We start from the raw sequence: 208,835 nt of genomic DNA on the forward strand, positions 1-208,835 counted from the left end.
GGGCATGTCGTTGCCAGGATCACCGTTTGCCACATTGCCGCCGATTGTGCCCATGTAGCGCACTTGCGGATCCGCGATCTGCAGTGAGGCTTCCCGGATAATGGGGGCTGCCGCATGGAGAGCGGTATCGGCAATCAGTTCATGCTGGGTCGTCATCGCCCCGATGGTGATCTGACCGCCCGCGATCTTGATGCCCTTCAGCGCTTCGATGTCCTGCAGGTCGATCAGATGAGGCACGTCGGCCATTCGCAGTTTCATCATCGGTATCAGACTGTGCCCGCCTGCAAGAACGCGCGCATCGTCGCCATGTTCGGCCAGCACCGCCAAGGCCCCTGCCATGTCTGCTGGACGATGATATTCGAATTGAGATGGTATCATGTGAGGCCCTCCCTGACGCTGACATGTGCGGAAAGATGACCAAAATGTCGCAGGTCGCTCTAGGCAAGAAGCCTGAAATGCGGGGCTTTGCGCACGAAATGCGAATAAGCTGCACGAGTTGCGCAGCGCCTTTTCAGACACCGAGCCGTTCGCGGACGGCTTTCAGGTAGGATCGGCTCACCGGTGCCTTTTCAATCTGGGAGGTGTCTTCAAAGTAGCAAACCCCATTGTCTTTCTTGCGTTCGAAACCTGAGACGAATTTGGGATTGATGAGGTAGCTGCGGTGACACCGTATGAAACCGGCCTCTGCCAGCTTTGTGTCCATCTCTGAAATCGACCATGGCGAAAACAAACGGCCTGCGGCATTATAGATAAAAGTGTAGCGCCCTTCGGCCCGTACGGCAGTGACCTCCTGAGACGAGGCGAAATGAATACGGCCGTTTTGCTCGAACGGGATTTTTACATCCGCCTGCGGCGCGAGGGTGCTTTCGGTCGCCGGGAGATCTTCGGCGGCATCGGTTTGCGCTGGAAGTGGCTCCTGTTGGGGGTGCCCTGCGAAAGACACGCTGACAAGCAGAAAGGCACCCGAGATCACAAAAGACGACACCGTGACCCCAAAGGCCAGAATACTGTTGTCGAGCCAGAAGCCCGCATGTTCGTTCATGCCCTCGACAAGCTCGAAATGCGTCCCGGCCATCGCCACGAAATGAACTGAGACAACGGCGACCCCAAACCCAAGAGTGCCGATGAGGATATTGCGGTTTTCGCGGCCCCCGTAGCTGATCCAGAAGGAGGCAATACATAGGACAAAAGCAGCAAGGATGGCAATGCCGAGCCCTGCCGCGGAGTAGATCGGCCGGACACCCTGAATGCCGGACATGCCGATGTAGTGCATCGCCAGGATACCGGCAGCAAGGCAGATACCGGCCAGGGTGATCCGCAGCCCCGTGCGGGTCCCGAAGTGGACCAGCAACAAAGCGATGCCAGTCAACAGAATGGCCACGAAAGCCGAGATCAGCGTGATCAGGGCATCGTAGTAGAACTGCACGGGCAGGGTCATGCCGAGCATTGCCACGAAGTGCATCGACCAGATGCCGCTGCCCAGGGCAATGGCGGACATGCTGACCACCAGCTTTCGGCGCGCGATGCTCATGCGCGACGCCCCTTGCGTCAGCGACAGCCCGGTGAACCCCGACATCAGCGCAATCGCCAGCGAGGCAACTACGAGGTAATGGTCGTGCCCGTGTTGCAGCATGTTACTGTTCTATACCCACCTTCAAATTTTGCAATCTGCGGGGCCGGGCGGCAAGAGGGCTTCCTGGTGCTTCAAAACCCCATCGCGGCGCCGTCTTTGCGCGGATCTGACCCTGCGACATATCCCCTGTCTCCCAGCCGTTGGATCAGTTGCGCGCCCCCAAACCCAAAGGCATTGTCCGGGGCCTCAAGGGCAATCTGATGCCCCATCTCGCGCAGCCGCGCGAGCGTTTGTGTCGGCAGGCTTGTCTCGCAGGCGACGCCCAAGCCGTCGGTCACCCGCCAGCGGGGTGCGTCCGCCGCCATCTGCGGGTCCTGTCCAAAAAGCTGTGTGCGCAGAACCATTTGCACATGGCCCTGTGCCTGCATGGGGCCGCCCATCACGCCAAAGCTCATCAAGGGGGCGCTGTCTTTCATAAGAAACCCCGGAATGATCGTATGAAAGGGCCGTTTTCCAGCTGCCACATAGTTCTGATGTCCGGGCTTGAGCGAAAATCCGGCACCGCGGTTTTGCAAAGCGACGCCCGTGCCCGGAACCACCACACCCGACCCGAAGCCTGCGTAGTTTGACTGGATGAAGGAGACCATCATGCCCGATGCATCCGCAGCGGTCAGATAGACAGTGCCGCCCCGCTTCGGTGCGCCTGATCCGAAGTCGGAGGCATGATTGACGTCAATTTCACGGGCCCGGTCCGCAAGATACCCGTCGTCCAGCAGATCCTCGACCGTAATCTCCGTCATGTGATCGGGATCGGCCACATAGCTTTCGGCATCCCTGAGCGCGAGTTTCATCGCCTCGATCTGCAGATGCAGGGCTTGAGGGTCATCCACGTGCAGATCGCGGATGCCGGTGTTCGCAAGAATACCCAGGCCCATCAGGGCCGCAATCCCCTGGCCATTTGGGGGGATCTCATGCAAATCGACGGCGTCAAAGGATTTGGAAATCGTGCCACACCACTCAGCCTGGTGGGTCGCGAGGTCCTCGACCGTGAGCGCCGCGTCATGCGCCTTGGCGTGATGCGCAATCTTCTCGGCGATTTCACCGCGGTAGAAGGCCCCTCCCTCGGTTTCCGCGATCAGCTTCAGGGTGCGTGCATGGCCGGGACTTTTGAAGTAAGCGCCGGCCAGTGGCGCGCGCCCGTCAGGCAGGAATGTCTCTGCAAAGCCCGGCTGCGCGTGCAACTCCGCTGCCGCCCGGTCCCAGAGCGTTGCGATGACGGGGGTGACGGGAAAGCCACCTTCAGCGTAGCCCATTGCAGGCTCGAAAAGAGTCTCGAACGGCAGCTTGCCAAAGCGTTCAGAGAGCGCGACCCAGGCAGACACCGCACCTGGCACCGTGACGCTTTCCCACCCTCGAAACGGCATTGCAGCGTGGCCAGCAAAGCGATCCGCCGTCCATGCGGCCGGAGCCCGGCCAGAGGCGTTCAGCCCGTGCAGGCGCTGCCCATCCCAAAGGATCGCAAAAGCGTCCGATCCGATGCCATTGCCGGTCGGTTCGACCACCGTCAGCGTGATGGCCATGGCGAGTGCGGCATCCACCGCATTGCCGCCGCGTGCCATCATCGACAATCCCGCCTGTGCGGCGAGCGGATGGGAGGTGGCCACCAGATTGTCTGCGGCGACAGGCGACCGACGGGATGGGTAGTCATGTGTTGCGCGAAGCTGCATGCGGCTGTCTTCCTTCTTGCATCCGGTTGCGGGCGCGGCACATGTCAAAGCCGGCCTCACTGGGCCATACATCTCCCAAGCCCGGGCCGTATGCAATGACCAGCTGCGTTGGAAAACAGCTTCCGGACAGGAGCGTTTCTGATCTCGACCGCAAGGCCCGGAATCATCAGGGCCGTTTTGGTGCTTGAAGATATCGGCCTCCTCAATGGCCTTTGTGGGCTTGGTGGGCGATATCCCAACGCCGACAGGGCCGCCAAAGAGCCCCCGCGATACCGATGCAAACAAGACCTGGCCGGCAAACGCGCACAGGTCGGGAGCGTTGCCGGGGCATCCGGCGCGCGTCTGTCAGGTGTTCAGGCGCACCCATTGCCGGGTGCTGCCGAAGCTTTCATCGCGAGGCCCCCGCGCGCGCGGCCACAGGCCGGCTTTGCGCGGCCTTCTGACTTGCGCGGTCGACCGGCAAGCGCGATAAAAGGCAGATAACCGCTTTGCAGGAGGTGTCTTGATGCGCAAAAGACTGATGGTTTCCGTTCTGACGGCCATGCTGGCCAGTGGTGTCGCGGCGGCACAAAGCTGTCACGAGGGCAAAACCCTGACCGCCGGAAAGCTGACCATCGCGACAGGCAACCCGGCCTTTTACCCTTGGGTTATCGACGACGCACCTGAGAGCGGGGAGGGTTTTGAAGCTGCCGTGGCTTACGCGCTGGCCGCCGAGATGGGCATTGCCCGTGACGATGTGGTCTGGACCCGCACCTCCTTCGATCAGGCGATCCAGCCGGGTGCAAAGGATTTTGACCTGAACATGCAGCAATTCTCCATCACCGAGCAGCGCGATCAGGTGGTGGATTTTTCGATCCCTTACTACACGGCGCCGATGGCCGTGCTGGTCCGCGGGATCGATGGGCTGGTGCCTGAAATGGAAACGCTGAAAGGCTTGAAATGGGGGGTGGTGGCCTCGACCACGGCGCTGCCGGTCGTGTTGCAGACAATCGCACCGGAAGAGAGCCCGCTTGTCTATGACGACAACATCAACACGGTTGAGGCGATGAAGGCGGGCCAGATCGACGCGGCCCTCTTTGATCTTCCCACGGCGCTCTATCTGGCGGCTGTTGTGTTGGAGGGCGGGCAGGTTCTGGGCCAGTTCGCCCCGGAGCAAAGCGACAATCCCGACCATTTCGGCGCGTTGATGACCGAGGGCAACCCGCTCAAGGAATGTGTCGATACAGCTCTCGCAACGCTCAAGGAAAACGGCACACTGGCTGCGATCGAGGCCGAATGGTTGCAGGAAGCGACCGGTGTGCCCCTGATCCGATAGGCCCCGCGTGAACCGCAGACAGGCATATGAAGCAGCCCAGCGCAGGCGGTCCCTGACCGTTGCCGCGCTAAGCACAGGGGGCGTGCTGGCGGGTCTCATCCTGCTGGTGCCGCTGGCCCCGGGGTGGCCCGCTGTCAAGGCCAGCTTCTTTGATGCCACCGTCTTTGCCGAGACGTTTCCCACACTGCTGCAGGCCTTTCTGATCGACGTGATGATCTTTGCCTGGTCCGTGCCGCTCATCCTGGCGCTGGGGCTGGCCATTGCCCTTGCCCGCGGGGCCCGTGCGCCCGCGCTCTTTCCGCTGCGGATTTTCGGCGCGGTCTATGTGGATGTGTTTCGGGGCGTGCCGGTGGTGCTGACGATCTACCTCATCGGCTTTGGCGTGCCGGGGCTTGGCCTGTCGCGCCCGTGGAATTCACCCTATATCTGGGGCACGGTCGCGCTGGTGCTGACCTACTCGGCCTATGTCGCCGAGGTCTTGCGCTCCGGCATTGAAAGCGTGCACGCCAGCCAGCGCAATGCCGCCATCTGTCTGGGGCTGAGCGAGGGGGACACCCTGCGTTACGTGATCCTGCCACAGGCGATCCGACGCGTCGTGCCCGCTAATATGAACATGCTGGTCGCTCTGCAAAAGGACGTGGCCCTGCTGAGTTTTATCGGCCCGGTGGAGATTTTGCGTCAAGCCGGCATTTACAAAAGCCTGCTGGCCAATTTCACGCCCTATGTCGTGGCCGCGGTGATCTTCTTGTTGGTGACCGTGCCTGCGACACGCTACGCGGATTATCTGCTGAACCGGGACCGCAATGCCAGAAGCTAAGCTCGTCCTGCAGGGGGTGAAAAAATCCTTTGGCGAGAACCCTGTGCTCTGCGGGATCGACCTCAGCATCGCGCGCGGCGATATGATCTGCCTGATCGGTGCGTCGGGGTCTGGTAAATCAACGCTGCTGCGCTGCATCAACCAGTTGGAGCCCATAGATGAAGGCACCATCCTGCTCGACGGGCAGGATATCTCCGAGCCGGGGATCGACCTTGCGCCGGTGCGCCGGCGCATCGGGATCGTCTTTCAGTCCTACAACCTCTTTCCGCATATGTCGGCGCTGGACAACGTGGTGCTGGCCCCGCGACGGGTCCTGCACGAGGCCTCCGAGGCGCTGCATGCAAGGGCTGCGGCGCTTTTCGACCGCTTTGGTCTGGCGCCCCATATGGCGAAATACCCCGATCAGCTGTCGGGCGGTCAGCAGCAGCGGGTCGCGGTCATCCGCGCATTGGCGATGCAGCCGGAGATCATGCTTTTTGACGAAATCACCGCTGCCCTCGACCCGGAGCTTGTGGGCGAGGTCTTGAACCTTCTGCGGCAGCTGCGCGGGGAGGGGATGACGATGCTGTTGGCCACCCACGAGATGGGGTTCGCGCGCGAAGTGGCGGACCGGGTGTGTTTCATGGATGGTGGTGTCATTGTGGAAGAGGGCCCGCCGAAAGAGATCTTTGCCGCCCCGAAGCACGTCCGCACGCAAGCCTTCCTCGGGGCGGTGCTGCGGTAGCCTCAGAGGTCCTTGACTAGTCGCAGCGCGTCGTAGATCGCGGCATGGGTATTGCGCGCCGAGACCGCGTCCCCGATCCTGAAGAGCTGAAACTGCCCCTCGGCATTGCGGGTCACGCTTTGCGGCGCGCCCGCGATCAACGCATCGTAGTTGAGCGCACCTTCATTCACGCTCAGCGGTTTGAGCGCGTGGTAGAGATCATCCAGCGGCAGCGTGCCATAATTCACCACGACCTGATCATATTCCGCCTGATAGCTGTGGCGGCTGTAATCCGTGCCGATGGTGGCGATCAGTTTGTTGCCGCGTCGCTCAACGCCCAGCAAGCGGCGCGTTACGGTAAAGGTGACGTCCCTTTCCTGTAGCGTGCGCATATAGGGTGTCAGGTTCATGGCCATGATGTCGGGCGCAAAGACCCGGTCGGGTGTCATGACCTCGACCCTGGCGCCCGCAAGCGCCGCAATCTCGGCCGCCTGAAGTCCCGGATGATCGCCGCTTTCGTCATAGATCAGCACCGTCTCCGCCGGTTTCACATCGCCGGAGATGATATCCCAGGTCGTCACCACATGGGCGGCTTCCGTGCCGGTCTCAAACAGCCGGGTGTTCGGCAGGCCGCCGGTCGCAATGATCACTGCATCGGGGGATTGATTATTAATATCAGAAAGTTCAGCCATTATGTTAAAGTGAAACATCACATCCCGCGCCGCGCATTGTGCCATCCGCCAGTCGATGATCGACATCATCTCGCGCCGTCGCGGGGTCTGCGCGGTCAGGCGGATTTGCCCGCCGGGATGAGGTTGGGCCTCGAAGACGGTCACGCGGTGGCCCCGCTCCGCCGCGACCCGCGCCGCTTCAAGCCCGGCGGGACCAGCGCCCACGATGACCACGGTCTTTGAGGCCTTCGCCGGAGCGATCTGGTGCGGCATGGTCAACTCGCGCCCGGTGGCGGCGTTGTGAATGCACAGGGCCTCGCCGCCCTGATAGATGCGATCCAGGCAGAAGGTCGCGCCCACACAGGGCCGGATATCCTCCTCTCGGCCCTGCATGATCTTCTGCACGATATGTGGGTCCGCCATATGCGCCCGCGTCATGCCCACCATATCCAGTAGCCCGGCGGCGACCGCATGGCGCGCCGTTGCCACGTCGGGAATCCGCGCGGCGTGAAAGGTGGGCAGCCCGCTGGCGCGGCGGACTTCACCGGCGAAATCGAGGTGCGGGGCGCTTTTCATGCCCTGCACCGGGATCACATCCACCATCGCGGGGTCCGTGTGGATGCGCCCCCGGATGACGTTCAGAAAGTCGAGCTGTCCTGTGGCCGCGAGCCGTTGGGAGATTTCGATCCCTTCTTGGGCCGTGATGCCGCCCTTTTGCACCTCATCGGCGGTGAAGCGAAACCCCACGATGAAATCGGCCCCAACACGGGCGCGGATCGCTTGCAGCACGTCGAGCGGAAAGCGCAGGCGGTTCTCCAGCGTATCGGCCCCGTAGGGGCCTTGCAGCTCGTTGGTCAGGGGCGACCAGAATTGGTCCAGCAGATGGCCGTAGACCTGCAGCTCGATCCCGTCCATCCCGCCTGCCTGCATCCGTTCCGCCGCATCGGCAAAGTCACCGATGATCCGCGCGATGTCCCAATCCTCGATCAGCTTGGGAAAGGCCCGGTGCGCGGGCTCGCGATCACGGGTGGAGGACACCGACGGCAGCCAATCGCCCTTGTTCCACGTGGTGCGGCGACCCAGATGGGTGAGCTGGATCATCACCGCGCAGCCGTGTTCGTGGCAGGCGTCTGTCAGCTCGCGGGTCCAGGGCACCACCTCGTCCTTGTAGGCCAGCACATTGTTGAAAGCGGGCGGGCTGTCGCGCGACACGGTGGCCGACCCCGCCGTCATCGCAAGGGCCACGCCCGCGCGGGCCCGCTCGGCATGGTAGGCGCGGTAGCGGGCCTTTGGCATCCCGTCCTCGGGGTAGGCCGGTTCGTGACTGGTGGTCATGACCCGGTTCTTCAGGGTCAGATGCTTGAGCTGAAAGGGCTGGAGCAGTGGATCGGTGGACATGGGGCGCAGGCTCGCGTGTGGGTGACATCACCACACGCCGCCAGTGCCGGCCTGTCAAGCCACTGCGGCTTACCGATTGTGCGGGATCGACATTTGCGGATCGTAGAGCGCCTGTTCCGTCACCTGGGCTGCAACCCGCAGGCCGATCACATCGACTTCCAGCGCGGTGCCCTTTGCCGCATGGGCGGGGTCGATGAACGCATAGGCGATGTTCTTGCCCACCCGGTGGCCCCAGGCCCCCGATGTGACGGTACCCACGACCGCGTCGCCCAGCATCACCGATGCGCCGCCATGCGCCGGTGCAGTGTCCGTGTCGAGCACCAGGGTAGCCAGTTTGCGCCGCAGCCCTTCGGCCTGGCGTTTCTCAAGGGCTGCCTTGCCCACGAAATCCGCCTTGTTCATCCGCACAAACCGGTCGAGGCCTGTCTCGAAGGGATCGAACTCGGTCAGGATATCCGCCTTCCAATGCAGGAACCCCTTTTCCATGCGCATGGAGTCCACCGCATGAGAGCCAAAGGGCACCATGCCATGCGCTGCGCCTGCCTCCCGAAGCGCCAGATAGGCGGCGTAGAGCTGCGCGTCGGGCACGTGGATTTCATAAGCTTTTTCGCCCGAAAAGCTGACCGCCAGCACGGTGGCCGGGGCAATGCCGATGAAACATTCCCGGACCGAGAGCCAGGGAAAGGCCGCGTCCGACCAATCCGCGCGGCTCACGGCCTGCAGGACGGCCTGCGCCTTGGGACCGGCCAGCACCAGGATTGTCTGATCCTTGGTCAGCGAGGTGATCTTGACGTCCTGATCCGGGCTGATGTGCTGCTGCAGCCAGTCCATGTCGTGCACCTCGGAGGCTGCGGCAGAGCCATACCAGATCCGATCAGGCCCGCGGTCCGAGGCGGGGATATTGGCGACCGTCGCCTCGCCCTTGACCATGCCGTGATCGTTGAGCAGATAGGTCAGTCCCACACGGCCCGGCTTGCGCGTCAGGTGGCCGCAGACCATGTAATCGAGAAAGTCAGCCGCATCGGCCCCCGTGATCTCGAACCGGTTGAAGCCGTTGACCTCGCAGAGGCCCACGGTCGTCTGAACCGCGTTGACCTCCTTTGCCACCAGATCGAAGCTTTCGTCAAAGCGGAATGTATGCGTGACCTCGAAATCGGGCGAGGGCTTGAAAAACTCGACGCGCTCCCAGCCATTGACCACGGCAAACGCCGCGCCCTCGGCGGCCAGCACCGGGGTGAGCGGGGTTGTCCGGGCCATGCGGCCCGCCGGGCGATGTTCATTGGGGAAGTGAAACCGGAACTCGTTTTGATAATCCTCGATGGCCTTCAGGGCGGTCAGCTCAGTGGTGCAGTGATCGGCAAAGCGGCGCGGGTCGATGACCCAGGTGTCATAGCAAGCTTCGCCGTGCACGATCTGTTGCGCCAGCAGCCAGCCGTGGCCGCCGCCTTCGCCCAGACCGGCGCGCAGCCCGATGATGCAAAAGGCGTTGCGCTTGCCGGGGATCGGACCCACCAGCGGTGCCCCGTCGATGGTATAGGTGATCGGCCCGTTGACCACCGTGTGGATGCCCACTTCCGTCAACGCCGGCATGCGCGCGAAGGCGCCTTCGAGCACATCGGTGATGCGCTCCAGATCGTCGGGGCAGAGCGCGTTGACGAAATTGGGGTCGATCCCGTCCATGCCCCAGGTTTTGCAATCCTGCTCATAAAACCCGACCAGCAGGCCGTTTCTCTCCTGACGGCAGTAGTAATCGCTGATCGGGCAGCGCAGCAGGGGCATGCGGTGACCGGCGTCCTTGATCGCGGGGATATCCTCGGTCAGGAAATACTGGTGCTCCATCGAGGTGACGGGATGCCGCACACCCATCATCGCGGCCACCTCGTTGACCCGGTAGCCGCAGGCATTCACGATGATGTCGCAGTCGATATCGCCCTTTTCGGTATGCACGGTCCAGGTGTCATCCTTGTGCTGCGTCAGATCGGTCACCGGGGTGTTGCGATAAACCTCTGCGCCGGCCTTGCGGGCGCGCCGCGCCAGAGCCTGACAGAGCTGCGCGGGGTCGATGTCGCCGTCGCTGGCGTCCCAGAGCCCGCCCAGCAGGTTGTCGGTGGAAATCAGCGGGTGACGCCGGGCGCATTCCGCTGCGTCGATCACTTCGAACTCCACCCCCATGCCGCGCGCCATGGAGGCGAAATGGCGGTAGCCCTCCATCCGGGCCTCGGTATTGGCCAGCCGGATGCCGCCATCGCCGTGGTGGTAGTTGATTGGGTAGTCGGGATCCTCTGCCAGTTCCTGATAGAGCGCGATCGAGTGCGACTTCAGCCCCACCATCGTCTGGGTCATGCCAAAGTTGGTGACCTGCGCCGCCGAATGCCAGGTGGTGCCGGAGGTCAGCTCATTGCGTTCGACCAGGACAACATCCGTCCAGCCTTCTTGCGTGAGGTGATAGAGGGTCGCGCAGCCTGCGATCCCGCCGCCGATCACCACAACCTTTGTGTGTGTCTTCATCCCAAGTCCCCGATGTTTTTCAGGGCAGAAAGGTCCAATCAGCACACCCGCGTCAACGGGAAGGCGTGCGTTTTCGGGTTTATTGCATCCTTGTTTCGATATATCGGGCTTTGTGCCGCATCCCCGTCCGTCAGCGATCCAGAATGCAAAACCGGCTCTCCAGCCACGGAAATTCCTCAACAGTGGGGGCGACCACGCGAGCTGCCAGCAGGCGGCGCAGTCCGGTTGCCAGCCGCTCTGCGGCAGCTTGTGCCTGCGGCTCCGCCACAAAGAGCGACAATGTGCGGGCAAAGGATTTGCGCGGGAAGGGCAGCAGTTTGATCTGCGGCTGAAACCGCTTGCCGTGGGCGTAGTTCGTGGGCGTGGTAATTGCCCAGCCGTGCCCTTCGGCAATCAGCGCCAGGATCGACACTGTACTGTCAAAGGTGCAGGCCGGGTCACCTGGCAGTTTCAGGCGTGTCAACTGCGCCTCGATCATCCGACCCATGATCTGGCTGCGGTTGTAACTCAGGAACGGCAAGCCGGTTTGGCGCGTGACGAAAGCGTCGGCGGCGGCATCGGAACCGGCGGGAACGGCGAGCACGAAGGGGTCCCTGAGAATGGGGGTTTCCTCAAGCATGGCAATCGGGTGGTCCGGTTGGGTGGCAACGCCGATATCGACCGCGCGATCTTTGAGCAACTCCAGGATCTCGTGGCTCGGGCGGGTGTAGCTGGTGAGCCTGCAGGCCGGAAAGGCGGCCGTCAGCAGGCGTGTCAGTTCCGGTCCGATGTCGTTTTCAAAGTCGTCGATCAACGCCAGCCGCAGGTCTTGCAGGCTGTCGGGCGTATTGGCCAGGACCGCTGTCTGGCCTTGCTCCACAAGGGCAAGGATATCCTCGGCATAGCGCAGATAAAGACGCCCCTGCGCGGTCAGGGCCATCGGGCGGCGGCTGTGATCGAGCAGGGGCGCGCGCAGATGCGCCTCCAGACAGCTGATCTGGTGTGACACGGTGCTGACGGAAAGCCCCATCTTTTCCGCGGCGCGCCGGACCGACCCGCTGTCTGCAACAAGGCGAAAGGCCGCAAGCCAGCTGAGCGAAAGATGGGTCCGACGCGGTGCCTCCGGGGGTGTCATCCGGAGGCACCGAGGCAGGAAAGGTCAGTCCCCATCGGCAACGCCTGCAGCCCGCAGACGGGCCCGACGAGCGCGGTAACTTGGCAGGGCGATCAACAGCACAGCGATCACCAGCAGACCCAGTGTCATCGGGCGTTCCCAGATGAAGGACACGCCATCATAGAGCTGCATGGATCTGGAAAAGTTATCTTCGAGCATGCCGCCAAGGATAAAGCCGATCAACAGCGGGGCCAGCGGATAGTCTGCAAACCTCAGGATCGTGGCGCAGATGCCAAAGCCCACGAGCAACAAAAGCTCGGTCGCGTTGTTTTGCCCGATATAGGCCCCCATCAGCGTGAAAAAGAGGATGAAGGGGATCAGGAAATTGCGCGGGATGCTGAGCACCTTGGCGATGTAAGGGATCAGGGGCAGGTTCAGCACCAGCAGCACCAGATTGCCGATGAACATCGACATGATGACGGCCCAGAAAATCTGCGGATCATCAACCATCAGGCGCGGCCCCGGTGTCACATTGAGTGCTATCAGCGCCCCCAGCAGAATGGCCGTGGTGCCGGAGCCCGGAATGCCCAGCGTAAGCAGCGGCACGAACGAACCGGTACAGGCCGCGTTGTTTGCGGTTTCTGGCGCGGCCAGCCCCTTGATGGAGCCTTTGCCAAACTCCTCCTGTTCCTTTTTGGTCGCAATGTTGCGTTCAACCGCGTAGCCGAGGAAGGAGGCAATCGTGGCCCCCGCGCCGGGCAGGACACCGATAAAGAAGCCCTGAATCGACTGCCGTCCGATCACGGGTGCGATGGATCTCGCCTCCGCAGCCGTGATGCGCAGGTCCTTGATGTCGCCGTCATTCTCCTTCGTGGAGCGTGGTTTCAAAACCAGAAACAGCGCCTCGGGCAGGGCGAACATCGCCATGGCCAGCGTGATGAAACCAAAGCCGGATTGCAGATCCATCAGCCCCATGGTGAACCTGGGCGCGTTGAATAACGCTCCTTCACCCACGGTGGCCATGATAAGGCCCAGAACCGTCATCATCAGCGCCTTGGCCACCTGTCCGGTGCCCGCAAAGGCCGCAATGGCCGACAGCCCCACAACCATCAGCGCAAAATATTCTGCCGAATGAAACAGCAGCGCCACTGAGGACAGCATCGGGGCGAAGATCATCAGCAGAACACCCCCGAGAGTGCCGCCACAAAAGCTTGCGATGGCCGCGATGGTCAGCGCCTTGCCGGCCTTGCCTTGCCGGGCCATTGGAAAGCCGTCGAAGCTGCTGGCGACGGTACCTGCGACCCCCGGCGCATTCAGCAGGATGGAAGAGGTTGAGCCGCCGAAAATCGCGCCGTAATAGACCCCCGCCAACAGGATCAGCGCGGCTGATGGGTCGCCCAACGAGATGGCAACAGGGATCATGATGGCGATGATCGACATCGGCCCGAGGCCCGGCAGCATGCCGATAAATGTGCCGATCAGACATCCGCCGATGACCATCAGCAGGTTTTGGAGAGAAAATGCCGTTTGCAGGCCGATGAGAAGTCCTTCGAGCATATCAGCCTCCGATGAAAAGCGGCAGCGGGCGCAGGAAAATGCCCAGCACGACCTGAACCAGATACCAGACGATCCCGGTAGCGACACCTGCGATCATGAGGGTTAGAAAGATCCTGCGCTCGCCCAGGATCAATGAGCCTGCAATCAGAAACCCGGAGGTTGACAGCAAGAACCCGGCAGGGCGCAGCAAGAGTGCGTAGGCGACCATCAGGCCCAGCAGCAGCAGCGCTTGTCCCAGGTTGTACTCCCAAAGCTTGCGGTAATCGATGTCGCCAATCTTGGCGTCCCCCTTTTCCAAGCCAAGCACGATCACCAGCGAGGCCAGAATGCCTAGGATCGAAAGCACCTTGGGAAAGGTCGAGGGCCAGATCGGGTTGCGCCGCATAAACGGAGCAAGCGCGTCGTCCATCGTGAACCAGGCGGTATAGCCATAAATCAGGCAGATACCCAGCAAGACAAGTCCGATCCAGCGATCCAACGCCATAAGACCCTCCCAAAAGTCGTATTTGAAAAAAGGCGGGGCGCGCGCGATGTGTTTGCGCGCGCGCCCCGCAGAAAGGTCTTAGAGGAAGCCGAGCTTCTTCATCAGATCACCGATCACCTGCTCTTGCTCTTCAAGAAAGGCTCTGAAGTCGTCACCGGAGTTGTGAATATTCACCCAACCATTGCGTGCGCGCACTTCTTCCCACTCGGGGGTGTCATACATTTTGGCAATCGCCTCCTGATAGACAGCGGCCGTTTCCGCGGGCAATCCGGGAGGGCCGAAGAACCCACGCCAGTTGACGAAGGTGGTGTCGATCCCTTGCTCTTTCATGGTCATGGCATCGGGGGCTGCTTCGACCCGCTGCTCCGCCGTGATCCCGATGATTTTCACCTCGCCCGCCGCGGCCAGATCAACGGCTTCGGAAAAGCCCGTGGACAGCGCCGCGATCTCCCCCGAGAGCAGGGCCGCCATGGCTTTGCCGCCCGCGTCATAGGGGATGTATTTTACGCTCAGCGCGTCTTTGCCCGCGGCTTCCATCACCATTGCAGCGACAAGGTGATCCATCCCGCCGGGGACAGAACCACCGCCGATGGCCGTACCGTTTGGATCGGCGTCAAAGGCCGCGAGCAGTTCTTCCATGTTGTTGATCGGGCTGTCCTTGCCCACCACGATGGCGGCATAGTCGCCGATTGTACCTGCCACAAGCGTCAGGTCGCGGAAGTTATGCGGGAAAACACCCGTCAGCGACCGGATCACGATCGGGGTGGAGTTCACCATCAGCGTGCCGTGGTTGCTCTCGGCGTTCTCGATCAGGTAGCCGATGGCCTTGCCACCGCCGCCACCCGACATGTTCTCGTAGGATGCCGTGCCGACGAGGCCCGCTTTGGTCAGCGCCTCACCGGTGCCCCGTGCGGTGCCGTCCCAGCCGCCACCTGCGCCGCCGGGGATCAGAAAGTGGATGCTGTCTGCGACTTGCTCACCTTCCGCGAAAGCCGGTGCGCCAAAGCTCATAGCGGCCAAAGCCGCTCCCATCAGGGCCCTGCGGCCCAGTTTCAATGTCGTCATTAGTTCCTCCCATTTGACAACCGTCCGCGTTGCGGCTCAGTTGCCTTCAGTCAAACATGGTAACCTGACATTAACCTGTCACGCCGCCAGTGATGCGAAATGCAAACATGAAATTTCTTTTGGTAGAAGACAATATGGAATTGGCGCAAGCGATCTTGTCGCGTTTGCGGCTTGATGGTCATGTGATTGATCATGCGGCAAAAATCCAAGATGCCATCGCTTTTTCAGAGCTGGGTGAATACGATCTGATCCTGCTGGATATCATGTTGCCGGACGGGGATGGGCGCGATTTTCTGCAGCGCCATCGTCAAGGGCGCAAGGATACCCCGGTCATTGTTCTGACCGCCCGCTCTCAGGTGTCGGACAGAATCACCCTGCTGGATCTTGGGGCGGATGACTATGTCACCAAGCCCTTCGATCATGCCGAACTGGAGGCCCGCTGCCGCGCCGTGTTGCGGCGCCGGGCCGGGTCCGCCCGCAATGTCACGCAGGTGGGCGATGTCACCTTTGATCCGGTTGCAGGGGTGGTGCAGGTGGCAGGTACCGCCATCAAGCTGCGCAATCGCGAGCTGCGGCTGCTGGAGCTGTTCATGAATGCGCCGGGGCAGATTTTTTCCAAGCAAAAGCTGGTGGACCGGCTTTTCTCTTATGACGAAGACGTCTCGGACAACGCCATCGAGGTCTACGTGGGTCGGTTGCGCAAGCATCTGGAGACGTCCTCCCTGCGCATCAGAACCTCCCGCGGTCTTGGCTACAGCCTCGAACATGACTGATACGGTGCGCGCCTCAGCCTCGCTGCGCAGGCGATTGACACTGGTGCTGATTGGCGGGGCGGCGGTGCTCGCTCTGCTGATCTACTTCTTCGTGCGCCACTATGCGACGCAGATTGCCCAGCAGGGGCAGGATGAGGTTCTGGGGGCATCGGTGACGTCGATCCTCGATGCTGCCGTCATCCGCAATGGCACGCTGGAGATCGATTTTCCCTATGCCTCGCTGTCAATGCTGAACACCGCTTCGGATGACCGCGTGTTCTATGCCATTTACCGCGATGGCGAAGTGCTCTCGGGCTATCCGTCTTTGCCCAGACGCGCCGTTGAGCCCGGTGGCCCGATGTCCTGGACGGCCGTGTTCGACGGAACGCCCGTGCGGATCACAACCGCCGCGCGCCGGTTGATTGCCGCCGAAGGTCAAACGGTCATTTCGGTCTCGGTTGCACAAACGCAGGATGCGCTGGCAGGCACATTGCGCAACATCTCGCAGACGGTGGCGCTTTTCGGGGCTGGGTTCTTTTTGATGGCGACGGCGCTGTCGTTCTGGGCGACCTCCGCCACCATTGGGCCGCTGAAACGGCTGACCACGTCGATTACCCGGCGCGGCCCGCAAGACCTCAGCCCGGTGGCCAAGCCTGTCCCCGCCGAGATGATCCCGCTTGTCTCCTCGCTCAACAACCTGATGGGGCGGTTGGATCACTCTCTCCGGCAGTCGGAGGATTTTATCGCAGAAGCGGCACACCGCGTCCGCACTCCCCTGGCGACAGTGCGCTCGCACGCAGAGGCGACACTACAGCGGGTCGAAAAGGAGGAAAACCGCAAGGCCCTCCGCTCGATGGTGCGGGCCATCGACGAAAGCTCGCGGGCGGCGGGCCAACTGCTCGACCACGCGATGATCACCTTTCGCGCGGACCATCTGGAGCGGCAGACCCTGAACCTGACGGAACTGGTGACGGATATCGTCAGCCGGCTGGAACCGGTGGCGGAAATGAAGGACATCGCGTTTCGGGTGGAGGCCGCGCCGGTTGTCCCGGTTTCCGGCGATCCGATTTTGTTGCAGAATGCCATTCGCAACCTGATTGACAACGCATTGAAGTATTCACCGGGAGAAAGCGTGATCGACATAACCGTCTGCATGGACGAGACCGCGAGGCTGACGATCTGCGATTCCGGTCCCGGATTTCCGCCCGAACAGATGGCAGGATTGGTGGACCGTTTTGCGCGGGGGGCCAATGCCGAAGGGATCACCGGCTCCGGTCTGGGCCTGACCATCGCGCAGGATGTGGCGGTCGCACATAACGGTCATCTGGTTCTGTCCAACAGGTCAAGCGGGGGCGCATGCGTTACCTTTTCGCTTTGATACTTTGTCTGCTCGCTTCGGTCAGCGGGGCGCAGGACTGGGAAGACCGCCAACGCTTTGGCCCGGCAGATGCGTCGCGTGTTCTGCGGGTGCTCTCCAGCACGGATACGGCGCTCTTTGAGCCCTTGTTGCGCAGCTTTGTGGCGGTGAATGCGGACACGGCCATCGACTATCTCGTCGCGAGCACGTCGGAGCTCGATCAGATATTCCGCCAGACGCCAGAGGCATATGACGTTGTGATTTCCAGCGCGATGGATCTGCAGTTCAAGCTGGCCAATGACGGGTTTGCGCGCCCGCTTGAGGATTTTCCCTATCCCGGCTGGGCGCAGTGGCGGCGCAGCCTTTTTGCCTTTACCTCGGAGCCTGCGGCAATCGTTATCAACCGCGATGCCTTTGCCGGCCTCGACATTCCGCATACACGGCAGGATTTGATCCGCGTACTGCGGGATCGCCCGACGCTCTTTCAGGGGCGTGTGGGTACCTATGATGTGCGTCAATCGGGCGTAGGGTATTTGTTTGCGACACAGGATGCGCGGACATCGGAAACCTACTGGCGCCTGATGGAGGTGATGGGCGGGCTGCAGACGCAGCTTTACTGCTGCTCCGGCGAGATGATCGAAGATGTGGCCAGTGGCCGGATCGCCGTGGCCTACAACGTGCTGGCCAGCTATGCGGTGGCGCGGGCAGATTTGGCAGATCAGATCGAGGTCATTGTGCCCTCTGATTTCCAGACGATCATGATGCGCACGGCGCTGGTGTCCGCGCGGACGCCGCGCCCGGCGCACGCGCAGGTCTTTGTGGCGCATCTGCTCCGCCAGAAGGCTGCGGCAGGAGGCGGGTCCGCCACCTCCCTGCCGGGGCTGGATCTGACGCGTGACGCGGCGGGGCAATCCACAATCCCGTTGCAGCCCGCCTTGCTGACCTATCTCGATACCCTTAAAAGCGCGGGTTTTTTCAAGGACTGGACCGACGCGGTCATTCAGTGAAGACGCGGCGCAATACGGCCAGGGTTCAGCCCATCTGGTAGCCGGGGGTAGAGGTCGATATCGCGCGCTCTTCGTCGTTCATATCCTCCGGGATGCCCTCGAACAGCGGGGTAGAGAGATAACGTTCCCCGGTATCCGGCAACATGCACAAGATAACAGAACCGGGCGGGGCGGTTTCGGCAACTTTCAGCGAAATTGCAAAGGTCGATCCGCCAGAGATACCGGTAAAGATCCCCTCTTTCCGGGCGAGTTGCTTGGCGCAGTCGATGCCGTCAGCCCCTGCCACCGGGATCAGATCATCGTAAAACGCGTGATCCACCGCCTCTTGCAGGACGGCGGGAATGAAATCCGGCGTCCAGCCCTGGATCGGATGTGGTTCGAAAGCGGGGTGGCTGCTGGCGGGGGCGTTGTGGGCATCGCGCGGTTGCGGTGTGCCGCTGCCCAGAAGCTGGGCGTTGGCGGGTTCGGTCAGGATGATCTTGGTCTCGGGCCGCTCTTTGCGCATTACCCGGCCCAGGCCGGTGACCGTGCCGCCCGTGCCATAGCCCGACACGATATAGTCGAGCCGCTCGCCTTTGAAATCAGACAATATTTCACGTGCGGTCGTCGCCTCATGGATGTCGGCATTGGCCTCGGTTTCAAATTGTCGGGCCAGAAACCAGCCGTTTTTTTCGGCCAGTTCCACCGCCTTTCGGTACATGCCAAAACCTTTCTCGGCCTTCGGGGTCAGAACGACTTTGGCCCCCAGCATGCGCATCAGACGCCGCCGCTCGACCGAAAAGCTTTCGGCCATCGTCACCACCAGCGGATAGCCCTTTTGCGCGCAGACCATGGCCAGACCGATCCCGGTGTTGCCGCTTGTCGCCTCCACCACCGTTTGTCCGGGTTTCAGCGCACCAGCACGTTCGGCGGCCTCGATGATATTGACCGCAAGCCGGTCCTTGACGGAGGCTGCGGGATTGAAGAACTCGGCTTTCACGTAGATCGTCACATGATCGGGGCCCAGATGATTGACCCGGATCGCAGGGGTGTCGCCGATGGTATCAAGCACGCTGTCATAGAGCCTGCCGCGGCCTTCGGTGGTGCGAATGGTATCGGATGGCATGTGTTTCTCCCTTTCAAGGATGCGCCGGGGGCGGTCGGGCAAAGCCCGTGATCGCCAGATTATGCGCCCGGCGCATTGCGTTTCGGGCTCACTATGGCACAGTCTGGCGCGGTTTACAGGTGCAAGCGGCCTGAGGCTGCAGGTGCCTGCATCTTTCACCCGACCCGCCGCGAGAGGCTCACCGGAAAGGCGCAACAATGCAGACGCGAGGACCGCAGGCCCATTCGATCTGGCTGTGCCCCGAGGCCCGCTTTGCGGCGCTTTTGCAAGATGAAATTATGCGTCTCACGGCCATCAGCGGAACGGATGTTTTCGCGCCGCATGTCACGCTGCTGGGCGATCTTGCCGCAGATCCGCGCGCGACGTCTGACCACTGCGGGCGCTTGGCGGGCGCACAGGAGCCGATCAGCGTGATGGTGAAAGGTCTTTGTCAGACGGACCAATACTACATGTCCCTGTTCCTCGATCTGGATATCCCAGCGCATCTGGGAGACATGCGCGCCAAACTGGCGATGTCACTACTGGGCGGCGCGCCAGGCCGCTTTCGGCCACATATCAGCCTCGCGTATGGAATAAGGACTGAAGGGCTGCAGACCGAAGACCTGCGTCGTCTGGAACGCGCATTCCTGGACCAGGTGTTCTGTCTGGACAGAATCTGCGTGGTTGCCGCCGCCAAGAAGGTGCCGATCTCGGCCTGGCGTGTTCTCGATACGATGCCGTTTGGAAAGCCGCCGCGCAGTGACGCCTGATGCTGCAGGGCGGTCGCAGACAGGCGCTTGCAGTTGACAGGGCCAGCAAATGACTGAATTCTAAGCAGACATAAAAGATCTCTGGGTCGGGGGGGCATGCGTCATGGAAACGTCATCCAGCGGTCATACAAGCCAAAACTGTCAGATAATGACAGTCTCAATCAGGGGAGAAACCAATGAGAACGTTAACCTTGCTTACAGCAGGTATTGCCACCTTTGCGACCGGGGCCTGGGCGCAGACAGAAATCCAGTTCTGGCATGCGATGGGCGGTCGTTTGGGAGAAGTTGTTGAAGAAGTTGCGGAAAAATACAACGCAAGCCAAAGCGATTACGTATTGGTTCCGACCTACAAGGGCGGGTATGAGGACACGATGACGGCCGGGATCGCGGCCTTCCGCGCCAGCCAGCAACCGCACCTGATACAGATTTTCGATGCAGGCGCTGCCACGATCATCAACGCCCCCGGCGCAACGATTCCGGTCGCCGATCTGCTGGAGCAATACGAGGGCGGCTTTGACGCCAGCGACTACATCGAAGGCGTGCGGAATTTCTATGCCGACAGCGAGGGCAAGATGATCGGCATGCCGTTCAACTCTTCAACCCCGCTGCTCTATTACAACAAAGAGATCCTGGCCGAAGCCGGTATCGATGCGCCGCCTTCCACATGGGAAGAGTTCGAAGCGATGGCCCCCGCCATCAAGGAAGCCGGATATCAGGCGCTGGCCCAAAGCCACAGCCCGTGGATCTTTTCCGAGAATTTCCACAGCCGTCACAACCTGCAACTGGCCACCGGCAACAACGGATTTGACAGCACGGACGTGGAAATCCTGTATAACAACGACGCAATGAAACAGCACTGGACCAAGGTCAAGGAATGGCTCGATGCGGGCTATTATGGCTTTTACGGTCGCGGCTGGGGCGACAATCAGGACGCTTTCGTGCAAAAGAAAGTGGCGATGTGGCTGGGCTCCTCGGGCTCTTTCGGCGGCCTGAAAGCCAGCACGGATTTTGAATTCGGCACCACCTATCTGCCCTACTGGGAAGCCATCATCGACGAGCCAAAGGCCACCTTTATCGGGGGGGCCGCGCTCTTTGCGATGGCGGGCAAAAGCGACGAAGAGAATGCGGCAACCGCTGACTTCCTGAACTATCTTGCCAGCCCCGAAGTGCAGTACTTCTGGCACAGGGAAACCGGCTATGTGCCGATCACCAATGCGGCCTACGAGCTGGCAAAGTCCGACGGCTACTACGAGTCCACCCCGGATGCGGAGATTGGCGTTCTGCAACTGAACCAGCCTGCCGGCGAATGGACCAAGGGCTACCGTCTGGGTTTCTACGTGCAGATCCGCGAAGTGATGTACAACGCCTATGAGGACATCTTTTCGGGGACAGCAACCGTGGATGAGGCTTTCGCCACGATGGAAGAAGAAGCCAACGCGCTGCTTGACCGGTTCAACGCAACCGTCAACTGATCCGAAAACACCAATGGTCAGCAGGGGATACCCCTTGCTGGCCCAATCATAAAATCCTTGGGGGACAGGGTGTATGAAGCGCGTTCAATTCGAGCACAGCGCCATTCCTTATCTGTTTATCGCGCCGCAGATCATTATTATCTCGATCTTCTTCCTGTGGCCCTCTGCGCAGGCCATCTACCAGTCTTTCCTGCTGGAGGACGCCTTTGGGCTGTCGTCGCAGTTTGTCTGGTTCAAGAATTACACGGATACGATTTTCAGCAATGCCTGGCTGCAGGCGGCGGGCTTTACGCTGATCTTCTCGTCTCTGGTGACCTTCCTGTCGCTGGCGCTGGCGCTTTTGCTGGCGGTCAAGGCCAACGAGGTGATCCACGGGGCCAGCACCTACAAGACCCTGCTGATGTGGGCCTATGCCATCGCGCCCCCGGTCGCGGGGTTGATGGGCAACCTGATGTTCAACCCGATCATCGGGGATCTCTATAACTTCATGAACCTTTTTGGCTTTGATTTCGACCACAAGCTGGATCCGGTCGATGCGGGCTTTGTCGTGGTCCTGATCTCGGTCTGGAAGCAGGTCAGCATCAACTTCATTTTTTTCCTCGCCGGTCTGCAGGGCATTCCCAAATCCGTGCAGGAAGCCGCCAAGATGGATTGCAACAGCTCCACCCGCCGGTTCTGGACGATCACCTTTCCGCTGCTGGCCCCGACCACGTTCTTCCTGATGGTCATCAACATCACCTATGCCTTCTTCGAGACTTTCGGCATCATTGATACCACCACGCAAGGGGCCCCCGGCGGTGCCACCAACACGCTGGTCTACAAGGTCTATCAGGATGGGTTTAGGGGCGCGGACATCGGCGGGTCGTCGGCGCAATCGGTGGTGCTGATGATCCTGGTGCTGGCGCTGACGGTGATCCAGTTCCGCTACATCGAGAAAAAGGTGCATTACTGATGGAGCGTCCCAGCTATTCCACCCATCTGATCCTGATCATCGGCGCGCTCTTTATGACGCTGCCGGTTTGGGTGGCCTTTGCCACCTCGACCCATGCGCCCGAGACGATCCTGCGCGAAGGCTTGCAGTTCTGGCCTGGCCCGCATCTGCTCGAGACTTATAACGAGGTGCTCTTTGTCGAAGGCGGGGTGATGAAACAGGTCACCGGCATGACGATGCTCAAGAATTCCATGATCCTCGGGATCGGCTTTGCTCTCGGCAAGGTCGTGATCTCGATGCTGGCGGCCTATGCGATTGTGTATTTTCGTTTCCGGCTGGGCGTGCCGCTCTTCTGGGTGATCTTCACCACTCTGTTGTTGCCGCTCGAAGTGCGGATCATCCCTTCCTACGAAGTTGTCGCCAACATGGGGCTGCTGGATACCCATACGGGGCTGATCGTGCCGCTCATTGCGTCTGCCACGGGGACCTTCTTTTTCCGGCAGTTTTTCAAATCCGTGCCGGATGAGCTGCTGGAGGCCGCACGGCTCGATGGGGCCACCGCCTGGGGGTTCTTCCAGGACATCCTTGTGCCGCTCAGCCGGACCATGATCGCGGCAATCCTCATCATCATGTTCGTGGTGGGGTGGAACCAGTACCTCTGGCCGCTCATCATGACCACCAAGGAAGAAAACTACACGCTGGTGATCGGCATCAAGCAGATCTACCAGGTGCTCAACGAAGGCGGCGAGCTGCCGCAATTCCAGAAAGCTTTTGCCCTGACCATTCTGGCGACGCTGCCGCCGGTGCTGGTCGTGCTGATATTCCAAAGATGGTTCGTGAAGGGCCTTGTCGAGAGTGAGAAATAATGGCTCAGGTTGAACTGAAACAAGTCCGCAAAACATACCCCAACGGAGCCGAGGCGATCTTTGGCGTCGACATGCACATCGACAGCGGCGAGTTGATCGTCTTTGTCGGCCCCTCGGGCTGCGGCAAGTCCACGCTTCTGCGCATGGTGGCCGGGCTGGAGAGCGTCACCTCCGGCGAGATTCTGATCGGCGACAAGGTGATCAACAACGTCTCGCCCTCGGAACGGGACGTGGCGATGGTGTTCCAGAACTACGCGCTTTATCCGCATATGTCGGTGCGCGGGAACATGTCCTACGGGCTCAAGAACCGCAAGATGCCCGCAGATGAAATCGAGCGGCGCATTACCGATGCGGCCCGGATGCTCAAGATCGACCAGTTCCTCGACCGTCAGCCCAACCAGCTTTCGGGCGGCCAGCGGCAACGGGTCGCCATGGGGCGCGCGATTGTGCGCAACCCGCAGGTGTTTCTCTTTGACGAGCCGCTCTCGAACCTGGATGCCAAGCTGCGCGTCCAGATGCGCATCGAGATCAAGAAGCTGCAACGGCGCATGAACGTGACCTCGATCTATGTCACCCACGACCAGACAGAAGCCATGACCCTCGCCGACCGGCTTGCCGTCATCAACGAGGGCCGCGTGGAGCAGATGGGCGTGCCGATGGAGCTCTACGCCAACCCGCGCACGCTGTTTGTGGCCTCCTTTATCGGCGCGCCGCAGATCAACCTGATCCCGGTGCGGTTTGACGGCACATCGCTGACCAACGGGACCCTCAAGCTGGCCGGTTTTTCGGATCTGCCCACGGGTGTTGATCTGATGCTGGGCATCCGCCCGGATGTGCTCTCCATCGCGCCGGAAGGGCAACTGGAGCTGAACGTGGATCTGGTGGAGCAGCATGGCGGCGAAAACCTGATTTACGGTGCGCTTTTGGGCACAAAGAATGCTGCGGGCGACGCGCAGGAGATCTGCCTGAAAGGGCCGCAATCGCTGCTGCCCGCGACGGATGACAAGCTGAGACTGGCCTTTGATCCTGCCGCCGCATTTGTCTTTCGAACCGACACGGGCGAGCGTTTGAAGTGAGGCGCTGGTGACCGGGGTGAGGCGCCTTTGGCCTGCGCTGCGCGACCATCTGATCCTCAGCGTGGGCACGTTGTTTCTGATTGCGCCTGTGCTTGTGATGCTCGGCTCTTCGACACAGTCTACCGGGGCGCTGGGGCTGGATGGGCCAGGGTTTGCCCTGGGCGATCACGCGGTGCAGAACTATGCGGAGGTGATGACGCTCAAGGCAGGCTTCACCGATCAGATCAGTGCGCTGGCCATGCTCAGGAACTCCTTGATCGTGGCGACAGGGCTCGCAACCCTGACAACGCTTCTGTCCCTCTGTGCGGCTTATGCGCTTGTCTATTTTCGGGTCCGCTGGGCAGCGGCCGCCTTCTGGCTGACCATGGCGACGCTGCTCTTGCCGCTGGAGAGCCGCTTTGTGACCACCTTCGAGGTAGCCGCGACACTGGGGCTGGTTAACACCCATCTGGGGATGATCCTGCCGGCGCTTGCCCTGGCGCTGGGCACCTTGTTTTTCCGACAGCTCTTTTTATCCTTTCCCGACGAATATCTGGAAGCGGCCAAGCTCGATGGGGCAGGGCCAGTCCGGTTCTTTCGCGACTTCATCCTGCCGCTGGCGTGGCGCCGGGCCGGGGCGATCTTTGTGGTCTCTTTCATGATCGGCTGGCATCAGTACCTGTGGCCCCTCATGCTCAGCACCGACGAAAGCCGCTACACGATGGTGCGCGGCATGCACCTTGTGGGGCTGGAAAGCGGGCCGGGCATGGCGCTAGCCGTTCTGACGGCCTTGCCGCCTTTCCTGTTGGTGCTGATCTTTCAGCGTTATTTCTTTCAGGCACTTGCAGACACCAAGGACGCCTTCTGAGGCTTTCGAACCCGCGCGTTCTGTCCTATCACTGCGGGGCGGTGAAGGAGGATTGACCTGACATGAGCCTGACTGACCCGGATCGTCTGTTTCCAGCGGAGGCCAGATCGCGCGAGGTGGCGCGCGCGCTGTATGAAAGCGTGGCGGAGCTGCCGATCATCAGCCCGCATGGCCATTGTGATCCGCGCTGGTTTGCGCAGAACACGGCCTTCAAGGATCCCGCAGACCTCTTTGTCGTGCCCGATCACTATGTCTTTCGCATGCTCATCAGCCAGGGCGTGCGGCCTGAAACGCTGGGCATTCCGCGTCTCGATGGCGGTGCGGTCGAGCGCGATCCGAGAGCCATCTGGCGCAGGTTCGCCCGGCACTTCCATCTCTTTCGCGGCACCCCTTCCGCGCTGTGGCTCAACCATGCGTTTCAGTATGTTTTTGCGCTGGAGGAGCCGCTCTCTGAAGCAATAGCAGACAGCTATTATGACCGCATTGATGCGGCGCTGAAACGGGATGACTTCCGTCCCCGCGCGCTGTTTGAGCGGTTCAACATAGAGGTTTTATCAACAACCGAGAGCGCGCTGGATGATCTGCGTTGGCACAGTCAGATCCGCGACAGCGGCTGGGCCGGGCGGGTGATCACGACCTACCGTCCGGACGCTGTGGTTGATCCCGATTTCGAAGGCTTTGCCGCCAACCTTGCGCGGTTGGGAGAGATCACCGGCGAGGACACCACGACATGGCAGGGGTATCTCGCCGCGCATCGGGTCCGTCGGGCTTTTTTCAAGTCCCTCGGGGCGACGGCCTCCGACCACGGGCACCCCACGGCGCGTACGGCTGATCTGTCCCCGGCCGATGCCGAGGCGCTGTTTCACAAGGTGCGGCAGCAGCGCTGCTCTGGTGAAGAGGCCGATGTCTTTCGCGGCCAGATGCTGACTGAAATGGCGCGGATGAGCCTTGAAGACGGTCTGGTGATGCAGCTCCATGCCGGGTCGCGGCGCAATCACAGTGCCGCGATCTTCACCGGTTTCGGCCGCGACAAGGGGTTCGATATTCCAGGCCCGACGGATTATGTCACCGCGCTGAAGCCCCTGCTCGATGCGGTTGGACATGAACCCGGCCTGAGTGTCATTCTCTTTACGCTGGATGAGACCGCCTACAGCCGCGAACTTGCGCCGCTGGCCGGGGCCTACCCGGTGCTCAAGCTTGGTCCGCCCTGGTGGTTTTTTGACAGTTTCGAGGGGATCAAACGCTTTCGCGAAGCCACGACGGAGACCTGCGGGTTCTACAACACCGTAGGCTTCAACGATGACACCCGTGCGTTCTGCTCAATCCCCGCGCGCCATGACGTGGCCCGCCGGTCCGATTGTGCCTATCTGGCGCAGCTTGTGACCACCGGCAGGCTGAATGAGCCTGACGCCTTTGAGCTGGCGCACGATTTGTCTTACCGCCTGGCGAAGGAGGCGTACCGCCTGTGACCGATCTGCCCCGACTGACCCGCAAAGGCCCGGCCCCCGCGCCCGGTCTTGTCCATCTCGGGCCAGGGGCGTTTTTCCGCGCGTTCAACGCGGTCTACACGGATGATGTGATGGCCGCCGAGGGCGGGCCCTGGGGGATCATTGCCGTGAGCCTGCAAAGTGCGCGGGCGGCTGAGGCGCTGGGGCCGCAGGGCGGCGTTTATACTTCCGTCACCTTGGGGCCGGACGCGACGGATGTGCGGGTGATCGAGGCGATCTCAAGGGTTATCACAGCGCCGGAAGATCCGGTCGCGGTCGTGCAGGCGATGGCCGACCCGCAGATCAGGATTGTCTCGCTGACGGTGACGGAAAAGGGCTATTGTCATCACCCCAGCACAGGTGCGCTGCGGCGGGATGCCCCCGAAATCCGGCATGATCTGGCCCATCCTGACCACCCGAAAACGGCTCCCGGTTTTATCGTTGCGGCGCTTGCGAAAAGGCGTGCCGAGGGTCTGCGCCCCTTTACGGTGCTGAGTTGTGACAATCTGCCGGACAACGGTGCGATGCTGCGCCGGATCATACTGGAGTTTGCGCGGCTTCGAGACCCGGCACTGGCCGGTTGGATTGAACGGGAGGGGCGGTTCCCTGCCACCATGGTGGACCGCATCACCCCGGCAACCACGCCGCAGGATGTTGACCGTCTGGCGGCGCAGACAGGGTATGTCGATCTGGCCTGCGTGCAGCATGAAGCCTTCCGGCAGTGGGTGATCGAGGATGACTTCGTTGACGGCGTCCGCCCCGCCTGGGACCGCGCGGGGGCGCAGTTTGTCACTTCGGTCGCGGCCCATGAGATGATGAAGCTGCGCTGTCTCAACGGCACCCATTCAGCCCTGGCCTATCTGGGATACCTTGCGGGTCATGAGACCATCTCCGAGACGGTCGCCGAGCAGTGTTTTGCGACCCTTTGCGAAAAGCTCTGGTCTGAAGAAATCATACCCACGGTCCCGCAGCCCGAAGGGGAAGACCTGCCCGCCTATGTGCAAGCCTTGCTGGCGCGGTACCGCAACCCGGCGATCCGGCACCGGACATGGCAGATTGCGATGGATGGCTCGCAAAAGCTGCCGCAGCGCATTCTGGGGACGATCATGGATCGGCGCGATGCGGGGCAGGGGGCCCCGGGGCTGTGCCTCGTGGTGGCGGCGTGGATGCGCTATGTCGGGGGCACTGATGAAGAGGGCGCGCGCATTGATGTCCGCGATCCGCTGGCAGAGCGGCTAAAGGCCGCGTCAGACGCCGCCTCCGACCCGGCTGAAAAGGTGGCCGCGCTTTTGGCCTTTGCCGAGGTGTTCCCGACCGAGCTGACAGATGATGCGCGGTTCTTCTCCGCCGTGACAGCGGCCTATGCCGATCTGGTGAAAAACGGGGCGCGCGCCTCGGTCAAAGCCTACACCGGATCGGGCTGATCTGCCGAACGGGACAGGCGGGGCACAAGCGCTTTGACCAGATCTTTCATATCCAGAAGGCCAATCGGCTGACCCTCTGACATCACGCGGTAGGTGCAGGTCGTGTCGCCGCCTGACAGGGCGATCAGACGTTCTAGGGTATCATCCGCCTCCACCTCCCCGGCGAAAGACGCCTCGGCGAGGGGTTGCATGACAGAGCGGACCCGGAGCACGCGGGCGCGGTTGATGTCGCTGACAAAATCCTCGATGTAAGGGTCGGCCGGGTTCAGCAGGATGCCTTGCGGCTCACCCTGCTGCACGACCGCGCCATCCTTGAGGATCACCAGATGGTCTGCCAGTTTGAGCGCTTCATCCAGATCGTGGGTGATAAAGACGATGGTCTTTTTCAACTCCACCTGAAGCTCCAGCAGCAGATCCTGCATGTCCGTGCGAATGAGCGGATCAAGGGCTGAAAACGCCTCGTCCATCAGCATGATATCGGTGCCTGCGGTCAGGGCGCGGGCAATGCCGACCCGCTGTTGCATGCCACCCGAGAGCTGCGAGGGAAAGCGGTGCTCATAGCCGCCCAGGCCCACCCGGTCGAGCCATTTGCGCGCTTCGCGGTCTTGCGTCGTACCATCTGCACCTTGAACCGCAAGGGCCGTTGCGGCGTTCTGCAGCACGGTGCGATGCGGCAGCAGGGCGAATTTCTGAAACACCATTGCCATTTTCTGCTGGCGCAGTTTCCGCAGGTCCCTTTCGGAGAGTTTGGTGACGTCTTCGCCATCCACGAGGATTTCACCGGCTGTCGGGTCGATCAGACGGTTCAGGTGCCGGATCAGGGTGCTTTTGCCGGACCCGGACAACCCCATCACAACCGTGATCTCACCGGCCTGCATATCGACGTTGATGTCCTGCAGGCCCAGCACATGGGCATGATCCGCCAACAACGCGTCCTTGCCGAGGCCGGCCCGAACATGGGTCATCATCTGGGTGTGGCGGGGCCCGAAAATCTTGTAGACTCCGCGCAGCTGCACCTTTGGCTTTGTATTCATAGGAGCCGCCTCAATGTGCTTTCTTGTTCTTGTCGATCCGGCTGAGCGCGGCCTTGGAGGCACGATCCAGGATCACCGCGAGCAACACGATGCCAAAGCCCGCGACGATGCCCACGCCAAGTTCCAGATTGCGGATGCCGCGCAGCACCAGCACGCCCAGACCGGGGGCCGAGACCAACGAGGCGATCACCACCATTGCAAGGCTCATCATGATGGTCTGGTTGACGCCTGCCATGATGTTGGGCAGCGCCAGCGGCAGTTGCACGCCCCAGAGTTTTTGCCGCTTGGTCATGCCAAAGGCGTCCGCCGCCTCGATCACATCCGGGTCCACCAGTCGAATGCCGAGATCGGTCAGCCGGATCACCGGCACGATCGCGTAGAGAATAATCGCAATGCCGTAAAGCTTGGATTCGGTGACGGAGAAGAGAAAGATCAGCGGGATCAGATAGACGAAGGTGGGCAGCGTTTGCAACAGGTCCAGCACTGGCACCAGCATGCGTTGCAGCGTGTTGGACCGCGACATTGCAATCCCGATGGGGACCCCCAGCAGGACCGACAGCCCGGTACAGACAAAGATGATCGACAGCGTCTCCAGCGCCACATCGAGATGATCGATGAAGCCGAGAAACAAGAAGGACGCAGCCACAAAGAGCGTGACACCCAGCGACCGCGCCACATACCACGTCAGCGCCACCAAAAGCGGCACGATGATGAACCAAGGTGTTGCGGTAAAGAGCCACAAGGCCCCGTCCAGCATCCATGACAGCGGCTGGGTGATCGGATCCAGCACCAGCTTCAGGCTCACACGGGCGGCCAGAAACGCCTCTTCGACCCCGGCGGTCATGTCACGGGTCTGGGGGATCTGGGCGCAGGATTCGTGCAGCGCATCGAGGGAGGGAAAGGGCGGGCTGCCACGGGCTCCGGCGTCCGTGTCTCCGCCAAGCTGGCCCAGCAGCGCCTGCATGGAGGTTGGCGCGGCCTCAACACTCTGATCGCACCACTCCCGCAGTCCCAGCGCGTCGAAAAAGCCGTCGTAATAGGCCATGAGCTGCCCCCTTGGTTGGCAGATGGCACCGCCCGGCGCGGGGCGATGCCTGTGCAGTCAAATATGCGGTACCGTTATTGCAGCAACGCGCTGAGCTTGGATTTTGCGTCGTCGCTGAGCCAGTTCGACCAGGTGTCCTGGTAGCTGGTCAGGAAATAGACCGCAGCCTCTTCGTTGGAGGCGTTATTGGTTTCCTGCCAGGCCAGAACCTCGCCCATCTGGGCGTTGGTAAAGCTCATCTTGCCCAGCATCTCGGCCACCTCCGGTTCGCGTTCGGAGAAGGTCGTGGTGACGGCGGTCACCACATTGGAGGTCGGATAGGCGGACAGGCCGGGGGTGGCGCAATCCTCAAGCCCGTTGCAGGTGTGTGTGGCCGCGTCATAGGCAGGCATTTCAACCTGCACCATCGGGTATTTGCCCAGAACGGAGGTGGGGGCCCAGTAATATCCAAACCAGGGTTCCCGTGCCTCATAGGCGGCCGCAATTGCGGTGGCGAGCGTCTCGCCAGAGCCGTGCTGGAAGCGTTCAACGCCTGCTTCGGCCAGACCGGCGGCCTTGAAGTTGTTGTGGTTGGTGACATCGCATCCCCAGCCCGATGGGCAATCATGAAAAAGGCCGCCCACGAGCTCCGGGTTGGCCTTGATCCCCTCCAGCGTCTTCAGTTCAGGATGCGCTTCTGCAAGATACTGCGGGATCCACCACGCCTCGACCCCGCCGTCAGACAGCACTTTGGACAACTCCACCAGTTTGCCTTCGGCCACAAGGTCGTCGTAGACCTCTGTATAGCTTGTCCAGAGCTCGGTGAGGATGTCGGGCTGCCCGGTCTCTGCAACGGAGGTCATGGCAGGCACCGTGGTGGTTGGTACAACGGTGACGTCACAGCCATAGCCCTGCGTCATCAAAAAATTTGCAACCGAGGTGACCACGGCGGCCGAGGCCCAGTCCATCTCGGTGATGGATACCTCACCACAGTCGGCCTGTGCCGCTCCTGCCGTCATCCCCGCAGAAAGCAGGACGCCTGCGCTCAAACATCTGAATTTCATGGATATCTCCCTTGTTTTTTGTTGGTATCGCCTTGTGGGTGCCAAAAGACGTTGACATGGCCCCGGGTCGATCACGGCAGTATGATGCGCAAGTCCGGCCGTCTCAGGTCCGCAGGCGATACAAAAATGGTTTTCTGACCACAGGAGTATTTTGCTCGCGCAGCATGGTCAAGCATTCCGGGGCCATGCATTTTCCGAACCGGTGACCCTATGGCCTTAAATTCACGTCATAATGCGCCTTTAAGCTTCAGACAATCGGCTGCGCGGACTTGACAGGGTTAACCTCTTCGCGGAACCATTCACACTTACTTAAAAGGGAATTTTCAAATGGCTGTAGGACTGGTTTTAGGGGGCGGTGCCCCCAATTTGCCGCTGATGTCGGGCGCCTTGCTTGCGCTGGATGATGCGGGTGTCGAATTTGAGGTGGTGTCGACCACAGGAGCAGGCATGTTAATTGGCCTGATGTACGCAGCCCCAAAGCATGGCACCCGCAAAGAAACCTTGCAGGCGACCCGCGAGATGGGGGTGCATGACGCGATCTACAATGTCTTTCCGGTCAACTATAAAATCTTCCACAAGGCCGGGCCCATGGCCGAGGCCTACACCAAGTTTCACCAGACCTGGCTGGCGGCCTTGCCGCGTAACAACGAAGCGCAGCGTTTCATATCCGACATGACGCAGTTCTGGATGGCCAGCATGTGCCCAAGCGATTTTTCACCGCACCAGAACGGCCTGTGCCAGCCGCCACCCTGGATTGATCTGGTGGTCGATTTCGACAAGCTGCAGGAATTTGAGGGTGAATTCCTGATGTCGGCCTACTGCATTGAAGAGGAAAAGGAAGTATCTTTCCCCAAGCATGAGATTACGTCCGATCACTTCAAGGCCGCGTTGGCGATGCCGCTGATCTACGCGCCCTACAAGATGGACGGCAAGACCTATCTGGAAGGATCGGCTTTCGATACGCTGGCGTTTAGTCCGGGCGAGGTCATGAGTCGCAACCTCATCGATACGGTGGTTTATTTTGATATTCTGGGGCAGCGAAAACTCATTGCTGAACCCACCAACCTTTATGACGCCTGGGTGCATTCGATCATCAATCCGCTGACCCGGATTGCCGAGATGGATTCGGCAAATTACGAAAATGTCGAATCCAAGCTGGAGAACGTGGACGTACTGCGCATGCCGTTCCGGGATAACATCTCTGAAGAGCAGTGGCCCAAGGTTCTGGATTGGTCCTACTCCAACATGTCCACTCTTTTTGATATTGGCTATAAGACCGGTCAGGCGTTTGCCGAAAAGCACCAGACCGCGCTGAACAGCAGCAAGGCGAAGTCACCCAAGCGCGTGATGCAAACGATCAACGGTGCCGGTCTGGAAAGACAGGTGATGGATATCGTCAAAAAGGCCGAGCGAAAGGCGGCTCCGGCAAAGGGAAATGAGTTGCAGCAGCAATTCAAGAAGCTGGTCAAGGAAGAGAACAAGACGTTGCAAGAAGCCTTTGCCAGCGCAGCGCAGATGTTTGAGCAATCCTACTGAGGCGCACAGCCGCTCTGTGAAGCCAGCCCTCTCTTGACGACAACGCCCGGCGCAGGTTTCTCTGCCGGGCGTTTGAGTTGAACTCGATATGGTGTATGTCAACGCCACAACCGGAGTGTGACCCTCGATATGGAATGCCTGAATTGTGCAACGGTCAATCGGCAAGGACGTCGCTTTTGCGGCAGTTGCGGATCGGTCTTGCCGGTCGGCTGCCCGAAATGCGGGTTTGCGAATGAGCCTGAAGACGCCTTTTGCGGCGGCTGCGGTGCGGCGGTGGACAAGGCCGCAGCGCTGGCGGCCCAGCCCGTGCTCGAAGCTGCCCGGCCCTATTCGTTTGAGGGGGACCGCCGCCAACTGACCGTGATGTTCTGCGATCTGGTCGGCTCAACGGTCATCTCAGAGCAGCTCGATCCGGAGGAGATGACCGGACTGCTGACCGCCTACCGCATCGCCTGCGCCGAAGTGGTGGAGCAATACGGCGGGTTCATCGGGAACTTCATGGGGGATGGTTTGCTGATCTATTTCGGCTACCCGCAAGCCCATGAAGACGACCCGCAACGTGCGATCCGTGCAGGTCTGAGCATCATTGCAGCGGTTGACGAGCTCAACCAGGAATTCTCCGCGCCGGATGTCTTGCTGAATGTGCGCATCGGGATCAACACGGGCCTTGTGGTTGCCGCCGACATTGGCGCGGGGGAACAGCGCGAAAAAATGGCCATCGTGGGGGACACGCCGAATATCGCCGCGCGGCTGCAGTCGCTTGCAGATCCGGGCACGGTGGTGATCGGGCGGCGTACCCACCGACTGATCGAAGGGTTGTTTGTCTGCGAACCCCTCGGTGCGCAAACCCTCAAGGGCATCACCGAACCCGTTGAGGTCTATCGGGTCTGCGAAACGACCGAGGCCCGAAGCAGCTTCGAGGCCAAGCTGCAACGGGGGCTGACCCCGATGGCTGGCCGCAAGGAAGAGGTCGGCCTGCTGGTCAACCGCTGGGATCAGGCCAAGGAGGGGGATGGTCAGGTGGTCCTGATCTCGGGGGAGGCAGGGGTCGGCAAATCCCGTGTTCTGCAGAACTTTCAGTCCATCGTGACAGGGCAGAATTGTCCGGCCATCAGTTTTGTCTGCTCGAACTACCGTCAGGATACCCCCTTTCATCCCGTCATCGACTTCTTTGAACGGACGCTTCAGACAGATGCCAATAATGCGCCGGGCGCGATGCTGGATCGTCTCGATGCCTATCTGGCGGCGCTGGGACTGGATGTGGCGGAATACGGGTCGCTCCTTGCCGCGATGCTGAACCTGCCCGCCTCCGGCCGGTATGATGTGCCGGTGCTGACGCTGGAAGACCAGAAGAACAAGACGCTGAAAGCGCTTGTGACCGTGGCCGAGGCCCTGTCGGCGACCTCGCCGCTTCTGATCGTGGTCGAGGATCTGCAATGGGCGGATCATTCCACGCGCGAGTTTCTGGGCCTTCTGGTTGAACATGTGCGCACCTCCCGGATTCTTGTGGTGCTCGCCTTCCGTACGGATTTTGAACCTGACTGGACCAGACAACCCCATCTGACGGTCATGCGTCTGCGCCATCTCAGCCGGCCCGAAAGCATCGAGCTCGTCGAGGGCGTGACAGGTGGGCGACCATTGCCCGACGAGGTGCTGGAGCATATCCTTTCCAAGACCGATGGTGTGCCGCTTTTCATAGAAGAGCTGACCAAGCTCGTGCTCGAGATGGATTTGCTGGAGCTGAAAGACGGACGCTACATCTTGACCGGACCGTTGGGCGCGACCGAGATCCCGGATTCATTGCAGGATTCGCTGATGGCGCGGCTGGATCACCTTGGGTCTGCCAAGGAGGCAGCCCAGCTCGCCTCCGTGCTGGGGCGTACGTTTGGGCATGCCCTGTTGCTGGCGGTGACGCAGAAAAGCGAGGAAGCTCTGGACCATGCGCTGACGCGGCTGGTGGATTCGGAGCTGTTGTACCGACGCGGGCTGGCGCCCGAAATCGTCTATGAATTCAAGCATGCGCTGGTCAAGGATGCGGCCTATCAGGGGTTGCTGCACAGCAAAAGACGTCAGCTTCATCTGGAGATTGCGGAAATCCTTGAGGTCCGCTTCCCCCAGATGACCGAGCGCAGCCCGGAGCTGCTCTCCTATCATTACAAAGAGGCCGGAGACGTCGAAAAGGCGATCCCCTACAGCTTTAAGGCAGGGGATGCCGCCGCGGAGCGTTATGCCTCGACCGAGGCCTCCGCGCATTATCAGTCGGCTCTGGAGATGGCAAAGTCGGTCCCGTCGACCAATGCTTCCGCACGCCATCAGATCAGGGCGATCCTGAAGCTTGCGAATGTGGCTGCGACGCGGGACCAATTTGAACGCAACCTCGGCAATCTCGGGACGGCCCGCGCGCTGGCGGAAAACATCGATCATCAGATAAGGCTGTGCCAGATTCAGTATTGGACGGGCCGGACCTATTATGTGCTGGGTCGGTTTGGGCTCGCGGCTGATCTTGCGCGGCAGGCTTTGGAGCTGGCCGACCGCCTCGGGGATGACGACCGGATGAAAACCGGCCCGGTGAACCTGCTGGCAAGGGTGCACTGCCTTTTGGGCGAACCGGTGGCGGCGATCAATTATGCCACGCAGAGCGTTCGCCAGATGCACGATACGGGCGATCATGTCGAGGAGGCCGCGGTCTCTGGCGTGCTGGCTTTCGCGCTGGCGCAGCACGGTCAGTACGAGCAGGCGATGGATGCGGCCAACCATGGCGTCACCTTGGCGCAGGAGGTCGATCATCTGCCAACGGTTGCCGCCTGTCTGATGTTTCGGGGGGTGGTCAACGGCTGGTTTGGCCGGTTGACGGAGGCCACACCGGATTTTGAGCAAGGTCTCTACGTCTGTGAAAAATCAGGTGACGTCTTTCGCAAATACCTCACGCTCGGCTGGCGCGGAGAGGCCTGTCTGGTGGCCGGCGAGCTTGTGTCCGCGCGCAACAACCTTGAACAATGTCTGGAGCTTGGGACAACGCTGGGGACCTCGTTTCATCGCGGGGCTTTTGAGGCTTTTCTGGCCAAGGCGTTGCTGTCCCAGGGCGAATCTGACAAGGCGATGCGGCTGAGCGAGGCGGCAATCATCACGGCCACCGAGAGTGGCGAGACCTGGCCGCGGTCTATTGCTTTGCGCGTCGCAACCGAGGTCCAGATTGGCTGCGCCACACCCGATATCGCTGCGGCGGAGGCGTCAATCAACTCTGCCATCGCGATCCAGACCGAGCGACAGTGCAAATGCGATCTGGCGTGGTCCCACCTGGTGCTGGGCCATGTGCTGGCGGCCAAAGGCGATCACGACCAGGCCGCCAAGGCCTATGCGGTGACCCGCAGCATGTTTGAGGATCTGAGGATCGAGCGCGGCATCGAATTGACAAAGACCGCTCTGGTGTCGCTAAAGGGCATCGGAGCGGAGGCGGGCTGAGCCGGGCCGCTGGCGACCCCATCCGCCGGGTCATCGGGTCGCGGTTTCACTTGCCAGAACAGAGCAGTGCGCGACGTGCAGGAATCCACCGCGCCTGCGGCGTTCAGGCTGCCTGTTTTGCACTGATTTTACATGGACATCCCGCTGGATTTCAAGCACCGTCCCGGCGTGCCGCGCGGAGCTGCCGGCTGCTCTGAGGATCGAGACAAAATGGATCGCGCGACGATCGTTCATGAAAACTTCTTACGCCGTGTCACAGATCGTGACCTGCCAAAAGGTGCGCCTGCACGGGACGATATTGCAGCGCCTAAAATGGTCGAACTGTTTCGCGCGCAGTGCCTGTCCCGACACCTCGACCGCACCAGCCGCGAGATGCAGAAAGAGGGACAGGGCTATTACACCATCGGCTCCAGCGGTCATGAGGGTATGGCCGCTGTGGCAGAGGCCCTGCGCCCGAGCGACATGGCTTTTCTGCACTACCGGGATGCGGCGTTCCAGATCCAGCGCGCCCATCAGGTGCCGGGCCAGACGCCGGCCTGGGACATCCTGCTGAGCTTTGCGGCCACCAGCGAGGACCCGATTTCGGGCGGGCGCCACAAGGTGCTGGGGTCAAGAGTACTCAACATCCCACCGCAGACCTCGACTATTGCCAGCCACCTGCCAAAGGCGGTCGGGGCGGCCTATTCGCTCGGACTGGCGCGGCGCTTGCGGCCCGAAACCGCGCTGCTGCCTGAGGATGCGATCATCATGTGTTCGTTCGGCGATGCCTCGGCCAATCACTCTACCGCGCAGGGGGCGATCAATACCGCCTGCTGGACGAGTTATCAGTCGGCGCCGATGCCATTGCTGTTGGTGTGTGAAGACAACGGCATCGGCATCTCGACGCCCACGCCAGATGGCTGGATTGCCGCCAGTTTTGCGCAGCGTCCCGGCTTGCGCTATTTCCCCTGTGACGGGCTCGACATGACCGAAACGCTGGCTGTGACGCGTGCGGCGGCGGCCTACGTACGCCGTCACCGCAAACCTGCGTTTCTGCACCTACGGACGGTTCGGCTCTATGGCCACGCCGGATCGGATGTGGAGGCGACCTATCGGGCTCAACGGGCGATTGTGGCGGATGAAAGCAACGACCCGCTCTTGCACAGCGTCCGGCTGCTGGAGGAGCGGGGGGCCTGCCCGGCCAATGATGCGTTGGCAATCTATGCGGAGGTGGGCGCACAGTGTCGCCGCATTGCAGCCGAAGCGGTCACGCGCCCGAGGTTGAAGACCCACGCCGAGGTCTCGGCAAGCCTGATCCCGCCCGCCCGCCGCTGCCTGCGCGTCAACGGCCCGTCGGAGCAGGCGCGCGCTGCGGCCTTTGGCAGTGATCTGCGCGCGCAGGCGGAACCGCAGCCCATGAGCCGCCTCATCGGCTGGGCTCTGACCGATCTGATGCTGACCCACCCGGAGATCATCCTCGCCGGTGAGGATGTGGGCAAAAAGGGCGGTGTCTACGGTGCGACCCAAAAACTCCAGTCCCGTTTCGGACCGGACCGGGTGATCGATACCTTGCTGGACGAGCAGTCGATACTGGGGCTGGCGATCGGTTTGGCCCACAACGGATTTATCCCGGTGCCCGAGATCCAGTTTCTGGCGTATCTGCACAACGCCGAAGACCAACTGCGGGGCGAGGCTGCGACGCTCAGTTTCTTTTCCAATGGCCAGTATACCAATCCGATGGTTCTGCGGATTGCGGGGCTTGGATATCAAAAGGGTTTTGGGGGTCATTTTCACAACGACAACAGCCTTGCGGTGCTGCGCGATATCCCCGGCATTGTGATTGCCTGCCCGTCAAACGGGGCTGACGCGGCGATGATGCTGCGCGAAGCGGTCAGACTGGCGCGCGAAGAACAGCGTGTCGTGGTGTTCATAGAGCCGATTGCGCTTTACCCCATGCGCGATCTGCATGCCGAAGGCGACAAGGGCTGGATGCATGTCTATCCGGCCCCTGATCGTCGTCTTGCGGTGGGTGAGGTTGCGGTACACGGGGCGGGCACGGATCTTGCCATCGTGTCTTACGGCAATGGGTGCTACCTTTCCCGTCAGGCGGCAGAGAAACTGCACGCACAGGGCATTGACGCGCGGGTGATCGACATGCGCTGGCTTGCACCGCAGCCGGATGACGCCCTGCTGGCAGCCAGTCAGGACTGCGCAGCGGTGCTGATTGTCGATGAATGCCGGCGCACAGGCAGCCAGTCGGAGGCGTTGATGAGCCTCTTTCTCGAAGCGGGCCGCATCCGGATTGCCCGCGTGACGGGTGAAGACTGCTTTATCGCCACGGGACCAGCCTATGCGGCGAGCTTGCCATCGGCGCAAAGCATCGTGGCCGCGGCGCGGCGCCTGGTGGAGGGGGCACCATGAACCGGACTGCTGTGCTGATCTGCCCTGGTCGCGGCACCTACAACACGACCGAGCTGGGGTACATTCACCGCCATCATGCAGATGAGATGGCCCTGATCCGCGCGCTTGATGCCAGGCGCCGCAGCGCCAGGCAGACGCCCTTGCAAGACCTCGATGGCGCCACGCGTTTTACGGCCTCCCGACACACGCGCGGTGACAATGCCGCGCCGCTGATTTTTGCGGCGTCCCTTCTGGATGCCCGCCGCGTAGGGGGTGGTTTTGACATTGTCGGGGTGACCGGTAATTCAATGGGATGGTACACGGCGCTGACGGTCGGGGGCGCTACGGAGGACACGGCTGGCTTTGACATTGTAAACACCATGGGCCGGTTGATGCATGAAAGCCTGATTGGTGGACAGATGCTCTATCCTTTCGTCGACGATAACTGGCAGCCGGTGCCGGGTCTGCGTCATCAGTTGCTGGACCGGATTGCAGAGATCGACAGCCAGCCGGGCAACGATCTTGCCGTGTCGATCCATCTGGGCGGCATGCTGGTCGTGGCGGGAAACGCGGCGGGGCTGCGTGCTTTTGAAAAGGACCTGCCGGTTTTGCAGGGCAGATACCCGATGCGGCTGCCCAATCATGCGGCGTTTCACACGGCTCTACAGGCCCCCGTGGCCGTTGCGGGTCGCGCGGCACTGGGCCTGGATCTCTTTGGCACTCCGCGCGTGCCCTTGGTCGATGGGCGCGGCGTTGTCTGGTATCCAAAGGCCTGCACCGCAAGGGATTTGCGAGACTACACGCTGGGCACACAAGTCACCGAACCCTATGATTTCACCGCTGCCGTGCAAGTGGCCGCCCGCAGCTTCGCACCGGATGTTTTCATCATCACGGGGCCCGGTGACACGCTGGGAGGTGCCGTCGCTCAGGCCCTGATCGAGATCAACTGGAAGGGTCTCGACAGCAAGGCCGGCTTTCAAGCCAAACAACGCAAAGAGCCGCTGATCCTGTCCATGGGGCGTGCGCAGGATCGGGCGATTGCGACAGCAGAACGGGTTTAGGATGCGTCATGCCTGCGGCAGGTGTCGCGTGCCGCCAGCATGATCTCGCAACTGGTTCTGTGAAGGCTGCGGTCATCCGCGATGATGGATCGGGCCAGCCGGTCGCCGGCGATCTGCCCGATGGCACGCGCGGGCAACCGGATGGTGGTCAGTGCGGGCTCCATCTCCTTTGACCCTTTGAAATCGCCGATGCCGATGATCGACAACGCATCCGGCACCGCGATCCCGAGACGGCGTGCGGCATGGATCGCGCCCACCGCTAGCACGTCATTGCCACAGAGCAGGGCCGTGGGCCGCCGGTCCGCGTTCAGCAAATCAATCACCGCTTCCTTGCCATCGGCAACACTGTAGCGGGCCTCCGTCGTCCAGGCCTCGGGCAGCGCCGGGCAGGCGCGGGCAAGCTCGGCAAGGGCGCCGCTGCGCCGGGCGCGGGCGCGGTCATTGCCGTCAACGGGCGGAAAGACAACGGCAATCTCCCGGTGACCGAGCTCCAGCAGATGCCGGGCCGCCATCCGGCCGGCCCGCCTGTTGTCGGCGCCGACGCAAGACAGGCGCGAGTCGGCATCGTAATTCCAGATCGTGATCGCGGGAATGTTCTGGCTCTGAAGGAGGCCATAGGTTTCTTCGCTGTGATCCAGCCCGATCAACGCCACCCCATCGACCCTGTGTTCCAGAAACTTGCGCAAGACGGCATATTCCCGTTCCAGATCGTAGCCGTGCGAGGCCACAAGGATGGTGAAGCCCTGCGCCCCCACCGTGTCCGAGAAAGTCTGGATGACTTCGGCAAAGATGGCGTTGTCGATCGTGGGCACCACAAGACCGATGGTGCCACTGCGTATGCCATGCATCGTCTGGGCCGCGCGGTTGCGGATGTAGCCCAGCTTGCGCACTGCCCGGTCAATCTTTTTGCGAGTCGCGGGTTTGACCAGCTCAGGGTGGTTAAAGCTGCGCGATACCGTGGAGATAGAGACACGCGCGGCATTTGCAACAGCAACGATATCCGCGTTTTTATGAACCTTGTCAGCCATATATGCGACGTTTTTCCGACAAAATGAAAACATTTGCAAAACTATTTTCATGACCTAGCCTGAGAGATCAAGAAAATTCTGACGGGGTGGGAGGCCTGAATGGAATTTATCTTTTACTTTGGCGACGTCTTTACGCCGGTCAATTTTGCCCTGCTGCTGGTGGGCACAATCGGCGGGCTGATCCTCGGGGCGACGCCGGGGTTGTCGCCAACCATGGCGGTTGCGTTGCTGATCCCCTTCACCTTTCAGCTTGAGGCAACGCAAGGCCTCATCCTGCTGGGGGCGGCTTATACCTCTACGGTAGCGGGCGGCGCGGTTTCGGCGATTTTGCTCAAGATCCCTGGCGCGCCCGCCAATATCGCCACGACTCTCGATGGCCATACCATGGCGCAAAACGGGCAGGGGACAAAGGCGCTGCAGCTCAGCTTTCTGTCCTCGGCGGTGGGCGGTATTTTCGGGGTGATGCTGCTGATCTTTCTCACCCCGGTTCTGGCCCAATGGGCGCTGGCCTTCGGGCCGTCGCATCTGTTCTGGCTGGCCATTCTGGGGGTCACCGTGATCGGCACGCTGGACAGCAAATCGGTGGTCAAGGGGCTGCTGTCCGGCTGCATCGGGCTGTGGCTCGCGACCATCGGCTTTGACGACATCATGGGGGCGCAGCGCTTTATCTTTCACGACGCCCTTGGCGGCGGCATCAACATCATCGCGGCCCTGATTGGCCTGTTTGCGATCCCGCAGGTGATCTCCATGTTCGCCAAGGGGCGGCGCGGCGACGGGGCCGAAGTGATGCAGGTGCAAAAGCACTCCGTTTTCGAAGCAATCCGGGTGCTTTTCCGATTCCCGCGGGCCTTGGGCATCGGCATGTCCACGGGGGCGATTATCGGCCTGATCCCCGGTGTCGGCGGCCAGATCGCGGGTCTGGTGGCCTATGACCAGACCAAGAAATTCTCGCCCGAGCGCGAGAAATTCGGCAAGGGTCATCCCGAAGGTGTGGTGGCCGCGGAGGCCGCAAACAACGCCATGGTCGGGCCGTCCCTGGTGCCCTTGCTCACGCTGTCCATTCCCGGCTCGCCCACGGCGGCGGTACTGCTGGGCGGGCTGCTCATTCACGGGATTTTTCCGGGCTCGGATCTTTTTGACAATCATCCGGATGTGGCCTGGACGTTTATCAACTCGATGTTGATCGGGCAGGTGCTGATGTGCCTTTTCGGGCTTTATGTGGCGGGGGTTGCCGCCCGTGTGGCCCAGGTGCCGCAATCGGTCATGGCGGCGGTTGTGCTGGGGCTCGCGGTCTTTGGCAGCTATTCGGTCCAGTCGAGCATGGGCGATGTCTATGTCATGGCGGCCCTCGGTATCATGATGTATTTTCTGGAGCGGTTCGGGTTTTCCGCAGCCCCGCTGGTGCTGGGCCTGATCCTCGGCCCGATCGCAGAGGCCAACTTCATCCAGGGGTCCATGATCGCCAATGCCACCGACGGCCTGGGGCCGTACTTTCTGGGCGGTGCGCTGAACCTCTTCCTGATCGCGGTGGTGATTGCCTCGGTCGCCTATTCCGCCTGGATGGAGGTCCGCAACCGACGCTACCTGTCAAAAGAGGAGATCCTCGTATGAGCGTCATGAGCTTGCCACGCCTGCAGCATATCGTGGCCTCTGGCTGCGTGGCCCTTGTGGGGATCTGGGTGGCTTACCTGAGCTATACCCAGCAACCGTCCGAGGCCTTCCTGTTCCCGCGCCTGATTTCATCGGTGTTTGTGGTGCTGGCGCTCTGGACCTTTGCCAAGGCCTGCCTGGGCTGGACCAAGGTCGGCGCGGGCGTCTCGGTGCATGCTTTCGTGAACATGCTGCCCGGATTGCTCATCGCGATTGTCTATATCTTCTGGGGGGCGAAAGCTCTGGGCTTTTACACCGCGACCGCTATCGCCTTCTTCGTGCTGCTCAGCCTCTATGATCCGGCCCCGCACGGGCAGATCAAATCCTGGGGCAAGCGGGTCCTCATCACCACCGGGTTCATGGGGGTGATGTACGGTCTCTTTGCCCTGCTCTTGAAAGTCTACACACCGCGCGAAGTCCTGTTCTGAAGCAAAGACGCGGATCAACAACCACTAGGGAGGAACTGACAATGAAAAAGCTACTTGCGGGTGCCGCAATCGCACTGATGGGCCTGACCGCCCCGGTTTTGGCGGACGATGCCTATCCGGAACGGCCTGTGATGATGATGGTCAGCTACGGCGCGGGCGGGGCCACGGATTTTCAGGCCCGGATCGTCACGATGACCTCGGGCAATGAAGACGCACTCGGCATGCCGATTGCGATACTGAACAAACCGGGCGCGGGGGGGCGTGTCGGCTGGAACTGGCTGGCCACGCAGGCAGAGGCTGACGGCTATACGCTGGGGGCCTACAATGTGCCCCATTTTATCGCCCAATCCATCAAGGGTGGCGTCTCCTATGACATCGACAGCTTTGAGCCCATTGCCAACTGGGGGGCGGATCCTGCGGTGCTGGTCGTGGGGGCCGACAGTGCGTTCAACTCCTTGCAAGACGTGGTGGATTTCGCCAAGGCCAATCCGGGCAAGCTGACGACCTCTGGCGCGGGCCTGTTCGTGGGCCATCACATTGCCGCCTTGCAGATGGAAAAGGCCGGTGACATGAAGATCGCCTACATCCCGACCAAGGGCGGTGGCGCGGCTGCGATGAAGGCGGTGATCGCCGGCGAGGTCATGGCCGGTATCAACAACCTGTCGGATGCCTTTCGGGCGCGCGAGGCGGGGAATGTGAAGATCCTCGCCGTGGCCGATCTGGAGCGCAATGCGTTCCTGCCGGATGTGCCGACGATGATGGAAAGCGGTCTTGACGTGGACAATGCCTCGGTGAACTTCCGCGGCGTCATGGTGCCAAAGGGCACGCCGCAGCCTATCATCGACAAGCTGGCGGAAACCGTGCCCGCGATGTTCGAAAACAGCCGCGTGCAGGGCAAGATGAAATCGGGTGGCTCGCCCATGCATGTCATGACCCGCGAAGAGGTGCAGGCCATGTGGGCGCAACGGCAGGAAACCCTGACCGCGCTGCTCGCCGGTCTTTGAGGAAACAAGGGGCCGCCGTGCGATCCTGCCCGGCGGCCCCTCAAGGTAAAGAACAGGACCTATGCGATGAACGCGCATGAAGAGATTGGTGAAGTCGATGTGATCGTGGCCCGCGCCCGCGCGGCGCAAAAGCTTTTTGAGGCGGAAGGATCGCAAGAGCGCTACGACCGCGCAGCCCTGGCGGCGGCCTGGGCCATTATGGAGCCTGCCCGCAACCGGCATCTGGCAGAGCTGTCGGTCGCGACCACGGGCCTTGGCAATGTGGCTGACAAGATCACCAAGAACCACCGCAAGACTTTGGGGCTGATGCGCGATATCGCGGGCGTCAGGACCTATGGCACCGTGTCAGACGATGCGCAAACCGGCATTACCGAGATCGCCCGTCCCATGGGGGTCATCGGGGCGGTCGTGCCCTCCACCAACCCGGCCGCGACCCCGGCCAACAACATCATCAATGCGCTGAAATGCGGCAATGCGATTGTGCTTTCGCCCTCGCCCAAGGGGGTGGCGGCCTGCGAGGTCCTGCTGGGCTATGTGCATGCAGAGTTTGCCAAGATCGGCGAAGACCCGGACCTGGTGCAGATGATCGGCGCGCCGGGCTCCAAGGACAAGACCCAGAGGCTGCTGGAGATCAGCGATCTCATTGTGGTGACAGGCTCTCAGAACAACGTCAAACGCGCCTATACCAGCGGCACCCCGGCGCTGGCCGTCGGCGCGGGCAATGTGACGGTGATCGTGGACGAGACCGCCGATCTGGCCGCGGCGGCGCAGAAGATCGCGGCCTCCAAGACCTTTGACAATGCCACCTCCTGTAGCTCCGAAAATGCGCTGGTGGTGGTGGATGCGGTCTATGACGCCTTTCTGGCTGAATTGGCCAAGGTGGGGGGCGCGCGGGTCACGGATGAGGCGCGCGTCGTCGAAAAGCTCTGGCCCGACGGGCACCTCAACCGCGCGGTCATCGCGCAGGACGCGGACAAGATGCTCGCGGCCTTGGGCCTGCAAGAGGACGTCCCCCCCGACACGGCCTTTGTGGTGGTGGAAACCACCGGGATCGGGCCCGCGCACCCGCTTTCGGGCGAGAAACTGTCGCGCGTGGCGGCGCTCTACCGGGCGCAGGACTTCGAGGCGGCGCTGGCCACCACCGCCAAAATCCTGGCGCATCAGGGCGCTGGGCATTCGGTCGGTCTGCATTCGCAGGAGGAGGCGCGTGCGGCAACCCTCGCGCGCCAATTGCCCACCTGCCGGGTCATCGTCAATCAGGCGCATTGCTTTGCCACCGGCGGGGCCTTCAACAATGGCATGCCGTTTTCGCTGTCGATGGGCTGCGGCTCCTGGGGCGGCAATTCCATTGACGACAACCTGCACTGGCGGCACTTCATGCAGACCGCCAAGATCGTCCGGGAAATCCCGCCGCACGAACCGGCGCTGGAGGAGGTTTTTGCGGGCTACTGGAAAGCGGCGGGGAAATGAACATCGACCCCCAGAGGCCCCCAGCGGGTACGGTGCGCAGCTGGCTGGACCACCGTGCGTCCGAAGGTGGCATGGCCTTTGTCTTTCCCGGCGAGGGCAGCGAGATGTCCTGGCGGGAACTGCGGGCCGAAGCCTTGCGCGTGGCCTGGGAATTGACCCGGCAGGGGGCAGAGAAGGGCGAGAGCGTCGCCATCCTGCACCCCAATGGCCGGGCCGGGCTGGTGGCGCTTTATGGCGCGCTCTACGGGGGCTTTCGCGCCACGATGATCAACCTCGCCGCCGGGCGCGATGCGGTGTCTTACGCGCTGGCGCATTCCGAAGCGCGGCTGGCCTTTGTGCATGCCGAGGCCTGCGACCTGTTTGAGGCCGCCAAGCCCCGCCAGATGCAACAAATCACCATCAACGACACGCCTCCGGGGGCAAAACTGCATGATTTGGCGCCGCGGGATCATGCACTGCTGATGTATACCTCCGGGACCACCGGGCAGCCCAAAGGGGTGGTGCACACCCACGCCAGCCTGCTCGCCGGGGGCTGGACCCCAACCATCGCACATGGCCTGACCCCGCAGGATTGCGGGCTCTGCGTGCTGCCGATCTATCACATCAACGGCCTGTGCGTCAGCGTCATGGGGGCTTTGGTGTCGGGCGGATCCTTGGCCATCTGCCCCCGGTTTTCCGCGCGCAGATTCTGGTCCGATGCCGAGGCGGCAGAGGCCACATGGTTCTCGGTGGTGCCGACAATCATCAGCCATCTGCTCCATAGCACGGCGGACCCCAGCGCCGAGACAAGAGCGCGCCTGCGGTTTGGCCGCTCTGCTTCCTCTCCGTTGGCCCCGGACGTGCAGAAAGCCTTTGAGGCGCGCTTTGATGTCCCGGTGATCGAAACCATGGGGCTGACGGAAACAGCGGCTCAGATCCTCTCCAACCCGCTGCCGCCGGGGGTGCGCAAGATCGGCTCGCCGGGGCGTGCCTTTGGCAATGAGGTGGCCATTCTCGACCCCGCGCAACAGCGCTGTGCCGCGGGGGTTGAGGGGGAGATCGTGGTCAGGGGGCCGAATGTCATGCAGGAATACCTCAAGAACCCGCAAGCCACCGAAGACAGCTTTGCCGGCCCCTGGCTGCGCACGGGCGATCTGGGCCACATGGATGCGGATGGGTACTTCTTTGTGACCGGACGGCTGAAAGAGCTTATCATCAAGGGCGGTGAAAACATCGCCCCGCGCGAGATCGATGAGGCGCTCTATTCCCATGGCGATGTCATCGAAGCGGCGGCCTTTGCCCGCCCCTGTGCCAGCTACGGCGAGACGGTGGAGGCCGCCGTGAAGGTGCGCGACGGATCGACACTCTCGGGGGATGACCTCAAACAGCTTTGTGCCGAGCGGCTGGGTGCCTTCAAATCCCCCGATCAGGTGCATTTCCTGACCGAATTGCCCAAGGGGCCATCGGGCAAAATCCAGCGCCGCAAGCTGCTGGATATTTTGCCAACGCCCGATCCTGCGCTGTGATCCGGTTTGCGGGGGCCGCGCGCAATCGTTAGAGTTTGAAGAGGGGCCAAGGTGTCGGCCCCGCGCCACCTTTTCGCACACCCGGAGCCCGCCGATGAACCGATCCCAGGTCAATGCCATCCTCAAGGAAAGCGATGCGTTTATCCGCAGCTTTGGCCATATCCTGCCACCCTTTGCCTATTGGTCGCCCGAGCGGATGCGCGCCCCGGACGCCGCCGATATCCGCGCGCGCGGTCTTGGGTGGGACATTACCGACTACGGGCAGGGGCGTTTCGAAGAGCTGGGGTTGTTTCTCTTCACCACCCGCAACGGCACGGTAGAGGACCTGCAGAGGGGGCGGGGGATGCTCTATGCCGAAAAGATCATGATAACCCGCACCCACCAGCTTTCACCGATGCACCGCCACACCGTCAAGGCCGAAGACATTATCAATCGGGGCGGCGGGGACCTCGTGATCGAGCTGTTTGGCCCCGATGAGACCGGTGGCATTGATCGCGCCGCGGAGGTGGTGGTGCCTTGCGACGGCACCCTGCGCCGTCTGCCCGCAGGGGCGCATCTGCGGCTGACGCCGGGCGAAAGCGTGACCCTGATGCCCGGCCTCTGGCACGCGTTCTGGGCGGAAAAGGCAGACTGTCTGGTGGGGGAGGTCTCGACGGTGAATGACGACCGGACCGACAACATCTTCGAGATGCCCATCGGTCGGTTCTCCGAGATCACCGAGGATGAGGCCCCGGTCCATCTATTGGTCAGCGATTACCCTTGAGCCGAGACTGGCGCGGGCTCAGATATCCTGACCGTTGGCCGCTGCGTCCTGGGCGGCCTTGATCTGCGCCTCGTCCAGACCGTAGATGTCTCTGGCAGCCTTTTCCGAGATATAGCCGCGGGCGAGGTCGCGCTGCACGCAGACAGGGTCGCGCGACGACGCAGGCCCATACCCCGCGCCGCCCGGCAGGGCGAGCATCACGCGGCGGCCTGCGGCCACGAACTGTTTGCCCTTACCTTTCATCGGGACTCCGTCGTCCTGGGCGATGGTTGTGGGCGCGCCCGCCTCTCCGCCCCGCCGCCCCCGCGCGGGGTGGTCGACGCGGTCGAACATGGCTTGAAAGTCAAACTCATGCCCGGCCCGTGCGCCGACATCCATGTATTGCCCGAGGCCGCCACGCTGCCGCCCGGCACCGCCGGAATCAGGCCGCAATTCCTTGCGCCAGATGATAACCGGCCCGGCATGTTCGGTGACCTCCACAGGCATGGTCATCACACCTGATGGAAACGCCGTGGCGTTCAGCCCGTCATGGGCTGGCCGGGCCCCTGACCCGCCGGAATTGAACGTCAGCACCTCTGCGCGTCGGGCATCGGCGGGCGTCGCGACATCAGGTCGGGGCCGCAGGCTGAGCTGAAAATTGCACAGGCATCCAGCGCCCTCTGCGGGCACCAAATCGGGCAGGATTTTGTCCAGCGCGTTGTAGACGGCATCGGGGACAAAATGCCCCACGATATGGCGGAGCGCCACGGGGGCCGGGTGCAACGCGTGCACGATGGTGTTTTCGGGGGCCGTCACCTCGAACGGCGCAAGCGAGGCTGCATTGTTGGGGATTTCCGGGGCGATCGCGCATTTCAACGCATAGCAGGCATAAGCCTTGGCATAGACCAGCGGGCAATTGATCCCCTTTTTATCAAGCCCGGAAGATCCTGCAAAATCCGTGACAATCCGGTCCGCTTCGATGGTGAGCGTGACCTTGATTGTGATCGGCGCGGAAAACCCGTCAACGGTCATTTCACCGCTTGCCGATGTCTGTGGCAGAGCGGCGATCCGGTCCACCGTGGCCTGGCGGGAGTGTTCAAGAATGAAGCCGGAGATCCCTTGCAGATCATCGAGGTCGAATTCTTCGATCATGTCGATCAGCCGCCGGTGCCCGATATCGTTGCAGGTGGCCAGGGCATAGAGGTCCCCGACAAGCTGGTCGGGTTCGCGCACATTGCCTCGGATGAGGTGCAGCAGCGTCTCATTCACCTTGCCCTTGTCAGCAAAGCGCATGATCGGAATGTAGAGCCCTTCCTCAAAAACGCTGGCCGCATCCGCGCCAAACCCGCGCCCGCCGATATCGACAACATGCGCGGTGCAGGCAAAGAAGCCCACCAGCCGACCGCGATAGAACGACGGCGTGACCATGGTGATGTCGTGCAGGTGGCCTGTCCCTTCCCACGGATCATTGGTGAGGTAGATATCGCCTTCGCAGATGCTCGCCCGCCCGATCCGTCTGATGAAATGCGCCACCGCGTCGGCCATGGCATTCACATGACCCGGCGTGCCGGTCACGGCCTGCGCGAGCATCCGGCCTTGCGGGTCATAGACCCCGGCCGAGAGGTCGCCCGCTTCGCGCACCGATGTGGAGAACGCCGTCCGCACCAGCGCCTGTGCCTGTTCCTCTACAACCGAGATCAGCCGGTTCCACATCACCTGATAGGAAACAGTCATCGAACCCTTGGTCATGAGGCGGTCTCCTTACAGGGCGTCAGATCAATGCTGCCGTCCGGCTGACAGCACGCCTGGCGGCCTGCCGGGACGATGATGGTTGTCTCATCCTCGACAAGTGCCGCAGGCCCCTGAAGTCTTTGGCCGGTCTTCAGCGCTTTTCGCGGCACCACGGCGCTTTGTCTGTACGCACCGCTGGCCGGATCGAATATCGGTCGGTGGATCTCGACCGGCACCGCCCCGCTGTCGGGCACGGGCAGGACCGGGTCCACCGGGTCGGGTCGGGTTGTGGCATTGACCGACCACAGGGTAATCTCGATATCGAGCCCGGCGACGGCTCTGCTGAAGAGCTTGGCATATTCCGTTTCGAAAAGCGCTTTGAAGGTGGCGGGATCGGGGTCGTTCGCCTGGGCGCGCTCGAGGGTCACGGGGATTTCCCATCCCTGACCGGTATAGCGCATATAGACCTTGAAGGCGCTGTCAATATCCCCCTGCGGGTCGCAGGTCTCTACAAAGCGGATGGCATCGGCCTCAAGCTCCGCGAGCAAGGATTTGATGGTCTGCGCCTCAAACGTCGAGAGCCGCATATAGACCGACCGGGTTGCCTCAAAACTGAAAGGTGCGCGCAGAAATCCGATGGCAGAGCCGACCCCGGCCCCGGGCGGCACCAAAAGGCGCGACACACCGAGTTTCTCGCACAAGCGTCCCGCATGAAGCGGGGCGGCGCCGCCAAAGGCGATCATCGTATAGTCGCTCAGGTCTTCGCCATTTTCGACTGCATGTACCCGGGCGGCATTGGCCATGTTCTCGTCGACCACCTCGGCCAGACCAAAGGCGGCGTCGGGTGCCTGCATCCCAAGCGGGCTGCCAAGGTGGGTCTGAAGGGCGACCTCGGAGGCACCGGGATCGAGCTGGATGGTGCCCCCGGCGAAGGCTGCGGGATCGAGCTTGCCCAGCACCAGATCTGCATCTGTCACGGCAGGTTTGTCGCCGCCGCGGCCATAGCAGGCCGGGCCGGGTTCCGAGCCTGCCGAGGCCGGCCCCACCCGGATCTGACGCAGCGCATCCACATGCGCCAGCGATCCACCGCCTGCACCGATTTCCACCATGTCGATCACCGGGATCGAGATCGGCATGCCGGAGCCTTTCTTGAACCGGTAGCTGCGTGCCACCTCAAAGACGCGGGATGTCTTGGGGTTTTGGTCCTTGATCAGGCAGATCTTGGCGGTGGTGCCGCCCATGTCAAAGCTCAGCACCTTGTCCAATCCGTGCCGGGCCGCGACATGGGCTGCAAAGACGGCCCCTCCCGCAGGGCCGGATTCGACCAGCCGAACCGGAAATTCAGCCGCACTTTGCAACGAGATGATGCCGCCGCCCGAGTGCATCAGGAAGACCTTGCACTGCACGCCTTCGGTTCTGAGACGGTCTTCCAACCGTCCCAGGTAGGAATTCATCAACGGCTTGATGTAGGCATTGGCCACGACCGTGTTGAAGCGTTCGTATTCGCGCATCTGCGGGCTGACTTCGCACGACAGGGAGACCGAGACACCGGGCAGGCGGTCGGTCAGGACCTCACGGATCTGTTTTTCGTGGCTGTTGTTGAGATAGGAATGGATCAGGCCCACCGCGATGCTCTCATAGTGCGCTGGGGCAAGGCGATCCACCAGCGCTTCGATGTCGTCACGCGCGAGAGGACGCAAAACCTGACCCTGCGCATCCAGACGCTCGTCGACGGTATAGCGACACTGGCGCGGCAGCAGCGGTTCCGGCAGCACCAGGTTCAGATCGTATTGTTCGAACCGGCTTTCGGTGCGCATTTCGATGACATCGCGAAAACCCCGGGTCGTGATGAGCGCGGTTTTGGCCCCGCGCCGTTCAATGAGCGCGTTGGTGGCCAGCGTGGTGCCGTGAATGATCTGTCCGATCTCTTCGGTGCCGATGCCGGCCGCGGCGCAGACCTGTTGCAGGCCATCGATGATGGCGTCCTCGGGCGCGCCATAGGTTGTCAGCACTTTGGTCGAGAAGGCCGCGCCGCCGCATTCCAGCACGACATCGGTAAAGGTGCCGCCAATGTCGACGCCAAGACGTGGCTTGCTGGCTGTCATGCGCTCTTTCCTACACCCGTTCCAGTGCAATTTATGTCTGGTAACGGGCCAAGTACCAGCCGTTTCTGCGCGGGGAGCGCCACGGGCCTAGGTGCCCCTTTGATCGCCGATGGCGGTTCTGGGAATGGAGACGGCCTTGAGCACGGCAAAAACCTCCTTGCCTTCCTCCAGATCAAGGGCTGACACCGACCGTCGCGTGATCCGCGCCAGCAGCAGATTGTCGCCCGCTCTGAGCTGGGCCAGCGCGCCCGGACCGGCCCCCATCCGAAGGGCCGCGACCGTTGCCGGCAACACATTCAACGCGGAGATCGCTCTGGGCCGTTCCGTTGCAATCATCACGTCTTGCGCCTCGATGCGGATGCGCAGGTCGGTCCCGACCGGATATCCCACCTGCGGTAAAAGCAGGGGCACGCGGCCTGCCGTGACTTCGGTAATCCCGTCGGCGTGCTGCGCCGTGATCGTCGCATGGAGCATCACGCCCGCAGCGCTTGCCCCCATCGGGGTCACATCGGGGTCGCTCAGCACCTCAGCGGCCGGGCCCTGGCGGATCACGCGCCCGTTTTCCAGCACCACAAGTGTCGTGGCCAGCCGGGCCACTTCGGAGCCTGCATGGCTGACATAGAGGATCGGAATTTCCAGCGCGTCCCGCAGCCGCTCGAAATAAGGCAGTATTTCTTCTTTGCGCGCGTCATCGAGGGCGGCCAGGGGTTCATCCGCGAGGATCAGGCGCGGGCTGGCCAAAAGGGCGCGCCCAATTGCCACCCGCTGCTTTTCGCCGCCCGACAACCGCCCCGGACGCCGATCCAGCAAGGGCGCGATGCCAAGCATGTCCACAATCCGGTCGAACGCTTCGCGCGGGGCGTCCTTGGGGGCAAACCACGCGCCGTATTTCAGGTTCTGGCGCACGCTCAGATGCGGAAAGAGCCGGCCTTCCTGAAAGATGTACCCCACACGCCGCTTGTCGGGGGGCAGGAACACCCCCGCCGCAGCGTCGAACATCACCCAGTCTTCGCTGCTGATGCGCCCGGCATCGGGTCTCAGCAAGCCCGCCAGCGCGTTCACAATCGTGGTCTTGCCGGATCCCGAGCGCCCATAGAGCATGGTAATGCCCTTGGGTGCCTCGAACTGCGCCTCGAGCGTAAAGCCGTCAAAACGGTGCTGCAGGGTGACGCTGAAGCTCATGTGCTGCCAATCCTGTGGGCGATACGACGCGACAAGGCTTCTGACAGCAAAAGCGCGCCCATGGCGATCACCACCGAGATCACGACCAGCCTGAAGGCCGAGCCCTCCGCGCCTGGAATCTGCAAGAACGCGTAGATGGCCGAGGGCAGGGTCTGCGTCTGACCGGGGATGTTGGAGACAAAGGTGATGGTGGCCCCGAACTCTCCCATGGCTTTGGCAAATGCCAGAATGCTGCCCGCCAGGATACCGGGCAAGATCATCGGCAGGGTCACGGTCAGATAGACCCAGAGTTTTGAGGCCCCCAGGGTAGCGGCGGCTTCTTCCAGCTTGGGATCAACGGCTTCGATGGAGAGGCGGATCGCCCGGACCATCAGCGGAAACGCCATGATCGCCGCTGCCAAAGCCGCTCCCGTCCAGCGAAAGGCAAAGACGATCCCCAGCTGTGACAGCGCCTGGCCGATCGGGGCCTCAATATTAAAAGTCACCAGCAACAGATACCCCGTGACCACGGGGGGCAGGATCAGCGGCAAATGCACCAGCCCGTTGAAAAGCTGCTTGCCGGGAAAGGCACACCGCGCCAGCAGATGGGCCGTCCAAAGCGCAAAGGGCAGGCTGAACAGGGTGGCCCAGAAGGCCACGCGCAGCGACAGCGCCACGGCGCTCCATTCTTCGGGGCTGAGCCAGTCCATTGCGATGCCTACTCCGCGTCCACCAGAAAGCCGTAGCTTTCAAACACCTTATCTGCGGTGTCGCTGCGCAGATAGTCAAGAAAGGCGGTGGCCTGAGGCTCTGTGGCCTGCTGTGTTTTTGCGGCCGGATAGACGATCTCGGGGTGCGTTTCCTGGGGGAAAACCCCCCGTACGGTGACCTTTGGTTCAGCCGCGGCGTCCGTCGCATAGACGACCCCGAGAGGGGCCGCGCGCAAGGCGACCAGGGCCAGTGCCATGCGGACGTTGTCCGTCTCCACTACATCCGCCTCGACCTCGGACCACAGTCCGAGGTTTTCAAGCGCGGCCTTGCCATATATGCCAGCAGGCACCGCCTCTGTCAGCGCCATGGCCAATTTGCCGCCCTGCAACAGGCCGGCTAAATCAAGCGAAGAGGTCAGAGCGACGGGGGCGGCATTTGCAGGTGCAATCAGGACCAATCGGTTGCCCACGAGGTCAAAACGGGTTGCAGGATCGATAAGGCCTGCGACCTCCAACCTGTCCATCCAGTCTGCGTTGGCGGAGATGAAAACATCTGCCGGCGCGCCGTATTCGATCTGGCGGGCGAGGGTCGAGGAGCCGGCATATGAGGTCACGACCCGGTACCCGGTGCTTTGGGTGAACTGCCGTGCGATGTCGTCGACGGCCTCTTTCAGACTGGCGGCGGCAAAAACGGTGAGTTGTCCGGCCCCGGCGCTGACGGCCAGACACAGCGTTATGGGGACAGCCAGCAACAGTTGTTTGAGCGGGGACCAAAACCTCATGGCGCAGTATTCCCGCAGCGGCGCAGGATGCGCAAGGGCTGGCCGGTCAGGCCGCTGCGGGTTTCGCCTCCAGCCGCGCCACACCGACAACGTTCAGGCACAGCAGGATGGCAGCTGTCGCAAGGCAGAGCGGCAGCCCGCCGATCTGGTAGCTGGCTCCCGACAGCACGGTGCCCAACAGGCGACCTGCTGCATTGGCCATATAGTAAAACCCCACATCCATCGTCACCCGCCGATCAGACGTGAAGGCCAGGATCAGGTAGGAATGCAGGGAGGAATTGACCGCAAAGAGCGCGCCGAACACCAAGAGCCCGCCCACCAAAAGCAGTGTCAGCGCCGGCGTGGGCTGCTGTGCAACCGTGACCGCAATCGCAAGCAGGGCAGGGATCGCGATAAGGCCCGTGCCCCAGAGCTGCGCATCACGGATGAGTGCTGCAAGATCGCGCCGGTCTGCCGCGAGAAGCCTTGGCGCGCTGGCCTGGACCGCCCCGTAGAGGATGATCCACAGTGCCATGAAGCTGCCAATCAGAAAGAAGGCCGTGCGATTTCCCGCCTCGGTGCCGTCAGAGAGGACGGCGTAAAAGTAAATCGGGATGCCAACCACGAACCACACATCTCGCGCGCCAAAGAGAAACACGCGCCCAAAGCTCAGCCAGTTGACGTTGGGGTCTTTCGAAAACACGTCGCTGAATTTGGCGGATTTGCGCCCGGCAGGCAGCCCCGGCGGCAGGCGCAGCCAAAGCACCCCCAGGATGAGGGCCAGAAAACCGCCCATCAGAAGGATCGCTGCGGTGAACCCGAAGACGCCCAGCAGGACCGCCCCCAGCAGAAAACCGATCCCCTTGACCGCATTCTTGGAGCCCGTCAGCACAGCCACCCATTTGAACAGCCCGCCCTGCGCGCCCGGTGCGAGAATCTTGACCGCGGATTTCGCGCTCATTTTCGAGAGGTCCTTGGCGACACCGGAGAGCCCCTGCACCAGCATGACGAAGACCACGGAGGCCCCGATGGCCCAGGTCGGGTCGAGCTGCGTCAGCATGCCCAGAGCGATGATCTGTAACCCCAGACCGGCAAAGAGCGTGGAGGTGAGGCCAAACCGCGCGGCAATCCAGCCCGCACTGAGGTTGGTGACGATCCCGGCCACCTCGTAGAGCACAAAGAGGTAGGCCAGTTGCACCGGCGAAAAGCCCAACCCGTGAAAGTGCAACAGCACCAGCATGCGCAGCGCGCCATCGGTGAGCATGAACGCCCAATAGGCGACCGTCACAGCGATATAGGCCGCAAGGCCACGATCCTGGCTCACAGGCTGCGACCGACAAGATGCGCCACATCTACCAGACGGTGCGCATAACCCCATTCGTTATCGTACCAGGCATAGACCTTGAGATGCGTGCCGTTCACCACCATCGTCGAGGGCGCATCGACGATGGCGGAGCGCGGGTCATTGGTGTAGTCCGTGCTGACCAGCGGGCGGGTCTCATACCCCAGTATGCCTTTCAGCGGGCCATTGGCGGCGGCCTCGAAAAGCGCGTTGACCTCTTCGGCTGTGGTGGCGCGGTCGAGTTCGAACACACAATCCGTCAGCGAGGCGTTCAGCAAGGGCACACGCACCGCATGGCCGTTCAGGCGGCCTTTGAGCTCCGGGTAGATCAGCGTGATCGCGGTGGCGCTGCCGGTGGTGGTCGGGATCAGAGAGTTCAGCGCAGAGCGCGCACGCCGCAAGTCTTTCGCGGGGCGGTCAACAATCGTCTGAGTGTTTGTGACATCATGAATTGTCGTTATTGATCCGTGTTTTATGCCAATGCCTTCATGCACCACCTTAACCACCGGGGCGAGGCAATTGGTCGTGCAGCTTGCCGCCGTGACGATGTTGTGCCGCGCGGGATCATATATCGCGTCGTTCACACCGTAGACAATGTTTGCCGTCGGGCCGTCCTTGACCGGCGCGGAGATCACAACTTTTTTGACGCCCTTGTCGAAATAGGGGGCGAGCGCGGCTTCGGACTTGAACGCCCCGGTGCAGTCGATGACCACGTCCACACCGTCAAGCGGCAGAGTCTGCAGCGCCGTTTCGCCATGGACCGGCAGCTTGGTGCCGTTTATTGTGATTGACGAGGTGTCCGCACTGAAATCGGCGTTCCAGCGACCGTGGACCGTATCAAACTCCAACAAATGTGCGTGCATCGCCGGATCGCCGACCGCATCGTTGATCCAGGCCAGCTTGGCACCGCTCTCCAGCAGCGGCTTCAGGGCGAGTTTTCCGATGCGGCCAAGGCCATTGAGGGCAAAAACGGTCATAGGGTCACTTTCATGGGTTCAGCGCAGCCGATCTGATCCAGCGCGGCCTGCAAGGCTGGGCGCGGCAAGGACTGCAAATCCAGCTTTGCAAATCTGCTGATCTTGTCCTGCAGGGTTTGATAGGTGTGTTCAAAAGCTGCCCGGCGGTGCGCGCGCGACCCTTGAACCTCGGCGGGGTCTTCAAGCCCCCAGTGGGTGTTCAAGGGGCGGCCAGACCAGGCAGGGCAATCTTCGTTTGCCGCTCTGTCACAGAGGGTGATAACGGCCATCATTCCGGGGGCCTCGTCCTGCTGATAGAGGGTGATATCCTTGCAGGTGACGCCGTTGATTTCATGGCCCTTTTCCCGCAGCACCTCCAGCATCAACGGGTTCGGTGCCTCGGCTGGATCGGTTCCCGCGGAATGAACGGCCATGGCGGGGGGCAGGATTTCGCGCGCCAGCACCTCGGCGCAGATCGACCGCGCGGAGTTACCGGTGCAGGCAAAAAGCACCGACGCCGGTCGGTTGCACTGCTCATATCCGACCCGCATGTGGGGCAGGTCAATCCGGTCGCGGCAGCAATCGCTGAACAGATAGTGCAGCAGATCGCCCGTGCTCTCCAGATCGGCCTGATACAGCAGCGAGGTGGCTTTGCGTCTTTTCCGGATCAGAGATGCGTTCAGCAGGGTGCCGAGATAGACCGACGTGGTATTGGTCTTGTAGCCCAGGGCAGCGGCGATTTCACCGGCAGGCACCTCGTCGGGAAAGCGCCGAACGAGAAGCCGGAAAAGCGCCAGCCTTTGCGGATGGCTGAGTGCCGAAAGTTTGAGAAGCGCATCTGATTCCATAATTCATGAATATATGAATTAATGATCGGATCAATACCTCGGCTGCCTGTTTACAAAAACTTCACAAAGCAGCGGGCCTGGACAAAGTTCGGTGGAAATGGCCGACCCTGACGCCTGGTGTCGCAGAGCTTCGAAGCGCCATGGGCCAGCAGAACCGTCCTGACTGCTGCCCAAAAATCAGCATCCGGCGATTGCACCCGGAGGGGGGTTATCATACGCTCGCGCGAACGACGCGATCATGGGCTGACCGGACCAGATGAGTGATATTTTCGAAGGGCTGTCTGCGGCGTTCTGGCTGGTTGTCACGCTTGACCCTGAACTTCTGCAAATCAGCCTGCGGTCGCTTCAGGTCAGTCTGACGGCCCTTGTCATTGCCTGTGCCATCGCGCTGCCCTTTGGCACCTTCCTTGCCATCCGGCGGTTCCGGTACCGGCGCCTGGCGATTTCCGTGCTCAATGCGCTGATGGGGCTGCCCCCGGTTGTTGTCGGGCTGATCGTTTACATCCTGTTGTCGCGATCCGGCCCGTTTGGCGTTCTGGGGCTACTGTTTACGCCAACGGCCATGGTGATTGCACAGGTGATTATCATCACGCCGCTGATTGCCTCGATCACCCATCAGGCAATGCGGGAGCTTTGGGCCGAATACCACGATCTGCTGATCTCGCTGAACACCTCGGCTGCGCAGCGGATCAGAACGCTGATCTGGGACGGGCGACGCAATCTGCTGACCGCGGCGCTTGCAGGTTTTGGGCGCGGCATCGGAGAGGTCGGCGCGATCATGATCGTGGGTGGCAATATCGACAATGCCACACGGGTCCTGACGACGGCCATCGCGCTGGAGACGGGCAAGGGGGATTTCGCGCTGGCGCTGGCGCTTGGATTTGTGCTGATTGCCTTGGCCATCGGCGTGAACATCTGTATCCATTGGCTGTCGCGGACTGAACGCGAGGGGCGCTGGTGACCACGATCCTGCCTCTTAGACTGGAAGACGTGAGCGTCCTTCGCAAAGGCAAGCGACTTTTGGGACCTGTGTCGATGACCCTGTCCGAAGGTGGTCTGACCATCATTGTCGGTCCGAACGGCAGCGGCAAGACCACCCTGCTGAAAGTCATGCATGGGGTGGAGCGGGTCAGTGCCGGACGCGTGCGGTGGGCTGTCCCGGATGAGCAAGCCCAGCACCATCAAAGCTATGTGTTCCAGACCCCCATCATGCTGCGCCGGTCGGTGGCGGATAACCTGCGGTACCCGCTGCAACTGCGCAAGACTCCCCGCGATACGGTCGAGACCTGTGTCGCCGACTGGGCCAGCAGGATCGGGCTGCAGGACTTGCTGAAGCTGTCAGCCACCCGTCTGTCGGGGGGCGAGAAACAGAGACTGGCGCTGGCGCGCGCGCTGATCAGGCGACCGGAAGTGCTGTTTCTGGATGAGCCCTGTGCCAATCTTGACGGGGCTTCCACACGGGACATCGAAAGACTGCTGGAGGAGGCACAACAGGCCGGGACCCGCATCATCATGACGACACATGATCTTGGACAAGCCAAAAGACTTGCGACCGATGCGATATTCATGCTGCATGGATGTATCAAAGAAGCAGCTCCGGCGGAGGCGTTTTTCGATGCGCCGCAAACTTCGGAACTACAGGCATTTTTCAGGGGGGATATCATCGCATGATGACACGTGTACTGGCCTCGGTGGCCGCCATTTTCATCGCCACCACGGCGTTGAGCGAAGACATCAAGCTGGCGGTGACAACATCATTTGAAAACTCCGGTCTCTCGGAGGTTCTCTTGCCCGCGATCAAGGAAGACATCGGCCTGGACGTCCAGTTGCTGGTTGTCGGGACCGGTCAGGCCCTGCGGCTGGGGCAGGCCGGCGACGTCGATGCGATTCTGGTGCATTCACGCGCTGCGGAAGAGAAGTTTGTCGAAGAGGGCTACGGGACCTACCGGCGCGAGATCATGTATAATGATTTTGTGTTCATCGGTCCTGCGGCTGATCCGGCAGAGATTGCGTCGTCCTCTTCTGCCGTTGTCGCGTTGCAAAAGATCGCGGGGACAGCGCCGCCCTTTGTCAGCCGCGGCGATGACAGCGGCACCCACAAGATGGAGCTGTCGCTTTGGGAAAGTGCCGGGCTCGATCCTGCGGAATTCGCCGACTGGTACCGGGCCGTTGGGTCGGGCATGGGGGCGAGCCTGAATACGGCTGCGGGCCTTGACGCCTATATTCTCGCGGATCGGGCGAGCTGGCTGAACTTTGGCAACAAGGCCGACCTCGCACTGTTGTTTTCGGGGGATCCCGCGCTCTTTAACCAATATGCCTTTCTGGCGGTGAACCCCGAAAAACACCCCCATGTGCGCAATGATCTGGCAGTGAAGCTCGAAACCTGGCTGACCAGCCCGCGCGCGGCAGAGCTTATCAACAGCTACCAGATCAACGGCGAGACACTCTTCACCTTCAACGCCCAACCCCGATAGGCTTCAGTGCTGGTGCGGGTCGTCGTCCAATGACCCATGCACGGCGAACTGCTCGATCCCGGCGTCCTGGGGTTGGATCATGCGGTAGCCTTCCTTGACACCCGCCTCGGTCAGCTCGCGCGTGACCGTGAGCAGGGTGTTGGGCGCGTGATCTTCGCAGAGCGCGATCATCTGATCGACTTCTTCCAGAGCCGTGCCCATTGCGGCCTCGACCGACGGGGCGCCGTAGATCGTCACAAAGTGCTGAGCGAGTGAGGCCGCCAGCGCCTCGCGTTCGAAGGGTTCGATCTGGGCCACCGCGACAAAGGTGGTGCGCCCGAACGTCTCAAGCCCCATCCAGCCGTTGGCAAAGGCCTGCTTTGCCTTGCCGGCCAGATCGCCTTCGGACCAGTTGGAAAACTCGAACCCGCCCGAGATGCACCATTCCCCGGTGCGTGCGGGGCTGTGGAACACACGGGTGTCGCTCTCGTCGAAATGAATTGCGCGCGCCAGTTTCATGGGGCCTCCCTCTGCAGGTCAGTCGTCAGCAGGTCCGTCAGCGGAATGATCGTCGTGCCGCTGTCTGACTGCAAGATCATTCCGAGGTTTTCGTCGATACCGGTGAAGGTGCCTTTGCGCCCGGCGACCTCTGTGGTTTCTTTCAGACCATGGGCGAGCCCGCTCCATTCGCTGTGGATCGGGCGCGGGCCCTCATCGCTCCAGCGGTTGATCCACACCAGCGTGTGCCGGACCCAGGCCTCCAGCAGATCGGGGGCCTGCACATCCGCGCAGCCTTCGGAAAAGAGGGCTGTGACATCTGGCGTCAGACCGGTCTCTTCGGCGGCGGGCCAGAGCGCAAGGGTCAGGCTCACCACCAGCCAGTCCGGTGTCTGTGCCGGGTCGCGGGGGGCGGCCGCCATGCAAAGCCGCCCTGCAACCGCGCCATTGATCCGCAACGGTCCCGCCCAGTCCAGATGCACGCTGACTTCCGGCGGGGCCAGCGCTCCCAGCGCATTCTGAAAGCCGATCCCGCAGAGCGGCAGCATGATCGCGGCCTCCCGCAAGGGCACGTCCGGCGCGAAAACCACCGCGGCACGCAGGATGTCGGGGCGCAGATCGTAGGTCATCAGCCCCGCATCACACCCCGCGCGGGCCTGTCGGCAGGCCGCCGCAAAAGGGTCAGCGCCGTCCGTGGGCTGGCCGTGAAACAGCGGTGGCAGGCTCAGATGGCTCATGCTTTTCCAAGCGCGATCAGCTCTTTGGCCACCGCACGGAACGCGGCGGCCTGCGGGCTTTCGGGTTTGGAGACGACAATCGGGGCGCCGCCATCGGCGGCCAGGCGTATGTCGAGATGCAGGGGGATCTCTGCCAGCAGCGGCACGCCGATCTTTTTCGCCTCCGCCGCCACGCCGCCATGCCCGAAGACATGCTCCTCGTGGCCGCAGTTGGAGCAGATGTGCGTGGACATGTTTTCGATCATCCCCAGGATCGGGGTGCCGAGCTGGTTGAACATGTCGATGCCCTTGCGCGCATCCAGCAAGGCCACATCCTGCGGGGTGGAGACCACGACGGCCCCGTCCACATGGAATTTCTGGGCTAGCGTCATCTGCACGTCGCCCGTGCCCGGCGGCAGGTCGACAATCAGCACATCCAGCGCCCCCCATTGCACCTGCGTCATCATCTGCTGGAGCGCCCCCATCAGCATCGGACCGCGCCAGACGGTGGCCTGGTCGTCGTTTGTCATGAGCCCGATGGACATCATCGTGACCCCGAAGTTGCGCATCGGCAGGATGGTCTTGCCATCGGGGGAGGCAGGGCGGCCCGAGACCCCCAGCATCCGCGGCTGAGAGGGCCCGTAGACATCCGCATCGAGCAGGCCCACGCGCCGCCCTTCCGCGGTCAGCGCACAGGCGAGATTGGCCGATAGCGTCGATTTGCCCACGCCACCTTTGCCGGAGGCAATCGCAATGATGTGGTCGATGCCGGCAACCTTCTGAGGGCCGGAGGGGGTCGAGGCCCGTTGCGGCTTGAGATCGGGCGGCGGCGCGGGGGTGCTATGCGCGGTCAGCAGAACCTGCGCCGTCGCAACCCCGGCCTGGGCCAGCGCCGTTTCGGCGGCTGCTTTGACCGTCTGGTAGGCGTCGGCCTGCGAGGCAGGCACTTCCATCACGAAACGCACCGCCCCGTCCTCGCCAACCGTCAGCGCCTTGACCAGCCCGGCGGCCACGATATCCGTGTCGGAGATCGGGTCGGTGACTGTTTTCAACGCCGTCAGCACGGCGTCCCGGGTGATGCTCATGCGTCTGCTGCACCGTTGATCTGGCCGGTCACGACATGCTCCAGCTCGAGCCCGTCAATGGTCAGGACAACTTTGGCCTCAAAGGTTTTGCCCTCGGTTTCACCGGCATTGCGCATGGCCTCTTCGATCGCCTGTTGAGAGGTGACGCCGACCTGCTTGAGGAATTTGCGCATGGACATGTTGAAGTCTTCGTTCATTCGATCTCTCCTTGATGGGTTCGAAATTGACAGTGATTTATGTGGGGCCCAGGGCCGGGAAAATAGGCGGGGTGCCGCAGAGCCCGAGAGGGAACGCCCCTGCCTCTGTGCTTTGGGGCTCGCCTCTAGTGATCCTTGCGTTTGCTGAGATAGTCATCGGTGGTGCGCACGCGGGGTCTGTCTTTGCTGGCAAAGGGGTTGTCGGTGGCATGATACTGGGCCTGTATGCGGCAATTGTCGCACATCTGGATCATGCGGATCGTCTCCGGGCTGGAGAACATCGCGTGGTTGCCCGCCAGCTTTTCTGTGATCCGCTCAACGGTCGATTTCACGCCAAAGAGCACACCGCATTCAATGCAGGGGAACGGCTCCTCTTCATGCATGACTTTCTGGGTAAAGGCATCGTCGGTCAGGTTGAGCTGCGGCACCAGCGTGATCGCCTGCTCTGGGCAGATATTGCTGCAAAGTCCGCATTGCAGGCAGGCGTCTTCCTGAAACCGCAGTTGCGGGTTGTCGGGATTGTCGCCCAACGCGCCGGAGGGGCAGAGCGACACGCAAGACAGGCAGAGCGTACAGGCATCCTGATCGACGGCAATCGCGCCATAGGGGGCCGCGTCGGGCAGGGCCACGAATTCCGCCTGCGGCTGGAGCGCCTTGGCCGCCAGTCGCGTCACCTGACGCCGGCTGCCGATGGGCAGGACCGGCTCTGCCAGGGGGGCTGCGGTCTCCGCCTCGTAAAGCGCGTCTGACAACGCGTCCGGGTCCTGCAGGTCCAGAAGGCGCAGGGATTGCGTTCCCGAAATCGCCTGGGCGAGCGTGGCTTCGCTGGCGAGGACATCGCGTTCAGTTTTGGGGGCCAGCAGGATGTCGACCTGCGCAAATCCGCAGGCCAGGGCGGCCAGCATTTCCGCATGGCCAAACCCGGCAAGGGCCGAGACGCTCAGCGGGATCACATCCGCCGGGAGCCCGCGCCCATGGCGCGCGCTGAGCGAGATCATCTCATCCCCGAAGGTCTCGTCATGCACCAGCAGCCGCGGTGCCGTACCGCCCGCCTGACGGTAGACGCTTGCCAGTTTGTGAAGCCGGGCGAAGACCGTGCTGACCGGCGGGGCGTCATAGGTGATCGCCCCTGACGGACACAAGGCGGCGCAGGCCCCACAGCCGGCGCAGATCATCGGGTCTATTGCCACGTGATCCCCCGCCGAGGTGATGGCACCGGTCGGGCAGATGTCGAGGCATTTTGAACAGGCCGGCTGTTCGGCGCGGGAATGGGCGCAGAGCGATTCCTCGAGACGCACATAGAGCGGTTTTTCAAAGGTGCCGATCAGCTGGGCCGCCGCGAATACGCCCTTTGCCACCGCCGGAGTGCTGCCGGGGTCTGCCCGCAGGTAGCCGTCGCGCTTTTCCGGGGCAGGGAACAGGGCGCTGCCCCCCGAGAGATCCAGAATGATATCGCAGTCCGACATCGCCCCGTCGCGCGCCGCGGTCCAGTTGGCAGCGCCACGGCCACCCGCGATGATCTGCTGGAACCCGTCGATCCGCAAGCTGAATTGCCCCAGAGTACCATGCGCGCGCGCCAGCCGTCCCGAGACGATCTCAACACCGGAGGGCTGTGCAACCTCCGGCGGGCGCGAGACGAGCAGGGTGACAGCCAGCGTGCCGGCAAGCTCGGTCGCGGCATTCAGGGCCGCATCGCTGTCCCCGATGACAAGGCAGCTGCCCTGCGAGACGATATCGAATGTCTTTTCGGAGGGGATTTCCAAAGTGGCCTCGGCGGCAAGGGCTGCCATCTTGGCGCTTGGGTCCTGGCCCGGCGCGGTCCAGCCCGCGCGGTCGCGGATATCTACAAACCCTGCGGGGTCGGCCCCGATCTCTGCGGCCAGATCCGCAAAGAGACCGGCCTGCTGCCGACAGGCAATGATGACGTCGCCCTCTTTCAGCTGTGCGGCGGTTTTTTCGATCTGTGTGCCGCAGGCATCGGTCAGGACGGTGCCGCAGGACAGGCCGGTTGCGGCCTCGATGGCTGATGCATCGAGCTGCTGGCTGCCCAGACAATCACACAAAATCAGTTTCTTGGTCATCCTCTTCCCCTCCGCGCGGCACTGGTCTTTGCCGCTCTGGCTGCAGGTGCCGCTGCATAGGTATTCAGGAATGCGCCCCTTCGTAAACCGGATTCGTCAACCTTTTCGACAACTTGCATCGCGGGACAGAGCTAGAACCTCGCAAGGGGAAAAAACCTCCGCCAATGCACAGCTGGCAATTGTTAATGTTTTCATGCATTTGATTGAATACAAAGTAAAACAGTCAGAATTATCACTTCAGATGTGTACCGGCGTATGCGAAATTTTCCTTTGATCTTGAGGCTGATTTGGTAGGGTAGGAACCACAAAGGAACAGTGCGAGGTTACCTTTTGACCAAAACCTACCCGGGTTCCCAGTCTTTGCGGTTGGGGGTCGTCATGAGAAGATTGCCCGGCGTTACCCGTTGGGCAAAATGGAGTTGGAAGGCCGTTGCGGTGCTTCCCGGCGCCGCAGATGCTGATTGGAAGCTGCTGCGGTCTGATGGGGAGGCTTGCGATTACCACGCAGCCACCCGTGACCTTTGGCTCTATGTTTCTGATACGGAAGCCTACGCGCATGAGTTGGGCGCACGGGTTCCTTCCGTCTACGTCGTTCTGCGTGCCAGCGATACCTCTGCGGAGACAGGGCTTGAGGTCATGCATGTCACAGTGTCGCCCTACGAGGCTCAGGACTATTGCGATTCCGGCGAGGAGATCGTCGAGAAAGTGGCAATGCCGGACGCGCTGCTGGCCTGGGTGCAGGACTATGTGGCGCGCCTTCACGTGGAAGAGCCCTTTGTCAAGCGGCGGCGCAACAAGGAAGACCTGACGCGCAAGGACAACGGGATCGGTGACAGCCGGATTTCGCAGACCACCGACGTCTACCGCGCCCCCACGGCGACACGGCAGGAGGCGGCAGAGTGACGGCACCGGCATCCTTCTGGGTCCGCAGGCGTGCTGCGGTGGAAGCTGAAGCTGCCGCTGACGCTCAGGCCGCGCGCGCGGCACAAGAGACAGCGCGCGCCGAGGCTTTGGCGGAGAAAGACGACGCTGAAGTGCTTGCCGAAATGGGGCTGCCTGATCCTGCGTCTTTGAAACAGGGCGATGATTTTGCCGGCTTCATGTCTCGCGAAGTGCCCGAGCATCTGCGGCGGCAGGCGCTGCGCACGTTGTGGCGCAGCAATCCCGTTCTGGCCTGCGTCGACGGGCTGAACGATTATGACGACGACTACCGTGCTGCAACGCTGCTGAATGAACCGATCAAGACGGCATACCAAGTGGGCAAGGGGATGATGGCCCATATCGAGGAGATGGAGCGCTTGGCATCGGCTGTTGAAGCCGGTGATACCGACACGCTGGGCGTGGCAGAAGGCGGTAAATCTGCGGTGACCCGTTCGCAGGAGACCTTGAAGGACGCGCAAACCGCCGCGGCAGATGTCGCGCGCACCGCAGACCCGGAACCGACGGAGAGTGACCCGGTTGATCCCGCCCCGCGCAAAATGCGTTTTCGGTTTGAGGAGGCAACGACATGACCGCCCCCGCCGAGATCACGGACGTGGCCAGCGAAGACCGCCTGCGCGCCGACCTTTACAACTTTCTGGGGCTTTTGCTCGCGCGTCCCGCAGACGAGATGTTGCTGGCGCAAACCGCTGATCTGAGCGGCGATGACAGCCCGCTGGGGCAGGCGATCTCCGGGCTGGCGCGCGTGGCGAAAGCCAGCAAGCCCAGGGCGGTCGAGCGGGAATTCAACGCGCTCTTCATCGGGCTGGGGCGGGGCGAGCTGCTGCCCTATGCCAGCTATTATCTGACCGGCTTCTTGAATGAGAAACCGCTGGCACGGTTGCGGCAGGACATGGCGGCCCTGCAGGTGACCCGCGCGGACAACGTCTTTGAGCCCGAAGACAGCATGGCCGCGCTGATGGAAACCATGGGCGGTCTGATCGTGGGCCGCTTTGGGTCTTTCGCGGATCTGGACCGGCAAAAGACGTTTTTCAACAACCACATCGCGCCCTGGGCCACGCATTTCTACACCGATCTGGAGGCGGCGAAGGCCTCGATCTTCTACGCCTCGGTCGGCGCGGTCGGACGTGAATTCATGACAATTGAACGCGAAGCATTTCGCATGACAGCAGGCTGACCTGCACGAACCAGGCGGGATGCAGTCTTAAAAGATGAAAGGGACTAAAAATGGCAAGAAAGACAGAAGGCGAAGCAAGCCGTCGTGATTTTCTCAAACTGGCGGGCACTGCCGCGCCGGCAGCGGTCGCGGTGGTGGCCGCAGGCACCGGTGGTGCAGAGGCGGCAGAGCCTGACCTGAGCTCCGACAAGATGCAGGACACCGCCCATACCCGTGCGTATCTCGAAAGTACGCGTTTCTGACAGAACACCCCCCAGGCGCGGCGTCTCTATCCCGCTTCGGACCTTAAGAAACAAATCATTAACCCAGCCACCTCATCGGGGGCAGCAAGGGAGGAAAACATGCTAAGAAAAAAGACCAACTCGGTCGGTCAACGCGCGGGACGCAGCAGCATTCTCGCGAATGTGTCATCAAAATCCGTCGACCGTCGCGCGTTTCTGCGGGGCTCGGGCCTTGCCATCGGTGGTCTGGCCGCCATCTCCGCAACCGGCGGCGCTGTCACTCAAGCCTCTGCGGCAACCGCGGTCAGCGGTGCGGTCGAGACCTTGAAAACGGTCTGCACACACTGTTCGGTCGGCTGCACGGTCATCGCCGAGGTCGCCAATGGCGTTTGGACCGGGCAGGAACCCGGCTGGGACAGTCCCTTTAACCTTGGCGCGCATTGCGCCAAAGGGGCTGCGGTGCGCGAGCACGCCCACGGCGAGCGGCGTCTCAAGTACCCGATGAAGAAAGAGAACGGCGAGTGGGTCCGCATCTCCTGGGAGCAGGCCATCGACGAGGTCGGCGACAAGATGATGCAGATCCGCGAGGAAAGCGGCCCGGATTCCGTCTATTGGCTGGGCTCTGCCAAGCACAACAACGAACAGGCCTATCTCTTCCGCAAGTTTGCCGCCTATTGGGGCACCAACAACGTCGACCACCAGGCACGGATCTGTCATTCCACCACGGTGGCCGGGGTGGCTAACACATGGGGCTACGGCGCCATGACCAACAGCTATAACGACATGCACAATTCCAAGGCGATGTTCCTCATTGGCGGCAACCCAGCCGAAGCGCACCCCGTGTCGCTGCTGCACATGCTGAAGGCCAAGGAGCAGAACAACGCGCCGCTCATCGTCTGCGATCCGCGCTTTACCCGCACGGCGGCCCATGCGGATGAATATGTGCGCTTCCGTCCGGGCACGGACGTCGCGCTGGTCTGGGGCATCCTCTACCACATCTTCGAGAATGGCTGGGAAGACAAGGAATTCATCCGCACCCGCGTCTGGGGCATGGATGAAATCAAGAAAGAGGTGGCCAAGTGGACGCCCGATGAGGTTGAACGCGTCACCGGCGCGCCCGGCAGCCAGCTCAAGCGCGTGGCGCGCACGCTGGTCAACAACCGCCCCGGCACCGTGATCTGGTGCATGGGGGGCACCCAGCACACCAATGGCAACAACAACACGCGCGCTTATTGCGTGCTGCAGCTTGCCTTGGGCAATATGGGTGTCGCCGGAGGCGGTACGAACATCTTCCGCGGCCACGACAACGTGCAGGGCGCAACGGATCTCGGCGTTCTGGCCGATACGTTGCCGGGATACTACGGCCTTTCCGAAGGCGCCTGGGCGCATTGGGCCCGGGTCTGGGAAGAGGATCTTGATTGGCTCAAGAGCCGCTTTTCGAAAGAGGAGTTCGACGGCAAGTCGATGATGAACCTCACGGGCATCCCGGTGTCGCGTTGGATCGACGGCGTGCTGGAGGATGCCGAAAACATCGATCAGCCCGACAACACCCGCGCCATGGTGCTCTGGGGTCATGCGCCGAACTCCCAGACCCGTCAGAAAGAGATGAAGACGGCGATGGAAAAGCTCGACCTGATGGTGGTGATCGACCCCTATCCGACGGTTTCTGCGGTGATGCAGGACCGGACCGATGGTGTCTACCTGCTGCCCGCCTGTACCCAGTTCGAGACACGCGGATCGGTGACGGCCTCCAACCGCTCGATCCAGTGGCGCGAGCAGGTGGTCGAACCGCTCTTTGAATCGAAACCGGACCACACCATCATCTCGATGCTGGCGGAGAAATTCGGCTTTCACGACAAGCTCTTCCGCACCATTACCTTTGAGGGGGACGAGCCGGTGATCGAAGATATCACCCGCGAGTTCAACAAAGGTATGTGGACCATCGGCTACACCGGCCAAAGCCCCGAGCGGCTGAAGCTGCACATGGCCAATCAGCACACCTTTGATCGCACGACGCTGCGGGCCGTCGGCGGCCCGGCGGATGGCGATTTCTACGGCATGCCATGGCCCTGCTGGGGCACGCCCGAGATGAACCATCCAGGTACGGCAAACCTTTACGATATGTCGATGCCTGTCGCCGAGGGTGGGCTCGCCTTCCGCGCCCGCTTCGGTGTGGAGCGTGACGGGGACAACCTGCTGGCCGAGGGGGTCTCCAACCCCGGGGCGGATATCCAGGACGGCTACCCAGAGTTCACCATGCAGATGCTGATCGATCTGGGCTGGGACAGCGATCTTACGCCCTACGAACGGCGGATGATCGAGTGGGTCTCGGGGCTCGCCGATACCCGTCCGGGGACGGAGGAAGTCGGCGAGACCTCGCAACAGGGCGACTTGCCGTCAGACTATGCAGCCAAAGTCGGCGGGGTGAACTGGAAAACCGATCTGACGGGCGGCATCCAGCGCGTTGCGATCAAGCATGGCTGTGCGCCCTTCGGCAACGCCAAGGCGCGCGCGGTTGTCTGGACCTTCCCCGATCCAGTGCCCGTGCACCGCGAGCCGCTCTACAGCAACCGGCGTGATCTGGTGGCGGATTATCCGACTTACGAGGACAAGCAGTTCTGGCGTTTGCCGACAATGTACAAGTCGATCCAGGATCAGGATTTCTCGGCGGAGTATCCGATCATTCTGACCTCTGGCCGCTTGGTCGAATATGAAGGCGGCGGCGACGAGACCCGGTCGAACTCCTGGCTGGCGGAATTGCAGCAGGATATGTTCGTCGAGGTCAACACCCGCGACGCCAACAACCTCGGCATTCGTGATGGCGAACAGGTCTGGGTCGAAGGCCCCGAGGGCGGCAAGGTCAAGGTTATGGCCATGGTCACCGAGCGGGTCGAGGCGGGGGTTGCCTTTATGCCCTTCCACTTCGGTGGCCACATGGAAGGTGTTGATCTGAGGGACAAATACCCCGAAGGTGCTGACCCCTACGTACTTGGGGAATCCTGTAACACCGCGCAAACCTATGGCTATGACAGCGTAACCCAGATGCAAGAGACCAAAGCGACTCTTTGCAAAATCTGGGCAGCATAAGGGAGATACGAACATGGCAAGAGCAAAGTTTCTCGTCGACGCTGAACGCTGCATTGAGTGCAACGCCTGCGTGACGGCCTGTAAAAACGAACATGAAGTGCCTTGGGGCATCAACCGCCGGAAGGTCGTCACCATCAATGACGGCAAGCCGGGGGAGCGGTCGATCTCCGTGGCGTGCATGCACTGCTCAGATGCGCCCTGCATGGCGGTTTGCCCGGTGGATTGTTTCTACCAGAACGAAGAGGGGATTGTCCTGCATTCCAAGGATCTGTGCATCGGATGCGGGTACTGCTTTTACGCCTGCCCCTTCGGCGCGCCCCAGTTCCCGCAGGCTGGCAACTTTGGCAGCCGGGGCAAGATGGACAAATGTACCTTCTGCGCCGGGGGCCCCGAAGAAAACCACTCCACCGCCGAGTTCCAGAAGTACGGTCGCAACCGGATCGCCGAAGGCAAGCTGCCGATCTGCGCCGAGATGTGCGCCACCAAGGCGCTGCTCGCCGGGGACGGCGACACGGTCTCGGATATCTACCGGGAGCGTGTGGTGGCCCGGGGCTTTGGCTCCGGTGCCTGGGGCTGGGGTACGGCCTACGACCAGAAGGGCGGTTGATTCCAACCTCCCCTTGAACTTGGCAAACTGTCCGGGCAGCTCTGACGGGCTGCTCAGGACGTCTCTTTGACAGGATCTGAAAACATGTTGCGCTTGATCTGTGCTTTCTTTCTCTCTCTGAGCTGTGCGCTGGCCGCTTCCGCGCAAGAGGCGGAGGCCCCGCGTGACCGGTCCGCCACCGGTGGGGCCCAGACGCTCGAAGACATCATGGAGCGTCAGCAGGGGCTTGCGGTGGACAATGCATTTCGCAGCGAGCTGAACGGCGAGGCCGCCGCTGCAGCCGCCACAACCGAGCAGTTGGGCGCACGCGGGGGGGCGTCGGATCCCGATCTGTGGCGCGCGCTGCGGTTTGACAGCGCCGATGTAACAACCCAGATCCAGCATCCTGCGGCCACTGTTCTGATCCAGGACACCGGTATGTGGTGGGTGCAGTTCCGCGAAGGGCCACTGACGACCTATGGGTTCGGTCTGGTGCTTGGCATGATTGGGCTGCTTGTCCTGTTCTATCTGATCCGGGGCCGCATTCGTATCGACGGCGAGAGAACGGGGCGTACGATCCTGCGCTTCACCTCCATCGAGCGTTTCGCCCATTGGCTTTTGGCCGGGTCGTTCATTCTGCTGGGCCTGACGGGCATTATTTCACTGCTGGGGCGGCAATTCCTGATTCCGGCCCTGGGCCCGGATGGTTTCTCGGCAATCGCAATTGGCGCGAAATGGATTCATAACAACGTCTCCTGGGCCTTCATGCTGGCCATCGTTTTGATCTTCTTCTTCTGGGTTGTTCACAACCTGCCAGACCGCACGGATATCAACTGGCTGCTGAAGGGCGGCGGTATCTTTGGCGGCGGCCACCCCCCGGCCAAGAAATTCAACGCAGGTCAGAAATTCATCTTCTGGTCTGTCATTATCCTCGGTGGATCGATCTCGGCTTCTGGTCTGTCGCTGCTCTTCCCCTTCGAGTTGCCGATGTTCGCAGCGACATTCGAGAAACTCAATCAATTCGGAATTCCGCAACTTATAGGCCTGGGCGAACTCAATACCGACCTCGCACCGCACACCGAGATGCAATACGCGCAGCTCTGGCATGCGATTGTGAGCTTCGTGCTCTTTGCGATTGTGATCGCTCATATCTACATCGGCTCCGTCGGGATGGAGGGGGCCTATGACGCCATGGGCAGCGGTGAAGTTGAAGAGCAGTGGGCGCGCGAGCACCACAGCCTTTGGGTGGAAGAGGTCAAAGCGAAAGAGGCGCAGGCGGGGAATTCGGCATGAAGGAGATTGTTCTTGCCTTCGCCGCCATGGCCCTGATTTCTGTTGGAGCAAGCTTCGCCCTGCATGAGGTTGGTTTTTCATCCGCGGAACAGACCAGTGGTAACGCTGTCCGTCTGGATTGACAGAGATCGGGCAGGCTAGCTTGCGATCCGGACATCCGGATCATGGGTCAACCGGTTCATCTGCTCAAAGAAACGCGCCCCCTGCGTGCCGATGTGCTGCCGCAGGATCGCCACCGTAAGATTGGTGTCACCTGTGCCCAAAGCCCGCAACAGCGCCGTGTGCTCATCGGCAGAGGCAGCCATGCGGCCCCGCAACTGAAACTGGATCCGCCGGAAGGGTTTCAGACGGGCGTAGAGCGCGCGTGCCTGATCCTCCAAAAAGGTGTTTCCGCTGAGGCGGTAGAGCTGTTGGTGGAAGGCCTCGTTGTGGTGGGCGTAGCCGGCGGCATCCTCCACGGCCAGGGCTTGGGTGCAGCGCGCATTGATGTCCTTGAGCAGCCTTAGACCTTCCGGTGGCATACGCTCCGCGGCCAGTCTACCGCAGATGCCTTCGATCTCGGCCATCGTCTCGAACATCTCGATGACGCTCGTGACGCCAGGCCGTTGCACAAACACCCCCCGACGCGGGACCTGTTCGGCCAATTTCACCGCGACCAGGCGTTGCAGCGCTTCGCGGATGGGGGTGCGCGATACCCCAAACCTGGCGGCAAGGCGGGCTTCATCCAGTCGTTGACCTTCGTGGAACTGGCCGGTGAACACCATCTCCTCGAGGACATCGGCAATACGCTCTGCTTGTCTGGTTTCCATCAGATCAACCTCGTTTCTTGGCCGGGCGGGTGTTCAGCGGCCCGGCCGTTTTGATGTCGGAAAGCGGTTGAAACAGCGGCCGGTCTGCCCATCTGTCAAACAACCCCACCAGCGAAATCGGATGGGTCGGTCTGATCCGCTCTTGGGGGCCTGCCACCGATAAGCTGGGTAATCTCTGCAGCGGCTTCGGCAACCATCGCGCCAAGTTCGGGGACATGCAGCGCATCAAAACGCGTATTTGGTCCCGAAATCGACACCCCGCCGCAGGCTTCCTGATGCTCGTCGTAAATTGCACTGCCAATGCAGGACATGCCGATATACCGCTCTTCGCTGTCAAAGGAATACCCGCGTACTCTGGTGCGCTGCAGATCCTCGAAAAGATCAGCGGGCGTGGTCAGCGTATTCTCTGTAAAGGCCACCAGCCCTGACGCCATCAAAAGCCGCCGCACCTCCGCTTCTTGCAGTGACGACAGTATCGCCTTGCCGATGCCTGAGGCATGCATGGACGTTCGCGTGCCACGCGCGAAAAACGCGCGGATCGGGTTGAGCGTTTCCACCTGACCGACAAAGACAACCTCGGCCCCGTCCGGGATGGCCAGATTGGCCGTTTCACCGGTTTTCTCCATCAGCTGGCGCATGACCGGGCGGCTGACCTCCGCCAGGCTGGTCTGGTTCATGAATGCCACGCCAATGCGGTAGGCCTCAAGGCCGATGCTCCAGTCCTGCCGTTCCTCGTTGAAGGAGACGAAGCCGTGCTTTTGCAGGGTTGTCAGAATGCGATGGGTCGTTGCGGTCGGGACGCCCAAGGACAAGGAAAGGTCCGTCAATGTCGCCTGACCGCTGCGCGCGATCCCTTCCAGAACGCCCAAGGCGCGGTCCAGCGACTGCATCGTGCCGGCCGAGCTTTCCTTGAACTGCGATTTCGGACGGCCTCTTTGGCGTTTTACAGTGTTCATTCAGCCCATTTCTCCTCGGTTGGCTGTCCATTTATTGCAATCGGGAATTTTGTCCAATGTAATTGGAAATTAATTTCAAATATTTTCAAAAATATAGAATTGAAAACATAAAAATATCATAAAAACAGTGTATTGAAATTTTAATTTTTATAATGAAAATATTTTTTGAAAAAATTGCAACCCTCCCCCAATCCCTGTAAGTTGAGCGTCAGAGATCAGGAGGAATTCGGTATGTCAGATCAAAACCCAGTCTTTATTCCCGGACCAACAAACATCCCCGACCGTTTGAGGTCGGCCATGCAGGTCCAGACGCGTGACCATCGTGCGCCTGATTTTGTCGAGACTTTCGCCCCGGTACTGGAAGACACGAAAAAGGTCTTTGGCACCAAGGATGGGACAGTCATAACGTTTCCGGCGAGCGGTACCGGCGGGTGGGAGGCCGCTGTGTGCAACACGCTCAGCCCTGGTGACAGGGTGCTGGTGGCGCGCTATGGCACCTTCAGCCATCGTTGGATTGACCTGTGTCAGCGTCATGGTCTGGAGGTTGAGATCATCGAATGCCCCTGGGGCTCCGGAGCGCCCGCCGACAAGTTCGAGGCAGCGCTTTCTGCAGATACCACGCACAAGATCAAGGCGGTCCTGGTGACCCACAACGAGACAGCCACCGGCGTCAAATCCGATATCGCAGAGGTCCGCGCGGCAATGAATGCGGCCAGCCACCCGGCGCTCTTGTTTGTCGATTGCGTGAGTTCTCTGGCCTCCATGCCCTTCGACATGGACGGTTGGGGCGTGGATATTGCCGTGTCCGGGTCGCAAAAGGGGTTTATGCTGGCTACCGGCATGGCGATCCTCGGGGTCAGCCCCAAGGCACTCGCCGCGATGGAAACGGCCACGCTGCCCCGCACGTTCTTTGATTTCAAAGACATGATGGCGGCCAATGTGTCCGGGGGCTTCCCCTACACCCCGCCATTGCAACTGATCTATGGTCTGCGCGAAAGCCTGAACATGCTGTTTGAGGAGGGGTTGGAGAATGTCTACGCCCGTCATTCCCGTCTCGCCGAGGGGGTGCGGCGCGCCGTCGATGCCTGGGGGCTGCGCCTCGTTGCGCAAAGCCCGGAGCTTTACTCCGACACGGTGAGCGCCATTTATACCCCCAAGGGACTCGACAGCAATGCGCTGACGCAGCAGGCGTTTGACCATTACGGGGTATCCTTCGGCGTCGGTCTGGGGGAGATGCACGGCAAGGCCTTCCGCATCGGTCACCTTGGCAGTCTCACGGATGTGATGGTGCTGTCGGGTTTGGCGACGATGGAGATGGCGATGGCCGATCTGGACTACCCGGTCGAACTGGGCACGGGTGTGGCCGCCGCCCAGGAGTACTTCCGAAGGGGGCAGGGTGCCGCTATCAAGACCGCAGCATAAGGAGGCAGAGATGTTGGATACCATGACCGGCCCCGATCTCACCATTGAGCATGTGCGTGCCGCGCATGCGCGGATCAAGCCCTATATTCATGAGACACCGATCCTGACGTCGGAGTATTTCAATGACCTGACGGGGGCCGAGTTGTTCTTCAAATGCGAGAATTTCCAGAAGGCCGGGGCGTTCAAGGTGCGCGGGGCGTCAAATGCAGTCTTCGGGCTCAGCGACGAGATGGCCGCCAAGGGGGTGGCGACGCATTCTTCGGGCAACCACGCGCTGTCGCTGAGCTATGCGGCGGGGCGGCGCGGTATCCCCTGCCATGTGGTGATGCCCCGCACAGCGCCCGAGGCAAAGAAGGCGGCGGTGCGCGGCTATGGCGGCATAATCACCGAATGCGAGCCGTCGACCACGAGCCGAGAAGCCGTCTTTGCCGAGGTGCAGGCCGAAACAGGTGCGGAGTTCGTGCATCCCTACAACGATCCGCGTGTGATCTGCGGGCAGGCCACCTGTTCGCTGGAAATGTTGAGCCAGATTGAGAATATGGACGCGGTGATTGCGCCCATCGGGGGTGGCGGTATGATCTCGGGCACCTGTCTGACGCTTTCAAACCTCGCGCCACAGATGCAGATCTATGCGGCGGAACCGGATCAGGCGGATGATGCCGCGCGCTCTTTCAGGGCGGGCCACATCATTGCCGACGACGCGCCGGTGACTGTTGCGGATGGCTTGAAGGTGCCGCTGAAAGAGAACACCTGGCACTTCGTGTCACATTTCGTGACCGATGTGCTGACCGCCTCGGAGCAGGAGATCATCGACGCGATGAAGCTGACCTGGGAGCGGATGAAGATCGTGATGGAGCCAAGCTGTGCCGTGCCGATGGCCGCCATTCTGCGCAACCCGGAGGTCTTTCGGGGCAAGCGCGTGGGGGTCGTCATCACGGGTGGCAACGTGGATTTGGATAAACTGCCCTGGACACTGGACTGAGGAGAAACGGACATGAACAAGCAAGTAAACTTTGAAGACTATGAAGTTGGCTATGATATCCCCGCCGCGATCGGCATGGAGGAAGCGGATATCCAGACGCCCTGCCTAGTGCTCGACCTCGATGCGCTGGAACGCAATATCAAGAAGATGGGCGACTGGGCCAAGGCGCATGGCATGCGTCACCGGGTCCACGGCAAGATGCACAAATCCGTCGATGTGGCCCTGTTGCAGGAAAGTCTTGGCGGGTCTTGTGGGGTGTGCTGCCAGAAAGTGTCGGAGGCCGAGGTCTTTGCCCGTGGCGGTATCAAGGATGTGCTGGTCTCCAATCAGGTGCGGCAGCCGGAAAAGATCGACCGTCTGGCGCGGTTGCCCAAACTGGGGGCGCGCGCGATCTGTTGCGTGGATGACATCGAGAATGTGGCGGACCTTTCAGAGGCTGCGACACGTCACGGAACCCAGATTGAATGCCTGGTGGAGATCGACTGCGGGGCGGGTCGCTGCGGTGTGACGACCACCCCGGAAGTGGTCGAAATTGCCAAGGCCATCGACGCGGCGGAGGGTCTGAAGTTCGCCGGTATCCAGGCCTATCAGGGCGCGATGCAGCACATGGACAGCTACGCGGACCGCAAGGCCAAGATCGACATCGCGGTGGCGCAGGTCAAAGACGCCGTGGACACACTGAAAACCGAAGGTATGGAGTGCGATATCGTCGGCGGCGGCGGCACCGGATCTTATTACTTTGAGGGGAATTCAGGCGTTTACAACGAATTGCAGTGCGGCTCTTACGCTTTCATGGATGCGGATTACGGGCGCATTCTGGATGAGAACGGCAACCGGATCGATCAGGGGGAATGGGAAAACGCGCTCTTTATTCTGACCTCGGTGATGAGCCACGCCAAGGCGGACAAAGCCATCGTCGATGCAGGCCTCAAGGCACAGTCGGTCGACAGTGGTCTGCCGGTGATCTTTGGCCGTCAGGATGTCGAATACATCAAGTGTTCGGACGAGCACGGTGTCGTGGCCGATCCGGGCGGCGTGCTCAAGGTCAATGACAAGCTCAAACTGGTGCCCGGCCACTGTGACCCGACCTGCAATGTGCATGATTGGTACGTGGGCGTACGGGACGGCAAGGTGGAAACGCTCTGGCCGGTGTCCGCGCGCGGCAAGGCGTATTGAGCCCCCGGCGAGGGATCAAAAAAGGTGCGTCCGGACCCTCCGGGCGCGTTTCACATGCAAGGCTCAAGACAGGAAGACCCGATGTCAGAAGGATTACTGATCGTCAGCGAAGAAATATGCGCCGAAGTCGTCAGCAGCGCGGATGCATTCACCGCCGTGGAGGCGGTTTTTGGCGCGATGGCGAAGGGCGATGCCTATAATTTCCCGGTGATCAGAGAGGCGATTGGCTATGCGGATGCGCTTTATGGCTTCAAATCCGGCTTTGACAAGGCGGGCAAGACGCTGGGCGTGAAATCCGGGGGGTATTGGCCCGGCAATATGGACAAGGGGCTGACCAACCACCAGTCCACGATTTTTCTCTTTGATCCCGATACCGGCATGTTGCAGGCGCTGGTGGGGGGCAATTACCTGACAGCGGTGCGCACGGCGGCCTCCTCCTCGGTCTCCATTGCGCATCTGGCGCGCAAGGACGCCCGGGTGCTGGGCATGGTGGGGGCCGGGCATCAGTCGACCTTCCAGTTGAGGGCCGCGGCCCGGCAGCGTGATTTTGAAAAGGTGGTGGCCTGGAACCCGCATCCCGAAATGCTGCCGCGCCTTGCCGCGGTTGCCGAAGAGCTTGGGGTGGGCTTTGAGGCGGTCAGCCCGCAGGAGCTGGGAGCACAGGCGGATGTCATCATCACCATTACTTCGGCCTTTGAACCCTTGCTGATGAAGGATTGGATCAAACCCGGCACGCATCTCGCCTGCATGGGAACCGATACCAAGGGCAAGCAAGAGGTAGATCCTGCCTTGCTGGCCAGCGCGCGGGTCTTTGCGGATGAGATCAGCCAGTCCACGACAATCGGCGAAGCCCAGCATGCTACAGAGCAGGGCCTTCTGAAGAGCACAGACATTACGCCCATCGGGGCCGTCATCAATGGCGATCATGCCGGACGCAGCAGCCCGGAAGAGATCACCCTCTTTGACGGGACCGGTGTTGGCTTGCAGGATCTGGCGGTGGCCTCCGTGGCCGCGCGCGAAGCGGAAAAGCAGGGCAAAGCCACCCGCGTCGCCCTCTGATCCGAGGGAAAGAGGCGTTTTCCAAATGAACCGTCCGGGGGTCGCGTCCTGGACGGTTTTTGTGTCCAAACGGCCGGTTTTTGACCGGATTTCCTTAAACTTCTCCTAAAAACACGGGATCAAGGCACGGGCCTTCCCTCTGTTGGCCATCTTTTCGACACAGCATTTGAGCCTTTTCCTTTCAAGACCCGGAGTGCGTGCAGAGGTCAGCGACCCCTCAGCATGACGCGCCGCAAACGGAATGGGATGAGTGGTCAGGCTGTGAGCAACGACGACGCAAAAGAGGGACAGGAGATCAATGCGGATGCCCTGGCGCCCGGCAGCAAGCTGTTGAGCGGTCAGTACGAGATTCTGCGCTACCTCAGCAGTGGCGGTTTTGGCATTACCTATCTTGCGCGCGACAGCCTCAATCGGACAGTGGTCATCAAGGAATGCTTTCCCGAAGCGTTCTGCAGCCGGGTCAAAAAGACCGTGCGCGCCCGGACACAGAATTACATCGATGACTTTCGCTCCATCGTGCAGCTGTTCATCCGCGAGGCGCATGCGCTGTCCAAGCTCGATCATCCCAGCGTGGTCGGGGTGCATCAGGTCTTTGAAGACAATGAGACGGCCTATATGGCGCTGGATCTGATCGAGGGCAAAGACCTGCTCGACATCATCGAAGAGGACGCATCGCAGATCGGACCCGAGGCCGTGCGTGCGCTGACCCTCAAGCTGCTGGACGCCATCGCCCATGTACATGCGCGGGACTTGCTGCACCGGGATATCTCGCCGGACAACATCCTGGTCGAGCCGTCAGGCCATCCCGTGTTGATCGATTTCGGAGCCGCCAGAGAAGAGGCGAGCCGTAAAAGCCGCATGCTCTCCGCGATGCTGGTGGTCAAGGACGGCTATTCCCCGCAGGAATTCTACGTGGCCGGCAGCCAGCAGCATCCCTGCAGTGACCTCTACGCGCTGGCGGCCACGCTGACGCATCTGATCTCGGGCACAGCGCCGCCCAACAGCCAGGCCCGGCTTGCCGCCCTCGCCAGCAACCAGCCGGATCTCTATGCGCCGCTTTTGGGGCGGTTTCCACAATATGACGGCGCGTTCCTGTCGGCGATCGACAGATGCATGAACATCGTGCCCGCAGAGCGGCTGCAGTCCGCCGAAGACTGGGCACTGATGATCGACCACAACAAGCGCCTTGAGATCGCCCGCGCGGCAGCGCAGCAGGACAAATCCATCGACCAGACGGTCATGAAGCTGGTGAAATCCGTTCAGGACAGCCCCGATGGCTCCCCGACGGATGGGCTGGGTCAACGACCCGGCCCCGCCCCTGATGCGCCCCAGTCGGCTGAGTTTTTGCCCGTGCAAGAGGCGCAAACGTCAGATGCGGACAGTCTTACGCAACAGGATGTGTTGGACGGACCGGCCCCGGCGGACAGTGACGCTTCTGACGCGCTGATCTCCCACGCGGCGGATCTGGAGGAGACAGCCCGCCCAGAGGATCGCGGCAATCAGGTGCGCCCCGAGGCACCGGCACCCGCCCCAAGCCCCTATCTGCGGGTCGCCTCAAAGGCAGTTGAGGCCGCCAAGGCGCCAAAGGCCCCGCCACCGCCCGTCATCACGCCCCGCCGCATCATGCGCTTTGCAACCGTGCCAGTGGTTTTCTGCGCTTATTTTTTCTACGCCCAGACCTTGTTTCAATATGAAGAGGTTCAACAGGCGACCCTGCAACCCCTACTGACGTTTGGCGAGGGGTTTGGCGGCTGGAACGACAGCGGCGCCTCTCCCGTCACGGTCCGTCGAGGCATCGGCGGCTGATGAAACAGGCAATCTCTCTCCTTAGACTTCCGGAAGGGCGTGACGATGCATTCCCTTTCTTTCAAACCATAAGAAAGGCAGATCAATGACACTCTTCAAAAAAGTATTCCAGAACCAGGCCCGTCCCGCGACCGAAGAGGAGGCTCTGGAGGAAGAGGCGCTGCGCAGCAACTTTATGGATGCGCCCGACGCCTCAGGGCCTCTGGTGCTGGACCCCTTTGAGCATGCGCTCGAGCGGCGGGAGCACTCGGAGGAAGAGGTCGACCCCGGCGAAGATGACCTCCATGATGAGGATGACCTTGCGGCTCTGAAGGATGCTTTCGCCCAGGATCCTTTTGAGGCCGAGGGTGATGTGGCCGCCATGATGCATGAGCCTGTCAACGAGGAGCTGACGTCTGACGCGTTTGACCCCGCAGATGGGCCCGGGCAAACGGATGACGAGATCGTGGCCTGCCTTGGGCGTGCTCTCGCGGCGAAGACGCCAGAGGTGGAAGAGGAAGATCGCCCCGAGCTGACCGAGGACGCTGATCCGGGTGCAGGCGATGAGGCTGCCGCCACAGGTTCGCATGACGCTGCGGAGTTTGCCGCTGAGACATTCGCATCTGCAGAGGAAGCCGCGGAGGAAGAGGTTGCCGCAGAAGACCTGAACATCGCAGCTTTTGCCAAAGAACAGATGGCGGCCTTGGCCGACGGCCCGGCCAACGCACCGGCGGAGGTGGATGCCGAGGAGGACGCCGCGGACGAGCCGGTCCTTGATTTGTCGCGTCGTGCGGGCCTTGATGTCTTGCCAGCCCCTGCAACGGGGCGCGCAGGCCGCAGGGCAGGCCGGGTCAAGACAAGGCTTTTGGGCTTTAACCGCACGCCGACTGACGAAAACGACCCCTTTGAGCAAGCCCCCGATGCGACGGCAACGGCGCAGCGCGAAAAGTTTCCGGTGGGCTGGCTTGTCATTGTCGAAGGGCCGGGGATGGGGCATTCCTTCAGCATTTTTGCAGGCGCCTCCGTCATCGGTCGGGGCGAAGATCAGGTGATCCGGCTTGATTTCGGAGACAACAGCATCTCGCGCAACAATCACGCGGCCATCGCCTATGACGAGGAGCAGAACAAGTTCTATATCGGCCACGGCGGCAAATCCAATATCATCCGCCGCAATGCGCGCCCCGTGCTCAGCACCGAAGAACTGCACCACGCCGATCTCATTCGCATCGGCGAGACCACCTTGCGGTTTGTGGCCCTTTGTGGGTCGGATTTTCAGTGGAACATGGCCGGGGGTCCGGATGCAGCCGGTCTTTGAATTTGACGCAGTCTCTGCCTTGAGCAAGGGGCAGCGCGACTACCAGGAAGATGCCATCATCACCGATTTCGCCCGCGGCGCAGATGTCGGGGTGGTTGTTCTTGCGGATGGGATGGGCGGTCATGCCGCAGGCGATGTGGCCAGCAAGATCGTGGTCACCGAGGTCTTCAGCGAGCTGATGTTTCAGCGCGGCGAGACCAGCCGTTTTGAACGGGACGTGCCGGGCACTTTGCGGGCGGCCGCGATGGCCGCCAATGCCTGCCTGAAAGGTCATGTTCAAGCCTATCCCGAGACCCACGGGATGGGGGCGACCCTGGTGGCGGCGGTTGTGGCCGACCGGCATCTCTACTGGATATCGATCGGGGATTCGCCGCTTTTTCTGTTCCGCGCGGGCGCGCTGATCCAGTTGAACGAAGACCACTCCATGGCGCCGCAGATCGACTTCATGGCCAAATCGGGCCTGCTGGGCAAGGAAGAGGCTGAAAAGCATCCTGATCGCAACACGCTGACATCTGTGCTGTTCGGCGAGGATGTGCCAAAGATCGACTGCCCCGACGCCCCTGTCGACTTGCAGGATGGTGATATTCTGCTGGTGGCCAGCGACGGGCTGCAGTTCCTGCGCAATGAAGAGATCGAAGCCGCCCTGCGGCGGAACAGATCCAGTCCAAGTGCTGATATTGCCGATGATCTGTTGCAGCGGGTCATGGCGCTGGATGATCCGGATCTCGACAATGTTTCCTTTTCGATCATCAAGATTCAGGACTACGACAAGGCCGATCAGGCTCGGGCGCAGTCGGCGGGGCGATCGGGTATCCGCTGTGTTGGATGATCCAGGTGCCTCCGAACTGGCCGACCGGCTGGCTGCGGCGGCAACACATGAGCGGTTGTCGCAGGCGGCCCGCGATCAGGCGCGCGGCTTGGCGGACCGGTTGGCGCAGGGGGTGAAGATTTGTCTACTGGGTCCCAAGGGGGCTGGAAAATCCGCGATATGCGATGCCATCGTCGGGCGGCGGTCGGAGATCAGGGCGCAGGAGGTCACCCGCATCTTCTCTACACACCCCGCTGGCGTTCAATCGAGCTTCGGGCCGGGCCGCAGCATCACGCTGCCACTGACGCCTGCGGTTCTGGGGGGCGTGCAACTCGTTGACGTCGCATTGCCGCAGGACCCCGCAGCATGGCCCAGGGCGATGGCCCGGATGGTCGAGGTCGCGGATATCGTCCTGTGGTGTACCGAAGGCTTTGCGCCGCCAGAGGCGACCCTCTGGGCGCAGGTGCCTGATGCCTTGAAGGACCACAGTTTTCTGGTTCTAACAAAGGCGGACCTTTTGGCCCGTCAGGGCCTGTTGGAAGCGCGCATCACCGGTCTGCAGGCCGTTGTGACAGAGGAGTTTCACAGCCTCTTCCCAACCACGACACCCCGTCTGATGTCCAGGATCGATGCGGGCACCGGTGTCAGTGAAACGGATCTCGCCGCCAGCGGCGTCAAGGCTCTGATTGAGGCCGTGGCCAACCTGGTCGCCTCCGGGCACCGGGCAGATATGGATAGTGCAATGCTCTTTTTACAACGTCATGGGGAGGCCCTGGCGGCGGCTCCCGCCTCTGCGGATCTGGCGTCGGTTGCGGCTGATCCCGCCGCGCGCCGGCCCTATGCGACCGCCCGAGACAAAATCATGGAACGTGCGCTGGATCTGGCGGAAATGAGCTTTGACGCCTCACCCGCTGACCTGTCGGAAGTGCTGGAGCTTTGCGGCACGATTTCAGAGGATCTGGTGGATGTGATGCAACAGCAGGCAGGGGATTTTGCCGACCTCGCCCCCTGGTGTGCCGTCTGCGAGGATGCCTCTGACAAGATCATGCTGATGACGATGGAAAATGACACCCGGTCTGCGGCGGATGCGGTGAGCATTCTTTTGCAGTTGCGCCGGGATTTCGAGTACCTCGCAGTTCATTAAAATTTTAACGAGGCTCAGCTTTTGCGCCAGCCTCCAGCCATAATAGAGGCACAATTCTCCCCCAGATTGCTTGCAGGCTATTGGAATTTTGGGGTGGCGAATGTTGATCTTGGCAAAGGAACGAAGCGGCAATTCCGTGCGCGCTGCTGGCGTCAGGGGGCGGGCGGCATGAACGTTCTCAACCTATCGGATCCGAGGGTTTTTCAGGACGCAGAGCAGGCGGACATGCTGGGCGGCGGGCTGGAAAAACTATGCACCTTTGCAGAATCTGCCGCAGCGCTCAGGACCGCTCTGGAGACGCTGGTGTCCTTGGGCGATGAGAACACAGAGCGGCGCGCCGAGCGCATGATGCGGCAGCTTGAGACCTTTGAGCCCTCGGTCACGATGATCGGCCAGATCAAGTCCGGCAAGACCTCCCTTGTCAATGCGCTGATCGGCGCCCCGGACCTGTTGCCGGCGGATGTGAACCCCTGGACTTCTGTTGTGACCTCCCTGCATCTGCATCCCGAAGATCCCGGTTTTGAGAACAGCGCCTCCTTTCGCTTCTTTGATGAGGACGAATGGGATCGTCTGATCTCGGGGGGCGGGCGCATTGGTGAGCTGGCCAGCCGGGCGGGGGCCGATGAGGAGCTTGAAAAGATCAAGGAGCAGGTTGCCGCGATGCGGGAGAAATCGCGCGTCCGGCTGGGGCGCAGGTTTGAGGTGATGCTGGGTCAGCAACGCGATTATGGATACTTCGATAAAGAGCTGATCGAGCGATATGTCTGCCTGGGCGAGGACCTAGACGAAACCGAAGACGCCGCCGCGGACACCCAGGGCAGATTCGCGGACATCACCAAGTCCGCCGACATCAACATGCAACGCGCCGGGCTGCCGATGCGGCTTTGCCTGCGGGACACACCGGGCGTGAACGACACCTTCATGATGCGTGAGCAGATCACCATCCGCGCGATCCGTGACAGCCGCATCTGCGTCGTGGTGCTGTCGGCGCATCAGGCTCTGTCCTCGACTGATATGGCGCTTATCCGTCTGATCTCAAATGTTAAATCTAGGGATGTCATCATCTTTGTGAACCGCATAGATGAGCTGTCGGACCCGGCTTCCCAAATCCCGCAGATCACGCAAAGCATTTCCGAAACCCTCAAAAAGCATAAAGGTCCCGCAGAGGCGGAGGTTATCTTTGGCAGCGCGCTTTGGGCCTCATACGCCCTGCAGACGCACCTGGAAGCGTTGCCGACGTCGAGCATCCGCGCGTTGCAAAACCTGATGCAGGCAGACGCCGAGGCCCCCTCCGGGGTCGATGCGGCCACGACATGGCGGCTCTCGGGCGTGCCGGCGCTGCAGGACGCGATTGCAGAGCGCATTGTTCAGGGCAGCGGTGCGGCCACGTTGCAACGTATCGGGTCCAGTGCAAAGAACCTGGCTGCGGGTCTGGCGGCGGCAGATCGTATTGGGGCGATGGATGCCAGCCTGCGCACGACGACCGCGCTGACCAGTGCAGAGGCGCATGAGCTGATGGACCAGCTTTGTGCCCGCCACAAAGCCGCGCTTGCCTCCGAATTCGATGCGTTGCTTGCGGCTTTTGCAGAACGGATGGAACGGGTACAGGACAGCTTTCTGGAGCGGGCAACCGCCTCGCTCGTGGAGCATCTCGACCTTTACGGCGCGCAAGGGGCCTGGAGCTATGATCCGGCGGGGCTGCGGGTCCTGCTCAGCGCGTCCCACAAGGTTTTGGCGCGCAAGAGCCAATCCGCTTTTGAGCAGGCCACGAAAGCCGCCGCAGCTGAGATCACGGACATCTACGGCCGCGCGTTTTCCCTGGCGGCTGGAGATTTCGGGATCGCCCTGCCCCGCGCGCCACAGGTGCCGGATCCGGTTTCTCTCGGCCGCACGATTGCGCTGGACCTGACCGGGGGATGGTGGAAACGATGGTGGATGCAGCGGCGCGGGCACAAGGCCTATGCGTCAAGTTTCTATGATCTTATCAAGTCCGAGACGACCCCCGTTATCGCGGACCTCCGGGATGATCTGGCGCAGACCGTCAGAGACAACGCCTGCGCGCGCTTTGACGCATTTCTCAAAGAGCAGCTTGCGGTCTTTGCATCGCTCGACCGCATGCAGCAGGCCAGCCCTGAAGAGCTGAGCAAATACGTCGCCAAACATACACCGCGCGACCGTCGCGTGCTGCTTGAGGAAACGCTGGCGACCCTGGAAGAGTACGCAACGTCATGAAAGATACCGCAACAGCTACCCCGCTCGCTTTCTTGAACGAAGTCAAGGGCGCGCGCCTGCCAAGGATTGCCCTGATGGGGGAATTCAGCGCCGGAAAAAGCACCCTGGCCAATCTGATGATTGGGACCGATCCGCTGCCGGTGCAGGTGGTGGCGACGCAACTGCCACCGGTCTGGATCAGCTACGGATCGGGGCCCTCGGTCATCGTTGATCTGGAGGGGAATGAGACCCCTTGCGATCTGGATGCCTGGCAAGGATATGCGCCCGAAGACATCGCTTTCATCCGGTTTTACCGGGAAGAGGAAATCCTGAAGCGCTGCGATATCATTGACATGCCGGGCATTTCTGACCCGAATATGTCGGGCGAGGTCTGGCAGCGGATCATGCCGCTTGCGGATGGCGTGTTGTGGTGCAGCCCGTCCACACAGGCCTGGCGCCAAAGCGAGGCCGCGGTCTGGGACAGCGTCGAGGATGACGTTAAAGCCAACTCACTTTTGGTGCTGACGCGCAGCGACATGCTGTTGACCGAAAAGGACAAGGCCAAGGTGCTCAGACGTGTCACAACGCAGGCAGGCGCACTCTTTTCCGGCGTTGTGATGATGTCCCTTCTTCAGGCAGGTGCGGTTGAGGATGACGAAGCACTTTGGGAAGAAAGCGGTGCAGAGCGCTTTGTCACAGCGTTCCTGACGCTGATCGAGCGGATCAAAACCGGTCTGTCGGGGGATGAGGACCAGGACGGTTCACAGCTTGCGTCCCCGGCTGATCCTTCGGGGCATTTGCAGGCGGCTGAAACGCCCATGACGCCGGATGCGCCAATGGCGGAAGGGGCACCCGTGGTGCCGCGCAGGCCGGTTTCACCCCGCAAATCGCGCCGGGACTCTCCCCAAGCGGCCCCTGATTGCGATACCACGCAGCAGGATCCGCTGTCCTTCATGCCAAAGTTCTCCTGACCCGTTAACCCGAAACACATGTTCTGACGCTATGGCAGAGGTCTCTGTCAAACGAGAAGGCGCGTGGTGATATCGGAACACGGTGAATAGCGTGACAATTGGCGAAGAATTGGCTGCCCTGCGACACCGGTATCCGGGGTGCTTTGTTGTGGCCTTCGCCGATCTCTCTACGGGCATGGTTCTGGCCGTCAGTACGCTCGAAAAGACTGCCCAGGAAAAGCTTGATGCTCTGGGCCGGACGGCGCAGAGCTGTCTGTTGGGACAAGGGGCCTCCGCCGTCGCGCAGGTGCTTGGGGCGGGGGCAAGAAACAGCCCGACCATGGCGCTGCAGGCCGGGGCGCATGACATTCGGTGTTTTTTGCGCGCGCCTGCCCCGGCGGTGGAGGCGCTTTGTCTTGTCCTCACCCCTGAGGCCGATTTGGACCGGCTCTTGCCCGATGCGACAGAGGCTCTGCTGCGGCTCACGGTGGAGGCGTAGGGATGCCGCGCGGGGAAAATGATGACACAGCACGGTTCATGCGGGCCATTGCCGGGTTTTCGGCGGCTCCTGAAACGGTGACAAGACTGGGCCGCGCGCTGGTCCAGAGCGGCGGCGCGCTTGAGGCGATGCTGGTCGAGATCAATGAGACCGTCCTGCGGCGAACCCTGACGTTTCGAACCGACGCAGGCGCGACGCTGTCTCTCGATGTTAGCGAGCGGCGCGTGCTGCGGGTCGTTGATGCGCCGGTATCAGAGGATAAACGCTGTGCTTCTGTGGTAAAACGGGTTTTGACGGCGGAGGATGCAAAGCCACTGATGCGCCTTCTGGCTGATTGTATTCCCCCGGATGACCAGGTGTATGTGGTATCCGCGCTCCCTGATGACCCTGCCACGGCTGTGTTCGAGGGGATTTCAGTCCGGGACCTGATGGATGTGAAAGCACCCCAGGACACCGCGGCAGAGCTGCCGAAACGTCTCGCGGATATGGTGGTGCAGGGCAAAAATAACATGCGGGCGATGACCTGCTATGCGGATCGGGAGGCGCTGGTGCGGTGGGGGCAGAATGATCTCTGCGCAGCAGCGGACAGCATCCTCCCCTCGTTGCTGCCTGATCCAGGCCCGTCAGTCACGCTTTGGCACGGCGGGCTGCGCGAGGATTCTGCCCTGCTGGTGATCTCTACAGAGGGGTTTGTGATCTGCGCCTTCTGTGATGCGCAAGATGTCTCTCGCTGTTTCGGGGCGTGGCAAGCCTATATTTCGAATCCCAACCATACCTAGCCCCACAAAGCTCCGCCAGACTTCAAGGAGCCAGAGCCACCGGGCTTCTTTGGATGCAAACGTCGGGCAATCCTGACCATGGTCTTCTGAGCGGGCCTTTCCGCCGTCACCCGGTCGGCCTTGCTTTTTCTTGACTGCCGTCGATGAAGCCGGTCAGCGCAGGGAGAACATCCGTTGGCGTATCCTGCAATACAGTGTGCGAAGCGAAAGGCAGGTTGAGCAGTCGCGCGCCTTCGACCCGTTCGGCAAGCGCAAAGGCGTGCGCACGCGAGACGAGAATGTCCTCGTCGCCGTTAACGACCAGAAGTGGGGTGGTAATGGTGCGGACCGTATCGTTTGGGTAGGCGTCATCCCCCTTGCCAAGCCACATGGCCCTGGTCGCCTCGAACAGTCGCGCGAAATCGGGATCGGGGTTCTCAGCCTCATATCTCCTGACTTGCCGCCCGAACATCTCTCGCCACTCCTGAGCAGTGACATCCCGATAAATCTCACGGGTCGGGTTGTCGTCCGGCAACTGCCAATGCGCCCCGACGGCAACGACGAAACGCGGCCGTGCATTATGGGAGGCCGCAAGGCGCAGGGCAACGATGCCACCATCGCTGTGGCCGATGATCCCGGCCTCGCTCAGCCCAAGCTGGTCCAGAACTGCCGCAATGTCGTCGGCCAACTGGCGATAGGTCAGTGTGGCGTCCCCCAAGGCAGATCGGCCATGGCCGCGGCTGTCGATCGCGATCAGCCGGTAACGGGATACAAGGTACCGGGCCAGCGGCTCGAAATCGGCCCGGCTTCCCAAACCGCCATGAAGCAAGATGACGGGCGGCCCATCGCTCTTGCCCGCCTGCGAGACAAACAGCGCAGCATCGCCGGCGGTGATGGTCTTTCCCGTGTCAAACATGTTGCCTCCAATCGGCTCCTTTCCCCTAGGATAGAGGTGAGAGCGCGCCTGCTCGTTGATCTAAGGCAGTCTGCGACCGGACCTCAAGGGAGAGCTTGCCGGTTAATGGCGGCACTGCAGCATCCCGCGAACCTGACAGTCACAGCCGGCGGATCCCGGCACGGTTTTTGCCGGAGGCCTAAGATCTGGCAGAAAAGTCCAACCTGCCCGCCATTTGATACGACATTTCGCCACCCGGTCGGCGGGGCCTCTCTAGGTCGTCACAATCACGTCCGTGTTCCATTCCTGGCACAGACGCGCCAGACCGCCCGGTACCGGTGCGTCGGTAAATACCGCCGACAGTGATTTCATCGAGGCGATCCGCGCAGGTGCCGTGCGGTTGAATTTCGAGGCATCGGCGACCAGAAATCCCTGGCGGGATTGGGTGAGAATGGTCTGGCTGACCCCCACCTCTTCAATGTCGAAATCCAGCAGATCCCCATCGGTATCCATTGCCGAGCATCCGATGACAGCAATGTCGAATTTGAACTGCCGGATGGTGTCGATCGCGACCGTGCCGACCAAACCGCCATCCGCGCGCCGGAGCTTGCCCCCGGTGACAATCGTCTGACCATCGGGCTTTTCAGCAAGGATGTTGGCGATGTTCATGTTGTTGGTGACCACCATCAGGTCCCTGTGGCGCAACAATTGACGCGCAACGGCTTCGGTACTTGTGCCGATGTTGAGAAACACGGAGCTGCCCTCCGGGATATGCCGGGCACAGGCGCGCGCGATGGCCTGTTTTGCGGTCTGGTTCAGATTGCGCCGCTCCTGGTATTCGATATTGGTCGTGCCGGACGGAAGGATCGCCCCGCCATGAACCCGTTCGAGCTTGTTTGCCTCTGCAAGCTCCGCAAGATCGCGCCGGATGGTCTGAAGCGTGACGCCAAAATGCGCGGCCAGATTTTCGACAGTCACCTTTCCGTCCTGCCGCGCGATTTTGAGAATGTCCGGCTGCCGGAAACCTTGCGACATGAGCGCCCCTCGTTATTTGTTTTATCGTCCCCGGCCATGCAGGCCCCTGTTTTCGGGGCTGCGGGTTGCCGGTAGCATCTTCATCCCTGCGGCACGACGGCCAACCTCATCTGTCCTAAACCGAAAATTTCCGAAAATAAACGCTTGAAAGCGCACTTTTGCTGCGATACCGACCAAAGAGAACGAAAGTGCAGGGGGCATCCGTGTCGACAGAGCGTTCCGAGGTCATTGACCTTTTCATCATAGGCGGCGGCATCAATGGCTGCGGTATCGCGCGCGATGCGGCGGGGCGCGGTATGAGTGTCGCGCTGGCCGAGATGAATGACCTTGCCTCCGCGACCTCTTCCGCCTCGACCAAACTCTTCCATGGTGGCCTGCGCTATCTGGAATATTTTGAGATCAACCTGGTCAGACACGCCTTGGCAGAGCGGGAAGTGTTGCTCAAAGCCATGCCGCATATCAGCTGGCCCATGCGGTTCGTGCTGCCCTATCACCGGGACATGCGCTTTGAGGGCGATACGCCGACCTCCAAGATCCTCAACCTGGTGATGCCCTGGATGAGGGGACGCCGCCCGGCCTGGCTGATCCGCCTTGGACTGTTTCTCTATGACAATCTGGGGGGGCGAAAAATTCTGCCCGGCACCAAAACGGTTGATTTGCGCCACGGCCCGGAAGGTGCGCCGCTGGTGGATAAATTTGAAAAAGCCTTTGAATACTCGGACTGCTGGGTCGAAGACGCGCGTCTGGTGGTGCTGAACGCACGCGATGCGCAGGCGCGCGGGGCAAAGATCATGGTGCGGACGAAAGTGACCGCCGCGGCGCGGGTCGAAGACCACTGGGCCATAACCCTTGAGGATCAGGCCACGGGGGCTGTCAAACACGTCAAGGCGCGTATGTTGGTGAACGCGGGCGGGCCCTGGGTCGGCGATATTATTCAGCAGAAAGTGCGCATCAATTCGACCGAGGGTGTGCGTCTGGTCCGTGGCAGCCACATCGTGACACGCAAGCTCTTTGCTCATGAAAAGTGCTATTTCTTTCAAGGCACGGACGGGCGGATCATTTTCGCGATCCCCTACGAGACCGATTTCACGCTGATCGGCACAACGGATGCGGAGCATTCCGATCCAAACACAAAGCCGGAGTGCACGCCCGCCGAGCGCGACTATCTGATTGGCTTTGTGAACCAGTATCTCAAGCAGGAGATCAGTGCGGAGGATGTGGTCTGGAGCTACTCCGGCGTCCGGCCGCTTTATGATGACGGGGCCAGCAGCGCCACGGCGGCCACCCGCGACTATACGCTGAAAGTCGATAAGGCCGGCGGCGCGCCGATCCTGAACGTCTTTGGCGGCAAGATCACCACCTACCGCAAGCTCGCCGAAGATGCGATGGCGCTGATTGTACCCTTCTTTCCCGGTACGTCCGGCCACTGGACGGCAGGGGTGGCCTTGCCGGGGGGCGATTTTGCCGTCGACGGCTACGAGACACTGGTTGCCCGGTTGCGTGAGGATTTTCCGTTTCTGTCGCATTTTTGTACCCGCAGGTTGATCCGCGCGTACGGGACAGAGGCTTGGAACATCATGGCGGGGGCGCAGGCGCCCGAGGAGATGGGGCAAAGCTTCGGTCATGGTCTGAGCGCGCGCGAGGTGCGATGGCTCATGGCGTATGAATATGCGCGCACGGCAGAGGATGTTGTCTGGCGGCGCAACAAGCTGGGGCTCAGAATGTCATCAAGGGAAGTTGACGCGCTGGACGCTTTCATGCGCGCGCATCTCACAGAAAGTCGGCCCGAAGCCGCGGAATAACAAGGGGAGGGCAGGATGACCCATATTCTGGCCATAGATCAGGGCACGACGTCATCGCGCGCCATCGTTTTTGATGCCGATATGAAGATCACCGCGACAGCGCAGGAAGAGTTTCCGCAGCATTTCCCGCAGAGCGGTTGGGTGGAGCATGATCCCGCTGATTTATGGGCCACCACCGCCGGAACCTGCCGGGCCGCCATCGAAAAAGCGGGTCTTGGCCCGGCGGCGATCACGGCCATAGGCATTACCAACCAGCGTGAAACCGTGGTGGTCTGGGACAGAGCGACAGGCCAGCCGATCTACAACGCGATTGTCTGGCAGGATCGGCGCACGGCCGACTATTGCCGGAGCTTGCGGGAGGCCGGGCATGACAAGGTGATCTCGGCGCGCACCGGGTTGTTGGCCGACCCCTATTTCTCGGGCACCAAGCTGAAGTGGATCCTGGATAACGTCGAGGGCGCGCGGGCGCGGGCGGCCAGGGGCGAGCTGCTCTTTGGCACCGTTGACAGTTTTTTGATCTGGAAGCTGACGGGCGGTGCCGCGCATGTCACCGATGCCACGAATGCCGCCCGCACGATGCTTTATGATATCCACAAAGGACGGTGGAGCGCCACGATTTGCGCGCTCTTTGATATCCCCCAGGACATGCTGCCCGAGGTCAAGGACTGTGCTGCCGATTTCGGCATGACGCGGGCGGATCTTTTTGGCCGCCCGGTGCCGATCCTGGGGGTTGCGGGCGATCAACAGGCCGCAACACTCGGCCAGGCCTGTTTTGAGCCGGGGATGCTGAAGTCCACCTACGGCACCGGGTGTTTTGCGCTGTTGAACACCGGCGACACGGCCGTGGCCTCCAAAAACCGGCTGCTGACCACGATTGCCTATCAGCTTGACGGCCGACCGACCTACGCCTTGGAAGGTTCCATCTTTGTTGCCGGCGCGGTGGTGCAGTGGTTGCGCGATGGCCTCAAGATCCTCCGTCATGCCTCCGAAACCCAGCCCATGGCCGAGAAAGCCGACCCTACTCAGAACGTGGTGCTGGTGCCCGCCTTTGTCGGTCTGGGAGCCCCTTATTGGAATGCTGAATGCCGCGGGGCGATCTTTGGTCTGACCCGGAATTCGGGCCCGGAAGAATTTGCCAAGGCGGCCCTGGAAAGCGTGGGCTACCAGACCCGCGACCTGCTCGAAGCGATGACCGCTGACTGGCAGGGCAGCGGGGCGCGGGCGACGCTGCGGGTTGACGGGGGGATGTCGGCCTCCGACTGGGCGATGCAGTTTCTCTCGGATATCATCGCAGCCCCTGTGGACCGTCCCGAAGTGCTTGAAACCACAGCGCTTGGGGCGGCCTGGCTGGCGGGGCAGCGCGCGGGCCTTTATCCCGATCAGGCGGGTTTTGCCAAAAGCTGGGCCTTGGAAAAGACCTTTGCGCCGCAGATGGAGGAGGCGACACGGGATATGAAGTACCGGGCCTGGAAGCGGGCCGTTGAGGCAACGCTGCTCTTCTAGGTCGCGCGATGAATGAGCGGTGTTCTGACCTTTCAACGCAGAGCAGCAAGAGAGTGGTGGATATTCAAGGTTTACTGGCCTAGGTCTTGAGCGAGAAAAACGCCCATTGATGTTTTTTATCTTTTGTGCTTGTTAGCGCTAACGGCTAAAATCGATCAATTTTGGCAGAGACCCGACGGCGAATTCAGGAGAATGATATGGCCCATACAGTTGGCGTAAACGGCTTTGGCAGGATTGGACGTGGTGTCCTGCGGGCGATTGTCGAGAACAAGGTATCGGACGTTGAGGTCGTTGCCATCAACGACCTGTCCAGTCCGGAAACACTGGCCCATCTGTTGAAATACGACAGTGTCCATGGCCGCTTTCCCGGCGAGGTAAAGGTTGAGGGTGATGCCTTGGTGGTGAATGGCCAGTCGATCCAGGTGACGGCCCTGCGCGACCCCGCCGAATTGCCTTGGGACGGTGTCGATGTCGCGATGGAATGCACCGGGTTTTTCACGCCCCGCGAAAAAGCGGCAGCCCATCTGGAAAACGGCTCGAAACGGGTGCTGATCTCGGCGCCCGGTGCGGGGGCCGACCGGACGGTTGTCTTTGGGGTGAACGATGCGGAACTGACCAAGGATGACATCATCATCTCGAACGCCTCCTGCACGACCAATTGCCTGGCCCCTGTGGCTGCTGTGCTGGACGATCTGGTGGGCATCAAGACTGGCTATATGACCACTATTCACGCCTATACCGGCGATCAGCCATCGCACGATTCAGCCCACCGTGATCCTTACCGGGGCCGGGCGGCAGCGGTGTCCATAGTGCCGACCTCGACAGGGGCGGCCAAGGCCATCGCACTGGTTTTGCCGCGGTTGGAGGGTCGCCTGGAGGGCTCTGCCGTGCGGGTGCCGACGCCCAACGTGTCACTTGTGGATCTCTGCATCCTGCCCGAGAAAGAAACGAGTGCGGCGGACATCAATGCCGCGATGAAAGCCGCGTCGGAGGGGCCGATGAAGGGGGTTCTGGCCTGTGAGACGGACCCGATGGTCTCGATCGATTTCAACCATGATCCGCATTCCTCCTGCTTTGCGGCGGCGCAGACAAAGGTGACGCAGGATGGTATGATCCGGGTGGTCAGCTGGTACGACAACGAATGGGGTTTTGCGAACCGTATGATCGATACCGGTCGCAAACTGGCTGTTCTGTCAAAGAGTTGACGCCCCAGGGGCAACATCACCACGGCAAGCGTTGGAGCAAGCAAGATGGCACTCAATGACACAATCGAACGGGTCACGCAGCGCATCATCGAGCGCAGCGCGGGCCCGCGCAGCAGATATCTCGACCGCATGACGGCGGCGCGGGTCAAGGGCCCTGCGCGCGCGCATCTCAGTTGCAGCGGCCAGGCCCATGCCTACGCCGGTGCCGGTGCCGATCAGGCAAAGCTGGCGACCGAGACGGCGGGCAACCTCGGCATCGTCACGACCTATAATGACATGCTCTCCGCGCATCAGCCTTTTGAACGGTTTCCCAATCTGATCCGCGAGGCTGCGCGCGAGGCCGGGGGCACGGCACAGGTGGCGGGCGGTGTGCCCGCGATGTGTGATGGCGTGACCCAGGGTGAGCCGGGGATGGAGCTGAGCCTTTTTTCGCGCGATGTCATCGCCATGGCCACCGGGGTGGCGATGAGCCATAATACCTTTGACGCGGCGGTGTATCTGGGCGTTTGCGACAAGATCGTGCCGGGGCTGGTGATTGCGGCGCAAACCTTTGGGCATATCCCGACAGTGTTTCTGCCCGCAGGGCCGATGACCTCGGGTCTGTCCAACGAGGAAAAAAGCCAGGTGCGCCAGAAGTTTGCCGCCGGTGAGGTGGGCCGCGACGAACTGATGGCCGCCGAGATGGCCGCTTATCATGGGCCGGGCACCTGCACCTTTTACGGCACCGCCAATACCAACCAGATGTTGATGGAGTTCATGGGGCTGCATCTGCCCGGCACCAGCTTTGTCACCCCCAACACCGGTCTGCGTGATGCGCTGACCAAGGCCGGGGCCAAGCGCGCGCTGGCGCTGTCGGATCTGGGCAATAACTACACGCCGGTCTGCGATATCCTGACCGAGAAGGCCTTTGTGAACGGCATCGTCGGTCTGAATGCCACGGGGGGCTCGACCAATCTGCTGATCCATCTGGTGGCCATGGCAAGGGCGGGGGGGATCATCCTCGACTGGCAGGATTTCTCTGACCTCTCGGATGTCACGCCGCTCCTGGCGCGGGTCTATCCCAACGGGCTCGCGGATGTGAACCATTTCCACGCGGCGGGCGGGCTGGGATACATGATCCACGAGCTGCTGGGGGCGGGGCTTTTGCATCCTGACACGCAGACCGTCGCGGGGGGCGGGTTGGCGCTTTACACGCAGGAGCCAAAGCTGAAAGGCGGCGAGGTCGTCTGGGAACCGGGCACGACGCAAAGCCTCAACACCAAAATCGTCCGCCCTGCTGCGGACCCCTTTCAGCCGACCGGCGGCCTCAAGCGCTTGAACGGTTCGGTCGGAAATGCTGTTATCAAGGTCTCTGCCGTCAAGCCGGAGCATCAGATCGTCGAAGCGCCGGTGCGCGTTTTCCACGATCAGGAGAGCGTCAAGGCGGCGTGCCGGGCGGGAGAGATCACCGCTGATACGATCGTGGTGGTCCGGTTCCAGGGGCCCAAGGCCAACGGCATGCCCGAGTTGCACAGCCTGACGCCGCCCTTGAAGAACCTGCAGGCAAGGGGGATCAACGTGGCTCTTGTCACCGATGGGCGTATGTCCGGGGCGTCGGGCTCGGTGCCTGCGGCGATCCACGTCAGCCCCGAAGCGCTGGATGGCGGGGCGATCTCAAAGCTGCGGGACGGGGACATCCTGCGGGTGGATGCGGTTGCCGGGACGCTTGATATCCTGACCGAAGGCGTGCTGGACCGGGCTCCGGCCGAGGCCGACCTCTCGGGCAATGCCTATGGGCTGGGGCGCGAGCTTTTTGCGGGCTTTCGGCGCGATGTGGGCTCCGCGGATACGGGTGCCTGTGCACTGTTTTAAGGAAAGGACCGCTCGATGACCCCCCAAGATGCCAGCAGGCGCGCGCGCGAGATTTGCAGTTTAGCGCCCATCGTGCCCGTGCTGGTGGTGCAGGATGCGACCAAGTCCCGCCCCCTGGCCGAGGCGCTGGTGGCCGGCGGCCTGCCCGCGCTGGAAGTGACCCTGCGCACCCCGGCAGCCCTCGAGGTGATCGCCGAGATGGCGCAGGTCAAGGGCGGTGTGGTGGGGGCGGGCACGCTGGTCACGCCAGACGATGTGCGTGCGGCCAAAGCCGCCGGGGCGACTTTTGGCGTCTCACCGGGCGCAACCGATGCTCTGATCGCGGCCTGCGAAGACGCAGACTTGCCGCTGTTGGCAGGGGCCGCGACCGCCTCCGAGGCGATGCAGCTCTTGGCGCGCGGCTACGACATGCTCAAATTCTTCCCCGCAGAAGCCTCTGGCGGGGCGCCCGCGTTGAAAGCCATTGGCGCCCCGTTGCCGCAGATTTCCTTCTGTCCGACGGGCGGGGTCAGCCCGGATAACGCGGCAAGCTATCTGTCGCTGCCCAATGTGCTCTGCGCGGGCGGCAGCTGGGTGGCTCCGGCTGATCTGGTGGCTCAGGGCGATTGGGCGGGCATCGAAAGCCTGGCCAAAGATGCCAGCAGGCTGGGACAGTGAGTGTGGCAGGGCCCTGCGTGCGCGTCTTTCCGGGCCTGCCCGCCAAGGGAGCGAATAGATGATCCTGTGTTGTGGCGAGGCTCTGATTGACATGATCCCGACCCCGGCCCTCAACGGGGCGGAGGGCTTTGTGCCGCACTCGGGCGGGGCGGTGTTCAACACGGCCATTGCTCTGGGGCGTCTGGACGTGCCCACGGGGTTCCTGACGGGTCTGTCAACGGACCTCTTTGGGGAACAACTGGCCCGTGATCTGGCCGGAAGCCATGTGGACGCCAGCTTTGCCATCCGGTCTGACTTGCCCACGACGTTGGCCTTTGTGCGCCTGACCAACGGGCATGCCACCTACACCTTTTATGATGAAAACACCGCCGGGCGCAGCCTGACACCGGCAAACCTGCCTGACATACCTGATCAGGTCAGTGCCCTCTATCTGGGAGGCATCAGCCTGATAAGTGAGCCTTGCGCTGATTTTTATGCCGCCCTTGCCCAACAGGAAGCCACCCGCCGGGTGGTGATGATAGATCCCAACATCCGGCCCGGCTTTATCCGGGACGAGGTACGCTATCGCGCGCGGCTGGCGAGGATGCTGCCGACCGCCGACATTCTGAAAGTATCGGACGAAGACCTCGACTGGATCGTGCCGGACGCGGCCAACCCCGAGGACAAGGCCCGGTCCCTGATCGCCGAAGGGCCGCCGATCCTGATCCTGACACGCGGCAGTGCCGGGGCGTCTGCGTTTTTCGGGGACAGGAGCCGGGTTGATGTGCCCGCGCGCCTTGCCGCGGTCGTCGACACGGTCGGGGCCGGGGATACCTTCAATGCAGGCGTTCTGGCCCATCTGAACAAGGCGGGGCTGCTGCACAAGGAACGCCTCGGTGATATTCACCCTGATGATCTGACCGCAGCGCTTGCTTTCGGGGCCAGGGTGGCTGCGGTAACGGTCTCGCGGGCCGGGGCCAATCCGCCCTGGGCGGCAGAGTTGGTTGAGATGTCGGCCTCTTGAAGGTACGAAATAACCTAAGACACATTTATGGCGTATCTCGTAGCGCCGCAGCCAGAGTAGAGTAAAGAGAGATCATGACAGCACACAGCATTCCCGCCCCCTCGGTTGAGGCGTTCCGCGCGGCAATCCTGCGCCATCTGAAGCTTTCGCTGGGCAAAGACTCGGAGCATGCGTCGCTCTATGACTGGCGCATGTCTCTGGCGCTCAGCCTGCGCGATCATGTAGTGGACCCCTGGTTTGAAAGCACGCGCAAAACCTATGAGGCGCGCGGCAAGCGGGTGTACTACCTGTCGATGGAATTCCTGATTGGCCGCCTGATCGAGGATGTCGCGGTCAATCTGGGCCTCGAAGAAACGGCCGAAGCGGCGATCACGGCGCTGGGGCAGGACTATGCCCGCGTGGTCACAAACGAGCCGGACGCCGCGCTGGGCAATGGCGGGCTGGGACGGCTGGCTGCCTGTTTCATGGATTCGCTCTCCACCCTGGGCATTCCTGCTTATGGCTACGGCATCCGTTACGAACACGGTCTGTTCCAACAGCATTTTGAAGACGGCGTGCAGATCGAAACCGCCGAAACATGGCTCGCCCAGAAACACGTCTGGGAATTCGAACGGCCCGAGGTCTCCTACCCCATTCACTTTGGGGGCCATGTCGCTTTGGAATCGGGCAGGGCCGTGTGGCACGCGGGCGAGACGGTGATGGCCTCCGCTTACGATACGCCCATCGTCGGCTGGCAGGGTCGCTGGGCCAATACCTTGCGGCTTTGGGCGGCCAAGCCCACGACCAATTTCGATCTGGAGAGCTTTAACCGCGGTGATTACATCGCCGCAAGCGCGCCCGAGGCATTGGCGCGCACGATCAGCCGGGTGCTCTACCCCGATGACACCACGGATGTGGGCAAGGAATTACGGCTCAAGCAGGAGTATTTCTTTACCTCAGCCTCCCTGCAGGACCTTCTGCGCCGGTTTCTGGGCGAAGGCGGCGATCTGCGGCAGCTTTCGGATCATGTGGCGATCCAGCTCAATGACACGCACCCGGCCATCGCGGGACCCGAGCTTGTGCGGCTCCTGGTCGATGCGCATGGGTTCGACGTGGCGGAGGCCATTGGCATGGCACGCCGGTGTCTGGCCTACACCAACCACACCCTTCTGCCCGAAGCGCTGGAGCGGTGGCCCGAAGACCTCTTTGCGGGCATCCTACCGCGTCACCACCAGATCATCGGGCAGATCGAAGCGGCGCATTTCGCGGCGGCGGGCGAGGGCGTGCGCATCCTTGAGCATGGCGAGGTCAAGATGGGCGAGCTGGCCTTTATCATGGCGCATCATGTCAATGGCGTCTCGGCGCTGCACTCCGATCTGGTCAAGCAAACGGTTTTTGCCGATTTGCACGCGGCCTACCCCGAACGGATCATCAACCAGACCAATGGGATCACGCCCCGACGGTGGCTCTACGCCTGCAACAAGCCCCTGCGCAGCCTTATCAACGAGACAATCGGGACTTCCTGGCCAGATAATCTCGATCAGTTGTCGGGGCTGACCCCGCATGTGGAGGACGCCGCCTTTCTTGAACAATATCAAGCCGCGAAGGACGCCAACAAGGCGCGGCTGGCGGGGTGGCTGCGGGACCGGGACGGTATGGTGGTGGATCCGGCGGCCATGTTCGATGTGCAGATCAAGCGCATCCATGAATACAAACGTCAGCTGATGAACCTGCTGGAAACGGTGGCGCTCTGGCAGGACATTCGGGCCAATCCTCAGGGCGACTGGACCCCGCGCGTCAAGATCTTCGGCGGCAAGGCGGCCCCCGGCTATGTGGTCGCGAAAGAGATCATCCATCTCATCAACGATGCCGCAAGGGTGATCAATGCCGACCCGGTGACCCGCGATCTGCTGCAGATCGTCTACCCCGAGAATTACAACGTCTCGATGGCTGAGGTGTTGATCCCGGCCGCCGATCTGTCAGAGCAGATCTCGACCGCGGGCAAGGAGGCCTCGGGCACCGGCAACATGAAGTTTGCGCTCAACGGGGCGCCGACCATCGGCACGCTGGATGGCGCAAATGTCGAGATCCGGGAGTGCGTGGGAGAGGAGAACTTCTTTCTCTTCGGGCTGACGGCAGCAGAGGTCACCGCGCGGCGCGCCACGCCTGATTACGCGCGACAGGCGATCGAGGCGAGCCCCAAGCTGGGCCATGTACTGAATCTGATCCGCAGCGGGGTCTTTTCGGGTCGTGACAAGGATCGCTACGCAGGGCTGGTCGACGGGCTCTACGGCCATGACTACTTCCTCGTGACCTGTGATTTCGACAGCTATTTTGCCACGCAGCGTGTCGTGGATGCGGCGTTCCGGGAGACCAAAAGCTGGACGCGCATGGCTGCGCTCAATACCGCCCGCGTCGGCTGGTTTTCGTCAGATCGGACCATCAGCGGCTACGCCAACGACATCTGGAACGCAAAAAGCCTGCTCAGCGAGGCGAAAAGAAACCGAGACGTGGCCTGAAAAGGAGATATCTTTGCCCATCTGCCCCAAGGACGCTGCACGGCTGATCGCCGGTCAGCATGGCGACCCCTTCTCTGTCCTGGGCCTGCATGAGGTGGATGGCAAATGGCATATCCGCGCCTATGTGCCGGACGCGGACCGGATCGCGGCGGTGGATGCCAAGACCGGCCGTAACATTGCCAGCTTGACGGCGGTGGCAGGTGCGCCGGGGCTTTTCGAGGGCGTGGCTGCCCGGCGCAAGACCCGTTTCGCCTACCATCTGCGCGTCCAGCAGGGGTCGGCGCAGTGGAGCATGGATGACCCTTATCGCTTTGGCCCTGTCATGGGCGCGCTCGACGAGTACCTTTTGGGCGAGGGCCAGCATCGCAAGCTGTGGCGGGTGCTGGGCGCCCATGTGATGACCCATGAAGAGGTCGCGGGTACCCATTTCGCCCTTTGGGCGCCAAATGCCGCGCGCGTCTCGGTGGTGGGGGATTTCAACACCTGGGACGGGCGGCGCACCGTCATGCGGCGGCGCGGGCCCACCGGTGTGTGGGAGGTGTTTGTCCCCGGCGTCACCGAGGGTGCCGTCTACAAATACGAAATTCTCGACGCGCGTCATCGGCTGTTGCCGCATAAGGCCGACCCGGTGGGGTTCGGGGCCGAGCATCCGCCTCGCACGGGCTCGGTGGTGCGCGACCTCTCCCGATATCGCTGGCAGGACGACACCTGGATGACCCGCCGCGCCGTCACCCAGCGGATAGATCAGCCGATCTCCATCTACGAGGTGCACCTCGGCTCCTGGCGGCGCGTGCCCAAAGAGGGCAACCGCCCGCTCAGCTACGAGGAGCTGGCGCGCGACCTGGTGGCCTATGTCAAAGACCTCGGGTTCACGCATATCGAGCTGATGCCGGTCTCGGAGTTTCCCTTTGACGGCTCCTGGGGGTATCAGCCGGTGGGGCTTTTCGCGCCGACCATTCGCCACGGTACCGCGGATGAATTTCGGGCGCTGGTCGAGGCATGCCATGCCGCTGAGATCGGTGTGATCCTCGACTGGGTACCGGGTCATTTCCCCGAAGACCCGCATGGGCTGGGGCGGTTCGACGGCACCGCGCTTTACGAGCATGCCGACCGCAAGGAGGGGTTTCACCCGGACTGGAACACGCTGGTGTTCAACTACGGGCGGGCGGAAGTGTCGAATTACCTGACCGCCAATGCGCTTTACTGGTTGCAGGAGCATCACGTGGACGGGCTGCGGGTCGATGCGGTGGCCTCCATGCTCTACCGGGATTATTCACGCAAGGACGGCGAGTGGGTGCCCAACAAGGACGGGGGTCGCGAGAACTACGAAGCGATTGCGTTCTTGCAACGCATGAACACCGAAGTCTACGGGGAGGTCCCCGGCATTATCACCGTGGCCGAGGAATCCACCGCCTTTCCCGGTGTGAGCGCGCCCGCGGATACCGGCGGGCTGGGCTTTGGTTTCAAGTGGAACATGGGCTGGATGAACGATACGCTCAGCTACATGGCCCAGGACCCGGTGCATCGCAAACATCACCACGCCAAGATGACCTTTGGGCTGCACTACGCCTTTTCAGAAAACTTCGTGCTGCCGCTCAGCCACGACGAGGTGGTGCACGGCAAGGGCTCGCTGCTGGGCAAGATGCCGGGCGAGGGGGCGGATAAATTCGCCAACCTGCGGGCCTATTTCGGCTTCATGTGGGGGCATCCGGGCAAAAAGCTGCTCTTTATGGGCGGCGAGTTTGCACAGGGGGCGGAATGGAACCACGATGCAAGCCTCGACTGGCACTTGCTCGATCACCCGCTGCATGGCGGGGTGCAAAACCTGATCCGGGATCTCAACCGGCTCTACCGCGACTGTCCGGCGCTTTACGCTCGCGACACGGACCCCGGCGGCTTTGAGTGGGTGGCGCAGAACAATGCCGACGACTCCGTGCTGGCCTGGGTCCGCTACGGTGCCGAGGGCGCGGCGCCTGTGCTGGTTGTCTCGAACTTCACGCCCGTGGCCCGTATGGATCACCGCATTGGCGTGCCTGCACAAGGTCACTGGGTGGAACGGTTGAACACCAACGCCGACATCTACGGCGGGGACGGGCGTGGCAATCTGGGCGGCACGGACAGTGAGGCCGTCGCCGCAGGCGGGAAATCACAGTCCGTCGCCCTGATGCTGCCGCCTTTGACGACCCTCTTTTTTGAACTGAAGAAGGACTAAAGAACCGGATCACCGGATAAAAAGACGTAACGGGAGGACCATACCATGAACCGAAAATCGCAAAGGCTGGCGCAACAGACCATGGCATTCGTATTGGCGGGCGGTCGCGGCAGCCGACTTTACGAGCTGACGGACAGGCGGGCCAAGCCCGCGATGTATTTTGGCGGCAAAAGCCGGATCATCGACTTTCCTCTGTCCAATGCGGTCAACTCCGGTATCCGCCGCATCGGTGTGGCCACGCAGTACAAGGCGCACTCGCTGATCCGGCACCTGCAAAGGGGGTGGAGCTTTTTTCGCGCCGAACGCAACGAGTCGCTCGATATTCTGCCGGCCTCTCAGCAGATGAACGACGAAAACTGGTACAAGGGCACGGCCGATGCGGTGGCCCAGAACAAGGATATCATCGAAGGCTACGGTCCCAAATACATCGTCATTCTGGCAGGCGATCATATCTACAAGCAGGACTATTCGCTGATGATAAAACACCACGTGGAAAGCGGGGCGGATGTGACCGTCGGTTGCATCGAGGTGCCGCGGATGGAAGCTTGCGGCTTTGGGGTCATGGCGGTCGATACCAAAGACCGGATTCTGGAATTTGTCGAAAAGCCGCAGGATCCGCCCGCCATGCCCAACGATCCCGACCGGGCACTGGCCAGCATGGGCATTTATGTCTTTAAGACGGAATATCTCTTTAAGATCATGGCGGAATGTGCGGCCAATCCGGGGTATACCCACGATTTCGGCAGCGATGTGATCCCGCAGATCGTGCGCGAAGGCAAAGCCGTCGCCCATCCCTTCAGCCGCTCCTGCGTGCGCACCGTGAATGAAGAGGTCCCCTATTGGCGCGATGTGGGCACGGTGGATGCTTTTTGGCAGGCCAACATCGATCTCACGGATTTTCATCCCGAACTGGATCTCTATGACACCGAGTGGCCGATCTGGACCTATTCCGAACTGACGGCACCGGCCAAGTTCATTCACAACGAAGAAGGGCGGCGCGGATCCGCGGTCTCCTCGATGGTGTCGGGCGGCTGCATCGTCTCGGGCTCCAGTCTGGAGCAATGTTTGCTCTTTACCGGGGTACGCACCCATTCCTTTTCGCAGCTTCAGGGGGTTGTGGCGATGCCTTATGCCGAGATCAACCGCAATGCACGGCTGACCAATGTGGTGGTTGACCGGGGGGTGTGCATTCCGCAGGGCCTCGTGGTGGGGGAGGACGCGGCGCTGGACGCCAAGCGGTTTCGACGCACAGACAATGGGATTTGTCTGATCACGCAACCGATGATCGACAGGCTGGATCTCTGACGTGAACGTGCTCTTTGTTGCGTCCGAATGCGCGCCCTTTGTCAAAACCGGGGGCTTGGCCGACGTGATCGGCGCTGTGCCCAAGGCATTGGCCCCGCTTGGGGTGGGGACACGCGTGATGATGCCGCTCTATCCCGCCCTGCAGAAGGCCGCCCGCGCCGGGACCTCCGTCTGGCGGGCGAAAGACCTGCACGGCGGGCACGCGCAACTGATCTCGCTGACCCTTGAAGGCATTGATCTTTTGTTGCTGGACGCCCCGCATCTTTTCGATCGCGCGGGGAATATCTATCTTGACGCAGACGGCAAGGATTGGGCGGACAATGCGCAGCGCTTCGGCGCGCTGGCTAGGGCGGCGGCGGATGTGGCCACGGGCGGGATCGACGGCTGGCGACCCGATGTCGTGCACGCCCATGACTGGCAGGCCGGGCTGGTGCCCGCCTATCTGCATCAGATGCAAAAGCCGGTGCCCGCTTCCGTGCTCACGATCCACAACATTGCCTTTCAGGGGCTCTTTTCTGCGGAGCTGATGAAACCACTGGGGTTGCAAGCAACGCTCTATGTCCCTGACGGGCTGGAGTATTATGGCAACATCGGGTTTTTGAAGGGTGGGATTGCCTATGCCGACAAGATCACAACTGTTAGCCCGACCTATGCGCGCGAAATCATGCAACCTGCCTTCGGGATGGGGCTGGAAGGGGTGCTGCGCGCGCGTCAAAGAGATGTCTGCGGCATTCTCAACGGCATTGACACAGAGGTCTGGAACCCAGAAAACGATGCATATCTGGCCCAAGCCTATTCAGCAAAACGTCTGAAGGCAAAAGAGAAAAACCGCCAGGCGGTTTTGCAGCGCTTTGGGCTGGAGCCTGCCAGGAATGCACCGCTCTTTTGTGTGATCAGCCGGCTTACCACGCAAAAAGGTGTTGATCTGCTGCTTGAGGTGCTGCCCGATCTGGTCGGACGTGGGGCGCGGCTGGCCGTGTTGGGGACGGGTGACCGCGACCTGGAGGCGGAGTATATCGCTGCCGCCCACCGCTTTCCCGGTGCCGTAGGGGTGCTCATCGGCTATGACGAGCCACTGTCGCATCTGATGCAGGGCGGCAGTGACGCGATCCTGATCCCCTCGCGGTTTGAACCTTGCGGGCTCACGCAGCTTTACGGTCTGCGCTATGGCACCCTGCCGGTTGTGGCCCGGACAGGGGGCCTGGCCGATACGGTGATTGATGCCAATGAGGCCGCGATTGCGGTAAACTGTGCCACCGGCGTGCAGTTCGCGCCGGTCACGGCGCCCGCTCTGGCACAGGCCATCCACCGGACCTGCGATCTTTTCATGCAGCCGAAAATCTGGGCAGGTATGATGCGCCGGGCCATGCGTCACCCGGTGGATTGGGAAACCTCCTCTCGGGCCTATCACGCCATATACAGCGAACTGGCGAACGGTTAAGACGGCGCATGGACTATCGCGTCACAGCTGGAAGCCCGGTACGGATGGGGGCCCACCATGATGGGGAGGGCACGAATTTCGCTGTGTTTTCCGCGCATGCCACCAAAATGGACCTGTGTCTCTTTTCCGGTGATGGGTTGACGGAGACGGCCCGGATCAGCCTGCCGGAGCGTACCGGCGATATCTGGCATGGCCATGTGGCGGGCCTGTCTCCCGGCACCGTTTATGGATACCGCGCACATGGGGCATATGATCCTGAGCGTGGGCACCGCTTTAACGCCAATAAGCTGCTTTTGGATCCCTATACGCGCCTGCTGAAGGGGCAGTTCACTGATCACCCCGCGACGCTGGGATACGAGGCGCGCGCCGCGACAGAAGACCTGTCTTTTGATCCGCGGGATTCCGCGCCCCATGTGGCCAAATCGGTGGTGCACGATCCCGCGCTCTTTCCAACCGGCGTGGCCCGACCGGGGACCGCCTGGGAGGACACGCTGATCTACGAGGCCCATGTCAAAGGGCTCACGCAGCAAAACCCCGGCATCCCCGCGCCGTTGCGGGGCACCTACGAGGGGCTGGCCACGGAGCCGATGCTGGAGCATCTTCACCGGCTGGGGGTGAGCGCGATCGAGCTGATGCCTGTGCATGCCTTTCTGGATGACGGGTTCCTGCTCAAACGGGGCCTCACGAATTTCTGGGGGTACAATACGGTCGGCTTTTTTACGCCGGAGCCGCGCTATTTCGGGCCCCGCGGCCTTGCGGGGTTTCGCGACATGGTGCGCCGCTTTCATACCGCCGGGATCGAGGTCATCCTGGATGTGGTTTATAACCACACCGCCGAAGGCGATCAGCGCGGACCGACCTTGAGCTTTCGGGGGTTGGACAATGCGTCTTACTACAGGCTCCTGCAAGGTAGGCCGCGCTACTATGTGAACGATACCGGCACCGGCAATACGGTGAATGTGGCGCATCCGAATGTAATGCGTCTGGTGCTCGACAGCCTGCGGTTCTGGGTTGAGTGCATGGGGGTTGACGGCTTCCGCTTCGATCTGGCCACGACGCTCGGGCGGGAGCAGAGCGGCTTTGCGCCGGGGGGTGGTTTCTTTGATGCGCTGCGCCAGGACCCGGTGCTGGCAGGCGTGAAGCTGATTGCAGAGCCGTGGGACCTCGGTCCGGGGGGCTATCGTCTGGGAGAGTTCCCACCGGAATTTGCCGAATGGAACGACGCCTACCGCGATACGGTGCGGCGGTTCTGGAAGGGCGAGGCGCATAGTGCCCAGGAGCTTGGCGCGCGCCTTCTGGGATCGGCGGGAGAGTTCGACCGCGCCGGGCGCCGGGCGTGGTCGTCGGTGAATTTCCTGGCGGCGCACGACGGGTTCACTCTGGCGGATGTGACCGCCTATACGCAACGCCACAACGCGGCCAATCTTGAGAACAACCAGGATGGGCACCACAGCAACCATTCCGACAACTGCGGGGTGGAAGGGCCCACGACCGATCCTGCCATTCTTGCCCGGCGGCGGCGCAGGCAGCGTAATATGCTGGCGACGCTGTTTCTGTCGCAGGGCACGCCGATGCTGCTGGCCGGGGATGAGATGGGCAATTCGCAATCCGGTAACAATAATGCCTATTGTCAGGACAGCCCCATCGCCTGGGTCGATTGGGACGCGGACCACAGCGGGTTGAAGGGGTTTGTGGCGCATCTGTCGGCCTTTCGGCGTGCACACCCGGCCCTGCGGCAATCGAGGTTCTTGCATGGCGGGGTGCGCCCTGCGGATGGGTTGCGGGATGTTGAGTGGGTGGACTTTGCCGGCACGGCGCTGAACTGGCGCGATCCAGGGTTGTCGTCACTTTGCGTGCTCTACCGCTGTTCTGCCGAGGCGCCGCTGGCGGCAGATCGGGAGGACAGCGTCTTTGTGATCTTCAACCGGGCCGCAGAGCCCGCGCCTGTGGTCCTGCCTGTGCCGCCGGAGGGGTGGAAGTGGATGGTGGGCCTCGACACCACGGCGGACATACAAGAGCCAAAGCTCATCACCGGAACCCACGTCGATGTCGAGAGCGAAGCCGTGATGGCGTTGTTTCTGGTGGATACAGGGCCCCCGTCATGAGGGGGGATGCGGCGCTGGCGGATCTGGCCCGGAGGACCGGCATCCTCGACGACTACACGGATATGCAAGGGGTAGTGCACCCCACAGGCCCCGAGACGCAGCGCGCCTTGTTGCGCGCCAATGGCCTTGCGGCAGGCTCGGAGGCAGAGGTGCGCGAGACGCGTGCTGCCTTGGCGGCGCAGGCGCGTCAGAGCTATGTGCCGCCGGACGTGATCGCTCCCAGCGGCGGTCCTGTCCGCATCGACGTCTCTGACAAGCTGGACTGGACGCTCCTGTCCGAGGATGCCGCCACCCTGCTGGCCGAAGGCCGGAGCGATTGCGCCCTCGAGCTGCCAGGACTTGCACCGGGGGTCTATCCGCTCCGCCTTGCGGGGCGGCGTGGAAGCCAGACGGCCTGTCTGATCGTGGCCCCTCCACGCGCGCCGTCTCTGCGGGAGCTTTCGGGCAGGCACACATCCTGGGGGATCGTTGCGGCGCTCTACGGGCTGACGTCGGAGACGGGTAAATCGCTGGGCGATTTTGAGGATCTTGCCGGTCTGGCCGCAGCAGCAGGTGCGAAAGGTGCCGGGTTTTTCGGCATCAACCCCGTGCATGCGCTGGGATGGGCGGCTAAGGAGACGATCAGCCCCTATTCGCCCACCCATCGCGGGTTCCTGAACACCGATCATATCGCGGTGCAGCCGTCGGGCTCTTCAGCCTGCCCGGACGGGCTGGTTGATTATGCGGATCACCGGCGCCGGCAGCGCACGGCGCTGAAGGCTGAATTCGACAGGTTTCGCACGCAGGCACCGCCGAAAGATCAGGCTGATTTCGCGGCGTTTTGCACAGAGGGCGGCACTCGGTTGGAGGGTTTTGCAAGGTTTGAACACCTCAGTACGCAGCACGGACCGGATTGGCGGATGTGGCCCGCTGACGCCGATGTGGAGCCCGGCGAGCCGACCGTTGCGCGCGCGCTCAGGTTTCACAAATGGATGCAATGGCGCGCGGCGGCGCAACTGGGCGCGGCACAGCGCCAGGCAAAGACCGCCGGTATGCCCCTGGGCCTCTATCTCGATCTCGCGGTCGGTGCCCGTCTTGGCGGGGCGGAAAGCTGGGGGGCGCAGGCGGCCACGGCGCAGGGTGTGTCGCTCGGCGCGCCGCCGGATCATCTCAGCCCGGCGGGGCAAAACTGGCAGCTTGCGGCCCTGTCCCCGCGCAAGATGCAGCAGGGTCGATATGCGGCCCTGCGGTTTGTGCTGGCCCAGACCATGCGCCACTGTGGCCTGCTGCGGATCGATCATGCGCTTGGGCTCAGCCGTAGTTTCTGGATCCCCGAAGACGGCAGTCCGGGCGGCTACATCCGGCATCCTTTCCGGTCTCTGCTGGCGATCATCGCGCTTGAGGCGCACCGTGCGGGAACCGTGATCGTGGGCGAGGATCTTGGTCTGGTCCCGGAGGGCTTCAGGGCGGAAATGGCCCGGCACGGCCTTTATGGCTACAGCGTGTTGCAATACGAAAAAGACGCAGATGGTCGTTTTTTGCCGACCCGGACCCTGCGGACACAATCGCTGGCCTGTTTCGGTACACATGATACACCGACGCTGCGTGGATTCTGGCAGGGGCATGACATTGACGGGTGGCAAAAGCTCGGTTGGATCGGGCAGGCGGAAGCCGCAGAGGCGCGGGGCGTCCGAGAGGCCGAAAAGCGGCAACTGGCCGGGATCAAGGCGCCAAAGCCATTGCCGCCGTCGCTGGAGCCCCCCCTGCGCGATCGCATCCACAAGACACTGGCAGAAGCCCCCGCCGCGCTGGTTGCCGTGCAGCTTGACGATATTCTCAATCTCACCGAAGCCCAGAACCTGCCCGGCACCACCGACGAACATCCCAACTGGCGCAGGCGATATCCCGTGACAGTGCAGGATATTGCCGCCAGCCCCGATCTTCGAAAGACAGCCCGCATCATGGCCGATGCAGGTCGCACAGCACCGATGCAAAAGGACAGCCAATGACCATCATGACGATTTCCAAGGGGCCGTTTGATGGCCAGAAACCCGGCACCTCCGGTTTGCGCAAAAAGACCCGCGTCTTTATGGAGCCGGGCTATCTGGAATGCTTTGTGCAATCGACTTTCAACGCCATCGGGGGCGCGGCTGGCAAGACCTTTGTGGTCGGCGGTGACGGGCGCTTTTTCAACAAGGAGGCCATCCAGACAATCCTGAAAATGGCCGCTGCAAATGGTGCATCCAAAGCCATCGTCGGTCAGGGGGGGCTGCTCTCGACCCCGGCAGTGTCGCACCTCATTCGGTTAGGGGGCACCGATGGCGGGCTGGTGCTGTCGGCCAGCCACAACCCCGGTGGGGTTGACGAGGATTTTGGCATCAAATACAACGTCCCCAACGGCGGGCCAGCTCCTGAACAGGTCACCGCGCGGATATTTGAGCAGACCCAGACGATAGCGCAGTACCAGATATCGGACGCGCCGGATGTGGATCTCAGCGCGCTGGGGCGGCAGCAGATCGACGGGCTCGAGATCGAGATTATCGACCCTGTCGCGGAATATGTCGATCTGATGAGCAGCCTCTTTGATTTTGACAAGATCGCCGCGCTGTTCTCCCAAGGGTTTACCATGCGGTTTGACGCGATGCATGCGGTCACGGGACCTTATGCCCAAGTGATCCTCGAAGAACGGCTCGGCGCGCCTGCGGGCACTGTTATCAACGCGGTGCCGAGCGAGGATTTCGGCGGCGGGCATCCCGACCCCAACCCGGTCTGGGCCAAGCCGTTGATGGACGAGATGATGTCCGAGGCCGCACCCGATTTCGGGGCCGCCTCCGATGGTGACGGGGACCGGAACATGATCGTGGGCCGGGCCGCTTACGTCACGCCGTCGGACAGTCTGGCGGTGCTGGCAGCGAATGCCCATCTCGCACCAGGCTATGCCAACGGTCTGGCCGGTGTGGCCCGCTCCATGCCCACCAGTGCGGCTGCGGACCGGGTGGCGGAAAAGCTCGGGATTGCCTGCTTTGAGACGCCAACGGGATGGAAGTTCTTTGGCAACCTGCTGGATGCGGGCAAGGTGACGCTCTGCGGCGAAGAGAGCGCGGGCACCGGCTCGGATCATGTCCGCGAGAAAGACGGGCTCTGGGCGGTGCTGTTGTGGCTCAACATCCTGGCGGAGCGTCAGCAGTCCGTGGCTGAGATTCTGGCGGATCATTGGGCCACCTACGGGCGCAACTACTATTCCCGTCATGACTATGAGGCGGTCCCCTCTGACGCGGCAAATGCCCTGATGCAAGGTCTTGAGGCCAGGCTGGCCAGCTTGCCCGGCAGCACCTGGGCAGGCCTGACGCTCTCGGCGGCGGACAGTTTTTCCTACACGGATCCGGTGGATGGCTCGGTCAGCGCCAATCAGGGCCTACGCCTGACCTTCGAGGGCGGCGGTCGGGCGGTGTTGCGTCTGTCGGGTACCGGCACGGAGGGGGCGACCCTCAGGGTCTATCTGGAGCAATATGCGGCGGCGGGGGGGGATCACAGCCTCTCGGCCGAGACTGCGCTTGCAGGGGTGCGGCAGGCCACGGTTGAAATCACGGATATGCAGCAGCACATCGGCAGAATCGCGCCCGACGTCAGGACCTGAGCTTTTTGCCTCCGTCGCGCGGATGCCAATGCACCCCGGCGGCGGGCAGTTCAAGGCCCTGAAACGCACAGGTCGTCGACCCGTAGTTGAAGTAAAAGCGGTGGGTGGCTGTGTCTCTGATCCGCAGGCCTTCGGGCAGGACCAGTGTCTCCAGGCCCGCCCGCGCCGCCTCGGTCTCGATGAGGCGATCCCAAAGCGCAGCATCGGGCCAGCCGCCGATATAGGCGGTGGTGCCCGCGCGCATCATGAAGGCCGTGCCATCCGCATAGGGCAGCGTCACCTCAGCGGTCCCTTCCAGGCTCTCTGCCCAGTGATGCACCGCGCCACCACCATCGACCGCGCGATGCGTACCGGGGGGCAGGCTCTCGACCTGCACGGCGGTGGCGTCCAGCCCCGGCAGGTCAGGGCCCATGGGGGTGGGGATCGTCAGCTCCGGCGTCAGGGCCCCCGCGCGCGGGCCCACAATCGCTGTGGTCTGCCCCAGAGCCTGTTTCAGCGCGGCAGGCAGGGTGGCCATACCGGGCACCAACACCAGCTTGTAGGCTGAGAGGTCGGAAGTGGTGGCCGGCAGGATATCCACCGACAACCCGCGTTTGCGCAGGGCGCGATAGGTGTCCAGCATCAGGCGGAAATAGCTGAAATCGGCGCCTTGCGGCAGCGTCGCCCAGGCCCAGTCGGAGGGGTAGTCAAAGACCAGCGCGACCTTTGCGGCGGCCAGGGCAATGTCGGGCATCCGGGCAATCTCGCGGGCGACCTGCCGGACCTCTTGCAATCCAGGCGCGGGCGCATCATCGGGCCGCCGCAGGCCCGCGTGCATTTGTTCCTGCGCAAAGGGGGCCTGCCGCCAGCGGAAATAGCTGACGACTTCCGCCCCATGGGCAAAGGCCTCCCAGCTCCAGAGCCGCACCATGCCGGGCAGGGGGGCGGGGTTGTAGGGGGCCCAGTTGACCGGGCCGGGTTGCTGCTCCATCACCCACCAACGCCCCGCGCGCCCGACGGCGCGGTAGAGGTCGTGGTGAAAGGCCTGCATGTCGGGATCACCTTGTTGCAGATAGCGGGCCTTGTGGTCTTCCGAGGCCTCAAGCCGGTCGGAGAGAAACCCGATGGGGTAGCTGTCCCAACTTGCGATATCGATGGACGCACCCACCTCGAAATGGTCGAAATCGAGCACCCGCCCCATGTAGTTATGAATCAGTGGCGCTTCGGTGCGTGCACGCAAGGCGGCGACCTGGACCTCGTGATAGGCCACCACTTGATCGGAGCTGAAACGTCGAAACGCCAGCGTGTGGCTGGGGTGCGGTTGCGTCACGGTGAGGTTGGGCAGGTCGATCTGATCGAAGCGGTCGTAGGTCATCGACCAGAAGACGGTGCCCCAGGCGCTGTTCAGCGCGTCGATGGTCCCGTATTTTTGCGCCAGCCAGGTCTGAAACGCCTGCCGCGCGGCATCGGAGTAGGACAGAATGGTATCATGGCAGCCATACTCATTGTCGATCTGCCAGGCATGGATGCGTGGGTCGCGGCCATAGCGGTCTCCCAGAACCTCCGCAATCCGGCCGGAGGCTGCACGGTAGCCCGCGTGGCTGAAGCAATAGTGCCGCCGTGCGCCGAACTTGCGCGGGCGGCCTTCCGCATCCGTGGCGAGCATATCGGGGAAGCGGTCCAGCATCCAGCGCGGCGGTGTGCAGGTCGGCGTGCCGAGGATGATCTTCAGCCCGGCGCTGCTGAGCACGTCAATCGCCCGGTCCAGCCAGTCAAAGGTGAACTGGTCCGGCGCGGGCTCGATGCGGTGCCAGGCAAACTCCCCGATGCGGACCCAGTCAAGGCCCGCCTCCACCATGCGGGCGGCATCCCTGGCCCAGAGATCTTCGGGCCAATGCTCGGGATAGTAACAAACACCAAGCGCGCGTTTCATATCAGGACCCTTGGTTCGGGCAGGCCGCGCGCGACGTCTTCGATAACGAAGGTTGCCCCCTGGCCGGGGGTGCCCGTGAGGACGTCTTCGGGCAAGCCGTCGGCGGCGGAGGTCACATAGAGGGTCGAGAGCTCCGCACCCCCGAAAGCGGGACAGGTGACCTGCTTTGCAGGCAGGGACAGCGCCCGCTGGAAAACGCCCTCACGGCTGTAGGCCGCCACCCGAGCAGCGCCCCACTGCGCGACCCACAGCGTGCCATCGGCGTCGACAACCGCCCCATCCGGGTTCAATCCCTCGGCGGCCAGATCCACAAAAACGCGAGGCTTGCCCGCGGGCCAACCGTTGCGGTCCAGCGCGACTTTCATGATGTGTTGCGTCGGGGTATCCGCGAAATAGGCCGCGGACCGGTCGGGCGCAAAGCAGATCGCGTTGGGGATGGTGATCCGGTCAAAGAGCGTGCGCAGCGCCCCCTGATGGTAGCGGTAAATCGCCCCGGCCTCCGGTGCGCCATCCCGTCCCATGGTGCCGATCCAGAAACCGCCCCAGGGGTCGGCCCGGCCATCGTTGGACCGGGTGGCGCTGTTGCTCTGTTCCAGAGGGCAGAGCCGGGCGCGCGCACCGCTCGCCAAATCAAAGCGCCACAGGCCCGTTGCCGACGCAATCAGCAGCGTGGCCTCATCAATCCACCCGGCGGCGGAGACAGGCTCCTCAAAGCGCCACTCGGAGGGGCCATCGGACCCCGCCGTCAGTAGCTTTCCTTCGGTAATATCAAACCAGAACAACTGCTTGCGTTCAGGATGCCAAAGCGGCCCTTCGCCAAGGGTGCAGGGCCGCGGATCGAAAATCTGCGCGGTCATGCACAGGCTGCCCGGTAGGCCTTTACGATGGTGCGCGCGCGAGCGGCGACCTCCTCCGCGCTCAGGCCGGGTTTATAGAGTGCCGTGCCAAGGCCGAACCCGTCGGCGCTGGCGCTGATCCAGTCCGCGAAGTTCTCGGGCCCCGCGCCGCCCACGGCATAGACCTGCGTGCCTTCTGGCAGGATGGCCCGCATCGCCGACAGCCCCGAGGGCCCGGCCATTGTGCCGGGAAAGAGCTTTAACCCATCGGCTCCGGCTTCCAGCGCGGCAAGGGCTTCGGTGGGCGTAAAGACCCCCGGCCAGCTTTGCATCGCGCGGTTCTTGGTCGCGGCGATCACTTCCGGATTGCAGTTGGGCGAGACAATCAGCCTGCCCCCCGCATCGGCCACCGCGGCCACCTCATCGGGGCTCAGCACCGTGCCCGCGCCAATCAGCGCATCGCCGCCAAAGGCCTGCACCAGCCGCGCGATACTGTCGAGCGGATCGGGCGAGTTCAGGGGCACCTCGATCATGGTAATGCCCGCCGCGATCAGCGCAGTGCCAATGGCGGGGGCTTCGTCGGGGGTGATGCCCCGCAAAATCGCAATCAGGGGAAGGGTCATAACATTGCTTTCAAGGAACGATGGGCCGCAGTCAAGCCTGCGAGTGTTGCGCGTTCGGTATCGACCAGCATGGCGGACACACCTTGCGCGGAGAGGGCGGATTGATAGGCCCGCGCCTGCGTGCCCGTCCCAAGGATGGCCACCTGCTGGCCCAGCCAATAGGCCCGTGCTGCGGCCAGTTCCGCGCCGATCAGATATCCCGACAGGGCCGCGCGGGTGGCCCCTGCGCCGCGCTGGTCCAGCAGATCCCCCGCGCGCAGGGAAAAGAGACGGGCAGCAAGCCTTTCCGGTCTGCTGATCGCGTCTGAGACAGCAGCATCGAAGGCGGCAGCCTCCCATCCCGCACCCGCAACAGAGTGGCGCAACACCGAGGCGGTGCTCAGGAGGGCAAACATCTCGCCGGTCATGAAGGTCTGAAAGCTCACGACCTCTCCGGCGCTGAGAAGCGCCCATTTCGTATGGGTGCCGGGCAGACAGAGCACGCCGTCCCAACCGGGGTTGAGCGCCAGGAAACCGGCGATCTGCGTCTCCTCGCCGCGCATCACATCGGCGGGCGCGTGCTGTGCCAGCCCCGACACGACGTAGACCTTGAGCCCACTCCGCGCGGGCGCGCGGGTCAGGCCTTCCGACAAGGGCGTGCAGGGAACGTTTCGGTAGGGCGCTTCAACCCAGCCCTGCCGCGAGCCGACCATACCGCAGGCCACCACCGGCCCTGCGCCTTGTACCTGCCAGTCTCCGATCAGGCGGCGGAGCGCCGGCTCGAACCCGTCGCGGGTCAGCGTGGCCATCCCCTCATCGGAGCGGGCGCGCGCCAGCACCGTGGCCCCCCGCATGGCGAAGGCCCGCAGGTTGGAGATGCCCCAGTCCACTGCAATCCAGTCAGGTGTGATCTGATCGGTCATGCCGCGGTCATCCTGTCGTCACGACACCGCCGTCAACCACCAGGCACTGCCCGGTCATCATGCGGCTGGTCTTGGAGGCCAGAAACAGGACCGCATCAACAATGTCCTGTGGTTCCAGGTGCGTTTTGAGGCATTGCCGTTCAAGATGGGCCGCCAAATCTTCCGGCGTGGCCCATTGATCGAGCTGCTTTTGTGTCAGCACCCACCCCGGTGCCAATGCGTTGACGCGGATGCCATCCGGGCCCAATTCGCGCGCAAGGCTGCGGGTCATGGCGGTGATGCCGCCGTTGGCAGCCGTATAGGCAGGGTAACCTGCGTTGCCCATCATGTAGCTGATCGAGCTGAAATTGATGATCGATCCCGTGCCGCGTTGGATCATGGCGGGGGCCACGGCCTGGGCCGCGAAGAAATAGGCCTTGAGGTTGATTTCCAGCAGCGCATCCCACTCTTCTGGCGTGGTTTCCAGCCAATTGTGCCGCGTGTCATTGGCAGCGTTGGACACCAGGGTGTCGATGGGCCCGTGGGCCGCTTCGGCGACGGCGATGGTTGCGCGCAGCTTGTCGGTGTCGGTGATGTCACCTTGTAGAAACAGCGGCGCACGACCGTGCTTTTCCGCCATTTCATCGACAAATGCACGGGCGTCAGAGCGGCCTATGAAGGCCACGTTTGCCCCCTGGGCGAGAAACCCGTCCGTGAGGTCCGCGCCGATGCCTGAGCCGCCGCCGGTGATGTAAATCGAGGCGTCCCTGAGATCGTGGAAGGTTGCGGTCGGGGTCATGATAAACTCTCCAAAAGAGGGGTCGATGCGCGCGTCCCTGACGCCGGCGACTTGAGATATGGTGCCGCGGGTCTCACAGCTTGCGTCCTTCGAGAACCCACATGGACTGCGGGAAGCTCCATGGCAGGGTGATGCCGTTGTGCATGAGGGCGGCACCGGTCAGCGTTACGGGGCCGTCTTTCAGCGCCAGCTTGCCGCGCGAGAGCTGCGTGGCCGAGGCGCGATTGCGCAGGCTGATCTCGTAGCGCGCGTCATGCTCCAGCCGGGTCAGGCGCAGGGGACGCGGGGCGATCTGCGAAGAGGTATCCGCGCGCCCGGCGAACAGGACAAAACGGCTGCCGTCGCGGGATTGTTGTTGCTCGGCAATCAGCGAGGGATCTGAGGCGTCCAGCCTTAGGATGTCTGCGGTTTCCATCCAGTCGCGGTTCTGCTTCCACCAGGTGGTAATCTCGCCCAGCACATCCGCTTCGTGCGCAGTCAATTCGCGTGGGTCCATCTCGAACCCCATGTGGCGCTGTGCGGCGACCCAGCCGCGGAATTCGATGTCGAGGACGCGGCCCGAGGTGTGGCAGCTGCGCGGGCCCACATGGCTGCCGGTGACGGCGGCGGGCAGAAAGAGCGAGGCGTTGTGCTGCATCTTCAACCGCTCCAGCGCATCATTGCTATCGGAGAGCCAGACCCGCTGCGTGCGCCGCAGGATGCCGAAGTCAATGCGTCCGCCACCGCTGGCACAGCTTTCGATCTCCACATGGGGGAAATCAGCGCGCAGCCGGTCGATCAGCGCGTATGACCCACGGGTCTGATCTGCGTCGGGAAGGGGCAAAACGCGGTTATGGTCCCATTTGATGTAGTCGATCGGATAGGCTGACAGCAGGGCTGAGATGCGGTCATAGAGGAACGCGCGCACCTCTGGCAGAGCCATGTTCAGTGCCTTTTGCTGGCGCCCGAGGATCTGGTCCTCCGCCCCCAGGGCCCAGTCGGGATGGGCGCGGTGGATGTTGGAGTTGGGGTTGATCATCTCCGGTTCGAACCAGATGCCGAAACTCATATCCTGCGCATGCACATAGTCGATGAGCGGGCCGAGCCCGTCGGGGTACTTGCGCGGGTCCACCTCCCAGTCGCTCAAGCTCGAGGTGTCGTCATCGCGCTGTCCGAACCAGCCGTCGTCCAGCACGAAACGCTCCGCGCCAAGGGCGGCGGCGCGCGTGGCGATGTCCTTGAGCACCGGCAGGTCATGGGCGAAGTACACCGCCTCCCAGCAGTTGTAGTGCACCGGGCGGGGGCGACCTCTGTCCGTCCAGGTGACGATCCGGTCGCGCAGGTGACGCTGGAACGAAACCGCGCATCCATTGAGCCCGTCAGACGAATAGACCGCATAGAGTGGGGCGGTGCGGAATTCGGTGGCGGGGGCCGTTTCCATCCGCGCGGCGTGGCCGAACTGGATCTGGCGGCGGCCATCGGGCAGTTCTTCGGCGATCATCCGGTGCCCGCCGGACCAGCCGTAGTGAAAGGCGAAGGCCTCGCCGGTGGTGTTGGTGGCGCGCAGGCAGGGGATGATGAGGCCGGGGAAGTGTTCGTGCCCGGTGCGGCCCGTGCGGTTCTCGCGGTAGCGGATGCCGGGCGACCAGGCGGTGCGGTTCATCTGAAACTCGCCGCACCAACGGCCCGCAAAATCAATCATGTCCTCGGCATGCTGGGGGGCGGGCAGCACCGGGGCTGCGAGCCAGTGCAGATGCAGCGGGCGATCTGCGGTCAGCGCTGCTGTCATGGCGATGACATGGGTTTCGGGATCAAGCTCGAAAGCGGCCACATAGGTCAGCCGGTTGGCCTCATCCTTGCAGGTGACGGTCAGGCCCAGGTCGGTCTGGTTTACGTGATCGAGGTGGAATTTCGGCAAAAGCGGCGTGCCGTCCTGATCGCGCACGATGAGCCCGGGCTGTCCTGGAAAGCTGCGCGAGGCTTCGGGGCAGAGCGAGAGATCGGGGTTCTGATCCAGCATGCCGCCGGTGACATCGAGGGTACTGACCTGTGTGAGCGCGGTCAGGTCCTCGTTCATTGGCAGGGGTGCGCCCCAATAGATCACCTGTGGACAGAGCCCACCCGTGGAGGCGAGCGCCAGGGTCTGGCGCGCGTCATCAAGCCGCCAGCACTCTGTCACTTTACGGCCCCCAGCGTGAGACCGGCGATAAAGTGCTTCTGCATCAGGAAGAACATCAGCACGGGTGGCAGGGCGGCCACGATGGAGCCCGCGCTCATCAGATGGTAGGCCGCGCGGAACTGCGCATTAAAGGACGTAATGCCGGCGGTGACCGGCTGGCTTTCCGGGCCTTGGGTCAGGACCACGGCCCAGAAATAATCGTTCCAGATGAAGGTGAAGATCAGCACCGAGAGCGCCGCAATCGCAGGCTTCATCAGCGGGATCACCACGTACCAGAATATCTTCCACTCCGCGATGCCTTCGACGCGGGCCGCCTCCACCAGCTCATAGGGCAGCGCGCGGATGAAGTTGCGCATGAAGAGCGTGCAGAACCCGGTCTGAAAGGCGATGTGAAAGAGCACCAGGCCGGTTTTGGTGTTGTAGAGCCCCATGTCGAGCGTGAGGTCACGCACCGGCACCATCAGGATCTGGAAGGGGACGAAATTGCCCGCCACGAACATGAAGAAGATCCATATGTTGGATTTGAACTTGTAGATTCCCAGCGCAAAGCCGGCAAGGCAGGACAGGGTCACCGCCCCGATGACCGTGGGTACGGTGATCAGCACCGAATTGAGCATGTAGCGCGGCATGTCGGAGTTGAAGAACACCTGCCCGTAATTGGCGAACATCTCGAAGGAGGATGGCACGCCCCAGTAATTGCCCTGGGTGAAATCTTCGGCTGGTTTGATCGAGAAGATGGCCACGGCGATGAGGGGCAAGAGCCACATTATGAGCGCCAGCGGCAGCAGCGACTGGTAGGTGAGCTGCCAGGAGCGGGAGGTCTTTTCAATGGGTGTGGGGAACATGTCAGATTTCCTCCGGCAGGGGGGGCAATGCGGCCTGCGCCTTCTTGGTCAGGCCTGCGCGGATCGTGGCATATGAGACAGCGACCCGGTGCGCCGCCTCCTCTGCCTCCAGCGCAGGCAGGTCGAGCCGGACCCATGCGCCGCGGAAGTAGGCGGGCTTTCCCGCCGCCCCTGTCTCGATCAGCATGCGCGCCATTTCGGTGTCGGCGCAGCGCACGACCGCATGATCGTCGTTCGTCGCGCGCGTGTCCGTATGACCAAAGCAGGCGAACATCTTGCCGCCGATCTTCCACGCGTCCAGCTCGCCGGGCCCTGAGAGGACGGCGCCGGGGTGCGCGGCACAGAGGCTGTCGAATTCCGAACGGGTCATCGGCCCTTCTCCTCTTTCCACATGGACCACAGGAAGTAGGCGATGAAGACCAGCATGATAAGGAACAGCACCACGGCGATGGCGGCCCCATATCCCATGCGGAAGCCGAACTCGGCCAACGCCTTTTCGAACATGTAAAACGACAGCACGCGCGTTTGCCCGAAGGGTCCGCCATTGGTCATGATCGAGATAAGGTCAAAGGAGCGCAGCGCGCCGATGATCGTGACCACGAAGGCGATGAAAGTGGCCGGTTTGAGCTGCGGGATGATGATGTACCACAGCATCTTCCAGCCCTTGGCCCCGTCGAGACGCCCCGCTTCGATCTGCTCGGGGTCGACGGCGTTGAGACCGGTCAGGTAGAGGATCATGCAATAGGCCGTTTGCGGCCAGAGACCGGCGGCGATAATGCCGTAGGTGGCCCATGTGGGATCGCCCAGCACGTTTACGGGCCCCAGGCCCACAAGGCCCAATATGCCGTTCAGCAGGCCCTCGTTGGGCAGGTAGAACCATGAAAATACGAGGCCAACCACCACCTGAGAGAGGACAAAGGGAAAGAAAAACAATGATTTGTAGATGCGGATGCCGGTCACGGTCTGGTTGAGGAAAAGCGCGATGAAAAGCCCGCCGGGAATCGCCAGCAGATAAAACAGCAGCCATTTGAGGTTGTTCCAGAGCGATACCTCAAAGGCGCGATCGTCCATCAGTTCGACATAGTTGTCAAAGCCGATGAAGCGCGCCTCGCCCAGCCCGTCCCAGGCGTAAAAGGAGATCGCAATCGACTGGTAGATCGGCCAGATCACATAGAAGACAAAGAACAGGATCGCCGGGGCCAGAAAGAGCCAGGGTGTGACGGCGATCTCATTTCGCTTGTACCAGCCGCGGTCCTTGCGGCTTGATGTGACGGTGGGATCAACTGTTGACATCGACGCATCTCCTCAGTCGTGCGGGGGCCGCAGGCTACGATCTTGCGGCGCACGCGGCAGCCTGCATCCGTGTAGGCTGGCGACTGGGCCGGTAGGAGAGGGGCCGGGCGCCAACCACGCCCGACCCCCGCAGTGCTTAGTTGGCGTAGACGCGCTCGGCGACCTTATCGAGACGGTTCAGGATGTCGTCGAGGTTGTCGGGAAACACCATGAATTCCTGCAGACCCTGCATGGCTTCGGCGGCCATCTCTGCAGGGAAGTCGCGGTCAAAGAACTGCGCCACGCCACCGGGGCTGTTGGAGGAGAGCATTTCGAAACCCTCGTTGAGGAACTTGTCGTCATCCACCGAGGCGCTCGCATTGACCGGCAGCTGGCCAAGGTTGGCCCCGTTGTTGATCTCGGTCTGCACGTCTGCAGAAACCACATAGCGCAGGAATTCGCGCGCAGCTTCCTTGTTCTTGGCCCCCGAGGGGATGTGGAACGTATCCGTGGGCGCGTCTTCGGCCAATTCAACATCCGGGTTGATGGCCGGGAACTGGTAGAAATCGAGTTGATCGTCAGTCAGCCCTGCTTCGCGCAGCGGCGCCACGGCGAAGTTGCCCATCAGGTAGGCCGCAGCCTCGCCGTTAACCATGAAGGGCAGCGCTTCCTGCCAGCTGTAGTTCTGGTGGTTCTCGAGGAAGGCCCCCATGTCAATGAGTTCGCGCCAGTTGGCAAAGGTTGCCCGCACACGATCATCGGTCCATTTCACCTCGCCCGCGGCCAGCGCCATGTGGAAGTCAAACCCATTGGTGCGCATGTTGAGGTAGTCGAACCAGCCGCCAGCCGTCCACAGGAATTTGGACCCGATGGTGTAGCACGCCCGGCCCGAATCGATGATCGCCTGGCAATTGGATTTCATCTCCTCAAAACTCGCAGGCTCGCTCAGGCCCAGCTCTTCGTAGATGTCCTTGCGGTAGTAGATACCCCATTGGTAGTAGGTGTAGGGCACGCCCCACTGCTTGCCGTCGATGGTCATGGCCCCCTTGGTGGAGGCTAGGTTCTCGGCAATCTCAGGCTCTGCCCAGAGGTCGGAGATATCTTCGAAAAGACCCGCAGAGACATAAGGCGTCATGCGGTTCGCCGCGTACCATGTGGCCACATCCGGTGCATCCGCGGTCAGGAAGTTGCGGATTTGGGTCTTGTAGGCCTCGCGGTCGATCACGGTGGTCTCGATGTTCAGATCGGGGTGCAACGCACCGAAATCCGAGATCATTTTTTCCATTGTCGCGCGCGGTGCGGGGTTCGAAGTGTCGAGGAAAATCTTCAGATCGCCCGACAGCTCCGCCTGTGCAGCACCTGCAAGCATGGTTGATCCGGCCAATGCCATAAGCATTGATTTGGTGGTGAAACGCATGGTGTCCTCCCTAAGGTACGTTCGTTTCTTTCTGCACTGTATCCGGTTTCATTATGTGGAACCCGGTTTTATATATTGAAAACTACAGCGCAATCTGCCTAGACTGTCAACAGTGTTCTTCGCGGGTTGGTTGAAGTGCACGGGGCGTCGCAGGCGCAAAACGGGGTCGTCCGGGGAGGAACAAGAGACACGTTTGGCAGTATATGCGACCGAGATTTGGGAGGATCGGAACACAATGTCCGGCGATGGGACGGTAGGCAAGGCACTGGATGTGCTGGATCAGGTGGCAGCCTTCGGGCGGCCTGTCCGGTTTGGTGCCTTGCTGGCGCAAAGCCACTTCCCCAAGGCAACGCTCTACCGGTTTTTGCAGACGCTGACCTCCCAAGGCATGCTGACTTATGATCCCGAGACGCAAACCTACTCCCTGGGCGTGCGGCTGGTGCGACTCGCACATGCGGCCTGGGCGCAAAGCTCACTGGCCCCCATTGCGCGCCCGCATCTGGACCGGCTGAGCAACGATATCGAGCATACCGTGCACCTGGCGCAGCTCGACAACGCGCAGGTGCTTTACGTGGACAAGCGCAACGCCGCACAGCCGCTGGAGATGTTCAGCGATGCAGGCAAGGTGGGGCCCGCCTATTGCACCGGTGTGGGCAAGGCGATGCTGGCGTTCCTGCCGCCGGGCGAGCTTGACCGGGTCATCGGGCAACAGTCGTTTCACCGTTTCACTCCCATGACATACACATGTCGGGCAACGCTGCTGGCGGAGCTTTCGGAGATTCGTGAACGCGGCTACGCCTTTGACCGTGAAGAGCATGAGCCCGGCATCATCTGCGTCGCGCAACCGATCCTGACGGACCGGGGGCGGGTGATGGGCGCGCTGTCGGTCACCGGCTCGACACAGACGCTCGATCTTGGGGCGTTGGAGGCTTTGGCCCCGCGCCTGGGCAAGACAGCCCGCGCCATCGCCACGGAGGCGCAGGCATGGCGGTTTCCGGATACAGATTTTCAGAGAACAGGGACGTAAGACATGACAGGTGTGACGCTCAACCAGGCCATCAAACGCTACGGTGAAACGCAGGTGATCCATGGTGTCGATCTTCAAGTCGACGACGGCGAGTTCTGTGTCTTTGTGGGCCCGTCGGGCTGCGGCAAGTCCACGCTTTTGCGGATGATCGCGGGGCTGGAAGAGACCAGCGAAGGCAAGATCAACATCGGCGCACGGGATGTCACGCATATGGACCCCTCAGAGCGGGGCGTTGCGATGGTGTTCCAGACCTATGCGCTTTATCCGCATATGACGGTCAAGGAGAACATGGGATTTGGCCTGAAAATGAACGGGCACCCCAAGGCAGATATCGACGCCAAGGTGAAAGCGGCCTCCGATGTGCTTAAGCTGGATGACTACCTGCACCGCAAACCTGCCGCCTTGTCGGGCGGCCAGCGTCAGCGGGTGGCCATCGGGCGGGCGATTGTACGCGGCCCGGAGGTATTTCTCTTTGATGAGCCGCTCTCCAACCTCGATGCGGAGCTGCGGGTGGAGATGCGCGTGGAGATTGCCCGTCTGCACAAGGAAATCGGGGCCACGATGATCTATGTGACCCACGATCAGGTCGAGGCGATGACGCTGGCCGACAAGATCGTGGTGCTGCGGGCCGGACATATCGAACAGGTCGGGGCCCCGCTGGAGCTTTACCGCAACCCGGACAACCGCTTTGTGGCTGGTTTCATCGGATCGCCCGCGATGAACTTTCTGGACGGTGTCGTCACTGAAGGTGGCATTGATGTGCCCGGCCTTGGGCGCACCATCGCGGTGGAAGCCGCTCTGCCCGCGCAGGGCACGCCTGTCACATTGGGCGTGCGCCCCGAGCATCTCGAGGTCCAGATGGGGCAGGGCGCGTTACAGGCAGAACTGTCTGAGGCTTTGGGCGGCGTTTCTTATCTGCATCTTGACACGCCGACAGGCGAGCGCCTCATCGTCGAAGAACGCGGCGATGATCGGGCAGCAGCAGGCGATACGGTTGACGTCACTTTCGAGGCCAGACGCGCAATGGTCTTTGATCGGGAAAGTGGATCGCGCATCAGGTAAGGCCGACCCGGAAGGCTTGATCCGAGAGGCCCGCCCTTTTTGCTCGAGGTTGCGGTGAGGTCAAATATGTTCGAAATGTGTAATCTTTGGGGCATAAATATGACCTATCCTGGCAGTATGATTGACTTCTAGGGGTGTCGCGCTGTTGGCTTCGACGTGGCGGATTTAACAGTCTCTAGCTGAGGTGTTTTTGATGTGGGCTGACAGCAAGTAGTCTGTTTACTGGGTCAAAGCATAACTCTCTCCTTCCCGCGCTTCAAGAACTGGGATTTGATCAACCCGGAGTGCAACAGTCTCTCCGGGGTCACGCCATTATGTCGCTGTCCCGGATCAGTCCGGGTGTGCGCTGATATTTCCTGGCTGTGCCTCAATTTGGGGAATTCGATAACGAAGGGGGCAGCTCCAACAACCGTAGCCCAAGATCCCGATGCGTGATGTGAGCATGCATCTGTCTTAGCGTTAAAACCGGAGTCTGCGATCCCTTCGCCTCCCGGGAAGATCGTCACCAGCGCTTTTTCGCGCCAGATAGTGAACATGTGATCCATCAGGCAGTGGCTTCCCTTCTTTGCTGGGCCTTTTGCATCAGTGCCCGATGTCCGGAAACGGTGTCCGCCTTGGCCTGGAAGAAGGTGCCATCGCGCCAAATGCTGAAGAGGACGATCGCCAGCTTGCGTGCGACGGCCACCTTGGCCTTATTGAAGCCGACCCGCTTGGAGAGTTTGATCCCCCAATCCTTGAGGCTGCTCCAGCTCTTGGTGCCAGACAACATGACTGTCGCCGCCTGCACGAGATGCGTACGGGTCATGCGATTGCCCATGCGGGATATGGACCCGGAGGTCAGGCTTTCGCCGGATTGATAGATGCGGGGCGTCAGGCCGAGATAGGCAGCAACATCATCGGCCCGCCGGAAGCGGGTCGGGTCTTCAATGGCCGTGTAGAAGGAGAGCGCCACGATCGCGCCAACGCCGGGCATGTCCATCATCCGCTGACAGGTGGGGTTTTCAGCCGCGATTTTCTCAAGTTCCTGCTCGATGCGCTTGGCTTCGTCATAGAGCGTCTCTCCGAGCCGTAGCATGGGCACGATTTGCGGTCGCAGATCGATGTTCTCGGCACTCCGGATCTGGAAGACCTGTTCCATCACACGTTCGGAGAAGGTGACAGATGTCTTGCTGCCTGGCTCGACCCGGCCGCCATGGACTTTCAGCAGACCGCGGATGACCATCTCGTTCTGCAACCGCTGCTGGACCAGACGCGAGCGCAGGATCAACTGCGCCCGGATTGCGAAGCAGGCGCTGCTCTTCACATAGACTTCGGAGATATAGTTGCGGCCGGAGCGAACGATCTCGGCGATGCCACGTGCGTCATTGGGGTCGGTCTTGTTCCGCTTGATCGACAGAATGCGATGGACCTTCAGGGCATCCAGCATGGCCACTTGAAAGCCTTGGCGCCGCAGTCCTTTCGTGAGCCAGACGCTGATGCTGCCGGTTTCGATACCGATGCGGGTGATGTGCGATTTGTAATTCTTCCGAAGATAGCGGCCGATTTCGGTCGGATCGCTCTTCGTCGTATTCTCGGAAATGACCTCACCGTCGCCGTCGACGACGCAGATGGCCGTGCTCTTAAGACCGACGTCCAGGCCAACGAAGAATTTGACCGATCCTGGCTCTTCTTCGGCTTTTGCCAGTGCTGCAAGTATTTCTGGGTTTTTGACTTTCTTTGCCATTTGGTGCCTCCTGTCTCGGGGTCCGGCTCGTCATTGAACCGTGTTGGGAAAGACTATTGGCTGTCGGCCGGAAGCGAAAACACCTCAGCTAACCCACACCCGGTTTTCACCCTCATCTTGGAGCAAGCGTCAAATGACCTCTTGGCATGTCGCAGCAAATCTCACGGCGTGCACCTCTTTTCGTCTGCAACCAGACGGGCCTGCGGTGTCATCTGTGCTGCCCAAAGAGCAATCTGCGCGGTCCGTAGGTTTATGTGTCTTGCCCGGATTCGCCGGGTTAAATGTTGGGTTCTGCGGCTGCTCAGGTATCTGGCACGATGCAGGAGGAACGGTGCAAGCGGCTTATCAAAGTTTGACATGACACCGCCATCAGGTTTTGGGCACCGCTTGGGTGCGATCCAGATGCTGACCGATCTTGACCCGATTGGTGATTTCGGAGCGCCTGACACCTTGCGCTTTGGCGGATACCGCTTCACCCGGATCACTCAGACTTCGAATTAGCGGTTTACAGGAGTGCCCGCGTTATGCGCGACAAGCTGTCGGTTCGGCCGCAATCCAGATCTTGAAACGCAGTGATCCAAGATGTTTTGTGTGATCTTCGAGAAAGTGTGGATATATCAACTAGAAGGAGATTATTTTGAAAAAATATCTCCAAATAGCTGTTTTTGTAGAATCCATACAACGCCCCTGAGTGCCTGCATGGCTTGCGTTGCGGAGAATATAACCGCTGCGACAACAACAATCTTTGGGCCGGTGGTGGTGTCGAGGCCGAAGGACAGCAGCAGACCGCCCAAGGCAGCTGCCGCACCGACAAGAGCGGCACCCCAGCGCCAGGGCCACGCCCAGCCCGACGAGCGTCGCGCGCGTCATGAAATCGTCCAGCATCAGGTCGTCCCTTCGTGAGACGGGTCGCAGTCGGGGCCGTGACTGTGGCTGTGCTCGTGCCGGTAGAGCGTCAGCGCCCCTTTGGTGCCGGTGCCAAAGAGCGCGCGCTATTCCGGTGCGCTCACCACGATTTCAGGTGTGCCCTCGCAACAGATATGCCCGTTGACGGATAGCAGTCGGTCTGACGCGGCGATGACCACATGCAGATCATGGTTCACCATCAAGATCGCGCAGCCCGTGTTTTGGCGCACCGCATCAACCTGGCGGTAGAAACTGGCCGCACCGGGGTGATCAGGCCCCTGTGTCGCCGCGTCCAGAATCAGCACCTCTGGATTTTCCGGGAGGGTCTCGGCCACGGCATTGCACAGCCGGCAGATCAGAAAGGCCGGCGCGTGTTTCTTACCGTTATGGGTGCAGGAGATGTAGGCGTTAAGGGCTTCTATTTTGTGGGCAAATCCGGCCTTTACCAGGAAATCCAGGGCGCGGTAGGCGACGGGGGAGTGTGGGCTCAAGTCATCCTTGGCTCAGGTGCCTGAGCAGATCACAGGCCCCCAGCGCGCGATGCTGCTGCAGGAGGATCTCCAGCGCGCCACCTGACCGGGGTGAACTTCAGGCCGGTGGCGGCACAATGCGCCTCTGCATGGCGAAGGGTGCTCTCGACGCAGGCGCTATGGTCAGGACAGGTTTTCTCATCGTCTCTATTGATGTGTTATAACGTGACTAGTGATAAGCCATATTCAGAAGAGCAAGGTGATGTGATGCGACGTATCTTATATCTCGGTTTGATTTGTTTTGCAGCGACAGCACGGGCGGATGCGCCGCAGGTCGCAACGGATATCGCGCCGGTGCATGGATTGGTCAGTCAGGTCATGCAGGGGGTTCGGGGCGCCGATCTGGTGATCCCGCCGGGGGTGTCTCACCCCATGGCTACGTGATGCGGTCGTCCGAGGCGCCTGCCCTGGCGCAGGCGGGAATGCGCAGGCGGCGATCGAAGAGTCGCGCGCCGTGAAGGTTGAGATCGTCGCGCAACTGGCCCCGCTGCCGGGACACCCTTTCATCGTCTTTCACGATTCCCATCACTATTTCGAGGCGCGTTTCGGGCTCGAGGCGGTTGCGGCGGTGACCTTTGAGGATACAGGCACCGTCAGTGCCGCGCGGCTGGCGCGCGTGCGCGATATGGTGACTGACACGGGGGGCGGCCTGCGCACTGGCTGAACCCCGCACCAGTGCCGGTCTGATTGCCGTTGTTGCGGAAGGGGCGCAGCTGACCATCGAACCTGTCGATGCCATCGGTGTCGATCTGCCTGCGGGGCCGGACTATTCCCCGTGGCTGTTGCGCCAGATCAGCGGCAGTCTGGTGCGCTGTATGAAATAGCCCCGAAAAAGAATAAGGCCCCGCGGGGGGGTGCGGGGCCATTTTGCTGCTGAAAAGTGATTTTTAGAATATCGTCACGCTCGTCAGAGCGCTTTAGACTGCGATTTTGCCACCCCCCTGTTTTGTCACCACAACGACCGAGGGCCTTGGCGGCATGGCAGGGTCAAAGTCCGGCCAGCGTGTGGCAGGATCTTCGAAGGTAGAAGCGCGCTCGAACCCTTCGAAGTCGGTGGTGCCGTCGGTGCCGGGGTGCTGCACCGCGAGGAACAGGGTCTCGCCGCTGTCATGGAAGTAGGGGCCACAAAGTTCTCCGCCGACCGGACAGCGGAAGAACAGCTTGGAATGGCCACGCAGATCGCCTTCGGTCTCCAGCGCATAGAGCCCGTCGGATTTGCCGGTCTTGCCCCAGCTCGACCCCTGATCGGTCGAGATCCACAGACGGCCGTCGGCATCGATCGCGCAGTTGTCGGGCGAGCCGAACCAGCCGCTTTCGGAGGTCTCGGGGTTCCACTGGGCGCCCACTTCTTCGATGCTCGGATCACCGCATTTCACCAGGATCGACCAGGTGCCGGTGGTGGACGCATGATCGCCGCCGTCTTCCTTGATCTCGATGATGTGACCAAAGGCGCTTTCGGGGCGGGGGTTGGCGGCGTTGACCTGATTGGCTTGACGGCGCGTGTTGTTGGTCAGCATCAGATATGCTGTCCCGTTCGGGCCGGGCTGCGCATCTTCCGGGCGGTCCATCGGGGTCGCCCCGAGCAGGTCTGCCGCGATGCGGGTGTCGATCAGCACATCTGCCTGGCTGTCAAAGCCGTTCTCCGCGTTGAGCGGCCCGTTGCCATGCACCAGAGGCAGCCACTCGACCGAGCCATCCGCGTCAAAGCGCGCGACATAGAGCGTGCCTTCGGACAGCAGCGGGCTGCCGAAGACGGCTGTCTCATCCGTGACCTTGGCGTCCGAGACATATTTGTACTGATAGTCGAACCGGTTGTCATCGCCCGAATAGATGACCAGATGCCCGCTTTTGGAGACGGTGGTCTCGGCACCCTCATGCCGGAACCGACCCAATGCGGTGTGTTTGATCGGTGTCGCATCGGGATTGCGCGGATCGACCTCGACCACCCAGCCAAAGCGGTTGGGCTCATTGGGCTCCTTGTCGATGTTGAACCGGTCGTGGTACCGGCCCCAGGCATACCATCGGCCCGGGACACCATAGCGTGTCATCTGCGCGGCCTCGGCCTGGGCGGAGACATCGGGTTCGCCCTCGGCATCCACCACATCTGTCCAGAAGTAGCCGTGGAAATTTTCTTCGGCCATCAGGTAGGTGCCCCAAGGCGTCATGCCGCCGGCGCAGTTGTTGATGGTACCGATCACCGTCATGCCAGTGGGGTCGGCACTGGTTTTCATCCGGTCATGGCCTGCAGCCGCGCCGGAAAAGGTCATCTCGGTGTCCAGTGGCGTGATCCTTCGGTTATACGGGCTGTCGCGGACCAGCGCCCATTTACCCTCCGCATCCTGGGCAATCTCCACGACGGTGCCGCCATGCGCGGCCATTTCGATCTCGACCAGCTCTTTGGTCATGCCGTTAAAGCCGTCCAGATCCTGACGTCCAAGGCCGGGGAACATGACCTCTTCGTTGGTATACTCGTGGTTGACGCAAAGCAGCCCGCGCGTGCCGTCCTCGTTCAGCGCGGTAAAGCCCACATAATCGTTGTTGTAGCCAAACTGCTTGCTTTGCGCCGCGGCGGTCTGGTTCATCACGTCGAATTCCGGCGCATCGGCTGTGATCGGATCACCCCAGCGCAGCAGAACATCCGCGTTGTAGCCGTCCGCGATGTGGTGCTCTTCGTCGTTGCCCCAGGCCAGTTCATTGAAATTATAGCGGCCGGCGGTGCCAACTGCGGCAGCCTGCTTGGGCGCGATCATCGCCGAGGTGCCAAAAAGAGCCGTGGTGGCCGTGACGCCCAGCATACCCTTGAGCATATCGCGGCGTCCGTAACGCGCGTTTATCACGTCGCCAATGGTGCGCGACAAGTTCGGGTTTGTCGGAATGTCGTCAAATGCTTCGAAAGCTTCTGCTTTATTGCCAATTGTGGGGTCATTGAGGATGTCGTCGCGGTCCATGTCTATCTCCTGATCAGGCTGCCGGGTCAGAGCGAATCTCTGACTAAGGTGTGCCCTTCGCAGATGCCCGATCGATGTAACGGCTGGATGACGTCCGCTTCAGCAGGATGTCGCAGGCCGTCACGCCGCGTGAGGCAGGCTCAGTTCGGAGAGAAAACTCGGGATTTTCTTTTTGAAAGCAAAGAAACCGCGGGTTGCATGTGGCCATGTCATCTGGTCGTAAGGCCGCATGATCTGGTGCAGTCTGATGTCGGTGGTGTTGCGTTGCAGGTCAGAAAAGACAGCCGCCACCGGCCCGGTCGGGGCGTGGCAGGTCACAATCTGTTCCACACCTTTTTTAGTGGCCCAGGCCATCACATCCTCTGCGGTGGTGACAGATGTGACCTGTGGGAACCGGTCGGCATATCGGGCGAGCACATCATCCTGTGCGGCCGCGCGAAAGCGGTGGACCTGTGGGGCCATTTGCAAGGGGCCGATGTCGGTCTGGGGGCGCAAAACAGCGCAGGCCTGCGGTGAGAGACCTTCCAGGGCGAAAGACGGGCTCAGGTCTTCTTCGTGCAGCAGAAAGCCTATGCGGGCGGTGGGGTCTGCCGTCTCGGGCACCGGCAGGGCGCCGGGGTCCGGCACGGGCAGGCCGGGCACGGGGAGCGCTTCGCTTGCCAATTGCCATTTGGGATGAAACCGGTCTTTGGTGAACTTGGCAATATTGCTGGCGCGCGCCAGATAGGTTTTGCCCGGCGTCTGTATTCCGGCCACCCACCGCCATCCCAGCGTGTTTGAGGCCGGATCGCCGTCCAGCAGGTGGCGTAAAAAGAAATCCGCCCCCAGCTCCCACGGCAATTTCAGGGTGAAAATCCAGATCGAGGCAAACCACATCCGGGCGTGGTTGTGCAGATAGCCGGTGGCAACAAGCTCCTGCGCCCAGGCGTCAAAGCAATCGATGCCGGTGGCCCCGTGACAGGCCTGCTCCCAGCGGCTGCGCAGGCCACTTTGTGTTTGCACGTCATTCCAGGCCTGCGAGAGCGCAGTCCGGTACTGGGTCCAGACCCCCGGGCGCAAGGCCAGCCAGCCCTTCCAGTAGGTGCGCCAGAAAACCTCCTGCACGAATTTCTCGGTCGACCGGGGGGAATGACGGGCCAGTACGGCTTGCAACACCTCCGCCTCGGTCAACAGCCGGCAGCGCAGGTAGGGCGACAGGCCGGAGACATGCACATGACCACCCGCCCCAAGGTCGAAATTCCGCTTTGCGGCATAGTCGCGCCCCGCGTGCGGGACAAAAGCGGCAAGGCGTTCCAGCGCGGCCGTGCGGGTGGGGATAAAACCATCTGTCATGGCGGCCCAGATAGGCGGCGGCGTGCGCGGATCAATGCCCGAACCCAAAGTTATGCGCCCCCCCTTGCAGCCCCCCCGGACCAATACTAAGCTTCTGTCAACGGTTGGTGGGTATGGTCCTGCCAGCGAGGCAAATGACAGGCATCCCAAAATGAACGATCCGATCGAAACATACATGAATCTTGTTCCCATGGTGGTGGAGCAAACCAGCAGGGGGGAACGCGCGTACGACATTTTTTCGCGGCTGCTGAAAGAGCGGATTATCTTTCTCAACGGCCCCGTGCATGACGGGATGTCCTCGCTCATCGTGGCGCAGCTGTTACACCTTGAGGCGGAAAACCCTTCCAAAGAAATTTCCATGTATATCAATAGCCCGGGTGGTGTTGTGACCAGCGGTCTGTCGATCTACGACACCATGCAATACATCAAGCCGAAGGTGTCCACGCTGGTGATCGGGCAGGCCGCTTCCATGGGCTCGCTGCTGCTGACGGCGGGCGAGGCCGGGATGCGGTTTTCGCTGCCCAACAGCCGCGTGATGGTGCACCAGCCCTCCGGCGGCTATCAGGGGCAGGCCACGGATATCATGATCCATGCCGCAGAGACTCAGAAGCTGAAAGACCGGTTGAACGAGATCTACGTGAAACACACCGGCCAGACCCTGAAGAAAGTGGAGGCGGCGCTGGAACGCGACAACTTCATGTCGCCCGATGAGGCCAAGGATTTTGGCCTGATCGACGAGATTGTTGAAAACCGCAGCAAGAGCGAGGACGATGATTAACCACGTGTCAATTGCGCACAGTGAGTTTACCATTTAGCGATTGTGGAGCGGCGGGCGCTGCAATAAGCTGTTAGAAATTGGGGCACATCCCGGATCGCCGGGATGCATCACGCGATACGAGAGACCGGAAAGGCTTGATAATGGCAACGAACTCAAGCGGCGACAGCAAGAACACGCTCTATTGTAGCTTCTGCGGGAAAAGCCAGCATGAAGTGCGCAAGTTGATTGCAGGCCCGACCGTGTTCATCTGCGACGAATGCGTCGAGCTGTGCATGGATATCATTCGTGAAGAGACAAAGGCCTCCGGTCTCAAAGCGACCGACGGCGTGCCGACACCGAAAGACATCTGCTCGGTGCTTGATGACTATGTGATCGGGCAGGCGATGGCCAAACGGGTCTTGTCGGTGGCGGTCCACAACCACTACAAACGGCTCAATCATGCCCAAAAGGGCGGGGAGATTGAGCTGGCAAAATCCAACATTCTGCTGATCGGTCCGACCGGCTGTGGCAAGACATTGCTGGCCCAGACGCTGGCACGCATTCTTGATGTGCCGTTTACCATGGCGGATGCGACCACGCTGACAGAGGCGGGCTATGTCGGCGAAGACGTGGAAAACATCATCCTCAAACTGCTGCAAGCCTCTGAATACAACGTCGAACGCGCGCAACGCGGCATCGTCTACATTGATGAGGTCGACAAGATCACCCGCAAATCGGAAAACCCCTCGATCACCCGTGACGTGTCGGGCGAAGGCGTGCAGCAGGCGCTGCTGAAGCTGATGGAGGGCACGGTGGCCTCCGTACCGCCACAGGGCGGGCGCAAGCATCCGCAGCAGGAATTCCTCCAGGTTGATACCACAAACATCCTGTTTATCTGCGGTGGCGCCTTTGCCGGGCTCGACAAGATCATCGCGGCGCGGGGCAAGGGTTCTGCGATGGGGTTCGGTGCCGATGTGCGCGACAACGACGAACGGGGCGTGGGCGAGATTTTCACCGACCTTGAGCCCGAAGACCTGCTGAAATTCGGTCTGATCCCGGAATTTGTCGGTCGCCTGCCGGTGCTGGCCACCCTCGAAGACCTGGACGAAGACGCGCTTGTGACCATCCTCACCCAGCCCAAGAATGCGCTGGTCAAGCAGTACCAACGCCTCTTTGAGCTGGAGAACACGCAACTGACCTTTACCGATGATGCGCTGTCAGCAATCGCCAAACGCGCCATTGAGCGTAAAACAGGTGCGCGCGGATTGCGGTCCATTTTGGAAGATATTCTGCTCAATACCATGTTCGACCTGCCGGGTCTGGAAAGCGTGACGGAGGTGGTGGTCAACGAGGAGGCGGCTCTGTCCGATGCTGCTCCTCTCATGATCCACGCGGATGCGGAAAAAGAACCTGCCAGCGCTGGTTAGAGATAGTGGTTTGATTGCAAAATAAAAAGCAGGCCGTTGCGCCTGCTTTTTTCTGTTGGGCCGGATCAAAGTTGTGTCAGAGGAGCTGTCGCTGCCAATCAAGCGCATTTCATCCCATGGCCCTTTTGAGACCGATGCTGGCTGGTACCGCGCGGTTATTGCCGATGGGCGGGTTCATGCCTCCGGCACCGTGTGGCAGGGTGAGACGGTTGCAGCGCAATGCACCGCTGCCCCGCGCGCCCCATCGAGACAGTGTTGACAAAGCCTGGATGCGGGTGTGCCGCAGGTCGCGGATTTTGAAGCCTGCAAACCGCCCTTGCGCCGGGCTTTCGTGGACCGTCCGACCACGGCCACGATGATCGAATGCGGCTTGATCGACCCGCGGTACCGCATCAAGATCGAAGGGGCCGCCCTTCTGCCGGAATAAGCGCGGCAAAGCGCGCATCTATCTGGACGTTTCGACAGCAATCGGCCATATGTCATACATGAGTGCGACTGGAGAAAACCCATGGGCCTACTGACCTCAATCTTGCGCGCCGTCACCTGGTGGAACGGGCAAACGCTCAACACACAGCTTTGGACCTGGCGCAATGGCATCAAGGTCGGCGAAGACAGCCAGGGCAATGTCTTTTACGAGACCAAGGACAAATCCCGCCGCTGGGTGATTTTCAACGGGGAGGCAGAAGCCAGCCGGGTTGATCCTGACTGGCATGGCTGGCTGCACCATACTTGGGACGCCCCACCAACCGACGCACCGTTGACGCATAAACCCTGGCAAAAGCCGCATCAGGAAAACCTGACCGGCACGGCACTCGCCTATGCGCCCAAGGGCTCCATCCGGCGCGCCGAGCCGGAACCGCGTCGCGATTATGAGGCCTGGACGCCGGAGTAGTAGATATGTCTGAACACACGACTGAAGTCTTGGTGGGTGCCGGAGTGCTGGCGGCGGCAATTGCCTTTGTTGTTTATGCGGGGCAGGTGTCCGGCTTTTCCGGCGGCGGGTCTGCCACCTATCCGCTGGAGGCGAGCTTCCGCAGCCTCGAAGGGGTCAGTGTCGGGACGGATGTGCGCCTCGCAGGCGTCAAGGTCGGCTCTGTGGCGGATGTGACGCTGAACGCAGAAACCTACCGCGCGGACACCACCGTTGCCCTCAACACCGGCATCGAAATTCCCGATGACAGCGCAATCATTATCTCCTCCGAAGGCCTGCTGGGCGGTAACTTTGTTGAGATTGTTCCCGGTGGATCGCCGTTTTTCTTTGAGCCAGGCGACCGGATCGAAGACACCCAAGGGGCCGTCAGCCTTGTCTCTCTGCTGCTGAAATTCGTGAGCGGGTCGTCTGAATGATCCTACGCGCCTTTCTGGTGGCACTGGCGCTTTGGGCCCCGCTGCAAGTCACCGCCCAACAGGCGGTGACCGAAGCGACCGGGGCACAGCTGCGCGGCATCGACCGGATCAGCGGTGAGGTTTTTGAGGTTATTCTGCCCTCCGGCCAGACGGCAAATCTGGAGCGGATCACGATTAAGCTGAACGCCTGCCGCTATCCTGTGGGCAACCCGGCGGGAGACGCGTTTGCGGCACTGGAGATTGCCGACAGACAGTCCGGCGCGCAGCTGTTTTCGGGATGGATGATTGCCTCTTCGCCAGCGCTTTCGGCCATGGATCACCCCCGCTACGACATCTGGGTCATGCGGTGCACCACCTCCTGAGGGGTGCGCAGCGGCGGGTTCGAAAAACTGGCAGGACGGCTGCGCGCGATCCGCAGTTCTTTGTGATAGGCCGCGCGGCTGATCTCAATCGCCCCAAGAGAAGCCAGATGATCGGTCAGAAACTGGGTATCAAACAGAATGAACCCCCCGTCGAGCAACCGGTCCACCAGACAGGCCAGCGCGATCTTGGAGGCGTTGCTGCGCCGTGAAAACATGCTCTCCCCAAAAAATGCAGCCCCAAGAGTGACGCCGTAGACGCCGCCGACCATCGTCTCGTGGTCCCAGACCTCAAGTGAATGCGCCTGGTCACGGTCGTGTAAAGCAATGTAAAGATTGCGTATTTCTGTATTGATCCAGGTGTCTGCACGATCTGCACAGCCGTCCACCACGCCGGGGAAATCGTGATCGACCCGGATGTGAAATCCGGTTTGTCGCATCGTTCTGCGCAGCGAACGCGACAGGTGAAACCCGCGCAGGGGTATGACGCCGCGCCGCTGAGGGTCGACCCAGAAGACCTCCGGGTCGTCGCGATGCTCGGCCATGGGGAAAATGCCATTGGCATAGCCCTGCATCAGCAGATCGGGCGTCAGACGCATCGCCCGGCACCGCTATCCGCCGCCAAGATTGTCTTCCAGCCAGTGCTCCAGCCAGTGAATGTTGTAGGCCCCCGACAGGACGTCGTCTTCCTCCAACAGAGCATGAAACAGCGGTACCGTGGTATCGACGCCGTCGACGATCAACTCGCCCAAGGCCCGGTGCAGCCGCGCCAGCGCTTCGGGCCTGTCGCGGCCATGCACGATCAGCTTGCCGATCAGGCTGTCGTAATAGGGCGGGATCGAATAGCCGTCGTAGAGCGCGGAATCCATGCGAACTCCCAAGCCACCGGGCGCATGGTATTGCGTGATCCGGCCCGGGCAGGGTGAGAAATTCGGCAGCTTTTCCGCATTGATCCGAACTTCGATGGCATGTCCGGTGATCGACAGGTCTTCTTGCTGAAACGACATCTCCATCCCGGCGGCGACGCGGATCTGTTCCCGCACCAGATCCACACCAAAGATGGCCTCGGTCACGGGGTGCTCCACCTGCAGGCGGGTGTTCATCTCGATGAAGTAGAACTCGCCGTTTTCATAGAGAAATTCGATCGTACCCGCGCCGATATAGTTGATCCGCGCCACCGCCTCTGCGCAGGTTTTGCCGATGGCGGCCCGCTCCTCGGCGGAAATGGTGGGGCCGGGGGCCTCTTCAAAAACCTTCTGGTGGCGCCGTTGCAGCGAACAGTCCCGTTCCCCCAGGTGCACGGCGCGCCCCTTGCCGTCGCCAAACACCTGAATTTCGATGTGGCGCGGAGTGGTGAGGTATTTTTCGATATAGACTTCGTCATTGCCGAAGTTGGATTTGCCCTCTGCCCGCGCGGTCAGAAAGGCCTTCTCCATCTCGTCGGCGGTTTTTGCCACCTTCATGCCGCGGCCCCCGCCGCCCGCGGTTGCCTTGATGATGACCGGATAGCCGATCTCTGCGCCGATCTTCTGCGCCTCTTCAAGGTTGGCCACCCCTCCTTCGGATCCCGGCACACAAGGTACGCCAAGCTTTTTCATCGTATCCTTGGCGGTGATCTTGTCACCCATGATGCGGATGTGTTCCGCTGTGGGGCCGATGAAGGTAAGGTCGTGGTCTTCGACGATCTGAACGAAGCCCGCGTTTTCCGACAGAAATCCATAGCCGGGGTGGATGGCTTCCGCGCCGGTGATCTCGCAGGCCGAGATGATGGCCGGAAACGACAGGTAGCTTTGTGTGCTGGAGGGCGGTCCTATGCAGACGCTTTCATCGGCCATGCGCACATGCATCGCGTCGCTGTCGGCGGTCGAATGCACCGCGACCGTGGCGATGCCCATCTCACGTGCGGCCCGGACCACGCGCAAGGCAATCTCGCCCCGGTTGGCAATCAGGATCTTGTTGAACATACCTGACGCTCCTATTCGAGGATGACGAGGGGAGTGCCGAATTCAACCGCTGCACCGTCTTCGACGACGATGCGCTTGATGGTGCCTGCGCGCGGGGCGGGGATGTGGTTCATGGTTTTCATCGCTTCCACGATCAGCAATGTATCGCCTTCGGCAACTGATGCACCGACCGTGATGAACGCCGCCGCACCGGGCTCGGGTTGCATGTAAACGGTCCCCACCATGGGGGAGGTGACGGCGCCGGGCAGATCTGCTGGGTCTTCTGCGGGCTGTTCGGTGTTTTGGCTCGGGGCTGCGGTGGGGCTGGCTGCCGGTGCCGGGGGGGCTGCGACTTGCGTGACGACCTGTTGGGGCTGGTGACGGCTGACACGCACATTCAGTCTGTCGTCGGCGCCGTAGTCGCGTTTGACCTGCAATTCGGTCAGGTCGTTTTCACGCAGCAATTCAGCCAGGGCCTTTATAAAGGCCACGTCGGCGTCATGGTTCTTCTTTGTCATGTATGTCCTCAGCCATTCGGGGAAGGCCTTGTTCTGGTCGGCCCTTATTCCTGCGCGCCTGTTATAGGCCAAGGGTGACGCTATGGAAACCCGCCTATTGCATCGTGCCGCCTGCCAATTACACTCGACGAAAGAACAGGGGAAGCTATGAATCTTGCACATTGGTTGGCGCGGCAGGCCCGCATCGGGCCTGCCCGTGAGGCGCTGTTTCTGGGGCGGAACTGTGTTGCCGATTACGGGACGTTCTGGGCGGATGCCCGTGCCGTGGCGGGATGGCTTGTGGCACAGGGGGTTGCGCCGGGGGACAGGGTTGCGATCTTCATGCAGAACAGCCCCGATTACCTGACCGCCTTTTACGGGATCTGGGCGGCGGGGGCGGCGGTGGTGCCGATCAATGCCAAGCTGCACGGGCGCGAGGCGGCTTTCATCCTGCGCGACAGCGGGTCGGATCATGTCTTTGCCTCGACCGCGCTGGCAGAGGCGTTGAGGGAGGCGGGTGCTTCGGGCCGGATCACGGTCGCGCCGGGGCCGGACTTTGAAGAGATCCGCCAGCATCCGCCGGTGCCGGATATCGTGGCCCGTGCGCCCGGGGATATGGCATGGCTGTTCTACACCTCCGGCACGACGGGCAAGCCCAAGGGCGTGGTGATCACCCACCGGATGCTGACGGCCATGAGCCTGTGTTACATGGCGGATGTGGACCCGGTGAGTGAGGCGGACAGCACCCTTTACGCAGCGCCCATGAGCCACGCGGCAGGCATCTACAACATGGTACACGTGCGGGCCGGCGCCAAACACGTCTGCCCGCCCTCGGGCGGGTTTGATCCGGCTGAAATCTTCGATCTGGCGGCGCATTTCGGCAGCATGCAGCTTTTTGCGGCCCCCACGATGGTCAAGCGCATGACGCAGGTGGCCCAGGCCAAAGGTCAGACGGGGCAGGGGCTGCGCACCGTGGTCTACGCCGGGGGGCCGATGTATAATGCCGATATCATTGAGGCGGTCGATCATTTCGGCCCGATCTTTCTGCAAATCTACGGTCAGGGCGAGTGTCCCATGGGGATCACCGCGCTGACACGTGCGGATGTCGCGGATCGCCACCACCCGGATTGGCGCGCCCGGTTGCAGTCGGTCGGGCGGGCCCAATCCGCCGTCGAGGTTGCCATCGGGGACGCGGATGGCACCGTGCTGCCGCTGGGCGCCCAAGGCGAGATCATGGTGCGCGGGGATACGGTGATGCCGGGGTACTGGCAAAACCCGCAGGCCACCGCCAAGACACTGGTCAGCGGTTGGTTGATGACCGGTGATATGGGTCAGATCGATGCCGCCGGCTACGTGACGCTGCAGGATCGGTCCAAGGACATGATCATCACCGGCGGCTCCAACGTCTATCCGCGCGAGGTCGAAGAAGTGTTGCTGCTGGATCCTGCGATATCAGAGGCCTCCGTGGTCGGGCGTCCACATCCTGAATGGGGGGAGGAGGTCGTGGCCTTTGTCGTGGGGACTCTGGATGCCGCGCGCCTTGACCGCTTGTGCCTTGAGCATATCGCCCGGTTCAAGCGCCCCAAGGAGTACATCGCCCTCGATGCCCTGCCGAAAAACAACTACGGCAAGGTGCTCAAAACCGAGTTGCGATCTGTACTTGACCGCAAGCCCGAAAGGTGACCGATCACCAGACCGGCTTGCCGTGACACCGCGGGCTAACGACTTGCTCCAAGGCGATCCGAGGTCAGCACCGCGCCTGCGCCAAGAGCCGTTTTTGCCGTGATAACCGATCATGGGGGCGGTCCATCACTTGCTGTTTCGATGCGGGCTGTACCAACCTTCACAAATGCGGCCTCAAGGCCCGCATTCCGCGATCCGTCGTAACTGAGCCTTCTGGCGCGGCATAATGTGAGGCCTGCCTCGGCCTTCACACCGAGACATCGAAGCGTTTGCAAATCAAACCTTCCGGTGTCCGATAGGTCCGAAAGCCCATCGCCTCATAGTACGCGAGCGCTTCCGGGTTGGTGGCCGCAATGGATGCGTCGATGTAAGACAGACCGGCTTCACCCGCAGCCTTTCGCGTGATTGCGAAGAGCGCGCGGCCCACGCCACGCCTGGCAGCGGCGGGATGAATGTGTGTGCCGATGATGCCCCATCCAGGTTTGACACCCCATTTGTTGCCGACCCCCGCCCGCTTGAGGGATTGAAATCCCAGTATCACGCCATCAGCCTCCGCCACGGAGCAGCGCACTTTGTCCGGGTCTTCAATGTAATGTGCCCGCACGAAGGCTTCATCATCGGGGCTCGTCCGCTTTCCCGAAGCAGTCAGCTGCCGAAGAAACGCGCTCATCTGTTCAACGTCTTGGATGGCACCGTCCCTGATTATCATCGCAGGTCTTTCAAAATTGTCGCCATAATCATCTAACGGGACTGTCTTAGATCTCAAGGACGGCCGTTGGGGGGCCGAAGCTGCCATCTCTGCACCGTATAGCATCCGGCAAGTTCGGACTTCTTGGCAAAGGCAGATCGCTGGATCCGGCCCCGTGCCATTTGGTCCAGACACCGGCGCCTGATGCTCCTCTGCGGTCAGATGGCCAGATACTCCTCGCGCAGATCCTTGTTTTCCAGCACTTCCGCCGCAGTGCCGTCAAAGACGATACCGCCGGTGTCGAGGATCACGGCGCGGTCCGCCAGTTGCAGGGCGCGCACGGCATTCTGCTCGACAAGGATTGTCGTGATGCCCTGTTCCTTGATGATCCGTAGCGTCTTTTCGATCTCGTCCACGATCACAGGGGCCAGGCCCTCATAGGGTTCGTCCAGCAACAGCACCTTGATATCCCGGCACAGCGCGCGCGCGATGGCCAGCATTTGCTGCTCGCCGCCTGAGAGGGTCACGCCCTCCTGCGCGCGCCGCTCGCGCAGGCGCGGGAAGAGGTCATAGACCCGGTCCAGGGACCAGCCCAGTGGCGGGGCGATCTGTGCCAGTTTGAGGTTTTCCTCGACCGTCAGACCGGCGATGATCCGGCGGTCCTCGGGCACGAGGCCGAGGCCGACCTGGCTTGCCTCATAGCTTTTCATCGTGTGCAACGGCTGGTGGTCGAGCCAGATTTCCCCCCGACGCACCTCGGGATCGCCCAGACGCGCAATCGCCCGCAGGGTCGAGGTCTTGCCCGCCCCGTTGCGCCCCAGCAGGGCGAGGATTTCACCCTCGTGCACGTTAAAGCTGATGCCCTGCACAATGTAGCTTTCGCCGTAATAGGCATGCATGTCCCAGACCGACAGAAAGGCCGGGGCCGTAGCCGCCATATTGGCATTTTTGGAAAAATCGGGTTTGACGTTCATGTCTTTGATCCTTTTTGCTTTCTCAACCCGTCGCGGCAGCACAAATGCCGGGGTTGAAAAACGCGCCCCTTAGGCGGCGGTCTGAGTTTCACCGAGATAGGCTTCGCGGACTTTGGGGTGGCCCTTGATGTTGTCGGGGGTGTCCTCGACCAGCGGGGTGCCTTGCGCCAGAACGGTGATCCGTTCCGCAAGGCTAAAGACCACATGCATGTCATGTTCGATAATCGCGATGGTGATGTCGCGCTCCTCGCTGATCTGTTTCAGCAGGTCGATAGTGTTGTTGGTATCGGCGCGCGCCATGCCCGCAGTGGGCTCGTCCAGCAGCAACAGCCGGGGTTCCTGGCTGAGACACATGCCGATCTCCAGCCGCCGCTTGTCACCGCGTGACAGGGAACTGGCGTGCATGCCCTGCTTGTCGGCCATGTTCATTTCGTCAAGCATGTGTCGCGCGCGCTCGACGACATCCTTTTGCGACATCACGCTGCTGATCGCGTTGAGCTCGAAAGCGCCGTCCCGCTTGGCAAAGCAGGGGATCATCATGTTCTCCAGCACGGAGAGATCCCCAAAGATTTCCGGCGTCTGAAACACCCGGCTGATGCCCATCTGGTTGATCTCATGCGGGCGGCGGCCCAGCACGGACTGGCCGTCGAACATCACCGAGCCCGTGTCCGGGATCAGCTTGCCGACCAGACAGTTGAGCAGGGTGGATTTGCCGGCCCCGTTGGGCCCGATGATGGCATGTACCGTGCGTTCGGCCACGCTCAGGTTCACATCGCCCAGGGCTTGCAGGCCCCCAAAGCGTTTTCCGACGTTTTTGACTTCGAGAATACCCATCACGTGGTCTCCTTATTCTGCCGGGGTGGTTTTGCCGTCAGGCTTGTCGTCCACCGGTTTCTTGCGCTTGAAGAGACCCGCGACTTTCTGGCCGCCCTGCACCAGCCCACCGGGCAGGAAGATCACCACCATCATGAACAAGAGCCCCAGCGTGAGGTGCCACCCCTTGCCCACGAAGGGGTAGACGATGGTGATGAAGAAATCCTCGATCCCGTCAGGCATGAAGGCAAACCATTGCTCCAGCACCGTCTTGTTGATCTTGGAGACGATGTTTTCCATGTATTTGATGAAACCTGCCCCCAGAACCGGGCCGATCAGCGTGCCTGCCCCCCCGAGGATGGTCATCAGCACGACCTCGCCGGAGGCGGTCCAGAACATGCGTTCTGCGCCCACCTGGGTGTCCATCGCGACCAGCAGCCCGCCTGCGAGACCCGCATACATGCCCGAGATCACGAAGGCCGCCAGCGTATAGGGCTTGGCGTTCAGCCCGGTGTAGTTCAGGCGCTGCTGGTTGGATTTGACCGCCCGCAGCATCATGCCGAAGGGTGAGCGGAAGATGCGGATCGACAGGTAAAAGGCCAGCAGCATCACGATGGCCGCGATGTAATAGCCCGCGTTGAAGGTAAAGATCCAGCCGCCCACGGCCATCTCGTAGCTGGTGCCCATTTCAAGCCCGAAAAGGTTGGCGCGGGGGTTCTGCCCTTCGGTGAGGGCCGCATCCAGGATACGCGGGTCGTTCACCTTGGGTTGCAGGCCGGTTTCGCCCCCTGTGATTGGGGTTAGCACCGAATAGGCCAGCGAATAGGACATCTGCGCAAAGGCCAGCGTCAGGATCGAAAAGTAGATCCCCGACCGGCGCAGCGAAATCCATCCCACCAGCAATGAAAAGAGGCCCGCCACCAGCACCGAGATCATGATCGCGGGGATCACGTTCATCGTCAGCAGTTTCATCATCCAGATCGCCGCATAGGAGCCCACCCCGAGGAAGGCCGCGTGGCCAAAGCTCAGATAGCCCGTGAGGCCAAAGAGGATGTTGAACCCGATGGCAAAGATGCCAAAGATCACCAGCCGCTGCATGAGGTCCGGGTAGCCTGCGTTGAACTGCGCCATGGCAGAGCCTTCGGGGAAGGGATTCAGGATGAAGGGGGCGAAGATCGTCAGCACCGCAACCACCAGCAGCAGCGTCGTGTCCCTTTTTGTCAAACCGAACATGCGCTTATTCCTCCATCACGCCCTTGCGGCCCATCAGGCCCCGCGGACGTGTCAGCAAGATGATGATGGCGACCAGATAGATGATGATCTGGTTGATGCCCGGCAGGGTCTCCAGCACGATGGCCATGGAGGCGAAACTCTCCAGAATGCCCAGAAGGAAGCCTGCGAGCACCGCGCCCGAGAGCGACCCCATGCCGCCCACGACCACCACCACGAAGCTGAGCACGAGGAAGTCCATGCCCATGTGGTAATTCGGCGAGTTGATCGGTGTGTACATGACGCCTGCCAGCCCCGCGACGGCGGCGGCGATGCCGAACATGATGGTAAAGCGCTTGTCGATATTGATGCCCAACAGGCCCACGGTCTCGCGATCCGCCATGCCCGCGCGCACGACCATGCCGAAGGTGGTGAATTGCAGGAAGGCAAAGACCGCGCCGATGATGACAGCGGCAAAGGCAAAGTAGACCAGACGCCAGTAGGGGTAGATGATGGTGTTGGGATCAAAGCCCAGCATCGCGCCAAAGTCGAACGACCCGCGGAAAGCATCGGGTGCCGGGGTGGGGATCGGGTTGGCGCCGTAGAAATACTTGATGATCTCCTGCAGCACGATCGCAAGGCCAAAGGTCACAAGGATCTGATCCGCATGGGGGCGCTTGTAGAAATGCTTGATAAGGCCGCGTTCCATGGCAAAGCCGATGCCGACCATGACCGGGATCGCAAACAGGATCGAGAGTGGCACGGCCCAGTCGATGATCGCATCCCCGGTGGTTTGTCCGAAGATGTCGTAGATGTAAGGCACCTCGACTTTCAGGGGGTTGCCCAGGAAGTCTTTTTGCGTCTCGTCGATGACCGTGTGGCTGAGCGTCAGAATACGGCTCAGCGTGACGGCACAGAAGGCGCCAATCATGAACAGCGCACCATGGGCAAAGTTCACAACCCCGAGGGTGCCGAAAATCAATGTCAGGCCGAGGGCAATCAGCGCATAGGCCGAGCCCTTGTCGAGGCCGTTTAAAATTTGCAGGAGTATTGCGTCCATGGTCCCACCTTCATGAAGCGTTCTTGCCCGAGTAACGGGAGGGCCGGACGGCGAGGACCGCCGCCCGGTTTATCTGGAAATCTGGCCTCAGGCGCCGGGGTTACAGGTGCCCATGTTGCCGCCCGCGAACTGCGGGTGATCGGGGGCGTATGTCACCTGCTCGACCGGTGTGACCTCGACGATTTCGAGAAGGTCGAACTCGGATGTCGGGTTCTCTTTCCCTTTCACGACCAGCACGTCCTTGAAGCATTGATGGTCTTCGCCACGATAGAGGGTCGGGCCGTTGCCCATGCCGTCGAACTCGAAGTCTTCGAGCGCTTCGACAACCGCACAGGGGTTGAACGAGCCTGCCCGCTCGACCGCATCCGCATAGAGCAGCGCCTGCACGTAGCAGGTGTGCGCTGCCTGGCTGGGCGGGAAGCCGTATTTGGTGCCGAAGGACTGCACAAAGGCCTTGGAGCCTTCGTCCTGCAACGACCAGTGCCAGTTGGTGGAGCCGAAGATGCCCTTGACGTTGGCGCCTGCGCCTTTCGCCATCAGGCGGGAGTAGAGCGGGACCACGATCTCGAAATTCTTGCCGTTGACCTGCTTGTCGCGCAGACCGAACTGCACCGCGTTGGTCAGCGAGTTGACCATGTTGCCGCCGTAATGGTTCAGCACCAGAACGTCCGCACCCGACTGCAGCACCGGCGCGATATAGGAGGAGAAGTCGGTCTGCGTCAGCGGTGTCAGCACGGTGTTGACGGTTTCCCAGCCCATGGCCTCGGTGGAGGATTTCACCGCTTCTTCTGTCGTGTAGCCCCAGTTGTAGTCGGCCGTCAGGTGGTATGCCTTGCGGTCCGAGCCGTAGTTTGCTTCCAGAACCGGGGCGAGCGCCGCGCCGGACATGTAGGAGTTGAAGAAGTGCCGGAAGCCATTGGCCTTGCGGTCTTTCCCGGTGGTGTCGTTGGAATGCGTCAGGCCCGCCATGAAGATCACGCCGGCTTCCTGGCAGAGCGCCTGCACTGCCACGGCCACGCCGGAAGAGGAGCCGCCGGTGATCATCACCGCGCCGTCTTTTTCGATCATCGACCGGGCCGAGGCCCGCGCCGCGTCGGATTTCGTCTGCGTATCGCCGGTGACGTATTCGACCTTTTTGCCGAGAATACCGTTGCCTTGCAGGGATTTGGAGCTGAAGGTCTCCAGCATGCCGTTGTCTGCACCGGTGCCGTTGAGATGCTCAACCGCAAGCTCGTAGGCGCGCAGCTCGTCGGCGCCCTCATCCGCGTAAGGACCAGATTGCGGGACGTTAAAGCCCAGTGTGACCGTGTCGCCGGTTGGTGCATTGGTAAAGCCCGAATGGCCATCCGCCCGCAGATACGTCGGCAGCGTCAGCCCGGCTGCACCGGCAACCGCGCCCGTCTTGATAAGACCGCGACGTGTAAAGTTCGATTTGGACATGAAAATCCTCCCAGTTGTTTGCTCAAACGCCGGGCGTGCTACTCCCAAGGCTCGGCGCCTGTCGCACTAAAGTGCAAACCCAACCGTGCCAAGCAAGAGAAAATTACGCAACAAGTGCCTTGAAATTAACAATTATTTTGTAAACAATTCGACAGAGTGCAGGGCTTTCTTGTAAATTAAATGATGTTGCGCCGCAGAAAGCCATTGAAAACGCCCAGATTTGCATAAGGGACGCATAATGCCACGCGAAGGATTGACCGGTAGCCGAATACGGGAACGACGGTCTGTCGCGGGTCTGCGTCAGGCAGACCTTGCGCGATCGTTAGGCATTTCCCCCTCTTACCTCAACCTGATCGAACACAACCGCCGCAGAATCGGCGGGAAGTTGCTTTTGGATATCGCGCGCGTGCTCGGGGTGGAGCCGTCGATGCTGACCGAGGGGGCGGAAGCCGCGCTGATTGCAACCCTGCGCGAGGCGGCCAAGGGCGCAAACCTGTCTCCTGCGGAAGTGGAGCGCGCAGACGAGTTGGCAGGCCGCTTTCCAGGCTGGGCAGAGGTGCTGGCCGCCGGCCATCGCCGCATTGCAACGCTGGAGCGCACGGTCGAGACCCTGAGCGACCGGCTGACCCACGATCCAAAGCTGGCAGCCTCCGTGCACGAGCTGCTTTCCACTGCGGCTGCGATCCGCTCGACGGCCTCGATTCTGGCGGATGAAAAAGACATCGAGGCGGAATGGCGGGACAGGTTCCATGCAAATCTGAATGAGGACAGCAGACGGCTGGCGGATAGCGCCAAGGCGCTGGTCAATTACTTCGAGGCTGGCGAGGAAAGTGCTGATGTCGCCAATAGCCCGCAAGAAGAGGTCGATAGTTTCCTGTCCCACCACAGCTATGCGTTTGACGCGCTGGAGGCGGGGGAGCAATCCGTCGACGCGGTCATCGCGCAGTCAGACCTCTTGCGCAGTTCAACGGCGCGGAAACTGGCCCGCACCTTGCTGAGCCGCCTTCAATCTGATGCCGCACAAGTCCCGCTGTCGGCGCTGGCGGCCGCGTTGAAACATGTCGGGGCCGACCCGATTGCCCTGGCGGTCGAACTGAAGGCCCCCGTGGCGGTCATTCTGCGCCGGATTGCCGCCAGCGCCGATCTTGAGACGGGGTTGGTCGTCTGCGATCGCGCCGGCAGTATCCTGTTTCGCAAACCGGTGGGGCAAATGGTGATCCCCCGCTTCGGCGCGGCCTGTACGCTCTGGCCGCTGTTTTCCGCGCTCTCCCAGCCCGGTCAGGTGGTGAACATGCCGCTGGTTCAACTGGGGCGGGGGCGGGCCTCGTTCAACTGTTTTGCGGTGGCGGAAGTGGTGGGGGAGCCGCAATACAACGCCCCACCGCTGATCGAGGCGAGCATGCTGTTGATTGCCGGGGCCGCCCCCCAGACCGAGGATGTGCTGGAGGTGGGATCGACCTGCGGTGTCTGCCCCAAGCGCGGCTGCCCGGGGCGGCGTGAGCCGTCGATACTGATGGAGGGCATCTGACCCCTTGCAGCCTGCGGGCCGCCGGATCACAAAGGGGCTCTGAAACAGGAGGGGGACGGGATGCGCATTCTTTTTACGGGCGGCAGTGGCAAGGCGGGCCGGCACGCGGTGGCCTATCTGGTGGCACAGGGGCACCGGGTGCTCAACGCAGATCTGGTGCCGCTGGAGATGGAGGGTGTGCAGAACCGCATTGTCGATCTGGCCGATGCCGGACAGGTCTACGACCTGATGCTGAGCTATGCGGGCTTTGACGAGCTGGAGCCAGGCACAGGGATACCGGGGTTCGATGCGGTTGTGCATTTTGCAGCGGTCCCGCGCATTCTGATGAAGCCTGACAATGAATGCTACAGGATCAATACACTCAGCACCTATAATATCCTTGATGCGGCCACCAAGTTCGGGGTGCCCAAGGTGATCTTCGCCTCCTCCGAGACGACCTATGGCATCTGTTTTGCCGATGGGGAGCGCTTGCCGGAGTACCTCCCGCTGGATGAAGAGCACCCGACGATTCCGGAAGACAGCTATGCCATGTCCAAGGTGGTCAATGAGGTCACGGCGCGCAGTTTTCACGCGCGCAGCGGGATCGATATCTATGGTCTACGCATCAATAACGTCATCGAACCTCATGAATATGAGAGAAATTTCCCAAGGTACATTGAGAATCCCGACCTGCGGCTGCGAAACTTCTTTGCCTATATCGATGCGCGGGACCTCGGCCAGATGGTGCAGTGCTGTCTGACCACAAACGGTTTGGGGTTCGAGGTCTTCAACGTCTCGAACGACGACCATTCCGTCGGCCTGAGCACGGCGCAACTGCGGGCGCGGTTCTACCCGGATGTGCCCCTGCGGGGGGAGATGACAGAGACCGAAACCTTCTACAGCAATGCCAAGGCCAAACGGTTGTTGGGCTTTGCGCCACAGCACAGTTGGCGCGAGGTCATCAAGCTGCCGCCGTCCGACTGACCCAGCAAGGCTTTGACACACCTTTGAAAAGCTCACATAGTTGGGCATCTGTCCTTCCGGGGCGCACCAATCGCAATGGTGGGCAGACCCTTGGGAGGAGGGACATATGGGCAAGCACGTTCTCTTGGTCGAAGATGAGCTCAACATTATCGAGGCGATGCGTTTTTTGTTGAGCCGGGAAGGCTGCACGGTCGACACACATGGCAACGGGACCGATGCTGCACAGGTGATACGGTCTTTAAAGCCGGACCTTGTGGTTCTGGATGTCATGTTGCCCGGCAAAAGCGGGTTCGATATTCTGGAAGAGTTGCGGGCGGATACGGAAACCGCCGCACTGCCGGTGCTGATGTTGACGGCACGGGGCCAGAGCCGCGACCGGGAAATGGCTGAAAAGGCAGGTGTAAGTCGCTTTATGACAAAACCTTTTTCGAATGCCGAAGTTCTGACGGCTGTGCGCGATCTGCTTTACGTGCACCAGCACAAAGGCTGAGCCGATGGGCCGCACGCCGCTTCCCCTGTTTCTGGAGCGCAGCAGCTATCGCAAGCGACGCATGATGGATGCGGTCAAGTTGCTGGTCATCTTGGGGGCCTGTCTTTGGATGGTTCCGGTGCTCTGGCCCAGCGATGGTCAGCCGGGTACGGTGCCGATCACCATGTCCCGTGCGCTGTTTTACGTCTTTGGCGTCTGGGTCCTGCTGATCGTCCTGCCTGCCTTTCTGATGCGCAAGGTTCGCAGTGATCTGCGCGCGGAAGGTGAGCCCGGGGACGACGCGTGACATCGCTCAACGTCCTACTCGCCGTTTGTCTGGCCTATGTGATCTTTCTGTTTTTGGTGGCCTTTTTTGCCGAACGGGCCGGCATTCAGGGCCGGGGCGGGTGGCTTTTGCGCTCTCCGCTGGTCTATACGCTGTCGCTGTCGATCTATTGCACGGCCTGGACGTTCTACGGGGCTGTCGGGAATGCGGCGCGCTCAGGGCTGGAGTATGTGACGATCTATCTGGGCCCCAGCCTTGTTATCATAGGCTGGTGGTGGATCTTGCGGCGGCTGGTGCGCATCGGGCGCAGTTACAAGGTGACCTCGATTGCGGACCTGATCTCCTCCCGGTTCGGCAAGTCGAACACTCTTGCGATTGTCGTAACGGTGATGGCGGTGATTACCGTGACCCCCTATATTGCTCTGCAATTGCAGTCGGTGACGCTTTCGCTGTCGATTTTCTCGGCGGCGGAGCAGGGGGCGGACGGCACCCGGATCGATACGGACTATGCCGCCTTCTGGATCGCTGTCGGCCTGGCGATCTTTACCGTGCTCTTTGGCACGCGGAACCTCAACGTCAACGAGCGGCATCACGGGGTGGTCATTGCCGTCGCCGTCGAAGCGGTCGTCAAGCTCGTGGCCTTGCTGGCGGTTGGGATTTTTGTGGTCTGGGGCATTGCCGGGGGGCTGCAGGAAACCTTGGCGCGGATCGATGCCTCTGATCTTGGCACCTGGCAGACCGATGGCAGCCGGTGGGCCACATTGACGTTTCTGTCGGCAGCGGCCTTTCTGTGCCTGCCCCGCATGTTTCAGGTGATGGTGGTCGAGAATGATGACGAGCGGCACCTGCAAATCGCCAGCTGGGCGTTTCCGCTCTATCTGATGCTGATGAGCCTTTTCGTGATCCCCATCGCGGTGATCGGGCTCGAGGTGTTGCCGGAAGGGTCGAACCCGGATCTCTTTGTCCTCAGCCTGCCGCTGAGTGAGGGGCGCGACGGGCTTGCCATGTTCAGCTTTCTGGGCGGGTTCTCCTCGGCGACCTCGATGGTCATCGTGGCAACGCTGGCGCTCTCGACGATGGTGTCGAACCATATCGTGATGCCGATCTTCCTGTATTTGCGGCAGGGTGGGGCCAGCCAGTCCGGTGACGTGCGCGAGGTGGTGATCCTGTCGCGCAGGCTGTCGATTCTCGGCATCATCGCTTTGGGATATATCTACTACGAAGCCTCCGGCGGTTTCGGTGCGCTGGCCGCCATCGGTCTGGTGTCCTTTGCGGGGGTGGCGCAGTTTCTGCCCGCCATGCTGGGCGGTATTTTCTGGCGCGGGGCCACGGGGCTCGGCGCGCTCTGTGGTCTGGCGGTGGGTTTCCTGCTTTGGGTCTATACGATGCTGTTACCCAGCTTCGGCCCCGGCGTTGTGCTGAGTGCGCAGATTTTCGAACAGGGGCTCTTTGGGCTTGGTCTGCTGCGCCCGCACGCACTTTTCGGGATCGACGGTTTGGATCCGATGGTGCATGCGGTGCTCTGGAGCCTGCTGCTGAATACCGGTGTGTTCGCGCTGGTGTCGCTTTTCAGCTTTCCCAATCCGTTGGAGCGGCTGCAGGGCGCGCAATTCGTGAATGTGTTTGATCATTCGGTCCCGACACGGGGGTGGAACGCCACCGTTGCGGAAAGCGAAGACCTGATGATCATGGCGCAGCGCATTCTGGGCGCAGGCGAGGCCCGCACGCTGTTTTCCGATCAGGCGCGGGCGCAGGGTCTGTCGGGGCACCTGCCTGAACCGACGCCAGATTTTCTGCAACATCTGGAGCGGGTGCTGGCAGGGTCGGTGGGGGCGGCCACGGCCCATGCGATGATAAGCCAGATCGTGGGGGGCAGCTCAGTCTCGGTACATGATCTGATGGCGGTGGCGGACGAATCTGCCCAGATGCTTGAGTATTCCAACCAACTGGAAGCCAAGTCCCACGAATTGAGCCAGACCGCCGCCCAACTGCGCGCGGCCAACACCAAGCTGATGCAGATCAGCGCGCAAAAGGACGCGTTTCTCAGCCAGATCAGCCACGAGCTGCGCACCCCCATGACGTCGATCCGGGCATTCTCCGAAATCCTCCGGGATACCGAGGGCATGGGTCCGATGGAGAAGACGAAATACGCCAATATCATCCATGTGGAGGCGATTCGGCTGACGAGATTGCTGGATGATTTGCTGGATTTGAGCGTGCTTGAGAACGGTCAGGTGACGCTGAACCAGCAAACCGGGAGTTTGGCCGACCTTCTGGACCGTGCGATCGCCACGGCGCAGGCCAGCGCGTCGCGCCCGATGAAGATCCGCCGCCGCCGTCTCAATGAAACGATCACCCTGCAGACGGATCTTGACCGGCTGAGCCAGGTGTTTATCAACCTGATGACGAATGCTCAGAAATACTGCGCCGCCACGGCGCCGGAACTGCTGATCGACGTGACGGAGCACGACGGCAGGATCATGATTGATTTTATCGACAATGGGGATGGTATCCCTGTCGATGCCCGCGAGATGATGTTTGAGAAATTCAGCCGCATCGGGGCACAGGACAGCAATGGTGCAGGGCTGGGGTTGGCGATCTGCCGCGAAATCATGGCCCGTCTGGGGGGGGACGTCAGCTATCTGGCCGAGGTGGAGGGCACAGGTTTTCGGGTGGTTCTTCCGCATTCTGTCGCACTGGCTGCTCAATAACGCGGCTGTCTCACCTTCATAAAGGCAATGGTAACTATTCTTGATTAGTTCCAATGGTGTGAAGAGCGCCTGGATGGCAAAGGGCCGCGCGGATCCGAATAGGGACATCGAATGTCAGTTTTGCAGCGCAAAGCGCAGGTTGGAAAGCAGGAGCATCAGGCACGGGCCATGACCGTGCCAAAAGCTTTGCGCGTGGGCCTGGCAAGAATTGCTGATGATGTCTTTGAAATGGCGCTTGCCGTGATCGGGGTCACGCAAGAGCGGTGCAGCGGGGAGGAGCTTGCCGAAAAGGTCGAAGAAAACGCTTTGCTGGTTCTGCTGGACGGGGTCAGAGGGGTGACCGGCGGGGTCGTTCTTGGATCGGGTCTGGTGGGCGCCTTGGTGCAGCAGCAGACCACAGGACAGGTTTCCGCGACACCAACAGAGGATCGTCGGCTCACGGAAACGGATGCAGCCCTCTGTGCGCCCATGCTCGATGCGCTTTTTGCCCATGCGCATGATCTTCTGGAAACGCCGCCCGAAAAGAACCTGCTGGCCCCTTACAAATTTGGTGCGCGGGCCGAAAACGCACGGCTGTTCTGCCTTGCCCTGGATGAGCCGGATTATCACATCCTGCGCCTGACCATCGATGTGGCCTCGGGTGCGTTCCAATCCACCATAATGCTGATCTTGCCGTTGCCGACCGCCAAGGCGGAAATGGTGCGCGACCGCTCAGATGCAGAACCCCCTGTTGCGCCCGCGACGCTGGGCGCGGCCGTGATGGGCATGCAGGCAGAGCTTTCGGCGGTGCTTTGCCGTGTACGCCTGTCCTTGTCCAGCATGAGCGCCCTCCAGCCGGGCGACACGCTTTCGATCCCGGCGGATGCGTTCGACTGCGTCGAACTGGTATCGATTGAGGGGCGGGTCGTGGGTTCCGGCGGCGTGGGACAGATTGAAGGGCAAAGAGCCTTGATGTTGGAAACGGAAGGAAAGCGTCCTGCAGAGACTGCGCGCACGCCTGATGTCGAAGAGCCTGCCGAAGAAGCTTCTGATTATACAAATCTCGATCTGCCGGAGCTCGAGCTTGCACCAAGTGAGGCATTGGCAGAAGTCCCGGACGCGGGCGGGCTGATGGACCTTCCTGATCTTCCTGATTTGCCCGATTTGCCCGATTTGGATGACATTGGTGGCGAACCCTTGGGTGACCTGCCCGACCTGCCCGATCTTCCGGACCTGCCTGATCTTGATGGCGACCTGCCCGACCTTGGCGATCTGCCCAAGCTGAACATCGCCTGACGTAATGTCTGGCGGGTTAGAGGCGCGCTGCCGCTTCAAGCGTGGGTCTTAGATTTTCCAGATCGTATCCCCCCGCACGGGCCGCGGTGATGATGTCATCCACCGGCATGTCCCCGGCGACCCCCAGAGCCCAGGCGATGGTCGAGCGTGTGCCCGAAGCGCAATAGGCCAGCACAGGTCCGTCGCACTCCTCAATAAGTGCTCGGTTCGTCGCAATCACCTCCGGCGTCATGGTCTGGTGCGTGAGAGGCTGCACCACAAATTCCAACCCGGCCACCGCCGCCGCTTTTTCCATCGCTGCCATCTGGTGGCTCGGGGGCACTTCTATATCGGGCCGGTTGCATAGGACACGCCTTATGCCCGACGCGCGGATCTCCGGCAGGTCCTCGGGCGACAGCTGTGGGGCGGCAAAAAAATGCGGGGTGATTTGACGTATATCCATGGCTAAGGGTTAGGCCACCGGTGGGGCGCTGTCCAGATGTCTGCGCAGGGTGGGGCCAGCAACACCCTGCAATCAGTGCCGCCGGAAAGGCTAGCCCACCGCCCGCCATAGCTCAAGGATGCAAGAGCCGGTCCGGCGCAGAGGACCTCCAATCCCCAAACGATACCGAAAAGCGCGGCTCCTGACAGAAGCGGGAGGTTTATCTTGCGGGATCACGGGTCCGGCTCCCCCTCGGCCAAGGAAGCTCCGCGCCGCACAACCCGCCATGCCAGCGCCATCGGCAGAATTGCGCGCGCCTTGACGAAGACCAGCGTGGCACCCCAGACGACAAAGAAATCCGGAAACCCCAGCACTTTCCGCATGTCGGTCATGCCGGACAGCCAGAGGCCAAGTCCGAAGGGCGCGCCGGACATCAGTCCAATCAGATTACGCATCTGCCTGTCTTGCGATCAGATCGCTCAGCGCACCCGCCGCAATGAACGTGCATGTGGCAATGAAGCTGCGCGGGTTGAGACGGCAGATACCGCACACCGCCTGTGAGGCGGCCGTTGCCCGGCAGACAAACCGCACCAGCGCTGCCAATCAGCAGGTCGCCCGGTTGGTCCCCAGATTCAGTCAGTGCTTAACCGATGCTCCCCCCCCCGAAGTTTTTGGTGACTGCCGCTCCGGGATTATCCGTTCTAGGCGAGAAAAATGCCCAGAATTACCAGCATCAGCCCGATGGCTGATAAAAACAAGGACCCCAGATTGAGCGGCAGCGCCCTTCGCAGTTTCTCTCGCAAGGCCTCTTCAGGCAATTTGGCGCGCCGGGCGCGGGCGACAAAAACGATGCACCAAACCAGCCCGCAGAGCCCTGCGAGCGACAGCAAGGCACCGCTCCAGATCAGCGCGTCAAAGATGGTGATATCGGAGGCATTTTCCATGCCGCCGGGCTATCCAATCAAACCCGCTTTGACAAGAGGGGGGCTTGAGCCGCGCCTCTTGAGCCCACCGCGTACGGGTTTATCTTGCGGGACGGTGCTTCTGTCTAAAGCATGATTGCGAGGTTTTACCCCCAGAGTGCCTTGTGGATCGCCGCCAGCCCATCGGTTAGCGCTGCTGGACCCGGTTGAAGGATCAGGGGGGATTTAATCTCGTAAATCCGCCCATTGGCAATGGCAGGTATCTCTTGCCAGCCGGGTCTGGCGGCTATTTTCTCGGGCTTGACTTTCTTGCCGCACCAGGAGGCGAGGATGATATCCGGTGCGGCTTCGATCACTTGCGCGGGGTCGAGGATACGGGCCTTTGCGCCCTGTTGGGCACGCAGCGGCGCAAAGACATCGCAGCCCCCGGCGATCTCGATCAATTCCGACACCCAGGTGATGCCGGCAATTGGCGGATCGTCCCACTCCTCAAAATAGACCCGAGGGCGAGAGGGGGGCGGCCTGTCGCGATGGTCTGCAATCCGGCGGGCATAGGTTTCGCGTAGAGCATGCGCCCGGCCCGCGCAGCCGGTCAGCGCACCCAATGTCGTTATCATATCGAGAATTTCATCGACCCGGCGCTGATTAAAGGCGTGCACCGTCAGGCCTGCGCGGATCAGGTCCGCTGCAATATCAGCCTGAAGGTCGGAAAAGGTGAGGACCAGGTCGGGCCGTAGGGCGATGATTTTGGGGACATCCGCAGAGGTAAACGCCCCGACACGTGGTTTTTCCCGGCGGACCTGTGGCGGGCGGACCGCATATCCCGTGACGCCGACAATCCTGTGGGACTGCCCCAGCAGATAGAGCGTCTCAACGGTTTCTTCCGTCAGGCAGATGATGCGTTCCGGGAATCGACCCATGGTTCCTCCGGTCGGTCAGATGCGGTGTTGGCCGCTTGTCGATAGGATCTCGGTGCAGCCCAGGTCAAGGTGTCTGACCGGGGGGGTAGTGGACTTCCGGGTCAGGCAGGGGATAAGGCATCGGGCACAGAGGGCCCAAAGCCGCTTGCGGCGACGCGATCAGGACGTTAGGCAGACGCCATATTGCCACCCGACCGCACCCCAGGAGCCAACCATGAGCGATACTGCCACGAACCCTGTCGAAACTGAATCCCAAGCGGACGCAAGCTACCGCGTGACCTCGAATGAGTTGCGCCAGTTTGTCGAGAGGATTGAGCGGCTGGACGCGGAAAAAAAGGACCTGGCAGAGCAGCAAAAAGAGGTGATGGCAGAGGCCAAGGCGCGGGGGTATGACACCAAGGTTCTGCGCAAGGTGATTGCGCTGCGCAAGCGCGACGCGGACGATCTCGCAGAGGAAGAGGCGGTACTGGAGATGTACAAAGAAGCGCTCGGCATGAACTGAGGGGCCGACACGCCAACCGGCACTGGCCCATATCGATCTGGCCGGTCAGGTCGCCGGGTACGGTGCTGCGTGTCAGTGGCTCATCAGCACCGGTATCTTGGCGTGCAGCGCAATGTCGTGGGTCACGCCCCCGATCAGCCCTTCGCGCAAGGGGGAGTGCTCGTAGGCCCCCATTACCAGCAGCCCCGCGCCCGTGGTGTCACAATGCTCCACCAGCGTGTCCGCAATCGTTTTGCGTCCGCGCGGAAGCTCCGTCAGGGTGACCTCTACATCATGCCGGTCAAGCACGGTCTGTACGTTGACACCCGGCAGGCTGCCTGCAAGGGGGGAGCGCCCGACCGAGACGATCTCCACAGATGTTTCGGTCTCGAGAATCTGCATCGCGTCCGCCAGGGCCCGCGCGGCGGCGCGGCCCCCGTCCCAGGCGACCACGGCCTTGTTGTTAAAGACCGACCCGCGATAGCCGGCAGGAAAGATCATCACCGGCCTGCCGCTGTCAAAGGTGACGCGGTCGGGGTAGATTTCGATATGCGACCGCCCCGGCGCCTGTGGGGTTTCATGCATGCCCAGTACGGTGATGTCAAAGAGCCGCGCGTAGGCGGTCACGGTTTGCTGGACGCTGTCACCGCTGTCGATCCAGTGCAGCTTTTCTACTGGGACGTTGGCGCATATCTCTTTGAAACTTTTTGCAATTTCCTCGTTGGGCTGGTTCTCTACATCCATGATCGCGTCCCTGACCTTTTGGGGCATCCACGGCTTGATCTGTCCCGAGAGGGTCGAGCCGCCATGGGCAAAAAGGCCGGTGAGATGCGCGTCGTAATACTGCTGCATCTTGACCGCGCCATGCAGCGCGGCCCCTGAACCGGGCAGACCGTTATAGGCGACGAGGATGTTCTTGATCGACATGGCAAGCGCCTTTTTTTAGGGGTATAGCCCGGCCGTTCGGGCGCGCAGCTTGGTCAGGGCCAGAACCGTATCGACGGTGGGCGTTGCGGTTTGGGTGACGTGCCCGAGTTCCTGTACCGACCCCAAAAGCGCATCGATTTCCATCGGTCGGCCAGCTTCCAGATCCTGCAGCATCGAGGTGCGGTGTGCGCCGACAGCGGCCCCGCCATCAATGCGGCGGTCCACGTCGATGGGAAATTTTACGCCTAGTTTCTCGGCAATTTCCTGGGCTTCGACCATCATGCCACGGGCGACGGCCCGTGTGCCAACATCGGTACACAGCACATCAAGCGTCGCATGGGTCAGCGCAGAGATCGGATTGAACGACAGGTTGCCCCAAAGCTTCACCCAAATCTCGTCGCGCAGACGGGGCCGGACGGGGGCTTTCAACCCGGCGGCAGACAGCGCTTTGGACAAGGCCATTGCACGCTCTGATTTGCTGCCGTCCGGTTCTCCCAGCGAAAACCGGTTGCCTTCGATATGTTTGATTGTGCCGGGCTCCGAGACTTCGGCGGCGGGATAGACGACACACCCCAGCACCCGATCCGGCCCAAAGCCCTCCCACTGGGCATTGCCGGGATCAACGCTTTCAAGCCGGGTGCCCTCCAGCGGGCCTTCAAGCATGTGAAAGTACCACCAAGGCACCCCGTTCACGCCGCTGACGATGGTGGTATGCTCACCGATAAGCGGTTGCATTTTCGCGACCACGGGGGGAACGGAATGCGCTTTGAGCGTCACGATGACATAGTCCTGCGGACCCAGATCGGCGGGATCGTCTGAGGCTGTGACCTTCACATTGGTCTCGCCGCCCTCTTCGATCAGCGTGAGCCCCTTTTTCTGCATTGCGGCCAGGTGCGGCCCGCGCGCAACGAGGCTAACATCCGCCCCGGCCTGGGCAAGCTTAACCCCCATGTAGCCGCCGATGGCGCCTGCTCCAAAAATGCATATTTTCATCGCTTATTTCCTTCGTCATCCCGTAAGGGATTGATATTTATACCTCACAAAGCCCGCTCCGATTTGCAAACCTGAGCCGTCTCCTTGTAAAGCGGGCCGGAATTACACTTTTTCCACCAGCCCCAGCTTTTCAGCCATCCCGATGCGCTGCATCTTGCCCGTGGCCCCCTTGGGAATTTCATCCAGGATGATGATCTTGCGCGGCACCTTGAAATCCGCCATCCGCTCCTTGGCAAAATCGCGGATATCGCGTTCGCTGGCCTCGCCCTTCAGCACAACGGCGGCGGCGACCTCTTCGCCCAGCTTCGGATGCGGCAGGGCAAAGGTCACCACCTGCGCGATGGCGGGATGATCGAGCAGCACGCCGTCCACCTCGAGCGGGCTGATCTTTTCGCCGCCCCGGTTGATGATCTCCTTGAGCCGCCCGGTCAGATGCAGATAGCCATCGCTGTCAAAAGCCCCCTGATCGCCGGTCCGGAACCAGCGCGCGTCCTCGGCCTCGAAAAAGCTTTTGGCATTGGCTTCGGGGTTGCTCTCATAGCCCGGCGTGACATTGGGCCCCGAGATGACGACTTCGCCCGTACCCTCGATCAGACGGTCCTCGGTTTCATGGGCAATGCGCACCTTTGGCCCGGCTTCGACGCCAACGGCACCGGGTTTCTGCGCCCGCGGTGGCAGCGGGTTTGAGGCCATCTGATGCGCGGCCTCCGTCATGCCGTACCCTTCGATTACCGGGGCGCCAAAGGTCTCCGCCAGCGCCTGCATGACCTGCGCGGGCAGGGAAGCCGATGAGGACCGCAGAAAGCGCAGCGGCACCTCCTTGATGATTTCTTCGTTCCGGCTGGCGCGGGTCAGGATCGCCTGATGCATTGTCGGCACGGCGGTGTACCACGTGGGTTTGGCCTGCCGCAGTGATCCAAAGAACCGCAGCGCGTCAAAGCCGGGCGCGCACCAGACCGATGCACCGGCCGCCAGCGAGGCGGAAACCGCGGCGATCAGCCCATGAATGTGAAAGAGTGGCATGACGTTCATACAGCGGTCCGCCGGCGTCAGATCGAGAGAGACGCGGATATGTTCGGCAGAGGCGGCAACGTTGGAGTGCAGCAAGGGCACGATCTTGGGCCGCGAGGTGGTGCCGGAGGTGTGCAGGATGAGGGCCACATCCTCCGGGCCGGGGGCGGTGGTGTCTGCCTCCCCACTGGCCTCTGAGGTGAGCGTGATGGTCCCGGCCGGTGCCCCGTCCGGCACGGTGACGCGGATGACCTTGATGCCCAGCGTGCCTGCGGCAGCAACGGCGGGGCCTTCGTCATCCGCCATGACCACCAGCGCCTTGGCTTTCAGGTCATCGAGGTAGAACACGTATTCCTCTTCGCGGTAGGCGGGGTTCAGAGGGGCCGTCACGGCGACCTGCGCGATGGTGATGAACGCCGCGGCCATCTCCGGGCCATTCGGCAACACGATCGCCACGCGGTTACCGCGCCCGATGCCAAAACCGTGCAGCGCTGTGCGGACATCTGAAGTGAGTGCGCGCAATCCCCCATAGCTCAACCAGTCCGCGGTCGGAGACCCAAGGGCTTTGGACCCATCATCATGCCCTGCGATCAGACCAGATACTGTTGTTTGCATCAGTGTATTCCTTTTCTCAGCTATTTCGCGGGCTCATTAGAAGCACCACGCGCACGGGATGACTTTTTGGCGTATTTCAGCAGGGGCAGCAAGAAAAACACCAAACTGATTGCAATGAAGGTCGCCGAAAGTGGTCGCTCGACAAAGGCCAGCACGTTGCCCTGTTCGGCGATCAGCGTCTGCCGAAAGCTCTTTTCCATCAGTGGACCAAGCACCAGTGCCAGCACCAGCGGGGCCATCGGGTAGTCCGCTTTGCGCAGCAGATACCCCGCAACGCCAAACCCCGCGATCAGCCAGACATCGTGGATCTTTTGACTTGGTGCGTAGCCGCCCACGATGCACAGCACCAGCACAATCGAGCAAAGCACCGTGAAGGGCATGCGCAGTGCCCAGACGAAAAGCGGGATCAGCGCGAGGTTGACCAGAACGGCGGCAAGATTGGCCGTATAGAGCGAGGAGATCAGCCCCCAGACGAAATCCGGCTGCTCGATAAACAGCATCGGGCCGGGGACGAGGCCCCACATCACCATCCCGCCGAGCAGCAGCGCGGTGGTCGGTGAGCCGGGGATGCCGAGCGTCAGCATCGGCAGCAGGGACCCGGTGGAGGCGGCGTTATTGGCGGTCTCGGGCGAGGCGACCCCTTCGATGTTGCCCTTGCCGAAGGTTTCGGGCTCTTTCGACATGATCTTGGACAGGCCGTAGGACATGAGTGCTGCAGGTGTCGCGCCTGCCGCCGGCAGCATGCCGACGAAAAACCCGATGAAGGAGCCAAACGTCAGTGTTTTCCACAGCTTGTTGACCTCTTTCAAACCGAGCCACAGATCCGCGAAGGTCAGCTTGGCCGGGGTCACCGTCGGCGCGCTCTTGGAGGTCTCGATGGTGTAGAGCACCTCGCCGATGCCATAAATGCCGATGGCCAGCACCAGAAAGCTGATGCCCGAAAAGAACCCGGGCTCATCAAAGAAGATCAGCCGGGGTTGGCCTGATATCAGATCAAGCCCAACGGTGGAGAGGGCCAGCCCAAGACAGATCATGATGATGGTTTTCAAGACATCATCGCCGCCCAGCCCCACGAAGGTCGTAAAGGCCAGCAGCACGAGCGCGAATTCTTCGGCCGGGCCAAAGGCGAGGGCCACATCCGCCAAGGGTGCTGCAAAAAGCGTGAACAGCACGACCGAGATGGTGCCCCCTACGAAAGACGCCGTGGCGGCTGCAATCAGCGCCAGACCCGCCTTGCCCTGCTGCGCCATGGGCCTGCCATCAAAGGTGGTGGCAACCGCTGTCGAGGCACCGGGTATCCCCAGCAGGATCGAGCTGATCGCGCCGCCGTACATTGCGCCATAATAGATCGCGGCCAGCAGGATGATTGCGGAGGAAGGGGGCACGATGAAGGTCATCGGCAGCACGATGGCCACCCCATTGACGGAGCCGAGGCCCGGCATCGCGCCGATAAACAGCCCGGCGGTCACGCCCAGAATGACGATCAGCAGATTGAGGGGCGACAGGGACGTCGCGAACCCGTCAGCCAGGTGAGACAGCAGTTCCATGATCCCTCTCCCCTAGAAAAACCGTGCGTAAAGCGGCAGGAAGAAAGGCTCGGTCATACCCTTTGGCAGCAGAATCTTCAGGGTGACTTCGAAAAAGAAGAACAGAAAGACAGGTGTTGCAGTGGACAGGATTGCGGTCAGCGTCCAGCCGTGTTTGCCGAATATCTTGAGGTACCAGACCATAAACAGAGGCAGGGCAACATAGGCGCCAACCCAGGGAATGAGGCCGATGGTCACGATCAGGGCGATGGCGACACTGACAACGGAGGCGAGCGTTTCGGGGTCAAAGAAGTTGCCTGAATAGTTGCTTTTGCCCCGCAAACTGCGGATCAGGATGCCCGCCGCGCAGAGGAACATCACGACCGATAGCCAGAACGGGAACGCCCCGCCGCCGGGCCCGCCGGTCATCCCGTTCCAGCCAATCGGCAGCTCAATCGCATGCCACATGAAATAGAGAGACAGCGCCATGATAGACGCTGCGATCAGTCTGTCCGCCATCAACATAGGAAAGCCCGTTCTTTGGGGAGTTAAAAAAGGGGGCAACCCGATTGCCCCCTCGTGTCCTGCACTGTCAATGCTGGAGAGGGCTTAGGACCCTTCGCCCATCTTCCCAAGTAAATCGGCGTGTTTGCCGCGTTCATCCAGGAAATAGGCCTGCAATTCATCTCCGGTCAGAAAGTCTGCCATCAGCGCCTTTTCCGTTGTGTAGGTCTGCCATTCTTCGGAGGCGTTCAGCTTTTCGAACATCTCGGTGTAATAGGCGACAGCTGCGGGGTCCATGCCTTTGGGGGCAACAAAGGACCGCTGCATCCAGTAGACAAGGTCATGTCCGAGTTCGCCCATGGTTGGCGTATCGGGAAAGACTGAAATCCGCTCTGGTGTGAAAGCTGCAATGGGGCGCACTTTGCCCGCATTATAAAAGCCCAGGGCCTCGGAAGGGTTGTTGACCGAGCTGTCGATATGCCCGCCCACAAGGTTCTTGGCCACGTCACCGCCGCCTTTGAAGGGGACATAGGTGACTTTGATGTCAAATTCGTTTTCCAGCATCGCGGTCACAAGGCTGTCTTCCTGACCCGTACCGGTTCCGCCCATTTTCCACTCGCCACCGGCGGCCTTCACGGCGGCCACATAGTCATCCAGCGTCTGAATGTCGCTGTCGGCATTCACCCAGAGCACAAATGTGTCCAGCGCCATCCGCGCAATCGGGGTGAACTCTTCGATGTCCACCCCGATGTCGGTGCGCAGGGGCGTTGTGTAATAGCTGTTGAGCGTGGCCATGATGACGTGGTTGTCGCTCTCTTTGTCTTTCAGATACCGCAGGGCTTCTGCACCGGACCCGCCGCCCTTGTTGACCGGGAGCACCGGCATAGAGGCGAGGTTCTCTTTTTGAATGATGGACTGGAAGAGTCGTGCCAGACGATCAGCGCCGCCCCCCTGACCGGCCATGATGACCATCTCGACTGGTTTTTGTGGTTTCCAGTCCTCTGCAACCGCCACAGGCGCCGTCACCAGTGCAGCAGAAGCAGCCAAGGCCAGTGCAAAGCCGCGTGTAAAATTGTAAGTCATGTAGTGTTCTCCCTCAGGCAGCAGACAGTTAATCAAGCCGAACCATCGTAGAGTAGACTAACCGTTTCACTCTACGCGAGAACTTAACTAGATCAGAGAAATAAAATTTCACTAAAATACATGTATTGATGTTAATTATTGCGTTTAGGAAATTCTTTTTTGTAAACTTGTTAATATGAGTAAAACCCTAATCGGCCCGCAATTGCGGCAGCTTCGGCGCGCACGTCATCACACACAGGCAGAGATGGCCCGCCAACTCGGCGTGTCGGCGGCTTATGTCAACCTGCTCGAAAACAACCAGCGCAGCCTGTCGGTCAAGGTCCTGATGGCGCTCACTGAAAGCTACGGCGTCGATTGGCGGAGCCTTGTCAACGATAGTGAAATCACGCATCTGGCCGACCTGCGTGCCGCGGTCCGCGATCCGGTTTTTACCGCCGATCCACCTGACCTGCAGGAGCTGCGGGCCGCCATTGACCACGCCCCGGAGCTTGTGAACATGTTTTTACAACTCTACCAGCACCATGGAAAGCTGCGTGACACCCTGCGCCATATGACAGCCGGCGACGGGATGGCGGACCGAATGGTCAAGTCGCCCGAGACTGCGATCTATGACTTTTTCCGGGATCATTCGAACTACTTTGCAGCGCTTGAGACCGCGGCGGCAGCCGCGCGGGATGCCGTAGGCGGGCGGCAGGACGACATCTACGGCAACCTCAAGCGCCATCTTAAACATGCCTACAGCATCGACGTGGAGCTGATCGGGATTGATGAGATGCCGGACGCGCTGCGGTTTTTCGATCAGGCCGCCGGGCGGGTGCTGTTGTCCGAAGCGCTTGACCAGATCAACCGCAACTTTCAGCTGGCGCACATGCTGGCGCTGGTCAGCTGCGGTGCTTTGCTGGATGACCTGTCCGCTACGGCCAAGATTCCCAGCGACATGGGGCAGGCGCGGTGCCGGGTGGAACTCGCCAATTACTTTGCCGCCGCCTTCCTGATGCCCTACGACGATATCCTGAAAGTGGCCCGGGCAACTGCCTATGACATTGACCGGATCGCCACGTCTTTTGGGGTGTCGTTTGAGCAAGCCTGCCAGCGGCTGACGACGCTGCAGCGCAAGGGGGCGCAGGGGGTGCCGTTTTTCTTTCTGCGCATCGACAAGGCGGGAAATGTTACCAAGCGGTTCAATGCCACACCCTTTACATTGGCAGAGCAGGGCGGGGCCTGTCCGGTCTGGAACATTCACAGCGCCTTTACCGCGCCGGGGCGGATCGTGCCACAATTTGTGGAGCTGCCCGACGCGGGCCAGTTCTTTACCCTCAGTCGGACCACGGATCGGCCGGTGGTCAACCGGCATATGCAGGACAGACGCCTGGTGGTGACACTGGGCTGCGAACGGGCGCATGTGGGAGAGATCGGATATGCCGCAGCTTTCAACCTCGAAGGCGCTGTGAACACGGCCAAGATCGGCATCAACTGTCACATCTGCCCGCGGCAGGCCTGTTCGGAACGCGCGCATGAGCCGCTGCATGTGAACCTGCCGGTGGATGCCAACCGGCGCGGCTCGACGCGCTATGAAAGCTGAGAGGTGTCGGGGCAAGCTACCGGCAGACTGGAGGCCGCCGGGAGCTTTTGTCTTAGCCGATGATGCTGTTCAGCGTCTCTGAGGGGCGCATGACGGCGGCGGTTTTGGCGTCATCGGTGTGGAAGTACCCTCCAACATCGGCTGGTGCGCCCTGGACTGCCGCGAGGTCGGCCACGATCTTTGCTTCCTGCTCGGCCAACGCCGCAGCAATCGGCGCGAAATGCGCAGCGAGCTCTGCATCGTCTGATTGCGCGGCCAGGGCCTGCGCCCAATAGAGCGCAAAATAGTAGTGGCTGTCGCGGTTGTCGGGCTGGCCGACACGGCGGCCGGGGGATTTATTGTTGTCCAGAATTCCCTGTGTCGCGGCATCCACCGCTTGCCCCAGAACGCGCGCCTTTGCATTGCCCTTCACCTCCGCAAGGAACTTTAGGCTTTCACCAAGCGCGCAGAACTCCCCCAGGCTGTCCCAGCGCAGGTGGTTTTCCTCCATCAGCTGCTGCACATGCTTGGGCGCGGACCCACCGGCCCCCGTTTCAAAGAGCCCGCCCCCATTCATCAGCTTGACGATCGACAGCATCTTGGCCGAGGTGCCCAGCTCGAGGATCGGAAACAGATCGGTCAGATAGTCCCGCAACACGTTGCCGGTCACGGCGATGCTGGTCTCGCCCTTGCGGATCGTCTCAAAGCTGAGCCGGGTCGCTTCGCGCGGGGCGAGGATCTGGAACTTATCCGTGGCGCCGGCCGCTGCCAGAAGGGGTTTGACATAGGCAAGAAGCTGCGCGTCATGGGCGCGGGTCTCATCCAGCCAAAAGATCGCCTGACAGTTCTCGGCCTTCTGCCGGTCGATGGCCAGTTGCACCCAGTCTTCAATGGGGGCCTTGCGGGTCGAGGCAGAACGCCAGATATCACCCGCCTCAACCGCGTGTTCGTGCAGCACATCGCCATTGGCCGCCATCATGCGCACCGTGCCGTCTTTCGGAATTTCGAACGTGGTGGGGTGAGAGCCGTATTCCTCCGCCTTTTGTGCCATCAGACCGATATTCTGGACAGTTCCCGCCGTGGCAGGGTCGAGCGCCCCGGTTTCCTTGAAGTAGGTCACGGCTTCCTCGTAGACCGCAGCGTAAGAGCTGTCGGGGATGACACAGTTCGTATCGGCTTCCGCGCCATCCGGGCCCCAGCCTTTGCCGCCCGCACGGATCAGCGCAGGCATGGAGGCGTCGATGATGACATCTGACGGCACATGCAGGTTGGTGATGCCCTTGTCGGAATTGACCATATACATGGGCGGGCGGGCCTGCATTGCCTCATCGACTTTTGCCATTATTTCATCGGCTTGTGGCATGTCTTTGATACGATCCAGAACCTCTCCGAGGCCGGAATTGGGATTGACACCCGCCGCGGCAAGCGCCTCCCCGTAGGTGTCGAACACGGGCTTGAGGTAGGCCGTCACCGCATGGCCAAAGATGATCGGGTCGGAGACTTTCATCATCGTGGCCTTAAGGTGGATCGAGAACAGGATGTCATCGGCCTTTGTGGCCTCGATCTGGTCCAGCAGAAACGCGCTCAGCGCCTTGGCGGACATGAAGGTCGCATCGACCACCGTGCCTTCGGGCAGCTCGAGGCCCTCTTTCAGCGTGGTGACGGATCCGTCTGTCCCGGTCAGCTCGATACGCGCTGGTCCAGCCTGTGCGGCACTCAGGGTGACCGAGGTCTCGTTGGAGCGGAAGTCGTTTGCGCCCATCGTTGTGACCCGGGTTTTGCTGTCCGCAGACCATGTGCCCATGGAATGAGGATTGGCCTGCGCGTAGTTTTTCACGGCCACCGCGGCGCGGCGGTCGGAGTTGCCTTCCCGCAGGACGGGATTGACCGCCGATCCCTTGATGGCATCGTATCGCGCGCGGGCTTCTTTTTCGGCGTCCGATTGCGGGTCTTCGGGGTAGTCTGGCAGGGTGTAGCCCTGGCCCTGAAGCTCCTGGATCGCGGCGACGAGCTGCGGCACTGAGGCCGATATATTCGGCAGTTTGATGACATTGGCCTCCGGCGTTTTGACCAGCTGGCCCAGCTCTGCCAGGTCGTCGCTTTGGCGTTGCGCCTCCGTCAGGTGCTCGGGAAAGGCGGCGATGATGCGTCCGGCCAGAGAAATATCCCTGGTGCCTACGGAAACCCCGGCGGCATCAGCAAAAAGTCGGATGATGGGGAGCAGTGAGGCCGAGGCCAGTTGCGGTGCTTCGTCAACTTTTGTGTAGATGATGTCGGGAGTGTTCGTGTCGGACATAATTGAAAGCCTTTCTTGCGATTGGCCGTTGATTAACCGACCACGGCGCCAAGGTCCACTGATCGAGATCAATTCTCGCCAGATCGGCGAGGTGGCCGGGCGCCGGCCGGTCTACAAGAGGTGCGGCGGGCAGGGCAGGCATCGGCATCGGAGAGGCTCAAAGGAGTGGCGCAGACATCGGGGATCACAGGCGTATGCGCGCGCGTTCCGGCGACCGGCCCGCGTCTCATTCCGCCGCGATTTTCAAGCTTCTGGAGGCGTCAGGTGGAGTGGTTTTTCTGGCCTCGTCCGGCGTGGTCACGGTGCGGTGGGACCGTCCATAGACAAGCGCAAACATCGGCGGCACGAAGTAGAAGGAGACGATTGCCGAGAGCAGAACCCCGCCCGCGATGGCAACAGCGAAAGGCGGCCAGAACCCACCGCCCTCAAGGATGAGGGGCAGGAACCCCCCGAAGGTTGTGATCGTGGTCGAGATGATGTGGCGGCTCGATCCGCTCACGACCCTGGCCATCGCTTCGGTGTCCCCGGCCACCGCCTGCGGGTCTGCCTTGAGGCCGGTCAGAATGATGATCGCGGCATTGATCGACACCCCGATAGAGCCGATGACCCCGATGATTGCATTGATACCAAAGGGAAACTGCAGGATCGCGAGCGACAGCATCGACAGGCCCGCGGAGAGGATGCAGACAACCAGAGCCACCGCTGTCAGCCGGAAGGAGTTGAAGGTCAGCGCGATGGTCGCAATGGTCAGAGTCACAATCAGCCCCACGGAGGCCAGCAGGTTGCCGACCGTGTCAGAGCGGGCATCGGTGTCACCGCCCAGCTCCATTCGGTAGCCCGCCGGGATCTCGAAACCGGCCCCCTCAAGAGAGGCGAGGACCGATTGCAGCGCCTCTTCGGGCAGGATCTCGGGCACGACAAAGGCCTGCACCGTGTTGATCCGCTCACCATTGCGCCGGGTAATGACGCTTTCGGCAGGCTCGACGACAGGGCGGGCCAGTTCTGACAGCGGCACTGCCGGGTAGTCCCCAGCCGCAGAGAGGGCCTCGGCGTTCGGCAGCAGGATCGGCAGGTCGGCCATCGCAGCAAGGTCCCCCTGGATGGCATCGCCCAGGCGCACGCGCACGGTGGTCTGATCGGTGCCCTCCACAAGGCTGCCCCCGGTGGCCCCCACCAGCCCGGTTTCCAGCTGTGCCGCGATATCGGTGACGTTGAGACCCAGCAGACGTGCTTCGGTCTCGTCGATCTCGAAGCGAAGCTGCGGCGCGCCACCTGTCACACCGGAGCGCACCTGCGTCACCAGCGGCAGATCCGCCATCAGTGCGCGGGCCTCGTCGCCGAGGCGCCGCAGCACGTCAAGGTCCGGGCCGACGAGGCGCACTTCGACAGGGGCGGCAACCGGCGGGCCCTGTACAAGGCCCCGCACGATGATGCGCGCCTTGGGGTGCAGCATGTTCAGATCATCCTGCAAGGCAGGCACCAGCCGGGCTGCGGCGGCCGCATCGGTGGTCTTGACCATCGCCTGCGCATAACCCGGCTCGGATGCGCGTCCGGCGGTGATGTTGTAGTAAAACGCAGGGCCGGATTTGCCCACCGACCAGTAGACGCGGTCGATCCCCTCTGCCGCCGCCAGTTTTTCATCGATGGCCTGCGCGACCCCGGCGGTCTCGTAAATGGCGGTGCCAGGGGGCATCTCGACCTCGATGTAGAACTGGTCCCGTTCCACGCCGGGGAAGAACTGTGCGGTCAGGGTGGGAAAGGCGCCAAACCCAATCAGCGGCAGGATCAGCGCCAGCGCGATGGATTTCACCGGATTGCCGACCGACCAGCGGAGGGTGCTGTGAAAGGCGCGCCCCAGCGTCGGCAGAGAGATGCCGCCGCCCGCGCCGGTTTTCAGAATGCGGCCAGCGAGCGCGGGGGTCACGGTGACGGCAATGAACAGAGACCAGACCAGCATCAGGACCACCGCAATGGCGATGGAGCCCACAAAATCCCCCGCAGGTCCGGGCAGCAGGATCATCGGTGTAAAGGACAGTGCCGTGGTCACTGTCGAGGCCAGCAAGGGTGCTGCCAGACGTTTGGTGGCATCGCCCACGGCGTCGATGCGGTCCAGCCCGCGGGTCAGACGCTGGCGCACCTCATCCACCATGACGATGGCCGCGTCGACAAGCAGGCCGAGCGCCACGATCAGCCCGGTGACCGACATCTGGTGGATCGGCAGCCCGATGAAGTTCATGCTTGCCAGCGTGGCCAGCGACACCACCGGCAGCACCACGGCTACAATCGCCGCGGCCCGGGCCCCAAGCGTGATAAACAGCACTGCCACCACCAGAGACACCCCGATGGCCATGTTCGTCCCGACCTCGGCCAGACGATCGGCGGTATAGGTGCTCTGATCGAACATCAGCGTCTCGGTCAGACCATAGGGCACGGCTTCGGCCCCGGCGGCGAGGTCCTGGCGGACAAACCCCATCCAGCGGTCGATCTGCACGCCGTCCTGGGCCAGCACACCGACCAGCACCGCGGGGCGGCCATTGGCAAAGGCGAGCTCTTCCGGCGGGTTGCTGACCGTGCGCTGGAGGGTGGCGATATCCGACAAAAGGACATTGGCCCCGTTGGCGCTCTCGCGCAGCACGACCTCGCCCAACCTGTCGAGCGCTTCGATCTCGCCGGAGATATTGACCGTCAGGTCCACGGCGTCACTTTGCAGCCGACCGGCCTGCACCTTGCCGTCTGCCGCAACAATACGGGCCGAGATATCGGCCGCGGTCAGCCCGAGGGCCACGGCGGCTTCGGGATCGACCTCGACCCGGATTTCCTCTTCCGGCTCTCCAAAGAGATCAATCGCGCGGGTTGACGGGATCGCGCGCAGGCGGTCTGCGATACCTTCGGCGTGGTCGTGCACGATCGACAGCGGCACCCCGTCATGGTCTGCGGTCACCGCGATCACGGCTGAATAGGCAGAGATGCCCTCCGCATCGAACTCCGGGGGCTCCACGCCTTCCGGAAAGACGCGCCGGGCGTCTTCGACCGCGTCGTGGGCCTCTGACCAGACCTGTTCGATGGTGTTTTCATCCAGCGTTTCCAGCAGCTCCACCGAGATCACCGAAACGCCCGAGCGCGAGACGGATTCGATGGTGTCGACCTCGGCAATCTCGCGCAGTTCCTCTTCGATCTCCGCCGTCACGAGCGTCTCGACCCGCGCGGGGTCCGCACCGGGAAAGGGGGTGGTGATCGTGGCAAAGAGGTTGGTAATCGTCGGGTCCTCCTGGCGGCCCAGCGACAGAAAGGAGGACAGCCCGGCAGAGATTAGGACCAGAAGGATCAGGGCCACCAGGCGGGGCTGGCGAAAGGTGAGCGTCTCCATCCGTCAGCCCTCGGTGCCGACGATTGTGACGGTCTGCCCGCCGACAATGCGGTGCGCGCCAGAGGTGACGATCTGCGCGTCTGCGTCAAAGGACCCGGTCACAAAGGCGCGTTCGTCTTCGAGATGAAGGATTTCCACGGCAGCGGGGTATAGTTTGTCCTCCACCACGATCATCACCGTCCAGACGCTACCCTCGCCGGATTGCAGCGCATCCGCGGGCACCCAGGCCCCTTGCGCCGCCACGGTGCTGCGCATCACGAGCGATGCGGTCTGACCAAAAACCACGTCGCGCTCAATGTCGAGCGAGAAAAGGGCCGTGCGGGTCCGGGTGACCGGGTCGATATCCGGGCGAATTCTTTTCAGCGTGGCGGGAAGCGCTTGCCCCGCCACGTCGATCTGCACACGCGCAAGCGCCTCCGCCGACACATCAAGCGGCAGACCCACCCGAAATTCAGGGGCGGAGGTTTCCATGACGGTGACGATTTCCTGCCCGGCCTGGATGGTCTCGGCGGCATCGACGTTCTGGGCGGCAATCTGCCCGTCAAACGGCGCAAACAGCACCGACTTTTCAATGTTGATGGCCACCGTGTCGAGCGCTGCATCCGTTTCCGCAATCCGGTTCGACAGTTCATCGCGTGCCGCGAGCGCCTGATCGAGGGTTTCCTGACTGGTAAAACCTTGTTTCTGCAATTGCATTGCGCGGGCCAGGCGGCTTTCGGCAGAAACGAGTTGGGCCTTGGAAGCGGCGCGGGAGGCTTCGAGCCGACGCCGGTCCGCCTCCAGCAGATCGATATCCAGACGCGCAATTTCCTGTCCTGCGGTGACGGTATCGCCCTCTTCCACAAGCAACGCGTCGATCCGGCCACCCAGCTCGAAGGAGAGGGACACAGTGGCGCGCGCCTCGATCTGCCCGATGAACCGGCGGGGCAGGGTGTAGCTATCCTCCATGCGGAGCGTTTCGACGCTGACGGGCAAGGCCGGGGCCGGATCCGGTTCTGGCACGGCGGCGGCGCGGTCGTTCAAAAACCCGACCCCGATCACCAGCACCGCGACCGCAATGCCGATGGTCAAAAGGGTGGCGCTGGCTTGCAGGACCAGCGTCTTTACGCGTTTTGCAGAACCGGCTGTCTCTACGTCCGCCATCGGGGCCCTCATCTGAAGTTAGTATCGCTAACATATGTTAGAGCGTCTTACTTTGACAAGGGGTACGCATTCTGAGAGATATTGGATCATGGAAAAAACACCTCACTCCGAAAAACGCGACAGCTATCACCACGGGGATCTGCGGTCGCAGCTGATTGAGGCCACCCGCGCGCTGGTCGAGGAAAAAGGGCCGGACCATTTTTCGGTTTCAGAGGCCTGCCGGCGGGCGGGCGTCTCCACGGCGGCGCCGTACAAGCACTTCAAAAGCAAGGAAGAAATGCTGCATGCGGTTGCGCTGGCTGGCATGGTCCGGCAGCGCGAACAGATGTTGGCCGAGCTTGAGACCTGTACGCCGGGCACCCTGGACCGGATCGTGGCCATGGGGCGCGTCTATGTGCGCTTTGCGGTGAGCGAGCCCGGTGTCTTCCGGCTGATGTTCGGCCTGTCCGAAGATCATGCAGATCATGTTGACCTTGTGGAGACCGGCGACAATACCTTTGCCGTTGTGCAACGCGAGGTGGCGCGCTGTCGGGGCAGTATGACCGTTGAAGAGACCGACGTGCACCAGGCGTTTTTGCTCTGGAGCTTTGTGCATGGCCTGTCGTTTCTGATGATCGACGGTAAGCTGACCGATACCAAGATGCCCCTGGACCTCGAGCATGTTCTCGTCGATATCGCGCAGCGGGTGGTCGGTCAGGGACGCTGAGCCACCCCCCCAGCCGGTGGCGCGTGGTTTATTCAGCAGGATCGTCCCTGAGAATAAGGTCCGGAGCCACCAGATGCTCTGCCGTTGTTACCGCATTGGGCAGATCATTTCCGTCCACCTTTTGCCGAGCCTGCTCCGGGGAAAGGCCATGAAGGTGCCAGCGCTGCATCAGCCGGTCGCGCAACACCGGGAAGGGCACAGACAGATAGACGGAGAAATCCCAGGTCGTGGTGACCACTCGCCAGTCATCGTGGTCGAGCAACAGGTAGTTCCCTTCGACGATGACTGTCGTTGTCTGGGCCTTGACCAGACCGGCCCCGGCGATGGCACAGTCTCGCGCGCGGTCAAAGACGGGGTAGAGGACCTCCTCCTCCTGGCGCAGGCGGCTCAACAGATGGCTGAAGCCCGCGATATCAAAGGTTTCCGGCGCGCCCTTGCGGTCGAGCAACTGCCGGTCCTGCAAGACCGCGTTGTCGATGTGAAACCCGTCCATGGGGACCACGCAGCTGTCGGGTATGTCCTGCGCGAGATCATGGGCCAGCGTGGACTTGCCACTTGCAGGCGGACCCGCGAGGGCGATCAGGCGGCGCCTGTGTGTGATCGGCACCGCCGAGAGCCGTGAGAGCAGCGCCGCTCTGTCCCGGTCAGTCTGCATGGACTCCGTCCGGGACCTTGGCCCCGGTCATATAGGCCACCGCGTCTGACATGGAGTGGTCCTTGGGGTCAATCACACAGAGCCGCTTGCCCAGACGGTGCACGTGCACCCGGTCCGCCACCTCAAAGACATGCGGCATGTTGTGACTGATGAGGATGATGGGAATGCCGCGGCTTTTGACGTCCTGGATCAGCTCCAGCACCTTGCGGCTTTCCTTCACACCAAGTGCCGCCGTCGGTTCGTCGAGGATAATGACCTTGGAGCCAAAGGCTGCCGCACGGGCCACGGCCACCCCCTGACGCTGCCCGCCCGAAAGGGTCTCGACCGCCTGGTTGATGTTCTGGATGGTCAAGAGGCCCAGTTCGGTCAGCTTGTCGCGGGCGATCTCTTCCATTTTCCGGCGGTCGAGCTGGCGCAGGATCTTGCCGCGAAACCCCGGTTTGCGAATCTCGCGCCCCATGAACATATTGTCCGCAATCGACAGGGCAGGGGACATCGCGAGGGTCTGGTAGACCGTCTCGATCCCGGCCTTGCGCGCCTCGATCGGAGAGGTAAAGCGCACCTCCCGGCCCTCAAGCTCAACGGTACCCTCATCAGGGATCACAGCGCCCGAGACAGCCTTGATGAGAGAGCTCTTGCCCGCACCGTTGTCGCCAATCACGGCCAGAACCTCGCCCGGCATCAGGTCAAAATCGCAGCGGTCCAGTGCGGTGACCTTGCCGTAGCGTTTGACCAGCCCGCGTCCTTTCAAAATCGGTTCCATCAGGCCGCGACCTTTCTGATCCATTGATCCACGGCCACCGCCGCAATGATGAGCAGCCCGATCAGCAGGAACGTCCATTGCGCATCCGCGCCCAGAAGCCGCAGTCCAAGGGTAAAGACGCCCACGATCAACGCCCCGAAAAACGTCCCCACAATCGAGCCGCGTCCGCCAAAGAGCGAGATGCCCCCGATCACCACCGCGGTGATGCTTTCGATGTTCAGAAGCTGCCCCGAGGTGGGCGAGACGGATCCGATCCGCCCGATCAGCGCCCAGCCGGCAAAGGCACAGATCAGCCCGGCGAGCGCATAGACCGAGATCAGGGTTTTTTTCACATCCACCCCAGACAGCTCTGCCGCTTCGGGGTCGTCCCCCACCGCATAGACGTGTCGCCCCCAGGCGGTGTGTTTGAGCACATAGGCGAGCACCAGCACCAGAAGCAGCAGGAAGATCACCCCAAAGGTGAAGACTGCGCCGCCCAGACTGAACTTTGCGCCCATCAGTTGGAGCAGGGGGGCCTGCTCGGCGATATCCTGGCTTCGGATGGTCTCGTTCGCGGAATAGAGGTAATTGGCGGCCAACACGATCTGCCACATGCCCAGGGTGACGATGAAGGGCGGCAGTTTCATCACCGCCACCAGCCAACCGTTCAGCGCGCCAATCAGGGTGCCGAAGGTCAGGCCGCAGGCAATCGCGACCTCAACGGGGATGCCGTAGCGAAAGGTGAATTGCCCCATCACCACCGAAGAGATCACCGCAATGGCCCCGACACTGAGATCGATGCCGGCAGTCAGGATCACAAGGCTTTGTGCGGCGGCCACGATCCCCACGATCTGGACCTGTTGCAGGATCAGCGTCAGCGCGAAGGGCGAGAAAAACCGCGACCCCAGCAGCACGCCGAAAATCGCGATGGAGGCCAGCAGGACAATCAGCGGCACCAGCGCCGGTGTGGTATGGAGTGCGTGGTGAAAGCGGCTCACGACCCCCTTGCGACTGTCGTCGAAGGCGGCAACCTCCCCGGCGGCTGTTGCGGCTGCGGCTTCGTAGTCGTCTGATCCGGACATTGGGGGTCTCCCTGGGCAGGCGTGCAAGCGCTTGGGGCGGCAGATAGACGAGGGGCGGGCCAGAACGCGCCCCTCGCTTGGTCACGGGGATGGTCACAGACCTGCGGGGGTCAGCCCCAGCAGAGGTTCATGCCTTCCTCAACACTGATGCTGTCCACGCCGTCAACGGGCGTATCGGTCACCAGCGCCACGCCTGTGTCAAAGAAAGCCTTGCCATCCGTCGCTTGCGGCTTTGTGCCATCCTTGGCCCAGGCCGCGATAGCCTCGATGCCCTTGGACGCCATCAGCAGCGGATATTGCTGCGATGTGGCGCCGATCACGCCATCGGCCACGTTCTGCACGCCTGGGCAACCGCCGTCGACAGAGACGATCAGCACGTCGTTTTCGCGTCCAATGGCCCGCAGCGCCTCATAGGCCCCTGCCGCCGCCGGTTCGTTGATGGTGTAGACCACATTGATCATCGGGTCCTTGGCCAGCAGGTTTTCCATGGCGCGGCGCCCGCCTTCCTCATTCCCGGCGGTCACGTCATGCCCCACGATGCGGGGATCGTCCTCGTCGCCCCAGCGGCCGGGATCTTTCACGTCGATGCCAAAACCCGTCATGAACCCCTGGTCGCGCAGGACCCCAACCGAAGGCTGGCTGACAGCCAAATCCAGCATGCCGATTTTGGCGTTTGCGGCCTCATCCCCAAGGGTCGCCGCCGCCCATTTTCCGATCAGCTCCCCGGCCAGGAAGTTGTCTGTGGCAAAGGTCATGTCAGCGGACTCGATCGGTTCAAGCGGTGTGTCCAGCGCGATGACGAGGAGGCCCGCATCCCGCGCCTGCTGTACAGCCGGGACGATGGAGGACGTATCCGAGGCGGTCAGCAGAATGCCGTTTGCCCCGTTTGCAATGCAGGTCTCGATCGCAGCAACTTGGGTTTCATGATCGCCGTCGACCTTGCCGGCATAAGAGTTCAGGGTGATGCCCAGCTCTTCGGCCTTTGCCGCCGCACCTTCGCGCATCTTGACGAAGAACGGGTTGGTATCCGTCTTGGTGATCAGGCAGGCCGAGACCGAAGGGTCATCCGCCGCGACGCTGCTGGCGGATGCAATCAGGGCCAAGGCGGTGCCGGTGATAAGTTTCTTCATGTGAACCTCCCAATTCATGCAGGCAAGCTCTGATCGAGCATGCGCGTCGCGAAAAGGTGCTCTGATTCTCGGGGACTGTCAATTTATAAGTAAACTTGATTTATTAATTGAGCTCATGCAGTTTGGTGTGACTTGAAAACCCGTTGGACATGCAATGAACAAGGCCGCTGCCATCAAGTCGCTCAGAAATGGTGTGAACCAGAAAGAGCTCCGCGACCATAACGAACGCCTGATCCTCTCGGTGCTGCAACGCAATGGTCATTTGTCCGGCAGCGAGATTGCCCGTCGGACGCATCTGTCCGCCCAAACCGTTTCCGTGATCCTGAGGAAACTGGAACGCGACAGTCTTGTTGTCAAAGGCAAGCCGGTCAAGGGCAAGGTCGGGAAACCTTCCGTGCCGATGACGCTGAACCCGAAAGGTGCGGCATCCATTGGGTATAAACTGGGGCGCCGCAGCAGCGAGGTCATTGTCACCGACCTCTGCGGGAACAGGCTGTTTCAGGATCATCTGCAATACGATATTGCCCTGCCGCAGACGATCTTTGACTTTATGCGCAAAAGCTTTGACGCGGCCTTGCGCGCGATCGGCCAAAAGCGGGCGGCAAAGCTCTGTGGCATCGGGATCGCAGCCCCTTTCGAGATCTGGAAGTGGGGCGCATCGGATGGCAATACCCCGTCCGATTTCCTGTCATGGAAAGATGTGTCTTTTGAACAGGAGGTTGCGCGCTTTACCGATCTGCCTGTCTTCATGGTGAACGATGGCACCAGTGCCTGCTGGGCGGAACAGGTCTATGGTCAGGGCAGGGAATTGCAGGATTACGCCTATTTCTTTGTCTCGACCTTTATCGGCGGTGGCGTCGTGCTCAACCAATCCGTCTACAACGGGGCGCGGGGCAACGCTGCGGCCTTTGGTCCGTTGCGGGTGGGCGACCGGCACGGGCGGACCCGGCAATTGCTGGATATCGCCTCCATTCATTCGCTTGAGGCGATGTTGGTCCGATCCGGACATGACCCCAGAGCATTGTGGACGCAACCGCAGGATTGGAACGGTTTTGCAAAAGAGGTCGATGTCTGGATCGATGAGACCGCTTACGGCATCGCACAGGCCTGTGTATCGGTCTGCGCGGTCATTGATTTTGAGGCGGTCATCGTCGACGGGTTCTTCCCCGCATCGGTCAGGCGCCGTCTGGTCACTCAGATTCGGGACGACCTGCTGCATGAGGACAGCCGCGGTCTGATCCTGCCCCGCCTTCTTGAAGGACGCATCGGGGTACCGGCCCGCTCCCTCGGAGCCGCTTCCGTCCCGATTTTTGCGCAGTATTTTCTTGGCGCGCATTCGGCGCTGGCTGACTAGGCTTTTGCGCGGGATCAGGTCTGTCGTCATCGGGCAAGGCGGTCTGGATGCCCTTCAAGGTCGCAGGAGGGCGGGATGTTAAGAGATACACCGGGAATACGTTAAAGTGTGACATGCCGTTTTCCCTGCCTTGCCAAGGTTCTCTTTCGAGATTTCGGCGGCAGGCGGGCTTTGGTGATCTGCCTTTGGCCCGAGCAGCTGTGCTTGTCTCCCACAGGCAATCGGGAGGGGTTTTTTGCCTGTCATCTTTCTTTAAGCTTCTTTCAGATGGGTGTTGGATCGCTTGTTGAAAATGGAAGGTCATGGCACCTTAGAAATTGTGACGCAGGGCCTTGTGGCGTTGACCTTTGGCTGGACTGAAGCTTTCAGGTTGTTCTGAAAGCCAACACTGCAGGGCCGTCCATGTCGTTCGGCGATGCGATCATCGCGCCAGTAGGGAGGGTTGCAGGGGGAGGTCGCGCCCCTGAACAGAGGCGATTCGGCTACGTGGCTGTGCCGATCTCACTCAAATGCCGGAAAGTTTTTCGGAAGGCACCTCAACAGCGGAGCCGGTGTCTGCGCCCTCAATTACGTGCAGTTTGCCTCATTTCAGGGATAATTGAGGCAGCAATCGTGCACTGCTCTGTCTTTCATTTCGAGTTTCAGCGTTGTGTCCATTCATTAATCGCATTGCCACCACGGCGGCGCCCAATTTCGCCGGGATATTAAGCTTCGTTAAAACACGAACAGGAGGCGCATTGATGTCGAGCGGTAAGAAGTCCACAGGAAAACAAGATGCACAGGTTGGCAAGAGCGCCGGGCGCCCGAATTGGCTGGCTGGTCTCTGGTCTTGGGCTTCTTTTTGCCGTGCTGGTGTCTTTCGGATGCTTGCGGTCGGGATGTGCGCGAGCCTGCTCACAGTACCGTCGGCATCTGCGGCAGGCGCTCAGGGGGCACACCTTGTGGCAAAGCGGTCAGTTACAGCGCCGGCGGGGTTCGACGGAATCTGTGCGCGCTATACATGGGTTTGTACTGCGTCGGGCAAGACGCAACTTAGCCCCGGTGCAACGTTTGATCTGGCCACGAAGGTCAACAGACAGGTCAATCGACAGGTGCGCGAAATTGAAGATCAGCGACAGTATGGAAAAGAGGAGCACTGGGCATTGCCAACGCGCTATGGCGGCGACTGTGAAGATCTTGTTCTGTTAAAGAAAAAGATGCTTGTCGAGCGTGGTGTGAAGTCGGAAAACCTCCTGATCGCAACCGTTTTGGATAAGAGGCTCAACAGCCATGCTGTTTTGGTGCTCAGAACCACGACAGGAGATGTCATACTCGACAATCTGACAAATAGAATCCTGCCATGGCACGAGACCGGCTATACCTTTCTGAAGGTGCAGAACCCAAAGGTGCTGTCCAAATGGCATGCAATTCTGGCTGGTGGGGTCATTAATGATCGCCCGACGGCGTCACGTTAGGTTGGCAGCTTAGCCAATCAGAGGGCTTCAAAAACCAAAACAGGCGCTGCGAAGGCGCCTGTTTTCCGTCTGGAGCGATCTTGTATGAATTATTCTGTCTTGGAAGCCTCTTAGCCGGGGAGGCCAAAGTCGCCACCGCCACTGGTACTGCCACCGCCACTGGTGCCGCCGCCGCTGGTGCCGCCACCGCCGCTTGTGCCGCCACCGCCGCTGGTGCCGCCGCCGCTGGTGCTGCCACCGCCACTGGTACTGCCACCGCCACTGGTGCCGCCGCCGCCGCTGGTGCTGCCACCGCCGCTGGTGCCGCCGCCGCTGGTGCCGCCACCGCCGCTTGTGCCGCCACCGCCGCTGGTGCCGCCGCCGCTGGTGCTGCCACCGCCGCTGGTGCCGCCACCGCCGCCGCCGCTGGTGCTGCCACCGCCACTGGTGCTGCCGCCGCCGCTGGTGCCGCCGCCGCCAATACTTGCGGCACTTGCATTACCTAAACGGCTAAAGTTGCGGTTGCGATCATCGCCGCTATTCAGCCGCTCAGTACCGGTATCGGCAATCGACGCTGTCGGCCGATCTACCAAAGAAAGAGCGTCGTCCGGGCAGGAATCGAACATCCGGCGCAAGATTTCGTCGTAATCAGATCGAGCTGTAATTCGCTGCAACACATTCTCGGGAATTCTTTCCCAATTACACATGTTCCATTGTTTTGCCTGTGCTTCCTGTGGTGCGGAAAACGATAACATCGCGCTTGTCACGGCCAGCAGGCTGGTCTGTGTCAGGGTAAGAAATCTCATGGTCTTGCCTTTCGACTAGTCTTTTACATACGCCCCCTTCTCAATCTCCCAGACTTGCGCCCAGGCGGGACGGATGTTTCACTTGGGCTTGTCTTTCACCTCTCTTGAAGATCTACCGGGCTATTGCGCCGCCGTTCGCGGCGCCTTCCAATGACCAGAAGTATTCAAGAGAAAAGGTGACCTAGCCCCACAGTTACAGGTTACGAACCTGCTTGATGGCGCGCGCGCCGACCAAAGGTTGCTATGCCACCCAAACCGGCGAGCAGAAGCCACATCCCTGCCGGCAACGGCACTGTCGAAATTGTACCGTAGACACCAATCACAGCTGTCCCACCTTCGCGCATCCGCCACAACCCCGTCGCAGGATCGTACTGGCTTGCCGCGCCGTTAAAGCTCAGAAATGGACCGGTGCCATTCCAGGGTGTTCCTGGCGTTCCGGCGTCGTCCAGCTGGAAAAACACGCTCTCCAGGGTAAGTCCTTCGCCGAGATCCAGTGGTACATTGAACGCGCTGCTGGAGAGCACGATACCCCCAAGATCATCCGGGTTATTGCCGGTTTGCTCATTGCGGTCCGTATCGGCGTAATTGTCAGTTGTGTTCACCGAAGAGAACGTCAGGTCATGCGAAATGGAGCCCAGATCATTCGGTGTATCGAAATCGAGGTTCAAGGTCATCACGCTCGACCAGGTGCCGCCGGGATGCCAGTTCGATTGGTTGTCCCAGGTGATCGTCCCCAACTGGAAGTCACCGTTGCGCAGAACGTTATGGGAGAAATTTGTGGTTGATACGGCCAATGACGCGGAGTTGCCGACCTCGACCTCGGTTGCCGGTCCCGAAGGGGTGCCCCAGCGAAACACGCTTTCCCCGTCACCGCTGTGAACCATACCGGGAGAGGTTGTCGTGGTCGGGGCCGCGATGGTGCCGCTGAATTGACCTGAGACGATGCTGGCTTGCGCTGCTGTCGTGCTGATGAGTGCGACCGCACCGGCCAGTGCATAATACTTTACCATAGTTATACCTTTAAAACTTAATATTCATTGGATTGAATAGGGAGCTTTTTGATCATTTTCAAGCCACACTGCTGCTGCATTTCTGCCTTAATGTCATCGATTGTTTTCACATTCGTTAAGTTACCGCGTGACAGGCGATAATTAATCCCCGACCGGAAACGCTGCCCCATTTCGTTAACCTAAATTGTTGGTCTAAAAGCACTTTTGGCGCAGCAGGTTCGAATCGGATGATCTGTGGCCGGCTGCAACTTCAGCGTGCGGGCGGTGGCTTTGGGCTCTTTTTTCCGATTTGCATGTCGCAAAGGCGGGCAGAGCGTCGCGCGAACGCCGGGATCGTGACGTAAGGTTATTCGGAACGCCCCCGGGCCAAAACCCGCAAAACGGGGATGCCCGTTCTGCCGCTTGACCGGCAAAGCCCGGTCGCAGCCGCTGGGATCATTCGCCTATTTCTTGGGCATGTGGCTGGCACGAAGGGGCCGTGCATCAGAAAGGCAGGCCGTCTCCTTTACAAGGCGCAACCGTTTTTGACACGTAAAGCGTGATGTCGGAGAAATTATCAATCATCGTGGTCGAGGCAGACCGCGACCGCGCTTTGGAAATTGTTGAAGGCCTCGACAAGGCCGGGGCCTACGATATCCATGTCATTTCGGAACCCACCCGCCTTGCACGACAGATAAAGGCGTATCAGCCGGACATCGTCCTGATCGATATTGCCAACCCATCCCGGGACACATTGGAAGAGCTTGCTTTGGCGTCGGGCCCGATGGACCGGCCTGTCGCGATGTTCGTCGATCAGTCAGAATCCGGCATGTCCGAGGCGGCGATTGAGGCAGGGGTATCCGCCTATGTGGTCAACGGGATGCAACCTGCCCGTGTCAAACCGGTCCTTGATGCTGCCATCGCGCGGTTCCGCATGTTTCAGCGGATGCGCACGGAGCTGGCAGAGATGAAGCGGGCGCTGGAGGAGCGCAAGCTCATCGACCGGGCCAAGGGGATGATCATGAAAGCGCGCGGCGTGGAAGAAGAAGAAGCCTACACCATCCTGCGCAAGGCGGCGATGGATCAGGGCAAACGCGTCGCCGATGTGGCCGCGGCCCTGGTGACCGCGGCGGGTATATTGTCATGAAGCGCGCTGCCATTCCTGTGGGCTTCATTCCGCTGGTGGACGCGGCCCCGCTTATCACGGCCGAGGAAATGGGGTTTGCCGCGCAAGAGGGCATCTCGCTTGATCTGCGGCGCGCGCCATCCTGGTCGAGCCTGCGGGATATGCTCAGCTTTGGTCAGGTCGACGCGGCGCATATGCTCTCGACCGTGCCGGTTGCAACCGCGATGGGGCTGGGCGGCGGCGGCACATCGCTGGCGGCAGTCTCGGTGCTGTCGGTCAACGGCAACGTCATCGGGGTTGATCTTGCGCTTGAGAAGCGGATGCGCGCTGCGGGCTATGCTTTCGATTTCAGGGATGCCCATGCGGCCGGACGGGCGCTGCTGGAGCTGTGCGACAAGCCGCTGCGCATCGGCGTGCCGTTCCCGTTTTCGATGCATACGGAACTGGTGCGATACTGGCTGTCCGGCATCAACCATCCGCAAAGCGACAACATCATGATCCACACCGTGCCGCCACCGCTGATGTCGGAGGCCATCGCGGCAGGCGAAATCGACGCCTTTTGTGTGGGTGAGCCCTGGGGGTCGCGGGCCGTGGACAAGGGGGTTGGCGCGCTGCTCCTGCCGGGGACGGCGATCTGGGCCTTTGCCCCTGAAAAAGTGCTGGCGGTGCGCAAGGACTGGGCGGAAACTGAACAATCGTTGCTGAACCGGCTGATCCGGGCGGTCTGGCGGGCGGGACGCTGGCTGGCTGAGGACGGCTCAGCACTGCTGGCCGCAGAGGTTTTGAGCCGCCCTGAATACCTCGACCTGCCGCCCGAGGTGATTGACAGATCCCTGTCAGGGCATCTGGTGATCAGTGCCTCGGGTGAAGAACGCAGCACGCCGCGGTTTGTGGAGTTTGCACGAGGGGCCGCGAATTTCCCGTGGCGCAGTCAGGCGGAGTGGATCGGCCACCATATGGCGGCCCGGATGGGGACGGATACAGCCGCCGCACGTCAGGCTGCCCGGGCTGTCTTTCGCTCTGATCTTTTCAGGGCGGCCCTGGCCGGGGCGGGGGCGGATTTGCCGGGCGCATCCTCCAAACTTGAGGGAGCCTTGGGCGAGGACACCGCCGTTGCCTCGGAGGGCGGACGTGTGATTCTGTGCCGCGATCAGTTTTTCGATGGTCAGATTTTTGAGCCTGAGCCCGAAAAGCGCTCAGAAATTGTGCAACTGCGGCAGGATTGATGCGGCAGTGCAGCATAATCTAGCTGCATGGGTCACTTTTTTCTTGGCGCGCGCCGGTCGGTCGGTAACGATATAGTCATTGGCAGGCAATGGCGCCCACCTCTGACACATTCCCTAAGACAGGGACTTACTGAGCAAAGTCGCTCGACCCTTCGCTTGCTATGGCGAAGACGGTCAGCGGCTTTTTTTGTTTGTCCGGTCGTCCGGACATCGGACCTAAAGAGGGATCCATTACATGAAAACATTATTGTTAGGACTGACTGCGTCGTTGGCGCTGACCGGCGCGGCAAATGCGCAATCGCTGGAGCTTGAAAAGGACGAACTGACGTTCGGATTCATCAAGCTGACCGATATGGCCCCGCTCGCGGTGGCTTATGAAAACGGCTATTTTCTGGACGAGGGGCTGTTTGTCACCCTCGAAGCGCAGGCCAACTGGAAAGTGCTTCTGGACGGTGTGATCAGCGGGCAGCTCGACGGAGCCCATATGCTGGCGGGTCAGCCGCTGGCCGCAACGATGGGATATGGCACCGAGGCCCATATCATCACGCCCTTCTCCATGGACCTCAACGGCAACGGCATCACCGTCTCGAACGAGGTCTGGGACATCATGAAGCCGAACATCCCCAAAATGGACGATGGCCGCCCGCAACACCCGATCTCTGCCGAAGCGCTGGTGCCTGCGGTCGAGCAGTTCCGCGCGCAAGGCAAGCCTTTCAACATGGGCATGGTCTTTCCGGTCTCCACCCACAATTACGAATTGCGCTACTGGCTGGCGGCGGGCGGGCTGAACCCTGGTTTTTACAGCCCCGAGAATGTCACGGGCCAGATCGCGGCGGACGTGTTCCTGAGCGTGACGCCGCCGCCGCAAATGCCGGCAACTCTCGAGGCGGGCACGATCTCCGGTTATGCGGTGGGTGAGCCTTGGAACCAGCAAGCGGTCTTCAAGGGGATCGGCGTGCCGGTCATTACCGACTACCAGCTCTGGAAGAACAACCCGGAGAAGGTTTTCGGCATCACGGCGGCGTTTGCAGAGCAATACCCCAATACCACCGTGGCCCTGACCAAGGCCCTCATTCGCGCCGCGATCTGGCTGGACGAGAACGACAACGCCAATCGGCCGGAAGCGGTCGAAATCCTCAGCCGTCCGGAATATGTGGGCGCGGACTATGACGTGATTGCCAACTCCATGACCGGGTTCTTCGAGTTCGAGAAGGGCGACAAGCGCGATATCCCCGACTTCAACGTCTTCTTTCGCTACTACGCCACATATCCCTTCTACTCGGACGCGATCTGGTACCTGACGCAGATGCGTCGCTGGGGGCAGATCGACGAGACCAAGGACGACCAGTGGTATTTTGACATGGCCGCCAAGGTCTACAAGCCCGCGATCTATCTTGAGGCGGCCCGTTTGCTGGTGGACGAAGGGCTCGCCAATGAGGCGGACTTTCCCTGGGACAGCAATGGCTTCAAGGAGCCGACGCCCGCCGCCGATATCATCGATGGCATCCCCTACGATGGCAGCGCACCCAACGCCTACCTCGAAAGCCTGCCCATTGGCCTGAAGAGCGGTCAGATCGTTGTCGGCACCGAAGTGCAGGGCTGACATCTTACCGCGGTTTGCGGCGACTTCCTCGGGTCGCCGCAAATTCTCCCAAAGATCTGCAGTGCGGAACATCGAGCCTGACTGACATCCTCAAAAGCCATCCGGCGCTGTCGCGCCGCAGCAAAACGGAAAGCCACATCATGACCGCCATCGACCCGATCAATGCACCAGACCCGGACCGCGACGCCAGACGCCAGCGGCTGTTTTCCCGGATCAATACTGCCGACAAATGGTTTCAGGTGCTGGGCCTGGCCTGGCTGACACCGATCCTGCGGGCCGCTGCCGGGGACAACCCCCGCTCCCAGCTCAAGGACCTGTGGCGGCTGGCGGCGGTCCCGCTTATTGCCATGGGGGCGTTTTTGCTGATGTGGGGCACGCTGGCGCCGCAGGTGCAGACCTCACTGGGGGCAATCCCCGGTCCCGCGCAGGTCTGGTCCGAGATGGGCAACCTGCACCACGACGCGCAAAACAAGGCCGCCAAGGAGGCCAAGTTTCAGGAAATGGTCGACAAGCGCAACCAGCGTCTGATTGAGGACGGTCGCGCGGATGAGGTCAAGAACGTCGCTTATACCGGCGCGCCGAGCTATTACACACAGATCTGGACCTCGATCAAAACAGTGTTTTTCGGGTTCCTGATCGCGACAGTCATCGCCGTGCCGCTGGGGATCGCGGCGGGACTGTCGCCCACGGCCAACGCCGCGCTGAACCCGCTGATCCAGATTTTCAAACCCGTATCGCCCCTGGCATGGCTGCCGATTGTGACCATGGTCGTCTCGGCCGTCTATGTCACCAACGACGGGTTTTTTGCCAAATCCTTCCTCGTCTCGGCCATTACGGTGACGCTCTGTTCGCTCTGGCCGACACTCATCAACACCGCGCTGGGCGTGGCCAGCATCGACAAGGACCTGGTGAATGTCTCCAAGGTTCTCAAGATGAACACCTGGACCAAGATCACCAAGCTGGTGCTGCCCTCGGCGCTGCCGCTGATCTTCACCGGGTTGCGCCTGAGCCTCGGGGTCGGCTGGATGGTCCTGATCGCCGCAGAGATGCTGGCGCAGAACCCCGGCCTTGGCAAATTCGTCTGGGATGAGTTCCAGAACGGCTCCTCCTCCAGCCTCGCGCGGATCATGGTGGCGGTCTTCACCATCGGGATCATCGGCTTCCTGCTCGACCGGGTGATGTACGCGCTGCAATCGCTCTTTACCTTCTCGAACAATCGGTGAGCGGTATGAGCATCCTTCAATTCAGCAACGTCTCGAAAAGCTTTGGCGACACACCGGTTCTGCGGGACATCGACCTTGAGGTCCGGGAGGGGGAATTCCTTGTCCTGCTGGGCTTTTCCGGGACGGGCAAGACCACGCTCATCAACATGCTGGCGGGTCTTGATACCCCCAGCCAGGGCCGCGTCACCTTCAAGGGGGTGCCGATCACCGGGCCGGGACCCGAGCGGGGCGTCATCTTTCAGAACTACTCGCTGATGCCCTGGCTGACGGTGAACGGAAATGTCGGGCTGGCGGTGGATACGGTGTTTCCCAACCTCTCGCGCGGCGACAAGGCGGCGAAAGTTGCGAAATACGTCAAGATGGTGGGCCTCAGCCATGCCGCAATGCGCCGCCCGGCGGAATTGTCGGGCGGGATGCGCCAGCGGGTCAACGTGGCCCGCGCGCTGGCGATGAACCCCGAAGTGCTGCTGCTCGATGAGCCGCTCTCGGCGCTCGATGCGCTGACCCGCGCCAATCTGGCCGATGAGATTGAACATATCTGGGAGGCGGACCGCAAGACCTGTGTGCTGATCACCAATGATGTGGATGAGGCGATCATTCTGGCCGACCGCATCATCGCGCTGAACCCGGACGGGACGTTGGGAGAGGAGTTCGCTGTCTCCATTTCGCGCCCGCGTGACCGGGGGGCCATGAACCATGACGCCACCTTCAAGGCCCTGCGCGCGAAGATCACCAAGTACCTCGTGGACGTCGGCATCGAGGCCAAGGTGGAGGGCACGCGCATCCTGCCCGATGTGACCCCGATCCACGGGGTGCCCACGGCGGTGGCGGTGGCACAGTCCGGCCTGATCGAAAACCGGTTTCTGGACTTCAGCCAGCTCCACAAGGTCTACCCGACACCCAAAGGACCGCTGACCGTGGTCGAGGATTTCGACCTCAAGATCGATAAGGGGGAGTTCATCTCCCTCATTGGGCACTCGGGCTGCGGCAAATCCACCGTGCTGACCATGGCCGCGGGGCTGAATGAGATTTCCAAAGGGGCGATCAAGCTCGACGGGCGCCACGTCGAAGGGGCCGATCCCGAACGCGCCGTCGTGTTCCAGTCCCCCAACCTCTTCCCTTGGCTCACGGCCAAGCAGAACGTGGCCATCGGGGTGGACAAGGTCTATCCGCGCGCCAGCCAGGCAGAACGCCAGGATGTGGTCGAATACTACCTCGAACGCGTGGGCCTCGCGGACGCGATGGACAAGCCCGCCGCAGACCTGTCCAACGGGATGAAGCAGCGGGTGGGCATTGCCCGCGCCTTTGCACTCAGCCCCAAACTTCTGCTGCTGGACGAGCCCTTTGGGATGCTCGACAGCCTGACCCGCTGGGAGTTGCAGGAGGTGCTGATGGAGGTTTGGTCGCGCACCAAGGTCACCGCGATCTGCGTCACCCATGATGTGGACGAGGCGATCCTGCTGGCGGATCGTGTGGTCATGATGACCAATGGCCCGCAGGCCACCATCGGCAAGATCACCAAGGTGGACCTGCCGCGTCCAAGAACCCGCAAGGCGCTGCTGGAGCACCCGGACTACTACACCTACCGGCAGGAGGTGCTTGATTTTCTTGAGGAATACGAGCACGGCGCCAAGCCCAAACCGAAACCCACAACCGCGCCCCGTGCGGTTGCAGCGGAGTGAACGTGATGCAACAGAAACTGATCGTCATCGGGGCCGGCATGGCCTCCGGGCGGGTGCTGGAACACCTGACGGAAGACGCGCACGATGCCTACGACATTACGCTCTTCAACGCAGAGCCGCGCGGAAACTACAATCGCATCATGCTCTCTCCGGTGCTGTCGGGCGAGAAGACATATGAAGAAATCGTCACCCATGACGACGCTTGGTACGATGAGGCTGCCGTCACCTGCCGCTTTGGCGAGCGGGTGGCGGCCATCGATACCGCCGCCAAGACCGTGACCGCTGAAAACGGCGATGTGCTGGCCTATGACAAGCTGCTCTTTGGCACCGGCTCTACCCCCTTTATGATCCCGCTACCGGGCCATGATCTGGACGGCGTCATCGCCTACCGCGATTTGGAGGACACCCAGGCGATGATGGCGCTGGGGGCGGGCAACAAGGTTGTCGTGATCGGGGGCGGGCTCTTGGGGCTGGAGGCGGCGGCCGGCATGGCCGCGCGTGGCGTCGAGGTCACCGTGGTGCATATCATGGGCCACCTGATGGAGCGGCAGTTGGACGAGGCGGCAGGCTACCTTTTGCGCAAGTCGCTGGAGGCCAAGGGCATCACCATCCTCTGTGGGGCCAATTCCAAGGAAATCCTCGGCGAGGATGGCAAGGTCCGCGCACTGATGCTGGATGATGGTACCGAATTGCCCTGCGACCTGCTGGTCATGGCGGTGGGCATCCGGCCCAATGTGGCTCTGGCGCAGGAGGCCGGGCTGGCTGTGGGGCGCGGCATCCATGTGGACGACCGGATGCTGACCTCGGTCGAGGATGTCCTCGCCGTGGGCGAATGTGTGGAGCATGACGGTGCGGTCTTTGGCCTCGTCGCGCCGCTTTACGATCAGGCGAGGGTCGCGGCGCAGACCTTGCTGGGGAAAGAGGCGGCCTTCGTGCAAAAGAGCCTCTCCACCAAGCTGAAAGTGACGGGCTGTGACCTCTTCTCCGCCGGAGACTTTGCCGAAGGCGAGGGACGCGAGGACATCGTCTTTCGCGATCCGTCGCGTGGTGTCTACAAGCGCCTTGTGATCGAGAATGACCGGCTGGTCGGCGCGGTCATGTACGGCGACACAGGCGACGGCAACTGGTTCTTCGGGCTGATCAAGGACGCCACCGATATTACCGAGATGCGGGAGACGCTGATCTTCGGCCCAGCCTATCAGGGAGGGTCCACCGCGGACCCGTTGTCAGCCGTTGCAGCCTTGCCGCCTGAGGCGGAAATCTGCGGGTGCAACGGCATTTGCAAATCCACCATCACCGACGCCATCGCCGCTGGCGCTACCGATCTGGGGGCGGTGCGCGCGACCACCAAGGCCAGCGCCTCCTGTGGCACCTGCACGGGGCTGGTGGAACAGATCTTGCAGGTCACGCTGGGCGACGATTTCCAGATGCCCGCCGTGCAAACCGTCTGCGGCTGTACTGAACTGAGCCACGAAGACGTGCGGCGGCTGATCAAATCGCAAGCGCTGAAGTCTCAGGCCGCGGTCTGGCAGGAGCTGGGCTGGCGCACCCCCAACGGCTGCCATGTCTGCCGCCCGGCGGTGAACTACTATCTTCTGGCGGATTGGCCGGTGGAGTATCAGGACGACCCGCAAAGCCGTTTTGTCAACGAACGCAAACACGCCAACATCCAGAAAGACGGGACGTTTTCGGTGGTGCCGCGCATGTGGGGCGGCATCACCAACCCCGACGAGCTGCGGGCGATTGCGGATGCGGCGGATAAATACAATGTGCCGACTGTCAAGGTCACGGGCGGCCAGCGCATCGACCTGCTGGGCGTGAGGGGGGAGGACCTGCCCTATATCTGGTCTGATCTGAACAAGGCGGGGCTGGTCTCGGGTCATGCCTATTCCAAGGGGCTGCGGACGGTGAAAACCTGTGTTGGCACGGATCATTGCCGCTTTGGCACGCAGGACTCCACCGGGCTCGGCATCAAGCTGGAAAAGATCCTCTGGGGGTCGTGGACACCGCACAAGCTCAAGCTGGGGGTCAGTGGCTGCCCGCGCAACTGTGCCGAGGCGACCTGCAAGGACATTGGCATCGTCTGTGTCGATAGCGGCTTTCAGATCGGTATCGGCGGGGCCGCCGGCATGGATGTGAAAGAGACGCAATTGCTGGGACAGGTCGAGACCGAAGAAGAGGCGATCGCGGTCGTGATCGCCGTGACGCAGGCCTACCGGGAGGGCGGCAAATACCTCGACCGGATCTATAAATGGCTCGCCAAGGTAGGGCTGGACTGGGTGCAGGCGCAGGTGATGGAAGATCTGGAAAACCGCAAGGCGCTGGTGGCGCGGTTCGAGCTGTCGCAGTCCATCTATCGCAAGGACCCCTGGGCCGAGCAGGCCAAGGAGGCCGAGCGCTTTGCCCCGATTGCGGATCTGACGCTGGAGGCGGCGGAATGACCTGGATGGACGTTGGCCACATCAACGATATCCCCTTGCGGGGGGCAAGGATCGTCAAGACGCCGCTGGGGTGTGTCGGGCTCTTTCGGACCGATGTGGCAGAGGTCCACGCGGCCTCGAACAGCTGCCCGCACAAGGGGGGGCCGCTCTCCGAAGGGATCGTACACGGCCAGAAGGTCACCTGTCCGCTGCACAACTGGGTCTTTGACCTCACCACCGGCGCGGCGGTCGGCGAAGAGGGTCGGATCGACATCTACCCGGTGCGTCTTGAGGCCGGGCGCATCCTGCTGGATGGCACCGCCCTGGGCAAGCGGAGTGCCGCGTGATGGACGGCAGCGACCTGCCCGAGACCAAGTCGACCTGCCCCTATTGCGGCGTCGGATGCGGGGTGCTGCTGCGTCCCGATGGTCAGGGCAATGTCGCGGTGCGCGGCGATCCCGATCATCCGGCGAATTTCGGCAGGCTGTGCTCCAAGGGGACCGCTCTGGGAGAGACCGTGGGTCTGGGTGAGCGCCTGCTGCATCCGCAGGTGAACGGGCAGAAAGCCTCCTGGGAGGCGGCGCTGGCAACGGTGGCGGACCGCTTTGGACGCACCATCAAGGACCACGGACCGGACAGCGTGGCCTTTTATGTTTCGGGGCAATTGCTGACCGAAGATTACTACGTTGCCAACAAGTTGATGAAAGGGTTCATCGGCTCGGCCAATATCGACACAAATTCAAGGCTCTGCATGGCCTCGACGGTTGCAGGGCAAAAACGCGCCTTTGGTACTGACACCGTGCCGGGCACCTATGAGGACATCGACGCGGCGGATTTGGTGGTCCTTGTGGGCTCGAACCTCGCGTGGTGCCACCCGGTGCTCTACCAGCGGCTGCTGGCGGCGCGTCAGAACCGGGGCACCAGGATTGTCGTGATCGACCCGCGCCGGACTGCCAGTTGCGATCAGGCGGATTTGCATCTCGCCCTGGCGCCGGGCAGCGACGTGGCCCTGTTCAACTACCTGCTCACCCAGATTTATGAGGGCGGCTGCGTAGATGCGCGTTATCTCGAACATGTTTCGGGGTTCGACGCCGCGCTGGAGGCCGCCTATGCCGATGACGTCCGCGTCACGGATCTGTCGCGCGCGCAAATCACCCGGTTTTGTGATCTGTGGATGCGACATGACAAGGTCGTGACGATCTTCAGCCAGGGCGTCAACCAGTCCAGCGCCGGCTCGGACAAGGTCAATGCCATCCTGAACTGTCATCTGGCAACCGGCCGGATCGGCAAACCGGGGTGCGGGCCGCTTTCGGTGACCGGTCAGCCCAACGCGATGGGCGGGCGCGAGGTCGGGGGGCTGGCCAACATGCTGGCCTGCCATCTGGATCTGGAGAACGCCCGGCACCGGGCCGCCGTGCAGGCGTTCTGGGGCGCGGGCACCCTGCCGGCCGTCGCAGGCCTCAAGGCGGTCGACCTCTTTGAGGCAGTGGGCAAGGACCGGATCAAGGCGCTCTGGATCATCCACACCAATCCTGCGGTTTCGATGCCGGATGCGGATGCGGTGACCAAGGCGATTGCGGGATGCGACTTCACGGTTGTCAGCGACATCACCGCGCAAACCGATACCGCGCGGCTGGCAGATGTGGTCCTGCCCGCAACCGCCTGGGCGGAAAAAAGCGGGACGGTCACCAATTCAGACCGGACCATCAGCCGCCAGCGTGCCGTGCTGTCCCCTCCGGGGGAGGCGCGCGACGATTGGGCGATCCTGGCCGAGGTGGGGCGCCGGATGGGGTGGCCTGCCGCCTTCGACTATCAATCCCCGGCAGAGATTTTCCGCGAATACGCCACGCTCTCGGGGATCGCGGCCCGCTTTGGGCGCGATTTCGATATCACCGGGCTGAAAGACATGGACGATCCGACCTATGACGCCATGGAGCCCGTCCGCTGGCCGGTCAGCACACAAAAAACCGCAGAGCGGTTCTTTGCGCGGGGCGGGTTCTATCACGCCGATGGCAAGGCGCGGATGCTGCCGCTGCGCTGGCGGGCCCCTGTTGCGGAAACGGGCCGGCGCTATCCCTTCCGTCTCAATACCGGTCGCATCCGGGATCAGTGGCATACGATGACCCGGACGGCGCTGTCGCCGCGTCTGTCGGCGCATCTGGCCGAGCCTTACGTGGATATCCACCCGGAGGATGCCAAAATCCTCGGGGTCGGCACGGCCGAGATCATCCGCCTCAAAAGCCCGCAAGGCAGCGCGCTCTTGCGGGCCCGTGTGACGACAGCGCAGCGTCCCGGAGAGCTCTTTGCCCCGATCCACTGGACCGGGGAAACAGCCCCCTGCGCGCGGGTGGACACGCTTGTGGCCGCGGTCACCGACCCGGTGTCGGGGCAGCCCGAGAGCAAGGCTGCCGTGGTCGCAGCATCGCGTTTTGAGGCGGCATGGTATGGTTTTGCGGTATCCTCCAAACCGCTGTCCCCCAAGGCGGAGTATTGGGCGCGCGCACGCACCACGGCCGGGTGGCGGGCAGAGCTGGCCGGGGCCACAAAGCCGCAGAACTGGGAGGCGGAAGCACGCAGGCTCTTTGGTCTGGCGGACGCTGAGGTGCAGTCTTTTGCCGATACCAGCCGCGGCGATCACCGCTTTGCCTTTCACGACGGCGGGCGGCTTTTGGCGGCGCTCTTTATCTCGCGCCAGCCGGTGGCGGTGATGCGGGACTATCTGGCCGACCGATCGGGCCAGAGCGTGCCGCAGGTGCTGACCGGCATGACGCCCGCCGATCACCCCGATCCCGGCCCGGTGCTCTGCGCCTGTCTGGGGGTTGGCGTGAACACGATACTGACCGCCATCGAACAGGATGGCTTGATGAGTGTCGCGGCAATCGGGCAGGCCCTGGGGGCAGGGACCAATTGTGGCTCCTGCAAGCCAGAGATCGCCGCGCTGCTGGCGAGCCGCGATGTGAAGGAAGCAGCCGAATGATCCTGCCTGCATCCCACCACCGCCCGCCAGCATATCGTTTCCTGAAAAGGGGTCTCTAATGAAAAGCTTTCCCATGTTCATCCGCACCAGCGGTCGCCGAGTCGTGATTGCCGGCGGGAGCGAGCAAGCCGCGCAAAAAGCCCGGCTGATCCTCAAAACCGACGCACAGATCGTGATCGCAGCCCCGGAGCTTGACCCGGAGCTTGCGGATGTGATCCGCAGCGGGCGAGGCACATGGCACCGAGGGCCGATGACACCTGCGCTCTTTGAAGGGGCTGCCATGGGCTTTATTGCCACGGGCTGTCCGGGCATCGATGCCAGCCTGCATGCGCTGGCAGGCGAGGGGCGCTGCCCGGTGAATGTGGTGGACCAGCCCGCGCTCTGTGATCTGACGACGCCGTCGCTGGTGGATCGCGATCCGGTGGTGGTCGCCATCGGCACCGAAGGCACGGCCCCGGTGCTTGCCCGGCAGATCAAGACCAGGGTGGAGGAGATCCTGCCCGCCAACCTCGGCGGGCTGGCCGCTTTTGCGGGGCGCATGCGCCGGGCGGTGGCCCAGCGTGTCCCGCGCGCGCAGCGCCGGGCGTTCTGGCGCTGGGTCTTTGCAGAGCAGCCCCGGCAGCTCTGGGCAGGGGGGGCGGAACGGGAGGCCGCCCGCTCCATCAAGGCCGCCATCAAGGTCGGGGCCGCGCCGGATGCCGCGCGCGACGGATCGGTGACGCTGATCGGGGCCGGGCCGGGGGCCAGGGACCTGCTGACCTTGCGCGCCATCGCCCGGTTGCAAGAAGCGGATGTGGTCTTTTACGACCGGCTTGTGGACGTGGAGGTGTTGGAACTGGCCCGCCGGGACGCGGAACGTGTCTATGTGGGCAAGGTCGTGGGAGCCTGTGCCTGGCCGCAAGACCGGATCAACATGTTGATTGTTGAGGAGGCCCGCAAGGGGCGTAACGTGGTGCGGCTGAAATCCGGGGATCCCGGCATCTTCGGGCGCGGCGGCGAGGAAATTGCCGCGGCCAAGGCCGCCGGGGTGCGGGTCGAGATCGTACCCGGCGTCACGGCAGCCTGTGCCGCCGCGGCGAGTGCCGGCATCAGCCTGACAGAACGGGGAATTTCAAACAAGCTGGTGCTTGCCACCGCCACCGGGGCCCACGGCGGTGTCCTGCCCGAAAGCGTCGATCTGACCGGCCCCGGCACCAGCACGGCGTTTTACATGGCCACGCGGCAATCCAAGGCGATTCAGGATGCGTTGTTGCGGCGCGGTGTGCCGGAAGACACCGCGTTCACCCTCGCGGTCGATGTCTCCAAACCCTCCGAACGGGTCTTTTCAGGCCAACTGCGCGACCTGCATGAACAGATCGCGGCGGAAGGTATCACGGGCTGCGCGATCATCCTTGTGACCTGGCCGCTGTCAGAAGCTGTCGCAGAAGAGGCGGCGGCAGAGACCTGCCTCTTGTCCATGGCTGTCTGAGGGCTCCATTCAGGCGACCCGCCGTCCCGCGCTCCATACGCCTTGCAGATGGTGGGTATCCGAAATGCGCCGGACGCGCACGATATCGGCGCGGTAGCCTGTCGACAGCTGACCGCGATCCTTAAGCCCAACCGCGCTTGCCGGGGTTTCGGAAACACAGCGCATGGCACGTGGCAGGTCATCCCACAGCTCTGCCAGTTTCAAAGCTGACAACAGCAGTGCGGCTGGCACATAGTCGGACGAGACGATATCCAGCAGGCCCTGTTCTGCCAGTTCCAGCGCCGAGACGTTGTTGGAATGTGACCCGCCCCGAATGACATTGGGCGCGCCCATAATGATCGCGATGCCCGCGTCCCGGCAGGCTTTTGCCGCCTCAAGCGTGGTTGGAAACTCCGCCAGCCGGATGCCGTAGCCCGCAGAGACCGCCACCTGTTGCGCGGTGGTGTCATCGTGGCTCGCCAGCACCGCTCCCAGACGGGCGGCCTCGGCCACGGCACCGGCCTCATGAGCGGCCCCAAACCGATGCTGCAGGCCTTGCAGAGTGGCGACATGGTCGATGAAATCCGCCTCGCTCATGTTGTTTTTGCCCATGCTATAGGCCCGCAGCTTGTCCATATCGCGGAACTGCCGCTGGCCGGGCGTGTGGTCCATCAGGCTGACCAGGCCGATGCGGTCCTGCGGGCCGAACTCCGCCAGTTCGTCCAGCAAGGTTTCAGAGCAGATCTCGGCCCGCAGATGCAGGTAGTGGCTGATCTTGAGCGCCCCGGTTGCGCGCAGGCCCAGCAGTTCAGAGGCCAGTGCACGGGCATATTTCCGATTCCGGCCCTTGCTCGTGGGGATCGAGCCCACGCGCATCGCGTCAAAGACGGTGGTGATCCCGGTCGAGGCAAGCTCGGCGTCATGGGCGATCAGCGCAGGCGCGTGCGGCCATTCAACGCGTGGGCGCGGCTCGATATGCCGCTCCAGATTGTCGGTGTGGAGTTCAACCAGCCCCGGTACCAGCAAATCACCGGCACAATCGGTTGCCCCGTATGGCACGCAAGCGGTTTCCTCAAGTGCGGCAATGGTGCTGCCCTGAACGGTGATCTGCCCGGTGATGACCCTGTCGTGCAGTACCACGCGGGCATTGGCCAGACAGAAAGAGGGCGTAGGGTCACCGTCGCTGATCTGTGGGGCGGGGGTTGGGGAAAGAGCCGAATTCATGGGGCGGTACTCGCAATTTGCAGGATATGCCGGGTGGCGGGATGCCTCAAGGGCGCAAAGGGGTTCATTACCAGACCGCCTCGCGGGCCAGGGCGGCGCGGGCAGCGGCAACGGTCTCCTCCAGCGCGCCATCGTTGGAGATTTGGATCATGGAAAGACCGGGGGGGATCGCGGCACCCGCCCGCGCGCGCCTGTCAGCGATGCCCTGCGGTGTTTCGCGGCCCCGGTGGCGCAGCCGGTCGGTCAGTGTCTCAGGCCGCGCGGTCAACTGCAACACGGTCAGCGTCTCAAAAACCTGTCCGGCCTCAACCAGCACGCCGCGCGACAGGTTGACCAGAAAGGACTGGCCGCGATCTGCTTCCTGACGGATGGCTTCGGGGATACCGTAGGAAAGCCCGTGCGCGGTCCAATGCAGACAGAAGGCCTTCCCCTTGACCATTTGCGCAAAGGTCGCCGCATCCACCGTGTCATAGTCTTCACCGCCCATGTCACGTGGGCGTGTGATGACCCGGCGCACGATCTCAAGCGCGGGCACGGTCGCGCCGAGCGCCGCAATGACACTGTCTTTGCCGACACCTGACGGCCCGACGACAGCGATGACCCGCCCGGCCGTCATGCCGCCTCGCGGGGAATGAAGGCGGAGAGATCGACCGCGCGGGTGCAAACCTTCGCGCGGGTGGGGACATTATGGAAAATACCGACGATGGCGGCACCGGGCGCCTTGGCCTCGTGGATCGGCGCCAGCACGACGGCGCGGTTGGCCGGATCGAGGCTGGCGGTGGGTTCATCCAGCAGCAAGGCGGGGTAGTCATAGGCAAAGTCGCGGGCAATCCTCACGCGTTGCTGCTCACCCCCGGAGAAAGTTGTGGGCGACAGACCCCAGAGTCTTTTCGGGATGTTGAGCCGTGCGAGCAAGTGTTCGGCCCGGTGCCGTGCCGCGACCGGATGATGACCGACAGCCAAAAGCGGCTCAGCCACAACGTCAAGCGTCGGCACCCGCGGCACAACTCGCAGGAACTGGCTGACATACCCAAGCGTATGGCGGCGCAGGGTCAGGATATCCCGCGACGCGGCCTTGGCCACGTCAACCCCGCCCATGCAGATGCTGCCGCAGGCTGCCAGAGAACTGCCATAGATCATGCGCATCAGGGTGGATTTGCCCACGCCAGATGGCCCGGTCAGCGCTACACATTCGCCCGGCGCCACACCAAGGGTGGTCCCTTGCAAGACCGGAATTTCAGTGCCGCCCTGACTGTGCAGGGTAAAGGATTTGGAGACGTTTTCGATCCGGATCATCATCACACCTGCAAGACCGAGCTGACCAAAAGCTGCGTATGGGCGGCCTGTGGGTCGTCCAGCACCTGATCGGTGAGCCCGGTTTCGATCACGCGACCGTCTTTTATCACCATCAGACGGTCGGCCAGCAATCGAACCACCGCCAGATCATGCGTGACGATCATGGCCAACAACCCCATGTCCCGGACCAACCCGCGCAGCATATCCAAAAGCCGCGCCTGCACCGAGACATGCAGCCCGCCGGTCGGTTCATCCCTGAACACCAGCCTTGGGCCGGTAATCAGATTGCGCGCAATCTGCAGCCGCTGTTGCATGCCGCCCGAAAAAGTGGCGGGGCGGTCATCGATGCGAGAGGCATCGATCTCGACACGGGTCAGCCAATCCTCGGCCTGCAGGCGGATATCGCCGTAGTGACGCGCGCCCAACGCCATCAGCCGCTCGCCCACGTTGCCGCCGGCGCTGACATTCATGCGCAGCCCGTCGCGGGCATGCTGCTGCACAAAGGCCCAATCCGTGCGCGCAAGCATCCGCCGCGCCGGCTCGCTCATCGTCACGGTGTTGCGCGGCCCATCGCTTCGGGTGTCAAAGATCACTTGGCCCTGATCGGGCGGCAGATGGCCCGACAGGCAATTGAGCAGGGTCGTCTTGCCCGAGCCGCTTTCGCCCACGGGGCCGATGACCTCGCCGACAAAAAGATCAAAGCAGATATTCGTGCAGCCGATCAGGCGCCCATAGGTTTTCCGGAGGTCCTGGACAGAGAGAAGCAGGCTCATGCGGCGTCCTTTCCGCGGTGCCCGGCCTCGCGCCGCGTTTCGCAATAGTCCGTGTCGGAGCAGACGAACATCCGCCGGCCCGTATCATCGGTGATGACCTCATCCAGATAGGCGTCCTCGGCCCCGCAGAGCCCGCAGGGATGCGGCGCTTTGGAGGGATCAAAGGGATCCTCAAAGTCGAGAGGCGTGACCTTAGTATAGGGTGGCAGGGCGTAGATGCGCTGCTCGCGCCCTGCGCCAAAGAGCTGGATCGCTGCCATCTCCATCTTGGGGGTGTCGAATTTCGGGATTGGCGAGGGGTCCATCAGGTAGCGCCCCTCCACCCTGACCGGGTAGGCGTAGGGGGTCGCGATATGGCCATGTTGGGCGATATCTTCATAGAGCTTCACATGCATCAGCCCGTAATCCTCACGGCTGTGCATCTTGCGGGTCTCGGTCTCGCGCGGCTCCAGAAAACGCAGAGGCTCCGGGATCGGCACCTGATAGATAAGGATCTGGTCTTCGGTCAGTGGCGCTTCGGGAATGCGGTGGCGGGTCTGGATGACCTTGGCATCCGATGTCTTGGTTGTCGTGGCGATGCCTGCGGTGCGCTCAACGAACTTGCGGATGGAGACCGCGTTGGTAGTATCGTCCGCGCCCTGATCGATCACCTTGAAGGTATCCTCGGGCGTCAGGGTCGCGGCAGAGACCTGCACGCCGCCCGTGCCCCACCCGTAGGGCATTGGCATCTCGCGCGAGGCGAAGGGCACCTGATAGCCGGGGGTCGCCAGCCCTTTCAGGATCGCACGGCGGATCATCCGTTTGGTCTGCTCGTTCAGATAGGCAAAGTTATAGGCCTCCTCGGTCACAGGAGCCCCCTCTGGTGCAGGGCCCGCGCCAACCCCTCCGCGCCGGTAAAGTGGATCGCATCCATACCCACTGCGCGTGCGCCCTCGACATTGCGCGGGCTATCATCGATGAATACGCAGTCTTCAGGTCGCACATCAGCGCTGTCGCAGAGCAGCTGAAAAATGCGCGGGTCAGGTTTCATCAGGCCATGCGCCCCAGAGACGATGGTCGTGCCAAAGACGTCGCCCAGCCGGCGGTGTACCTTGAGCCCTTCGGGCCATGTCTCTGCCGACCAGTTGGTGATGGCATGGATCGGGACGCCCCTGGCGATCAGCCGGTCCAGCAGCGCCCAAGTGCCGGGCACCGCGTTCTGAACAGTGCGGGTGTAGCGTGCGACATATTGGGCAAAGTGGTGGCGATCCTCGGCATTCTCGATCTCGGCTGCCAGATCGGCAAAGCGCGCCCCCTTATCTGCCCGCGCATTGCGCTCTCTGAAGCCCGTGCGCTCAATGAAGGCATGCGCGGCCGCCTCCGAGCCCATTTCAGGCGCCCAGGCCAGATGTGGTTGCCAGTCCACGAGCACCCCACCAATGTCAAAGATCACAACTGACGCGCTCATTCCGCGGCCTCCTGTCGGGGGGCTGCGCCTGCCGCACGGCGCAGTTTGCGCAGGAGCTCAAGTTCGGACTGAAAGTCGACGTAATGGGGCAGCTTGATGTGCTCCAGGAAGCCCGTGGCTTGGATGCTGTCGGCATGTGACAGCACAAATTCAGCATTCTGTGCCGGTGCGCCGAGGTTGTCCTCGCCCAATTCCTCCCACCGCAGGGCCCGGTCCACCAGAGCCATCGAGATCGATTTTCGCTCCGACTGCCCAAAGACCAGAGCATAGCCGCGGGTAAACTGCGCAGGCTTCGTCTTGGAGCCCTGAAACTGGTTGACCGTCTCGGATTCGGTCAGGGTGATCTCGGCAATCTCAATGGCAAAGCCAAGTTCGGGGATTTCCATTTCCACCGTGACCGCCCCGATGCGCAGCTCTCCCACAAAGGCGTGGGTGCGGGCATGACCGCGCTGGGTGGAATAGGCCATGCCCAGCGAAAACCCTTCGTCTGAACGGGTCAGCGCCTGTAGCCGCAGGGCGGGAAACTCCAGCGGTTCACGGGTCAGGTCTGGCGGTGCGGCATCACTTGGCGGGGCTTCTTCGATCAACCCTTCGCGGTTGAGAAACCCGGTCACATGCGGTGTTGCCTCGGGGACAGGGTCGGCGGTGGGGGCCGGGGGCGCTTCGCCATCCGCGGCCAGCTGGAAGTCGACAAGCCAGTGTGTGTAGTCAAATGTCGGCCCCAGAACCTGCCCGCCCGGCACCTCCCTGAAGGTCGCAGAAATGCGTCTTTCGCAGTGCATCCGTGCCGTGTCCACTGGCACGCTGGGCCCAAGGCGGGGCAGGGTGGTGCGATAGGCGCGGATCAGGAAAATCGCCTCGATCAGATCGCCGCGCGCTTGTTTGATTGCAAGCGCGGCCAGGTCGGAATCGTAAAGCGAGCCTTCGGCCATCACCCGGTGCACTGCAAGGCTCAGTTGTTCGCGGATTTGCGCCGGGCTTACTGCGGCGATCTGCGGATCACCGCGCCGCTCTTCGCCAAGCCACGCATGTGCGTTTTCAATCGCACGCTCCCCACCCTTTACCGTCACATACATCAGGTCACCTTTGTGCTGCGGGGCGGGGCTGCGAGCTGCACCCCTGCGGTAAAGATGAAATCGAGTCCCAGAGGAAACTGCTGGGCATTCCGGCGAAAGGCTTTGACCTCGGGCAAGGACAGCTCTGTGGTGGACTGGATGCCGGGACCGCTGAGCATCGCGCCCTGCGGGTCGAGTGCCTCGCATTCCACGATCAGCGTCGCGGATTGGTCAGGATAATCCGCTGTGCCGGGCCGGAACCGGTTCAATGGCGTCAGATCATCCCAGGCGCCAAGCGCAAAATCCGCCTCTTGCGGGCCCGTCAGCGGTACGCCGGTGTGAAAGGCGATCCAGCGCCGCAGCGCTTCCGTGTCATGCCGGGGGGTCAGGTAGAGCTTGGTATCCGCGTCGCACAGGGTCAGCACCACCGCGGCGGCCGCATCAGAAAGCGGCGCAATGCCCAGCCCCGGGGCCACCGTTTCGATCTGGCCGGGCCGGGCCATCGCGGTCATAATGTCGCGAAAGACCATAGCCGCCTCGCGCGCCGGCTCGGCAAATCCCCCCTGCAGCGACGGCGTCTGCATCAGCCCTCCCCCGGTGCCATGGTAAAGAAATCGACCTTTGTCGCTGCCGCCTTGCTGGCGCGTTTGTGGCGGCGCTCCTTCTGCTCCGATCTCAGGACGTCAGGGAGACGGGGCGTGAGTGTTTCGGCGGCGGGGGTCTGCATCAGCGCATCGATGAGCGCTGCGGTTTGTGCATCGGCTTTTGCGCGCCCTTGCACATACCCATGCCCGACCGTGTCGCCCGCCAGTTTCAGGCTGCAGCGGGTGACCGTTGCCTCGCCCAGATTGAACGGCGCCCCGGTGCCGCCCGCGCGCCCGCGGATCATGACGCTGCCGATCTCGGGACGGCGCAGCCAGGTGAAATCAACCGGGATTTCCAGTGGGTCAAGAAGCGCCTTTGCACGGCCTGCACGTGCGGTGGCCAGCAGGCTGAGCCAGCTTTTGCGGTCGTATACGGTAAGGGTCTCATCCAGCATCTAGACAACTTCCAAAGATACTATACAACTAGACTTATTATGCCGAAAAGGGGGGACCTGTGCCAGCAGTTTTTTTGGGCCTTTGGGTGAATCCGATCCGGTGCCCGTTGATGTCGGGTTGTGGCAGCACGGCGGCAAATGCATGACGGGCAGGCCAAAAACACCGCTCTGGCAAGCGATTGCCCGGTCCTTGCGCGGTGATATCGCAGACCGGATCTATGAGGTCGGGGACAAGCTGCCGACCGAGGCGCAGCTGGCTGAACGCTTTGGGGTGAACCGTCATACCGTGCGCCACGCCATCCGCGCACTGGCCACGGAAGGTCTGGTCCGGACCCGACGCGGTGCGGGGGTATTCGTGACCGCTGCGCCGACCGAATACCCCATCGGCAAGCGCGTGCGGTTCCATCAGAACATCGCCGCAGGCGGTCAGGCGCCGCAAAAGCGTATTTTTCAGATCGAAGAGCGTCCGGCCACAGCGTCCGAGGGGGACACGCTCATGGTGTCCCGGGGCAGTCAGCTTTGTATCTGTCACGGCGTGTCTCTGGCGAATGGCACGCCGATCGCACTCTTTTCCAGTCATTTCCCGGCAGAGCGGTTACCGGGGATCGCCGCCGCACTCACAGAGCGAACGGGTGTGACGGAAGCGTTTCGTTTATGCGGGGTGTCGGACTACACCCGCGTTTCGACCCGCATCAGCGCGCGCCCTGCGACTGCGACGCAGGCTTTGCACCTGCATCTCGAAGAGGGGGCTCCGCTCGTTTATAGCACCAGTCTGAACGCGGATGGGCAGGGCTGTCCCGTTGAATTCGGTAAGACCTGGTTTGCAGGCGACCGGGTGACCTTGACCATTGATGGCGCGGTCTGAGTTGCCGTCAGGCACCATGCTTTTCCACGAACACCTCGGCGGTTTCCACGTATTGAACGTGACACCCGAACTGGAAAAAGAGCTGAAAGTGGCACGCGGTCAAGGTAGCTTGGGCTGACTGGTTCAGAACTACCCAGAAACAACCAGCAGGAGCCAGTCACCGCATGTCAGACCCAGACGGCATCATCCGCCTGAACACAGTCATCGACCGAACCGGCCTGTCCCGGTCCACCATCTACCGCAAGATCGCCGAGGGCACCTTCCCCGCCCAACTCAGGATCAGCATCCACGGTGCAGGATGGCGGGAGTCCGATATAAACCGATGGGTTGAAGATCCCGTGGGCTGGCGATTGGAGCGAGAGGAACGCTGATATCCAAGTTAATCCACGTGATGCTTGTGCCAGTGATCTGCGATGTCGATCCGGCGGGCGATCCAGACCCTGTCGCGCGACGCCAGATGATCGAGAAAAGCACGAAGTCCAACGGCGCGACCAGGACGCCCGGTGATGCGGCAGTGCAGGCCAACCGACATCATCTTGGGCGCTCCGCTCCGTCCTTCTTCGTAGAGGATGTCGTTCGTGTCGAAAGCATAGGGAATCACGAGTTGTCGCCCGCCCGGCCCGTTGATCCAGTAGGGGAGGTCGTCGGCGTAGCCGTCCGAAAGATAGCGGAACCCTCCTGCCTCCATCACGAGGTCCATCGTCCGCTCCGACTGCGCCCCAGTGTACCAGCCCAACGGGCGTTTCCCTATGAGGTCTTCGTGGAGCTTTATAGCGGCTCGGATGTCGGCTCGTTCCGTTTCTTCCGGCACGCCGTCGTTGCGAAGCCATCGCATGCCATGACAGGCGACTTCCCAGCCTGCCTCCTGCATAGCTTGCACGGCCTCGGGATTGCGTCTTGGCGCCTCGGAGACCCCGAAAACCACCGGGATGCGTGCGTCGCAGAACAGTCGCCAGAGTCGCCAGAAGCCCGCCCGCGATCCGTACTCGAACAGGGTTTCCATGCTGCGGTTGCGTCGTCCCGGTCTCGGCTCAGCTCCGACGAGCTCAGACAGCCTCGCCTCGGACGAGTCATCACCATCGAGGACGTTGCGCTCGCCGCCCTCCTCATAATTCAGCACGAACTGTACTGCGACGAAAGCGCCGCCCGGCCAGTTCGGGTCGAACCCCGAGCGGCCATATCCGACCCAGTCCCGCCCATCGGAAGCGTGCGGATCCGTTGTCATATCTCAGCGTAGAGTTCCAGGATGTTGCCCTCGGGGTCTCGGAAGAAGAGGGTCTCGTGCCGCCAGTCAGGTATCTCGGTCGGCCCTCTGAGTATCTCGACGCCGTAGGCACGGAGCGTTTCGTGCCACTCGATGATCGCCGCTGGCGGCACACGGAAGGCAAGCTGCACTGGGGCAGCGCCTGTTGAGATAGTTCCGTCGTTGCAGACGTCCCAATCACGACGGATTCGGAGCGACAGTAGAGAGGCACCGACGCGGAAGCTCCTCCAACGCTCGCGGTCCACTTCCAAAGGTAGCCGAAGGATTGGCCTGCTGCCGGTTGGAAAAGAGCCTCTATCATCGCCGCCCTTCCAACTCCGGGCTGTCCGGTCAGCCTTCCTCGTTCGCGCGTTTGAGTGAATCGAAAAACTCTCGAAACAAGATCACCTTGCTGTCTTTGACTTGCACGACGACAACATACTCGTTCGAGTACTCCTTTCCCGTCCGAGTATTCGTCAGATCACCATGAAACTCGATGATTACCCATTCGGGGTCAGCACCTGGATATATTGCCTTGATGGGAAAGCCGCGCGGCTTTTTGTAGCCTTTGGTGCCCAGAAAGTAAGACCGCAGATTGTCGATCCCGACAACAGGCGCCTGAGCATTGGGGGAGAACGGAAACTCCAACCTTCCCTTATCATGCCAGAGCGTCATCAGGCTCTCCATGTCACCACGGCCAAGCGTTTCGAGAAAGCCGGTTGCGACCTGAATAGTGATATCATGTGCGGGAGTGACAAAGTCGGGCCGTGCTGTGGAGTTGGTCATCTGGGTAGGTCCTCCAAGAGGTCATCAAGACGTATGGGAAGGTGACGCACTCGAATGCCAGTTGCATTGTAAACTGCATTCGCGATGGCTGCGGAGGCGCCTACGTTGCTGATTTCGCCAAGGCCGCGCGCGCCAAACGGGTTGAAATCGTAGTCGGGGATATCCAGCATCTCGACGTCGAACTCATTCACATCGGCATTCACCGGGACATAGTATTCGCCCAAGCTCGGGTTTACGAACCGGCCGGTTTTGTCATCGATGAAGGTTTCTTCCATCAATGCCATGCCGATGCCGAATGTCATGCCGCCCAGCATCTGGCTGCGCGCGGTCTTGGCGTTGATCACCCGGCCAACATCAAAGACGCCAGTCATCTTGGGCACACGAATGATGCCGAAATCCCGGTCGATCCGAACCTCGGCGAAAATAGCACCGAAGGAGTAGAAGCTTTTGTCGGTTTCAACGCCGCCTGTGAATCCGTAGGTGTCATCGGAGCCCCCTTCCGCGACAATCTCATGCACATCGGTCGGTATCACTTCGGCTGCTGGAACCGAGAGTGGACCGCTGCGTAACGCTCCGCCATCGATCACCAGCGGTTCATTGCCAGGGGTATGCCCCATATCAACCAGCCGGGCGCGCAGTTTTTCAGAAAGGGCACGGCAGCCATCATCCACCGCGGCAGCGACGCTCGCCGTGGTCATGGACCCACCAGCAAGAGGCCCCGGCGGCAGGTCGCTGTCACCGATCAACACGCGGACATTTTCGGGGGATGTGCCAAACCGTTCGGCCACCATCTGTGCCAGGACGGTGTAAAGCCCGGTGCCAATGTCCTGCACCGCTACACCCACATGCAGAGTGCCATCGCGGTCCAGCGTCAGACGGGTCTGCGTTGGCATGCGGTACCCCGGATAACAGGCTGTCGCCATCCCAAGCCCGACAAGATCGTTGCCATCACGCCACTGTCCGGGTGCCTTGCGTCGCCCCCAGCCGATTTTTTCGGCACCACGATCATAGCATTCGAGCAAGTGCTTCGATGACCACTTGCGGCCATTTCGTTGATCGATGTCGGTGTGATTGCGGCGGCGCAGGTCGACCGGATCCATGCCAAGCTTTTCTGCCAGCTCGTCCATGGCACTTTCCAAAGCGAACGTGCCGGGTGCCTCACCAGGGCTGCGCAAAGGCGTTCCGGAAGGACGATTCAAAACGCGGACACTGTGAGTAACCTCCAGATTGTCGCATTGATAAAGCATCGCGGTTGTCATCCCACAGGGTTCGACATGATCCCCGACGAGCGAGCGATAGCTCTGGGTACGGTGCCGCGTTGCGGTCAAAACCCCGTCAGCATCTGCGGCCAGCGTCACCTCTTGCTCCGTGTACGGTCTGTGCCCGCAGGAGGTGTACATGTCCTTTCGGCTCAGAACCAACAGCACGGGTTGTTCGACTGCACGTGCAGCGGCAGCTGCGATCAAAGTGTGTGGCCAGGTAAAGCCCTTACAGCCGAAACCGCCCCCGATGAACGGGTTAAGAACCCGGACGTTTTTGGGGTCTACGGACATGCCGAATGCTACATAGTTCTTGTCGTTAACGCTGCCTTGGGTAGCGTCGTAGATCGTCAGGTGATCTCCATCCCAGACCGCGAGTGTTGCCGACGGCTCGATGGGATTATGATGCTCGATCGGCGTGGTGTAGGTTGCTTTGACGATCTCCACCGCCTCGACCAGCCCGGCCTCGACATGCCCGCGCGACACCTGAAGCTCTTCGCCCGTGTTGTATAAATCTGGCTGTCGCACCTCTGCGGTTGGATCAGCAAATTCAATTCTTGCAGCCGAAGTCTCGTAGTCCACCACAACTGCCTTTGCTGCCGCTTCTGCGACCTCAAGCGTCTGCGCCACAACGAGGCCAATATGTTGACCGACAAAGTGGACCCGATCATTTTCGAAGGGCGTGTATTCTTCGCCTGCGGCAAAGGCTCCATCCACCGGGTTCTTGATCGTACGGATCAATGCGCCATCGAGATGGCTGACAAAGCGGACAAACCCGGACATGCTTTGCAAGGCAGACAGATCAAATCCGGTGATGCGACCTGAGGCGATACTGCTTTTGACCAGGACGGCGTGTAGAGGCCGCCCCTCGACTGGGCGATGATCGGCCGCGTACCGCGCCGCGCCAGTCGTTTTCAATCGTCCATCGACCCGGGAGATTGGCTTTCCAATGACCGTGCTGTTGACGTTCATGCCGCTTGCTCCTTCAGTGTTTCCATGACCCGAACGATGGCACGCTTTGCAAGTTCGATCTTAAAGCCGTTGCCCGCCCTGGGTTTTGCACCTTCAAAGAAGATCTCGGCCGCTTTGGAGAATGTCGCTGCCGTCGCCGGTGCGCCGCGCATCGCGTCTTCGGCGCCCGCGCTACGCCAAGGCACCGTACCGACACTGCCCACGGCAAGTCGCACGTCATCCACCGTGTCGCCGTCCAGCTTTAGTGCCGCCGCAATGGATACAAGGGCAAAGGCATAGCTCGTTCGATCACGCAGTTTGAGGTAGGTTGAATTGGCGGCGAAAGGCAGTCCGGGCACTTCGATGCCCGTGATCAACTCGTTATGAGCAAGATCAAACTCAACATGTGGCGTGCCGCCGGGCAGCTTGTGAAAATCGGCAAATTCGATTGCCCGGTGACCCTCGACCCCTTTCACATGCACGATGGCATCAAGCGCGCGCAGGGCGACGCACACATCCGACGGGTGTGCCGCGATGCACTGATCACTTGTGCCAAGCACCGCACACATGCGGTTCACCCCATCCATCGCATCGCAGCCGCTGCCTGGCTCGCGCTTGTTGCAGCGCGCGTTGTGGTCAGGATAGTAGAAACAGCGGTTCTTCTGCAGAAGGTTGCCACCCATCGTCGCCATGTTGCGAAGCTGCGTTGTGGCTCCGGCAAGGATTGCATCGGAGATCATGGGGAAACGTGACTGGATGTCAGCGTTCCATGCCACGCTGGAGTTACTGCTCAGCGCTCCGATCATGATGCTGCCATCGGCGCGAGCCTCGATGCGGTCGAGATCCCCAAGACCGTTGATGTCAATCAAATGCGTTGGGGTCTCAACTCCCTCTTTCATCAGATCGACCAGATTGGTGCCGCCTGCAATCAACCTGGCATCTGGATGTGCGGTCAGTGCGGAGACTGCTGCTTCGTCAGTTTCGGCGCGGATCAGGGTAAACTCATGCATTTCGGCCGCCTTCCGCGCTCTTGCGGACCTCCTGAACTGCCGCAACAATGTTTGGATAGGCACCGCAGCGGCAGATATTGCCGCTCATGGCCTCTTTGATTGCTGCATCGTCCGGCCCCCATGGCTCTTCCAGTGCCGCCAAAGCCGACATGATCTGACCCGAGGTGCAGTATCCACACTGAAAACCATCATGGGCGATGAATGCATCCTGGAGCGGGTGCAGTTTTTCGGGCGTACCAACGCCTTCGATCGTACGTACATCAGCCCCGTCGCACAGAGCTGCCAGCGTCAGACAGGCCAGGACCCGTTTACCATTGACGTGCACGGTGCAGGCTCCACACTGCCCGTGATTGCAGCCTTTCTTGGTTCCGGTCAGATCCAGCGTCTCACGCAAAAGATCCAACAACGTCGTGCGTGGATCGATATCTATGCCGTGCACAGTGCCGTTGACGGTAAGATCGATGCGTAACTGGTGTGCAGATGCAGCCATTCCGTGTCCCTTCGCAATCCAAAACTCGTGGCTGCGGGGGAACCCTTCATTCTCGAACGGGCTCACCGTTCAGGGTGCCGCGCAACCTCTTCGGAAATCCAGATAAGAGTTGTCAGCGATTTGGACTGTTCAAAAATTGACCGATCAGGTCCGATATCTCTTGCGATAGTCAGAGGGTGTCACAGCAACGGCTTTGCGGAAAGCGGCACTGAACTGGCTGTGGGTCGCATATCCCAGTGCGACAAAGATCTGTGAAACAGAGTGCTGATCGTCCCGGAGCATGGATTTTGCGCGATCCATCCGGATGTCACGCACAAGCTGGCCCGGCGTCCGACCAGTGCTTGCGCGCAAGGCACGAATGAAGGGCGAAGGGGCCAGCCCCGCTTCAGCCGCGAGTTCGTTCAAACGTATGCGCCGATCCAGATGCGCATAGACATAGTCCACAACTCTCGTCAGCGCTCTAGGTTGCAAGCCCCAAACGCTGTCGGGTTTCTTACGGTGGCCGCTTGCAGTGAGGACGCTGTGAACAAGCGTCTCTGCAAGAAATTCGAAGTGGATCGTTTCCGCTCCGCAAACGAGGCTCCGCGCCATTTCCTTTGCCAATTGGGCGAGGCGAGAATGACAGCTGTTGTCCATCGGCATGATCGGCAACTGTTTTTGTGATCTGAAGGCACGCTGGGCACGCGCGGCAAAACTGTCAGCGCACATCTCAAACCGTAAAATCCGAAGATCCGATCCAAACAGGACTGATCGGCGGTCCGATCCTGATGGCAAGACGGTCAGCATGCCCGGCTCATCCGCCCCGCGGAAATCTTGTCGACCGTTATTGATAATTATGGTTTCCCGAGTTCCGCCTGACAGGTTGTAGCAAAAGCGGTGCTCCTTGAGCTGGTATGAAAACTCTTCCCGTTCTTTGTTGCGGATGGAGACGACTGCACAAGAAAAGTCGCCAGCAAGATAGGCCAAGGAGTGCGAGGCGGATGGAGTCTGCCGCTCTATGGACAGCACCGGATTGGCCGATCTTGATCTGTATCTATCGCTTGTCTGGATGTCGATCACGCTTGATATCTACGTAGGTTGAATTCGGCGACAGCTGAGGAGTTCGTCGAGACATCGCTGATGATCGGAGTAATCTAGCCCGTTTCCTGCTTACCGAACGCTCCTCCACATCAATGTAGCCCTGGAAAAGAAAGCGGCCATTGGTTTACAGCGCAGCATCAGTGACTTTGGGCCTATTCTGTTGAAAAACTCATACTTGATCGAGACCCAAGTAGCCGATTCAATTCGTCGTACAGGGAGGGTTGGCGATGTTGGGACCAAGGCAGCAAGCACAGGCAGCACTGTTCTACGAGTTCTCGCTGGAAGATCATGTCCCACAAGATCACCTGTTGAGATCGATTGACCGGTTCGTTGACCTGAGCAGCATCCGCTCACATTTGGCGGACTTCCACAGTCACACGGGCCGCCCGTCCATCGACCCCGAACTGCTGATCCGGATGCTGCTGGTGGGGTATTGCTTTGGCATCCGATCTGAACGGCGACTGTGCGAAGAAGTGCATCTTAACCTGGCCTATCGCTGGTTCTGCCGCCTCGATCTGAACGAACGCATTCCGGACCATTCGACCTTCTCGAAGAACCGACACGGGCGCTTTCGCGAGAGCGAACTGCTGCGCCATCTGTTCGAGACAACCGTTGCGCGGTGTATCACGGAGGGGCTGGTGAGCGGTCAACGCATGGCCGTTGACGCCAGCCTTATCGAAGCTGATGCCAACAAACAGTTCTCAGCAGCCAAAGAAGAATGGGATAGCCGCCGCATTGATGTGGACGCCGCACCCCGCGCAGTGCGTGAGTATCTAGATACCTTGGATGAAGCGGCTTTTGGTGCCGCCAGTGAAGTGCAACCCAAGTTCACCTCGTTCTCTGATCCCGCCAGCCAATGCCTCTCGTGACATTGCTGCGCAATGCACTGCCGGTAAGAGACTGCCGCGCGCACAGGACCTGCGATCTTCGCCTATTCGAACAACTATCTGATCGACACCGATCATTCTGTGATTGTCCCCTCTCGGCAGATTTGCTGTGCAAATCGCCTGCCGGGCAATGGATGTCGAGGCGACCAGATCAATCCGACAGGCCGAAGTGGGGTCAACCAAGACCATGCTGGACCGGGTGAGGGCCAAGTTCGATTTGCATCCCGAGCGCCTGATTGCCGACACCGCCTACGGTTCCGGCCCCATGCTGGATTGGCTGGTGAAGCGCAAGATCGCACCGCACATCCCCGTCATCGACAAGGCTGGTCGTACCGACGGCACATGGTCCAGGGCTGACTTCGAATGGGATGCTGAGAACAATCAGTACATCTGCCCAGAGGGCGAAGCGCTTAAGCAGTTCCGTCGGAACTACTCCGATCCTAATCGCGGCCCGACGGGTAAAGGTGTCGCCAAATACCAGGCCCTCAAACATACCTGTCTGGCGTGCCCATCAAAAGCTAAATGCTGTCCAAAAGCCGATGCCCGCAAGGTCACCCGCGAAGAACATGAAGACGCCAGAGATGTCGCCCGCGCCATCAGAAAGACACGGCAGTACAAGATATCAGCCAAGCTTAGAAAGAAGGTGGAAATGCTCTTCGCGCACCTCAAACGCATCTTGGGGTTAGGACGGCTCCGATTACGTGGCCCATGCGGCGAAAACGACGAATTCCTTCTCGCCGCAACCGCCCAAAACCTCCGCAAACTGGCCAAGATCTTTGCTGCACCGCAGCAAACGCGCAAGGCCTGACAATAAAGGCGCTCGAACCGCGTTCTGCGCTCCACTTTCTGCGCCTGCAACACGTTGTTTTTCCACAGAATCGGCCCAAACCGGTCATTGAGCGCTCAATTCCAACGGCAGCTTCTCTAATTGGGCTTTTCGGTCAAGCTTGTTTTCCTTTTTCAATCGTGGCGTTTGTCGCTCATCCGGGTCACGCTTCTCTTCGCAGTCTGATTGATGACCTGATGTCATCGCTGCAC

181 protein-coding genes and 4 pseudogenes (1 of these 185 cut by a window edge) are annotated in these 208,835 nt (G+C 61.6%); 95 read left to right on the forward strand and 90 right to left on the reverse strand.

What is annotated here, in order from left to right; all coding sequences use genetic code 11:
- From H7847_RS06260 to H7847_RS06270, 3 genes are all read right to left on the reverse strand, one after another.
- Window positions 1-378, reverse strand: the 5' end (the start) of a protein-coding gene (locus H7847_RS06260) for an FAD binding domain-containing protein (RefSeq protein WP_227268534.1). 477 nt of this gene lie to the left of the window's left edge; the window shows 378 of its 855 coding nt (coding positions 1-378); it begins with the start codon at window positions 376-378; its stop codon lies beyond the left edge, outside the window.
- A 133-nt stretch (window positions 379-511) separates the two neighbouring features.
- A complete protein-coding gene (locus H7847_RS06265; protein ID WP_227268535.1) occupies window positions 512-1,633 on the reverse strand; it encodes an MHYT domain-containing protein in 1,122 nt (373 codons plus the stop codon).
- Between the two features lie 71 nt (window positions 1,634-1,704).
- A complete protein-coding gene (locus H7847_RS06270) occupies window positions 1,705-3,300 on the reverse strand; it encodes a gamma-glutamyltransferase family protein (RefSeq protein ID WP_227268536.1) in 1,596 nt (531 codons plus the stop codon).
- 505 nt (window positions 3,301-3,805) lie between these two features.
- Between H7847_RS06270 and H7847_RS06275 the strand changes: the two genes are divergently transcribed.
- The 3 genes from H7847_RS06275 to H7847_RS06285 are packed head-to-tail and all read left to right on the forward strand — an operon-like array spanning window position 3,806 to window position 6,156.
- Entirely contained in the window at window positions 3,806-4,615 is an 810-nt protein-coding gene (locus tag H7847_RS06275) for an ABC transporter substrate-binding protein (protein WP_227268537.1), read from the forward strand.
- Window positions 4,616-4,622: 7 nt separating this feature from the next.
- The gene (locus tag H7847_RS06280) at window positions 4,623-5,432 is read left to right on the forward strand and encodes an amino acid ABC transporter permease (protein WP_227268538.1); all 810 of its coding nucleotides are present in this window, start codon (window positions 4,623-4,625) and stop codon (window positions 5,430-5,432) included.
- A complete protein-coding gene (locus H7847_RS06285) occupies window positions 5,419-6,156 on the forward strand; it encodes an amino acid ABC transporter ATP-binding protein (protein WP_227268539.1) in 738 nt (245 codons plus the stop codon). The genes H7847_RS06280 and H7847_RS06285 overlap by 14 nt, the downstream gene beginning before the upstream one ends.
- 2 nt (window positions 6,157-6,158) lie before the next feature.
- On the opposite strand, the gene H7847_RS06290 is transcribed toward H7847_RS06285, so the two are convergent.
- From H7847_RS06290 to H7847_RS06315, 6 genes are all read right to left on the reverse strand, one after another.
- Window positions 6,159-8,204, reverse strand: coding sequence for an NADH:flavin oxidoreductase (locus H7847_RS06290; protein ID WP_227268540.1), 2,046 nt, complete (start codon window positions 8,202-8,204; stop codon window positions 6,159-6,161).
- A gap of 69 nt (window positions 8,205-8,273) precedes the next feature.
- Window positions 8,274-10,712: a GcvT family protein gene (locus H7847_RS06295; protein WP_227268541.1), complete on the reverse strand. Its 2,439-nt coding sequence runs from the start codon at window positions 10,710-10,712 to the stop codon at window positions 8,274-8,276.
- A 130-nt stretch (window positions 10,713-10,842) separates the two neighbouring features.
- On the reverse strand, window positions 10,843-11,826 hold the full coding sequence (locus H7847_RS06300; RefSeq protein WP_227268542.1) for a LysR family transcriptional regulator: 984 nt from the start codon (window positions 11,824-11,826) through the stop codon (window positions 10,843-10,845).
- A 24-nt stretch (window positions 11,827-11,850) separates the two neighbouring features.
- On the reverse strand, window positions 11,851-13,362 hold the full coding sequence (locus H7847_RS06305; RefSeq protein ID WP_227268543.1) for a tripartite tricarboxylate transporter permease: 1,512 nt from the start codon (window positions 13,360-13,362) through the stop codon (window positions 11,851-11,853).
- A gap of 1 nt (window position 13,363) precedes the next feature.
- Window positions 13,364-13,846 carry a tripartite tricarboxylate transporter TctB family protein gene (locus H7847_RS06310; RefSeq protein WP_227268544.1) on the reverse strand — a complete coding sequence of 161 codons (483 nt, stop codon included), beginning with the start codon at window positions 13,844-13,846 and terminating at the stop codon, window positions 13,364-13,366.
- A gap of 78 nt (window positions 13,847-13,924) precedes the next feature.
- Window positions 13,925-14,911, reverse strand: a complete 987-nt coding sequence (locus tag H7847_RS06315; protein WP_227268545.1) for a tripartite tricarboxylate transporter substrate binding protein — start codon at window positions 14,909-14,911, stop codon at window positions 13,925-13,927.
- Between the two features lie 107 nt (window positions 14,912-15,018).
- On the opposite strand from H7847_RS06315, the gene H7847_RS06320 reads away from it, so the two are divergent.
- The 3 genes from H7847_RS06320 to H7847_RS06330 are packed head-to-tail and all read left to right on the forward strand — an operon-like array spanning window position 15,019 to window position 18,027.
- Entirely contained in the window at window positions 15,019-15,684 is a 666-nt protein-coding gene (locus H7847_RS06320; protein WP_227268546.1) for a response regulator transcription factor, read from the forward strand.
- Window positions 15,677-17,041, forward strand: coding sequence for a sensor histidine kinase (locus tag H7847_RS06325; protein ID WP_227268547.1), 1,365 nt, complete (start codon window positions 15,677-15,679; stop codon window positions 17,039-17,041). Before H7847_RS06320 ends, H7847_RS06325 begins: the two co-directional genes overlap by 8 nt.
- Entirely contained in the window at window positions 17,020-18,027 is a 1,008-nt protein-coding gene (locus tag H7847_RS06330) for an ABC transporter substrate-binding protein (RefSeq protein WP_227268548.1), read from the forward strand. The genes H7847_RS06325 and H7847_RS06330 overlap by 22 nt, the downstream gene beginning before the upstream one ends.
- Window positions 18,028-18,052: 25 nt before the next feature.
- Here H7847_RS06330 and H7847_RS06335 read toward each other — a convergent pair whose 3' ends face one another.
- Complete coding sequence (locus tag H7847_RS06335; protein WP_227268549.1) at window positions 18,053-19,132, reverse strand: PLP-dependent cysteine synthase family protein; 1,080 nt, start codon at window positions 19,130-19,132, stop codon at window positions 18,053-18,055.
- A gap of 197 nt (window positions 19,133-19,329) precedes the next feature.
- On the opposite strand from H7847_RS06335, the gene H7847_RS06340 reads away from it, so the two are divergent.
- The 8 genes from H7847_RS06340 to H7847_RS06375 all read left to right on the forward strand — a co-directional run bounded on the left by H7847_RS06340 (window position 19,330) and on the right by H7847_RS06375 (window position 27,984).
- Complete coding sequence (locus H7847_RS06340) at window positions 19,330-19,881, forward strand: 2'-5' RNA ligase family protein (protein WP_227268550.1); 552 nt, start codon at window positions 19,330-19,332, stop codon at window positions 19,879-19,881.
- Window positions 19,882-20,057: 176 nt separating this feature from the next.
- On the forward strand, window positions 20,058-21,353 hold the full coding sequence (locus H7847_RS06345; protein ID WP_227268551.1) for an extracellular solute-binding protein: 1,296 nt from the start codon (window positions 20,058-20,060) through the stop codon (window positions 21,351-21,353).
- Window positions 21,354-21,426: 73 nt separating this feature from the next.
- The gene (locus H7847_RS06350) at window positions 21,427-22,305 is read left to right on the forward strand and encodes an ABC transporter permease subunit (RefSeq protein ID WP_227268552.1); all 879 of its coding nucleotides are present in this window, start codon (window positions 21,427-21,429) and stop codon (window positions 22,303-22,305) included.
- On the forward strand, window positions 22,305-23,150 hold the full coding sequence (locus H7847_RS06355; RefSeq protein ID WP_227268553.1) for an ABC transporter permease subunit: 846 nt from the start codon (window positions 22,305-22,307) through the stop codon (window positions 23,148-23,150). The genes H7847_RS06350 and H7847_RS06355 overlap by 1 nt, the downstream gene beginning before the upstream one ends.
- Complete coding sequence (gene ugpC / locus H7847_RS06360) at window positions 23,150-24,226, forward strand: sn-glycerol-3-phosphate ABC transporter ATP-binding protein UgpC (RefSeq protein WP_227268554.1); 1,077 nt, start codon at window positions 23,150-23,152, stop codon at window positions 24,224-24,226. The genes H7847_RS06355 and ugpC overlap by 1 nt, the downstream gene beginning before the upstream one ends.
- Before the next feature lie 7 nt (window positions 24,227-24,233).
- A complete protein-coding gene (locus tag H7847_RS06365; protein ID WP_227268555.1) occupies window positions 24,234-25,073 on the forward strand; it encodes a carbohydrate ABC transporter permease in 840 nt (279 codons plus the stop codon).
- 62 nt (window positions 25,074-25,135) lie between these two features.
- Window positions 25,136-26,542: a glucuronate isomerase gene (gene uxaC / locus H7847_RS06370; RefSeq protein WP_227268556.1), complete on the forward strand. Its 1,407-nt coding sequence runs from the start codon at window positions 25,136-25,138 to the stop codon at window positions 26,540-26,542.
- The gene (locus tag H7847_RS06375; protein WP_227268557.1) at window positions 26,539-27,984 is read left to right on the forward strand and encodes a mannitol dehydrogenase family protein; all 1,446 of its coding nucleotides are present in this window, start codon (window positions 26,539-26,541) and stop codon (window positions 27,982-27,984) included. The genes uxaC and H7847_RS06375 overlap by 4 nt, the downstream gene beginning before the upstream one ends.
- Here H7847_RS06375 and H7847_RS06380 read toward each other — a convergent pair.
- The 3 genes from H7847_RS06380 to H7847_RS06390 all read right to left on the reverse strand — a co-directional run bounded on the left by H7847_RS06380 (window position 27,966) and on the right by H7847_RS06390 (window position 31,106).
- Window positions 27,966-29,018, reverse strand: a complete 1,053-nt coding sequence (locus tag H7847_RS06380) for a quaternary amine ABC transporter ATP-binding protein (RefSeq protein WP_227268558.1) — start codon at window positions 29,016-29,018, stop codon at window positions 27,966-27,968. The two genes, H7847_RS06375 and H7847_RS06380, sit on opposite strands and share 19 nt — an antisense overlap.
- A gap of 10 nt (window positions 29,019-29,028) precedes the next feature.
- On the reverse strand, window positions 29,029-30,063 hold the full coding sequence (locus H7847_RS06385) for an ABC transporter permease (protein WP_227268559.1): 1,035 nt from the start codon (window positions 30,061-30,063) through the stop codon (window positions 29,029-29,031).
- Between the two features lie 74 nt (window positions 30,064-30,137).
- On the reverse strand, window positions 30,138-31,106 hold the full coding sequence (locus tag H7847_RS06390) for a glycine betaine ABC transporter substrate-binding protein (RefSeq protein WP_227268560.1): 969 nt from the start codon (window positions 31,104-31,106) through the stop codon (window positions 30,138-30,140).
- 327 nt (window positions 31,107-31,433) lie between these two features.
- Here H7847_RS06390 and H7847_RS06395 point away from each other — a divergent pair, with 327 nt between their 5' ends.
- The 4 genes from H7847_RS06395 (at window position 31,434) to H7847_RS06410 (ending at window position 39,544) form a co-directional block, all read left to right on the forward strand.
- Window positions 31,434-32,642, forward strand: coding sequence for a patatin-like phospholipase family protein (locus tag H7847_RS06395; protein ID WP_227268561.1), 1,209 nt, complete (start codon window positions 31,434-31,436; stop codon window positions 32,640-32,642).
- Window positions 32,643-32,771: 129 nt separating this feature from the next.
- The gene (locus H7847_RS06400) at window positions 32,772-36,104 is read left to right on the forward strand and encodes an ATP-binding protein (RefSeq protein ID WP_227268562.1); all 3,333 of its coding nucleotides are present in this window, start codon (window positions 32,772-32,774) and stop codon (window positions 36,102-36,104) included.
- 210 nt (window positions 36,105-36,314) lie between these two features.
- Window positions 36,315-38,504, forward strand: a complete 2,190-nt coding sequence (locus tag H7847_RS06405; protein ID WP_227268563.1) for a thiamine pyrophosphate-dependent enzyme — start codon at window positions 36,315-36,317, stop codon at window positions 38,502-38,504.
- Complete coding sequence (locus tag H7847_RS06410) at window positions 38,501-39,544, forward strand: ACP S-malonyltransferase (RefSeq protein WP_227268564.1); 1,044 nt, start codon at window positions 38,501-38,503, stop codon at window positions 39,542-39,544. Before H7847_RS06405 ends, H7847_RS06410 begins: the two co-directional genes overlap by 4 nt.
- Here H7847_RS06410 and H7847_RS06415 read toward each other — a convergent pair.
- On the reverse strand, window positions 39,541-40,572 hold the full coding sequence (locus tag H7847_RS06415) for a LacI family DNA-binding transcriptional regulator (RefSeq protein ID WP_227268565.1): 1,032 nt from the start codon (window positions 40,570-40,572) through the stop codon (window positions 39,541-39,543). The two genes, H7847_RS06410 and H7847_RS06415, sit on opposite strands and share 4 nt — an antisense overlap.
- 99 nt (window positions 40,573-40,671) lie before the next feature.
- Between H7847_RS06415 and H7847_RS06420 the strand changes: the two genes are divergently transcribed.
- The 6 genes from H7847_RS06420 to H7847_RS06445 all read left to right on the forward strand — a co-directional run bounded on the left by H7847_RS06420 (window position 40,672) and on the right by H7847_RS06445 (window position 47,392).
- The gene (locus H7847_RS06420) at window positions 40,672-42,183 is read left to right on the forward strand and encodes a tripartite tricarboxylate transporter permease (RefSeq protein ID WP_227268566.1); all 1,512 of its coding nucleotides are present in this window, start codon (window positions 40,672-40,674) and stop codon (window positions 42,181-42,183) included.
- Window positions 42,180-42,650 carry a tripartite tricarboxylate transporter TctB family protein gene (locus H7847_RS06425; RefSeq protein ID WP_227268567.1) on the forward strand — a complete coding sequence of 157 codons (471 nt, stop codon included), beginning with the start codon at window positions 42,180-42,182 and terminating at the stop codon, window positions 42,648-42,650. The genes H7847_RS06420 and H7847_RS06425 overlap by 4 nt, the downstream gene beginning before the upstream one ends.
- Before the next feature lie 41 nt (window positions 42,651-42,691).
- Window positions 42,692-43,654: a Bug family tripartite tricarboxylate transporter substrate binding protein gene (locus tag H7847_RS06430; RefSeq protein WP_227268568.1), complete on the forward strand. Its 963-nt coding sequence runs from the start codon at window positions 42,692-42,694 to the stop codon at window positions 43,652-43,654.
- A gap of 66 nt (window positions 43,655-43,720) precedes the next feature.
- Window positions 43,721-45,124, forward strand: a complete 1,404-nt coding sequence (gene sauS / locus H7847_RS06435; RefSeq protein ID WP_227268569.1) for an acylating sulfoacetaldehyde dehydrogenase — start codon at window positions 43,721-43,723, stop codon at window positions 45,122-45,124.
- Window positions 45,121-46,629 carry an AMP-binding protein gene (locus H7847_RS06440; RefSeq protein WP_227268570.1) on the forward strand — a complete coding sequence of 503 codons (1,509 nt, stop codon included), beginning with the start codon at window positions 45,121-45,123 and terminating at the stop codon, window positions 46,627-46,629. Before sauS ends, H7847_RS06440 begins: the two co-directional genes overlap by 4 nt.
- 94 nt (window positions 46,630-46,723) lie before the next feature.
- Window positions 46,724-47,392, forward strand: a complete 669-nt coding sequence (locus H7847_RS06445; RefSeq protein ID WP_227268571.1) for a D-lyxose/D-mannose family sugar isomerase — start codon at window positions 46,724-46,726, stop codon at window positions 47,390-47,392.
- Window positions 47,393-47,410: 18 nt separating this feature from the next.
- Here H7847_RS06445 and H7847_RS06450 read toward each other — a convergent pair whose 3' ends face one another.
- The 8 genes from H7847_RS06450 to H7847_RS06485 form a co-directional block, all read right to left on the reverse strand.
- The gene (locus H7847_RS06450) at window positions 47,411-49,120 is read right to left on the reverse strand and encodes a hydantoinase B/oxoprolinase family protein (RefSeq protein WP_227268572.1); all 1,710 of its coding nucleotides are present in this window, start codon (window positions 49,118-49,120) and stop codon (window positions 47,411-47,413) included.
- Window positions 49,117-51,207, reverse strand: a complete 2,091-nt coding sequence (locus H7847_RS06455) for a hydantoinase/oxoprolinase family protein (RefSeq protein WP_227268573.1) — start codon at window positions 51,205-51,207, stop codon at window positions 49,117-49,119. Before H7847_RS06455 ends, H7847_RS06450 begins: the two co-directional genes overlap by 4 nt.
- An 87-nt stretch (window positions 51,208-51,294) precedes the next feature.
- Window positions 51,295-52,389, reverse strand: a complete 1,095-nt coding sequence (gene modC, locus H7847_RS06460) for a molybdenum ABC transporter ATP-binding protein (protein WP_227268574.1) — start codon at window positions 52,387-52,389, stop codon at window positions 51,295-51,297.
- A complete protein-coding gene (gene modB / locus H7847_RS06465; protein ID WP_227268575.1) occupies window positions 52,386-53,078 on the reverse strand; it encodes a molybdate ABC transporter permease subunit in 693 nt (230 codons plus the stop codon). The genes modC and modB overlap by 4 nt, the downstream gene beginning before the upstream one ends.
- 8 nt (window positions 53,079-53,086) lie before the next feature.
- Entirely contained in the window at window positions 53,087-53,860 is a 774-nt protein-coding gene (gene modA, locus H7847_RS06470; RefSeq protein ID WP_227268576.1) for a molybdate ABC transporter substrate-binding protein, read from the reverse strand.
- Between the two features lie 46 nt (window positions 53,861-53,906).
- A complete protein-coding gene (gene arsJ, locus H7847_RS06475; protein WP_227268577.1) occupies window positions 53,907-55,163 on the reverse strand; it encodes an organoarsenical effux MFS transporter ArsJ in 1,257 nt (418 codons plus the stop codon).
- A complete protein-coding gene (locus H7847_RS06480; protein ID WP_227268578.1) occupies window positions 55,160-56,158 on the reverse strand; it encodes an ArsJ-associated glyceraldehyde-3-phosphate dehydrogenase in 999 nt (332 codons plus the stop codon). Before H7847_RS06480 ends, arsJ begins: the two co-directional genes overlap by 4 nt.
- On the reverse strand, window positions 56,155-56,985 hold the full coding sequence (locus H7847_RS06485; RefSeq protein ID WP_227268579.1) for an arsenate reductase/protein-tyrosine-phosphatase family protein: 831 nt from the start codon (window positions 56,983-56,985) through the stop codon (window positions 56,155-56,157). Before H7847_RS06485 ends, H7847_RS06480 begins: the two co-directional genes overlap by 4 nt.
- A 256-nt stretch (window positions 56,986-57,241) precedes the next feature.
- Here H7847_RS06485 and H7847_RS06490 point away from each other — a divergent pair, with 256 nt between their 5' ends.
- The 3 genes from H7847_RS06490 to H7847_RS06500 are packed head-to-tail and all read left to right on the forward strand — an operon-like array spanning window position 57,242 to window position 59,459.
- Entirely contained in the window at window positions 57,242-57,946 is a 705-nt protein-coding gene (locus H7847_RS06490; protein WP_227268580.1) for an ABC transporter permease, read from the forward strand.
- Entirely contained in the window at window positions 57,940-58,656 is a 717-nt protein-coding gene (locus H7847_RS06495) for an ABC transporter ATP-binding protein (protein ID WP_227268712.1), read from the forward strand. The genes H7847_RS06490 and H7847_RS06495 overlap by 7 nt, the downstream gene beginning before the upstream one ends.
- Window positions 58,653-59,459: a substrate-binding domain-containing protein gene (locus tag H7847_RS06500; protein WP_227268581.1), complete on the forward strand. Its 807-nt coding sequence runs from the start codon at window positions 58,653-58,655 to the stop codon at window positions 59,457-59,459. The genes H7847_RS06495 and H7847_RS06500 overlap by 4 nt, the downstream gene beginning before the upstream one ends.
- A gap of 3 nt (window positions 59,460-59,462) precedes the next feature.
- Here H7847_RS06500 and H7847_RS06505 read toward each other — a convergent pair whose 3' ends face one another.
- The 5 genes from H7847_RS06505 to H7847_RS06525 all read right to left on the reverse strand — a co-directional run bounded on the left by H7847_RS06505 (window position 59,463) and on the right by H7847_RS06525 (window position 64,015).
- Window positions 59,463-59,957 (reverse strand): DUF6505 family protein, encoded by a 495-nt coding sequence (locus H7847_RS06505; RefSeq protein WP_227268582.1) that lies wholly within the window; start codon window positions 59,955-59,957, stop codon window positions 59,463-59,465.
- Window positions 59,954-60,673 carry a biotin/lipoate--protein ligase family protein gene (locus tag H7847_RS06510; RefSeq protein WP_227268583.1) on the reverse strand — a complete coding sequence of 240 codons (720 nt, stop codon included), beginning with the start codon at window positions 60,671-60,673 and terminating at the stop codon, window positions 59,954-59,956. Before H7847_RS06510 ends, H7847_RS06505 begins: the two co-directional genes overlap by 4 nt.
- A complete protein-coding gene (locus tag H7847_RS06515) occupies window positions 60,670-61,737 on the reverse strand; it encodes an Mrp/NBP35 family ATP-binding protein (RefSeq protein ID WP_227268584.1) in 1,068 nt (355 codons plus the stop codon). The genes H7847_RS06510 and H7847_RS06515 overlap by 4 nt, the downstream gene beginning before the upstream one ends.
- Complete coding sequence (locus H7847_RS06520) at window positions 61,734-61,934, reverse strand: DUF6494 family protein (RefSeq protein WP_227268585.1); 201 nt, start codon at window positions 61,932-61,934, stop codon at window positions 61,734-61,736. The genes H7847_RS06515 and H7847_RS06520 overlap by 4 nt, the downstream gene beginning before the upstream one ends.
- A gap of 125 nt (window positions 61,935-62,059) precedes the next feature.
- Window positions 62,060-64,015, reverse strand: a complete 1,956-nt coding sequence (locus H7847_RS06525) for a 4Fe-4S binding protein (RefSeq protein ID WP_227268586.1) — start codon at window positions 64,013-64,015, stop codon at window positions 62,060-62,062.
- Window positions 64,016-64,393: 378 nt separating this feature from the next.
- Here H7847_RS06525 and H7847_RS06530 point away from each other — a divergent pair, with 378 nt between their 5' ends.
- The 8 genes from H7847_RS06530 to H7847_RS26695 all read left to right on the forward strand — a co-directional run bounded on the left by H7847_RS06530 (window position 64,394) and on the right by H7847_RS26695 (window position 71,440).
- A complete protein-coding gene (locus H7847_RS06530) occupies window positions 64,394-64,918 on the forward strand; it encodes a DUF3305 domain-containing protein (protein WP_227268587.1) in 525 nt (174 codons plus the stop codon).
- The gene (locus H7847_RS06535) at window positions 64,915-65,526 is read left to right on the forward strand and encodes a DUF3306 domain-containing protein (RefSeq protein ID WP_227268588.1); all 612 of its coding nucleotides are present in this window, start codon (window positions 64,915-64,917) and stop codon (window positions 65,524-65,526) included. Before H7847_RS06530 ends, H7847_RS06535 begins: the two co-directional genes overlap by 4 nt.
- Window positions 65,523-66,131 carry a TorD/DmsD family molecular chaperone gene (locus tag H7847_RS06540; protein ID WP_227268589.1) on the forward strand — a complete coding sequence of 203 codons (609 nt, stop codon included), beginning with the start codon at window positions 65,523-65,525 and terminating at the stop codon, window positions 66,129-66,131. Before H7847_RS06535 ends, H7847_RS06540 begins: the two co-directional genes overlap by 4 nt.
- 50 nt (window positions 66,132-66,181) lie before the next feature.
- Entirely contained in the window at window positions 66,182-66,373 is a 192-nt protein-coding gene (locus H7847_RS06545; protein ID WP_227268590.1) for a twin-arginine translocation pathway signal protein, read from the forward strand.
- A 99-nt stretch (window positions 66,374-66,472) separates the two neighbouring features.
- Window positions 66,473-69,439: a formate dehydrogenase subunit alpha gene (locus H7847_RS06550; protein ID WP_227268591.1), complete on the forward strand. Its 2,967-nt coding sequence runs from the start codon at window positions 66,473-66,475 to the stop codon at window positions 69,437-69,439.
- 13 nt (window positions 69,440-69,452) lie between these two features.
- The gene (gene fdh3B, locus H7847_RS06555; RefSeq protein ID WP_227268592.1) at window positions 69,453-70,046 is read left to right on the forward strand and encodes a formate dehydrogenase FDH3 subunit beta; all 594 of its coding nucleotides are present in this window, start codon (window positions 69,453-69,455) and stop codon (window positions 70,044-70,046) included.
- A gap of 84 nt (window positions 70,047-70,130) precedes the next feature.
- Entirely contained in the window at window positions 70,131-71,318 is a 1,188-nt protein-coding gene (locus tag H7847_RS06560) for a formate dehydrogenase subunit gamma (RefSeq protein ID WP_227268593.1), read from the forward strand.
- Window positions 71,315-71,440 carry a hypothetical protein gene (locus tag H7847_RS26695; protein ID WP_264479482.1) on the forward strand — a complete coding sequence of 42 codons (126 nt, stop codon included), beginning with the start codon at window positions 71,315-71,317 and terminating at the stop codon, window positions 71,438-71,440. Before H7847_RS06560 ends, H7847_RS26695 begins: the two co-directional genes overlap by 4 nt.
- 15 nt (window positions 71,441-71,455) lie before the next feature.
- On the opposite strand, the gene H7847_RS06565 is transcribed toward H7847_RS26695, so the two are convergent.
- Window positions 71,456-72,127: a GntR family transcriptional regulator gene (locus H7847_RS06565; protein WP_227268594.1), complete on the reverse strand. Its 672-nt coding sequence runs from the start codon at window positions 72,125-72,127 to the stop codon at window positions 71,456-71,458.
- Window positions 72,128-72,222: 95 nt separating this feature from the next.
- Window positions 72,223-73,083: an IclR family transcriptional regulator gene (locus H7847_RS06570; RefSeq protein WP_227268595.1), complete on the reverse strand. Its 861-nt coding sequence runs from the start codon at window positions 73,081-73,083 to the stop codon at window positions 72,223-72,225.
- A 231-nt stretch (window positions 73,084-73,314) separates the two neighbouring features.
- Here H7847_RS06570 and bhcA point away from each other — a divergent pair, with 231 nt between their 5' ends.
- The 12 genes from bhcA (at window position 73,315) to H7847_RS06630 (ending at window position 87,213) form a co-directional block, all read left to right on the forward strand.
- On the forward strand, window positions 73,315-74,505 hold the full coding sequence (bhcA, locus tag H7847_RS06575; protein ID WP_227268596.1) for an L-aspartate--glyoxylate aminotransferase BhcA: 1,191 nt from the start codon (window positions 73,315-73,317) through the stop codon (window positions 74,503-74,505).
- A gap of 10 nt (window positions 74,506-74,515) precedes the next feature.
- Window positions 74,516-75,487: a beta-hydroxyaspartate dehydratase BhcB gene (gene bhcB / locus H7847_RS06580; RefSeq protein ID WP_227268597.1), complete on the forward strand. Its 972-nt coding sequence runs from the start codon at window positions 74,516-74,518 to the stop codon at window positions 75,485-75,487.
- Between the two features lie 12 nt (window positions 75,488-75,499).
- Window positions 75,500-76,663, forward strand: coding sequence for a 3-hydroxy-D-aspartate aldolase BhcC (gene bhcC, locus H7847_RS06585; protein ID WP_227268598.1), 1,164 nt, complete (start codon window positions 75,500-75,502; stop codon window positions 76,661-76,663).
- An 81-nt stretch (window positions 76,664-76,744) separates the two neighbouring features.
- Window positions 76,745-77,722, forward strand: a complete 978-nt coding sequence (bhcD, locus tag H7847_RS06590; protein WP_227268599.1) for an iminosuccinate reductase BhcD — start codon at window positions 76,745-76,747, stop codon at window positions 77,720-77,722.
- Window positions 77,723-77,983: 261 nt separating this feature from the next.
- Window positions 77,984-79,528 (forward strand): serine/threonine-protein kinase, encoded by a 1,545-nt coding sequence (locus tag H7847_RS06595; RefSeq protein WP_227268600.1) that lies wholly within the window; start codon window positions 77,984-77,986, stop codon window positions 79,526-79,528.
- 85 nt (window positions 79,529-79,613) lie between these two features.
- Window positions 79,614-80,822, forward strand: coding sequence for an FHA domain-containing protein (locus H7847_RS06600; RefSeq protein WP_227268601.1), 1,209 nt, complete (start codon window positions 79,614-79,616; stop codon window positions 80,820-80,822).
- Window positions 80,806-81,651: a PP2C family protein-serine/threonine phosphatase gene (locus tag H7847_RS06605; protein WP_227268602.1), complete on the forward strand. Its 846-nt coding sequence runs from the start codon at window positions 80,806-80,808 to the stop codon at window positions 81,649-81,651. The genes H7847_RS06600 and H7847_RS06605 overlap by 17 nt, the downstream gene beginning before the upstream one ends.
- Complete coding sequence (locus H7847_RS06610) at window positions 81,641-82,774, forward strand: P-loop NTPase family protein (RefSeq protein WP_227268603.1); 1,134 nt, start codon at window positions 81,641-81,643, stop codon at window positions 82,772-82,774. The genes H7847_RS06605 and H7847_RS06610 overlap by 11 nt, the downstream gene beginning before the upstream one ends.
- A 168-nt stretch (window positions 82,775-82,942) precedes the next feature.
- Window positions 82,943-85,006 (forward strand): dynamin family protein, encoded by a 2,064-nt coding sequence (locus tag H7847_RS06615; RefSeq protein ID WP_227268604.1) that lies wholly within the window; start codon window positions 82,943-82,945, stop codon window positions 85,004-85,006.
- Complete coding sequence (locus H7847_RS06620) at window positions 85,003-85,956, forward strand: dynamin family protein (protein ID WP_227268605.1); 954 nt, start codon at window positions 85,003-85,005, stop codon at window positions 85,954-85,956. Before H7847_RS06615 ends, H7847_RS06620 begins: the two co-directional genes overlap by 4 nt.
- A 91-nt stretch (window positions 85,957-86,047) precedes the next feature.
- Window positions 86,048-86,434 (forward strand): hypothetical protein, encoded by a 387-nt coding sequence (locus H7847_RS06625; RefSeq protein ID WP_227268606.1) that lies wholly within the window; start codon window positions 86,048-86,050, stop codon window positions 86,432-86,434.
- A 2-nt stretch (window positions 86,435-86,436) separates the two neighbouring features.
- On the forward strand, window positions 86,437-87,213 hold the full coding sequence (locus H7847_RS06630) for a hypothetical protein (protein WP_227268607.1): 777 nt from the start codon (window positions 86,437-86,439) through the stop codon (window positions 87,211-87,213).
- A 106-nt stretch (window positions 87,214-87,319) separates the two neighbouring features.
- On the opposite strand, the gene H7847_RS06635 is transcribed toward H7847_RS06630, so the two are convergent.
- Window positions 87,320-88,108, reverse strand: a complete 789-nt coding sequence (locus H7847_RS06635) for an alpha/beta fold hydrolase (RefSeq protein WP_227268608.1) — start codon at window positions 88,106-88,108, stop codon at window positions 87,320-87,322.
- A gap of 252 nt (window positions 88,109-88,360) precedes the next feature.
- Window positions 88,361-89,122 carry a DeoR/GlpR family DNA-binding transcription regulator gene (locus H7847_RS06640; RefSeq protein ID WP_227268609.1) on the reverse strand — a complete coding sequence of 254 codons (762 nt, stop codon included), beginning with the start codon at window positions 89,120-89,122 and terminating at the stop codon, window positions 88,361-88,363.
- 203 nt (window positions 89,123-89,325) lie between these two features.
- Here H7847_RS06640 and glpD point away from each other — a divergent pair, with 203 nt between their 5' ends.
- From glpD to H7847_RS06705, 13 genes are all read left to right on the forward strand, one after another.
- Window positions 89,326-90,924 carry a glycerol-3-phosphate dehydrogenase gene (gene glpD / locus H7847_RS06645; RefSeq protein WP_227268610.1) on the forward strand — a complete coding sequence of 533 codons (1,599 nt, stop codon included), beginning with the start codon at window positions 89,326-89,328 and terminating at the stop codon, window positions 90,922-90,924.
- 15 nt (window positions 90,925-90,939) lie between these two features.
- Complete coding sequence (gene glpK / locus H7847_RS06650) at window positions 90,940-92,427, forward strand: glycerol kinase GlpK (protein WP_227268611.1); 1,488 nt, start codon at window positions 90,940-90,942, stop codon at window positions 92,425-92,427.
- 197 nt (window positions 92,428-92,624) lie between these two features.
- Window positions 92,625-93,632 (forward strand): type I glyceraldehyde-3-phosphate dehydrogenase, encoded by a 1,008-nt coding sequence (gene gap, locus H7847_RS06655; protein WP_227268612.1) that lies wholly within the window; start codon window positions 92,625-92,627, stop codon window positions 93,630-93,632.
- 45 nt (window positions 93,633-93,677) lie between these two features.
- Window positions 93,678-95,483, forward strand: a complete 1,806-nt coding sequence (gene edd, locus H7847_RS06660; RefSeq protein WP_227268613.1) for a phosphogluconate dehydratase — start codon at window positions 93,678-93,680, stop codon at window positions 95,481-95,483.
- A gap of 15 nt (window positions 95,484-95,498) precedes the next feature.
- Complete coding sequence (eda, locus tag H7847_RS06665; RefSeq protein ID WP_227268614.1) at window positions 95,499-96,140, forward strand: bifunctional 4-hydroxy-2-oxoglutarate aldolase/2-dehydro-3-deoxy-phosphogluconate aldolase; 642 nt, start codon at window positions 95,499-95,501, stop codon at window positions 96,138-96,140.
- A 58-nt stretch (window positions 96,141-96,198) separates the two neighbouring features.
- Window positions 96,199-97,143 (forward strand): carbohydrate kinase family protein, encoded by a 945-nt coding sequence (locus H7847_RS06670; RefSeq protein WP_227268615.1) that lies wholly within the window; start codon window positions 96,199-96,201, stop codon window positions 97,141-97,143.
- Window positions 97,144-97,217: 74 nt separating this feature from the next.
- Entirely contained in the window at window positions 97,218-99,641 is a 2,424-nt protein-coding gene (locus H7847_RS06675; RefSeq protein WP_227268616.1) for a glycogen/starch/alpha-glucan phosphorylase, read from the forward strand.
- Window positions 99,642-99,654: 13 nt separating this feature from the next.
- Complete coding sequence (glgB, locus tag H7847_RS06680) at window positions 99,655-101,853, forward strand: 1,4-alpha-glucan branching protein GlgB (RefSeq protein WP_264479483.1); 2,199 nt, start codon at window positions 99,655-99,657, stop codon at window positions 101,851-101,853.
- Between the two features lie 45 nt (window positions 101,854-101,898).
- Window positions 101,899-103,158 carry a glucose-1-phosphate adenylyltransferase gene (glgC, locus tag H7847_RS06685; RefSeq protein ID WP_227268617.1) on the forward strand — a complete coding sequence of 420 codons (1,260 nt, stop codon included), beginning with the start codon at window positions 101,899-101,901 and terminating at the stop codon, window positions 103,156-103,158.
- 1 nt (window position 103,159) lies between these two features.
- On the forward strand, window positions 103,160-104,599 hold the full coding sequence (glgA, locus tag H7847_RS06690) for a glycogen synthase GlgA (RefSeq protein WP_227268618.1): 1,440 nt from the start codon (window positions 103,160-103,162) through the stop codon (window positions 104,597-104,599).
- Window positions 104,600-104,607: 8 nt separating this feature from the next.
- The gene (glgX, locus tag H7847_RS06695; RefSeq protein ID WP_227268619.1) at window positions 104,608-106,704 is read left to right on the forward strand and encodes a glycogen debranching protein GlgX; all 2,097 of its coding nucleotides are present in this window, start codon (window positions 104,608-104,610) and stop codon (window positions 106,702-106,704) included.
- Window positions 106,701-108,692, forward strand: coding sequence for a 4-alpha-glucanotransferase (malQ, locus tag H7847_RS06700; protein WP_227268620.1), 1,992 nt, complete (start codon window positions 106,701-106,703; stop codon window positions 108,690-108,692). Before glgX ends, malQ begins: the two co-directional genes overlap by 4 nt.
- Entirely contained in the window at window positions 108,689-110,320 is a 1,632-nt protein-coding gene (locus H7847_RS06705; RefSeq protein WP_227268621.1) for an alpha-D-glucose phosphate-specific phosphoglucomutase, read from the forward strand. The genes malQ and H7847_RS06705 overlap by 4 nt, the downstream gene beginning before the upstream one ends.
- Here the strand turns inward: H7847_RS06705 and H7847_RS06710 are convergent.
- From H7847_RS06710 to H7847_RS06755, 10 genes are all read right to left on the reverse strand, one after another.
- Window positions 110,310-112,232 (reverse strand): beta-galactosidase, encoded by a 1,923-nt coding sequence (locus H7847_RS06710; RefSeq protein WP_227268622.1) that lies wholly within the window; start codon window positions 112,230-112,232, stop codon window positions 110,310-110,312. The genes H7847_RS06705 and H7847_RS06710 overlap by 11 nt on opposite strands.
- Complete coding sequence (locus tag H7847_RS06715; protein ID WP_227268623.1) at window positions 112,229-113,089, reverse strand: SMP-30/gluconolactonase/LRE family protein; 861 nt, start codon at window positions 113,087-113,089, stop codon at window positions 112,229-112,231. Before H7847_RS06715 ends, H7847_RS06710 begins: the two co-directional genes overlap by 4 nt.
- The gene (locus H7847_RS06720; protein WP_227268624.1) at window positions 113,086-113,691 is read right to left on the reverse strand and encodes a 2-dehydro-3-deoxy-6-phosphogalactonate aldolase; all 606 of its coding nucleotides are present in this window, start codon (window positions 113,689-113,691) and stop codon (window positions 113,086-113,088) included. Before H7847_RS06720 ends, H7847_RS06715 begins: the two co-directional genes overlap by 4 nt.
- Complete coding sequence (locus H7847_RS06725) at window positions 113,688-114,593, reverse strand: 2-dehydro-3-deoxygalactonokinase (protein WP_227268625.1); 906 nt, start codon at window positions 114,591-114,593, stop codon at window positions 113,688-113,690. The genes H7847_RS06720 and H7847_RS06725 overlap by 4 nt, the downstream gene beginning before the upstream one ends.
- 7 nt (window positions 114,594-114,600) lie before the next feature.
- Entirely contained in the window at window positions 114,601-115,371 is a 771-nt protein-coding gene (locus H7847_RS06730) for an SDR family NAD(P)-dependent oxidoreductase (RefSeq protein ID WP_227268626.1), read from the reverse strand.
- A gap of 73 nt (window positions 115,372-115,444) precedes the next feature.
- Window positions 115,445-117,529 (reverse strand): alpha-galactosidase, encoded by a 2,085-nt coding sequence (locus H7847_RS06735; protein ID WP_227268627.1) that lies wholly within the window; start codon window positions 117,527-117,529, stop codon window positions 115,445-115,447.
- Entirely contained in the window at window positions 117,526-118,374 is an 849-nt protein-coding gene (locus tag H7847_RS06740; protein ID WP_227268628.1) for a carbohydrate ABC transporter permease, read from the reverse strand. Before H7847_RS06740 ends, H7847_RS06735 begins: the two co-directional genes overlap by 4 nt.
- A gap of 1 nt (window position 118,375) precedes the next feature.
- Complete coding sequence (locus tag H7847_RS06745) at window positions 118,376-118,744, reverse strand: MmcQ/YjbR family DNA-binding protein (RefSeq protein ID WP_227268629.1); 369 nt, start codon at window positions 118,742-118,744, stop codon at window positions 118,376-118,378.
- Entirely contained in the window at window positions 118,741-119,667 is a 927-nt protein-coding gene (locus tag H7847_RS06750) for a carbohydrate ABC transporter permease (protein ID WP_227268630.1), read from the reverse strand. Before H7847_RS06750 ends, H7847_RS06745 begins: the two co-directional genes overlap by 4 nt.
- Window positions 119,668-119,803: 136 nt before the next feature.
- On the reverse strand, window positions 119,804-121,063 hold the full coding sequence (locus H7847_RS06755) for an ABC transporter substrate-binding protein (protein WP_227268631.1): 1,260 nt from the start codon (window positions 121,061-121,063) through the stop codon (window positions 119,804-119,806).
- A gap of 235 nt (window positions 121,064-121,298) precedes the next feature.
- Here H7847_RS06755 and H7847_RS06760 point away from each other — a divergent pair, with 235 nt between their 5' ends.
- Entirely contained in the window at window positions 121,299-122,090 is a 792-nt protein-coding gene (locus tag H7847_RS06760; RefSeq protein ID WP_227268714.1) for an IclR family transcriptional regulator, read from the forward strand.
- Between the two features lie 3 nt (window positions 122,091-122,093).
- Entirely contained in the window at window positions 122,094-123,152 is a 1,059-nt protein-coding gene (locus H7847_RS06765; RefSeq protein WP_227268632.1) for an ABC transporter ATP-binding protein, read from the forward strand.
- 544 nt (window positions 123,153-123,696) lie between these two features.
- On the opposite strand, the gene H7847_RS06770 is transcribed toward H7847_RS06765, so the two are convergent.
- Window positions 123,697-124,875, reverse strand: a complete 1,179-nt coding sequence (locus H7847_RS06770) for an IS110 family RNA-guided transposase (RefSeq protein WP_227268633.1) — start codon at window positions 124,873-124,875, stop codon at window positions 123,697-123,699.
- A gap of 357 nt (window positions 124,876-125,232) precedes the next feature.
- On the opposite strand from H7847_RS06770, the gene H7847_RS06775 reads away from it, so the two are divergent.
- On the forward strand, window positions 125,233-125,376 hold the full coding sequence (locus tag H7847_RS06775) for a hypothetical protein (protein WP_227268634.1): 144 nt from the start codon (window positions 125,233-125,235) through the stop codon (window positions 125,374-125,376).
- A 131-nt stretch (window positions 125,377-125,507) separates the two neighbouring features.
- On the opposite strand, the pseudogene H7847_RS06780 reads toward H7847_RS06775, so the two are convergent.
- Window positions 125,508-125,687 (reverse strand): annotated as a pseudogene (locus H7847_RS06780) (hypothetical protein); the annotation flags it as partial.
- A 72-nt stretch (window positions 125,688-125,759) separates the two neighbouring features.
- Window positions 125,760-126,095, reverse strand: a pseudogene (gene znuC, locus H7847_RS06785) (zinc ABC transporter ATP-binding protein ZnuC); the annotation flags it as partial.
- Between the two features lie 423 nt (window positions 126,096-126,518).
- Between znuC and H7847_RS06795 the strand changes: the two are divergent.
- A complete protein-coding gene (locus tag H7847_RS06795) occupies window positions 126,519-126,695 on the forward strand; it encodes a hypothetical protein (protein ID WP_227268636.1) in 177 nt (58 codons plus the stop codon).
- A 70-nt stretch (window positions 126,696-126,765) separates the two neighbouring features.
- A complete protein-coding gene (locus H7847_RS06800) occupies window positions 126,766-126,975 on the forward strand; it encodes a metal ABC transporter solute-binding protein, Zn/Mn family (RefSeq protein ID WP_406675972.1) in 210 nt (69 codons plus the stop codon).
- 253 nt (window positions 126,976-127,228) lie between these two features.
- Here the strand turns inward: H7847_RS06800 and H7847_RS06805 are convergent, their stop codons facing one another.
- Complete coding sequence (locus tag H7847_RS06805) at window positions 127,229-129,259, reverse strand: PhoX family protein (RefSeq protein WP_227268637.1); 2,031 nt, start codon at window positions 129,257-129,259, stop codon at window positions 127,229-127,231.
- Window positions 129,260-129,379: 120 nt separating this feature from the next.
- Entirely contained in the window at window positions 129,380-130,591 is a 1,212-nt protein-coding gene (locus tag H7847_RS06810) for an FAD-binding domain-containing protein (protein ID WP_227268638.1), read from the reverse strand.
- Between the two features lie 151 nt (window positions 130,592-130,742).
- On the opposite strand from H7847_RS06810, the gene H7847_RS06815 reads away from it, so the two are divergent.
- From H7847_RS06815 to H7847_RS06840, 6 genes are all read left to right on the forward strand, one after another.
- Window positions 130,743-131,369 (forward strand): ATP-dependent Clp protease proteolytic subunit, encoded by a 627-nt coding sequence (locus H7847_RS06815; RefSeq protein WP_227268639.1) that lies wholly within the window; start codon window positions 130,743-130,745, stop codon window positions 131,367-131,369.
- Window positions 131,370-131,509: 140 nt separating this feature from the next.
- Window positions 131,510-132,775: an ATP-dependent Clp protease ATP-binding subunit ClpX gene (gene clpX, locus H7847_RS06820; protein WP_227268640.1), complete on the forward strand. Its 1,266-nt coding sequence runs from the start codon at window positions 131,510-131,512 to the stop codon at window positions 132,773-132,775.
- Between the two features lie 277 nt (window positions 132,776-133,052).
- Entirely contained in the window at window positions 133,053-133,202 is a 150-nt protein-coding gene (locus H7847_RS26970; RefSeq protein WP_319799753.1) for a RidA family protein, read from the forward strand.
- Between the two features lie 81 nt (window positions 133,203-133,283).
- Entirely contained in the window at window positions 133,284-133,667 is a 384-nt protein-coding gene (locus H7847_RS06830) for an NADH:ubiquinone oxidoreductase subunit NDUFA12 (RefSeq protein ID WP_227268641.1), read from the forward strand.
- Window positions 133,668-133,672: 5 nt separating this feature from the next.
- Entirely contained in the window at window positions 133,673-134,122 is a 450-nt protein-coding gene (gene mlaD, locus H7847_RS06835) for an outer membrane lipid asymmetry maintenance protein MlaD (RefSeq protein ID WP_227268642.1), read from the forward strand.
- Window positions 134,119-134,484: a DUF2155 domain-containing protein gene (locus H7847_RS06840; protein WP_227268643.1), complete on the forward strand. Its 366-nt coding sequence runs from the start codon at window positions 134,119-134,121 to the stop codon at window positions 134,482-134,484. Before mlaD ends, H7847_RS06840 begins: the two co-directional genes overlap by 4 nt.
- Here the strand turns inward: H7847_RS06840 and aat are convergent.
- The 3 genes from aat to accB are packed head-to-tail and all read right to left on the reverse strand — an operon-like array spanning window position 134,448 to window position 136,942.
- Window positions 134,448-135,080 (reverse strand): leucyl/phenylalanyl-tRNA--protein transferase, encoded by a 633-nt coding sequence (gene aat, locus H7847_RS06845; protein WP_227268644.1) that lies wholly within the window; start codon window positions 135,078-135,080, stop codon window positions 134,448-134,450. The genes H7847_RS06840 and aat overlap by 37 nt on opposite strands.
- Before the next feature lie 12 nt (window positions 135,081-135,092).
- On the reverse strand, window positions 135,093-136,445 hold the full coding sequence (gene accC / locus H7847_RS06850) for an acetyl-CoA carboxylase biotin carboxylase subunit (protein WP_227268645.1): 1,353 nt from the start codon (window positions 136,443-136,445) through the stop codon (window positions 135,093-135,095).
- An 11-nt stretch (window positions 136,446-136,456) separates the two neighbouring features.
- Window positions 136,457-136,942 (reverse strand): acetyl-CoA carboxylase biotin carboxyl carrier protein, encoded by a 486-nt coding sequence (accB, locus tag H7847_RS06855; protein WP_227268646.1) that lies wholly within the window; start codon window positions 136,940-136,942, stop codon window positions 136,457-136,459.
- Between the two features lie 147 nt (window positions 136,943-137,089).
- On the opposite strand from accB, the gene H7847_RS06860 reads away from it, so the two are divergent.
- Window positions 137,090-138,604, forward strand: coding sequence for a class I adenylate-forming enzyme family protein (locus tag H7847_RS06860; protein ID WP_227268647.1), 1,515 nt, complete (start codon window positions 137,090-137,092; stop codon window positions 138,602-138,604).
- A 247-nt stretch (window positions 138,605-138,851) separates the two neighbouring features.
- Here H7847_RS06860 and H7847_RS06865 read toward each other — a convergent pair whose 3' ends face one another.
- The 6 genes from H7847_RS06865 to H7847_RS06890 all read right to left on the reverse strand — a co-directional run bounded on the left by H7847_RS06865 (window position 138,852) and on the right by H7847_RS06890 (window position 144,788).
- Window positions 138,852-139,274 (reverse strand): GNAT family N-acetyltransferase, encoded by a 423-nt coding sequence (locus H7847_RS06865; RefSeq protein ID WP_227268648.1) that lies wholly within the window; start codon window positions 139,272-139,274, stop codon window positions 138,852-138,854.
- 236 nt (window positions 139,275-139,510) lie between these two features.
- Window positions 139,511-140,266, reverse strand: coding sequence for an ABC transporter ATP-binding protein (locus H7847_RS06870; protein WP_227268649.1), 756 nt, complete (start codon window positions 140,264-140,266; stop codon window positions 139,511-139,513).
- A 69-nt stretch (window positions 140,267-140,335) separates the two neighbouring features.
- Entirely contained in the window at window positions 140,336-141,100 is a 765-nt protein-coding gene (locus tag H7847_RS06875) for an ABC transporter ATP-binding protein (RefSeq protein ID WP_227268650.1), read from the reverse strand.
- A gap of 12 nt (window positions 141,101-141,112) precedes the next feature.
- Window positions 141,113-142,312, reverse strand: coding sequence for a branched-chain amino acid ABC transporter permease (locus H7847_RS06880; protein ID WP_227268651.1), 1,200 nt, complete (start codon window positions 142,310-142,312; stop codon window positions 141,113-141,115).
- Window positions 142,313-142,316: 4 nt separating this feature from the next.
- Window positions 142,317-143,348: a branched-chain amino acid ABC transporter permease gene (locus H7847_RS06885; RefSeq protein ID WP_227268652.1), complete on the reverse strand. Its 1,032-nt coding sequence runs from the start codon at window positions 143,346-143,348 to the stop codon at window positions 142,317-142,319.
- An 87-nt stretch (window positions 143,349-143,435) separates the two neighbouring features.
- Window positions 143,436-144,788 (reverse strand): substrate-binding protein, encoded by a 1,353-nt coding sequence (locus H7847_RS06890; RefSeq protein WP_227268653.1) that lies wholly within the window; start codon window positions 144,786-144,788, stop codon window positions 143,436-143,438.
- 238 nt (window positions 144,789-145,026) lie between these two features.
- On the opposite strand from H7847_RS06890, the gene H7847_RS06895 reads away from it, so the two are divergent.
- The 6 genes from H7847_RS06895 to H7847_RS06920 all read left to right on the forward strand — a co-directional run bounded on the left by H7847_RS06895 (window position 145,027) and on the right by H7847_RS06920 (window position 152,020).
- Window positions 145,027-146,316 carry a helix-turn-helix domain-containing protein gene (locus H7847_RS06895; protein ID WP_227268654.1) on the forward strand — a complete coding sequence of 430 codons (1,290 nt, stop codon included), beginning with the start codon at window positions 145,027-145,029 and terminating at the stop codon, window positions 146,314-146,316.
- Window positions 146,317-146,376: 60 nt separating this feature from the next.
- Window positions 146,377-147,279 (forward strand): NAD-dependent epimerase/dehydratase family protein, encoded by a 903-nt coding sequence (locus tag H7847_RS06900; protein WP_227268655.1) that lies wholly within the window; start codon window positions 146,377-146,379, stop codon window positions 147,277-147,279.
- 106 nt (window positions 147,280-147,385) lie between these two features.
- The gene (locus tag H7847_RS06905; RefSeq protein WP_227268656.1) at window positions 147,386-147,769 is read left to right on the forward strand and encodes a response regulator transcription factor; all 384 of its coding nucleotides are present in this window, start codon (window positions 147,386-147,388) and stop codon (window positions 147,767-147,769) included.
- 4 nt (window positions 147,770-147,773) lie between these two features.
- Window positions 147,774-148,055 carry a hypothetical protein gene (locus H7847_RS06910; protein WP_227268657.1) on the forward strand — a complete coding sequence of 94 codons (282 nt, stop codon included), beginning with the start codon at window positions 147,774-147,776 and terminating at the stop codon, window positions 148,053-148,055.
- Window positions 148,052-150,745: an ATP-binding protein gene (locus H7847_RS06915; protein WP_227268658.1), complete on the forward strand. Its 2,694-nt coding sequence runs from the start codon at window positions 148,052-148,054 to the stop codon at window positions 150,743-150,745. The genes H7847_RS06910 and H7847_RS06915 overlap by 4 nt, the downstream gene beginning before the upstream one ends.
- A 111-nt stretch (window positions 150,746-150,856) precedes the next feature.
- On the forward strand, window positions 150,857-152,020 hold the full coding sequence (locus H7847_RS06920) for a FliM/FliN family flagellar motor switch protein (protein WP_227268659.1): 1,164 nt from the start codon (window positions 150,857-150,859) through the stop codon (window positions 152,018-152,020).
- A gap of 16 nt (window positions 152,021-152,036) precedes the next feature.
- Here H7847_RS06920 and H7847_RS06925 read toward each other — a convergent pair whose 3' ends face one another.
- The 4 genes and pseudogenes from H7847_RS06925 to H7847_RS06940 all read right to left on the reverse strand — a co-directional run bounded on the left by H7847_RS06925 (window position 152,037) and on the right by H7847_RS06940 (window position 154,284).
- A complete protein-coding gene (locus H7847_RS06925; RefSeq protein WP_227268660.1) occupies window positions 152,037-152,462 on the reverse strand; it encodes a TIGR01244 family sulfur transferase in 426 nt (141 codons plus the stop codon).
- A 2-nt stretch (window positions 152,463-152,464) separates the two neighbouring features.
- A pseudogene (locus H7847_RS06930) lies at window positions 152,465-152,896 on the reverse strand (DUF6691 family protein).
- 246 nt (window positions 152,897-153,142) lie between these two features.
- Complete coding sequence (locus tag H7847_RS06935; RefSeq protein ID WP_227268661.1) at window positions 153,143-153,385, reverse strand: hypothetical protein; 243 nt, start codon at window positions 153,383-153,385, stop codon at window positions 153,143-153,145.
- A gap of 125 nt (window positions 153,386-153,510) precedes the next feature.
- The gene (locus tag H7847_RS06940; protein WP_227268662.1) at window positions 153,511-154,284 is read right to left on the reverse strand and encodes a cobalamin-binding protein; all 774 of its coding nucleotides are present in this window, start codon (window positions 154,282-154,284) and stop codon (window positions 153,511-153,513) included.
- Between the two features lie 214 nt (window positions 154,285-154,498).
- Here H7847_RS06940 and H7847_RS06945 point away from each other — a divergent pair, with 214 nt between their 5' ends.
- Window positions 154,499-154,786 carry a DUF2312 domain-containing protein gene (locus tag H7847_RS06945; RefSeq protein WP_227268663.1) on the forward strand — a complete coding sequence of 96 codons (288 nt, stop codon included), beginning with the start codon at window positions 154,499-154,501 and terminating at the stop codon, window positions 154,784-154,786.
- Between the two features lie 72 nt (window positions 154,787-154,858).
- Here the strand turns inward: H7847_RS06945 and H7847_RS06950 are convergent, their stop codons facing one another.
- The 6 genes from H7847_RS06950 to H7847_RS06975 all read right to left on the reverse strand — a co-directional run bounded on the left by H7847_RS06950 (window position 154,859) and on the right by H7847_RS06975 (window position 161,424).
- Entirely contained in the window at window positions 154,859-155,692 is an 834-nt protein-coding gene (locus tag H7847_RS06950) for a universal stress protein (RefSeq protein ID WP_227268664.1), read from the reverse strand.
- A gap of 15 nt (window positions 155,693-155,707) precedes the next feature.
- Entirely contained in the window at window positions 155,708-156,685 is a 978-nt protein-coding gene (locus H7847_RS06955; RefSeq protein WP_227268665.1) for a 2-dehydropantoate 2-reductase, read from the reverse strand.
- A gap of 102 nt (window positions 156,686-156,787) precedes the next feature.
- On the reverse strand, window positions 156,788-158,311 hold the full coding sequence (locus tag H7847_RS06960; RefSeq protein ID WP_227268666.1) for an acyl--CoA ligase: 1,524 nt from the start codon (window positions 158,309-158,311) through the stop codon (window positions 156,788-156,790).
- 20 nt (window positions 158,312-158,331) lie between these two features.
- Entirely contained in the window at window positions 158,332-159,858 is a 1,527-nt protein-coding gene (locus tag H7847_RS06965; protein WP_227268667.1) for a tripartite tricarboxylate transporter permease, read from the reverse strand.
- Window positions 159,859-159,870: 12 nt separating this feature from the next.
- Window positions 159,871-160,356, reverse strand: a complete 486-nt coding sequence (locus tag H7847_RS06970; protein ID WP_227268668.1) for a tripartite tricarboxylate transporter TctB family protein — start codon at window positions 160,354-160,356, stop codon at window positions 159,871-159,873.
- A 90-nt stretch (window positions 160,357-160,446) separates the two neighbouring features.
- Window positions 160,447-161,424, reverse strand: coding sequence for a tripartite tricarboxylate transporter substrate binding protein (locus H7847_RS06975; protein ID WP_227268669.1), 978 nt, complete (start codon window positions 161,422-161,424; stop codon window positions 160,447-160,449).
- A gap of 175 nt (window positions 161,425-161,599) precedes the next feature.
- On the opposite strand from H7847_RS06975, the gene H7847_RS06980 reads away from it, so the two are divergent.
- Window positions 161,600-163,006, forward strand: a complete 1,407-nt coding sequence (locus H7847_RS06980) for a helix-turn-helix domain-containing protein (RefSeq protein ID WP_227268670.1) — start codon at window positions 161,600-161,602, stop codon at window positions 163,004-163,006.
- 52 nt (window positions 163,007-163,058) lie between these two features.
- On the opposite strand, the gene H7847_RS06985 is transcribed toward H7847_RS06980, so the two are convergent.
- From H7847_RS06985 to H7847_RS06995, 3 genes are all read right to left on the reverse strand, one after another.
- Window positions 163,059-165,281, reverse strand: coding sequence for an NADP-dependent isocitrate dehydrogenase (locus H7847_RS06985; RefSeq protein ID WP_227268671.1), 2,223 nt, complete (start codon window positions 165,279-165,281; stop codon window positions 163,059-163,061).
- Window positions 165,282-165,507: 226 nt separating this feature from the next.
- Window positions 165,508-168,648, reverse strand: coding sequence for an efflux RND transporter permease subunit (locus tag H7847_RS06990; RefSeq protein WP_227268672.1), 3,141 nt, complete (start codon window positions 168,646-168,648; stop codon window positions 165,508-165,510).
- Between the two features lie 3 nt (window positions 168,649-168,651).
- Window positions 168,652-169,791: an efflux RND transporter periplasmic adaptor subunit gene (locus H7847_RS06995; protein ID WP_227268673.1), complete on the reverse strand. Its 1,140-nt coding sequence runs from the start codon at window positions 169,789-169,791 to the stop codon at window positions 168,652-168,654.
- 88 nt (window positions 169,792-169,879) lie between these two features.
- Between H7847_RS06995 and H7847_RS07000 the strand changes: the two genes are divergently transcribed.
- Entirely contained in the window at window positions 169,880-170,497 is a 618-nt protein-coding gene (locus H7847_RS07000) for a TetR/AcrR family transcriptional regulator (RefSeq protein ID WP_227268674.1), read from the forward strand.
- Between the two features lie 28 nt (window positions 170,498-170,525).
- Here the strand turns inward: H7847_RS07000 and H7847_RS07005 are convergent, their stop codons facing one another.
- From H7847_RS07005 to H7847_RS07020, 4 genes are all read right to left on the reverse strand, one after another.
- Window positions 170,526-171,152 carry a nucleoside/nucleotide kinase family protein gene (locus H7847_RS07005; protein ID WP_227268675.1) on the reverse strand — a complete coding sequence of 209 codons (627 nt, stop codon included), beginning with the start codon at window positions 171,150-171,152 and terminating at the stop codon, window positions 170,526-170,528.
- Entirely contained in the window at window positions 171,142-171,915 is a 774-nt protein-coding gene (locus tag H7847_RS07010) for an ATP-binding cassette domain-containing protein (protein WP_227268676.1), read from the reverse strand. Before H7847_RS07010 ends, H7847_RS07005 begins: the two co-directional genes overlap by 11 nt.
- Entirely contained in the window at window positions 171,915-172,976 is a 1,062-nt protein-coding gene (locus H7847_RS07015) for an ABC transporter permease (RefSeq protein WP_227268677.1), read from the reverse strand. The genes H7847_RS07010 and H7847_RS07015 overlap by 1 nt, the downstream gene beginning before the upstream one ends.
- Window positions 172,977-173,086: 110 nt before the next feature.
- On the reverse strand, window positions 173,087-174,106 hold the full coding sequence (locus tag H7847_RS07020) for a sugar ABC transporter substrate-binding protein (RefSeq protein WP_227268678.1): 1,020 nt from the start codon (window positions 174,104-174,106) through the stop codon (window positions 173,087-173,089).
- Window positions 174,107-174,260: 154 nt separating this feature from the next.
- Between H7847_RS07020 and H7847_RS07025 the strand changes: the two genes are divergently transcribed.
- Window positions 174,261-175,460: an ROK family transcriptional regulator gene (locus H7847_RS07025; RefSeq protein ID WP_227268679.1), complete on the forward strand. Its 1,200-nt coding sequence runs from the start codon at window positions 174,261-174,263 to the stop codon at window positions 175,458-175,460.
- 740 nt (window positions 175,461-176,200) lie between these two features.
- Entirely contained in the window at window positions 176,201-176,914 is a 714-nt protein-coding gene (locus H7847_RS07030) for a transglutaminase-like cysteine peptidase (RefSeq protein ID WP_227268680.1), read from the forward strand.
- Window positions 176,915-177,024: 110 nt separating this feature from the next.
- On the opposite strand, the gene H7847_RS07035 is transcribed toward H7847_RS07030, so the two are convergent.
- Window positions 177,025-177,699: a hypothetical protein gene (locus H7847_RS07035; RefSeq protein ID WP_227268681.1), complete on the reverse strand. Its 675-nt coding sequence runs from the start codon at window positions 177,697-177,699 to the stop codon at window positions 177,025-177,027.
- 200 nt (window positions 177,700-177,899) lie between these two features.
- Window positions 177,900-178,709 (reverse strand): choice-of-anchor K domain-containing protein, encoded by an 810-nt coding sequence (locus H7847_RS07040; RefSeq protein WP_227268682.1) that lies wholly within the window; start codon window positions 178,707-178,709, stop codon window positions 177,900-177,902.
- A 541-nt stretch (window positions 178,710-179,250) separates the two neighbouring features.
- Here H7847_RS07040 and H7847_RS07045 point away from each other — a divergent pair.
- The 9 genes from H7847_RS07045 (at window position 179,251) to cysG (ending at window position 192,413) form a co-directional block, all read left to right on the forward strand.
- A complete protein-coding gene (locus H7847_RS07045; RefSeq protein WP_227268683.1) occupies window positions 179,251-179,835 on the forward strand; it encodes an ANTAR domain-containing response regulator in 585 nt (194 codons plus the stop codon).
- On the forward strand, window positions 179,832-181,040 hold the full coding sequence (locus H7847_RS07050) for a CmpA/NrtA family ABC transporter substrate-binding protein (protein WP_227268684.1): 1,209 nt from the start codon (window positions 179,832-179,834) through the stop codon (window positions 181,038-181,040). Before H7847_RS07045 ends, H7847_RS07050 begins: the two co-directional genes overlap by 4 nt.
- A 235-nt stretch (window positions 181,041-181,275) precedes the next feature.
- Entirely contained in the window at window positions 181,276-182,643 is a 1,368-nt protein-coding gene (locus tag H7847_RS07055) for a CmpA/NrtA family ABC transporter substrate-binding protein (protein ID WP_227268685.1), read from the forward strand.
- Between the two features lie 140 nt (window positions 182,644-182,783).
- The gene (locus H7847_RS07060) at window positions 182,784-183,866 is read left to right on the forward strand and encodes an ABC transporter permease (RefSeq protein WP_227268686.1); all 1,083 of its coding nucleotides are present in this window, start codon (window positions 182,784-182,786) and stop codon (window positions 183,864-183,866) included.
- Window positions 183,867-183,871: 5 nt separating this feature from the next.
- Window positions 183,872-185,548, forward strand: a complete 1,677-nt coding sequence (locus H7847_RS07065; RefSeq protein ID WP_227268687.1) for an ABC transporter ATP-binding protein — start codon at window positions 183,872-183,874, stop codon at window positions 185,546-185,548.
- 5 nt (window positions 185,549-185,553) lie between these two features.
- Window positions 185,554-187,989 (forward strand): nitrite reductase large subunit NirB, encoded by a 2,436-nt coding sequence (gene nirB, locus H7847_RS07070; RefSeq protein ID WP_227268688.1) that lies wholly within the window; start codon window positions 185,554-185,556, stop codon window positions 187,987-187,989.
- Entirely contained in the window at window positions 187,986-188,315 is a 330-nt protein-coding gene (nirD, locus tag H7847_RS07075; RefSeq protein WP_227268689.1) for a nitrite reductase small subunit NirD, read from the forward strand. Before nirB ends, nirD begins: the two co-directional genes overlap by 4 nt.
- A complete protein-coding gene (locus tag H7847_RS07080) occupies window positions 188,315-190,945 on the forward strand; it encodes a nitrate reductase (protein ID WP_227268690.1) in 2,631 nt (876 codons plus the stop codon). The genes nirD and H7847_RS07080 overlap by 1 nt, the downstream gene beginning before the upstream one ends.
- A 58-nt stretch (window positions 190,946-191,003) precedes the next feature.
- On the forward strand, window positions 191,004-192,413 hold the full coding sequence (gene cysG, locus H7847_RS07085) for a siroheme synthase CysG (protein WP_227268691.1): 1,410 nt from the start codon (window positions 191,004-191,006) through the stop codon (window positions 192,411-192,413).
- A gap of 9 nt (window positions 192,414-192,422) precedes the next feature.
- On the opposite strand, the gene H7847_RS07090 is transcribed toward cysG, so the two are convergent.
- The 9 genes from H7847_RS07090 to phnG form a co-directional block, all read right to left on the reverse strand.
- Window positions 192,423-193,616 carry an alpha-D-ribose 1-methylphosphonate 5-triphosphate diphosphatase gene (locus H7847_RS07090; protein WP_227268692.1) on the reverse strand — a complete coding sequence of 398 codons (1,194 nt, stop codon included), beginning with the start codon at window positions 193,614-193,616 and terminating at the stop codon, window positions 192,423-192,425.
- A 67-nt stretch (window positions 193,617-193,683) separates the two neighbouring features.
- A complete protein-coding gene (gene phnN / locus H7847_RS07095) occupies window positions 193,684-194,232 on the reverse strand; it encodes a phosphonate metabolism protein/1,5-bisphosphokinase (PRPP-forming) PhnN (protein ID WP_227268693.1) in 549 nt (182 codons plus the stop codon).
- Entirely contained in the window at window positions 194,229-194,912 is a 684-nt protein-coding gene (phnL, locus tag H7847_RS07100) for a phosphonate C-P lyase system protein PhnL (RefSeq protein ID WP_227268694.1), read from the reverse strand. The genes phnN and phnL overlap by 4 nt, the downstream gene beginning before the upstream one ends.
- A 2-nt stretch (window positions 194,913-194,914) precedes the next feature.
- Window positions 194,915-195,685 carry a phosphonate C-P lyase system protein PhnK gene (gene phnK / locus H7847_RS07105; RefSeq protein ID WP_227268695.1) on the reverse strand — a complete coding sequence of 257 codons (771 nt, stop codon included), beginning with the start codon at window positions 195,683-195,685 and terminating at the stop codon, window positions 194,915-194,917.
- Entirely contained in the window at window positions 195,682-196,533 is an 852-nt protein-coding gene (locus H7847_RS07110; RefSeq protein WP_227268696.1) for an alpha-D-ribose 1-methylphosphonate 5-phosphate C-P-lyase PhnJ, read from the reverse strand. The genes phnK and H7847_RS07110 overlap by 4 nt, the downstream gene beginning before the upstream one ends.
- The gene (locus tag H7847_RS07115; RefSeq protein ID WP_227268697.1) at window positions 196,530-197,132 is read right to left on the reverse strand and encodes an HAD family hydrolase; all 603 of its coding nucleotides are present in this window, start codon (window positions 197,130-197,132) and stop codon (window positions 196,530-196,532) included. Before H7847_RS07115 ends, H7847_RS07110 begins: the two co-directional genes overlap by 4 nt.
- Window positions 197,129-198,208 carry a carbon-phosphorus lyase complex subunit PhnI gene (locus H7847_RS07120; protein ID WP_227268698.1) on the reverse strand — a complete coding sequence of 360 codons (1,080 nt, stop codon included), beginning with the start codon at window positions 198,206-198,208 and terminating at the stop codon, window positions 197,129-197,131. The genes H7847_RS07115 and H7847_RS07120 overlap by 4 nt, the downstream gene beginning before the upstream one ends.
- Window positions 198,208-198,771: a phosphonate C-P lyase system protein PhnH gene (phnH, locus tag H7847_RS07125; protein ID WP_227268699.1), complete on the reverse strand. Its 564-nt coding sequence runs from the start codon at window positions 198,769-198,771 to the stop codon at window positions 198,208-198,210. Before phnH ends, H7847_RS07120 begins: the two co-directional genes overlap by 1 nt.
- A complete protein-coding gene (gene phnG, locus H7847_RS07130) occupies window positions 198,771-199,226 on the reverse strand; it encodes a phosphonate C-P lyase system protein PhnG (RefSeq protein WP_227268700.1) in 456 nt (151 codons plus the stop codon). Before phnG ends, phnH begins: the two co-directional genes overlap by 1 nt.
- Window positions 199,227-199,368: 142 nt before the next feature.
- Here phnG and phnF point away from each other — a divergent pair, with 142 nt between their 5' ends.
- Window positions 199,369-200,091, forward strand: a complete 723-nt coding sequence (gene phnF, locus H7847_RS07135; protein ID WP_227268701.1) for a phosphonate metabolism transcriptional regulator PhnF — start codon at window positions 199,369-199,371, stop codon at window positions 200,089-200,091.
- A gap of 164 nt (window positions 200,092-200,255) precedes the next feature.
- Window positions 200,256-200,462 (forward strand): helix-turn-helix transcriptional regulator, encoded by a 207-nt coding sequence (locus H7847_RS07140; protein ID WP_227268702.1) that lies wholly within the window; start codon window positions 200,256-200,258, stop codon window positions 200,460-200,462.
- Window positions 200,463-200,470: 8 nt separating this feature from the next.
- On the opposite strand, the gene H7847_RS07145 is transcribed toward H7847_RS07140, so the two are convergent.
- The 7 genes from H7847_RS07145 to H7847_RS26980 form a co-directional block, all read right to left on the reverse strand.
- Complete coding sequence (locus H7847_RS07145; protein ID WP_227268703.1) at window positions 200,471-201,316, reverse strand: polysaccharide deacetylase family protein; 846 nt, start codon at window positions 201,314-201,316, stop codon at window positions 200,471-200,473.
- Window positions 201,313-201,486, reverse strand: a complete 174-nt coding sequence (locus tag H7847_RS26975; RefSeq protein WP_227268704.1) for a VOC family protein — start codon at window positions 201,484-201,486, stop codon at window positions 201,313-201,315. The genes H7847_RS07145 and H7847_RS26975 overlap by 4 nt, the downstream gene beginning before the upstream one ends.
- A gap of 199 nt (window positions 201,487-201,685) precedes the next feature.
- On the reverse strand, window positions 201,686-202,120 hold the full coding sequence (locus H7847_RS07155; RefSeq protein WP_227268705.1) for a nuclear transport factor 2 family protein: 435 nt from the start codon (window positions 202,118-202,120) through the stop codon (window positions 201,686-201,688).
- A complete protein-coding gene (locus tag H7847_RS07160; RefSeq protein WP_227268706.1) occupies window positions 202,117-204,351 on the reverse strand; it encodes a xanthine dehydrogenase family protein molybdopterin-binding subunit in 2,235 nt (744 codons plus the stop codon). The genes H7847_RS07155 and H7847_RS07160 overlap by 4 nt, the downstream gene beginning before the upstream one ends.
- Window positions 204,348-205,340 carry an FAD binding domain-containing protein gene (locus H7847_RS07165; RefSeq protein ID WP_227268707.1) on the reverse strand — a complete coding sequence of 331 codons (993 nt, stop codon included), beginning with the start codon at window positions 205,338-205,340 and terminating at the stop codon, window positions 204,348-204,350. The genes H7847_RS07160 and H7847_RS07165 overlap by 4 nt, the downstream gene beginning before the upstream one ends.
- The gene (locus tag H7847_RS07170) at window positions 205,333-205,830 is read right to left on the reverse strand and encodes a (2Fe-2S)-binding protein (RefSeq protein WP_227268708.1); all 498 of its coding nucleotides are present in this window, start codon (window positions 205,828-205,830) and stop codon (window positions 205,333-205,335) included. The genes H7847_RS07165 and H7847_RS07170 overlap by 8 nt, the downstream gene beginning before the upstream one ends.
- 144 nt (window positions 205,831-205,974) lie before the next feature.
- On the reverse strand, window positions 205,975-206,889 hold the full coding sequence (locus H7847_RS26980) for a helix-turn-helix domain-containing protein (protein WP_227268709.1): 915 nt from the start codon (window positions 206,887-206,889) through the stop codon (window positions 205,975-205,977).
- A 248-nt stretch (window positions 206,890-207,137) separates the two neighbouring features.
- Between H7847_RS26980 and H7847_RS07180 the strand changes: the two are divergent.
- A pseudogene (locus H7847_RS07180) lies at window positions 207,138-208,605 on the forward strand (IS1182 family transposase).
- Window positions 208,606-208,835: the final 230 nt, after the last annotated feature.

Origin of the sequence: Roseobacter weihaiensis (assembly GCF_020622345.1) — a bacterium.
GTDB lineage: Bacteria > Pseudomonadota > Alphaproteobacteria > Rhodobacterales > Rhodobacteraceae > Roseobacter > Roseobacter weihaiensis.

What these genes read in the sequence shown, in the direction of transcription:
- H7847_RS06265 (WP_227268535.1), bottom strand. Translation starts at nt 1,633, where the DNA reads ATGCTGCAACACGGGCACGACCATTACCTCGTAGTTGCCTCGCTGGCG.
- H7847_RS06270 (WP_227268536.1), bottom strand. Translation starts at nt 3,300, where the DNA reads ATGCAGCTTCGCGCAACACATGACTACCCATCCCGTCGGTCGCCTGTC.
- H7847_RS06275 (WP_227268537.1), top strand. Translation starts at nt 3,806, where the DNA reads ATGCGCAAAAGACTGATGGTTTCCGTTCTGACGGCCATGCTGGCCAGT.
- H7847_RS06285 (WP_227268539.1), top strand. Translation starts at nt 5,419, where the DNA reads ATGCCAGAAGCTAAGCTCGTCCTGCAGGGGGTGAAAAAATCCTTTGGC.
- H7847_RS06290 (WP_227268540.1), bottom strand. Translation starts at nt 8,204, where the DNA reads ATGTCCACCGATCCACTGCTCCAGCCCTTTCAGCTCAAGCATCTGACC.
- H7847_RS06295 (WP_227268541.1), bottom strand. Translation starts at nt 10,712, where the DNA reads ATGAAGACACACACAAAGGTTGTGGTGATCGGCGGCGGGATCGCAGGC.
- H7847_RS06300 (WP_227268542.1), bottom strand. Translation starts at nt 11,826, where the DNA reads ATGACACCCCCGGAGGCACCGCGTCGGACCCATCTTTCGCTCAGCTGG.
- H7847_RS06305 (WP_227268543.1), bottom strand. Translation starts at nt 13,362, where the DNA reads ATGCTCGAAGGACTTCTCATCGGCCTGCAAACGGCATTTTCTCTCCAA.
- H7847_RS06310 (WP_227268544.1), bottom strand. Translation starts at nt 13,846, where the DNA reads ATGGCGTTGGATCGCTGGATCGGACTTGTCTTGCTGGGTATCTGCCTG.
- H7847_RS06315 (WP_227268545.1), bottom strand. Translation starts at nt 14,911, where the DNA reads ATGACGACATTGAAACTGGGCCGCAGGGCCCTGATGGGAGCGGCTTTG.
- H7847_RS06320 (WP_227268546.1), top strand. Translation starts at nt 15,019, where the DNA reads ATGAAATTTCTTTTGGTAGAAGACAATATGGAATTGGCGCAAGCGATC.
- H7847_RS06325 (WP_227268547.1), top strand. Translation starts at nt 15,677, where the DNA reads ATGACTGATACGGTGCGCGCCTCAGCCTCGCTGCGCAGGCGATTGACA.
- H7847_RS06330 (WP_227268548.1), top strand. Translation starts at nt 17,020, where the DNA reads ATGCGTTACCTTTTCGCTTTGATACTTTGTCTGCTCGCTTCGGTCAGC.
- H7847_RS06335 (WP_227268549.1), bottom strand. Translation starts at nt 19,132, where the DNA reads ATGCCATCCGATACCATTCGCACCACCGAAGGCCGCGGCAGGCTCTAT.
- H7847_RS06340 (WP_227268550.1), top strand. Translation starts at nt 19,330, where the DNA reads ATGCAGACGCGAGGACCGCAGGCCCATTCGATCTGGCTGTGCCCCGAG.
- H7847_RS06345 (WP_227268551.1), top strand. Translation starts at nt 20,058, where the DNA reads ATGAGAACGTTAACCTTGCTTACAGCAGGTATTGCCACCTTTGCGACC.
- H7847_RS06350 (WP_227268552.1), top strand. Translation starts at nt 21,427, where the DNA reads ATGAAGCGCGTTCAATTCGAGCACAGCGCCATTCCTTATCTGTTTATC.
- H7847_RS06355 (WP_227268553.1), top strand. Translation starts at nt 22,305, where the DNA reads ATGGAGCGTCCCAGCTATTCCACCCATCTGATCCTGATCATCGGCGCG.
- ugpC (WP_227268554.1), top strand. Translation starts at nt 23,150, where the DNA reads ATGGCTCAGGTTGAACTGAAACAAGTCCGCAAAACATACCCCAACGGA.
- uxaC (WP_227268556.1), top strand. Translation starts at nt 25,136, where the DNA reads ATGAGCCTGACTGACCCGGATCGTCTGTTTCCAGCGGAGGCCAGATCG.
- H7847_RS06380 (WP_227268558.1), bottom strand. Translation starts at nt 29,018, where the DNA reads ATGAATACAAAGCCAAAGGTGCAGCTGCGCGGAGTCTACAAGATTTTC.
- H7847_RS06385 (WP_227268559.1), bottom strand. Translation starts at nt 30,063, where the DNA reads ATGGCCTATTACGACGGCTTTTTCGACGCGCTGGGACTGCGGGAGTGG.
- H7847_RS06390 (WP_227268560.1), bottom strand. Translation starts at nt 31,106, where the DNA reads ATGAAATTCAGATGTTTGAGCGCAGGCGTCCTGCTTTCTGCGGGGATG.
- H7847_RS06395 (WP_227268561.1), top strand. Translation starts at nt 31,434, where the DNA reads ATGGCTGTAGGACTGGTTTTAGGGGGCGGTGCCCCCAATTTGCCGCTG.
- H7847_RS06400 (WP_227268562.1), top strand. Translation starts at nt 32,772, where the DNA reads ATGGAATGCCTGAATTGTGCAACGGTCAATCGGCAAGGACGTCGCTTT.
- H7847_RS06405 (WP_227268563.1), top strand. Translation starts at nt 36,315, where the DNA reads ATGGATCGCGCGACGATCGTTCATGAAAACTTCTTACGCCGTGTCACA.
- H7847_RS06410 (WP_227268564.1), top strand. Translation starts at nt 38,501, where the DNA reads ATGAACCGGACTGCTGTGCTGATCTGCCCTGGTCGCGGCACCTACAAC.
- H7847_RS06415 (WP_227268565.1), bottom strand. Translation starts at nt 40,572, where the DNA reads ATGGCTGACAAGGTTCATAAAAACGCGGATATCGTTGCTGTTGCAAAT.
- H7847_RS06420 (WP_227268566.1), top strand. Translation starts at nt 40,672, where the DNA reads ATGGAATTTATCTTTTACTTTGGCGACGTCTTTACGCCGGTCAATTTT.
- H7847_RS06425 (WP_227268567.1), top strand. Translation starts at nt 42,180, where the DNA reads ATGAGCGTCATGAGCTTGCCACGCCTGCAGCATATCGTGGCCTCTGGC.
- H7847_RS06430 (WP_227268568.1), top strand. Translation starts at nt 42,692, where the DNA reads ATGAAAAAGCTACTTGCGGGTGCCGCAATCGCACTGATGGGCCTGACC.
- sauS (WP_227268569.1), top strand. Translation starts at nt 43,721, where the DNA reads ATGAACGCGCATGAAGAGATTGGTGAAGTCGATGTGATCGTGGCCCGC.
- H7847_RS06440 (WP_227268570.1), top strand. Translation starts at nt 45,121, where the DNA reads ATGAACATCGACCCCCAGAGGCCCCCAGCGGGTACGGTGCGCAGCTGG.
- H7847_RS06445 (WP_227268571.1), top strand. Translation starts at nt 46,724, where the DNA reads ATGAACCGATCCCAGGTCAATGCCATCCTCAAGGAAAGCGATGCGTTT.
- H7847_RS06450 (WP_227268572.1), bottom strand. Translation starts at nt 49,120, where the DNA reads ATGACCAAGGGTTCGATGACTGTTTCCTATCAGGTGATGTGGAACCGG.
- H7847_RS06455 (WP_227268573.1), bottom strand. Translation starts at nt 51,207, where the DNA reads ATGACAGCCAGCAAGCCACGTCTTGGCGTCGACATTGGCGGCACCTTT.
- modC (WP_227268574.1), bottom strand. Translation starts at nt 52,389, where the DNA reads ATGAGCTTCAGCGTCACCCTGCAGCACCGTTTTGACGGCTTTACGCTC.
- modB (WP_227268575.1), bottom strand. Translation starts at nt 53,078, where the DNA reads ATGGACTGGCTCAGCCCCGAAGAATGGAGCGCCGTGGCGCTGTCGCTG.
- modA (WP_227268576.1), bottom strand. Translation starts at nt 53,860, where the DNA reads ATGAGGTTTTGGTCCCCGCTCAAACAACTGTTGCTGGCTGTCCCCATA.
- H7847_RS06480 (WP_227268578.1), bottom strand. Translation starts at nt 56,158, where the DNA reads ATGACCGTTTTTGCCCTCAATGGCCTTGGCCGCATCGGAAAACTCGCC.
- H7847_RS06485 (WP_227268579.1), bottom strand. Translation starts at nt 56,985, where the DNA reads ATGGAATCAGATGCGCTTCTCAAACTTTCGGCACTCAGCCATCCGCAA.
- H7847_RS06490 (WP_227268580.1), top strand. Translation starts at nt 57,242, where the DNA reads ATGAGTGATATTTTCGAAGGGCTGTCTGCGGCGTTCTGGCTGGTTGTC.
- H7847_RS06500 (WP_227268581.1), top strand. Translation starts at nt 58,653, where the DNA reads ATGATGACACGTGTACTGGCCTCGGTGGCCGCCATTTTCATCGCCACC.
- H7847_RS06505 (WP_227268582.1), bottom strand. Translation starts at nt 59,957, where the DNA reads ATGAAACTGGCGCGCGCAATTCATTTCGACGAGAGCGACACCCGTGTG.
- H7847_RS06510 (WP_227268583.1), bottom strand. Translation starts at nt 60,673, where the DNA reads ATGAGCCATCTGAGCCTGCCACCGCTGTTTCACGGCCAGCCCACGGAC.
- H7847_RS06515 (WP_227268584.1), bottom strand. Translation starts at nt 61,737, where the DNA reads ATGAGCATCACCCGGGACGCCGTGCTGACGGCGTTGAAAACAGTCACC.
- H7847_RS06520 (WP_227268585.1), bottom strand. Translation starts at nt 61,934, where the DNA reads ATGAACGAAGACTTCAACATGTCCATGCGCAAATTCCTCAAGCAGGTC.
- H7847_RS06525 (WP_227268586.1), bottom strand. Translation starts at nt 64,015, where the DNA reads ATGACCAAGAAACTGATTTTGTGTGATTGTCTGGGCAGCCAGCAGCTC.
- H7847_RS06530 (WP_227268587.1), top strand. Translation starts at nt 64,394, where the DNA reads ATGAGAAGATTGCCCGGCGTTACCCGTTGGGCAAAATGGAGTTGGAAG.
- H7847_RS06540 (WP_227268589.1), top strand. Translation starts at nt 65,523, where the DNA reads ATGACCGCCCCCGCCGAGATCACGGACGTGGCCAGCGAAGACCGCCTG.
- H7847_RS06545 (WP_227268590.1), top strand. Translation starts at nt 66,182, where the DNA reads ATGGCAAGAAAGACAGAAGGCGAAGCAAGCCGTCGTGATTTTCTCAAA.
- H7847_RS06550 (WP_227268591.1), top strand. Translation starts at nt 66,473, where the DNA reads ATGCTAAGAAAAAAGACCAACTCGGTCGGTCAACGCGCGGGACGCAGC.
- fdh3B (WP_227268592.1), top strand. Translation starts at nt 69,453, where the DNA reads ATGGCAAGAGCAAAGTTTCTCGTCGACGCTGAACGCTGCATTGAGTGC.
- H7847_RS06560 (WP_227268593.1), top strand. Translation starts at nt 70,131, where the DNA reads ATGTTGCGCTTGATCTGTGCTTTCTTTCTCTCTCTGAGCTGTGCGCTG.
- H7847_RS26695 (WP_264479482.1), top strand. Translation starts at nt 71,315, where the DNA reads ATGAAGGAGATTGTTCTTGCCTTCGCCGCCATGGCCCTGATTTCTGTT.
- H7847_RS06565 (WP_227268594.1), bottom strand. Translation starts at nt 72,127, where the DNA reads ATGGAAACCAGACAAGCAGAGCGTATTGCCGATGTCCTCGAGGAGATG.
- H7847_RS06570 (WP_227268595.1), bottom strand. Translation starts at nt 73,083, where the DNA reads ATGAACACTGTAAAACGCCAAAGAGGCCGTCCGAAATCGCAGTTCAAG.
- bhcA (WP_227268596.1), top strand. Translation starts at nt 73,315, where the DNA reads ATGTCAGATCAAAACCCAGTCTTTATTCCCGGACCAACAAACATCCCC.
- bhcB (WP_227268597.1), top strand. Translation starts at nt 74,516, where the DNA reads ATGTTGGATACCATGACCGGCCCCGATCTCACCATTGAGCATGTGCGT.
- bhcC (WP_227268598.1), top strand. Translation starts at nt 75,500, where the DNA reads ATGAACAAGCAAGTAAACTTTGAAGACTATGAAGTTGGCTATGATATC.
- bhcD (WP_227268599.1), top strand. Translation starts at nt 76,745, where the DNA reads ATGTCAGAAGGATTACTGATCGTCAGCGAAGAAATATGCGCCGAAGTC.
- H7847_RS06600 (WP_227268601.1), top strand. Translation starts at nt 79,614, where the DNA reads ATGACACTCTTCAAAAAAGTATTCCAGAACCAGGCCCGTCCCGCGACC.
- H7847_RS06605 (WP_227268602.1), top strand. Translation starts at nt 80,806, where the DNA reads ATGCAGCCGGTCTTTGAATTTGACGCAGTCTCTGCCTTGAGCAAGGGG.
- H7847_RS06615 (WP_227268604.1), top strand. Translation starts at nt 82,943, where the DNA reads ATGAACGTTCTCAACCTATCGGATCCGAGGGTTTTTCAGGACGCAGAG.
- H7847_RS06620 (WP_227268605.1), top strand. Translation starts at nt 85,003, where the DNA reads ATGAAAGATACCGCAACAGCTACCCCGCTCGCTTTCTTGAACGAAGTC.
- H7847_RS06630 (WP_227268607.1), top strand. Translation starts at nt 86,437, where the DNA reads ATGCCGCGCGGGGAAAATGATGACACAGCACGGTTCATGCGGGCCATT.
- H7847_RS06635 (WP_227268608.1), bottom strand. Translation starts at nt 88,108, where the DNA reads ATGTTTGACACGGGAAAGACCATCACCGCCGGCGATGCTGCGCTGTTT.
- H7847_RS06640 (WP_227268609.1), bottom strand. Translation starts at nt 89,122, where the DNA reads ATGTCGCAAGGTTTCCGGCAGCCGGACATTCTCAAAATCGCGCGGCAG.
- glpK (WP_227268611.1), top strand. Translation starts at nt 90,940, where the DNA reads ATGACCCATATTCTGGCCATAGATCAGGGCACGACGTCATCGCGCGCC.
- gap (WP_227268612.1), top strand. Translation starts at nt 92,625, where the DNA reads ATGGCCCATACAGTTGGCGTAAACGGCTTTGGCAGGATTGGACGTGGT.
- edd (WP_227268613.1), top strand. Translation starts at nt 93,678, where the DNA reads ATGGCACTCAATGACACAATCGAACGGGTCACGCAGCGCATCATCGAG.
- eda (WP_227268614.1), top strand. Translation starts at nt 95,499, where the DNA reads ATGACCCCCCAAGATGCCAGCAGGCGCGCGCGCGAGATTTGCAGTTTA.
- H7847_RS06670 (WP_227268615.1), top strand. Translation starts at nt 96,199, where the DNA reads ATGATCCTGTGTTGTGGCGAGGCTCTGATTGACATGATCCCGACCCCG.
- H7847_RS06675 (WP_227268616.1), top strand. Translation starts at nt 97,218, where the DNA reads ATGACAGCACACAGCATTCCCGCCCCCTCGGTTGAGGCGTTCCGCGCG.
- glgC (WP_227268617.1), top strand. Translation starts at nt 101,899, where the DNA reads ATGAACCGAAAATCGCAAAGGCTGGCGCAACAGACCATGGCATTCGTA.
- glgX (WP_227268619.1), top strand. Translation starts at nt 104,608, where the DNA reads ATGGACTATCGCGTCACAGCTGGAAGCCCGGTACGGATGGGGGCCCAC.
- malQ (WP_227268620.1), top strand. Translation starts at nt 106,701, where the DNA reads ATGAGGGGGGATGCGGCGCTGGCGGATCTGGCCCGGAGGACCGGCATC.
- H7847_RS06705 (WP_227268621.1), top strand. Translation starts at nt 108,689, where the DNA reads ATGACCATCATGACGATTTCCAAGGGGCCGTTTGATGGCCAGAAACCC.
- H7847_RS06710 (WP_227268622.1), bottom strand. Translation starts at nt 112,232, where the DNA reads ATGAAACGCGCGCTTGGTGTTTGTTACTATCCCGAGCATTGGCCCGAA.
- H7847_RS06715 (WP_227268623.1), bottom strand. Translation starts at nt 113,089, where the DNA reads ATGACCGCGCAGATTTTCGATCCGCGGCCCTGCACCCTTGGCGAAGGG.
- H7847_RS06720 (WP_227268624.1), bottom strand. Translation starts at nt 113,691, where the DNA reads ATGACCCTTCCCCTGATTGCGATTTTGCGGGGCATCACCCCCGACGAA.
- H7847_RS06725 (WP_227268625.1), bottom strand. Translation starts at nt 114,593, where the DNA reads ATGACCGATCAGATCACACCTGACTGGATTGCAGTGGACTGGGGCATC.
- H7847_RS06730 (WP_227268626.1), bottom strand. Translation starts at nt 115,371, where the DNA reads ATGACCCCGACCGCAACCTTCCACGATCTCAGGGACGCCTCGATTTAC.
- H7847_RS06740 (WP_227268628.1), bottom strand. Translation starts at nt 118,374, where the DNA reads ATGTTCCCCACACCCATTGAAAAGACCTCCCGCTCCTGGCAGCTCACC.
- H7847_RS06745 (WP_227268629.1), bottom strand. Translation starts at nt 118,744, where the DNA reads ATGACCCGTTCGGAATTCGACAGCCTCTGTGCCGCGCACCCCGGCGCC.
- H7847_RS06750 (WP_227268630.1), bottom strand. Translation starts at nt 119,667, where the DNA reads ATGTCAACAGTTGATCCCACCGTCACATCAAGCCGCAAGGACCGCGGC.
- H7847_RS06755 (WP_227268631.1), bottom strand. Translation starts at nt 121,063, where the DNA reads ATGCGTTTCACCACCAAATCAATGCTTATGGCATTGGCCGGATCAACC.
- H7847_RS06760 (WP_227268714.1), top strand. Translation starts at nt 121,299, where the DNA reads ATGTCCGGCGATGGGACGGTAGGCAAGGCACTGGATGTGCTGGATCAG.
- H7847_RS06765 (WP_227268632.1), top strand. Translation starts at nt 122,094, where the DNA reads ATGACAGGTGTGACGCTCAACCAGGCCATCAAACGCTACGGTGAAACG.
- H7847_RS06770 (WP_227268633.1), bottom strand. Translation starts at nt 124,875, where the DNA reads ATGGCAAAGAAAGTCAAAAACCCAGAAATACTTGCAGCACTGGCAAAA.
- H7847_RS06775 (WP_227268634.1), top strand. Translation starts at nt 125,233, where the DNA reads ATGACACCGCCATCAGGTTTTGGGCACCGCTTGGGTGCGATCCAGATG.
- H7847_RS06795 (WP_227268636.1), top strand. Translation starts at nt 126,519, where the DNA reads ATGCGACGTATCTTATATCTCGGTTTGATTTGTTTTGCAGCGACAGCA.
- H7847_RS06805 (WP_227268637.1), bottom strand. Translation starts at nt 129,259, where the DNA reads ATGGACCGCGACGACATCCTCAATGACCCCACAATTGGCAATAAAGCA.
- H7847_RS06810 (WP_227268638.1), bottom strand. Translation starts at nt 130,591, where the DNA reads ATGACAGATGGTTTTATCCCCACCCGCACGGCCGCGCTGGAACGCCTT.
- H7847_RS06815 (WP_227268639.1), top strand. Translation starts at nt 130,743, where the DNA reads ATGAACGATCCGATCGAAACATACATGAATCTTGTTCCCATGGTGGTG.
- clpX (WP_227268640.1), top strand. Translation starts at nt 131,510, where the DNA reads ATGGCAACGAACTCAAGCGGCGACAGCAAGAACACGCTCTATTGTAGC.
- H7847_RS06830 (WP_227268641.1), top strand. Translation starts at nt 133,284, where the DNA reads ATGGGCCTACTGACCTCAATCTTGCGCGCCGTCACCTGGTGGAACGGG.
- mlaD (WP_227268642.1), top strand. Translation starts at nt 133,673, where the DNA reads ATGTCTGAACACACGACTGAAGTCTTGGTGGGTGCCGGAGTGCTGGCG.
- H7847_RS06840 (WP_227268643.1), top strand. Translation starts at nt 134,119, where the DNA reads ATGATCCTACGCGCCTTTCTGGTGGCACTGGCGCTTTGGGCCCCGCTG.
- aat (WP_227268644.1), bottom strand. Translation starts at nt 135,080, where the DNA reads ATGCGTCTGACGCCCGATCTGCTGATGCAGGGCTATGCCAATGGCATT.
- accC (WP_227268645.1), bottom strand. Translation starts at nt 136,445, where the DNA reads ATGTTCAACAAGATCCTGATTGCCAACCGGGGCGAGATTGCCTTGCGC.
- accB (WP_227268646.1), bottom strand. Translation starts at nt 136,942, where the DNA reads ATGACAAAGAAGAACCATGACGCCGACGTGGCCTTTATAAAGGCCCTG.
- H7847_RS06860 (WP_227268647.1), top strand. Translation starts at nt 137,090, where the DNA reads ATGAATCTTGCACATTGGTTGGCGCGGCAGGCCCGCATCGGGCCTGCC.
- H7847_RS06865 (WP_227268648.1), bottom strand. Translation starts at nt 139,274, where the DNA reads ATGAGCGCGTTTCTTCGGCAGCTGACTGCTTCGGGAAAGCGGACGAGC.
- H7847_RS06870 (WP_227268649.1), bottom strand. Translation starts at nt 140,266, where the DNA reads ATGAACGTCAAACCCGATTTTTCCAAAAATGCCAATATGGCGGCTACG.
- H7847_RS06875 (WP_227268650.1), bottom strand. Translation starts at nt 141,100, where the DNA reads ATGGGTATTCTCGAAGTCAAAAACGTCGGAAAACGCTTTGGGGGCCTG.
- H7847_RS06880 (WP_227268651.1), bottom strand. Translation starts at nt 142,312, where the DNA reads ATGTTCGGTTTGACAAAAAGGGACACGACGCTGCTGCTGGTGGTTGCG.
- H7847_RS06885 (WP_227268652.1), bottom strand. Translation starts at nt 143,348, where the DNA reads ATGGACGCAATACTCCTGCAAATTTTAAACGGCCTCGACAAGGGCTCG.
- H7847_RS06890 (WP_227268653.1), bottom strand. Translation starts at nt 144,788, where the DNA reads ATGTCCAAATCGAACTTTACACGTCGCGGTCTTATCAAGACGGGCGCG.
- H7847_RS06895 (WP_227268654.1), top strand. Translation starts at nt 145,027, where the DNA reads ATGCCACGCGAAGGATTGACCGGTAGCCGAATACGGGAACGACGGTCT.
- H7847_RS06900 (WP_227268655.1), top strand. Translation starts at nt 146,377, where the DNA reads ATGCGCATTCTTTTTACGGGCGGCAGTGGCAAGGCGGGCCGGCACGCG.
- H7847_RS06905 (WP_227268656.1), top strand. Translation starts at nt 147,386, where the DNA reads ATGGGCAAGCACGTTCTCTTGGTCGAAGATGAGCTCAACATTATCGAG.
- H7847_RS06910 (WP_227268657.1), top strand. Translation starts at nt 147,774, where the DNA reads ATGGGCCGCACGCCGCTTCCCCTGTTTCTGGAGCGCAGCAGCTATCGC.
- H7847_RS06920 (WP_227268659.1), top strand. Translation starts at nt 150,857, where the DNA reads ATGTCAGTTTTGCAGCGCAAAGCGCAGGTTGGAAAGCAGGAGCATCAG.
- H7847_RS06925 (WP_227268660.1), bottom strand. Translation starts at nt 152,462, where the DNA reads ATGGATATACGTCAAATCACCCCGCATTTTTTTGCCGCCCCACAGCTG.
- H7847_RS06935 (WP_227268661.1), bottom strand. Translation starts at nt 153,385, where the DNA reads ATGGAAAATGCCTCCGATATCACCATCTTTGACGCGCTGATCTGGAGC.
- H7847_RS06940 (WP_227268662.1), bottom strand. Translation starts at nt 154,284, where the DNA reads ATGGGTCGATTCCCGGAACGCATCATCTGCCTGACGGAAGAAACCGTT.
- H7847_RS06945 (WP_227268663.1), top strand. Translation starts at nt 154,499, where the DNA reads ATGAGCGATACTGCCACGAACCCTGTCGAAACTGAATCCCAAGCGGAC.
- H7847_RS06950 (WP_227268664.1), bottom strand. Translation starts at nt 155,692, where the DNA reads ATGTCGATCAAGAACATCCTCGTCGCCTATAACGGTCTGCCCGGTTCA.
- H7847_RS06955 (WP_227268665.1), bottom strand. Translation starts at nt 156,685, where the DNA reads ATGAAAATATGCATTTTTGGAGCAGGCGCCATCGGCGGCTACATGGGG.
- H7847_RS06960 (WP_227268666.1), bottom strand. Translation starts at nt 158,311, where the DNA reads ATGCAAACAACAGTATCTGGTCTGATCGCAGGGCATGATGATGGGTCC.
- H7847_RS06965 (WP_227268667.1), bottom strand. Translation starts at nt 159,858, where the DNA reads ATGGAACTGCTGTCTCACCTGGCTGACGGGTTCGCGACGTCCCTGTCG.
- H7847_RS06970 (WP_227268668.1), bottom strand. Translation starts at nt 160,356, where the DNA reads ATGGCGGACAGACTGATCGCAGCGTCTATCATGGCGCTGTCTCTCTAT.
- H7847_RS06975 (WP_227268669.1), bottom strand. Translation starts at nt 161,424, where the DNA reads ATGACTTACAATTTTACACGCGGCTTTGCACTGGCCTTGGCTGCTTCT.
- H7847_RS06980 (WP_227268670.1), top strand. Translation starts at nt 161,600, where the DNA reads ATGAGTAAAACCCTAATCGGCCCGCAATTGCGGCAGCTTCGGCGCGCA.
- H7847_RS06985 (WP_227268671.1), bottom strand. Translation starts at nt 165,281, where the DNA reads ATGTCCGACACGAACACTCCCGACATCATCTACACAAAAGTTGACGAA.
- H7847_RS06990 (WP_227268672.1), bottom strand. Translation starts at nt 168,648, where the DNA reads ATGGAGACGCTCACCTTTCGCCAGCCCCGCCTGGTGGCCCTGATCCTT.
- H7847_RS06995 (WP_227268673.1), bottom strand. Translation starts at nt 169,791, where the DNA reads ATGGCGGACGTAGAGACAGCCGGTTCTGCAAAACGCGTAAAGACGCTG.
- H7847_RS07000 (WP_227268674.1), top strand. Translation starts at nt 169,880, where the DNA reads ATGGAAAAAACACCTCACTCCGAAAAACGCGACAGCTATCACCACGGG.
- H7847_RS07005 (WP_227268675.1), bottom strand. Translation starts at nt 171,152, where the DNA reads ATGCAGACTGACCGGGACAGAGCGGCGCTGCTCTCACGGCTCTCGGCG.
- H7847_RS07010 (WP_227268676.1), bottom strand. Translation starts at nt 171,915, where the DNA reads ATGGAACCGATTTTGAAAGGACGCGGGCTGGTCAAACGCTACGGCAAG.
- H7847_RS07015 (WP_227268677.1), bottom strand. Translation starts at nt 172,976, where the DNA reads ATGTCCGGATCAGACGACTACGAAGCCGCAGCCGCAACAGCCGCCGGG.
- H7847_RS07020 (WP_227268678.1), bottom strand. Translation starts at nt 174,106, where the DNA reads ATGAAGAAACTTATCACCGGCACCGCCTTGGCCCTGATTGCATCCGCC.
- H7847_RS07025 (WP_227268679.1), top strand. Translation starts at nt 174,261, where the DNA reads ATGAACAAGGCCGCTGCCATCAAGTCGCTCAGAAATGGTGTGAACCAG.
- H7847_RS07030 (WP_227268680.1), top strand. Translation starts at nt 176,201, where the DNA reads ATGTCGAGCGGTAAGAAGTCCACAGGAAAACAAGATGCACAGGTTGGC.
- H7847_RS07035 (WP_227268681.1), bottom strand. Translation starts at nt 177,699, where the DNA reads ATGAGATTTCTTACCCTGACACAGACCAGCCTGCTGGCCGTGACAAGC.
- H7847_RS07040 (WP_227268682.1), bottom strand. Translation starts at nt 178,709, where the DNA reads ATGGTAAAGTATTATGCACTGGCCGGTGCGGTCGCACTCATCAGCACG.
- H7847_RS07045 (WP_227268683.1), top strand. Translation starts at nt 179,251, where the DNA reads ATGTCGGAGAAATTATCAATCATCGTGGTCGAGGCAGACCGCGACCGC.
- H7847_RS07050 (WP_227268684.1), top strand. Translation starts at nt 179,832, where the DNA reads ATGAAGCGCGCTGCCATTCCTGTGGGCTTCATTCCGCTGGTGGACGCG.
- H7847_RS07055 (WP_227268685.1), top strand. Translation starts at nt 181,276, where the DNA reads ATGAAAACATTATTGTTAGGACTGACTGCGTCGTTGGCGCTGACCGGC.
- H7847_RS07060 (WP_227268686.1), top strand. Translation starts at nt 182,784, where the DNA reads ATGACCGCCATCGACCCGATCAATGCACCAGACCCGGACCGCGACGCC.
- H7847_RS07065 (WP_227268687.1), top strand. Translation starts at nt 183,872, where the DNA reads ATGAGCATCCTTCAATTCAGCAACGTCTCGAAAAGCTTTGGCGACACA.
- nirB (WP_227268688.1), top strand. Translation starts at nt 185,554, where the DNA reads ATGCAACAGAAACTGATCGTCATCGGGGCCGGCATGGCCTCCGGGCGG.
- nirD (WP_227268689.1), top strand. Translation starts at nt 187,986, where the DNA reads ATGACCTGGATGGACGTTGGCCACATCAACGATATCCCCTTGCGGGGG.
- H7847_RS07080 (WP_227268690.1), top strand. Translation starts at nt 188,315, where the DNA reads ATGGACGGCAGCGACCTGCCCGAGACCAAGTCGACCTGCCCCTATTGC.
- cysG (WP_227268691.1), top strand. Translation starts at nt 191,004, where the DNA reads ATGAAAAGCTTTCCCATGTTCATCCGCACCAGCGGTCGCCGAGTCGTG.
- H7847_RS07090 (WP_227268692.1), bottom strand. Translation starts at nt 193,616, where the DNA reads ATGAATTCGGCTCTTTCCCCAACCCCCGCCCCACAGATCAGCGACGGT.
- phnN (WP_227268693.1), bottom strand. Translation starts at nt 194,232, where the DNA reads ATGACGGCCGGGCGGGTCATCGCTGTCGTCGGGCCGTCAGGTGTCGGC.
- phnL (WP_227268694.1), bottom strand. Translation starts at nt 194,912, where the DNA reads ATGATCCGGATCGAAAACGTCTCCAAATCCTTTACCCTGCACAGTCAG.
- phnK (WP_227268695.1), bottom strand. Translation starts at nt 195,685, where the DNA reads ATGAGCCTGCTTCTCTCTGTCCAGGACCTCCGGAAAACCTATGGGCGC.
- H7847_RS07115 (WP_227268697.1), bottom strand. Translation starts at nt 197,132, where the DNA reads ATGAGCGCGTCAGTTGTGATCTTTGACATTGGTGGGGTGCTCGTGGAC.
- H7847_RS07120 (WP_227268698.1), bottom strand. Translation starts at nt 198,208, where the DNA reads ATGTATGTGACGGTAAAGGGTGGGGAGCGTGCGATTGAAAACGCACAT.
- phnH (WP_227268699.1), bottom strand. Translation starts at nt 198,771, where the DNA reads ATGCAGACGCCGTCGCTGCAGGGGGGATTTGCCGAGCCGGCGCGCGAG.
- phnG (WP_227268700.1), bottom strand. Translation starts at nt 199,226, where the DNA reads ATGCTGGATGAGACCCTTACCGTATACGACCGCAAAAGCTGGCTCAGC.
- phnF (WP_227268701.1), top strand. Translation starts at nt 199,369, where the DNA reads ATGACGGGCAGGCCAAAAACACCGCTCTGGCAAGCGATTGCCCGGTCC.
- H7847_RS07140 (WP_227268702.1), top strand. Translation starts at nt 200,256, where the DNA reads ATGTCAGACCCAGACGGCATCATCCGCCTGAACACAGTCATCGACCGA.
- H7847_RS07145 (WP_227268703.1), bottom strand. Translation starts at nt 201,316, where the DNA reads ATGACAACGGATCCGCACGCTTCCGATGGGCGGGACTGGGTCGGATAT.
- H7847_RS07155 (WP_227268705.1), bottom strand. Translation starts at nt 202,120, where the DNA reads ATGACCAACTCCACAGCACGGCCCGACTTTGTCACTCCCGCACATGAT.
- H7847_RS07160 (WP_227268706.1), bottom strand. Translation starts at nt 204,351, where the DNA reads ATGAACGTCAACAGCACGGTCATTGGAAAGCCAATCTCCCGGGTCGAT.
- H7847_RS07165 (WP_227268707.1), bottom strand. Translation starts at nt 205,340, where the DNA reads ATGCATGAGTTTACCCTGATCCGCGCCGAAACTGACGAAGCAGCAGTC.
- H7847_RS07170 (WP_227268708.1), bottom strand. Translation starts at nt 205,830, where the DNA reads ATGGCTGCATCTGCACACCAGTTACGCATCGATCTTACCGTCAACGGC.